Origin of the sequence: Serratia sp. JUb9 (assembly GCF_014298095.1) — a bacterium.
Taxonomy (GTDB): Bacteria; Pseudomonadota; Gammaproteobacteria; order Enterobacterales; family Enterobacteriaceae; genus Serratia_B; species Serratia_B rhizosphaerae.
This window is the reverse complement of sequence record NZ_CP060416.1, coordinates 1320039-1550724: the sequence shown is the minus strand read 5'-3', so window position 1 is coordinate 1550724 and position 230686 is coordinate 1320039. Positions and strand designations below refer to the sequence as shown.

General features: G+C 59.1%; 205 protein-coding genes, 7 tRNA genes, 1 other RNA gene, 3 pseudogenes and 1 riboswitch (2 of these 217 only partly in view). Of the genes and pseudogenes, 106 read left to right on the top strand and 110 right to left on the bottom strand.

All coding sequences use genetic code 11. The features are described 5' to 3' along the window. From fadJ to HF675_RS07310, 3 genes are all read right to left on the bottom strand, one after another. Positions 1-794, bottom strand: the start of a protein-coding gene (gene fadJ, locus HF675_RS07320) for a fatty acid oxidation complex subunit alpha FadJ (RefSeq protein ID WP_187044340.1). 1369 nt of this gene lie to the left of the window's left edge; 794 of the gene's 2163 nt are visible here — the first part of the coding sequence; the start codon lies at positions 792-794; its stop codon lies off the left edge, out of view. Further along, positions 794-2104, bottom strand: coding sequence for an acetyl-CoA C-acyltransferase FadI (gene fadI, locus HF675_RS07315; RefSeq protein WP_111736696.1), 1311 nt, complete (start codon positions 2102-2104; stop codon positions 794-796). Before fadI ends, fadJ begins: the two co-directional genes overlap by 1 nt. 203 nt (positions 2105-2307) lie before the next feature. After that, positions 2308-2604 carry a YfcZ/YiiS family protein gene (locus HF675_RS07310; protein ID WP_187044339.1) on the bottom strand — a complete coding sequence of 99 codons (297 nt, stop codon included), beginning with the start codon at positions 2602-2604 and terminating at the stop codon, positions 2308-2310. Between the two features lie 384 nt (positions 2605-2988). Between HF675_RS07310 and fadL the strand changes: the two genes are divergently transcribed. After that, positions 2989-4311, top strand: coding sequence for a long-chain fatty acid transporter FadL (gene fadL / locus HF675_RS07305; RefSeq protein WP_187044338.1), 1323 nt, complete (start codon positions 2989-2991; stop codon positions 4309-4311). A 75-nt stretch (positions 4312-4386) separates the two neighbouring features. Here the strand turns inward: fadL and mlaA are convergent, their stop codons facing one another. The 10 genes from mlaA to ccmA all read right to left on the bottom strand — a co-directional run bounded on the left by mlaA (position 4387) and on the right by ccmA (position 12249). Next, complete coding sequence (gene mlaA / locus HF675_RS07300) at positions 4387-5148, bottom strand: phospholipid-binding lipoprotein MlaA (RefSeq protein ID WP_015673230.1); 762 nt, start codon at positions 5146-5148, stop codon at positions 4387-4389. 37 nt (positions 5149-5185) lie between these two features. Beyond that, a complete protein-coding gene (gene ccmI / locus HF675_RS07295) occupies positions 5186-6397 on the bottom strand; it encodes a c-type cytochrome biogenesis protein CcmI (RefSeq protein WP_105231998.1) in 1212 nt (403 codons plus the stop codon). Next, positions 6397-6861: a cytochrome c-type biogenesis protein gene (locus HF675_RS07290; RefSeq protein ID WP_187044337.1), complete on the bottom strand. Its 465-nt coding sequence runs from the start codon at positions 6859-6861 to the stop codon at positions 6397-6399. The genes ccmI and HF675_RS07290 overlap by 1 nt, the downstream gene beginning before the upstream one ends. Then, a complete protein-coding gene (locus tag HF675_RS07285) occupies positions 6858-7409 on the bottom strand; it encodes a DsbE family thiol:disulfide interchange protein (RefSeq protein WP_105232000.1) in 552 nt (183 codons plus the stop codon). Before HF675_RS07285 ends, HF675_RS07290 begins: the two co-directional genes overlap by 4 nt. Further along, the gene (locus HF675_RS07280) at positions 7406-9376 is read right to left on the bottom strand and encodes a heme lyase CcmF/NrfE family subunit (protein WP_187044336.1); all 1971 of its coding nucleotides are present in this window, start codon (positions 9374-9376) and stop codon (positions 7406-7408) included. Before HF675_RS07280 ends, HF675_RS07285 begins: the two co-directional genes overlap by 4 nt. After that, on the bottom strand, positions 9373-9864 hold the full coding sequence (ccmE, locus tag HF675_RS07275; RefSeq protein WP_105232002.1) for a cytochrome c maturation protein CcmE: 492 nt from the start codon (positions 9862-9864) through the stop codon (positions 9373-9375). The genes HF675_RS07280 and ccmE overlap by 4 nt, the downstream gene beginning before the upstream one ends. Beyond that, a complete protein-coding gene (ccmD, locus tag HF675_RS07270) occupies positions 9861-10109 on the bottom strand; it encodes a heme exporter protein CcmD (RefSeq protein ID WP_105232003.1) in 249 nt (82 codons plus the stop codon). The genes ccmE and ccmD overlap by 4 nt, the downstream gene beginning before the upstream one ends. Continuing rightward, the gene (locus HF675_RS07265) at positions 10106-10843 is read right to left on the bottom strand and encodes a heme ABC transporter permease (protein ID WP_105232004.1); all 738 of its coding nucleotides are present in this window, start codon (positions 10841-10843) and stop codon (positions 10106-10108) included. The genes ccmD and HF675_RS07265 overlap by 4 nt, the downstream gene beginning before the upstream one ends. Before the next feature lie 114 nt (positions 10844-10957). Further along, positions 10958-11617, bottom strand: a complete 660-nt coding sequence (gene ccmB, locus HF675_RS07260; RefSeq protein WP_111736694.1) for a heme exporter protein CcmB — start codon at positions 11615-11617, stop codon at positions 10958-10960. Next, entirely contained in the window at positions 11617-12249 is a 633-nt protein-coding gene (ccmA, locus tag HF675_RS07255) for a cytochrome c biogenesis heme-transporting ATPase CcmA (RefSeq protein ID WP_111736693.1), read from the bottom strand. The genes ccmB and ccmA overlap by 1 nt, the downstream gene beginning before the upstream one ends. A 253-nt stretch (positions 12250-12502) precedes the next feature. Between ccmA and HF675_RS07250 the strand changes: the two genes are divergently transcribed. From HF675_RS07250 to ypdK, 4 genes are all read left to right on the top strand, one after another. After that, positions 12503-13432, top strand: coding sequence for a formate/nitrite transporter family protein (locus HF675_RS07250; protein WP_187044335.1), 930 nt, complete (start codon positions 12503-12505; stop codon positions 13430-13432). 114 nt (positions 13433-13546) lie between these two features. Then, positions 13547-13621, top strand: a tRNA-Arg gene (locus HF675_RS07245). Positions 13622-14096: 475 nt separating this feature from the next. Continuing rightward, positions 14097-14537 carry a hypothetical protein gene (locus tag HF675_RS07240; protein ID WP_105232008.1) on the top strand — a complete coding sequence of 147 codons (441 nt, stop codon included), beginning with the start codon at positions 14097-14099 and terminating at the stop codon, positions 14535-14537. Between the two features lie 511 nt (positions 14538-15048). Further along, on the top strand, positions 15049-15123 hold the full coding sequence (ypdK, locus tag HF675_RS07235; RefSeq protein ID WP_105233463.1) for a membrane protein YpdK: 75 nt from the start codon (positions 15049-15051) through the stop codon (positions 15121-15123). 70 nt (positions 15124-15193) lie between these two features. Here the strand turns inward: ypdK and alaC are convergent, their stop codons facing one another. Both alaC and HF675_RS07225 read right to left on the bottom strand, forming a co-directional pair. Next, positions 15194-16411, bottom strand: a complete 1218-nt coding sequence (gene alaC, locus HF675_RS07230; protein WP_105232009.1) for an alanine transaminase — start codon at positions 16409-16411, stop codon at positions 15194-15196. Between the two features lie 114 nt (positions 16412-16525). Beyond that, positions 16526-17065 carry a GNAT family N-acetyltransferase gene (locus HF675_RS07225; protein WP_187044334.1) on the bottom strand — a complete coding sequence of 180 codons (540 nt, stop codon included), beginning with the start codon at positions 17063-17065 and terminating at the stop codon, positions 16526-16528. Between the two features lie 169 nt (positions 17066-17234). Here HF675_RS07225 and HF675_RS07220 point away from each other — a divergent pair, with 169 nt between their 5' ends. Next, entirely contained in the window at positions 17235-18479 is a 1245-nt protein-coding gene (locus HF675_RS07220; protein WP_187044333.1) for a DUF1479 domain-containing protein, read from the top strand. A gap of 21 nt (positions 18480-18500) precedes the next feature. Here the strand turns inward: HF675_RS07220 and HF675_RS07215 are convergent, their stop codons facing one another. Further along, positions 18501-19394: a LysR substrate-binding domain-containing protein gene (locus tag HF675_RS07215; RefSeq protein ID WP_187044332.1), complete on the bottom strand. Its 894-nt coding sequence runs from the start codon at positions 19392-19394 to the stop codon at positions 18501-18503. Positions 19395-19527: 133 nt separating this feature from the next. Here HF675_RS07215 and HF675_RS07210 point away from each other — a divergent pair, with 133 nt between their 5' ends. The 3 genes from HF675_RS07210 (at position 19528) to HF675_RS07200 (ending at position 23549) form a co-directional block, all read left to right on the top strand. After that, on the top strand, positions 19528-21018 hold the full coding sequence (locus HF675_RS07210; protein WP_105232012.1) for a UbiD family decarboxylase: 1491 nt from the start codon (positions 19528-19530) through the stop codon (positions 21016-21018). A 103-nt stretch (positions 21019-21121) separates the two neighbouring features. Continuing rightward, a complete protein-coding gene (locus HF675_RS07205; RefSeq protein ID WP_105232013.1) occupies positions 21122-22807 on the top strand; it encodes a sensor histidine kinase in 1686 nt (561 codons plus the stop codon). A gap of 7 nt (positions 22808-22814) precedes the next feature. After that, positions 22815-23549: a LytTR family DNA-binding domain-containing protein gene (locus HF675_RS07200; RefSeq protein ID WP_105232014.1), complete on the top strand. Its 735-nt coding sequence runs from the start codon at positions 22815-22817 to the stop codon at positions 23547-23549. Here the strand turns inward: HF675_RS07200 and HF675_RS07195 are convergent, their stop codons facing one another. Together HF675_RS07195 and HF675_RS23780 are read right to left on the bottom strand one after the other, a co-directional pair. Continuing rightward, a complete protein-coding gene (locus HF675_RS07195) occupies positions 23550-23837 on the bottom strand; it encodes a DUF2502 domain-containing protein (protein ID WP_187044331.1) in 288 nt (95 codons plus the stop codon). It lies immediately after the preceding gene. Between the two features lie 108 nt (positions 23838-23945). Beyond that, positions 23946-24080, bottom strand: a complete 135-nt coding sequence (locus HF675_RS23780; RefSeq protein WP_255414255.1) for a hypothetical protein — start codon at positions 24078-24080, stop codon at positions 23946-23948. 143 nt (positions 24081-24223) lie between these two features. Here HF675_RS23780 and HF675_RS07190 point away from each other — a divergent pair, with 143 nt between their 5' ends. Further along, positions 24224-25450, top strand: coding sequence for an OFA family MFS transporter (locus HF675_RS07190; protein ID WP_187044330.1), 1227 nt, complete (start codon positions 24224-24226; stop codon positions 25448-25450). 62 nt (positions 25451-25512) lie between these two features. Here the strand turns inward: HF675_RS07190 and glk are convergent, their stop codons facing one another. From glk to HF675_RS07175, 3 genes are all read right to left on the bottom strand, one after another. Continuing rightward, positions 25513-26475 (bottom strand): glucokinase, encoded by a 963-nt coding sequence (glk, locus tag HF675_RS07185; RefSeq protein ID WP_105232017.1) that lies wholly within the window; start codon positions 26473-26475, stop codon positions 25513-25515. A gap of 160 nt (positions 26476-26635) precedes the next feature. Then, entirely contained in the window at positions 26636-27331 is a 696-nt protein-coding gene (locus tag HF675_RS07180) for an aspartate/glutamate racemase family protein (RefSeq protein ID WP_187044706.1), read from the bottom strand. Between the two features lie 66 nt (positions 27332-27397). Continuing rightward, positions 27398-27838: a multidrug/biocide efflux PACE transporter gene (locus HF675_RS07175; protein ID WP_105232019.1), complete on the bottom strand. Its 441-nt coding sequence runs from the start codon at positions 27836-27838 to the stop codon at positions 27398-27400. 101 nt (positions 27839-27939) lie between these two features. Here HF675_RS07175 and HF675_RS07170 point away from each other — a divergent pair, with 101 nt between their 5' ends. Then, positions 27940-28806 carry a LysR family transcriptional regulator gene (locus HF675_RS07170; RefSeq protein ID WP_111736689.1) on the top strand — a complete coding sequence of 289 codons (867 nt, stop codon included), beginning with the start codon at positions 27940-27942 and terminating at the stop codon, positions 28804-28806. Here the strand turns inward: HF675_RS07170 and HF675_RS07165 are convergent. Further along, positions 28803-30464 (bottom strand): alpha-keto acid decarboxylase family protein, encoded by a 1662-nt coding sequence (locus tag HF675_RS07165; protein WP_187044329.1) that lies wholly within the window; start codon positions 30462-30464, stop codon positions 28803-28805. The two genes, HF675_RS07170 and HF675_RS07165, sit on opposite strands and share 4 nt — an antisense overlap. Before the next feature lie 215 nt (positions 30465-30679). Here HF675_RS07165 and HF675_RS07160 point away from each other — a divergent pair, with 215 nt between their 5' ends. Both HF675_RS07160 and HF675_RS07155 read left to right on the top strand, forming a co-directional pair. Further along, positions 30680-31669: an aldo/keto reductase gene (locus HF675_RS07160; RefSeq protein WP_187044328.1), complete on the top strand. Its 990-nt coding sequence runs from the start codon at positions 30680-30682 to the stop codon at positions 31667-31669. 209 nt (positions 31670-31878) lie between these two features. Beyond that, positions 31879-32340 (top strand): DUF2502 domain-containing protein, encoded by a 462-nt coding sequence (locus HF675_RS07155; protein ID WP_187044327.1) that lies wholly within the window; start codon positions 31879-31881, stop codon positions 32338-32340. Positions 32341-32395: 55 nt separating this feature from the next. Here the strand turns inward: HF675_RS07155 and HF675_RS07150 are convergent, their stop codons facing one another. Further along, positions 32396-33637 carry an Nramp family divalent metal transporter gene (locus HF675_RS07150; protein ID WP_105232024.1) on the bottom strand — a complete coding sequence of 414 codons (1242 nt, stop codon included), beginning with the start codon at positions 33635-33637 and terminating at the stop codon, positions 32396-32398. 379 nt (positions 33638-34016) lie between these two features. Between HF675_RS07150 and HF675_RS07145 the strand changes: the two genes are divergently transcribed. Further along, entirely contained in the window at positions 34017-35204 is a 1188-nt protein-coding gene (locus HF675_RS07145; protein ID WP_105232025.1) for a NupC/NupG family nucleoside CNT transporter, read from the top strand. Positions 35205-35327: 123 nt separating this feature from the next. Here HF675_RS07145 and HF675_RS07140 read toward each other — a convergent pair. From HF675_RS07140 to gltX, 3 genes are all read right to left on the bottom strand, one after another. After that, positions 35328-35403: transfer RNA gene (locus HF675_RS07140), tRNA-Ala, on the bottom strand. 62 nt (positions 35404-35465) lie between these two features. Continuing rightward, positions 35466-35541: transfer RNA gene (locus HF675_RS07135), tRNA-Ala, on the bottom strand. A 253-nt stretch (positions 35542-35794) separates the two neighbouring features. Next, positions 35795-37210, bottom strand: a complete 1416-nt coding sequence (gltX, locus tag HF675_RS07130) for a glutamate--tRNA ligase (RefSeq protein ID WP_105232026.1) — start codon at positions 37208-37210, stop codon at positions 35795-35797. 293 nt (positions 37211-37503) lie between these two features. Here gltX and HF675_RS07125 point away from each other — a divergent pair. The 5 genes from HF675_RS07125 (at position 37504) to HF675_RS07105 (ending at position 38067) form a co-directional block, all read left to right on the top strand. Further along, positions 37504-37579 (top strand) — tRNA-Val (locus HF675_RS07125). Between the two features lie 27 nt (positions 37580-37606). Then, positions 37607-37682 (top strand) — tRNA-Val (locus tag HF675_RS07120). Between the two features lie 39 nt (positions 37683-37721). Further along, a tRNA-Val gene (locus HF675_RS07115) sits at positions 37722-37797 on the top strand. Between the two features lie 7 nt (positions 37798-37804). Continuing rightward, positions 37805-37880 (top strand) — tRNA-Lys (locus HF675_RS07110). A gap of 74 nt (positions 37881-37954) precedes the next feature. Further along, positions 37955-38067, top strand: a non-coding RNA gene (locus HF675_RS07105) — RtT sRNA. 103 nt (positions 38068-38170) lie between these two features. On the opposite strand, the gene dhbA is transcribed toward HF675_RS07105, so the two are convergent. From dhbA to HF675_RS07085, 4 genes are read right to left on the bottom strand one after another with little or no spacing between them, the layout of a single operon-like run. Beyond that, on the bottom strand, positions 38171-38926 hold the full coding sequence (gene dhbA, locus HF675_RS07100) for a 2,3-dihydro-2,3-dihydroxybenzoate dehydrogenase (protein ID WP_187044326.1): 756 nt from the start codon (positions 38924-38926) through the stop codon (positions 38171-38173). After that, entirely contained in the window at positions 38923-39789 is an 867-nt protein-coding gene (locus HF675_RS07095) for an isochorismatase (protein ID WP_105232028.1), read from the bottom strand. Before HF675_RS07095 ends, dhbA begins: the two co-directional genes overlap by 4 nt. A gap of 3 nt (positions 39790-39792) precedes the next feature. Then, a complete protein-coding gene (locus tag HF675_RS07090; protein WP_187044325.1) occupies positions 39793-41424 on the bottom strand; it encodes a (2,3-dihydroxybenzoyl)adenylate synthase in 1632 nt (543 codons plus the stop codon). Between the two features lie 7 nt (positions 41425-41431). Beyond that, on the bottom strand, positions 41432-42640 hold the full coding sequence (locus tag HF675_RS07085; RefSeq protein ID WP_187044324.1) for an isochorismate synthase: 1209 nt from the start codon (positions 42638-42640) through the stop codon (positions 41432-41434). 234 nt (positions 42641-42874) lie between these two features. Between HF675_RS07085 and fepB the strand changes: the two genes are divergently transcribed. Beyond that, positions 42875-43825 carry a Fe2+-enterobactin ABC transporter substrate-binding protein gene (gene fepB / locus HF675_RS07080; protein WP_187044323.1) on the top strand — a complete coding sequence of 317 codons (951 nt, stop codon included), beginning with the start codon at positions 42875-42877 and terminating at the stop codon, positions 43823-43825. Here fepB and entS read toward each other — a convergent pair. Continuing rightward, complete coding sequence (entS, locus tag HF675_RS07075) at positions 43812-45083, bottom strand: enterobactin transporter EntS (protein ID WP_187044322.1); 1272 nt, start codon at positions 45081-45083, stop codon at positions 43812-43814. The two genes, fepB and entS, sit on opposite strands and share 14 nt — an antisense overlap. Before the next feature lie 136 nt (positions 45084-45219). On the opposite strand from entS, the gene fepD reads away from it, so the two are divergent. From fepD to HF675_RS07050, 5 genes are all read left to right on the top strand, one after another. Continuing rightward, positions 45220-46293, top strand: a complete 1074-nt coding sequence (gene fepD, locus HF675_RS07070) for a Fe(3+)-siderophore ABC transporter permease (protein ID WP_105232033.1) — start codon at positions 45220-45222, stop codon at positions 46291-46293. Then, on the top strand, positions 46293-47318 hold the full coding sequence (gene fepG / locus HF675_RS07065) for an iron-enterobactin ABC transporter permease (protein WP_111736682.1): 1026 nt from the start codon (positions 46293-46295) through the stop codon (positions 47316-47318). Before fepD ends, fepG begins: the two co-directional genes overlap by 1 nt. Beyond that, on the top strand, positions 47315-48118 hold the full coding sequence (locus HF675_RS07060; protein ID WP_105232035.1) for an ATP-binding cassette domain-containing protein: 804 nt from the start codon (positions 47315-47317) through the stop codon (positions 48116-48118). Before fepG ends, HF675_RS07060 begins: the two co-directional genes overlap by 4 nt. Before the next feature lie 97 nt (positions 48119-48215). Then, positions 48216-48839: a hypothetical protein gene (locus tag HF675_RS07055; RefSeq protein WP_187044321.1), complete on the top strand. Its 624-nt coding sequence runs from the start codon at positions 48216-48218 to the stop codon at positions 48837-48839. A gap of 72 nt (positions 48840-48911) precedes the next feature. Then, the gene (locus HF675_RS07050) at positions 48912-49106 is read left to right on the top strand and encodes a hypothetical protein (protein ID WP_145961108.1); all 195 of its coding nucleotides are present in this window, start codon (positions 48912-48914) and stop codon (positions 49104-49106) included. Positions 49107-49181: 75 nt separating this feature from the next. On the opposite strand, the gene HF675_RS07045 is transcribed toward HF675_RS07050, so the two are convergent. The 3 genes from HF675_RS07045 to fes form a co-directional block, all read right to left on the bottom strand. Continuing rightward, complete coding sequence (locus tag HF675_RS07045; protein ID WP_187044705.1) at positions 49182-53078, bottom strand: enterobactin synthase subunit F; 3897 nt, start codon at positions 53076-53078, stop codon at positions 49182-49184. A 65-nt stretch (positions 53079-53143) separates the two neighbouring features. Further along, the gene (locus HF675_RS07040) at positions 53144-53353 is read right to left on the bottom strand and encodes an MbtH family protein (protein WP_105232039.1); all 210 of its coding nucleotides are present in this window, start codon (positions 53351-53353) and stop codon (positions 53144-53146) included. Further along, positions 53331-54713 (bottom strand): enterochelin esterase, encoded by a 1383-nt coding sequence (fes, locus tag HF675_RS07035; protein WP_105232040.1) that lies wholly within the window; start codon positions 54711-54713, stop codon positions 53331-53333. The genes HF675_RS07040 and fes overlap by 23 nt, the downstream gene beginning before the upstream one ends. 313 nt (positions 54714-55026) lie before the next feature. On the opposite strand from fes, the gene HF675_RS07030 reads away from it, so the two are divergent. Then, on the top strand, positions 55027-57321 hold the full coding sequence (locus tag HF675_RS07030) for a TonB-dependent siderophore receptor (RefSeq protein ID WP_105232041.1): 2295 nt from the start codon (positions 55027-55029) through the stop codon (positions 57319-57321). Positions 57322-57449: 128 nt separating this feature from the next. Here HF675_RS07030 and alsS read toward each other — a convergent pair whose 3' ends face one another. Then, positions 57450-59135 (bottom strand): acetolactate synthase AlsS, encoded by a 1686-nt coding sequence (gene alsS / locus HF675_RS07025; RefSeq protein ID WP_187044320.1) that lies wholly within the window; start codon positions 59133-59135, stop codon positions 57450-57452. 69 nt (positions 59136-59204) lie between these two features. Next, the gene (gene budA / locus HF675_RS07020) at positions 59205-59984 is read right to left on the bottom strand and encodes an acetolactate decarboxylase (protein WP_105232043.1); all 780 of its coding nucleotides are present in this window, start codon (positions 59982-59984) and stop codon (positions 59205-59207) included. Positions 59985-60386: 402 nt separating this feature from the next. Between budA and HF675_RS07015 the strand changes: the two genes are divergently transcribed. The 3 genes from HF675_RS07015 (at position 60387) to HF675_RS07005 (ending at position 62397) form a co-directional block, all read left to right on the top strand. After that, the gene (locus HF675_RS07015) at positions 60387-61289 is read left to right on the top strand and encodes a LysR family transcriptional regulator (RefSeq protein ID WP_105232044.1); all 903 of its coding nucleotides are present in this window, start codon (positions 60387-60389) and stop codon (positions 61287-61289) included. 61 nt (positions 61290-61350) lie between these two features. Further along, positions 61351-61899, top strand: coding sequence for a nucleotidyltransferase family protein (locus HF675_RS07010; RefSeq protein ID WP_105232045.1), 549 nt, complete (start codon positions 61351-61353; stop codon positions 61897-61899). Positions 61900-61956: 57 nt separating this feature from the next. Further along, positions 61957-62397 carry a FlxA-like family protein gene (locus tag HF675_RS07005; protein WP_187044319.1) on the top strand — a complete coding sequence of 147 codons (441 nt, stop codon included), beginning with the start codon at positions 61957-61959 and terminating at the stop codon, positions 62395-62397. A 1-nt stretch (position 62398) separates the two neighbouring features. Here HF675_RS07005 and HF675_RS07000 read toward each other — a convergent pair whose 3' ends face one another. Further along, positions 62399-63319 carry a LysR family transcriptional regulator gene (locus tag HF675_RS07000; protein WP_105232047.1) on the bottom strand — a complete coding sequence of 307 codons (921 nt, stop codon included), beginning with the start codon at positions 63317-63319 and terminating at the stop codon, positions 62399-62401. Between the two features lie 96 nt (positions 63320-63415). On the opposite strand from HF675_RS07000, the gene HF675_RS06995 reads away from it, so the two are divergent. Then, positions 63416-64402, top strand: coding sequence for a bile acid:sodium symporter family protein (locus HF675_RS06995; protein WP_105232048.1), 987 nt, complete (start codon positions 63416-63418; stop codon positions 64400-64402). A gap of 37 nt (positions 64403-64439) precedes the next feature. Here the strand turns inward: HF675_RS06995 and HF675_RS06990 are convergent, their stop codons facing one another. The 3 genes from HF675_RS06990 to zipA form a co-directional block, all read right to left on the bottom strand. Next, a complete protein-coding gene (locus HF675_RS06990) occupies positions 64440-64655 on the bottom strand; it encodes a DUF3820 family protein (protein ID WP_187044318.1) in 216 nt (71 codons plus the stop codon). Beyond that, positions 64655-66676: an NAD-dependent DNA ligase LigA gene (ligA, locus tag HF675_RS06985; RefSeq protein WP_105232049.1), complete on the bottom strand. Its 2022-nt coding sequence runs from the start codon at positions 66674-66676 to the stop codon at positions 64655-64657. The genes HF675_RS06990 and ligA overlap by 1 nt, the downstream gene beginning before the upstream one ends. Before the next feature lie 77 nt (positions 66677-66753). After that, positions 66754-67755, bottom strand: a complete 1002-nt coding sequence (gene zipA / locus HF675_RS06980) for a cell division protein ZipA (RefSeq protein WP_105232050.1) — start codon at positions 67753-67755, stop codon at positions 66754-66756. A 223-nt stretch (positions 67756-67978) separates the two neighbouring features. Here zipA and cysZ point away from each other — a divergent pair, with 223 nt between their 5' ends. From cysZ to crr, 5 genes are all read left to right on the top strand, one after another. Then, positions 67979-68740, top strand: a complete 762-nt coding sequence (cysZ, locus tag HF675_RS06975; protein ID WP_105232051.1) for a sulfate transporter CysZ — start codon at positions 67979-67981, stop codon at positions 68738-68740. Positions 68741-69032: 292 nt separating this feature from the next. Further along, complete coding sequence (gene cysK / locus HF675_RS06970; RefSeq protein WP_105232052.1) at positions 69033-70001, top strand: cysteine synthase A; 969 nt, start codon at positions 69033-69035, stop codon at positions 69999-70001. 402 nt (positions 70002-70403) lie between these two features. Continuing rightward, a complete protein-coding gene (ptsH, locus tag HF675_RS06965) occupies positions 70404-70661 on the top strand; it encodes a phosphocarrier protein Hpr (protein WP_000487600.1) in 258 nt (85 codons plus the stop codon). Between the two features lie 46 nt (positions 70662-70707). Next, positions 70708-72435, top strand: coding sequence for a phosphoenolpyruvate-protein phosphotransferase PtsI (ptsI, locus tag HF675_RS06960; protein ID WP_105232053.1), 1728 nt, complete (start codon positions 70708-70710; stop codon positions 72433-72435). Between the two features lie 49 nt (positions 72436-72484). Further along, positions 72485-72994, top strand: coding sequence for a PTS glucose transporter subunit IIA (crr, locus tag HF675_RS06955; RefSeq protein WP_004936467.1), 510 nt, complete (start codon positions 72485-72487; stop codon positions 72992-72994). A 41-nt stretch (positions 72995-73035) separates the two neighbouring features. Here crr and HF675_RS06950 read toward each other — a convergent pair whose 3' ends face one another. From HF675_RS06950 to HF675_RS06905, 10 genes are all read right to left on the bottom strand, one after another. After that, positions 73036-74355, bottom strand: coding sequence for an ATP-binding protein (locus HF675_RS06950; protein WP_105233465.1), 1320 nt, complete (start codon positions 74353-74355; stop codon positions 73036-73038). 5 nt (positions 74356-74360) lie between these two features. After that, on the bottom strand, positions 74361-75041 hold the full coding sequence (locus HF675_RS06945) for a response regulator transcription factor (RefSeq protein WP_105232054.1): 681 nt from the start codon (positions 75039-75041) through the stop codon (positions 74361-74363). Between the two features lie 207 nt (positions 75042-75248). Next, positions 75249-76130: a cysteine synthase CysM gene (gene cysM, locus HF675_RS06940; RefSeq protein ID WP_187044317.1), complete on the bottom strand. Its 882-nt coding sequence runs from the start codon at positions 76128-76130 to the stop codon at positions 75249-75251. 77 nt (positions 76131-76207) lie between these two features. Further along, complete coding sequence (gene cysA / locus HF675_RS06935) at positions 76208-77296, bottom strand: sulfate/thiosulfate ABC transporter ATP-binding protein CysA (protein ID WP_105232056.1); 1089 nt, start codon at positions 77294-77296, stop codon at positions 76208-76210. Further along, positions 77293-78162, bottom strand: coding sequence for a sulfate/thiosulfate ABC transporter permease CysW (gene cysW / locus HF675_RS06930; protein WP_187044316.1), 870 nt, complete (start codon positions 78160-78162; stop codon positions 77293-77295). The genes cysA and cysW overlap by 4 nt, the downstream gene beginning before the upstream one ends. Beyond that, entirely contained in the window at positions 78162-79001 is an 840-nt protein-coding gene (gene cysT / locus HF675_RS06925) for a sulfate/thiosulfate ABC transporter permease CysT (protein ID WP_105232058.1), read from the bottom strand. The genes cysW and cysT overlap by 1 nt, the downstream gene beginning before the upstream one ends. Beyond that, positions 79001-80023 carry a sulfate ABC transporter substrate-binding protein gene (locus HF675_RS06920; RefSeq protein ID WP_187044315.1) on the bottom strand — a complete coding sequence of 341 codons (1023 nt, stop codon included), beginning with the start codon at positions 80021-80023 and terminating at the stop codon, positions 79001-79003. Before HF675_RS06920 ends, cysT begins: the two co-directional genes overlap by 1 nt. A gap of 212 nt (positions 80024-80235) precedes the next feature. After that, positions 80236-81138 (bottom strand): Dyp-type peroxidase, encoded by a 903-nt coding sequence (locus HF675_RS06915; protein WP_105232060.1) that lies wholly within the window; start codon positions 81136-81138, stop codon positions 80236-80238. 136 nt (positions 81139-81274) lie between these two features. After that, positions 81275-81859: an RpoE-regulated lipoprotein gene (locus tag HF675_RS06910; RefSeq protein WP_105232061.1), complete on the bottom strand. Its 585-nt coding sequence runs from the start codon at positions 81857-81859 to the stop codon at positions 81275-81277. A gap of 152 nt (positions 81860-82011) precedes the next feature. Further along, complete coding sequence (locus HF675_RS06905) at positions 82012-82470, bottom strand: DUF2919 domain-containing protein (protein WP_187044314.1); 459 nt, start codon at positions 82468-82470, stop codon at positions 82012-82014. A gap of 196 nt (positions 82471-82666) precedes the next feature. On the opposite strand from HF675_RS06905, the gene HF675_RS06900 reads away from it, so the two are divergent. Further along, on the top strand, positions 82667-83059 hold the full coding sequence (locus HF675_RS06900) for a YgiW/YdeI family stress tolerance OB fold protein (RefSeq protein ID WP_105232063.1): 393 nt from the start codon (positions 82667-82669) through the stop codon (positions 83057-83059). Between the two features lie 37 nt (positions 83060-83096). Here the strand turns inward: HF675_RS06900 and HF675_RS06895 are convergent, their stop codons facing one another. Further along, the gene (locus HF675_RS06895) at positions 83097-83522 is read right to left on the bottom strand and encodes a GNAT family acetyltransferase (protein WP_105232064.1); all 426 of its coding nucleotides are present in this window, start codon (positions 83520-83522) and stop codon (positions 83097-83099) included. Positions 83523-83725: 203 nt separating this feature from the next. Between HF675_RS06895 and amiA the strand changes: the two genes are divergently transcribed. The 3 genes from amiA to HF675_RS06880 all read left to right on the top strand — a co-directional run bounded on the left by amiA (position 83726) and on the right by HF675_RS06880 (position 86049). Then, complete coding sequence (amiA, locus tag HF675_RS06890; RefSeq protein WP_187044313.1) at positions 83726-84613, top strand: N-acetylmuramoyl-L-alanine amidase AmiA; 888 nt, start codon at positions 83726-83728, stop codon at positions 84611-84613. Positions 84614-84679: 66 nt separating this feature from the next. Further along, positions 84680-85600 carry an oxygen-dependent coproporphyrinogen oxidase gene (gene hemF / locus HF675_RS06885; protein WP_105232066.1) on the top strand — a complete coding sequence of 307 codons (921 nt, stop codon included), beginning with the start codon at positions 84680-84682 and terminating at the stop codon, positions 85598-85600. After that, positions 85600-86049, top strand: a complete 450-nt coding sequence (locus HF675_RS06880) for a YaiI/YqxD family protein (RefSeq protein ID WP_105232067.1) — start codon at positions 85600-85602, stop codon at positions 86047-86049. Before hemF ends, HF675_RS06880 begins: the two co-directional genes overlap by 1 nt. On the opposite strand, the gene HF675_RS06875 is transcribed toward HF675_RS06880, so the two are convergent. Then, positions 86046-86888, bottom strand: coding sequence for a ChaN family lipoprotein (locus tag HF675_RS06875; RefSeq protein WP_187044312.1), 843 nt, complete (start codon positions 86886-86888; stop codon positions 86046-86048). The two genes, HF675_RS06880 and HF675_RS06875, sit on opposite strands and share 4 nt — an antisense overlap. 157 nt (positions 86889-87045) lie before the next feature. Between HF675_RS06875 and mmuP the strand changes: the two genes are divergently transcribed. Both mmuP and mmuM read left to right on the top strand, forming a co-directional pair. Then, positions 87046-88467, top strand: coding sequence for an S-methylmethionine permease (gene mmuP, locus HF675_RS06870; RefSeq protein WP_105232069.1), 1422 nt, complete (start codon positions 87046-87048; stop codon positions 88465-88467). Further along, complete coding sequence (mmuM, locus tag HF675_RS06865; RefSeq protein WP_160030371.1) at positions 88457-89398, top strand: homocysteine S-methyltransferase; 942 nt, start codon at positions 88457-88459, stop codon at positions 89396-89398. The genes mmuP and mmuM overlap by 11 nt, the downstream gene beginning before the upstream one ends. A 57-nt stretch (positions 89399-89455) precedes the next feature. Here the strand turns inward: mmuM and maeB are convergent, their stop codons facing one another. The 7 genes from maeB to HF675_RS06830 form a co-directional block, all read right to left on the bottom strand. Then, complete coding sequence (maeB, locus tag HF675_RS06860) at positions 89456-91735, bottom strand: NADP-dependent oxaloacetate-decarboxylating malate dehydrogenase (protein WP_187044311.1); 2280 nt, start codon at positions 91733-91735, stop codon at positions 89456-89458. A 404-nt stretch (positions 91736-92139) separates the two neighbouring features. Next, positions 92140-93102 carry a sugar-binding transcriptional regulator gene (locus HF675_RS06855; RefSeq protein WP_015673306.1) on the bottom strand — a complete coding sequence of 321 codons (963 nt, stop codon included), beginning with the start codon at positions 93100-93102 and terminating at the stop codon, positions 92140-92142. Between the two features lie 163 nt (positions 93103-93265). Next, positions 93266-93886, bottom strand: coding sequence for a dihydroxyacetone kinase subunit DhaL (dhaL, locus tag HF675_RS06850; RefSeq protein ID WP_370569841.1), 621 nt, complete (start codon positions 93884-93886; stop codon positions 93266-93268). Between the two features lie 40 nt (positions 93887-93926). Continuing rightward, a complete protein-coding gene (locus HF675_RS06845) occupies positions 93927-94928 on the bottom strand; it encodes a dihydroxyacetone kinase subunit DhaK (protein ID WP_187044309.1) in 1002 nt (333 codons plus the stop codon). A 26-nt stretch (positions 94929-94954) separates the two neighbouring features. After that, positions 94955-95725 (bottom strand): GolD/DthD family dehydrogenase, encoded by a 771-nt coding sequence (locus tag HF675_RS06840; RefSeq protein ID WP_187044308.1) that lies wholly within the window; start codon positions 95723-95725, stop codon positions 94955-94957. A gap of 34 nt (positions 95726-95759) precedes the next feature. After that, a complete protein-coding gene (locus HF675_RS06835) occupies positions 95760-97028 on the bottom strand; it encodes an MFS transporter (RefSeq protein WP_105232075.1) in 1269 nt (422 codons plus the stop codon). A gap of 65 nt (positions 97029-97093) precedes the next feature. Then, complete coding sequence (locus tag HF675_RS06830) at positions 97094-98206, bottom strand: alcohol dehydrogenase catalytic domain-containing protein (protein WP_105232076.1); 1113 nt, start codon at positions 98204-98206, stop codon at positions 97094-97096. Positions 98207-98523: 317 nt separating this feature from the next. On the opposite strand from HF675_RS06830, the gene rpiB reads away from it, so the two are divergent. The 3 genes from rpiB to tkt all read left to right on the top strand — a co-directional run bounded on the left by rpiB (position 98524) and on the right by tkt (position 102173). After that, a complete protein-coding gene (gene rpiB / locus HF675_RS06825; protein ID WP_105232077.1) occupies positions 98524-98982 on the top strand; it encodes a ribose 5-phosphate isomerase B in 459 nt (152 codons plus the stop codon). A 228-nt stretch (positions 98983-99210) separates the two neighbouring features. Next, complete coding sequence (gene tal / locus HF675_RS06820) at positions 99211-100161, top strand: transaldolase (RefSeq protein WP_105232078.1); 951 nt, start codon at positions 99211-99213, stop codon at positions 100159-100161. Between the two features lie 17 nt (positions 100162-100178). Next, a complete protein-coding gene (gene tkt / locus HF675_RS06815; RefSeq protein WP_187044307.1) occupies positions 100179-102173 on the top strand; it encodes a transketolase in 1995 nt (664 codons plus the stop codon). Positions 102174-102238: 65 nt separating this feature from the next. Here the strand turns inward: tkt and nudK are convergent, their stop codons facing one another. The 8 genes from nudK to napF form a co-directional block, all read right to left on the bottom strand. Then, positions 102239-102811 carry a GDP-mannose pyrophosphatase NudK gene (gene nudK, locus HF675_RS06810; protein ID WP_105232080.1) on the bottom strand — a complete coding sequence of 191 codons (573 nt, stop codon included), beginning with the start codon at positions 102809-102811 and terminating at the stop codon, positions 102239-102241. Positions 102812-102910: 99 nt separating this feature from the next. After that, a complete protein-coding gene (gene napC / locus HF675_RS06805; RefSeq protein ID WP_187044306.1) occupies positions 102911-103519 on the bottom strand; it encodes a cytochrome c-type protein NapC in 609 nt (202 codons plus the stop codon). A gap of 11 nt (positions 103520-103530) precedes the next feature. Next, positions 103531-103980, bottom strand: a complete 450-nt coding sequence (napB, locus tag HF675_RS06800) for a nitrate reductase cytochrome c-type subunit (RefSeq protein ID WP_105232082.1) — start codon at positions 103978-103980, stop codon at positions 103531-103533. Further along, positions 103977-104885 carry a quinol dehydrogenase ferredoxin subunit NapH gene (gene napH, locus HF675_RS06795; protein WP_105232083.1) on the bottom strand — a complete coding sequence of 303 codons (909 nt, stop codon included), beginning with the start codon at positions 104883-104885 and terminating at the stop codon, positions 103977-103979. Before napH ends, napB begins: the two co-directional genes overlap by 4 nt. Further along, positions 104885-105637, bottom strand: a complete 753-nt coding sequence (napG, locus tag HF675_RS06790) for a ferredoxin-type protein NapG (RefSeq protein WP_187044305.1) — start codon at positions 105635-105637, stop codon at positions 104885-104887. The genes napH and napG overlap by 1 nt, the downstream gene beginning before the upstream one ends. Before the next feature lie 9 nt (positions 105638-105646). Continuing rightward, positions 105647-108133, bottom strand: a complete 2487-nt coding sequence (napA, locus tag HF675_RS06785; protein ID WP_187044304.1) for a nitrate reductase catalytic subunit NapA — start codon at positions 108131-108133, stop codon at positions 105647-105649. After that, complete coding sequence (gene napD / locus HF675_RS06780) at positions 108130-108393, bottom strand: chaperone NapD (protein WP_187044303.1); 264 nt, start codon at positions 108391-108393, stop codon at positions 108130-108132. Before napD ends, napA begins: the two co-directional genes overlap by 4 nt. Next, on the bottom strand, positions 108386-108880 hold the full coding sequence (gene napF, locus HF675_RS06775) for a ferredoxin-type protein NapF (protein WP_111736661.1): 495 nt from the start codon (positions 108878-108880) through the stop codon (positions 108386-108388). Before napF ends, napD begins: the two co-directional genes overlap by 8 nt. A 355-nt stretch (positions 108881-109235) precedes the next feature. On the opposite strand from napF, the gene narQ reads away from it, so the two are divergent. Both narQ and narL read left to right on the top strand, forming a co-directional pair. Then, complete coding sequence (gene narQ / locus HF675_RS06770; protein WP_187044302.1) at positions 109236-110918, top strand: nitrate/nitrite two-component system sensor histidine kinase NarQ; 1683 nt, start codon at positions 109236-109238, stop codon at positions 110916-110918. Positions 110919-111038: 120 nt separating this feature from the next. Further along, on the top strand, positions 111039-111671 hold the full coding sequence (narL, locus tag HF675_RS06765) for a two-component system response regulator NarL (RefSeq protein WP_105232088.1): 633 nt from the start codon (positions 111039-111041) through the stop codon (positions 111669-111671). A gap of 19 nt (positions 111672-111690) precedes the next feature. On the opposite strand, the gene HF675_RS06760 is transcribed toward narL, so the two are convergent. After that, the gene (locus HF675_RS06760; RefSeq protein ID WP_187044301.1) at positions 111691-111969 is read right to left on the bottom strand and encodes a helix-turn-helix domain-containing protein; all 279 of its coding nucleotides are present in this window, start codon (positions 111967-111969) and stop codon (positions 111691-111693) included. Between the two features lie 228 nt (positions 111970-112197). On the opposite strand from HF675_RS06760, the gene acrD reads away from it, so the two are divergent. The 12 genes and pseudogenes from acrD (at position 112198) to HF675_RS06705 (ending at position 126448) form a co-directional block, all read left to right on the top strand. Next, positions 112198-115332 carry a multidrug efflux RND transporter permease AcrD gene (gene acrD, locus HF675_RS06755; protein ID WP_187044300.1) on the top strand — a complete coding sequence of 1045 codons (3135 nt, stop codon included), beginning with the start codon at positions 112198-112200 and terminating at the stop codon, positions 115330-115332. A gap of 273 nt (positions 115333-115605) precedes the next feature. After that, positions 115606-118098 (top strand): type VI secretion system Vgr family protein, encoded by a 2493-nt coding sequence (locus tag HF675_RS06750; RefSeq protein ID WP_187044299.1) that lies wholly within the window; start codon positions 115606-115608, stop codon positions 118096-118098. Further along, positions 118095-119378, top strand: coding sequence for a VRR-NUC domain-containing protein (locus HF675_RS06745; protein ID WP_187044298.1), 1284 nt, complete (start codon positions 118095-118097; stop codon positions 119376-119378). The genes HF675_RS06750 and HF675_RS06745 overlap by 4 nt, the downstream gene beginning before the upstream one ends. 9 nt (positions 119379-119387) lie before the next feature. Further along, a complete protein-coding gene (locus HF675_RS06740) occupies positions 119388-120614 on the top strand; it encodes a DUF3396 domain-containing protein (protein ID WP_187044704.1) in 1227 nt (408 codons plus the stop codon). Between the two features lie 61 nt (positions 120615-120675). Further along, entirely contained in the window at positions 120676-121893 is a 1218-nt protein-coding gene (locus tag HF675_RS06735) for a DUF3396 domain-containing protein (RefSeq protein ID WP_187044703.1), read from the top strand. A 61-nt stretch (positions 121894-121954) separates the two neighbouring features. Then, on the top strand, positions 121955-123175 hold the full coding sequence (locus HF675_RS06730; protein WP_187044702.1) for a DUF3396 domain-containing protein: 1221 nt from the start codon (positions 121955-121957) through the stop codon (positions 123173-123175). A gap of 28 nt (positions 123176-123203) precedes the next feature. Next, positions 123204-123335 (top strand): annotated as a pseudogene (locus HF675_RS23775) (hypothetical protein); the annotation flags it as partial. 106 nt (positions 123336-123441) lie between these two features. Then, positions 123442-123873: a GNAT family N-acetyltransferase gene (locus HF675_RS06725; RefSeq protein WP_015673327.1), complete on the top strand. Its 432-nt coding sequence runs from the start codon at positions 123442-123444 to the stop codon at positions 123871-123873. 226 nt (positions 123874-124099) lie between these two features. Continuing rightward, positions 124100-124465 (top strand): ArsC family reductase, encoded by a 366-nt coding sequence (locus HF675_RS06720; RefSeq protein WP_054307807.1) that lies wholly within the window; start codon positions 124100-124102, stop codon positions 124463-124465. Next, complete coding sequence (gene dapE, locus HF675_RS06715) at positions 124462-125589, top strand: succinyl-diaminopimelate desuccinylase (protein WP_187044297.1); 1128 nt, start codon at positions 124462-124464, stop codon at positions 125587-125589. The genes HF675_RS06720 and dapE overlap by 4 nt, the downstream gene beginning before the upstream one ends. After that, positions 125586-126260, top strand: a complete 675-nt coding sequence (locus tag HF675_RS06710; RefSeq protein WP_187044296.1) for a M15 family metallopeptidase — start codon at positions 125586-125588, stop codon at positions 126258-126260. Before dapE ends, HF675_RS06710 begins: the two co-directional genes overlap by 4 nt. A gap of 2 nt (positions 126261-126262) precedes the next feature. Next, entirely contained in the window at positions 126263-126448 is a 186-nt protein-coding gene (locus tag HF675_RS06705; RefSeq protein WP_105232095.1) for a YpfN family protein, read from the top strand. Between the two features lie 31 nt (positions 126449-126479). On the opposite strand, the gene HF675_RS06700 is transcribed toward HF675_RS06705, so the two are convergent. The 5 genes from HF675_RS06700 to dapA all read right to left on the bottom strand — a co-directional run bounded on the left by HF675_RS06700 (position 126480) and on the right by dapA (position 132471). Beyond that, the gene (locus HF675_RS06700; RefSeq protein WP_187044295.1) at positions 126480-128495 is read right to left on the bottom strand and encodes a tRNA(Met) cytidine acetyltransferase TmcA; all 2016 of its coding nucleotides are present in this window, start codon (positions 128493-128495) and stop codon (positions 126480-126482) included. Between the two features lie 74 nt (positions 128496-128569). Beyond that, entirely contained in the window at positions 128570-129433 is an 864-nt protein-coding gene (locus HF675_RS06695; RefSeq protein WP_111736657.1) for a neutral zinc metallopeptidase, read from the bottom strand. Positions 129434-129623: 190 nt separating this feature from the next. Further along, positions 129624-130337, bottom strand: a complete 714-nt coding sequence (purC, locus tag HF675_RS06690; RefSeq protein ID WP_105232098.1) for a phosphoribosylaminoimidazolesuccinocarboxamide synthase — start codon at positions 130335-130337, stop codon at positions 129624-129626. Between the two features lie 126 nt (positions 130338-130463). Next, positions 130464-131516, bottom strand: a complete 1053-nt coding sequence (gene bamC / locus HF675_RS06685) for an outer membrane protein assembly factor BamC (protein WP_111736656.1) — start codon at positions 131514-131516, stop codon at positions 130464-130466. 67 nt (positions 131517-131583) lie between these two features. Beyond that, entirely contained in the window at positions 131584-132471 is an 888-nt protein-coding gene (gene dapA, locus HF675_RS06680; RefSeq protein ID WP_105232100.1) for a 4-hydroxy-tetrahydrodipicolinate synthase, read from the bottom strand. A gap of 181 nt (positions 132472-132652) precedes the next feature. Here dapA and HF675_RS06675 point away from each other — a divergent pair, with 181 nt between their 5' ends. Then, positions 132653-133225 carry a glycine cleavage system transcriptional repressor gene (locus HF675_RS06675; RefSeq protein ID WP_105232101.1) on the top strand — a complete coding sequence of 191 codons (573 nt, stop codon included), beginning with the start codon at positions 132653-132655 and terminating at the stop codon, positions 133223-133225. 2 nt (positions 133226-133227) lie between these two features. After that, on the top strand, positions 133228-133695 hold the full coding sequence (gene bcp, locus HF675_RS06670) for a thioredoxin-dependent thiol peroxidase (RefSeq protein WP_105232102.1): 468 nt from the start codon (positions 133228-133230) through the stop codon (positions 133693-133695). A gap of 111 nt (positions 133696-133806) precedes the next feature. On the opposite strand, the gene HF675_RS06665 is transcribed toward bcp, so the two are convergent. Next, on the bottom strand, positions 133807-134877 hold the full coding sequence (locus tag HF675_RS06665; protein WP_105232103.1) for an AI-2E family transporter: 1071 nt from the start codon (positions 134875-134877) through the stop codon (positions 133807-133809). Between the two features lie 354 nt (positions 134878-135231). Between HF675_RS06665 and HF675_RS06660 the strand changes: the two genes are divergently transcribed. Together HF675_RS06660 and arsC are read left to right on the top strand one after the other, a co-directional pair. Beyond that, positions 135232-136668 (top strand): M48 family metallopeptidase, encoded by a 1437-nt coding sequence (locus HF675_RS06660; protein ID WP_232251691.1) that lies wholly within the window; start codon positions 135232-135234, stop codon positions 136666-136668. Positions 136669-136686: 18 nt separating this feature from the next. Then, the gene (gene arsC / locus HF675_RS06655) at positions 136687-137040 is read left to right on the top strand and encodes an arsenate reductase (glutaredoxin) (RefSeq protein ID WP_105232105.1); all 354 of its coding nucleotides are present in this window, start codon (positions 136687-136689) and stop codon (positions 137038-137040) included. A gap of 27 nt (positions 137041-137067) precedes the next feature. Here the strand turns inward: arsC and hda are convergent, their stop codons facing one another. Beyond that, positions 137068-137775 (bottom strand): DnaA inactivator Hda, encoded by a 708-nt coding sequence (hda, locus tag HF675_RS06650; protein WP_105233467.1) that lies wholly within the window; start codon positions 137773-137775, stop codon positions 137068-137070. Between the two features lie 209 nt (positions 137776-137984). On the opposite strand from hda, the gene HF675_RS06645 reads away from it, so the two are divergent. Next, a complete protein-coding gene (locus HF675_RS06645; RefSeq protein WP_105232106.1) occupies positions 137985-138503 on the top strand; it encodes an E3 ubiquitin--protein ligase in 519 nt (172 codons plus the stop codon). Positions 138504-138587: 84 nt separating this feature from the next. Here HF675_RS06645 and uraA read toward each other — a convergent pair whose 3' ends face one another. Continuing rightward, the gene (uraA, locus tag HF675_RS06640) at positions 138588-139874 is read right to left on the bottom strand and encodes a uracil permease (protein WP_105232107.1); all 1287 of its coding nucleotides are present in this window, start codon (positions 139872-139874) and stop codon (positions 138588-138590) included. A gap of 78 nt (positions 139875-139952) precedes the next feature. Continuing rightward, positions 139953-140579, bottom strand: a complete 627-nt coding sequence (upp, locus tag HF675_RS06635; protein ID WP_105232108.1) for a uracil phosphoribosyltransferase — start codon at positions 140577-140579, stop codon at positions 139953-139955. A 257-nt stretch (positions 140580-140836) separates the two neighbouring features. Here upp and purM point away from each other — a divergent pair, with 257 nt between their 5' ends. From purM to HF675_RS06615, 4 genes are all read left to right on the top strand, one after another. Continuing rightward, the gene (gene purM / locus HF675_RS06630; RefSeq protein ID WP_105232109.1) at positions 140837-141874 is read left to right on the top strand and encodes a phosphoribosylformylglycinamidine cyclo-ligase; all 1038 of its coding nucleotides are present in this window, start codon (positions 140837-140839) and stop codon (positions 141872-141874) included. Next, positions 141874-142512 (top strand): phosphoribosylglycinamide formyltransferase, encoded by a 639-nt coding sequence (gene purN, locus HF675_RS06625; RefSeq protein ID WP_160030341.1) that lies wholly within the window; start codon positions 141874-141876, stop codon positions 142510-142512. The genes purM and purN overlap by 1 nt, the downstream gene beginning before the upstream one ends. Positions 142513-142624: 112 nt before the next feature. After that, positions 142625-143179 carry a spermidine N1-acetyltransferase gene (gene speG, locus HF675_RS06620; RefSeq protein ID WP_105232111.1) on the top strand — a complete coding sequence of 185 codons (555 nt, stop codon included), beginning with the start codon at positions 142625-142627 and terminating at the stop codon, positions 143177-143179. A 396-nt stretch (positions 143180-143575) separates the two neighbouring features. Continuing rightward, positions 143576-144148: a polymer-forming cytoskeletal protein gene (locus HF675_RS06615; protein ID WP_187044294.1), complete on the top strand. Its 573-nt coding sequence runs from the start codon at positions 143576-143578 to the stop codon at positions 144146-144148. 2 nt (positions 144149-144150) lie between these two features. On the opposite strand, the gene pstB is transcribed toward HF675_RS06615, so the two are convergent. From pstB to HF675_RS06600, 3 genes are read right to left on the bottom strand one after another with little or no spacing between them, the layout of a single operon-like run. Further along, complete coding sequence (gene pstB / locus HF675_RS06610) at positions 144151-144963, bottom strand: phosphate ABC transporter ATP-binding protein PstB (protein WP_187044293.1); 813 nt, start codon at positions 144961-144963, stop codon at positions 144151-144153. 28 nt (positions 144964-144991) lie between these two features. After that, entirely contained in the window at positions 144992-146641 is a 1650-nt protein-coding gene (gene pstA / locus HF675_RS06605; protein WP_105232114.1) for a phosphate ABC transporter permease PstA, read from the bottom strand. Continuing rightward, complete coding sequence (locus HF675_RS06600) at positions 146638-148815, bottom strand: ABC transporter permease subunit (RefSeq protein ID WP_187044292.1); 2178 nt, start codon at positions 148813-148815, stop codon at positions 146638-146640. The genes pstA and HF675_RS06600 overlap by 4 nt, the downstream gene beginning before the upstream one ends. Positions 148816-149095: 280 nt before the next feature. Here HF675_RS06600 and ppk1 point away from each other — a divergent pair, with 280 nt between their 5' ends. Next, the gene (ppk1, locus tag HF675_RS06595) at positions 149096-151159 is read left to right on the top strand and encodes a polyphosphate kinase 1 (RefSeq protein ID WP_105232116.1); all 2064 of its coding nucleotides are present in this window, start codon (positions 149096-149098) and stop codon (positions 151157-151159) included. A gap of 10 nt (positions 151160-151169) precedes the next feature. Continuing rightward, positions 151170-152723: an exopolyphosphatase gene (gene ppx / locus HF675_RS06590; protein ID WP_105232117.1), complete on the top strand. Its 1554-nt coding sequence runs from the start codon at positions 151170-151172 to the stop codon at positions 152721-152723. A gap of 45 nt (positions 152724-152768) precedes the next feature. Here the strand turns inward: ppx and HF675_RS06585 are convergent, their stop codons facing one another. Beyond that, complete coding sequence (locus tag HF675_RS06585) at positions 152769-155000, bottom strand: EAL domain-containing protein (RefSeq protein ID WP_105232118.1); 2232 nt, start codon at positions 154998-155000, stop codon at positions 152769-152771. 270 nt (positions 155001-155270) lie between these two features. Next, positions 155271-155564 (bottom strand): hypothetical protein, encoded by a 294-nt coding sequence (locus HF675_RS23930; protein ID WP_187044291.1) that lies wholly within the window; start codon positions 155562-155564, stop codon positions 155271-155273. Positions 155565-155780: 216 nt separating this feature from the next. Here HF675_RS23930 and mgtE point away from each other — a divergent pair, with 216 nt between their 5' ends. Beyond that, positions 155781-157214 carry a magnesium transporter gene (gene mgtE / locus HF675_RS06575; protein WP_187044290.1) on the top strand — a complete coding sequence of 478 codons (1434 nt, stop codon included), beginning with the start codon at positions 155781-155783 and terminating at the stop codon, positions 157212-157214. Between the two features lie 32 nt (positions 157215-157246). Here the strand turns inward: mgtE and alkA are convergent, their stop codons facing one another. Next, positions 157247-158725 carry a DNA-3-methyladenine glycosylase 2 gene (gene alkA, locus HF675_RS06570; RefSeq protein WP_187044289.1) on the bottom strand — a complete coding sequence of 493 codons (1479 nt, stop codon included), beginning with the start codon at positions 158723-158725 and terminating at the stop codon, positions 157247-157249. Positions 158726-158895: 170 nt separating this feature from the next. Between alkA and yegD the strand changes: the two genes are divergently transcribed. Beyond that, positions 158896-160248 carry a molecular chaperone gene (gene yegD, locus HF675_RS06565; protein WP_105232120.1) on the top strand — a complete coding sequence of 451 codons (1353 nt, stop codon included), beginning with the start codon at positions 158896-158898 and terminating at the stop codon, positions 160246-160248. 64 nt (positions 160249-160312) lie between these two features. Next, entirely contained in the window at positions 160313-160873 is a 561-nt protein-coding gene (locus HF675_RS06560; protein ID WP_187044288.1) for a GNAT family N-acetyltransferase, read from the top strand. A 10-nt stretch (positions 160874-160883) separates the two neighbouring features. Here the strand turns inward: HF675_RS06560 and HF675_RS06555 are convergent, their stop codons facing one another. Then, a complete protein-coding gene (locus HF675_RS06555; protein WP_187044287.1) occupies positions 160884-161840 on the bottom strand; it encodes an aldo/keto reductase in 957 nt (318 codons plus the stop codon). Positions 161841-162064: 224 nt separating this feature from the next. Here HF675_RS06555 and HF675_RS06550 point away from each other — a divergent pair, with 224 nt between their 5' ends. The 15 genes from HF675_RS06550 (at position 162065) to gutQ (ending at position 183480) form a co-directional block, all read left to right on the top strand. Beyond that, entirely contained in the window at positions 162065-163306 is a 1242-nt protein-coding gene (locus HF675_RS06550) for an MdtA/MuxA family multidrug efflux RND transporter periplasmic adaptor subunit (RefSeq protein ID WP_105232123.1), read from the top strand. Further along, a complete protein-coding gene (locus HF675_RS06545; RefSeq protein WP_187044286.1) occupies positions 163306-166425 on the top strand; it encodes an MdtB/MuxB family multidrug efflux RND transporter permease subunit in 3120 nt (1039 codons plus the stop codon). Before HF675_RS06550 ends, HF675_RS06545 begins: the two co-directional genes overlap by 1 nt. Then, positions 166422-169502 carry a multidrug efflux RND transporter permease subunit MdtC gene (gene mdtC / locus HF675_RS06540; RefSeq protein ID WP_187044285.1) on the top strand — a complete coding sequence of 1027 codons (3081 nt, stop codon included), beginning with the start codon at positions 166422-166424 and terminating at the stop codon, positions 169500-169502. The genes HF675_RS06545 and mdtC overlap by 4 nt, the downstream gene beginning before the upstream one ends. 54 nt (positions 169503-169556) lie before the next feature. After that, a complete protein-coding gene (gene baeS, locus HF675_RS06535; protein WP_105232126.1) occupies positions 169557-170948 on the top strand; it encodes a two-component system sensor histidine kinase BaeS in 1392 nt (463 codons plus the stop codon). Then, entirely contained in the window at positions 170948-171667 is a 720-nt protein-coding gene (gene baeR / locus HF675_RS06530) for a two-component system response regulator BaeR (RefSeq protein WP_187044284.1), read from the top strand. Before baeS ends, baeR begins: the two co-directional genes overlap by 1 nt. 168 nt (positions 171668-171835) lie before the next feature. After that, positions 171836-172180, top strand: coding sequence for a YegP family protein (locus HF675_RS06525; protein ID WP_105232128.1), 345 nt, complete (start codon positions 171836-171838; stop codon positions 172178-172180). A 169-nt stretch (positions 172181-172349) separates the two neighbouring features. Next, complete coding sequence (gene yegQ, locus HF675_RS06520; protein ID WP_111736644.1) at positions 172350-173705, top strand: tRNA 5-hydroxyuridine modification protein YegQ; 1356 nt, start codon at positions 172350-172352, stop codon at positions 173703-173705. A gap of 522 nt (positions 173706-174227) precedes the next feature. Next, complete coding sequence (gene yegS, locus HF675_RS06515; RefSeq protein WP_105232130.1) at positions 174228-175127, top strand: lipid kinase YegS; 900 nt, start codon at positions 174228-174230, stop codon at positions 175125-175127. 180 nt (positions 175128-175307) lie between these two features. Next, positions 175308-176522, top strand: coding sequence for a D-mannonate dehydratase ManD (gene manD, locus HF675_RS06510; RefSeq protein WP_105232131.1), 1215 nt, complete (start codon positions 175308-175310; stop codon positions 176520-176522). Positions 176523-176536: 14 nt separating this feature from the next. Beyond that, positions 176537-177553, top strand: coding sequence for a Zn-dependent oxidoreductase (locus HF675_RS06505; RefSeq protein WP_105233473.1), 1017 nt, complete (start codon positions 176537-176539; stop codon positions 177551-177553). Positions 177554-177621: 68 nt separating this feature from the next. Further along, a complete protein-coding gene (locus tag HF675_RS06500) occupies positions 177622-178911 on the top strand; it encodes an MFS transporter (protein WP_105232132.1) in 1290 nt (429 codons plus the stop codon). A gap of 69 nt (positions 178912-178980) precedes the next feature. After that, on the top strand, positions 178981-180324 hold the full coding sequence (locus HF675_RS06495) for an MFS transporter (protein WP_187044283.1): 1344 nt from the start codon (positions 178981-178983) through the stop codon (positions 180322-180324). A 96-nt stretch (positions 180325-180420) separates the two neighbouring features. Further along, positions 180421-181107: a GntR family transcriptional regulator gene (locus tag HF675_RS06490; protein WP_105232134.1), complete on the top strand. Its 687-nt coding sequence runs from the start codon at positions 180421-180423 to the stop codon at positions 181105-181107. Between the two features lie 190 nt (positions 181108-181297). Next, complete coding sequence (fbaB, locus tag HF675_RS06485) at positions 181298-182347, top strand: class I fructose-bisphosphate aldolase (protein ID WP_105232135.1); 1050 nt, start codon at positions 181298-181300, stop codon at positions 182345-182347. 161 nt (positions 182348-182508) lie between these two features. Next, a complete protein-coding gene (gutQ, locus tag HF675_RS06480) occupies positions 182509-183480 on the top strand; it encodes an arabinose-5-phosphate isomerase GutQ (protein ID WP_105232136.1) in 972 nt (323 codons plus the stop codon). 38 nt (positions 183481-183518) lie between these two features. Here gutQ and HF675_RS06475 read toward each other — a convergent pair whose 3' ends face one another. From HF675_RS06475 to thiM, 3 genes are all read right to left on the bottom strand, one after another. Next, a complete protein-coding gene (locus HF675_RS06475; protein WP_111736642.1) occupies positions 183519-183977 on the bottom strand; it encodes an inhibitor of vertebrate lysozyme family protein in 459 nt (152 codons plus the stop codon). A 71-nt stretch (positions 183978-184048) separates the two neighbouring features. Then, positions 184049-184849, bottom strand: coding sequence for a bifunctional hydroxymethylpyrimidine kinase/phosphomethylpyrimidine kinase (thiD, locus tag HF675_RS06470; RefSeq protein WP_187044282.1), 801 nt, complete (start codon positions 184847-184849; stop codon positions 184049-184051). A 2-nt stretch (positions 184850-184851) separates the two neighbouring features. Continuing rightward, positions 184852-185640, bottom strand: a complete 789-nt coding sequence (thiM, locus tag HF675_RS06465; RefSeq protein WP_187044281.1) for a hydroxyethylthiazole kinase — start codon at positions 185638-185640, stop codon at positions 184852-184854. A gap of 36 nt (positions 185641-185676) precedes the next feature. Continuing rightward, positions 185677-185776, bottom strand: a riboswitch (TPP riboswitch). Positions 185777-186139: 363 nt separating this feature from the next. Here thiM and HF675_RS06460 point away from each other — a divergent pair. The 4 genes from HF675_RS06460 to HF675_RS06445 all read left to right on the top strand — a co-directional run bounded on the left by HF675_RS06460 (position 186140) and on the right by HF675_RS06445 (position 187517). Continuing rightward, a complete protein-coding gene (locus HF675_RS06460) occupies positions 186140-186394 on the top strand; it encodes a hypothetical protein (RefSeq protein ID WP_105232140.1) in 255 nt (84 codons plus the stop codon). A 65-nt stretch (positions 186395-186459) separates the two neighbouring features. Continuing rightward, positions 186460-186660 carry a DUF4762 family protein gene (locus HF675_RS06455; RefSeq protein ID WP_145961107.1) on the top strand — a complete coding sequence of 67 codons (201 nt, stop codon included), beginning with the start codon at positions 186460-186462 and terminating at the stop codon, positions 186658-186660. A 47-nt stretch (positions 186661-186707) separates the two neighbouring features. Beyond that, positions 186708-186914, top strand: coding sequence for a hypothetical protein (locus HF675_RS06450; protein ID WP_105232141.1), 207 nt, complete (start codon positions 186708-186710; stop codon positions 186912-186914). A 177-nt stretch (positions 186915-187091) separates the two neighbouring features. After that, positions 187092-187517 carry a GNAT family N-acetyltransferase gene (locus HF675_RS06445; RefSeq protein WP_187044701.1) on the top strand — a complete coding sequence of 142 codons (426 nt, stop codon included), beginning with the start codon at positions 187092-187094 and terminating at the stop codon, positions 187515-187517. 9 nt (positions 187518-187526) lie between these two features. On the opposite strand, the gene HF675_RS06440 is transcribed toward HF675_RS06445, so the two are convergent. Beyond that, entirely contained in the window at positions 187527-187952 is a 426-nt protein-coding gene (locus HF675_RS06440) for a VOC family protein (protein ID WP_197710672.1), read from the bottom strand. 80 nt (positions 187953-188032) lie between these two features. On the opposite strand from HF675_RS06440, the gene HF675_RS06435 reads away from it, so the two are divergent. Next, entirely contained in the window at positions 188033-190165 is a 2133-nt protein-coding gene (locus tag HF675_RS06435) for a PipA/GogA/GtgA family type III secretion system effector (RefSeq protein ID WP_187044280.1), read from the top strand. Positions 190166-190174: 9 nt separating this feature from the next. Here HF675_RS06435 and HF675_RS06430 read toward each other — a convergent pair whose 3' ends face one another. The 3 genes from HF675_RS06430 to HF675_RS06420 form a co-directional block, all read right to left on the bottom strand. Next, a complete protein-coding gene (locus tag HF675_RS06430) occupies positions 190175-190921 on the bottom strand; it encodes a sulfite exporter TauE/SafE family protein (RefSeq protein ID WP_187044279.1) in 747 nt (248 codons plus the stop codon). Positions 190922-191396: 475 nt separating this feature from the next. Further along, complete coding sequence (locus tag HF675_RS06425; protein ID WP_222618807.1) at positions 191397-192101, bottom strand: DUF943 family protein; 705 nt, start codon at positions 192099-192101, stop codon at positions 191397-191399. Between the two features lie 206 nt (positions 192102-192307). Then, complete coding sequence (locus HF675_RS06420; RefSeq protein WP_105232146.1) at positions 192308-192658, bottom strand: helix-turn-helix domain-containing protein; 351 nt, start codon at positions 192656-192658, stop codon at positions 192308-192310. 108 nt (positions 192659-192766) lie between these two features. On the opposite strand from HF675_RS06420, the gene HF675_RS06415 reads away from it, so the two are divergent. Together HF675_RS06415 and HF675_RS06410 are read left to right on the top strand one after the other, a co-directional pair. Further along, on the top strand, positions 192767-193474 hold the full coding sequence (locus tag HF675_RS06415) for a glutathione S-transferase family protein (RefSeq protein WP_187044278.1): 708 nt from the start codon (positions 192767-192769) through the stop codon (positions 193472-193474). A 205-nt stretch (positions 193475-193679) separates the two neighbouring features. Then, on the top strand, positions 193680-194432 hold the full coding sequence (locus tag HF675_RS06410) for an SDR family oxidoreductase (protein WP_187044277.1): 753 nt from the start codon (positions 193680-193682) through the stop codon (positions 194430-194432). A gap of 86 nt (positions 194433-194518) precedes the next feature. On the opposite strand, the gene HF675_RS06405 is transcribed toward HF675_RS06410, so the two are convergent. Both HF675_RS06405 and HF675_RS06400 read right to left on the bottom strand, forming a co-directional pair. Further along, positions 194519-195883, bottom strand: coding sequence for an MFS transporter (locus tag HF675_RS06405; RefSeq protein ID WP_232251575.1), 1365 nt, complete (start codon positions 195881-195883; stop codon positions 194519-194521). A gap of 248 nt (positions 195884-196131) precedes the next feature. Then, entirely contained in the window at positions 196132-197295 is a 1164-nt protein-coding gene (locus HF675_RS06400; protein ID WP_105232150.1) for a mandelate racemase/muconate lactonizing enzyme family protein, read from the bottom strand. A 182-nt stretch (positions 197296-197477) separates the two neighbouring features. On the opposite strand from HF675_RS06400, the gene HF675_RS06395 reads away from it, so the two are divergent. From HF675_RS06395 to HF675_RS06375, 5 genes are all read left to right on the top strand, one after another. Then, positions 197478-198404, top strand: a complete 927-nt coding sequence (locus tag HF675_RS06395; RefSeq protein WP_105232151.1) for a LysR family transcriptional regulator — start codon at positions 197478-197480, stop codon at positions 198402-198404. Positions 198405-198540: 136 nt separating this feature from the next. Continuing rightward, positions 198541-199413: an alpha/beta fold hydrolase gene (locus HF675_RS06390; protein ID WP_187044276.1), complete on the top strand. Its 873-nt coding sequence runs from the start codon at positions 198541-198543 to the stop codon at positions 199411-199413. Continuing rightward, the gene (locus HF675_RS06385; protein WP_105232153.1) at positions 199406-199843 is read left to right on the top strand and encodes a MarR family winged helix-turn-helix transcriptional regulator; all 438 of its coding nucleotides are present in this window, start codon (positions 199406-199408) and stop codon (positions 199841-199843) included. The genes HF675_RS06390 and HF675_RS06385 overlap by 8 nt, the downstream gene beginning before the upstream one ends. 191 nt (positions 199844-200034) lie before the next feature. Continuing rightward, positions 200035-200814: an MBL fold metallo-hydrolase gene (locus HF675_RS06380; RefSeq protein ID WP_111736632.1), complete on the top strand. Its 780-nt coding sequence runs from the start codon at positions 200035-200037 to the stop codon at positions 200812-200814. A gap of 103 nt (positions 200815-200917) precedes the next feature. Beyond that, positions 200918-201886, top strand: a complete 969-nt coding sequence (locus HF675_RS06375) for a GlxA family transcriptional regulator (RefSeq protein WP_187044275.1) — start codon at positions 200918-200920, stop codon at positions 201884-201886. A gap of 18 nt (positions 201887-201904) precedes the next feature. Here HF675_RS06375 and HF675_RS06370 read toward each other — a convergent pair whose 3' ends face one another. Then, positions 201905-202351 (bottom strand): helix-turn-helix domain-containing protein, encoded by a 447-nt coding sequence (locus HF675_RS06370; RefSeq protein WP_105232156.1) that lies wholly within the window; start codon positions 202349-202351, stop codon positions 201905-201907. Between the two features lie 104 nt (positions 202352-202455). On the opposite strand from HF675_RS06370, the gene HF675_RS06365 reads away from it, so the two are divergent. Further along, entirely contained in the window at positions 202456-203694 is a 1239-nt protein-coding gene (locus HF675_RS06365; RefSeq protein ID WP_187044274.1) for an MFS transporter, read from the top strand. A gap of 79 nt (positions 203695-203773) precedes the next feature. Here HF675_RS06365 and HF675_RS06360 read toward each other — a convergent pair whose 3' ends face one another. Beyond that, on the bottom strand, positions 203774-204661 hold the full coding sequence (locus HF675_RS06360; protein ID WP_187044273.1) for a LysR family transcriptional regulator: 888 nt from the start codon (positions 204659-204661) through the stop codon (positions 203774-203776). Positions 204662-204836: 175 nt separating this feature from the next. Between HF675_RS06360 and HF675_RS06355 the strand changes: the two genes are divergently transcribed. Next, positions 204837-206036 (top strand): MFS transporter, encoded by a 1200-nt coding sequence (locus tag HF675_RS06355; RefSeq protein WP_187044272.1) that lies wholly within the window; start codon positions 204837-204839, stop codon positions 206034-206036. A 159-nt stretch (positions 206037-206195) separates the two neighbouring features. Here the strand turns inward: HF675_RS06355 and HF675_RS06350 are convergent, their stop codons facing one another. Together HF675_RS06350 and HF675_RS06345 are read right to left on the bottom strand one after the other, a co-directional pair. Next, the gene (locus tag HF675_RS06350) at positions 206196-207167 is read right to left on the bottom strand and encodes an alpha/beta hydrolase (protein ID WP_187044271.1); all 972 of its coding nucleotides are present in this window, start codon (positions 207165-207167) and stop codon (positions 206196-206198) included. Positions 207168-207180: 13 nt separating this feature from the next. Continuing rightward, complete coding sequence (locus tag HF675_RS06345; protein ID WP_187044270.1) at positions 207181-208065, bottom strand: MBL fold metallo-hydrolase; 885 nt, start codon at positions 208063-208065, stop codon at positions 207181-207183. Between the two features lie 142 nt (positions 208066-208207). On the opposite strand from HF675_RS06345, the gene HF675_RS06340 reads away from it, so the two are divergent. Then, positions 208208-209092, top strand: a complete 885-nt coding sequence (locus tag HF675_RS06340; protein WP_105232161.1) for a LysR family transcriptional regulator — start codon at positions 208208-208210, stop codon at positions 209090-209092. A 277-nt stretch (positions 209093-209369) separates the two neighbouring features. Here the strand turns inward: HF675_RS06340 and HF675_RS06335 are convergent, their stop codons facing one another. Then, entirely contained in the window at positions 209370-210284 is a 915-nt protein-coding gene (locus HF675_RS06335) for a LysR family transcriptional regulator (RefSeq protein ID WP_187044269.1), read from the bottom strand. Between the two features lie 149 nt (positions 210285-210433). On the opposite strand from HF675_RS06335, the gene HF675_RS06330 reads away from it, so the two are divergent. The 3 genes from HF675_RS06330 (at position 210434) to HF675_RS06320 (ending at position 213303) form a co-directional block, all read left to right on the top strand. After that, on the top strand, positions 210434-211831 hold the full coding sequence (locus tag HF675_RS06330) for an amidohydrolase family protein (protein WP_111738026.1): 1398 nt from the start codon (positions 210434-210436) through the stop codon (positions 211829-211831). A gap of 10 nt (positions 211832-211841) precedes the next feature. Further along, a complete protein-coding gene (locus tag HF675_RS06325; RefSeq protein ID WP_187044268.1) occupies positions 211842-212315 on the top strand; it encodes a DMT family transporter in 474 nt (157 codons plus the stop codon). A gap of 124 nt (positions 212316-212439) precedes the next feature. Continuing rightward, positions 212440-213303, top strand: coding sequence for an SMP-30/gluconolactonase/LRE family protein (locus HF675_RS06320; protein ID WP_187044267.1), 864 nt, complete (start codon positions 212440-212442; stop codon positions 213301-213303). A 160-nt stretch (positions 213304-213463) separates the two neighbouring features. On the opposite strand, the gene HF675_RS06315 is transcribed toward HF675_RS06320, so the two are convergent. The 12 genes and pseudogenes from HF675_RS06315 to guaB form a co-directional block, all read right to left on the bottom strand. Then, on the bottom strand, positions 213464-214843 hold the full coding sequence (locus tag HF675_RS06315; RefSeq protein ID WP_105232165.1) for a carbohydrate porin: 1380 nt from the start codon (positions 214841-214843) through the stop codon (positions 213464-213466). A gap of 337 nt (positions 214844-215180) precedes the next feature. Then, entirely contained in the window at positions 215181-216860 is a 1680-nt protein-coding gene (locus HF675_RS06310) for a glycoside hydrolase family 43 protein (RefSeq protein WP_187044266.1), read from the bottom strand. A gap of 54 nt (positions 216861-216914) precedes the next feature. Beyond that, entirely contained in the window at positions 216915-218354 is a 1440-nt protein-coding gene (locus tag HF675_RS06305; RefSeq protein ID WP_172606266.1) for an MFS transporter, read from the bottom strand. Between the two features lie 676 nt (positions 218355-219030). Beyond that, complete coding sequence (locus HF675_RS06300; RefSeq protein ID WP_187044265.1) at positions 219031-219336, bottom strand: hypothetical protein; 306 nt, start codon at positions 219334-219336, stop codon at positions 219031-219033. Positions 219337-219407: 71 nt separating this feature from the next. After that, positions 219408-219818, bottom strand: a complete 411-nt coding sequence (locus HF675_RS06295) for a hypothetical protein (protein WP_187044264.1) — start codon at positions 219816-219818, stop codon at positions 219408-219410. A gap of 348 nt (positions 219819-220166) precedes the next feature. Further along, the gene (locus HF675_RS06290) at positions 220167-220469 is read right to left on the bottom strand and encodes a hypothetical protein (RefSeq protein ID WP_105232168.1); all 303 of its coding nucleotides are present in this window, start codon (positions 220467-220469) and stop codon (positions 220167-220169) included. Between the two features lie 12 nt (positions 220470-220481). After that, positions 220482-221408: pseudogene (locus HF675_RS06285) on the bottom strand (RHS repeat-associated core domain-containing protein); the annotation flags it as partial. Beyond that, positions 221372-221641: pseudogene (locus HF675_RS06280) on the bottom strand (DUF1525 domain-containing protein); the annotation flags it as partial. The pseudogenes HF675_RS06280 and HF675_RS06285, both read right to left, overlap by 37 nt. 97 nt (positions 221642-221738) lie before the next feature. Continuing rightward, positions 221739-222134, bottom strand: coding sequence for an Imm10 family immunity protein (locus HF675_RS06275; RefSeq protein WP_187044263.1), 396 nt, complete (start codon positions 222132-222134; stop codon positions 221739-221741). A 10-nt stretch (positions 222135-222144) separates the two neighbouring features. Next, entirely contained in the window at positions 222145-226398 is a 4254-nt protein-coding gene (locus HF675_RS06270; RefSeq protein WP_187044262.1) for an RHS repeat-associated core domain-containing protein, read from the bottom strand. Positions 226399-226733: 335 nt separating this feature from the next. After that, entirely contained in the window at positions 226734-228311 is a 1578-nt protein-coding gene (guaA, locus tag HF675_RS06265; protein WP_105232171.1) for a glutamine-hydrolyzing GMP synthase, read from the bottom strand. A 124-nt stretch (positions 228312-228435) separates the two neighbouring features. Continuing rightward, on the bottom strand, positions 228436-229899 hold the full coding sequence (gene guaB, locus HF675_RS06260) for an IMP dehydrogenase (RefSeq protein WP_145961106.1): 1464 nt from the start codon (positions 229897-229899) through the stop codon (positions 228436-228438). 169 nt (positions 229900-230068) lie between these two features. Here guaB and xseA point away from each other — a divergent pair, with 169 nt between their 5' ends. Beyond that, positions 230069-230686, top strand: partial view of an exodeoxyribonuclease VII large subunit gene (gene xseA, locus HF675_RS06255; protein WP_187044261.1) — the beginning only. It continues 759 nt past the right edge of the window; the window shows 618 of its 1377 coding nt (coding positions 1-618); the start codon lies at positions 230069-230071; its stop codon lies beyond the right edge, outside the window.

The window sequence follows — 230686 nt, the reverse complement described above, 5'->3', positions numbered from 1 at the left end:
ACCACCTGGATAATCCGCTCCGCCGCCGGATAATTACCGTGCGTCTTCTCCAGCGTTTTCTTGCGCACGATGGCGAACAGCGCACTGCGCCCGAGCGGGCCGTTGAGCAACCGTTCCTGCCACGGCAGTTCGCGCCGCGCCGACCAGCCCTGCCTGGCGCGCGCGACCGCCGTCTCAAGCAAAATGGCGTGCGGCACCGCATCGTCCACCAGCCCCATGCGCAGCGCCTGACGGGCGCGGACCTGTTTGCCGGTCAGCATCATATCCAGCGCTTTGCCGGCGCCAATCAGACGCGGCAGCCGCTGCGTGCCGCCGGATCCCGGCAACAGCCCCAGCTGCACTTCCGGCAGGCCGAGCGCGGTTTTATCGTCCAGGGAACATACCCGGCTGTGGCAAGCCAGCGCCAGCTCGAGCCCGCCGCCCAGACAGGCACCGTGGATCGCCGCCACCACCGGCACCGGAAAAGCCGCCAGCTGCGCCAGCGTGCTCTGCCCTTTCTTCGCCAGCGACTGCGCCTCTTTGGCGCTGTTGCAGGCGGCGATCATGGTGATATCGGCGCCGGCAATAAAGGAATCGGGCTTACCGGAGATAATGACCAGGCCTTCCAGCGTGGTCTGCTGCTGCGCCTGGATCAGCACATCGTTAATCTGTTCAACAAACTCCGCCTTCAGCGTATTGACCTTTTCTCCCGGCACGTCGATGGTAATCACTCCGATGTTGTCCGGCCGCAGGGTCAGGCGAAACGCCGTCTGTGGAGCCCGTTGCTCATGCAGTGCATTGGTCGCTGCGCTCATTATTCCACCTCCACAACCATCGCCGCGCCCAGACCGCCGGCGGCGCAGGCGGTCGCCAGCCCCAGACCGCCGCCGCGACGTTTCAGCTCATGCAGCGTCTGGGTAATCATGCGCGCGCCGGTGGCGGCAAACGGGTGCCCGTAGGCAATAGAGCCGCCCAGCACGTTGAACTTCTCCATGTCGACCTCCCCGATCGCCGCGTCGCGCCCCAGCTTCTCGCGGGCGAACGCCGCACTGGCGAACATTTTCAGGTTGGCCAGCGTCTGCGCGGCGAAGGCTTCATGCATATCGATCAACGTTAAATCGGCCAGCGTAATGCCCGCCCGATCCAGCGCCAGCGGCGTGGCGTACGACGGCCCCAGCAGCATATCCTGCCAGACGTCGATGGCGGCAAAGGCGAAGCTGCGCAGATAGCCGAGCGGCTGCAGCCCCAGCTCTCTGGCGCGGGATTCGCTCATCATCAGCACCGCCGCCGCACCGTCGGTGAGCGGCGTACTGTTGGCCGCGGTCACGCTGCCGTGTTTACGATCGAAAGCCGGCTTTAATTTGGCGTAGGAGGCCAGGCTGGAGTCTTTGCGGACATTGTTGTCTTCGGTCAGTTCCGCCTTATACGGCGGCACGTATGCCGTCATTACTTCATCGTGCAGCCAGCCCTGCTCCCAGGCATTGGCCGCCAACTGGTGAGAACGGTGTGCCAGCGCGTCCTGATCTTCACGGCTGATGCCGTGCGTCTTCGCCATTTGTTCGGCGGTGTCGCCCATCCGCAGGCCGGTGGAGTATTCCGCCACCGCCGGCGGTACCGGCAGCAGGTCGCGGAACTTCAACCGGCTGAACAGCTTCAAGCGCTGCGACAGCGTGCGCGCCTTGTTGACGTCCACCAGCGTGCGCGCCAGCGCTTTGCTGACGCCGATCGGCAGTACGGAGGAAGAATCAGCGCCGCCGGCAATGCCGACGCTGATGCTGCCGGCAATAATGCTTTCCGCTACGTTGGCGATCGCCTGGAAACTGGTGGCGCAGGCGCGGGAGACGCTGTAGGCGTCGGTATGTACGCTCATGCCGGTGCCGAGCACGATCTCGCGCGCGATATTCGGCGCTTCCGGCATCTGCACCACCTGGCCAAACACCAGCTGTTCAATCAGCGTTGCATCGATGCCGCTGCGCGCCACCAACTCACTGACCGCCATTTTACCGAGATCCACCGCCGGCACGCCGTGATAGGCGGTCGCCTGTTTGGCGAACGGGGTGCGTAATCCATTAACTATTGCAATTCTGTCTCCCTGACGGGTGACCAGCGGCAGTGCCTTACTCATAAATGCTCCTGAAGAAAGTAACGTCAGCGCAATCCGCAAAACAGGTCTGACCTGATGAGGTCATTGTTAACCAGATGTTTACATTTGGCAAACCGTCAGAGGTGAAATCTGCGAGCAGGAGCAACTTTCAAACGGGGGATAAACCGGCAAGGGGAAAATTAAAGAGGCTGCGCGGCGGGCGCCGCGCAGAATACCGTGATGCGTTAACGCAGGCCCAGCTGAAAAATCAGCGTTTCCGCCTGGCAGGCAAAGGTGAAATCAGCGTTCAGCTGCACGCCGCCGTCTACCGGCTGCAGGCTGCTGCTGATGGCGCAGGGATCGGACTCCACCGAACGTGCTTTTTCCGTCAGCGCCGCCAGCGTCTGCTGCGCGTCTTGTTCGTCGGTAAAAACCTGGCTGTAGGATGCGGTGCAGTCGGTATTGTCCATCACGGTGCCGACATCCACACAGCAGCATGCTGCCGTTTCCTGCGCGCTGCATTTATTTATTGCATCTGACATATCAATTCTCCTCACAACGCCTGAGGTGTGACCCGGCGCAAAGACCCAAGATTCTGTGAGCCATTTTACGCCTCGCTGCATGAGATCACTAGCACTTACTCTCTGTGGGTGTTTTAAGTGATGGAAATCACAAATGAAAATATTTGTTTGATCAACAAACATAGGAATTTTGTTATTTACCGCTGGCGTTTTGTTAAGCAGATCTCTTTTTTGATATCAATTAAGAAATATTTAAAAAACAAAGTTGCAACATCTTAACAGGTCAGACCTATAATTCAGCCACTGGTCTGATTTGTCTGATGGATAACGGACCCTACAATCCCGCGCTCCTTGTTACCACGTGTAACATAGTTTAAATAATAAACACATAATGAGGTTTTGGTCATGAGCCAGAAAAACCTATTCAAGAAAACAGCTCTTGCAGCTGCAGTGGCGATTATTTCTTCAAACGTGTATGCCGCAGGATTCCAGTTGAATGAGTACTCTTCTTCTGGTTTAGGCCGTTCTTTTTCTGGTGAAGGCGCCGTCGCCGACAATGCCACCTCAGCCAGCCGCAACCCGGCAACCATGATGATGTTTGACCGTCCGACTTTCTCCGCCGGCGCCATCTTTGTCGATCCGGGCGTTGATATTTCCGGTACTTCACCATCCGGTGCCAGCCTGGACGCAAAAAACATTGCCCCAACCGCCTGGGTTCCAAATTTACACTATATACATCCGATCAATGACAAATGGGCTCTGGGTGGTTCTGTCACCAGTAATTACGGACTGGCGACGGAATTTAATGATAGTTATACCGCCGGCGCATTTGCAGGCAAAACCGATCTGGAAACACTTAATCTGAACTTGAGCGCTGCGTATCGGCTGAATCAGAACTTCAGCTTCGGTGTGGGGTTTGATGCCGTTTATGCGCGGGCTAAGCTCGAACGCTATGCCGGCGATCTGCCAAAACTGATCGCCGGCTCCGGTCAAGTACCGCCAAATCTGGCCGGCCCACTATCCCAAATGCCCGCCGATACCCAGATTGCTCACTTGAAAGGCAACGAGTGGGGTTTTGGCTGGAATGCCGGCATCCTGTATGAAGTGGATGAAAATAACCGCTACGGCCTGACCTACCGCTCTGAAATCAAAGTCGACTTCGACGGCGACTATAAGAGCAGCCTGCCGTCTCAGTATAACCCAATGCTCGCATCCATGGGGCTGCCATTAGGCACCAATGGGCAAACTGTACCGGGTTCTCTGTCGCTGCACCTGCCTGAGATGTGGGAAATTTCCGGTTATAACCGGGTGGCGCCAAAGTGGGCCGTTCACTACAGCCTGGCATACACCAGCTGGAGTCAGTTCCAGGAGCTGCGCGCCACCGGCAGCAACGGCCAGACGCTGTTCGAGAAGCATGAAGGCTTCAAAGACGCTTACCGCATCGCGCTGGGTACCACCTATTACTACGACGATAACTGGACCTTCCGTACCGGTATCGCCTTCGATGACAGCCCGGTACCGGCCCAGAACCGCTCCATTTCCATCCCGGATCAGGACCGCTTCTGGCTCAGCGCCGGCACCACCTACGCGTTCAACCAGAACGCCTCGGTGGACGTGGGCGTCTCCTATATGCACGGTCAGCACGTTACCGTCAAGGAAGGCCCGTACACCTTCGAGTCTGAAGGTAAAGCCTGGCTGTACGGCGCTAACTTCAACTACACGTTCTAAGCTGCGCCCGACAGTATCAACGATAAAAAAACCCGCCGGATGGCGGGTTTTTCTTTATGCGCTTTCTGTGCCGGCCTATTCCGCCGAATCGATATCGTCCAGATCGCCCTGAATCGCCTTGGCGTTCGGGTTCTCTTCCGGCTTCAGCACGCCGCCGTTGGCGATAAAGTCGTGGCGCTGGAAGTACGCCTCGCGCACCATCAGATACGGATCGGAAGAGTTGCGCAGCAGGCCATCGGAATCCAGCAGCTGAGCGCGGGTCTCAATGCCTTCCACCACCCACTTGCCGGCCGACATCCAGAAGGTCAGATAGCTCAGCACCGGATAGAGCGAATCGGCCCAGTCGCCGCCCTCGTCACGCAAGGTGAAGCTGCCATAGCCCGGCAGCATCACATACGGGCCGTAACCGACGCCATAGTGCCCCATCGTGCTGCCGAAACGGTTAGGCTCTTCGCGCGCCAGTTTCGGGTTAGCCATGCCGGCCACGTCGATCAGGCCGCCCATGCCGAGAATGGTGTTCAGGAAGAAGCGGTTGAAGTGGATCATCCCGCGGTACGGGTCGCCCTTCAGGAAGGCGTTGACCATGCTGGCCGGCTCTTCAAGGTTAGAAGTAAAGTTACTCAGGCCGTTACGCGCCGGCTGCGGCACATAATCACGCCACGCTACCGCCACCGGCCGCAGCACATACGGATCCAACACGTTGTAGTTAAAATCGAACATCGTCCGGTTGAATCCTTCCAAAGGATCGGATCGCCCTTGGGGTTCGTTCTCAGGGGTGCTGGCGCACCCGACGAGCAACACCGTTGCGAAAGCCAGCCCAGTCAGGCGAAAGTTCATATTTTTCTCCATAAAAAACAGTACGCTCAGTCTTTTATTAAGGGACCTGTTTGTCTATCTGAACGCTAACTTGCCCGTTACCGCTGAACGTCTGCAGCGCACTCTCACCGAACCAGTCGCCGGCCTGCGGCGTTGCCAGACCGTCATGAGAAACCCGTACGCGCACCTTCACCTGATGCAGCGACGACAGCAAACGCTCCGGCATCATGGCGTTGCTGTCATCCAGCGAGAACGACAGCGGGAAACGGCTCAGAGGTAATTGTTTTACAGCAACCGGCACCGGGCTTTTGCCATCGGTCACCGAAATTATCAGCGTCCCTTGTTGGGGTAATGCGTTGGCTGCCTCTGGAGACAACGTGACATTGACACCAAGTTTAACAGTTTCGTCGCCGGCCTGTACTTTTGCTTGTTCAATACTGCGCTTTAGCACTTCCGCACGGCGATCGTCAGCCGGTAATAATTTTAGCATCACCTGCCAGGCGCCGATGGCCTGCCGGTAGTCGCCCTGTTCAAAAGCGTTAAACGCCAACAGGCTGAGAATACGCAGGTTGCTGTGATCTTCAGCGATCATTTTACGCAGCATCAGCGACGCCTGCTTGTTATCTTCCGGATCGTTGGAACGCGTCAACACTTCGGCGTACCCCAGACGGACTTCCAGATTATTCGGATCCAGCTGATAGGCATGGGCAAACGCCTGCGTGGCGGTGGTGGCGTTATTCAGCGCCATACCGACCCGCCCCAGCATCATCCAGTCGTTGATATTACGGCCGTCCTGCTGCAGCGCGGTGCGCAGCCCCAGCCCCAGACGGGCGATCTCTTCCATGCTGAGCGGCTGCGCATGCTCGTTGGCGACCCGGGCGCGCAGCGCCGGCATCTGATCCTGCACCTGCCGCCAGGCCGCCACCTGCGCCATACCGCCGGTTTTCAGATAAAAGCCAACCGCCACCACGATCAGCAGCAGCACGCCCGGCAACAGCGCCCAGCGGTTGATCGGTTTACTCTGCGCCGTCGCCTGGCCGGGAATATCGTCCAGCAGGTTCTGTTGCAGCTCTTTCACCAGTTCGGGACGCTCGGCGACCACGCCCTGTTGTTCATCCTGTTCCAGCTCACTCAGACGCTCCTGGTACAGCACCTTGTTCAGCGTGTCGCGGCTGGTGGCGCTGTCCGCCCGATTCTGCCGCATAGCCGGCACCAGCAACAGCGCGGCGGCGCCCAGCAGCAACACGATAATCATCAGCCAAAAAGCCATTAGCGTTTCTTCCTGTCAGTCTCTTCCAGCAGCGCCGCCAGACGCTGTTGCTCCTGTGCGGAGAAGTCGTCGTTATCCACCGGAGTGCGGCGGCGGCTGCGCATAATCACCACCGCGCCGCCAATCAGCACAAACAGCAGCGGGCCGACCCACAGGATCAGCGTCGCCGGCGTCACCGGCGGTTCATAGGTGACGAAGTTGCCGTAGCGGGCCACCATATAATCGATGACCTGCTGCTTGTTCTGCCCCTGCATCATCAGCTCATAGACTTTGGCGCGCATATCGGCGGCGATGATGGCGTTGGAATCGGCGATGCTGTTGTTCTGGCATTTCGGGCAGCGCAGCTGTTCGGTCAGCTCGCGATACTGCTGCTCCTGCTCCACCGAATCAAAATGGTAAGTATCAATGGCCGCAGCGGCGCTAAAGCTCAGCAATGCGGCCAATATCACGGCGGCGAACCTCATGCTGCGCCTCCGTACTTGCGGTACAGCGGCAGCACTTCCTGCTGCCAGACCCGTTCATTCATATCGCCGGCGTGGCGGTAGCGGATAATGCCCTGCCCGTCGATCAGAAAGGTTTCCGGCGCGCCGTATACGCCAAGGTCCAGCCCCAGCATACCGTCGCCGTCAAACAGGCTGAGCGCGTAAGGGTTGCCCAGGCTGTTAAGCCAGTTGACCGCCTTGGCGCGGTCGTCCTTGTAGTTCAGCCCCACCACGCGCACGCCGCGGCTCGCCAGCTGATTCAGATACTGGTGTTCAGCGCGGCAGGTCGGACACCAGGTGGCCCAGACGTTCAGCAATATCGGTTTACCGTCGCGCAGCACCGCCTGATCGTAGGTTTTACCCGGCCGATCGAGCGACTCCAGTTTAAAGGTCGGCACCGGTTTACCGATCAATGCCGATTCCAGCATGGTCGGATCCTCCCCGCCGGCGTTGCGCGTCAGCTGCACCATAAAGGCGGCTACCAGCAACAAGAACAGGATTAAGGGAATAAATAACAGTTTACGGTTCATACCTGCGCCTCCCGCTTGCCCTGACGCGCCAGTTTTTTCTTCATGCGGTAACGCGGATCGAGGATACACAGCAGCCCGCCCAGCGCCATAAATACGCCGCCGAACCAGATCCAGCGGACGAACGGTTTGTAATACAGCCGCACCGCCCAGGAGCCGTCGTCCAGCTCCTCGCCCAATGCCGCGTACAGATCGCGCGTCAGGCCGCCGTCGATCGCGGCTTCCGTCATCATGCTGCGCGCCACGCTGTAGTAGCGTTTTTCCGCATGCAGCGTCGCTTCCGCCTTACCGTTGCGCGTCACGTCGATAATGCCGACGCCGCCGGTGTAGTTCGGTCCGCGGATATCGTGCACGTCGCGGAATACAAAGTGATAGTCATGAATATCCACGCTGTCGCCGGCCTTCATCCGCACGTCACGCTCCACGCTGTAGTTCTGGCTGAAGGCGATACCGATCACCGTTACCGCCACGCCCAGGTGGCCCAGCACCATGCCCCAGTGGCTGCGCGACAAATGGCGCAGGCCGCGCCAGAAGCCGTGACGGTGCGTGGCACGCTCGTGCAGCTCCATCAGCGTCAGCACAATGACCCAGACCGCCATCAGCAGCCCGACCACCGTCATGCCGGCAATGCTGTCCTGCAGCAGCCACGGCAGCAGAATCGACAGCAGCAGAGTCACCACCAGCGCAACGCCCAGGCGACGCCACAGCTTGCTCGGCTCGTCACGGCGCCAGCGCACCAGCGGGCCGATGCCCAGCAGCAGCGCCATCGGCGCCATCAGCCAGGTGAACATGGTGTTGAAGAAAGGCTCGCCGATCGAGATACTGCCCAGCCCGAGTTGCTTATGCACCAGCGGCAGCAACGTACCCAGCAGCACCACCAGCATCGCGGCCATCAGCAATACGTTGTTGCCCAGCAGGAAGGTCTCGCGGGAAAAGGTTTCGTGCTGCACCCGGCTGCGCACCTGGCCGCCTTTAAAAGCGTACAGCAGCAGCGAACCGCCGATCACAATCACCAGATAGGCGAGAATAAACATGCCGCGCGCCGGATCGGAGGCAAAAGAGTGCACCGACACCAGCACGCCGGAACGTACCAGGAAGGTGCCGAGCAGACACAGCGAGAACGCGGTGATCGCCAGCAGCACCGTCCACGCCTTGAAGGTGCCGCGTTTTTCCGTCACCGCCAGCGAGTGCATCAGCGCGGTGCCCGCCAGCCACGGCATGAAGGAGGCATTCTCCACCGGATCCCAGAACCACCAGCCGCCCCAGCCCAGCTCGTAGTAGGCCCAGGCGGAGCCCAGTACGATGCCGAGGGTCAGAAACACCCAGGCGGCGGTAGTCCACGGCCGCGACCAGCGCGCCCAGGCGGTGTCGAGCCGCCCGGCCATCAGCGAGGCAATGGCGAAGGCAAACGCCACCGAAAAGCCGACGTAGCCCATATACAGCAGCGGCGGATGGAAAATCAGCCCGACGTCCTGCAGCAACGGGTTCAGATCGCGGCCGTCGATCGGGAAGTTCGGCAAGGTGCGGGTGAACGGGTTGGAAGTCATGATGATAAACAGCAGGAAACCGGCGGTAATCATCCCCATCACCGACAGCACCCGCGCCACCGCATCCTGCGGCATGGAGCGGCTGAACAGCGCCACCGCCAGCGACCAGCAGCTCAGCAGCAGCACCCAGAGCAGCAGCGAGCCTTCATGCGCCCCCCAGGTGGCGGCGATGCGGTAATAGACCGGCAGCTGCGTGTTGGAGTTGGCGGCAACATAGGCGACGGTAAAATCGTTAACGATAAAGGCGTGCACCAGGCAGATAAACGCCAGCGCAATGGCGGCGAACATGCCATAGGTCAGCGGACGCGCCACCGCCATCATGCGGCGGTCCTGACGCGCGGCTCCCCACTGCGGGTAAATGCTCAGCAGCAGCGATACCGCCAGCGCCAGACACAACAGAAAACTTCCCAGCTCCGGTATCATGACTGGCTGTCCTCCTGCGGCGCGCGATAGGCCGACGCCGGCCCTTTATGGTTCTCTTTCATCGCATCGGCCACTTCCGGCGGGGTATATTTCTCATCGTGCTTGGCCAGCACTTCTTTGGCGTTCACCACGTTGCCTTCCCCCAGCACGCCCTGCGCCACCACGCCCTGCCCTTCGCGGAACAGATCCGGCAGGATGCCTTCATAGGTCACGGCGATTGCGCCGCGCGCGTCATACACCTTAAAGCTGACCTTCAGCGTTTCCGGATCGCGCTTCACCGAGCCCGGCATCACCATGCCGCCGATGCGCAGGCGCTGCCCGACCTCCGGTTTTTCGTGATTTTCCCCTTTGCCCTGCAGGATTTCACCCGGGGTATAAAACAGATCGATGTTGGAACGCAGCGCATACAGCACCAACGAAGCGGTAAGCGCGATGCCGACCAGCACCACAATGGCCAGATAGAGGCGACTTTTACGACGTGGATTCACAATGATTTCTCCCGCGCAGCGGCGGACTGCGGCGCAGCCGATGTTTTAGCATGTTGTGATTGGCGGATACGGCGTTCGCGCGCCTGACGGCGGCGCACATCGGCCAGCAGCTGCCGGCGTTGCCACAGGGTATGGCACACCAGACCCAGCAACGGAATCAGCGTGGCGGCCACCGCCAGCCACACATAAAAGGCGTAACCGCCCATGGCGAAGAACGCCGTCCAGGAGGAAAATGCGGCATTCATGACTGACGCTCCTTGTTAACCAGGGCCGCCACCCACGGGCGATGACGCTCCTGCGCCAGAATCAGGTTGCGCAGGCGCATCAGCGTCAGGGTAATAAAGAACAGCAAATAGCCGAGGATCGCCCAGCGCAGCGGCGTACGCATGCTTGGCGCAATGCTCTGCTGCATATTGGTCGACCCCTGATGCAGCGTGTTCCACCATTCGACCGAGAAATGAATAATCGGGATATTGACCACGCCGACCAGCACCAGAATACCGGCGGCGCGGCCGGCCAGCCGGCGGTCTTCAAAAGCGTTGTACAGCGCGATGATGCCCATATACAGGAACAGCAGCACCAGTTCGGAGGTCAGGCGCGCGTCCCAGACCCACCAGGCGCCCCACATCGGCTTACCCCAGGCGGAGCCGGTCACCAGCGCGATAAAGGTAAATACCGCCCCCACCGGCGCCATCGCCGCGACGACGGTATCGGACATTTTCATCTGCCATACCAGGCCGATAAAAGCGGCCACCGCCATGGAGGCGTAAATGCCCATCGACCACATCGCCGCCGGCACGTGGATATACATAATGCGGAAACTATCGCCCTGTTGATAATCCTTGGGCGCGAAGCCAAAGCCCCATATCCAGCCGAGCAGCAGGCAGACGGCGCCCGCCGCGCCAAGCCAGGGTACTAAGCGCCCACAAACCTGGTAGAGCCTCTCGGGCCTGGCGAATTGATGTAACCATTTCCACATTGTTGTCATTGCTCACGGTAAATGAAAACGTCCGCCGCCCTGCGCTGCGGGGCGGCAAATGATGTATGCCGGGGCCGCTCTTGTCGGCGTTGCCCGGCTCTTCTTATCTGTTAGCTAGTGCACGCTTACCCGCAGCGCAGCGGCGGTGGCAAACGGCGCCAGCGTCACGCTGCCCGCCAGCATCGCGCCGAGTATCGCCAGATAGCCGTCAATCGGCATCCCCATCGCCGCAGCGTCAATCGCGCCGGTGGCGAAGATCAGCACCGGGATATACAGCGGCAGCACCAGCAGGCTCAGCAACACCCCGCCTTTGCGCAGCCCGACGGTCAGCCCGACGCCGATGGCGCCGATCAGGCTCAGCGTCGGCGTGCCGAGCAGCAAGGTGGCGGCTACCGCCAGCCAGGTTTGCACGTCCAGCGACAGCAGTAGCGCCACCAGCGGCGACAGCAGCAGCAACGGCAGCCCCGTCACCACCCAGTGAGCACATACTTTGCCTAACACCGCCAACGGCAGCGGGGTTGGCAGCAGCAGCAGCTGTTCCAGCGAGCCGTCAAGAAAGTCGTCGCGGAACAGCCTTTCCAGCGACAGCAGCGACGCCAGCAGCGCCGCCACCCAGATGATGCCCGGCGCGATACGCGCCAGCAGCTGCGGCTCCGGGCCGACGCCCAACGGGAACAGCGTGATAACGATCAGAAAGAACCACAGCGGGTTAACGATTTCCGAGCCTTTGCGAAAGGCGATTTTCAATTCACGCCGCAGCAGGGTTAAAAACATCAGGCCGTCTCCATCCCTGCGTCCGACAAACTAATTTTCGTCACTGGCCGCTGGCTGCCGGCCAGCTCCTGATGGGTGGTCAACACTACCATACCGCCCTGTTGCGCATGTTGTTCAAAATGGCGAATCAATTCGGCGACGCCCTGTTTATCGATGGCGGTCAGAGGCTCGTCCAGGATCCACAGCGGGCTGTCGCTCAGGTACAGTCGTGCCAACGCGACGCGACGCTGTTGCCCGGCGGACAGCTGCGCCACCGGCAGATCCTCATAGCCGACCAGCCCCACCTGCTCCAACGCCTGCCAGATTGCCTGTCCGTCACCGCCGCGGGCCGCGCGCTGATAAAAGCGCAGATTTTCAAACGGCGTCAGCATCGCATTGATGCCCGGCTGATGGCCGAGGAACAACAGCTCGGCATGATAGCGTTCGCGGCTGCGGCGGGTATTCTCGCCCCGCCAGCGCACTTCGCCTTCATCCGGACGCGCCAGACCGGCCAGAATGCGCAGCAGGCTGGTTTTTCCCGCGCCGTTCGGCCCTTCCACCTGCACCATATCGCCCGGACTCACCGAAAAACTCAGCCCGCTAAACAGGGTGCGCTCATCGCGGACACAACTCAGGTTTTTGGCTTCCAGCATCGGCAGGACTCGGCTATTGTTCTTTGGGTGTGCGCATGATAGCACAAGCGATCGGCGGCTCGTAGCCTGCGGCCAGCGCAGAAACTACTCCAATAGGGGTAATATTGCGCACCAGATCAATAATGCGTAGAAAAATGCGCCAACGTTAAACCCTTGTTACTTTTTTCTGCAATTTGACCAACTTATTTCCCTTCCCGCCGCCCCTGCGGCTACGCTTAATAAATAATCTCGGTACGGCTGTCGGAGGATATGCATGGATAATAAGCAACCAGGCGACGCAACAGACAATCAGCAGTCCGAAAGCGATATCACAGTAGACAGCCAAGAGCGGGAACAGGGAAAAGCCGCCATTGACGTCAACGCGGAGAACCTGCCCTCCCGCGCTGCGGCGGTGCATGAACAGATCCGTATGGAAGGGGAAAAAGAGCTGGAGCGTGACTGGCTGGCGCTGCTGTGGTCGGCCATCGCCGCCGGGCTGTCGATGGGCGCATCGCTGATGGCCAAAGGCATCTTCCACGCCCGCCTGCCCGACGATCCCAGCCGCTTTTTCATTGAGAATATCGGCTATACCTTTGGTTTTGTCATCGTCATTATGGCGCGTCAGCAGCTATTTACCGAAAACACGGTAACGGCGGTGCTGCCGATCATGCACAAGCCCACGCCGAAGAACCTGCTTATTCTGTTGCGACTGTGGGGCGTGGTGCTGTTGGGCAACCTGCTTGGCACCGGGCTGGCGGCGCTGGCTTTTACCCACCTGCCGCTGTTTGACGCCGCCACCCGGCAGGCCTTTGTCTCCCTGGGACAGGAAGTGATGCATAACACCCCGCAGGAGATGTTTGCCAATGGGATCCTCGCCGGCTGGATTATTGCCACTATGGTCTGGATGCTGCCGTCCGCCGGCGGCGCTAAAATCTGGGTGATCGTGCTGATGACCTATCTGGTGGCGCTGTGCGATCTGACCCATATCGTCGTCGGTTCAGTTGAGATCATCTATTTGGTGTGCAACGGCGTCATCGGCTGGCAACAATTTATTTATCCGTTCGCGCTGCCGACACTTGCCGGCAATATCATCGGCGGTACTTTTATCTTTGCGTTAATCAGCCATGCGCAGATTCGCAACGACATCAGCAATCAGGCGAAAGCACAGGCAACACGCGCCGTTGACGGTGATGACAAACGCTGAATTTTCCCCGTTCTGTCGGCCAGCGGCTATCCCCACTGGCGAGGAAATAAGCAAACGCACCGCTAAGCGCTTATTCTGGGAAGAAAAACGGGTATAATGCCCCGAATCCGGCATGCCCCCGTAGTTAAACGGATATAACAAGCCCCTCCTAAGGGCTAGTTACTGGTTCGATTCCAGTCGGGGGTACCATTTACGGTTGCTCTCTACACTGATAAAGACACATTCCTCCAGCCCAAAACACGCCTCTTTTTACTTTTATTTAAAAATAATCCTTCTCCTTAAATTGGATATATTAAAAGACAAATTCATTGCCTTATATACATGATAGGCGTCAGTAATTATTGACATCCTTTCTAACTTTAGTTTTCCTGTGTAAAATAATTTTATATCTGCGTTAAATCCTAAAATATATTTTTAAAATTAATTTATCTTTAAGACATCACGGGATCTATGTTAAGGATTAGAATACTTTTAAAGTAAACCGTTGCCAATAGATGCGCAGATCATATCAGATGACAAAGGCGTTGCACTTCCGTCGCCATTGCCCGCACGATGCCGGTGTCGCGCTACCCATTTCCTCGGAATATCAATCCGTCCCCTTTTCTCCCCCGACTCATGCTACCCTTGCCAGCCATTACCATCATGCCGACAATCAGGAAGCGCTATGTCTAGCCACTATCCGGCCCACTACCACTTTGATGACGAAGACGACTGCTGGCACATCGGCTTTCGCGATTTCCCGGAATTTCAGGCCGCCTGCTATAAACGTGAAGACGTGGAGCTGGAAGCGCAGGACTCACTGCTGACCGCCCTCGCCATTGAGATTGAAGAAGGCCGCGCGGTGCCGCCGCCCTCCGCGAACGATAGCGACGAACTGCAGGTACCGCTGCCTCTGCTGGTACAGCTGAAGGTCGCGCTGCATAACGCCCTGCTGGCAAAACAGATGCCGAAAGCGTTACTGGCGCGCCAGCTGGGCTTTAACGCCGGGCAGATGAACCGCCTGCTGGATATTGCCTATGCCTCGAAAGCCGAAGCGCTGGAACAGGCGCTGTTCTTGCTGGGCTACGAAATCCGGCTCTCGGTGCATACTGGCGATAAGCCATAAAAAATTGTACGCGACCGGACTAAACATTTCCCTGCGGCGGCCGATGAATGGATTATCTCCCTTCACCGGCATGAGAAAAGTTGATCATGGCATGGATACGTCGCCATATCTGGTGCGCAGTGTTACTGGGCTGTCTGTTGTTCTGGTTTGCCGCAGCGGCGGGCATTGCCCTGCTCGAAATGTGATAAACATCGCCCCGTTTCTCCACATCGTGCAGCCGGACGGAAATCGATGAGAAAATAACGGAAAGTGATTAAAAAACAGCCATAAAGTGTGATCAAAAACACAGTATTGAAATAATACAAAGATTGGGAGTACATTGAGCGCCGATCCTGTCGCGTTTCCCGTGTTTTCTTAAACGGATAAAATGCGACGACCGGGATGCTCAAGCTACCAGCAGGCTGTTTTTATGACAAAAAGAACCGGCCAGGCGCGCCGGGCATCCTATAAAATACTCAGCACAACAATCGGGATCGTTGACTTGCGAGCACTCCATGAGGGGAGTTATTAAGTGAAATACTTTTTGATGGGCATTTCATTCATGCTGGTTGCATGGGTTGGTACCTTCATGTATATGGTTTCCTGACGGACCACCAAACCCAGAACGGCAACAAGGGGCGCACCGGCGCCCCTTTGTTATTTCTGCATCTGGCGCGCTATTTGGCCGCCGGCGCGATCAGACCATCAGCGCGGAACATCGCCTTGATGCCCCGTACCGCCTGGCGGATACGGTCCTGATTTTCAATCAGTGCAAAGCGCACGTGATCGTCACCATACTCACCAAAGCCGATACCCGGCGACACGCAGACCTTCGCCTCCGCCAACAGACGTTTGGCGAACTCCAGCGACCCCAGGTGAGCATAAGGCTCGGGGATTTTCGCCCAGACGTACATGGACGCCTTCGGGTTATCCACCATCCAGCCGGCTTCATGCAGGCCTTTCACCAACACGTTGCGACGCTGGCGATACTGCTCGGCGATATCCAGCACGCACTGCTGGTCGCCCTCCAGCGCGGCGATGGCCGCCACCTGCAGCGGCGTAAAGGTGCCGTAATCGTGATAGCTCTTGATGCGCGTCAGCGCGCTGACCAGCTCCGGGTTGCCTACCATAAAGCCGATACGCCAGCCTGCCATGTTGTAGCTTTTCGACAGGGTGAAAAACTCAACCGCGATATCTTTGGCCCCCGGCACCTGCATAATCGACGGCGCCTGCCAGCCGTCATAGACGATATCGGCATAGGCCAGATCATGCACCACCAGCACGTTGTACTGCTTCGCCAGCGCCACCACCCGTTCGAAGAAATCCAGCTCCACGCACTGCGCGGTCGGGTTGGAGGGAAAGCCGAGGATCATCATTTTCGGCCGCGGAATGGTTTCACGGATGGCGCGCTCCAGCTCACCAAAGAAATCACCGCCTTCCACCAGCGGCACCGAACGCACCTGTGCGCCGGCGATCACCGCGCCGTAAATATGAATCGGGTAGCTCGGGTTCGGCACCAGCACGGTATCGCCATGGTCAAGCGTCGCCAGCATCAGATGCGCCAGCCCCTCTTTGGAGCCGATGGTGACGATGGCTTCGCTTTCCGGATCGATATCCACCTGATAGCGCTGCTGATACCAGCGTGAGATCGCCCGGCGCAGGCGCGGAATACCGCGTGAGGTCGAGTAGCCGTGCGTATCTTCACGCTGCGCCACGGTGCAGAGTTTCTCCACAATGTGCGGCGGCGTCGGGCCGTCGGGGTTGCCCATGCTGAAGTCGATAATATCTTCGCCGCGACGGCGTGCGGCCATCTTCAGTTCGGCGGTGATGTTAAACACGTACGGGGGAAGACGTTCAATGCGCGTAAAGCGGCGCGGACTGTGATTATCAGCCATAGATTCCTCGAAGAGACGTAAGCGCCCGGACCGTCCGAGCGACGCTGGCCAGTTTTTGGCCTGTTATTGAACATATCGCAGCGCCGGCAGGCTGTCGAGACCCCACGCTATTTTTTAGCGCATACCGTGATACTCCGCCTCCAGCAGGCCCAGCTGCCAGTCGTTACACCATTGCCCACCCAGGCGATAATTATCACGCAGTGTGCCTTCAAGCTGGAAACCACAGCTTTCCAACAGGCGCCGCGATGCAATGTTGCCTTCGGTCACCGTGGCGTTGAGCTTATGAAATCCACAGTCGTTAAAGGCAAACGCCAGCAGCGCCCGCAATGACTCTTTGCCGTAACCTTTCCCCTGCCCGGCCGGCAGGCTGACAAACCCTACCTCTGCCTGTTGAAACGGCTGCCACTCAGCCCGAAAACCGGTCAGCCCCAGCGCGTTCCCACTGGCCTTCTCACGCAGTACCAGACACAGCCAGTGCATACTATGTTTATCCCATGCCGGCAGACGACTGGCGAAGCGGGCGCGCACCTCGGCGTCATCCAGCGGATCGCTCATATAGCGCATGACCTGGGGGTCGCGATACAGCTGTAAAAACAGCGGCCAGTCTTCTTCAGTCAGGGGTTGTAAAGTCAAACGTTGCGTAACCAGTTCCATGCGCCACCTCCAAAAAACGAAAAACAGGAAGTTTCGAATGAAAGCAATCCCTTTATTTTCCGCTATTAAATTCAGATAATCGTTAACCTCAAAAGAACAAAACCATAACGTTTTTCCCCCGTACCCGACAATAACAAGCGCCGCCACCGGCGATAGTAAGGAGAACCTTATGACTGCACTGGTTATCGACGATATCCCCGCCGCCATCAAGAACGTCAAACGGCAGCTGCGCCAGGCGCTGCCCAACTACCGCGAGGTGTTTCTGGCGCTGGAGGACAACATTCGCCAGCAGGTGGAACAGATCCGCCAGGAGCTGGCCGCCGGCCACAATCCGGTGCCGCAAATCGACGCCGAGGATATTCTGCAACAGCGGGTGAGCGAGCAGCAGAAGGCGCTGATCAGGCAGCGCGGCGCCTGCGCCATCCGCGGCGTGTTCCCGCGCGCCACCGCCGAAGGCTGGAACCGCGAAATCGGCGACTATCTGAGCCGCAACAACTTTATCGAACGGTTGAAAAACGCCGCCGAGGATAATTACTTCGGTAAACTGGCCGCCAGCAAACCGCAGATTTACGGCATCTACTGGTCGAAGCCGCAGGTGGAGGCGCGCCAGGATCGGCGCATGCACGCGGTGCAGGTCTTCATGAACAGCCTGTGGGCAAGCGAAAGCGACGGTAAGCAGCACTTCGACCCGCAGCGCGTCGCCACCTATGCCGACCGCACCCGCCGCCGCCCGCCAAACTCCTCCTCCCTCGGCCTGTCGCCGCACGTCGACAGCGGCACCATCGAACGCTGGCTGGACGAGAATTTCCGCTATGTCTATCGCCACGTATTCTCCGGCGAGTGGCAACGCTACGACCCTTTCGCCGCCGACGGCCGCACCGAGGTGCGGGAAATCGCCTCGCCGGCGGCCTGCTCAATGTTCCGCACTTTTCAGGGCTGGACGGCGCTGACGCCGCAGCGCACCCACGCCGGGACGCTGAACCTGGTGCCGATCGCCAACGCCATGGCTTACGTGCTGCTGCGCGCGCTGCAGGACGACGTGGCGGATGACGATCTGTGCGATGCCGCACCGGGACGCGCGCTGTCGATTTCGGAAACATGGCATCCCCTTTTACTGCAAGGGATTTCCCCTATTCCGGATCTGGAGCCGGGCGACTGCGTATTCTGGCACTGCGACGTGATCCACGCGGTGGAAAATGAACACCACGGCGAGTTCGACAGCAACGTGATGTATATCGCCGCCGCGCCGGGCTGCGCAAAGAACGACGCCTATCTGCAGCGGCAGCTGCCCAGTTTCCTGAGCGGCCGCACGCCGCCGGACTTCGCCGCGGATGATTTCGAAGTGGACTTCATTGGCCGCGGTGGTGAAGAGCTGCTGACGCCGCTCGGCAGAGAACAGCTCGGCCTGAAATAACCACCCGTAGCGCGCCGTACCTCAGTGCGCGGCGCGCTGCCGGACAAAGCGGGCAAAGTCCTTCACCGCCGCCTGCTGAGTGTTCTGCCGGTAGGCCAGCGTCAGCGTACTCACCGCCAGCGGATCGTCCAGCGGGTGGTAGCTGATATCCTCACGCCGCGCCAGCGCCTGCGTCTCCGGCACCAGCGCCACGCCCATCCCCAGCGCCACCAGCCCGATGGTCACCGCCACATCACGCGTGGCCTTCAGCGGGTGCGGCGTAAAGCCGGCGCGCCGGCAGGCGTCCAGTACCGACCAGGCCAGCCCGATACCCGGCGGATCGTTCTGGATCAAAAACGGCGCCTGCGCCAGCTGCCGCAGCGACAGCTTTCCGCATCCGCTCAGCGCATGATCCTTTGGCAGCACCGCGATCAACGTCCGTTGCACCACCTGCTGATAAACCAGCCCGGGCAACTGCGGCACCGGCGTACGCACCAGCGCCGCATCAAGATCGCCGTTCTGCAGCAGGATGAGCTGGCGCTTCACATCATGCTCCTCCATCGCCAGCTCGATGCCCGGCCGCGCCTGACGGTAGTCGCGCATCAGCGTCATCAGTGCCGGATCGTAAATTGCCGATCCGACATATCCCAGCCGGATCGCGCCGTCGGCGCCGCTGCGCAGGCTGGCGGCGGTCTGCAGCAGTCCTTCATAGCGACCTATCGTATCGCGCGCTTTCTCCAGCAACACGCGCCCTTCCGGCGTCAGCGCCACGTGGCGGCGATCGCGTTCAAACAGCCGCAGCCCCAGACGCTGCTCCAACAGCTTGATGTGCTGGCTCAGCGCCGGCTGGGCAATGTGCACATTGGCCGCCGCGCGCCCGAAGTGCATCTCTTCGGCCAGCGCAATAAACGAGTACAGCTGACGCATATCGCTCATAAGCCATCCTGTGATAACGAATGATGATTAAAAACAGGCTAAAGCCTATTAGACAGAAATCAATCCTCGCCCGATAGTGGAGAAATAACCACCAATAAATCGCCTTACCCCTACAACCTGACGGACAACGCCAATGACCACGACCACCGAACTACCGCAGGTGCACGACCTGCGTTCCGCCCTGGAGTTGCTGCGCCACATTGATGATGAACTGATCGCCACCGATGAACCGGTCGATCCGATGGCCGAACTGTCCGGCGTTTACCGCTACGTCGGCGCGCACGGCACCGTGATGCGCCCGACGCGCATCGGCCCGGCCATGATGTTCAACCGCATCAAAGGCTATGACGATATGCGGGTGCTGATCGGCCTGCTGGCGTCGCGCAAACGCGTGGCCCACCTGCTGGGCAGTACGCCGGAACGGCTGGCCTGGCTGCTGAAAGACTCGGTGAGCAAGCCGATTGCGCCGGTGGAGATCCCGCGTGAGCAGGCCGCCTGCCAGGAAGTGGTGCACCTGGCCAGCGACCCGGATTTCGACATCCTCAAACTGCTGCCGGCGCCGACCAATACGCCGGACGATGCCGGCCCCTATTTTACGCTGGGCATGTGTTACGCCGCCGATCCGGAAACCGGCGAACATGACGTGACCATTCACCGCCTGTGCGTCCAGGGCAAAGATGAAATTTCGATGTACTTCGTACCCGGCCGCCACCTTGATACCTTCCGCATGAAGGCCGAAGCGGCAGGCCAGCCGCTGCCGATCTCCATCAGCATCGGCGTTGATCCGGCCATTGAGATCGGCGCCTGTTTTGAGCCGCCCACCACGCCGCTGGGCTTCGACGAGCTGTCGGTGGCCGGCGCGCTGCGCAACCGCCCGGTGGAACTGGCACCGTGCCTGACGGTGGCGGCACGCGCCATCGCCCACGCCGAGGTGGTGATTGAGGGCGAACTGCTGCCGGGCGTGCGGGTGCGCGAAGATCAGCACACCAACAGCGGTAAGGCGATGCCGGAGTTCCCCGGCTATACCGGGGAGGCCAAAGCGGCGTTGCCGGTGATCAAAGTGAAGGCGATCACCCACCGCAAACACCCGATCCTGCAAACCTGCATCGGCGCCAGCGATGAACACACTAATCTGGCCGGCATCCCCACCGAGGCCAGCATTCTGCAGATGGTCGAGCGGGCGCTGCCCGGCTTTGTACTGAACGTCCACTGCCCTTCCCCCGGCACCGGCAAATATCTGGCGGTGCTGCAGGTGAAAAAACGCTCGGAAAACGACGAAGGCCGCCAGCGGCAGGCGGCACTGCTGGCATTCGCCGCCTTTTCAGAGCTGAAACACGTCATGCTGGTGGACGAGGACGTCGACCTGTTCGATATGAACGACGTGATGTGGGCAATGACCACCCGCTATCAGGGCGACGTCAGCACGGTGTTTATTCCCGGCGTACGCTGCCACCCGCTGGATCCGTCATCGTCACCGGCCTTCAGTCCGTCCATCCGCGCGGAGGGCATCGCCTGCAAGGCCATTTTTGACTGCACGGTGCCCTACGCGCTGAAGGCGCAGTTCCAGCGCAGCGCCTTTATGGAGGTGGACGTCACGCGCTTTATCCCGGGCTTTAAACGCTGACGGCGAGGACGTGCGTTCCCTGAGCCGGCGCCCGACGCTGTGATATACTGGGCGCCATCTTGTTTCGCCGCAGCGAGTAGCCGTTGTGCACCCTTTTTTTGAAATGCTGTTAGCGGTATTCGATCGTGCCGCGCTGATGTTAATTTGCCTGTTCTTCCTGACGCGCACCCGGCTGTTCCGCCAGCTGCTGCAAAAAGAGGAGCACACGCCGCTGGAACTGGCGGCGGTCACCGCCATTTTCTCGCTGTTCGCGCTGTTCAGCACCTATTCCGGCATCAACGTCGAAGGTTCGCTGGTCAACGTGCGGGTGATCGCCATTATGGCCGGCGGCATCCTGTTCGGGCCGTGGGTCGGCGTCGTCACCGGCATTATCGCCGGCGTGCACCGCTATCTGATCGATATCGACGGCATTACCTCGGTGCCCTGTCTGATCACCAGCATCATCGCCGGCATCAGCGCCGCCTATATCAACCTGAAGGTGAAAAAAGAGCGTCGCTGGCGTATCGGCATTCTCGGCGGCATGCTGTGCGAAAGCCTGACCATGCTGCTGATCGTCCTGTGGGCGTCGCCGACCGAGCTGGGGCTGGAGATCGTGGCGCAAATCGCCCTGCCGATGATCCTCGGCACGGTGTGCATCGGCCTGATCGTGCTGCTGGTGCAGAGCGTCGAGGATGAAAAAGAGGTGATCGCCGCACGTCAGGCCAAGCTGGCGCTGGATATCGCCCGTAAAACGCTGCCCTACTTCCGCAACTTCAACAGCGAGTCGCTGACCACCATCTGCGACATTATCCGCCACGATATTCAGGCCGATGCGGTGGCGATGACCGATACCCAAAGCGTGCTGGCCTACGTCGGCGTCGGCGAGGAGCACTATCCGGTCGGGCGGGAAAGCCTCAGCCGGGTGACGCGGGAAAGCATCCGCCACGGCAAAATCATCATCAAGAACAACCATGAAAGCCCCGCCACGCCGCAGATCCACTCGCAGCTGGTGATCCCGCTGTGGGAAAAGGGCGAAGTCAGCGGCACGCTGAAAATCTACTACTGCCACGCACACCAGATCACCAATACCCTGAAGGTGATGGCGGTCGGTCTGTCACAGATTATCTCCACCCAGATGGAGGTGTCCCGCATTGAGCAGCTGCGCCAGATGGCGGACAAAGCCGAAATGCGCGCGCTGCAGAGCAAGATCAACCCGCACTTTCTGTTTAATGCGCTGAACGCCATCTCCTCATCGATCCGCCTCAAACCGGACACCGCGCGCCAGCTGATTATCAACCTGTCGCGTTACCTGCGTTACAACCTGGAACTGAACGATGAGCTGATTGATATCCGTAAGGAGCTGCATCAGGTACAAGACTATATCGCCATTGAACAGGCGCGCTTCGGCGACAAACTGACGGTGATCTACGATATCGACGACGATATCGCGCTGCGCATTCCCAGCCTGCTGATCCAGCCGCTGGTGGAAAACGCCATCGTGCACGGCATTCAGCCCTGCCGCGGCAAAGGTGTGGTGGTGATTGCGGTCAAGGACCACGGTGAGCGCATTCGGATTTCGGTGCAAGACACCGGCCACGGCATCAGCCAGGCGGTGATTGACCGCGTGGCGCGCAACGAAATGCCGGGCAACCATATCGGCCTGCTCAATGTGCACCACCGCGTCTCGCTGCTGTACGGCGCCGGGCTGAAGATTCGCCGTCTGGAGCCAGGCACCGAAATTGCGTTTTATATCACTAAAGACGGCGGCAAACGGCGCCCGGCCGCCGAACAGCCGGCAGAAGAAGCATGAGGAAAGTATGAAAGCCATCATTGTTGAAGATGAGTTTTTGGCGCAGGAAGAGCTGAGCTACCTGATCAAACAGCACAGCAACATCACCATCGAAGCCACCTTCGATGACGGGCTGGACGTGCTGAAATACCTGCAAAATCATCAGGTGGACGCCATCTTCCTCGATATTAATATCCCGTCTCTCGACGGTGTGCTGCTGGCGCAGAACATCAGCAAGTTCGCCCACCGGCCGGCGATTATCTTTATTACCGCCTATAAAGAACACGCGGTGGAAGCCTTTGAGATCGAAGCCTTCGACTATATTCTCAAGCCGTACCACGAGGCGCGTATCGTCACCATGCTGCAAAAGTTGGAGGCGCTGCACCAGCGTTCGCTGAACCAGCCCGAACAGCAGCAGCCGGCCGGGCGCGGCGGCCACAGCATTAACCTGATAAAAAACGATCGCATCATCGTTACCGACATCAACGATATTTACTATGCGGCGGCCGATGAGAAGGTGACGCGGGTGTACACCCGCCGTGAAGAGTTTGTGATGCCGATGAATATCAGCGAGTTTTACGCCCGGCTGCCGGAAGAGCATTTCTTCCGCTGCCACCGCTCCTACTGCGTCAACCTGGCGAAAATCCGCGAAATCGTGCCCTGGTTCAATAACACCTATATTCTGCGGCTGAGCGACCTGGAGTTTGAGGTGCCGGTCAGCCGCAGCAAGGTCAAGGCGTTCCGCCAGCTGATGCGTCTGTAATTAGCCGCGGTGATGGCGATCGTGGTGGTGATGCCATTCCCGCTGACGGAAATCCGCCCGGTGCGGCGGACGGTCGTGCCCGCGGTAGTGGCGCGGCGGCCGGTAATCGCGGTGATGTGCTCGCCACCAGCGCGCCTCGCGCCAGCGGTGGCCATCCCAGTAGTGGCCGCGATGGTCACGGTCGCCGACGCGCCATGCGCTGTCCGGGGTGACGTTAATAAAAATTCCGGCCTGGCTCACCAGCGGCAGCGCCAGTAGCGCCGCCAATAATAGTGCTCTTTTTTTCATACTATGGCTCCTGCATTAACGGATCGAATCCGCCTGCCGGTACCCTAATACCACGCCCGCAGCCGCTCCATCAGACAAACGCCGGTTTACCTCATCCGCACAGAACCTTCACAATTCCCCCACAATTCTTCCCCGCCGTCCGGCAATAAATCGTTGATAATTTTGATTTAGATCACATGTCCAGGGGCGCATTTCACGACGTTTTTGCGCCAAAAACGGCAACTCATGCAGCGCCTGATGCATTTCATTCCTCGGCAGAGGCAACTCATGCCCAATCCGCCGCCGGCCGCCACCCCGGCCATATAATATCCCCATACTGCGGAGCCGATTTGCTCCGCGCATTTACACCACGGGTAACGCACACTTACATACAGGAGAAACCGGCCATGAGAACAAAACCGGTAAATCGCAGCCTTATCGTTCTGGGCACCATCATCTGTCAGATGGGCCTGGGAACTATCTATACCTGGAGCCTGTTTAACCAGCCGCTGGTGGATAAATTCCACTGGGGCCTGGCGGATGTCGCCACCACGTTCTCCATCACCAGTTTCTTCCTGGCGTTTTCCACTCTGTTCGCCGGCAAATTGCAGGAACGCTTCGGCATCCGCAACCTGACGCTGGCCGCCGGCGTGCTGGTCGGGCTGGGGCTGATCGCCAGCGCCCACGCCAGCTCGCTGGATATGATTTATCTGCTGGCCGGCGTGGTGGTCGGTTTCGCCGTCGGCATCGCCTATATCTCCACCCTGTCCAACCTGATCAAGTGGTTCCCGGCCAACAAAGGGCTGATTTCCGGCATCTCCGTCGGCGCCTTCGGCAGCGGCAGCCTGCTGTTCAAATACGTTAACGCCGCGCTGATTGCCAATGCGGGCGTCTCCGCCGCCTTCTTCTACTGGGGCGTTATCGTGATGGCGTTAATCGTCTTCGGTTCGCTGCTGCTGAAAGAGCCGGCCGCCGCAGCCTCCAACGCAGCGGCGCAAGGTGGCCGGAGCGTTAACTACAGCGTGCGCCAAATGCTGGCGACCAAAGAAGCCTACCTGCTGTTTGCCATTTTCTTCTCCGCCTGCATGAGCGGCCTGTACCTGATCGGCATCGTCAAGGATATGGGGGTGCAGCTGGCCGGAATGGACGTTGCCACCGCCGCCAACACCGTCTCCGCCGTGGCGATTTTCAACACCGCCGGCCGTATTATTCTCGGCACCCTGTCGGATAAAGTCGGCCGGATGCGCGTCATCAGCTTTACCATGTTGGTCACCGTGCTGGCGATCGTCGCCCTGAGCACCTTTACCCTCAGCCACAGCCTGTTCTTCCTGTGCGTCGGCGCCGTCGCCTTCTGCTTCGGCGGCAATATCACCGTATTCCCGGCGATTGTCGGCGACTTCTTCGGCCTGAAAAACCACAGCAAAAACTACGGCATCATCTACCAGGGCTTCGGACTGGGCGCGTTGGCCGGCTCGTTTATCGCCAAATACTTCGGCGGCTTCCACACCACCTTTATGGTGATTGGCGTCCTGTCGCTGCTGTCCCTGCTGATTACCCTGTTTATCAAAACGCCGCAGCCGGCCATCAGGGCCGAACAGAACGAACACCAGCCGGCGGATCTGGTCAAAGCCTGATATCCGGCCAACAAAAAGGGGCGCAGCCATTAAGCTGCGCCCCTTTTTTCATGTCCGTACCGTTACAGCTCAATCCCCAGCGTCTGTCGCAGGTGGGCGCCGGCGCCCAGCAGGCCCGGCTGCGCATGGGTAATCATAAACACCGGGATCTCCTGCACGTAATCCTTAAAGCGCCCCTTGTCTTCAAACGCCGCGCGGAAGCCGGAAGCTTTAAAGAATTCCATAAAGCGCGGCACGATGCCGCCGGCGATATAAACGCCGCCGAAAGTGCCCAGCGTCAGCGCCAGGTTGCCGCCGAAACGCCCCAGAATCACGCAAAACAGCGACAGCGCACGTCGGCAGTCGATACAGCTGTCGGCCAGCGCGCGTTCGGTAATATCTTTCGGCGCCAGGTTCTCCGGCAGCCGGCCGTCAGATTTGACAATCGCCCGGTACAGGTTGACCAGCCCCGGCCCGGACAGCACGCGCTCCGCCGAAACATGGCCCATCTCCGCCCGCAGCGTTTCCAGAATGATGTCTTCTTCTTCGCTGTTGGGTGCGAAGTCTACGTGGCCGCCTTCGCCCGGCAGGCTTACCCACTGGCGATTGACGTGGATCAGATGCGCCACCCCCAGCCCGGTGCCGGCGCCGTAAACGGCAATCGGTTTATCCTGCTGCGCCTGACCGCCGCCGAACTGCAGCACGTCGGCATCCGTCAGCATCGGAATCGCCATCGACACCGCGGTGAAGTCGTTGATGACTTCCAGGTGCGCCAGTCCCAGGTTCGCCTTCATCTGTCTGATCGAAAATGCCCAGGAATGATTGGTCATCGCCACCCAGTCTTCCGTTACCGGACAGGCGATGGCGATACAGGCGTCCTGCACCTCCAGCTGATGCTCCTGCAGATATTGGCGGATCACCGCTTCCAGGCTGTCAAACTCCAGGCCTGAGTAGGTTTTCGCCTGGCTGATTTCACCCGTCTCTTGCGAGCAAAGCGCCAGGCGGGCATTGGTGCCGCCAACGTCACCTACGAGGGCATATGTCATCGATGTTTTCTCCGCAAAAAAGTAAATAAACGGCAGGCAGCCAACACTGTAAAACCCCGTCGGGAAAACAACAATCGCTGCCCGCGGCACGGCGGCTCAATAGTAACATAGATCACAAAAATCGTTTCGGCCGACCATCACGGCGTGCAAAACATGCCCTCTAACGCGCCAGGATATACTCCGCCGCCGCACGCGCATGAATCGCCGTGGTATCGAATACCGGTACCGAAGCATCCTGCGGGCCGACCAACAGGCCGATTTCCGTACAGCCGAAAATAATCCCCTGCGCGCCTTGCTGTTCCAGATCGCTGATAATGCGCCGATATTCCTCGCGCGAAGCGACATGAATGTGGCCCAGACACAGCTCCTCATAGATTATACGGTGCACGCTGTCGCGATCCGCCGCCACCGGCGTCACCACTTCGATGCCGAATTTATCCTGCAACCGCCCGCGATAAAAATCCTGCTCCATGGTAAAGCGCGTACCCAGCAGCCCGACGCGGCGGATATTTTGCTGGCGTACCTGCTGCGCCGTGGCATCGGCGATATGAATCAGCGGCAGGCCGCTGGCCTGCTCCACCACATCCGCCACTTTGTGCATGGTGTTGGTGCAAATCGCTATCGCTTCGGCGCCCGCCGCATGCAGCGCCGTCGCCGCCTGAGCCAGCAATCGTCCGGCGCCTTCCCAGTCGCCGCGATGCTGCAACTGCTCGACTTCATGGAAATCAACGCTGTACAGCACGATTTTCGCCGAATGCAAACCGCCCAGTTGCGTTTTCACCTGTTCGTTGATCATACGGTAATAAGGGATGGTGGATTCCCAGCTCATCCCGCCTAACAGTCCCAGCACTTTCATCATCGCCCCCGGAGTACGTTACGGATAATAGCGACCTTACCTGAGCTATCGCCGCTTGACGACCGGTTATTTTACCGCCAGCCGAGCCGCGATCCAGCGCTGGCGCAGCGCGTCATAGGCCCAGTTATACAATACGGTATACGGCAGGAAGAACAGGAAAAAGCCCAGTTCCAGCATAAAAGCCTGCACCAGCGTCAGGTTCAGCATAAAGGCGGCAATCGGTACGCCAATCAGAATAAAGCCGGCCTCAAAGCCGGCCGCGTGCAGCATCCGCACTTTCAGGTTGCGTACTACCCGGCTCACCGGCCACAGGCGATCAAACCCCGCGTTGTAAACGATGTTCCACAGCATGGCAACGCTGGAAAGCATGACCGCCAAAGCACCGACCTGCGCCATGGAACGGCCCAGGATCCACGAACCAATCGGTGCGCAGATCATGACGGCGATCGCTTCAAACCCCACCGCGTGGACGATACGTTCGCTAAAAGACTTGTTTTGCAGTTGCATAACTCACCTGTTTTTTTACTCATGGTTGGAAAAGTGAGGTGATTATCATCGCTTTTTTGCGTAGATTAAAAATAGGTTCCATCGATAAAGTAGATACATCTATGCGCTACTCACCCGAAGCCTTATTGGCATTTGTTGAAGCCGCGGCGCTCGGTTCATTTTCCGCCGCCGCCCGCAAGCTGAAGAAAAGTCAGTCGACCATCAGCACCGCTATCGCCAATCTGGAGGCGGATCTCGACTTAACCCTGTTCGACCGACAGTCGCGTCAGCCGACGCTGACCGTCGCCGGCCATAAAGTACTGGGGCACGTACAGGAGATTCTGGCCGCCAGCGAACGGCTGGACGCCCTGAGCATCCGCCTGGCGGACAAGATAGAACCACGGCTGACCATCGTTTTTTCTGATACTTATCAGCCGAGTTATCATGAAAACCTGATGGCGCAGTTTGAACAGCGCTATCAGGATATTGAGCTGGAATGCATGGTTGGCGAAGGGGAGGACGTGCTGGACTTACTGCAGAGCGGCCGCGCCCATCTGGGGATGCTGGCGGTGCAGCCGGACTACCCGTCCGATATCGCGGCGGCGCGGCTGCCGGAGCGCACCGAAATGGGCATTTTCGTCTCTCGTCAGCATCCGCTGGCCAGCGTCGTCCATCCCACACAGGAGCAGCTCGCCAGCGCCCGGCAGCTGTATCTCAACAGCTATATCAACAACCGAAACAAGCCGCAGGGACGCGTCTGGTCGGCCCCCAGCTATCTGATGCTGCTGGAGATGGCGGAACAGGGATTTGGCTGGGCGATTCTGCCGCACTGGCTGGTAAAGCAATACGACCACGGCCACCTGACCGAACTGCAGCCACGCGGCTGGCCGATGCTGATCTCCGTAGATGCGGTCTGGTCAAAACTTACCCCGCCGGGGCCGGCGGGGTTCTGGCTGCTGGAGCATCTGCTGAAAGGGTCTTCTGGCTAGGCAGCATCATTGCGTAATTGAATCGCCTGCGAGATGCTGTTCAGCAATTCCGGCACATCCATCGGCGGCAGCAGCACCTCAATCAACGCCAGCCGCCCGCTGTTGCCGGCCGTCTGCAGCGCGCTCTGCAGCTGCTGCGGCGTACTGACCCGCCGCACCGTGCTGGCCGTTGCCGACCCTAACGCCTGCGGCAGCGCGCACCAGTCCCAGGCGGCGATATCGTTATAGCGCTGCTGCGGCCCGTGGATGGCGCGTTCGACGGTATAGCCACCATTATTCAGCAGCAAAATCACCGGTTTGAGATCGTCACGCAGTAGCGATCCCAACTCCTGGATCGTCAGCTGCGCGGCGCCATCGCCGATCAGCAGCACCACCCGACGATCCGGCTGCGCCGTCTGCACGCCAAACGCCGCCGGCAGGGTGTAGCCGATCGACCCCCACAGCGGCTGATTGATAAACAGGCAACCCTGCGGCAGGCTAAGCGCCGCCGCGCCAAAACAGGCGGTGCCCTGATCGGCAATGATCGCGTCACCGGGTTGCAAAAATGCCTGCAGTTGACGCCAAAGTGCGTGCTGATCCAGTTTATCGCCCTCAGCGGCGGGTAATTCCGGGCGACTCACGGCCAGCGGCGGCCACTGCCCATTCAGCGACATCGTCAGCTGATGCAGCGCCTGTACCGCATCATGCATCGCCAGCGGGCTGAAGGTCTGCTGACCGACGCAGGCGGCGAACGGCTGGATATCGATACATTTTTCCGGCGTTAACCGCTGGCTGAAACCGGCGGTGATGGTGTCGGTCAAGCGCACGCCGACCAGTATGGTCGCATCCGCCTCTTCCACTCGCTGCCTGACCAGCGGATCGCTGGCCGCGCCGCTGTAGGTGCCGATAAATCCGGCATGGGTTTCATCCAGCACGCTTTTGCCCATCAGCAAGGTTGCGTGCGGCAAAGGGACTTCATTCATCCACTGCGCCAACGCCTGCCTTACGCCAAAGCGCTCGGCGAGAAAATCCGCCACCAGCGTGACGTGGCGCGCCGGCTGCAGGAGTTCGCGCGCGGCGGCGATAAACCCGGCCAGCGCCTCCGGCGCCGAATGAAACGCCGGTAACCTCAGCGGCGATAGCGGCGGCGTCAGCGGTGCCTGCGCCACGTCGCCCGGCAGCAGCAGATAAACCGGTCGCCGTTCGGTTAATGCCACGCTCAGCAGGCGGTCAATTTCCGCCTTGGCGTTGTCCAGCGTCAGGCTGGCCTGCGCCGCCGTCACCTCTTGCGCCATGCGCGCAAAGTGGCCGAAGTCACCGTCTCCCAGCGTATGGTGCAGCATCTCTCCGGCACGCTGGGCGCGCAGCATCGGCGCCCCCACCAGGTGAATGACCGGCAGATACTCGGCATAGCTGCCCGCAATGCCGTTGACGGCGCTCAACTCCCCCACGCCGTAAGTAGTCAGCAACGCCGCGGCCGGCTGACAACGCGCATAGCCATCGGCCGCGTAGGCGGCGTTCAGCTCATTGGCGCAGCCTACCCAGCGGATTTGCGGGTGATCGATCACATGATCCAGAAAATGCAGGTTGTAATCGCCCGGCACGCCAAAAAGATGGCGGATGCCTATCTGCGCCAGACGATCGAGAAGATAATCAGCTACCGTGTAGTGGGCGTTCATAAGCGTCACCTGTCTGACTGCGGTATGTACCGTTAAGTATTGACGACAGGGCGCAGATTACGAGCAAAAAAGAGGCGGGCCAAGCTTCACCGCATCGCATACCGAGAAACCGCCGGCTTCCGTCAGTTGAAAGATTAATGTACGCAGCGCCTTTTAGTGAAAGCGTATACACTAAAAATCTTCTTTCTGACTATCGGCGATTCTTGAGTATGAATATGGCTTATCAGGCGGACGATTCCCGTTATCAACATATGCACTACCAGCGCTGCGGGCGCAGCGGCCTGCAGTTGCCGGCCATTGCGCTGGGCCTGTGGCACAACTTCGGTGAAGTATCCTCGCAGGATAACGCGCGCCGGCTGGTGCAGCACGCTTTCAACCTGGGGATTACCCATTTCGATCTGGCCAACAACTATGGCCCGCCGCCCGGCGCCGCCGAAGAAAGTTTTGGCCGTATGCTGCAAAGCGATCTGCGGCCATACCGCGATGAGCTGATTATTTCGACCAAGGCCGGCTATACCATGTGGCCTGGCCCTTACGGCGACTGGGGATCCAAAAAGTATCTGGTCGCCAGCCTTGACCAGAGCCTGCGCCGTCTGGGGGTGGAGTACGTCGATATCTTTTATCACCACCGGCCGGATCCGCATACGCCGCTGGAAGAAACCATGGCGGCGCTGGATTTGCTGGTGCGTCAGGGCAAGGCGCTGTATATCGGCCTGTCGAACTATCCGGCACAGCGCGCCAGCGAAGCGTTCGCTATCCTGCAGCGGTTGGGTACGCCCTGCCTGATCCATCAGCCGAAATACTCCCTGTTTGAACGCGATGCAGAGACGCAATTGCTTGATACCCTGCAGCAACACGGCGTCGGCTGCATCACCTTTTCCCCCCTCGCGGGCGGCATACTGACCGATCGCTATCTGCAGGGGATTCCGCAAGATTCGCGCGCCGCCAGCGGCAGCCAGTTCCTGCGCCCGGAGCAGCTGACTGATGAACGGTTAGACAAAGTGCGCCGCCTGAATCAGCTTGCGCTGCAACGAGGACAGAAGCTGTCGCAGATGGCGCTGGCCTGGGTGCTGCGGCATCAAGCCGTCACGTCGGTGCTGATTGGCGCCAGTAAAACGACGCAGATAGAGGATGCGGTCGGCATGCTGGCGCATCGCGACTTTAGTCAGGAAGAGCTGGCGCTAATCGAACAGATATTAATGTAATCGGTTACAACCATATCGGTTTCAGACGAGGACAGGCAAGCATTCACAGAAAAATCTTAATTTACCTTGGGTTAGATTCTTTTCGGATTCTCCCTCAAAGGTTTGACATCGTGATGCCGTTACCCTGCTACGGCACAAAAGTATAAGGACGGTTTATAGGCAACATATAAATTATGCCGCCTATGAACCGCCGATAATAAGGAGAAAGCATGTTCAAACCTCTGCTACTGGCCGCCGTTTTCGTGGCCGCGACCGTTCCCCTGGCGCCGCAGGCGCAGGCGGACGGCTTGAATATCGATTTACTACCCGGCGTTTCTCTGCGTATCGGCGATCAGGACCGACGCGGCAACTATTGGGACGGCTATGACTGGCGCGATCGCGACTGGTGGGAGAGCCATCGCGGCCGCGAACTGGGCGAGCGCAGCCGGCGCGGCTACTACTGGGATGGTTATCGCTGGCGCGACCACGATTACTGGCGCAAACATTACTACTACCATGACGGACGCTATCGTAAATACGATAAGCACGAGTACAAAAGGTACAAGAAATACCAGAAAGAGCGCGAAAAAGAGTACAGGAAGTACCAAAAGGAACGTGATAAAGAATATAAAAAATACCAGAAAGAACGCTACAAAGAGTATAAGCACCACCATCATCACCACGATGACTGATAGCAAACAGGGCGCGAATTCGCGCCCTGTTGTGTTTTGCGGCCGGCGTCGCCGGTTAGAACAGACTGCTCAGCAACAAATAGCCGTTTAACCCCACCACGATGGCAACAATCAGCCAGCCAATGTTCTGAACGACGCGTCCGTTGACCATCTCCCCCATCAGCTCGCGGTTGCCGGTAAACTTCAGCAGCGGCACCAGCGCCAGCGCGATGCCGAAACTCAGCAGCACCTGGCTCATCACCAGAATATGCGTGGCGTCCATCCCCAGCATGATAACCACAAAAGACGGCAGCATGGTCACTACCCGGCGCACCCACAGCGGGATATAGAAGCGGACAAAGCCCTGCATCACCACCTGCCCCGCCAGCGTCCCCACCACGGTAGATGAGAGGCCGGCCGCCACCAGACTCAGGCCGAATACCGTGGCCGCCGCGTGCCCCAGCAGCGGCTGCAGCGTCAGGTAAGCCTGGTCAAGATCGGCAATGCCGCTGTGGCCGCTAAAATGGAAGGCCGCCGCGGCGGTGGCCATCATCGCCAGATTAACGAAGCCGGCAATGGTCATCGCCAGCGCCACGTCGACCTTGGTCGAAGCATAGCGCTGCGCCTTGGAACTGTTGCCGGCGGTCTGCGTCAGCGACGAATGCAGATAAATCACGTGCGGCATGATAGTAGCGCCGAGCACACCGGCGGCCAGGAATACCGCATCACCATTAGGCAGATCCGGTATCGCCATGCCTTTAACCAGCCCGCTCAGCTGCGGCTGCGAGAACACCAGCTCGACAATATAGGCCGCGGCAACGAACAGCAGCAACCCGCCGATCACCAGCTCCAACGGCTTTTGCCCGCGTTTTTGCAGCATCAGAATCAGGAAAGTAGCAATACCGGTCAGGATCGCCCCTTCCAGCAGAGTCACGCCCAACAGCAGCTTAAAGCCTATCGCCGCACCGATAAACTCGGCCAGGTCGGTCGCCATGGCGATAATTTCCGCCTGCACCCAATAGGCCCATACTGCCGGGCGCGGCAGGCGATCGCGAATATGCTCAGCCAGATTCTTGCCGGTGGCGATCCCCAGTTTGGCGGACAAAAGCTGGATCAGCATCGCCATTACGTTAGCCCACACCACCACCCACAGCAGCTTATAGCCGAAGGAAGCGCCAGACTGGATATTGGTGGCGAAGTTGCCGGGGTCGATATAGCCGATGGCGGCGATAAATGCCGGCCCCATCAGAGAAAGTTTAATCTTTCTGGACGGGCGGTCGGTAGATGTAGAGGTGTTAACCGCGCGACTGTTCAGCATATCGTGAAACCCTTACTATTATTAAGCTAACCATCATCCTACCAAGATGATAATAATTATCAATCGCATTTAATGCGGTAATGCTTATCTCTGTGATAGACAGCAACGAAGGTTGAAGAACAGATCGCAGCAAATTCAAACGTTTTGTACTCAACGGAACAGCACAGATGCAGGACGAAATACGCCTAATACTCAAATTAACATAAAATCCCCATCAATGCGCAAAATTATTAACATGTTGATTTTTGGCGATTTATCATGCTAATTTGAGAAAAATCCCAGTGTTATTTCCCATATTTGTAATTGAAGTCTCGTTTTTAAACGTAGCGTTACATAGAATGACAACCGAAATTCAGCCTGCCTCAAGTTTGGAGCACACATGTCCCATATTGCGCACTTTGCGTTAGCGTTAGTGGTGGTGGCGATTCTGGCGCTGTTGGTCTGCCGCGATCGCAAAAGCATCCGCATTCGCTATGTTATTCAATTATTGGTTATTGAAGTGTTACTGGCCTACTTCTTCCTGCATTCGGAAGCGGGATTGGGCTTTGTAAAAGGATTCGCCGCGCTGTTTGATAAGCTGCTCGGATTTGCAGGACAAGGGACTGAGTTTGTATTCGGCGGCATGGGTGATAAAGGCCTGGCGTTCTTCTTCCTGAAGGTGCTGTGCCCGATCGTCTTTATCTCCGCGCTGATCGGTATTCTGCAATATATTAAAGTGCTGCCGGTTGTGATCCGCATCATCGGCACCGTGCTGTCGAAGGTGAACGGGATGGGCAAGCTCGAATCGTTCAACGCCGTCAGCTCGCTGATCCTCGGCCAGTCCGAAAACTTTATCGCCTATAAAGATATTCTCGGCAAGATGTCGGAAAAACGCATGTACACCATGGCGGCGACCGCCATGTCGACGGTGTCCATGTCGATCGTCGGCGCCTATATGTCGATGCTGGATGCAAAATTTGTGGTGGCAGCGCTGGTGCTCAACATGTTCAGCACCTTTATCGTGCTGTCTCTGATCAACCCGTACGACACCAGCCAGGAAGAAGAGCTGCATCTGGGCAACCTGCACGAAGGCCAGAGTTTCTTTGAAATGCTGGGGGAATATATTCTGGCAGGCTTTAAAGTGGCGATTATCGTCGCCGCGATGCTGATCGGCTTTATCGCGCTGATCGCCGCCGTCAACGCCCTGTTCAGCGCCCTGTTCGGCCTGAGCTTCCAGGAGCTCCTCGGCTACTTCTTCTATCCGTTCGCCTGGATTATGGGTATTCCCAAGCATGAAGCGCTGCAGGTCGGCAGTATTATGGCGACCAAGCTGGTTTCCAATGAGTTCGTCGCGATGATGGAACTGCAGAAAATCAGCGCCGAACTGACGCCGCGCAGCCAAGGGATGCTGTCGGTATTCCTGGTATCGTTTGCCAACTTCTCCTCCATCGGCATCGTCGCCGGGGCGATTAAAGGCCTGAACGAACATCAGGGCAACGTGGTTTCCCGCTTCGGCCTGAAGCTGGTTTACGGCTCTACGCTGGTCAGCATTCTGTCCGCCTCTATCGCCGGCCTGGTGCTGGGGTAAACGCCGCACTGCGGTTAAGAAAGGTCGCTACGGCGGCCTTTTTTATTGGCTAATGTTCCGGATAAGGCTGCGCTAAACGCTGCAAAGCAAAAAGCCGACCCTAAGGTCGGCTTTTCTAAATGATGGTGGAGCTAAGCGGGATCGAACCGCTGACCTCTTGCATGCCATGCAAGCGCTCTCCCAGCTGAGCTATAGCCCCACAAATGTGGTCCGCATTAACCGGCGTTACGGTGTCTTCGCCAACCTTTCTGAGATAAAGGTTGGTGGAGCTAGACGGGATCGAACCGTCGACCTCTTGCATGCCATGCAAGCGCTCTCCCAGCTGAGCTATAGCCCCGACTCACAATCACTTTGTGCTGTGAACGGGGCGCATAATATGAAACCCGCCGTACGCTGTCAACGGCTAAATTAAATTCCTCGATCAAGCGCTGAAAAAGCCGCCAAATCAGCGCGTTTGCAGCTAAAGATTGACCATTGCGGGCAAAAATACGCCGCTTCCTCCCCCGCGATTTGATCGGGTACATGTCCGGTCAGTGAAAAAAAACCCCGGGAACGCATCCCCGGGGTTTTTCATCGGCCTGCCTTTACGATCAGGCTTGTGCTTCGCGCTCGGCAATATAGGCCAGCGCCATATCGATACGCTGCAGAGAACGCTGCTGACCGATCGCCTGTACAGTAACGTCCATGCTTGGCGACTGGCCGGCGCCGGTAACGGCAACGCGCAGCGGCATCCCTACTTTACCCATGCCGACGCCCAGTTCGTCCGCCGCGCCCTGAATGGCGTCATGCACGTTTTCCGCCGTCCAGTCGCTGATGGCTGCCAGCTTGGCGCGTACGGTCTCCAGCGGCTGACGCGCCACCGGACGCAGGTGTTTCTTCGCCGCGTCGGCATCAAACTCGCTGAAGTCTTCATAGAAGTAACGGCAGGCCGCCGCCATCTCTTTCAGCGTCTTGCAGCGCTCGCCCAGCAGTTTGACGATGTCTTTCAGCTCCGGCCCGTTGCGCGTTTCAATGCCGAGCTGCTCAACGTGCCAGGCCAGGTGCACCGCCACCTGCTCGGCCGGCAGATGGTTAATGTAGTGGTGGTTCAGCCACTGCAGCTTTTCGGTGTTGAAGGCGCTGGCGGATTTGCTGATGGCGTCCAGCGTAAAGAACTGTTTCATCTCGTCGACCGAGAAGATTTCCTGATCGCCATGGGACCAGCCCAGACGCACCAGATAGTTGAGCAGCGCTTCCGGCAGATAGCCGTCGTCGCGGTACTGCATAACGCCGACCGCGCCGTGACGCTTGGACAGTTTTTTGCCGTCATCGCCCAGGATCATCGAAACGTGCGCATACTCCGGCACCGGCGCACCCAGCGCTTTCAGGATATTGATCTGACGCGGCGTGTTGTTGATATGGTCTTCACCGCGGATCACGTGGGTAATCTCCATATCCCAGTCGTCCACCACCACGCAGAAGTTGTAGGTCGGCGAACCGTCGGTGCGGCGGATGATCAGATCGTCCAGTTCCTGGTTGCTGAATTCGATCGGGCCACGGATCTGGTCGTTAAAGATCACCGAGCCTTCCTGCGGGTTACGGAAGCGCACCACGTGCGGCTCATCCGACGTATGGCTGCACTGGCTGTCGCGGCAGCGGCCGTCATAACGCGGCTTCTCACCGTTTTCCATCTGCTTTTCACGCAGCGCTTCCAAACGCTCTTTAGAACAGTAGCAGCGGTAGGCGGTACCCTGCTCCAGCATCTGGTCGATCACCGCATTATAGCGATCGAAGCGTTTGGTCTGGTAATACGGGCCTTCGTCCCAATCCAGATTCAACCAGTTCATGCCATCCATAATCGCATCGATAGCATCCTGGGTGGAACGTTCCAGATCGGTATCTTCGATACGCAGCACGAACTCACCGCCGGCATGACGGCTGAACAACCAGGAGTAAAGCGCTGTACGGGCGCCGCCGACGTGCAGGTAGCCGGTTGGGCTAGGTGCAAAACGGGTTTTGATTTTCATTGGGATCACTGCCTTATTACGCAACGTCGCGTCGACGGGTGTCGACAATTGCTCGGAATTGAAAAAAGTGGGCAACATTGTATCACTACGCGTTAATTCCTCAACGCCGACGCGGCGTCCGGCAAGTTTATTTCACCCTGCCAACATCGTATTTCTTCCTATTATGCGCAAAGAATCGGCATTGCTGGCGATAAATATCGCAGCCTGCTTAAATTTGCGGCGAACGATTGAAATCATTTTAAAAACCGTTGACTCACTTTGAACTATCCCTATAATGCGACTCCAACAAGACGGGGCGATTAGCTCAGTTGGTAGAGCATCTCCTTTACACGGAGGGGGTCGGCGGTTCGAGCCCGTCATCGCCCACCATCTTGTTGAGAGCAGTAAGAAAAATGAGGGTGATTAGCTCAGTTGGTAGAGCATCTCCTTTACACGGAGGGGGTCGGCGGTTCGAGCCCGTCATCACCCACCATCATTTTCATGCTCAAGCAGTACCTGGAAGTCCCGAAGTGGGTGATTAGCTCAGTTGGTAGAGCATCTCCTTTACACGGAGGGGGTCGGCGGTTCGAGCCCGTCATCACCCACCACTTCTATGGGTCGTTAGCTCAGTTGGTAGAGCAGTTGACTTTTAATCAATTGGTCGCAGGTTCGAATCCTGCACGACCCACCATATTAGAAAAAAGCGCCTTTTGGCGCTTTTTTTGCATGTGCGCTCCATAATAATCCTCAACGCCAACATGACATATGCCTCAGAGGTCGTGTGGGATGAGAACCTGCGTTCAGGTTCGAGCCGAGCGAAGCGAGACGACAACGCGCAGCGTTGCCCAAAGGCCGAGTCAATCCTGCACGACCCGCCATATACGTCCTGTCACCACGCCCTGCGCCCTTTCCACAGCCCAAACAAAAAAGGCGCAGCCTGCGCTGCGCCCCCAATATCCGGCCATAGCCACACGGTAGCCCTCAGGCCGCCAGCGTCGCCCCGCCGTCAATCACAATATCCTGCATGGTGATATGGCTGGCCATATCCGAAGCCAGGAACAGAATGGCATCGCTGACCTCCTGCGGCTGAGCGATTTTCCCCAGCGGAATGCCCAGCTTAAACTGCTCGGGGAAACCGTTGATGGTTTTTTGCTCGCCGGTTTCATCCTGCCACATGCCACGCTGCATCGGCGTATTGGTCGAACCTGGCGACACCATATTCGAACGCACGCCGAATTCGGCCATTTCCAGCCCCACGGTCTGGCACAGGCTACGCAGCGCCGCCTTGGAGGCGCAGTAGGCCGCCATGCCGACGCGCGGCACGTGCGCCGCGTTGGAGGCAATGCTGACGATCGCACCGCGACGCTGGCGGCGGAATACCGGCAGCGTGTGGCGGAACATATTGAACGCCCCGCCGGCGTTAACGTTCAGGCAGGCCATCCAGTCGGCGCTGCTGGTGGCGTCGGTCAGGCCCATGCGCAAAATGCCGGCGCCGTTGACCAGCACGTCCAGCTCGCCGTGCTCCGCCAGCAGCCGCGTGCATACGCGATCCACCGCCTCGGCGTCGGCGATATCCAGCACTTCGGTGCGAAATGGGTACGCCGACTCGGCGAACCGCAGATCAAAGCCGATAACCTCAGCGCCCGCTTCCGCAAACTGTCGCGCGGTCTGTAAGCCAATGCCGGCGCCTGCGCCGGTCACCCACACGCGTTTGCCGCTAAAATCCCAGTTGCTCATCCGGCCTGCTCTCCGGCGAGCAGCGCCCACCAGCTGTCAATGGTCGGATTTTTGGCCAGCGCGATAAAATCGATATCGCCGCGAATTTTACGCCAGCGCGTCGCCAGCTCCATAATGCGCACCGAATCCAGGCCGTAATCAATCAGGTTCTCGTCGTTGCCCATATCTTCGCTGTCTTCATCCAACAGCGGCAGGATCATCGCCCGCAGCGCCTCTTTGCTGGCGATGGCGTTGCTTTGCGGCAGCAGTTCGGCGGTGCTGACCACGCGGCCGCAGCGGCCGGCGGTGTAACGCAGCGCCATCAGGTGTTCGTCGCGCGAGAAGTCCGCCAGCCCATCCGCCACCATAAACGGCTGGATATTACGCATAAATGCGTCGATGGAGGTGGTCAGGCAGCCGATATGCGCGTACACGCCGCAGATAATCAGCTGGTCACGGCCGGTTTCCTGCAAGATGTCCTGCAGCGGCGAGCGATGGAAGGCGCTGTAGCGCCATTTCACCAGCACGGTGTCATCCTCTTCCGGCGCCAGCGCAGCCACCACCGCCTGCTGTTCCGGATGTTTATTCAGCCCCGGCCCCCACATATCGTTCAGCAGCGCACGGTCTTCATCGCTCTGCTGGTTCGGCTGCGCGGTATAAAATACCGGGATGCCCTGAGACTTGCAGTAGCGGCGCAGGTTGGCGATATTCTCCACAACCTGTTTGATCATCGGGCTGTCTTCACCCCAGAAGTTAAGAAAATACTGCTGCATATCGTGAATCAGCAGCGCGGCGCGCTGTGGCTCAACCGTCCAGTTGACCTTATTGGCCGGTAATTCAGCCGCGGTCGGCAGCGCATAATCATTGAGTTTAGGAATGGCCATCGTTCAATCTCCCTGGACCTGGGTGGCTTGCTGCGCTTCCAGCAGGCGCTGGCGCAACAGTTTCTTGTCAACTTTACCGACCGCCGTCAGCGGCAGGCTCTCAACCTGCACAAAACGGTCCGGTAATTTAAATTCAGCAACGCCCTGCTCACGCAGATGACGGCGCAGCACCACCGGCTTGAGCGTCTCGCCGGCGATAAAATAGGCGCAGCTCTTTTCACCCATCAGCGCATCCGGCATCGATACCAGCGCGGCGTTAATCACCGCACCATGACGCAGCAGCAGGTTTTCGATCTCTTCCGCCGCGATTTTCTCGCCGCCGCGGTTGATCTGATCTTTTTGCCGCCCTTCCACGCAAATATAGCCGTCTTCAGTCATGCGGATCAGATCGCCAGAGCAGTAGAAACCGTCGGCGTCGAACGCGTCGGCATTGTGCGCCGGGCTCTGGTAGTAACCGCGGAAGGTGTACGGGCCGCGCGTCATCAGGCGACCGACCTGGCCGGCCGGCAGCGGATTACCGTCGTCATCAGCCACCCAGACTTCGTCGTCCGGCGACATCGGGCAGCCCTGCGTGGTGAGGATATGGCGATCGTCATCGTCCAGTTGGGTATAGTTCACCAGCCCTTCCGCCATGCCGAACACCTGCTGCAGCTGGCAGCCAATCTCCGCCGGAATGCGCGCCGCCAGGCTTTCGCCCAGCTTGGCGCCGCCGACCTGCAGCAGCTTCAGGCTGGCGAGCGGCGCGTTGCCGCCCCACTCTTCAATCGCCTGCAGCCACAGCGTGACCGCCGGCGGCACCAGCGCGGTGACGTTAATCTGATGCTGCTCAATCAGTTTGAAGCACTGACCGGCGTCCGGATCGGCGGCGAACACCACCTGACCGGCGGCATAAAACACGCCCAGCACGCCCGGCGAGCTCATCGGGTAGTTATGCGCCACCGGCAGCGCGCACAGGTAACGCGTCTCACTGTCAAAACGGCACACCTCTACGCTGCGGCGAATGCTGTAGTAGTAATCATTGTGGGTACGCGGAATCAGTTTCGGCGTGCCGGTGCTGCCGCCGGACAGCTGGAAAAACGCCACCAGGTCGGCCGCAGACGGCGTTGCGCGGAAATCGCCGCGCTCTTCCGCCAGCATCGCCGCCAGCGACTGTTCGCCCTGCGCCTGGCTGCGCAGCGCCACCACGCGCAGCGACGGGTGCTGCGCCCGGAAGGTCGCCAGAAAATCGTCATTGCCGAACAGCGCATGTTTGCTGTCTGCAATCAGCACCGCCGGTTTGATTTGCTCGGCGTAGGCGTTCAGTTCGCTGCGCTGGTGACTGAACAGCGCATTGACCGGCGCCACGCCAATTTTCAGCAGGGCGAAGAAGGTGACATAAAATTCCACCACGTTGCCCAACTGCACCAGGGCGGTTTCCCCCGGCTGAATACCGCGGCGCAGCAGCGCGGCGGCCAGACTATCTGACTGTTGATGCAGCTGGCGATAGCTCAGGCTGCCCTCGGCGTCGACCAGTGCGATCGCGTCGTTGTCCGCCTGGCGATCGAGAATGTCGGTCAGCGGTTGGTCAATCCAGTAGCCGCGGTCGCGGTAGCGCTGGGCAAACTCGGCCGGCCACGGGGTAAATGCAATACTCATGGTGTTGTTATCCTTGGTTCAATCCAAACGCACGCAAAATGGTGCTGAGCTTGGTGCCGGTTTCATGCCATTCAGACTCCGGCGAAGAATCTTTAACGATGCCGGCGCCGGCAAACAGGCGCACCTGGCGGCCCTGCACGGTGCCGCAGCGGATGGTGACCACCCACTCGCCGTTGCCTTCGGCGTCGCACCAGCCGACGATGCCGCCGAACAGGCCGCGGTCAAAAGGCTCCAGTTCGGCAATCAGATCGCGCGCTTTCAGCGTCGGCGTGCCGCACAGCGCCGGCGTAGGGTGCAGCAGGCAGGCCAGCGACAGCGCATTCTCCCGGCGGCAGTCCACTTCGCCGTCGATCGGCGTCGACAGATGCCACAGCGTGGTGGTGCTCAGCAGTTCGGGAGCCGTCGGGATATTCAGGTAGCGGCAGCGGCCGGTCAGCACCTGGCGCATACCTTCGGTGACAAAATCGTGCTCGACGTTATCTTTGCTCGACGCCAGCAGCTGCTCGCTCACCTCACGGTCGCGCTGCGGATTGGCGTCGCGTCGGGCGGAGCCGGCCAGCGGGTTGGAATAGAACTGCGCGCCGGACTTACGCAGCAGCAGTTCCGGGCTGGCGCCCAGCAGCGCCCCGTCTTCCAACGGCACATGGAAATGAAAACCGTTCGGGTTCTGCGCGATAATGCGCGCCATCAGCGCCTGGCGGTCGACCGGCTGCCGGGTTTCGATTTCCAGCAGGCGCGACAGCACCACCTTATCCAGCTCACCGCTGGCGGTTGCCGCCACGGCGTCGCTGACCATCTGCATAAAGGGCGCCTGCGCCGGCAGTTCATTCAGGGCGTCAATTTCCGGGCCGTCGGCGTCGGCCGCCGGCTGCGCCGCCATAAAGGCTTCGCGATCAAACCACTGGGTATGCTGCGGAATAAACAGCGACGACGGCTGGAGGGTATCAAACGGAATCGCGCCGCACAGCACCGGCTTTTTAATGCCGGCCAGTCGCGCGTCGTCAAAGGCGTGACGCACGGCCTGCTGAAACTCGCCGTTGATATCATCACCGCCGGCGGCCGGCAGAGTGATAGTGGCAAAGCACCCTTGCGTCGTCAGGCTGCGAAAAGGTGATGTGAAAAAGAAGCCTGACGCCGGATCGACACCGAATTGCGCCTGTTCGTTCTCTTTCGCGTGCGGTGCCTTCTGCTGAGCACCATTCACGGCTGTATCCATGGGTACGCCCTCTGTTATTCGCCAATAATAACCAATATAATAATGATTATCATTTGTGTTTCGTGGCGCTAAATTACCCTCCGTCTCTGGCTATGTCAATAAACGTAAACACTTCTTTACCCTGATAATCATGGTATAAACGTTGTGGTATTCTCTAGATAAATGATAACCATTAAGCTTTTCGCATTTAACGGCGAGTCAGGCTCGTCAACGACACCAACAAGGATTACCCGGATGAAGAAGATCCTGCTTTTGGGGCTGGCGTTATTGGCCATCTCAGCAGCACAGGCGGCTTCCCCACAGTGGCCCCGCACGATTGAAACCTCCCACGGCCCCGTCACCCTCAAGCAGCCCCCGACGCACATCGTTTCCACCAGCGTGACCCTGACCGGCACCCTGCTGGCGATTGACGCCCCGGTGATCGCCAGCGGCGCCACCAACCCCAACGGGCGCTTTACCGATAAGCAAGGCTTCTTCCTACAATGGGGAAAGATCGCCACACAGCGCGGCGTGAAACGTCTGTACGTCGGCGAGCCCAATGCCGAAAGCATTGCCGGCGAAGCGCCGGACCTGATTGTGATTTCCGCCACCGGCGGCGACTCCGCGCTGCAGCTGTATGACCAGCTGTCCGTCATCGCGCCGGTGCTGGTGGTCAACTATGACGATAAAAGCTGGCAGGAACTGGCGAAAGAGCTGGGTTATGCCACCGGGCGCGACGCCCAGGCCGAGAAACTGACCGCCGACTTCGCCGCCCGCGAACAGGCGCTGAAGCAGCACATCACGCTGCCGCCGCAGCCGGTCTCCGCCCTGGTTTTCCGTCAGGACGGCAAAGCCGCCAACCTGTGGACCGGCGAATCCTCACAGGGGAAAATGCTGCAGCAGCTGGGGTTCACCCTGGCGCAGCCGCCGGCCAACCTGCACACCAGCACCAGCCAAGGCTCGCGTGAAGATATTATTCAACTGTCGGGAGAGAGTCTGGCAGCGGGGCTGAATGGCCAGACGCTGCTGCTGTTCGCCAATGACGAGAATGACGTACAGCGTCTGGTGAATAATAAATTTCTGGCGCAGCTGCCGGCGGTGCAAAATAAACAGGTCTATGCGCTCGGCAACGAAACCTTCCGTCTGGACTACTACAGCGCCAGCAACCTGCTGACGCTGTTGGAAAAACGCTTTACTTCCCGCTAGTCTGCGCCGCAGCGGGCTGGAGGGTCGCCTCCGGCTCGCTGCGCGTTACCCGCCGCAAACTGCCCATCACCAACAGCAGCACCACGCCCAGCAGCGCCGCACCGAAGCCGAAGCCGGTCGAGGTCATGGCCGGCAGCATAAACGCCCCCATCGCCCCCAGCAGCAGCGCGCCCAGCGCGTCGCCCACCACGTTCTGCGCGGTCCACAGGCCGTTGATGCGGCCAAGGAACGCATCCGGCGTCAGGTTCTGAATCAGCCCGTACTGCAGCAGGGAATTCAGCGCGCTCAGATAGCCAAAGGCCACCAGACACGCCAGCGCCAGGCCGTACCACGGCATCAGGCCAAACAGGCCGACGGCGATAAAGGCAGCGATGGCGGTCAGCAGCATCATCCAGCCCGGCCGCACCACCTGCGCCACCCGGCCGCTGGTGAAGGCGCCGAGGGCGGCGCCCAGCGGCACGGCGGCATACATAAAGCCCAGTTGCGAAGCGTCAACGCCCCAACTGCCGGCCAGCGCCGGATACAGGATGCGCACCGCGCTGGCCATGGTCAGCAGCGCGCCGATCAGCGCCACCATGCCAATCACTTTGTTCTGGAACAGGAAGGCGAAACCGCCGGCCAGCGCCTTCAGCGGGTGTTCGCGCGGCTGCTCCGGCGGCGGCAGCTGCGGCAGACGCAGCAACGGCACCAGCGTCAGCAGCGTGCCAAGCGCCGCCAGCCCGTAGTTCCAGGCCACCCCGGCGTGGGCGATCAGCAGACCGCCCGCCGCCGGTGAGAGAATCGAGCCAAAGCGTACCGTCAGCATGCTGATGGCGCCGGCCTGTACGATATTTTCACGGCCGACCAGCGCCGGCGTCGCCGCCAGCAGCGCCGTGACGCCCACCGCACCGAAGAAGCCGTCCCACACCGCCAGCAGGTAAATCGCCGTCAGCGACGGCTCCGGCAGCGCCGCATTGAGGCACATGCCGACAAAGCCGACGCCGCAGGTGGAGCGGGCAAACAGGATCAGGCGACGGCGCTCATAGCGGTCGGCCAGGACGCCGCCCATCAGCAGACCGGCAAACATGCCGCCGCCGGCCAGCGTCACCGCCAGACCAACCAGCAGCGTCGAATCGGTCAGCGCCTGGATCTGCACCGGAATGGCAATCGCCATCAATCCCAGCGCCAGAATAGAGATAAAGCGCGCGCAGAAAACGGCGCGGAACGCCTGATTGGTCTTTAACAAACCAAAATCAAGCAAAATCGAGGGCTTACTCATGTGTTTTATCACCACAGCTTTATAAAGGAATTGCACGCTTGCTACTGCAATGGGGCAGCAACTCATGCTACCATAGATGAATACAATCAATAATGATAATAAATATCATTAATATTCAATTGAATAATGGGCTGTTATGTTCCGGCTTACACACAATTGCTCGCACGCTGCTTCAGCGCCCCAGGAAACTCTGTTTTTAGGTACTACGCGCGCCTTTCGCCGCCGGCTCTACGCGCTACTGTTCGCCGTACTGATTCTGCTGCTGATGATGGCGCTCAGCCTGGCGCTGGGCGCCCAATCCATCCCCTTCTCCACCGTTCTGCAGGCATTAAACGGCCAGTGCAGCGGCGTTGACTGCGTGATCATCACCGACGCCCGCCTGCCGCGTACGCTGATCGGCGTGCTGGCCGGCATCGCGCTCGGTCTGGCCGGCGCCCTGATGCAGACCTTGTCGCGCAACCCGCTGGCTGACCCGGGCATTCTCGGCGTCAACGCCGGCGCCGGTTTCGCCGTGGTGCTGGGCATGTCGCTGTTCGGCGCCACCGACATCGATCAATATCTGTGGTTCGCCTTTGCCGGTGCGCTCTGCGCCTCGCTGCTGGTGGCGCTGGTGGGTGCGCTCGGGCGCAGCACGCTGAATCCGGTGCGCCTGACGCTGGCGGGCGTGGCGCTGGGCGCGGTGCTGGACGGCATGACCACCGGGATTTCTCTGCTTAACCCGCAGGTGTTCGACCAGCTGCGCTTCTGGCAGGCCGGCTCGCTGGATATCCAAAATATGCAGGTGGTGCGCACCGTCGCGCTGCCGATTCTCCTCGGTACGCTGATCGCCCTGTGGCTGACCAAAGCCCTCAACAGCCTGAGCATGGGCAGCGATCTGGCCACCGCGCTGGGTACCGGCATCGTACGTACGCAGCTGCTCGGCCTGCTGGCCATCACCCTGCTGTGCGGCGGCGCCACCGCCGCCGTCGGCCCAATCGCCTTCGTCGGCCTGATGATGCCGCATATCGCCCGCCGTCTGGCCGGCTCCGAACTGCACTGGATTTTACCCTGGACGCTGGTGCTGACGCCGATCCTGCTGCTCAGCGCCGATTTAGTCGGCCGTTTCCTGGTGCCGGGCGAGCTGCGCGTCTCCATCGTCACCGCGCTGATTGGCGCACCGGTGCTGATTGCGCTGGTGCGTCAGCGTCATATGTTCAGGAGGAGCCGCTGATGGCCAGCCATACAGCCATGTTGTCCGCGCCGCAACGCGCCGCCCGCCTGTCGCGCGCCACCCTGACCGTGCTGCTGCTCACCGCCGCCTGCGCGGCACTGGCCGTCTATGCCCTCGGCGCCGGCACGCTGTCTTTGAGCGCTGCGCAGGTGATTGACGCCCTGCGCGGCGAAGGCCCCGCCAATCTGGCGGTAATCGTCACCCAGTGGCGTCTGCCGCGCGTGGTGATGGCGCTGCTGCTGGGCGCGGCGCTCGGCATCAGCGGCGCGATATTCCAATCGCTGCTGCGCAACCCGCTGGGCAGCCCCGACGTTATCGGTTTCAATACCGGTGCCTACAGCGGTGTACTGGTGGCCGTAGTGCTGTTTAACAGCAGTATCCTCGGCATCACCAGCGGCGCGCTGGCCGGCGGCCTGCTGACCGCGCTGCTGGTATACCTGCTGGCCTGGCGTAACGGCGTTGACGCCTTTCGCCTGATTATCGTCGGCATCGCGGTACGCGCGCTGCTGATGGGCGCCAATACCTGGATGATCGTCAGCGCGTCGCTGGAGGCATCGATGACCGCCGGCCTGTGGAGCGCCGGTTCACTGAACGGCATCACCTGGGCGAAAAGCCAGCCGGCGCTGCTGGCAATCGCGCTGTCGACGCTGCTGTTGTGCGGCCTGTCGCGCCGCATGCGTCTGCTGGAGATGGGCGACGACGCCGCCTGCGCGCTCGGCGTTTCGGTCGATCGATCGCGCGTTCTGCTGTTGCTGCTCGGCGTGGTGCTGACCGCCGCAGCTACCGCCGTCGCCGGGCCGATCTCCTTTATCGCGCTGGTGGCGCCGCAGATCGCCCGCCGCCTGTGCGCCAACCGCCACGTGCTGCTGCTGACCGCGCTGACCGGCGCCCTGCTGCTGCTGGCGGCCGACGTCGCCGCCCAGCGGCTGTTTATACCGTATCAATTGCCGGTCGGCGTGCTGACCGTCTGCCTGGGCGGTATTTACCTGATTTGGCTATTAATCCGTGAGTCACGTAGAAAATGAATACTGTAACGCCGCTGTCCGCGCCGCTGCGCGCCGAAAACCTGACGCTGGGCTATGACAAGAAAATCGTGGCGAGCGACCTGTCCGTCGCCATTCCGCACGGCGAGCTGACGGTCATTATCGGCCCCAACGCCTGCGGCAAGTCGACGCTGTTGCGTACCCTCAGCCGCCTGATGCAGCCGCAGCAGGGCCAGGTGTGGCTGAATGACAAACCCATCCGCGACTACGCCACCAAAGAGGTGGCGCGCCAGCTCGGGCTGCTGCCGCAAACGTCGATCGCCCCCGGCGATATTACCGTGTTCGATCTGGTGGCCCGTGGCCGCTATCCTCATCAGCGCCTGTTCAGCCGCTGGCGGGAGGAGGATCAGCAGGCGGTAGAAGAAGCGATGCGCGCCACCGGCGTGGCAGATCTGGCGGAACAGGCGGTCGACACGCTCTCCGGCGGTCAGCGCCAGCGCGTATGGATCGCCATGGTGCTGGCGCAGCAAACGCCGCTGCTCTTGTTGGACGAACCGACCACCTGGCTGGATATCACCCACCAGATCGAACTACTGGAGCTGATGCGCCAGCTGAACCGCGAGCGCGGCCATACGTTAGTGGTGGTGCTGCACGATCTGAACCACGCCTGCCGCTACGCCACCCATCTGATTGCCATGCGCGGCGGAAAGGTGATCGCCGAAGGCGCGCCGAAAGATATCGTCACGCCGCAGCTGATCGAAGAGGTGTACGGCCTGAAGTGCATGATCATTGACGATCCGGTGTCGCATACGCCGCTGGTGGTGCCGCTGGGTAAACCCTGAACTTTGCGATCGGCCTTCCTGATTTAAACATCGCCGTTTGCCGTCCCCCAGACCCGTCGTTAACCTACCGGGAACCACGGATCAAAGGCATTAAATCATGGAAGATATCGTCAACGGCCAATGCCCGCCCCGGCAGAGGCCGCTTTCTGCAACAACGCATAAAGAAATCATTCGTCAGGCTCTGGCCGATATGAGTACGGTGTTAATTGCCGGCGGGTTGACCATCACGGCTGTTCAACGCGCCGATGAAAGCTGGCTACACCACAATATGCATCGGCTCAGACTCAACTGGCACCATTTAGTATCACGCTTTGACGACCGCACCATGCGTTACCGCCACCAGGGAGGCTTTGATTTTGCCTTCAAACTACAAACGGACCCTACGCAGCCTGCCGGCATTTGCCTGTATATCTACGATGTTCACTTCAATACTCTCGAAGTCACTGCCCTTGAAAACTTTGTGACGGATAACGCACGGCACCCGCTCCACGGCAAAATGTTTAAGTACGTTTTGTATACCTTATATTTCTATGCGCTCGGGCTGATAGCACGCTGCGGCTGTGATGAAAAAACGCTGCGCATAACCATCCGCCAAGCGATTAATCCGCATACGCTTCGCTACTACTTATCCCATGCCGACTTCCGGCAGATTCCCGGCAGTATGGACTGCGTTACGCGTTTTAGCGCACTGGAAGCCTATATTGAAAACTACTCGCGCTGACGTTGGGTTCGCAGCAAGCTCATGGTAAAATTTGTCCAATTTTCAGACAGCAGACAAGCGAGGGAAATGCAGATGCTCAACACTAAACGTCCGATCGCCGAGCGCCGGGCCCTGGCGCTCAACCGCCTGGTCCGCTCGGTTCAGTCAGAACAGGACCAGCCATCCAATAACCCGGTTATTGAAGCGTCCGGCCCGCCTTCCGGCACTACGGCTGCAGATAATCCCGTGCTGCATCGGCATGTGCATGCCGATTCCCCATCGGACTGACACCGATTAACGATAAAAAAGGCGCTTACGCGCCTTTTTAATGCCTCATCATCGGGCGCAACGCGCCCTGCCCGCCTACAGCGTACGCAAGATACGGTTCAACAGCGGCCCCAGCACCTTGAACGATGCCGGCGATACGATGTCCACATGCGCGCAGTCCAGCTCGTGTACCTGCAACGCATCAACATATTCCGCCCAGGTCTGCTGCACGTCCATCCCTTCCTGCAGCGTGCGTTTGGCGACAAACAGCGTCGCCTGACCACGGAAGTTGGCGGTATGGGTACGGGACAGCAAGCGCACCGAGTCGGCGTAGTTGGCTTCAATATTGTCGAACATCGCCGTGCGGGTCTCACCCAGCGCCGGGTCCAGCGTATCTTCCGACACCGCCAGGAACTGTTCGCGTTCGCGCTGCACTTCTTTCAGCACGTTATCGTCCAGCATCACGTCCCAGTTCTGCGTTTCCGGCGGATAGGTATCCAACAGTCCGAGGAACGCCACCTCTTCACCGCGCGCCTGCAGCCGGGCGGCAATGCCCTGCGCCAGCGTGCCGCCCAGCGAATAACCGATGAAGTGGTACGGGCCGTGCGGCTGTACCGACAATACCGTCGCCAGATGCGCCTCGCATACCTGATCCATATCTTCGCTCAGCGCCAGCGGGCCGTCAGGGCGCGGCGACTGAATGCCCACCAGCGACCAGTGCTGATCGATATAGCGCGGCAATACGCTGAACTGCCAGGAGAAACCGGAGGCCGGATGCAGGCAGAACAGCGTCGGGCCGTCGGTAGTGCGCAGCGGCAGCACGCTGTCGAAGCCGCAGCGGTCGGCCTCTTCCTGCGTACGCTCCTCCGCCAGCAGCGCCGCCAGCTGTTCCACCTTCGACGCCACCATCACCTGTCCGACTGAAACTGCCTTATCCAGATCGCGGCGCAGTTCCGCCGCCAGACGCATCGCCAGCAGTGAATGGCCGCCCAGGGCGAAGAAGTCGTCGTCGGCAAACACCTGCTCACGCTGCAGCAGACGGGCGAACACCGCGGCGATCTCGCTTTCCAGCCCGGGCAGCGGTTCACGGCCGGCGCTGCGCGTGCCGCTTTGCGGCTGCGGCAGGGCTTTACGATCCAGTTTGCCGTTGGCGCTGAGCGGCAGCTCCGCCATCTCCACCAGCGCGACCGGCACCATGTGCGGCGGCAGGCGGTCGGCCAGCGCAGCGCGCAGCGCCGTCAGATCCAGCGTCACCCCCGCCTGCGGCACCAGATAGCCCACCAGCTGGCGCGCGTCGCCGCCGGCGTCCGTCGGCGTACCGGTCAGCACCAGCGCATGGGTCACCGCCTGCTGCACGCCCGGCAGCGACAGCAGCGCGTGATCGATCTCGCTCAGTTCGATGCGCTGCCCGCGGATCTTCAGCTGATCGTCGCTGCGCCCCAGATATTCCACCGCCCCGTCGGGCAGCCAGCGCGCCACGTCGCCGGTGCGGTACATCCGCCCGCCGTCGCCGAACGGGTCGGCGACAAAACGGCTGGCGGTCAGCTCCGGCCGCCCCAGATAGCCGTGCGCCAGCTGAACCCCGGTCAGGTACAGATCCCCGGCAACGCCCGGCGGCACCGGGCGCAGACGCGCATCAAGAATACGCAGCCCGGTATTCCACACCGGCAGGCCAATCGGTACGTTGGCGCCGGTTACCGCCGCCAGCGCCTCACCCCAGGCCGGATGCCAGGTCACGTCCACCGCGGCCTCCGTCGGGCCATACAGGTTGTGCAACGGCACCGCGGTGCGGCTCTGCCACTGACGGCACAGCTCGGCCGGCAGCGCTTCGCCGCTGCAGAATACCCGGCGCAGGCTGGCGCACTGTTCAACCGCTTCCGGCCCTTCCAGCGCGCTGACAAACGCCGCCAGCATCGACGGCACAAAGTGCATGGTGGTCACGCGGTGGCGGGCGATCAACTGCTGCAGCTGCTGCGGGTCACGGTGCGCTTCCGGCGGAGCCATCACCAGCTGCGCGCCGACGATCAGCGGCCAGAAGAACTCCCAGACCGACACGTCGAAACTGCACGGCGTTTTCTGCAGCACCACGTCTTGCGCATTCAGCGGATAGTGGTCCTGCATCCACAGCAGGCGGTTAACGATCGCCTGATGGCCGACCAGTACCCCTTTCGGCCGGCCGGTGGAGCCGGAAGTGAAAATAATATAGGCCGGATGGTGCGGCGTCGGCCCCGTCACCTCGACCTGCGCGGCATGGTCGGCGGCCAGCGGCGCATCGAACAGCAGGATATCGCCCTGTCCGGCAAAACGCGCCTGCTGCGACGATTCAGTGATAATCAGCCGCGGTGTGGCGTCTTCCAGCATCATCGTCAGACGCTCATCGGGATAACCGGTATCCAGCGGCAGATAGGCGGCGCCGGCTTCAACAATCGCCATCAGCGCCAGCGACAGGAATACCGAACGCGGCAGCGCCACGGCAACGATATCGCCCGGCCGCACGCCCTGTACGGTCAGCTGGCGCGCCAGCGCGCTCACCTGTTCGCGGGTCTCGCGGTAGGTAAAGCGGAAATGCGCATCGGACAGCGCCGGCGCGTCCGGCGTGCGCTGCGCCTGCTGCGCCAGCAGGCCGCTCAGCGTCTGCGGCGCCACCGGGTGGGCAGAATCATTCACCTGCTCCAACAGCGCATGGTCAGCGGCGGTCAGCATATCGGCTTCCCCCACCGGCAGCTGCGGCCGGGCGGTAAACTGGCTCAGCAACAGCGGCAAACGCTGCAGATGGGCCGCCAGTTCATCGCGCTGATAACGCTCGGCATTGGCCAGCAGTTCTACCTTCAGCTGGCCGTCGTCGCCGATAAACAGCGCAATTTCCAGATCGCGCACCGGCCCGGAGGCCAGGTCGTGGGTAATGCCGGCAATACCGTCAAAATCCAGCTGGTAATCAAACATTTTAAAATTGAATACCGTGCCGTACAGCGGCTCGGCATCGCCAATGCGTCCCAGATCGCGCTGCACCTGCTCGGCATCATAACGCTGATGGCGGCGCACCTTCTTCAGCTCACGGCTGAGCGTGAGCGCCACCTCCGCCAACGTCGCCTGCGGATCTACCTGCATCTCCATCGGCAAGACGTTAATCACCGGCCCGGTGGCGCACAGCGCGGCGGAGCCGGTACGGCGCATAAAGATAAAGCCGACGCTGAAGTGCGGCTGGCCGCTCAGGCGCGACACCCACAGCGCCAGCAGCGCGATCGCCATATCGGCGGCGTTGAGCTGATGCTGGCGGCCAAGCGCCGCCAGCGGCGCGAAATCGGCCGCCGAACAGTGCTGGCTCAGGCGATGAATGCGCGTGGTCGCCGCCTGCCCGGCCAGCGGCTGCGGGCTGAGGGTCGCCGGCGGCGGCAGCTGGGCTGCCTTGTCGCGCCAATAACCAGCATCCCGCTGCCAGCCGGCGGACTGTTGATACGCCTGATATTCGGCCACTACGTCGCTAAATGCGCTGAACGGCGTCGGATCCGGCGTTTCGCCGCGGCGCAGCCGGCTGTAAATGTGGGCGACACGACGGGTAATGGCGGTAAAGCTGAAGCCATCGACCAGCATATGGTGATAGCGCTGATACCAGAACCAACGATCGTCCGCCACGCGCATCAGCACGTTGCGGTACAGCGGGTTTCCGCTGCTGACACGCAGCTCGCCGTTGAGATCGATGTCCATCAGCGCCGTCGCCGCGGCTTCGGCGTCCGCCGAGTCGGTAAAATCGAGATATTCCGCCGCGTGGATGGCACACTCTGCATCCAGCCACTGCAGCGGCACGCCGTCGCGCTCTTCAAAGCGCAGGCGCAGGGTATCGGCCTCGGACAATCCCAGGCCGATGGCGCGCAGCAGGCACTCTTTGTCCAACGCGCCATTCAGTTCAATATAATGCGCCACCGCATAGGCATTGCCGTGCGGCGAAATTTGATCGGCGACCCAGATGCCGGGCTGCGCCGCAACCAGCGGCATCTCCGGGCATGCCTGATAATCCGCCGCTAAATTAGAATTTTCTGACACCGTACTTGCTCCAGTCATCATTGTTGCTCACGCTGCGCGGCGGGCCGCATGTCCCGCCAGTGCGTTTCCAGCCAGCCGACGCATTCGGCGCGTTCTGCCGGGCCGAACACCGTACGCCAGCCGTCCGGTGCCGGACTGAAGTCAGGCCACAGGCTGTACTGCTGCTGCCCGTTGCACAGAATCAGGCAGCGCTGCTGCGGGTCGTCAAACGGGTTCGGCATGTCCATCGCGGGCTCCTTGAATCAGACGGGGATCGGCAACCGGCGTGGTTTGGTGGGCGGTGACAAAATCAGGCTGCCACAGCGCCTGCAGGCCATCCAGCAGGCCGCCGCGCCAGCACAACGCATCATGGCCGCCTTCGACCGCCCGATAGTGCACCCGATGTCCGCGCTGGCTGAGCAGCGTCGCCATCTGGCCGCTGACCCGATGCACCAACGGCTCATGCATGCCGGCTTCCATAAACACCTTCAGCGCGCCGTGGCTGCCCAATCCCTGCTCTACCTGACGCTGCAGCCAGCAGGCGTCCTCTGGCGGGGTCGGCAGTTGCAGCATATCGCGCCGCGGCCACCAGTAAGAACCGGACTGGGCGATTACCGCGCCGAAACGCTGCGGCCAGTTCAACCCGGCATACAACGCGGAGAGGCCGCCAAAACTTTGTCCGGCCACCACGGTGCGCGCAGCCTCGGCGCTGTGCGGCGCCCACTCCGCCAACTGCGGCAGCAGCTCTTCCTGCAGCGCCAGCCAGAAATCGGGGTTACAGCTCAGCTCCTGGGCGCGATGTTTCAAATCGATAATATCGATCAGCACATACACCGCTGCCGGCAACTGGCCTGCACGGGTCATCTGCATCAGCGGATCCCACACCGGCATCTGCTGTGCCCAGAACTGGCCGTCGAGCAGAATCGCCAGCGGTCGCTGCGTCGGATCGCCGTCGCCGGTGGTGTACACCCACACTTTGCGGCTGTTGCCGAGCCGCTCGCTGTGCCAGGTATGCTGCTGCAGACGCGCCGGCGCCGGCGGAATGCAGCGGCCGCTGGCAACCTCATAGTTGTCAAAATCATGCCAGGCAGGCTGCGGCGGCGCTTCCGGCATATGCAGCCCGGAGACAATATTACCGCCGGCGGCCGGCCAGGAGCGGTAAGGGTTCAACAGATCGTGCGTCGCGCTGGCGAACACCTGATGCCACCAATGGCGCCGCGCATGCATATTGGCGTGGGCATCGGCCCCGTCGACGCGCAGCGGACGGTCGTCCATGCTGGGAATAAAGCAGTAACTGCCGCGCCAGTCGGCGTTCAGTTCAGTTTGCCAGTACCACACATCGCTGCCGCTCAGACGCTGCAGACTCTGCGGCGGATTCGGCTGATGGTGGTCGGTCAGGCAATTAATGTTGATCCAGACGCGCTTATAGGCGGACGTCAGTTCGCACCCCTGCGGATCGCGCCAGAGGAAGGTCACCTTCCAGCGGCCGTTGTCGGTCGGTTCCACCAACGGCGTGCCGCGCCGGGCAATCTCCAGCCACCAGCCATGGCTCCCGACGTGCTTGCTTGTTAATAACGTACTGCTTGTTGGCTGTTGTTCAGTTTTCAAAACACCCACTCACCTGGTAGTTGGCATAACACGCTGTGCGCACGGAAAATATCCGGCTGCCCTACCGCATATATAGACACGGTAAATCGAATACTATTGATAATTATTTTCATTTGCAATAGTGTGTACGGGCCCACAAACAGGGTCGGTATTCTTCATCGGGGACGGATGCCGATTATTAGTAACGGGTCGAATGCCGGGCGCGTCTCCGGCTTATTCTATCCATGAATCATTGACGACATAAAAAACGACAACCGGCTGCCCTGCCGGCATGAGCTACGCCGCAGGGATGGCAAAACGGCAGGAAATCACAATGAATCGCACACTTTCTCGTTATTCTCTGGCTACCTTTATCGGCCTGGGTTTAGGCGCGTCCACTTTGGCACACGCCGCACAGCAAACGGATACCCCCTCAAACGCGGAAAACACCGCCGCCGCTGACGATAAAAAACCAGCAAAACCGGCCGAAGACACCATCCTGGTGACCGCCGCCAAGCAGAACCTGCAGGCGCCCGGCGTCTCCACCATCACCGCCGACGAAATCAAAAAGCGCCCGCCGGCGCGCGATATCAGCGAACTGATCCGCACCATGCCCGGCGTCAACCTGACCGGCAACTCCACCAGCGGCCAGCGCGGCAACAACCGCCAGCTGGATATCCGCGGCATGGGGCCGGAAAACACGCTGGTTCTGATCGACGGTATGCCGGCCAGCAGCCGCAACTCGGTGCGTCAGGGCTGGCGCGGCGAACGCGATACCCGCGGCGATACCGCCTGGGTGCCGCCGGAAATGATTGAGCGCATCGAAGTGCTGCGCGGCCCGGCCGCCGCCCGCTACGGCAGCGGCGCCGCCGGCGGCGTGGTCAATATCATCACCAAGAAACAGACCAAAGAACTGCACGGCTCGCTGAATGCCTACTACAACATTCCGCAGCATAAAGAGGAAGGCGCCACCAAACGCACCGACTTCAGCCTGGCCGGGCCGTTAACCGATACCCTGAGCTTCCGCCTGTTCGGCGGCTACAGCAAAACCCAGGCGGATTCCCAATATATCAACCAGGGTCATCAGTCCGACCGCTACGGCGCCTATGCCGACAGCCTGCCGGCCGGTCGCGAAGGGGTGATCGACAAAAACATCAACGGCCTGCTGCACTGGGATTTCGCCCATCTGCAATCGCTGGAGTTCGAATATGGCTACGGCCGTCAGGGCAACCTGTACGCCGGCGATACCCAGAACACCAACAGCAATGACCTGGTGAAGGATATGTACGGTAAAGAGACCAACCGTATGTACCGCGAAACCTACGCCTTACGTTATCAGGGCGCCTGGGACAACGGCGTCAGCACCAATAACTATGTGCAATACGAAAACACCCGCAACTCGCGGATGAACGAAGGGCTGGCCGGGGGCACCGAAGGGATTTTCAACGAGAAAGACGCCGGCTTTAACGATACCGATCTGGACGATATCCTGCTGCACAGCGAAGTCAGCGTGCCGTTTGAAATGTGGGTGCCGCAAACCGCCACGCTGGGCGCCGAATGGAACCAGCAGAAGATGAAGAGCAGTTCAATCGTCAGCCAGGCGCTGCAGGGCGGCGATATCGACGGTCTCTCCAGTTCGGATCGCAGCCCCTACTCGTCCGCGCGTATTTTCTCGCTGTTTGCCGAAGATAATATTGAGCTCACCGACACCACCATGCTGACGCCGGGCATGCGCTACGATCACCACTCGGTGTCCGGCGATAACTGGAGCCCGTCGCTGAATCTGTCGCAGGAGCTGGGTGAATACTTCACCCTGAAGATGGGCATCGCCCGCGCCTATAAAGCGCCGAACCTGTTCCAGACCAACCCGAACTATATCCTGTACAGCAAAGGCCAGGGCTGCGCCAACAGCTCCAGCGGCGTCGGCTGCTACCTGATGGGCAACGACGATCTGAAGGCAGAAACCAGCGTTAACAAAGAAATCGGGCTGGAGTTCCACAACGACGGCTGGCTGGCCGGCGTCACTTACTTCCGCAACGACTACCGCAACAAGATCGAAGCCGGCTACACGCCTGTCAGCCAGACCAGCAACGGTAAAACCGATATCTATCGCTGGGAGAACGTGCCTAAGGCGGTGGTGCAGGGTCTGGAAGGGTCGCTGAACGTGCCGGTCAGCGAAACGGTCTCCTGGACCAACAACCTGACCTATATGATCGAGAACAAGAATAAGACCACCGACGATTACCTGTCGGTTATTCCCAAGTTCACGCTCAACTCCACCCTGAGCTGGCAGGCGACGCAGGACCTGTCGATGCAAAGCACCCTGACCTGGTACGGCCGTCAGAAGCCGAAGAAGTACAACTACAAAGGGGAAGCCACCAGCGGCAGTGAAAGACGTGAAGTCAGCCCGTACGCCATCGTCGGCCTCAGCGCCACCTACGACGTCAGCAAAAACGTCAGCATGACCGCCGGGGTAGACAACCTGTTCGACAAACGCCAGTTCCGCGCCGGCAACGCGCAGAACGTCGGCAACCCGACCACCGGCGCGGTCAATATTGCCGGCGCCGGGGCGGCTACCTACAACGAACCGGGCCGTACCTTCTATATGAGCATCAACACCCACTTCTGATAGCGGGTAACGCCGGGATGAAAACATCCACCCCCGGCACTGCCATAAAAAAACCGGTCAGCATGTTGACCGGTTTTTTATTATCAACGCCCTCCAGGGCGCGTTTTCTATCAGGTAAAGAAGTCCGCTTAAATCATCTGGCTGAAATTCATCTGCGCCATCAGCTTGTAGTTATCGGCGTAATCCACCGGGATCGCCACCACCACCGGCCCCTGAATCTCCATCGCCTTACGCAGTATCGGCCGCAGCTCCTCCACCGACTGGACGGCGAAGCCCACCGCGCCGCAGGATTCGGCGTAGGCTTTAAAATCAATCGGCCCGAATGACACGCCGGATTTGCGCTGGTACTTGTTCACCTCCTGCATTTCCACCATGTTATAGGCGTTATCCACCCAGATAACGTGCACGATGTTGGTTTTCAGCCGCACCGCGGTTTCCAGCTCCATGCTCGACTGCATAAAGCCGCCGTCGCCGGAAATCGACACCACCTTATCCCCCGGCCGCACCAGCGCCGCACCGATGGCCCACGGCAGCGCCACGCCCATGGTTTGCTGGCCGTTGGAAATCAGCAGCTGACGCGCGCGGAAGCTGTACAGGTAGCGGGCGATCCAGATATGGAAGCTGCCCATATCCACGCACAGCGTCACGTCATCGCTGACGATATCCTGCAGCTCCTTCACGATGCGCAGCGGATGAATCGGCATGCCGCCGCGCCGCGCCGCACGCTCGGCCAGCTCGCTGCGCTGACGGCTCAGATCGGCCAGAATGGTTTCCACCTCCGTTGGTATGGTCAGCCGCCCCGGCAGGCTATCGCCGAGCGCCTGAATGGTGGCGCTGATATTACCCACCAGTTCGACGTCCGGTCGGTAACAGCAGTCGATCTCCGCCGGCTGCACGTCGATATGCACCAGCTTAAGATGACGCGCGCCGTTCCACATACACGGATCGTACTCAATCGGCCCGTAGCCGACGCTGACCACCAGATCGGCCTTTTGCAGCAGCTGATCCGCCGGTTGGTTATTGAACAGGCCGACGCGGCCGGCGAAACGGGCGAAATGATTAACGTCAATCGCCCCGGCCGCCTGATAGGTGCCGACCACCGGCATCTGCGTACGGTACAGCAGCTGACGTACCGCCTCGCTGTTTTCCGGCCGGCTGGCCTGCAGCCCCAGCAGCAGCACCGGGCAGGCGGCCTGCTGAATCAGCGCCGCCGCCCGCTGAATATCGTCGCTGGCCGCGGCGCCCATGCGCGGTGCGGGGCAGCCGGCCAGCACCGGCGCGCTTACCGGTTCATTGACGATATCCATCGGCAGACTGATAAAAGACGCCCCCGGACGGCCGAACTCGGCGCTGCGGAAAGCATTGGCGATCACCTCAGAAATCGCCGAACCGGCGTGTACTTCAGCGCAATATTTGGTCACCGGGCGGAACATGCTGACGGTATCCATACTCTGGTGGGTCTGCTTGAGGTTATCGGCACGTTTCACCGCCCCGCCCAGCGCCACCACCGCATCGCCTTCCGAGGTGGCGGTCGCCAGACCGGTGATCAGGTTGGAGCTGCCGGGGCCGGACGTCACCAGCGCCACCCCAGCCTTACCGGTCAGGCGGCCGACCGCCGCCGCCATAAAGGCGGCGTTGGCCTCGTGACGCACCACCACGGTCTCAATCGACGGCGCATCCTCCAGCGAATCAAACACCCGGTCGATTTTTGCCCCGGGGATGCCGAACACGTGCTTTACCCCCTGTGCTTCCAGATTTTTCACCACCAAATCGGCGCCGCATTGCCAGTTTTCATCCGTATTAAGCTGTTTCATGGTTCCACCTCATAAAGTAAAAAAATCGACCGCCGTTATTGCGCCACGACACGCATGGCGCAGGCCTGTTTAGCCTTCGGCAGAACGAATGGCGCTGTCCAAATCCTCCGGGCAGAGGTTGGTGCGCAGAAAATCCGCATCGTGCGGCAATTGAAGGTTGAGACGCGTGATGACGCCAAACTGCAGACGACCCTGCTCCAGCTGATAATCCAGCACGTGGCCGCCGCCGTTACGGTCGTCGGTGACAAAATGTTCGTGATAGCCGGCCACGCCGATGCCCTGCATATAATCCGGCGAGCGGAAGCCCACCAGCGTGCCGCAGCGCCGCGTAAAGGCGAAGGTCGGCTGTGCTTCTATCGCCTCCAGCATCGGCTTGTAGGGGCGTTCCTGACGCGGTACGGTGCGGGTTTCCACATGGCTGAACTCGCCGTCGACGCGCAGCGCGCAAAACAGATTGGGCGAGGCCACCTGTTCGTCGATGCACTGGTGCAGTTGAGCTTTGGTGATAGGACGGTCGAAATGCTGCGTGACGCTGGGCTTGAAAAAGGTCACTACGGCAAACGGCGTTTTTTGATCCTGCTGCGCCGGGCGTGCGCTGCCGTCGGCGCGCAGCTGATGAATTTCCTGGTCAAAGGCGATCAGTTCGCCGTCAAGATGGTTGAAGGTTCCCAGGCCGAAATCACCGTGGCGCAGCAGTTCGGCGATGGTGACGTCTCCCTCGTATACCCCGCCGATCAGCGCGCTCATCAGCGAAATCTGGTAAATCTCCCCTTCACCGGTTGCCGCCGACTGGCTGGCAAAACCCTGTGCCAAATGCTGCGCACAGGAACACCCGTGGTTCTGGTTCATGCAATACTCCTCCACCAGCGCGGACATACGGCGTCCGCGCGTTCAACTATGCTGCTCAGCCCGCTTCGCGTTGTAACGATTCAGCTACCGGCAACAAAAAATCGACCTCTGGGGTCGACACCACGTTGGGAGAAACAAATGATTAACATTTCTAACCTTTAGTCTCTCTGATTCCGCCGTGATAAAAACGTTTTCTGGCGTTGAAGCAAAAAAAGGGTTGCCGGAAGCTATCCGCCACAACCACGTAACAAGTTATGACAACAGTAATATTTTTACATTTTCTCTTAATTTATCGGCGATAACGTGTCGGAAACCCGCATTATCTCCTTAAAAATAGTAGGATTAAGCCGCAGCGCTGAGAACCCTATATTCATAAGAAACGCTTTTGCATATAATGCAAAGATGAACGACACCCGTTATGCCGAACATTTGCCGATTTTTCTGGAAGTCGCCCAACTGGGCAGCTTCTCCGCCGCAGCCCGCAAGCTGGGCATGGTGCCCTCTTCGCTGGTGCGCCATATCGATACGCTGGAGCAACAGCTGGCGGTGACGCTGTTTATCCGCTCGACCCGCGGCTTACAGCTGACCGATGCCGGGAAAATGCTGCAGAGCCGCGCCGCAGCGCTGCAAGCCGATATGCTGACCCTGCGCGCCGAACTGCACTCGCTCAGCGATGTGCCGCAGGGCGTGCTGCGCATCAGTTGCCTGCCGACCTTTGGTAAAACCTACCTGTTGCCGCTGCTGCCGGAACTGGCGCAGCGCTATCCGCAGTTGGCGGTGGAGCTGGATTTCACCGAGCGCCCCGCCGATCCCAAACAGGAGTCCCTCGACGCCGCGCTGCGTATCGGCGAGCAGAAAGACAGCTCGCTGTATGCCCGCCGCATCGCCACCCAACGCTGGCTGATGTGCGCCAGCCCGGCCTATGTCGCCCGCTACGGACGCCCGAGCACGCTGGCCGACCTGCCACAGCACCGGCTGATTGCGCGCTTACATCAGCAGCAGCCGGCCTGCTGGGGGCAAATTCTTGACGCCGCGCTGCTTAACCGCTGCAAGCTGGCGTTACGCTGCGATGATTTCACCGCCCAGCGGCTGGCGGCGCTCAGCGGTATCGGCATCACCTTCCTGCCCAACTGGGTGGTAGGACCGGACGTGCATAGCGGCGCGCTGTTGCCGCTGATGGACGACCCGCGTGGCGAGGAGCAAGGGATTTATCTGCTGCGCCCGGTAGCCAAGGTTTCCGCCAGGCTGGCGGCCTTCACCACGCTGCTGCAGCAATATATCGGCCAGCCGCCCAGCTGGGCCTGAGACATCGCGCATTTCATCCTTTTCCGCTTCAGGGTACAGTAGCCGCAACCAAGGAGCGCTTATGCAGCCAGAGCAGCAGATTATTGAGTGGTTACAACAGGATGAAGCGCGCATCAACGCCCTGCGCGCCGCGCGCCGTCTGGGGCTGGGCGACTGGTGCCTCGGCGCCGGTTTTGTGCGCAATTTAGTGTGGGATCGGCGGCACGACTATGCGCAGCCGACGCCGCTGAACGATATCGACGTGATCCATTTTGATCCGCAGCGCACCCAGCCCGAACGCGATCGCATGCTGGAGGCGCGCCTGCGGGAGTGGTTGCCGCAGCCCTGGTCGGTGAAAAATCAGGCGCGGATGCACCTGCGCGCCGGGCGCGCGCCCTACCGCAGCAGTGAAGACGCCATCAGTTACTGGACAGAGATCGAAACGGCGGTCGGCGCACGGCTCAACGCCGACGACAGCATTACGCTGGTCGCCCCCTTCGGCCTGCAGGCGCTGTTCGCCGACAGCATTACCTTCAACGCCAAAAGCGCCAATTTCGCCGCCTATCAGCAGCGTGTTGCCGACAAAGGCTGGTTGCAGCGCTGGCCGCAACTGCGACAGTCTGCTGTCTAAAGTTTGCGCGCACCCTGCCGATAAGAGTGAGAGATCACCCGACTCAGGAACCGCGATATGATAAACAGCATCATCACGTCCGCAGTACTCAAACCGGCCCTGCCGGCGGTCGGCCGCCTCGCCAGCGCACCGGGCAACGCCGGCCAGCTGCTGATGGCCACGCCGCTGGACACCCATCCCAACGCCGGCAAAGCGAAGAAGAACGATGGCAACCAGCCCGCAGCGCCCGTTGAGCACGGCGCGCCGGCGCGTATCAAGGCGTTGCAGCAGCAAATTCAGGATTTACAGCAACAGCTGCTGGAGCTGAAAGACTCAGACGGCGATGCTAAACAGATCGAACAGCAAAAACAGCTGCTCCAGGCGCGTATCGCCATGCTGCAGGCCGAGATCGCGCGCATCCGCAAAGAAGAGATGGAAAAACAGCAGTTAGAACACGCGAAAACGGCCGACGGCGTCAACCGCCCTACGCCGTACAACGCGTTGGACGTCTATATCTGAGTCAGCCGGCCGGCCGTTGTTGACGCTGCTGTTGCAACAGCGCCGCCTGTTCCCGCACGACCTGCCAGACCGCCTCCGCCGCCGGCGACAGCGAACGGTTCTTGCGCCGCACCAGCATCAGGGCGCGGTGGATCTCCGGCTGCAGCCGCTTCACCCTCAGCTGACCGCCCTCCGGCAGCGGCAACGCCAGCGCCGGGAAGATGCTGATGCCGATGCCCGCGGCCACCATCGGAAACAGCGTGGCCGGATGGCCGATCTCCTGCACCACCTCCGCTTCCACGCCCTGCTGACGCAGCGCGCTGTCGATCAACTGCCGGCTGCCGGAGGCATAATCCTGCAACACCAGCCGGCTGCCGCTCAGCGCCGACCAATGCACCTGCGGCAGATCGGCAAACGGATGATCGTCCCGGCACAGCAGTAAAAACGGCTCATGCAGGATCGGTTCACAATCCAGATCGATCGCCTGCACCGGATCGACCACGATGCCGAAGTCCACCTCGGCGTTGCGGATGCTGTTCAGCACCCACTGCTGCGCCTGATCGCGCAGCAGGATACGGATGTCCGGATACTGCCGCTCGCCGGCGGCGATGCACTGCGGCATCAGGTGTGCCGAAATGGTCTGGCTGGAAGCCACCCGCACGGTGCCGCTGCGCTGCACGCCAAAGCTGCGCGCGTCCAACAGCGACGCCTGCAGCTCATCCAGCAAACGTTCGACGCGGTTAGCCAGCCGGCGCCCCGCGTCGGTCAGCAACACTTCGCGGGTGGTGCGGTCCAGCAGGCGCACGCCGATTTCCGCCTCCAGCTCTTTAACGCTGTGGCTGACCGCCGACTGCGTCAGCCCTATCGCTTCGCCGGCGCGGCTAAAACTGCCGTGGCGCGCAATGGCAACAAATACGCGCAGTTGCTTCAGGGAGTAGTTCATGATTTTTATTCATATATAAATTAAATAAATCAATTTTATTATTATATTCCGGCGCGCCACACTATTCCTATTATTTTCCCGTACGAGTTTAGCCATATGAAATTTCTCCCCGACCGTTTTACCCTGACGCTGCTCGCCACCGTGCTGTTAGCTTCGTTTTTGCCGGCACGCGGCGTGGCGGTCGGCTGGCTGAATACCCTGACCGTCGCCGCCATCGCCCTGCTGTTTTTTATGCACGGCGCCAAACTGTCGCGCGAGGCGATTCTCGCCGGCAGCAATAACTGGCGGCTGCATCTGTGGGTGATGTTCAGCACCTTTATCATTTTCCCGCTGCTCGGCGTGCTGTTTAAGTGGTGGTCGCCGGTGGCCGTCAGTCCGGAACTGTATAACGGCTTTATCTATCTGTGCATTTTGCCCGCGACGGTGCAGTCCGCCATCGCCTTTACCTCGCTGGCCGGCGGCAATGTGGCGGCGGCGGTATGCAGCGCCTCAGCCTCAAGCCTGCTGGGCATCTTCGTTTCGCCGCTGCTGGTCGGCCTGCTGTTGAACGTGCATGGCGAAACCGGCGGCCTGCAGCAGGTCGGCAGTATCGTGCTGCAACTGCTGGTGCCGTTTATCGCCGGCCACCTGGCGCGGCCGCTGATCGGCAAATGGATTGACCGCCACCGGAAATGGATTGGCAAAACCGACCAGACATCAATTCTGCTGGTGGTATACGCCGCCTTCAGCGAAGCGGTGACCCACGGCATCTGGCATCAGGTGGGATGGAAGGCGCTGCTGTTTATTCTGCTCGTCAGCCTGGCGCTGCTGGCCGTTGTGCTGTTGATCAATATTCAGATGGCGCGCTGGCTGGGGTTCAATAAAGCGGATGAGATCACTATCGTGTTCTGCGGCTCGAAAAAGAGCCTGGCGAACGGCATCCCGATGGCCAATATTCTGTTTCCGGCCGCCAGCGTCGGGGTGATGGTGCTGCCGTTAATGGTGTTCCATCAGGTGCAACTGATGACCTGCGCGATGCTGGCTCGGCGCTATCAGCAAAAACAGCTGCGGCAGCAGCAGGCATCGCAGGTGAAAGCCCTCTGAAAAAGCAACGGGGACGCATCTGCGTCCCCGTCGTCAGTCAACCGTGTTTCAGCGGCTTCACCAGCGCGTCCAATCCTTCAATTTTCAGCGCCAGCGTCATCTCCATCAGCATGCCCAGTTTGCCTTTGGGAAACTCGCCCTTACGGGCAAACCACAGCAGATACTCTTCCGGCAAATCAATCAGCACCCGCCCCTGGTATTTGCCAAAAGGCATCACCGTATTGGCGATTTCAATCAGGTTTTCCTTTTCCATCAGTCACCCAGCAGGCGGATCATTTCCGCTTCGTCGATCACTTCGATGCCCAGCTCCTGTGCTTTAACCAGCTTGGAGCCGGCGGCTTCGCCGGCGATCACCAGATCGGTTTTCTTCGATACGCTGCCGCTTACTTTAGCCCCCAGCGCCGTCAGGCGATCTTTGGCTTCATCACGCGACAGCTGACTCAGCGAACCGGTCAGCACCACGGTTTTACCGGCAAACGGGCTGTCTATCTCTTCTGCCGCCACCACCACCGGCGCCGGCCAGTTAATGCCGATTTCCGGGCTGACCAGTTCATCAATCACCCGCTGATTCAGCGCTTCGGCAAAGAAGTTGACCACGTGCTTCGCCACCACTTCGCCCACGTCCGGCACCAGTTTTAACGCTTCGACGTCCGCCGCTCGTAGCGCGTCCAGCGAGCCGAAATGCGCCGCCAGGTTGGCCGCCGTGGCTTCGCCGACCTCACGGATGCCCAGCGCATACAGGAAACGGGCAAAGGTGGTCTGTTTGGATTTCTCCAGCGCATTGACCAGATTCTGCGCCGACTTCGGCCCCATGCGATCCAGCCCGGTCAGCAGACCGGCAGACAGGCGGAACAGATCGGCGGGATCCTTGACGTACTCTTTTTCCACCAGCTGTTCGATGATCTTGTCGCCCATGCCGTCAACATCCAGCGCACGGCGGGAGACAAAGTGCTTCAGCGCCTCTTTCCGCTGCGCCGCGCAAATTAAGCCGCCGGTGCAGCGCGCGACCGCTTCGCCTTCCACCCGTTCAACGTCGGAGCCGCATACCGGACAGTGCTGCGGGAACACCACCTCGCGCGCATCGAGGGGACGGCGCTCTTCCACCACGCCCACCACCTGCGGGATTACATCGCCGGCGCGGCGAACGATCACCGTATCGCCGATGCGCAGCCCGAGCCGTTCAATTTCATCGGCGTTGTGCAGCGTAGCGTTGCTGACGGTGACGCCGGCCACCAGCACCGGCTCCAGACGCGCCACCGGCGTAATCGCCCCGGTGCGACCGACCTGAAACTCAACCTCGCGCACCTGGGTAATCTGCTCCTGCGCCGGGAATTTAAAGGCGGTAGCCCAGCGCGGCGCCCGGGCGACAAACCCCAACTGTTCCTGCAGATCGATATCGTCAATCTTCACCACCACGCCGTCGATATCAAACCCGAGCCCGCCGCGGTCCTGTTCAACCTGGCGGTAAAAGGCCAGCACCTCGTCGCTGCCGCTGCACACTCTGGCGCGATCGCTGACTGGCAGCCCCCAGGCTTTAAACTGCATCAGGCGCTGCCAGTGGCTGCGCGGCAGTTCGCCGCCTTCCAGCAGGCCGACGCCGTAGCAGAAGAAGGTCAGCGGACGTTTGGCGGTAATGCGCGGGTCCAGCTGACGCAGCGAGCCGGCGGCGGCATTACGCGGGTTAGCGAACACCTTGCCGTCCTTACGGCGCGCCTCTTCATTCATTTTTTCAAAGCCGGCCTGCGGCATAAACACTTCGCCACGCACTTCCAGCCGGCGCGGAATATTGTCGCCGGTCAGACGCAGCGGAATGGCGCGGATGGTGCGCACGTTGGCGGTGATGTTCTCGCCGGTGGTGCCGTCGCCGCGCGTGGCGGCGCGCACCAGCTCGCCGTCTTCATACAGCAGGCTGACCGCCAGCCCGTCCAGCTTCAGCTCGCAGCAGAAGCTCAGCGCCTCGCTGCTTTTCAGCCGATCCTGCACCCGCTTATAAAACGCCAGGAAACTCTCATCGTCGAATACGTTGTCCAGCGACAGCATCGGTACTTCATGGCGCACCTGCTCAAACGCCGACAGCGGCGCGGCGCCAACGCGCTGGGTCGGCGAGTCGGCGGTGACCAGCTCAGGGTGCGCCTCTTCCAGCTCGCGCAGCTCGCGCATCAGGCGGTCATATTCCGCATCGGGAATTTCCGGCGCATCCAGCACGTGGTACTGGTATTCATGATGGCGCAGTTGGGTTCGCAGTTGATTGATTGTTTCGATTGTTGTGGCCATAGCTCACCATCAGAGATAAAAAACCCCCAGCGAGTGGGGGTTTCAGGAGACGTAATGTTCAGTGCGCATTGCAACCGTCAGGCGTTGTTTTCCAACACTTCACGGATGCGCGCTTTATAGCTTTCCAGCTTTTGCGGCGTCATCATGCGACGCTCGTCATCCAGCACCACGCCGCCAACGTCGTCAGCGATGCGCTGCGCCGACTGCAGCATCAGCTTGAAGTTCTGATTGGCGTCGCCGTAGGACGGCACCATCATAAACATGGACACGCCCGGCGTAGAGAAGTCAGACATTGAATCCGGATCGAAAGAACCCGGTTTCACCATATTCGCCAGGCTGAACAGCACCGGGCCGCTGCCGGCCGGACTGATATGGCGATGGAAAATGCCCATCTCGCCGAACTGGAAGCCGGACTGCAGCACGCTCTGCAGCAAGACTTCGCCGCCGATAATGCCGCCTTGGTGAGCCGCAACGTGCAGCACCAGTACGGTTTCCTTGCGCTTGGCCGGCTCCGGGGCCGGCTGTGCCGGCGCAGGTTCCGCTACAGGCTCAGGCTCGGCCGGTTTGCTTTCAGGCTGCGGCGCAGGCGCTGCTTCCTGTTCAAACGCAGGCTCTGCTTCTGCCGGCGGCAGGTCGTCGACGCGCGGCTCACGCCGCGGCGCTGGCTGCTGTTCTTCGGCAGGTTTCGCTTCCGGTTCGTAGTCGTCCAGCAGCACATCATCGTAGTCCGGCCGCTGAGACAGCGGCGCAGGCTGATGGGCAGCCGGCTGCACCTCGCGCGGCGCCGGCTCGGCCGCCGGAGCGGGCTTCGGCGCAGCTACCGGTTCTTCGCGAGCGGCATCGAAATCACCGAACGACGGCTCCTCTTGCGGATGGGCGGAGCGCACACGCACTTCTCCCACGCCGTCATCGAAGTCGTCGTCAGAAGTTGGTTCACGTTCTTTTTTAGAACGCTTGGCTGGGCGATCGCGGAAAAGGGACGAGCGTTCCTTACGGCTGGTCCACAGACCATGTAATAACAACGCTATTATGGCGATCGCGCCAACAACGATTAATATCAGACGCAAATCCTGCATCATTGCTATCTCTGTTGTTCCAATACATTGCCACCGCGGCAAACATTCACTCTTTAACTCTATTTGCCTGTGCAGACAAGTGCAAGTCCGTGCTGAACTTTATGCTAATAAAGATGATAATTCTGCCTTTTTTGCTTTTTTTTCAGCCAACAACACGCTAGTCAGCAGAAAATCATCCCTATATGATAGCCAGCTTGCCCGTTCTGTTAACGAGATGACTTAAGATATGTCTTATTCGCAGCAAACTTCTTCCTCCGCCAGCGGCGTGCATTACTTTGCCGAAGGCTGGCGCCTGATTACACGCCCCGGCATTAAACGCTACGTGGTGCTGCCGTTACTGGTCAACGTGCTGCTGATGGGTTCTGCCTTCTGGTGGCTCTTCAGCAAACTCGGCGGCTGGATCCCGCAGATGATGGCGCACGTGCCAGACTGGCTGCAATGGCTCAGCTACCTGCTGTGGCCGATCACCGTCATCTCCGTGGTGCTGGTGGCCGGCTATCTGTTCAGCACCATCACCAATCTGATCGCCGCACCGTTCTGCGGCCTGCTGGCCGAGCAACTGGAAGGCCAGCTGACCGGTAAACCGCTGCCGGACAGCGGCATGGTCGGCCTGGTCAAAGACGTGCCGCGCATTATGGCGCGTGAGTGGCGCAAGCTGGCGTACTACCTGCCGCGCGCGCTGGTGCTGTTTCTGTTGTACTTTGTGCCGGTCGTCGGCCAAACGGTAGCGCCGGTGCTGTGGTTCCTGTTCAGCGCCTGGATGCTGGCGATTCAGTACTGCGACTACCCGTTCGACAACCATAAGGTCAGCTTTGCCGATATGCGCCGCGCCCTGCGGCAGAATAAGGTGCATAACCTGCAGTTCGGCGCGCTGGTCAGCCTGTTTACCCTGATCCCGATCCTTAACCTGGTGATCCTGCCGGTGGCGGTATGCGGCGCCACGGCAATGTGGGTTGACCGCTATCGCCGTCAGTTCGTCGCACATTAATCCCCCCTCCCCTGACCAACGGCCCTGCTTGCAGAGCTGTTGGTCATCGTTTCCCGCCGCCGCAATCGCGCCTTATAACCACATAGCGGCAGCGGTACTGACAAATGCCCCGCCGGATAAACGCGTCAAACACCAATAATTACTTGAATTTACATATAATTTGAAAAAATAACCCTTCTAGCACATATTCTCTAATAACATATCAATATACCAATTCCTTACTTCCCTGCCGGGAGCGTTAGCGTATGCTTTCGACGTTCCCTACATTATTCATAGAGTTAAAGGACGGGCTATGAGCAAGATATATGAAGACAACTCATTAACAATCGGCCATACGCCGCTGGTTCGTCTGAACCGCATCGGTAACGGGCGCATCCTCGCCAAGGTCGAATCCCGCAACCCAAGCTTTAGCGTTAAGTGCCGCATCGGCGCCAATATGATTTGGGACGCGGAAAAACGCGGCATCCTGACGCCGGGCAAAGAGCTGGTTGAACCGACCAGCGGCAACACCGGCATCGCGCTGGCCTACGTGGCAGCGGCGCGTGGTTATAAACTGACGCTGACCATGCCGGAAACCATGAGCATCGAACGCCGCAAGCTGCTGAAAGCGCTGGGTGCCAATCTGGTGCTGACCGAAGGCGCCAAAGGTATGAAGGGCGCCATCGCCAAAGCGGAAGAGATCGTCGCCACCGATCCGGATCGCTATATTATTCTGCAGCAGTTCAGCAACCCGGCGAACCCGGAAATTCACGAAAAGACCACCGGCCCGGAAATCTGGGAAGACACCGATGGCGACGTGGATGTGTTTATCTCCGGCGTCGGTACCGGCGGCACTCTGACCGGCGTCAGCCGTTATCTGAAGAACACCAAGGGCAAGGCCGTTACCACCGTGGCCGTTGAACCGACCGACTCGCCGGTGATCTCCCAGGCGCTGGCGGGCGAAGAGCTCAAGCCCGGCCCACACAAGATCCAGGGCATCGGCGCCGGCTTTATTCCGGGTAACCTCGATCTGGATCAGGTCGATCGCGTGGTGCAAATTACCAATGACGAAGCCATCAGCATGGCGCGCCGTCTGATGGAAGAAGAAGGCATTCTAGCCGGCATCTCCTCCGGCGCCGCGGTGGAAGCCGCCGTCAAACTGACTCAGGAACCTGAGTTCGCCGACAAAACCATCGTAGTGATTCTGCCCTCTTCCGGCGAGCGCTACCTGAGCACCGCGCTGTTTGCCGATCTGTTCACCGAGCAGGAATTACAGCAATAATTCAGGCAGTGCACGAAAAGCTAAAAAAGCACCTCACGGGGTGCTTTTTTGTGGGCTGGATCAAAGTTTATACCCGCCGAAGATTGATTTTACCCGTTGGCTCTAGTATTTAACCCTTCCATTATTTCGGTGCACAAAATTAATCGTCCCCCGCCTCTGATTTGCGCTGAATCGATTTACGCGTTTGTCGCAGCGGCGTAAAACACGGCATAATGGGGAGCGGATTGAAACGACGGCCCGCCGGTACGGTTTTTTTGATCTGGACGGGGTAAAGCGTCGTTTTCTGTTGCATCAAGCCTCGCCCCTGTACCATAGTCAGGCGCTAAACGGACAAGCTAAAGTCGCCCCGCTAGGCTAAACTTTAGCTCCACAATATTAATCCAATAAGTTGGGGAAACATCAATGTTCCAGCAAGAAGTTACTATTACCGCTCCGAATGGTCTGCATACCCGCCCAGCCGCTCAGTTCGTTAAAGAAGCTAAAGGCTTCACGTCTGAAATCACCGTGACCTCCAACGGCAAAAGCGCCAGCGCCAAAAGCCTGTTCAAGCTGCAAACTCTGGGCCTGACCCAAGGGACCGTAGTAACCATTTCTGCTGAAGGCGAAGACGAGCAGAAAGCCGTTGAGCACTTGGTTAAACTGATGGCAGAGCTTGAGTAATCGGCCCGTCTTTTTAGTTAACACCAGTCAAGAGTAAGGTAGGGTTATGATTTCAGGCATTTTAGTATCACCGGGCATCGCTTTTGGTAAGGCTCTCCTGCTGAAAGAAGATGAAATTGTCGTCAACCGGAAGAAAATCTCCGCAGATCTTGTGGAGCAGGAAGTTGCACGTTTCCTGGCAGGCCGCGCCAAAGCATCGGAGCAGTTGGAAGCCATCAAGACCAAAGCCGGCGAAACCTTCGGTGAAGAGAAAGAAGCCATCTTCGAAGGCCACATCATGTTGCTGGAAGATGAAGAGCTTGAGCAGGAAATCATAGCCCTAATCAAAGACGAACTGGCTTCCGCCGACGCCGCTGCCTATACCGTGATCGAAGGTCAGGCGAAGGCGCTGGAAGAGCTGGACGACGAATACCTGAAAGAACGTGCCGCCGACGTGCGCGACATCGGCAAACGTCTGCTGAAAAACATTCTGGGAATGCCGATCGTCGATCTGGGCTCCATTCAGGATGAAGTGATTCTGGTCGCCGCCGACCTGACGCCTTCCGAGACCGCGCAGCTGAACCTGGACAAGGTGCTGGGCTTTATTACCGATCTTGGCGGCCGTACCTCTCACACCTCGATTATGGCGCGCTCGCTGGAGCTGCCGGCCATCGTCGGCACCACCGACGTGACCAAGCAGGTGAAAAACGGCGACTACCTGATTCTGGACGCGGTCAACAACAAGATTTACGTCAACCCGACCGCAGACGTGATCGACGAGCTGAAAGCCGCACAGAACCTGTACATCACCGAGAAAAACGATCTGGCCAAACTGAAGGACCTGCCGGCGATCACGCTGGACGGCCATCAGGTTGAAGTCTGCGCCAACATCGGCACCGTGCGCGACGTCGCCGGCGCTGAACGTAACGGCGCGGAAGGCGTAGGCCTGTACCGTACCGAATTCCTGTTCATGGACCGCGACGCGCTGCCGACCGAAGAAGAGCAGTTCCAGGCATATAAAGCCGTTGCGGAAGCCATGGGCGCACAGGCGGTCATCGTCCGCACCATGGACATCGGCGGCGATAAAGACCTGCCGTACATGAACCTGCCGAAAGAAGAAAACCCGTTCCTCGGCTGGCGCGCGATCCGCATCGCGATGGACCGCCGGGAAATCCTGCACGCACAGCTGCGCGCCATTCTGCGCGCCTCCGCCTTCGGCAAACTGCGCATCATGTTCCCGATGATTATCTCCGTGGAAGAAGTGCGCGATCTGAAGGGCGAACTGGAGACGCTGAAGGCTCAGCTGCGTGAAGAGGGCAAAGCGTTCGACGAAACCATCGAGGTCGGCGTAATGGTCGAAACCCCGGCCGCGGCGGTGATTGCTCACCACCTGGCAAAAGAAGTCGACTTCTTTAGTATTGGGACAAACGATCTAACCCAGTATACTCTGGCGGTAGATCGCGGCAACGAGCTGATTTCTCATCTCTATAACCCGATGTCCCCATCAGTGCTTGGCCTGATCAAACAGGTTATTGACGCATCTCACGCAGAAGGCAAGTGGACCGGCATGTGCGGTGAACTGGCTGGCGATGAACGTGCTACACTGTTGTTATTGGGCATGGGGCTGGATGAGTTCAGCATGAGTGCGATTTCAATCCCGCGCATCAAGAAAATTATTCGTAATACCAATTTCGAAGATGTGAAGGCGTTGGCAGCGCAGGCGTTGGCACAGCCAACGGCGCAAGATCTGATGAACTGCGTGAATAAGTTCATCGAAGAGAAGACACTCTGCTAAACTTCCACGACACTGGAACGCCGCCCAATTAAATGCTTAGGAGAAGATCATGGGTTTGTTCGATAAGTTGAAATCTCTGGTTTCAGATGACAAGAAAGACACGGGCACTATCGAGATCGTCGCTCCGCTTTCTGGCGAAATCGTCAACATCGAAGATGTGCCTGATGTAGTATTCGCTGAAAAGATCGTCGGCGACGGTATTGCCATCAAACCTGCCGGCAACAAAATGGTTGCTCCGGTTGACGGCACTATCGGTAAAATTTTCGAAACCAACCACGCTTTCTCTATCGAATCCGACAGCGGCATTGAGCTGTTCGTGCACTTCGGCATCGATACCGTAGAACTGAAAGGCGAAGGTTTCAAACGCATTGCCGAAGAAGGCCAGCGCGTCAAGAAAGGCGATGTGGTTATCGAGTTCAACCTGCCTCTGCTGGAAGAGAAAGCCAAGTCTACCCTGACGCCGGTGGTTATCTCCAACATGGACGAGATCAAAGAGCTGATCAAACTGTCCGGCAGCGTCACCGTGGGCGAGACCCCGATCATCCGCATCAAGAAGTAATTGCGAATGAGATAAAAACGGCGCCCATCGGTGCCGTTTTTTTATGCCTGCCAACCGGGCACCTTCAGGGTGATCACCAGCCCGCCCTGCTCGCCGTTGCGCGCCTCGGCCTGACCGCCGTGCGCCAGCAACACCTTGCGGGTAATCGCCAGACCCAAACCGTAGCCCTTGCCCGATTTAGGCGAGTTTACCCGCACAAAGGGGTCAAAAATGCTGGACAGTTTGGATTCCTCCACGCCCGGCCCCTGATCGCTCACCACAATATGGAACTGCTGCTCCGCACGCTTTAACACCACCGTCACCCGCTGTCCGCTGCCGGAAAAACGCAGCGCATTGCGCACCACGTTGTCGAGCGCCCGGCGCATCAGCTCGGCGTTGCCCTTCACCGTATACTCATCGTCAGCATTAGCCTGCAGAGCAATCTCCACGCCCGGCACCTGCGCTTCATAGCGCGCATCGTTCACTACCGCCGTCACCAGGCCGTACAGGTCGAAGTACTCCTCACCCGCCTGGTTACTGTTTTCGGCGCGCGACAGCGCCAGCAGTTCGCCGATCATTTTATCCAGCCGCCCGGTTTCGTGCTCAATGCGCTGCAGAGAATTCTCTACGTTATCCGGATTCTGCCGCGCCAGACCGATAGCCAGCTGCAGCCTGGCCAGCGGCGAACGCAGCTCGTGCGACACATCGTGCAGCAGTTCTTCACGCGCGCTGACCAGTACTTCCAACCGTTCCGCCATCGAATCAAAGTCGCGCGCCACCTCCGACAGCTCATCGTGACGCCGCCGCATCGAAGGGAACAGGCGGATCGCCAAATCGCCCTGCGCCAGACGGTCAAACCCGCCGCGCAGTTGACGCATCGGCCGCGTCAGGTTCCAGGCCAACAGTGCGCTAAACAGCAAACCGCCAACCCCGCCGATCCACAGCATCGGCTCCGGGATATGGAACAGATGCCAGCGCCGGTTCATCCGGTATTGGGCGCGCAGGCTTTCCACGTCATAACTCAGCAGATAGCCCTGCCGATCGGCCCCGCGCACCCACTCCACGATTTTTTTCGGCATCCGCCCCGACTCTACCGGCGGTGATAGCTGGCCAACCGGCGGCTGCGACGCCGGCGTCACGCGCAGAAAGCGCCGATCCTCCGCCGGCCAGTCGGCGATCATCGCGTTCAGCGCCGGCATGCCGCCGCTTTGCAGCATCGACACCGCCGAAGTAATCTGCATATTGACCAAACGGCGGGCCAATGCATTCTCCGGCGGCTCCCGGTTGCCGTAAACGGCAAAAGAGATCCACAGTACCTGCATCATGATGATAAAAATCAACCAGTAACCCAGCAGGATTTTCCAGAACAGTCTGCCGCGCATCATGCTTACCTGACGCGATAGCCGATGCTGCGCACCGTTTCAATGCCGAGCGTACAGCCCGGCAGCGCGGCCAGCTTCTGGCGGATATTGCTGATATGCACATCAACGCTGCGGTCGTAGGCCTCCCGAGGTCGTCCCAGGCCTTTCTCCGACAGCTCATCCTTGGACACCACGCGCTCCGGCGAACGCAGCAGCAGCTCCAACAGGTTAAATTCCGAGGCGGTCAGGTCGAAGCTCTGCCCGCGCCATTCGCTGCTGCGGGTCGAAGGGTTCAGGATTAAGTCCCCCTGCACAATTTCAGCGTCGCCGTCCTGCACCTCCGGCTGCTCCTCAAAACGGCGCAGCACGGCGCGCAGCCGCGCCACCAGCTCACGCGGATAGCACGGCTTCGGCATATAGTCGTCGGCGCCCATCTCCAGCCCGATTACCCGGTCAATATTGTCGCCTTTCGCCGTCAGCATAATCACCGGCAGGCGGCTCTTCTTGCGCACTTCACGCAGCACATCGATGCCGCTCATATCCGGCAGCATAATATCGAGGATCATGGCGGTATAATCGCCGGACAGCGCCCCTTCAACGCCGGCTTTGCCGGTCAGCACCAGGCTGGCGTTGAAGCCTTCCGCCGTCAGATATTCACTCAGCATGGTGCCCAATTCGAGGTCATCATCGACCAGTAAGATTTTCATGGTTGCTCCTTCACTTATTTGCGCTATCTTCCCGCCAAATCGCTTACTGCGCAGCCGATTTTACGCAATCCTTACAGTTCAGCCGCCCCGACTAAAGCATAGCCGGCGTGCTAAAAGGCGGAAAAAAACATTGCTGCGGGAAAACGTTCGCCCGGAAAATTCCGGGCGAAGCAAAGGGAGAGAGAAGATAAACGCCGAGGGACAGTCTTAGGAAAACACCCCGGTGGACAAATAGCGATCGCCGCGATCGCAGATAATCGCCACGATCACGCTGCCGGGGTTGGCGGCGGCTATCTGTAACGCCCCCGCTACCGCGCCGCCGGAGCTGACGCCGCAGAAGATGCCCTCACGCTGCGCCAGCTGGCGCATGGTGGTTTCGGCAGCGTCCTGGCTGATATCCAGCACCTGGTCCACCAGCTCCGGGCGGAAAATACCCGGCAGGTAAGCCGGCGACCAGCGGCGGATGCCGGGAATACTGCTGCCTTCCGCCGGCTGCAGGCCGACGATCTGCACCGCGGCATTCTGCTTCTTCAGGTACTCGCCGACGCCGGTAATGGTGCCGGTGGTGCCCATACTGGAGACAAAGTGCGTCACGCGCCCTTCGCTCTGGCGCCAAATCTCCGGCCCGGTGGTGGTGAAGTGCGCATAAGGGTTATCCGGGTTATTAAACTGGTCCAGCACCTTGCCCTGCCCCTGACGCTCCATCTCCAGCGCCAGATCGCGCGCGCCTTCCATCCCCTGTTCGCGGCTGACCAGAATCAGCTCGGCGCCGTAGGCACGCATCGCCGCCTGACGCTCCATGCTCATATTTTCCGGCATCAGCAGCTTCAGCCGGTAGCCCTTCATCGCGGCAATCATCGCCAGCGCGATACCGGTATTGCCGCTGGTGGCCTCAATCAGCACATCGCCGGAGGCAATTTCACCGCGCCGCTCAGCCTGCTGGATCATCGCCAGCGCCGCGCGGTCCTTGACCGAGCCGGCCGGGTTGTTGCCTTCCAGTTTGACCCACACTTCGCTGCCCGTCTCCGTGGCCAGACGTTGTAATTTGATCAGCGGCGTATTGCCGATGTGTTGTTCCAGCGTTGTCACAATCGTTGCCTGTGCATAATGTAATAGGGTCCGGCACTGCCGGACCCTGCTATTTTTCTGATGGGAATTAAAAACTATCAGGCGCTTTTGGCGAGCGCAACCGGTTGTAGCAATTGTTCGCCGGCGTACAGGCGCGCATTCAGGCCGCCGACAAAGTAGCGGCCGCCGCGCACCGGGGTTTCATGGCCTTCCGCCAGCACCACCGTAATCGGCTCCTGATGCCAGCCGAGCGGCTGCACCGTCAACTGCCAGAAATGGCCGCGCGGGCTGACTTCCAGCACCTGGACCGGCAACGGGCAGCGGGCGCTGCTCTCGCTGCTGACTTCCATTTCCCACGGACGCAGGAACAGTTCAACGCTGCCCTGATGCATCGGCTGGAACGCCAGCGGCCATTGGTGCGCGCCGACGAACAGCTGCGAACCACGTATTTCGCCGTTCAGACGGTTCACTTCGCCCATAAACTCCAGCACGAAACGGCTGGCCGGCTCACGCATAATCTCAACCGGCGAGCCGACCTGTTCAATATTGCCCTGGCTCATCACCACAATGCTGTCCGCCACTTCCATCGCCTCTTCCTGATCGTGGGTGACGAATACGCTGGTGAACTTCAGTTCTTCGTGCAATTGGCGCAGCCAACGGCGCAGCTCTTTGCGCACCTGCGCGTCCAGCGCGCCGAAAGGCTCATCCAGCAGCAGGATCTGCGGCTCTACCGCCAGCGCGCGCGCCAGCGCCACACGCTGCTTCTGCCCGCCAGACAGCTGCGAAGGATAGCGGTTGGCCAGGTGCGCCAACTGCACCATTTCCAGCAGCCGCTCAACTTTCTGTTTGATCGCCTGCGCGTTGGGACGTTCGCGACGCGGCAGCACCGTCAGGCCAAAGGCGATATTATCGAACACCGTCATATGGCGGAACAGCGCATAATGCTGGAACACAAACCCCACGCGGCGATCGCGCGCGTGCATCCGGCTGACGTCGGTGCCGTGGAAGCCCAGCTTGCCGCCGCTCTGGCTTTCCAGCCCGGCGATGATACGCAGCAGGGTGGTTTTGCCGGAACCGGACGGCCCGAGCAGCGCCACCATCTCGCCGGAAGGAATATCGAGCGAGATGTCGTTCAATACTTTGGTGCGACCGAAATATTTGCTGATGTTGTTAATCTCAATGCTCATTGGTTTTCCTCCCGCTCGCGGCGTACGTTCTGTCGTTCCAGACGCCATTGCAGAGCGCTTTTCAAAAATAGGGTCACTATCGCCATAATGGTCAGCAACGCGGCGGCGGTAAACGAGCCGACGGTGTTGTAATCCTGTTGCAGCAGCTCAACCTGCAGCGGCAGGCTGTAGGTTTCCCCGCGAATTGAGCCGGAAACCACCGATACGGCGCCGAACTCGCCGATGGCGCGGGCGTTGGTCAGCACCACGCCGTACAGCAGCGCCCAGCGAATATTGGGCAGCGTCACCCGGCGGAACATCTGCCAGCCGGAAGCGCCCAGCAAAATGGCGGCTTCATCTTCCTGGCTGCCCTGGCTGAGCATCATCGGCACCAGCTCACGCACCACAAACGGACAGGTGACAAATACCGTCACCAGCACCATACCCGGCCAGGAGAACATCAGCTGGATGTTATGCTCATCCAGCCAGCCGCCCAGCAGGCCGTTGCTGCCGTAAAACAGCAGATAAATCAGGCCCGCCACTACCGGCGACACGGCAAACGGAATGTCGATCAGCGTCAGCAGCAACTGGCGGCCCGGGAAGGTAAAGCGCGTTACCAGCCAGGCCAGCAGAGTGCCGAAAATCAGGTTAACCGGCACGGTGATCAACGCGATCAGCACCGTCAGCCAGATGGCGTGCAGCATGTCCGCATCCATCAGGTTGCGCCACATTTCGCCGCTACCCTTGGAAAAGGCCTCGGCGAAAATGGAAATCATCGGGATCACCAGCAACAGCAGTGAAAACAGCACGCCAATGGCGATCAGCGCCCATTTACCCCAGTTGATGCGCTGCCGCTGAGCGCCGTTGAAGGCAGAGATATCAGCCATTAGTGCCCCCCAATACGCTTGCCGAAGCGGCTTTGCAGCAGGTTGATGCTAAATAACAGCAGCAGCGACGCCGCCAGAATCACGGAGGCAATGGCGCTGGCCGCCGGGTAATCAAACTCTTGCAGGCGCACAAAAATCATCAGCGAGGTCACTTCGGTCTTCCAGGCGATGTTGCCGGCGATAAAAATCACGGCGCCGAACTCGCCCAGGCTACGGGTGAAAGAAATTGCGGTGCCGGCCAGCAGCGCCGGCGACACCTCCGGCAGCACCACGCGGCGAAAGCTCTGCCAGCGGGTAGCGCCCAGCGTTTCCGCCGCCTCTTCATACTCCGGCCCCAGCTCTTCCAGCACCGGCTGTACGGTACGCACCACAAACGGCAGGCTGGTAAACGCCATCGCCACCGCAATGCCAATCCAGGTAAAGGTGACTTTGATATCAAAGTGCGCCAACCACTGGCCGTACCAACCGGTGGTGGAAAACAGCCCGGCCAGCGTCAGGCCGGCAACGGCGGTCGGCAGCGCGAACGGCAAATCAATCAGGCCGTCCAGCAGCGAGCGGCCGGGGAACCGGTAGCGGGTCAGGATCCACGCCATCAGCATGCCGAACAGCGCGTTGAACAGGCTGGCCACGCCCGCCGCCAGCAGCGTGACCTTATAGGCCGCCACCACCTGCGGGTTGGAAATCACTTCCCAATACTGCGCCAGCGTCATCTGCGACAACTGCATTACCAGCGCACTCAGCGGCAGCAGCAGAATCAAACAGGTATAAAACAGGCTGCTGCCCAGGCTCAGGCCGAATCCGGGCAGTACGCGTTTACTGGAACGGGTTAACGACAACATTACTTACGCCCTGCTGCTAATAACCGATCCAGCTCGCCGCCGCTGGCGAAGTGGATTTTCATCACCTGCGGCCAGCCGCCGAACTGATCTTCAACCCGGAACAGTTTGGTCTGCGGGAACTTATCTTTCGCCGCCGCCATCGCCTGCTCATTGTTAACGCGGTAGTAATAGCCGGTGATAATCTGCTGTGCCGCCGGGCTGTACAGGTAGTTCAGGTAAGCCTTCGCCGCCTGTTCGCTGCCGTTACGCTCAACGTTTTTATCCACCCAGGCCACCGGGAACTCGGCCAGAATATCGACCGGCGGTACGATCACCTGGTATTTGTCTTCGCCGTACTGCTTGCGGATGTTGTTCACTTCCGACTCAAAGCTGATCAGCACGTCGCCGAGACCGCGTTCAACAAAGGTCGTGGTTGCGCCGCGACCGCCGGTGTCGAACACCGCCACGTTTTTCAAAAAGCGGGTCATAAAGGCGCGCGTTTTCTCTGCGTCATTGCCGTCGGCCTGACTGGCCGCGCCCCAGGCCGCCAGATAGGTGTAGCGGCCGTTGCCCGAAGTTTTAGGGTTCGGGAACACCAGCTTCACATCGTCACGCACCAGATCGCTCCAGTCGTGAATGCCTTTCGGGTTGTCCTTGCGCACCAGGAACGCCATGGTGGAATAAAATGGCGAACTGTTGTTCGGCAGGCGCGTCTGCCAGTCGGCGGCGATCAGCTTGCCGCGATCGTGCAGAATCTGTACGTCGGTGACCTGGTTGTAAGTCACTACGTCGGCGCGCAGCCCTTGCAGAATCGCCAGCGCCTGCTTGGAAGAGCCGGCGTGCGATTGTTTGATGGTCAGGTTGTCATCCGGATGCTGCTGGTTCCACTGCTGGATAAAGCCCGGATTCAGCGCGGTAAACAGTTCGCGGGAAACATCATAGGAACTGTTTAATAATTCGGTAGCCGAAACGGTGCCGCTGACCAGCAACGCCGCTGCCAGCCACCCTTTCAGCATCATATGTTTAACCCGCGTCTGTTTCATTTTGCACCTTAATTACTCGATCAATCTGTCGGGTAGCATCCCCGTGCGATCAGTGTATTTATAACTCGGTGCAGATCTGTAACGCTTTTATATACCGTTTGGTGATTTGCAAGCATCAAATGCTATAAGGCAAGAGCGGAGCGGCATGGGGGGCGGGGCTAAAGAGAGGTAACGGGGCCGGCGCTGCGGCCCCGCGGCGGCGCGGCGGCGCGTTACAGCGCCAGCAAACGCGTCAACGACGGTGCAAAGTAATAGCTGCCGCTCACCGCGCGGGTGAAACGCAGCATGGCGTCATGCTTGCCGTCCGTCTCGCCGAACATGCTCAGCAGCTGCTGTTCGATATTATGTAAACGCGCGCAGTAGGCGATAAAGAACAGACCGTGTTTACCGCTGGCGGTGCCGTAAGGCAGGCTCTGGCGCAGAATTTTTAGCCCTTTGCCGTCCTCTTTCAGATCGACGCGGCTCACGTGAGAAGTGTTCGGCCGCGCCTCAGGCGGCAGCTCTTCACTGTCTTGCTTGGTACGGCCGATAATCTGTTCCTGTTGCTCGGTGCTAAAGCGTGACCACTGGCGCAGGTTATGCTCATAGCGCTGTACGAACACGTAGCTGCCGCCGGCGTCCTGCGCGTCGTCTTCACCAATCACCGCCACCTCCGCGCGCTGCTCGCCCTGCGGGTTTTCGGTGCCGTCGATAAAGCCGCTCAGGTCACGCTCCTCCACCCAGCGGAAGCCGTGGGTCTCTTCTTCCACCTTGATGGTGTTGCCGAAGGCCGCCAGCGCCGCCTGAGCCAGGGAAAAGTTAACATCATGACGTAAAGACTGGATATGAATCAGCAGATCGCGCTGCGTTGCCGGCGCCAGACCTTTGCCAAGCGGCGTGAACGGCTTGAGTTCTGACGCGCCCTGACCGTTGGAAAGATCGTGCCAGACGTCGTAACCAAAGGCGACCACCGCCCCCAGTTTGGCGTCAGGGAATTGTTGCTGCAGTTCGCTCAACGTCTGGCAAAACTGCTTGCAGCCCTGACGCAGATCGGCAAACTCCCCCTGAACCATGGCTTCCATAAAAATGGCGAAACGGCAGTGCTCCAGCAGAATACCGCTCTGAACCTGTGTCATGTAGTTACCTCGTTCCTTATTCGCTCACCGCACAGGCGCTGCCCGCGGCGGTTAAAACCAGCCATAATCATACCGCAAGCCGGCAAGATTACCTTGCCTGAACGCAAAGAAAATCGCACACGCCGCCGCAGAATATTTACTGCGGTTTGGCATGCCAGACAATTTTGCTGACCGTCCAGCTCTGCAGCGTATCATCCGGCGGCATAATATCTTTCGGCCCGGCCCACTGGCCGCTGAACAGATAGGTGACGTAGCGGCTCTGGCCGGCGACGCACTCCACCTTGCCGACGTCTTCGCCCTCGCCCGGCTTACAGGCGCCGAAGGCCTTGCTGTACAGCTCGCTGAACGGCGTGCCGAGCTTGCTGCCCCACGCGGTCACCACGTCCTGATCCATCACGTCGACCCGCTGCACGCTGCCTTTCGGCTCGCCGCTGATCACCAGCTTGATGTCGTCGCCGTCCATCGCCTGATAAAAGGCGACGATCTGGCCATTATTAGTACCCATGCCGCTGCGCAGGCGATAATTGCCGTCCAGGCCCTCGTCGATCGCGTGCTCCAGCATTGGCGTGCCGCCGTTAATGCCGCCGACGCCCTTGCCGCTGACTTCCAGACTGCTGCCGAACCAGTTGAACGGCGACAGGCTCGACCAGGAAAAATTGGACATCGTCGAACAGCCGGTCAGCAACAGCGGCAGCCCTAACAACAGCGGGCGAATATTCATTTCGTAGCTCCTTAACATCGGTCGCGAAGGCGCACAGCGCCTCCGGGGTTTATCGCGTTATCTGAACGCCAGCCTCTCACAATGGCTGGCGCTTCACCATCGGTTGCCTGCTTGGAGTGCAGAAAATGCGAAAAGTGCCGCAAACTGATGCGCTACAGCTGCGCGGAATCCGAGAAACAGGCGCGGACGCGACGATTAAACAGAAGATAGCCCAGCGCCAGCGCATCCAGCAGCGCCAGCACCCCGTCAAGCAGCGGCGCGCCGTCTTCCTGCCGCCATACGCCCGCCAGCGAACCGCCCAGCGCCGCCAGCAGCGAAAACAGCAGCACCCAACGCCAGGCGCGCCACAGACGCGGCCATTGCGCCCGGCGTCCGCTGAGCAAAAACGCCAGCGCCGCCGGCAGGCCTAGCGCGATACCGTACCAAAAACGCTGGGTATCAGGGTAAAACAGCGCCAGCATGCTTTCCCCCTGCTGGCGAGAGGCGCCGGCCATCACAAACAGCAGCCAGGTGCGCGCCTGCAAAATTAATACGCCCCAAAACCACAGCGGCAGGCGCAATACGCCGTGGCTGTCGTAATCATCCGGGGAAAAGACGGGTGAAGGCTTCACGGCCGTTTCCTTATTATCCGTTATCGTGCAGACACAGATGGGAGCCCGCACCGGAAATTTCAATCCTGCCCGGCATAAATTCCTGCACTGGCTTAAGAACCTCTTAAGATTGATGTGCTTTACTTATCGCTATCAACTGAGCGACGCCGCATCCCGGCGCGCAAGATTCACTGCAAAACAAAAAGGAAGCTTAACGATGAAAAAACTGACTCTGGCAGCATTAATCGCTCTGTGCAGCACCCCGGTTCTGGCGCAACAGGGCGGTTTCAACGGCCCTGGTTCACAGAACGTTCAGCAGACTCAGCAGGGCGGCTTTTCCGGCCCCAGCGCCTCGCTGACCACGGTCGATAAGGTGAAATCGATGAGCGACGACGCCTGGGTGATGCTGCAAGGCAATATTGAACAGCGCGTCGGCGACGATACTTATACCTTCCGCGACGCCACCGGCACGCTGACGGTGGAAATTGACCACAAACGCTGGAACGGCCAGACCATCACGCCGAAAGACAAGGTGCAGTTGGAAGGTAAAGTCGATAAAGACTGGAGCAACCTGGAACTGGATGTGAAAAACATCAAGAAAATCCAGTAACCGCTGACGGGGCGGCCGGCAGGGCCGCCCTCTCGGTTCAGTATTCCTGATCCTCGATTAACCGTTTCCCCAGGCTGGTAATGCCCTGGATCTCATAGCCGAGTTTTTCATACATTTCGACCACGGTGTCGTTATCTTCGCGCACCATCAGATTGATTTTCGGACAGCCGCGCGCCATCAGCTTCTTCTCCAGCCGGTTAATCAGCGCGTTGGCGATACCGCGACCGCGATAATCCGGATGTACGCCAAGATAGTACGCCGAACCGCGGTGGCCGTCATAACCGCCCATCACCGATCCCACCACCTCGCCGCCAACCTCTGCCACCAGGAATAGATCGGCATCGTGATGCAGTTTACGTTCAATATCCATTTCCGGATCGTTCCACGGGCGCAACAGATCGCACCTTTCCCAGAGCGTGATGACCTCTTCAAAGTCGTCTTGCCGAAATACGCGAATTTCCATCGTTGTTCGCCGCTGTTCATGAGTTATTTCTCTGATTATATCCCAAATCAGCGGCGTTGCCGCAAGGACGCTGAAAGAGAAGGTCTTTTTCCGCTATCGGAAACGGTAACCATGTTAATAAATGGAAATAGTTATCACCTCGATCGACACCGTTCAATACGATATAACATTGCAAACGGTTTGCAGCGACGGAGCACAACGGCATGAAAAAACAGGCAAAATCTTTTCTTAACTTCACCCCGCTGAACACCTCCTCCTCACGTCGCCACCTGTTGCTGTCGGGCCTGGCGTTTGCCCTGCTCGGCGGCAAAGCCGGCGCGGCGCAGGCGCGGGAGTCCGGCGGCATGCTGCGCAGCGCACACGCCAAACCGGCCGCCAAGCCGGCGGGCGCCAAACGGCTGGTGATGCTCGACCCCGGCCATGGCGGCATCGACTCCGGCGCGGTAGGTCACGAAGGGTCGCAGGAAAAACACGTGGTGCTGGAAATTGCCAATCACGTGCGCCGCTTTCTGCACCAGCACGATCACGTCGAGGCGCGGCTGACGCGTGAAGAAGACCACTTTATTCCGCTGTTCCAGCGGGTGGAAATCGCCCATCAGCATCAGGCCGATCTGTTTATTTCCATCCACGCCGATGGCTTCACCAATCCGTCGGCCTCCGGCGCATCGGTCTTCGCCTTGTCCAACCGCGGCGCCAGCAGCGCCATGGCACGCTATCTGTCAAAACGTGAAAACGCCGCCGATGAGGTAGCCGGCGCCAAATACAAACAGCAGGATAATTATCTGCAGCAGGCGCTGTTCGATCTGGTGCAGACCAATACTATCAACAACAGCCTGACCCTCGGCCGCCACGTGCTGGGGCAGATCCGTCCGGTGCACCATCTGCACAGCCAAAGCACCGAGCAGGCGGCGTTTGCGGTGCTGAAATCCCCTTCCATTCCGTCGGTGCTGGTGGAGACCTCGTTTATCACCAATCCGCATGAAGAGCAGTTGCTCGGCACCACCGCCTTTCGCGAAAAAATCGCCCGCGCAATCGCCGACGGCATCCTTGCCTTCTTCCATGAGGCCGATCGCCGCCGGCGTACGGCCTGATCGCCCCGGACGGGCTTTTGGGTATATACTTGTCGGCTGATTAAGACTGACGTTGCGAAATACCCTATGAGTTCACCCGATATCGCTGAAGTAAAATCCTTCCTGCTGGCGCTGCAAGACCGCATCTGCGAGCAACTGGCGCAGGCCGACGGCGGCGGCGCCTTTGTCGAAGACAACTGGACGCGCGCAGAAGGCGGCGGCGGCCGTAGCCGGGTGCTGACCGAAGGCGCGGTATTCGAACAGGCCGGGGTCAACTTTTCGCACGTTTCCGGCGCCATGCTGCCGGCTTCCGCCACCGCGCACCGGCCCGAGCTGGCGGGCCGCAGTTTTCAGGCGATGGGCGTCTCCCTGGTGATCCACCCGCTGAATCCTTATATCCCCACCAGCCACGCCAACGTGCGCTTCTTTATCGCCGAAAAGCCGGGCGAAGCGCCGGTATGGTGGTTCGGCGGCGGTTTCGATTTAACCCCCTATTACGGCTTCAAAGAGGACGCGGTGCACTGGCACCGTACCGCCCAGCAGCTGTGTGCGCCGTTCGGTGACGAGGTCTATCCCCGCTATAAGAAGTGGTGCGACGACTATTTCTTTATCAAACACCGCAATGAAGCGCGCGGCATCGGCGGGCTGTTCTTCGACGATCTGAACAGCCCGGACTTTGAGCACTGCTTTGCCTTTACCCGCGCGGTCGGCAACGGTTTCCTTGATGCCTATCTGCCAATCGTGGCGAAGCGCAAAACCCTGAGCTGGGGCGAGAAAGAGCGTGCGTTTCAGCTGTACCGCCGCGGCCGCTACGTCGAGTTCAATCTGGTGTGGGATCGCGGCACGCTGTTCGGCCTGCAGACCGGCGGGCGCACCGAGTCGATCCTGATGTCGATGCCGCCGCTGGTACGCTGGGAATACGGCTACCAGCCGGAAGAAGGCAGCCCGGAAGCGCTGCTGTACCGCGATTTCCTGCCGGTGCGCGACTGGCTGCAGGAGGAGGCGTAATGCAGATCTGGGTTGATGCGGACGCCTGTCCGAACGTGATTAAAGAGGTGCTGTACCGCGCCGCCGATCGCACCGCCACGCTGGTGACGCTGGTGGCCAATCAGCCGTTGCGCACGCCGCCGTCAAAGTATTTGCGCACGCTGCAGGTGGCAGCCGGTTTCGACGTGGCGGACAATGAGATCGTCCGCCGCTGCGAAGCGGGCGATCTGGTGATCACCGCCGATATTCCGCTGGCGGCGGAGGTGATAGAAAAAGGCGCGGCGGCGCTGAATCCGCGCGGCGAACGCTATACGCCGGCAACCATTCGCGAACGGCTCAACATGCGCGATTTTATGGATACGCTGCGCGCCAGCGGCATTCAGACCGGCGGCCCGAACGCCCTGAACCAGCGCGACCGTCAGCAGTTCGCCAACGAACTGGATAAATGGCTGCAGCAGAGCAAACGCTAATCCGTCGCCGGCGTCGCCCACAGATAGTCGGCCTGCTCCTTACCCACTTCGCTCCCCTGTTCCACCAGCATCAACACCGCCGGCTGCACGGCCGGCTGTAAATCCTGCATATGCAGCGGCACGCCCACCAACCGGGAAGCGTGATAACCGCCGGCGATCAGCAGGCTCGGCGTCGGCGCCGCCAGCAGCCGCTGCGCCATCCGGCGATCGCGCTGCTGTTGAATCGCAACCATCGCCGCCAGCTGCTGCTGCTCAATCTGGCCGCCGTGTGCCGCGCGAATGGTCTCCGCCAGCCCCTGTCGCACCGCGGCGCGGGTGGACTGCCTGCCCGGCGGCAGCTGCGGCCGTTGATAAATCGCCATAATCTCGCTGCGATCCAGATTGGCCGACCACAGCGGATACGGCGCCGCCAGCGCGGCAGTCACCAGATCGCCATACTGCGCCCACGGCCAGCTCTGCCGCCAGCCCAGTTCTGCCGGCAGTTCGCCCGGTGCGACCCGTTCGCCACGCCGCAGGCGCGCCTGCAGCGCATCAACCTGCGCCTGCCGATCGGGGTTGATCATCTCCAGCAGCACGCTGCCCTGCGGGCGCTGCTGCGGCAACTGCTGCAGCAGCCACAGCTCCGCGCGATGATGGTAGGCGTTGTCGTGTTTTTCGCCGACGATCAGCCGCGGTGCCGCCGCCAGCCGCACCAACAGCTGTGACGGCGTCAGCGTTTCACCGCTGCGCAAATCAGTGATGGTTCCCGGCGGCGGCGCAACCGGCTCAGCGCGCTGAGCGGCAGGAAAATGCGCACAGGCGCTGAGCGCCAGCGCCGCGATGAAAACCAAAAATTTCATAATGTTGCCCCTCAGCCGATGGTGCGCCCATTATAGATAACAATTATCATTTCCAAATAACAAATTAGCGTCAAACCGCTTTGCGCATTGATTTCGCCGCACGGAGCAGGTATAACGATTAGCCATTTAGATATTTAGACGTCTATACGGACAACCAATGCAAACATCTTCTGTCACCCATGAAGGGCAGTTCAAACGCAGTATGAAGGCCCGCCATCTGGTGATGCTTTCCCTCGGCGGGGTTATCGGCACCGGCCTGTTCTTCAACACCGGCTATATTATCGCCACCACCGGCGCGCTCGGCACGCTGCTGGCCTACCTGATCGGCGCCCTGGTGGTCTATCTGGTGATGCTGTGCCTGGGCGAACTCTCCGTCGCCATGCCGGAAACCGGCGCGTTTCACGTTTACGCCTCGCGCTATCTCGGGCCGGCGACCGGCTACACCGTCGCCTGGCTGTACTGGCTGACCTGGACGGTGGCGCTCGGCTCCAGCCTGACCGCCGCCGGTTTCTGTATGCAGTACTGGTTCCCGCAGTCGCCGGTGTGGCTGTGGTGCCTGGTTTTCTGCGCGGCAATCTTCCTGCTGAACGTGGTCACCACCCGCTTTTTCGCCGAAAGCGAATTCTGGTTTTCGTTGATCAAGGTCGTCACCATTCTGGCGTTTATCATTCTGGGCGGCGCGGCGCTGTTCGGCATTATTCCGATGAAGGACGGCACGCCGGCGCCGTTCCTGCATAACCTGACCGCCTCCGGCTGGCTGCCGAACGGTACGCTGCCGATTCTGATGACCATGGTGGCGGTGAACTTCGCCTTTTCCGGCACGGAGCTGATCGGCATTGCCGCCGGAGAAACCGAAAACCCGGAAAAAGTGCTGCCCTGGGCGATTCGCACCACGGTGATCCGCCTGATGGTGTTCTTTATCGGCACCGTGTTCGTACTGGCGGCCCTGCTGCCGATGGAACAGGCCGGTGTGGTGAAAAGCCCGTTTGTGCTGGTGTTCGAGCGCATCGGCGTGCCCTATGCCGCCGATATCTTCAACTTCGTGATCCTGACCGCCATTCTGTCGGCCGCCAATTCTGGACTGTACGCCTCTGGCCGCATGCTGTGGTCGCTGGCTAATCAGCGCACGCTGCCGGCCTATTTCGCCCGGGTTAACCGTCGCGGCATTCCGTTTAACGCTCTGACCTTCAGTATGCTCGGCGGCGTGCTGGCGCTGCTGACCAGTGTGATTGCGCCGGATACGGTCTTTGTGGCGCTGTCGGCGATTTCCGGCTTTGCCGTGGTGGCGGTATGGCTGAGCATCTGCGCGGCCCACTATGCGTTTCGCCGCAGCTATCTGCGCAGCGGCCAGCCGCTGAGCGGCCTCAAATTCCGCGCGCCCGCCTACCCGCTGACGCCGATCGCCGGCTTCGCGCTCTGCCTGCTGGCCTGTATCGGCCTGGCCTTCGACGCCGAACAGCGTATTGCGCTCTATTGCGGCCTGCCGTTTGTCGCGCTGTGCTACGCCGCCTACTACTTCAGCCACGGCGCGGGCAAAAAAACCACCGAACTCAATGCAGGAGAAAAACATGTCGGTTAATAATCCTCTGGCCCCGCTGCTGGCCGACGGACGCTCGTTGATTCTCGACGGCGCGCTGGCCACCGAGCTGGAGGCGCGCGGCTGCGATCTGAGCGATCCGCTCTGGTCCGCCAAGGTGCTGCTGGAAAACCCCACGCTTATCTATCAGGTGCATCTGGATTATTTCCGCGCCGGCGCGCAGTGCGCCATCACCGCCAGCTACCAGGCCACGCCGCAGGGCTTTCTGCGCCGCGACCTGGATGAAAAACAGGCGTTGGCGCTGATTGCCAAAAGCGTGCAGCTGGCGCAGCAGGCGCGTACGGATTATCTGGCGCAGCAGCCGCAGGAAGCGCCGCTGCTGGTGGCCGGCTCCGTCGGCCCTTACGGCGCGTTTCTGGCCGACGGTTCCGAATACCGGGGTGATTATCACTTGCCGCAGGCAGAAATGATCGCCTTCCACCGCCCGCGCATCGACGCGCTGGCCGCCGCCGGCGTCGATCTGCTGGCCTGCGAAACCCTGCCCTCGTTCGCCGAGCTGCAGGCGCTGCTGACGCTGCTGGCGGACTACCCGACGCTGGGCGCCTGGTTCTCCTTTACGCTGCGCGACAGCGAGCACCTGAGCGACGGCACGCCGCTTGCCGAGGTCGCTGCCCTGCTGAACAACAGCCCGCAGGCGCTGGCCGTCGGCGTTAACTGCATCGCGCTGGAACAGGTTACCCCGGCGCTGCGCACGCTGGCCGCCCTGACCACGCTGCCGCTGCTGGCGTATCCGAACTCCGGCGAACACTACGACGCGGTCAGCAAAACCTGGCACGCCTGCGGCGGTGAGCACGGCAGCCTGGGCAGCCAGGCGGACGCCTGGCGGCAGAGCGGCGCGCGCCTGATCGGCGGCTGCTGCCGAACCACGCCGCAGGATATCCGCGCTATTGCCGGACAGCTCGCCGGACGCTAAACGAAAAAAGGGCGCAGCAAATGCTGCGCCCTTCTCATATACGCCACCGTGCGACGATTACAGCGGCGCGGTCTGTGCCTCAACCACCGCCAGCGCCACCATATTGACGATGCGTCGCACCGAGGCGATCGGCGTCAGGATATGCACCGGCTTCGACACCCCCATCAATACCGGCCCGACGGTCACCCCTTCCGAGGAAGAGACGCGCAGCAGGTTATAGCTGATACGCGCGGCCTCCATGTTCGGCATGATCAGCAGGTTGGCCGAGCCTTTCAGCGGGCTGTCCGGCATCAGATCGTGACGAATGCTTTCCACCAGCGCGGCGTCGCCGTGCATTTCGCCGTCAATTTCCAACTCCGGCGCCATGCTGTTGACCAGCTCCAGCGTTTTACGCATTTTGCGCGCCGCCGGGCAGTCGGAAGAGCCGAAGCTGGAGTGCGACAGCAGCGCAACCTTCGGCTCAATACCGAAGCGCCGCACGGTTTCCGCCGCCATCAGGGTAATTTCCGCCAGCTGTTCCGGCGTCGGGTCGTCGTTGACATAGGTATCGGCGATAAAAGTGTTGCCGCTTGGCAGCAGCAGGGCATTCATCGCCCCGGCGACGTGCGTTCCTTCGCGGAAACCGAACACGTTTTTCACTACCTCGTAGTGCTCATGGTAGCTGCCGATGGTGCCGCAAATCATCGCGTCGGCCTCGCCGCGGTGCAGCATAATGGCGGCAATCAGCGACGGGTTGCCGATCACCGCACGGCGTGCCTGCTCCTGCGAGACGCCGCGGCGCTTCATGATCTGGTAATACTCGCCCCAGTATTCTTTAAAGCGCGGATCGGATTCGTTATTCACCACTTCGAAGTCTTTGCCCGGCGTCATCTGCAGGCCCAGCTTCTTCAGGCGCATCTCAATCACGCTCGGACGCCCCACCAGAATCGGGAACGCCAGCCCCTGCGACACCAGTTCCTGCGTGGCATGCAGCACCCGCTCTTCTTCGCCTTCGGCCAGCACCACGCGCTTCATCTCTTTGCGCGCCTGGGCGAAAATAGGCTTCATAAACAGGTTGGTTTTGTAAACGAACTCGGTCAGTTTCTCCACGTAGGCGTCGAAGTCTTCAATCGGCCGCATCGCCACGCCGGAATCCATCGCCGCCTTGGCCACCGCCGGCGCGATCTTGACGATCAGGCGCGGGTCAAACGGCTTGGGAATAATGTAGTCCGGGCCGAATGACAGATCCTGATCGTCATAGGCGGAAGCCACCACGTCGCTCTGCTCCGCCAGCGCCAGATCGGCAATCGCGTGTACGCAGGCCAGCTTCATCTCTTCGTTGATGGTGGTGGCGCCGACGTCCAGCGCGCCGCGGAAAATAAACGGGAAGCACAGTACGTTGTTGACCTGGTTCGGGTAGTCGGAACGACCGGTACAGATAATCGCGTCCGGGCGCACTTCCTTCGCCAGCGGCGGCAGAATTTCCGGTTCCGGGTTGGCCAGCGCCATGATCAGCGGATCCCGCGCCATGGTTTTCACCATCTCCTGCGTCAGGACACCCGGGCCGGAGCAGCCAAGGAAGATATCAGCGTTCGGAATCGCGTCGGCCAGCGTGCGCTGCCCGTTGTCCGCGATCGCATAGGCGGCCTTGGTTTCTTCCATTTTCTCGTCACGGCCTTTGTAGATCACCCCTTTGGAGTCACACACCGTGATGTTCTGCGGATGCAGCCCCAGCGCCACCAGCAGGTTAAGGCAGGCGATCGACGCCGCGCCGGCGCCGGACACCACCAGACGCACGTCCGAGATATTTTTCTTCACCACCCGCAGGCCGTTCAGCACCGCCGCCGTGGTGATGATCGCCGTGCCGTGCTGGTCATCGTGGAACACCGGAATTTTCATCCGCTCGCGCAGTTTCTTCTCGATATAGAAACACTCCGGCGCCTTGATATCCTCCAGGTTGATGCCGCCAAAGGTCGGCTCCAGCGCGGCGATTACGTCAATCAGCTTATCCGGGTCATTCTCATCCACTTCAATATCGAACACGTCGATGCCGGAAAACTTCTTGAACAGTACGCCCTTGCCTTCCATCACCGGCTTGCCGGCCAGCGCGCCGATATTGCCCAGCCCCAGCACCGCGGTGCCGTTGGAGATCACCGCCACCAGGTTGCCGCGGGCGGTATATTTGTAGGCAGCCAGCGGATCTTCGGCGATCTCCAGGCAAGGCGCAGCCACGCCCGGCGAGTAGGCCAGCGCCAGATCGCGCTGGGTAGCCAGCGGTTTGGTCGGGGAAACCTGGATTTTCCCTGGTACAGGAAACTGATGGAAATCAAGGGCACTCTGTTTGAGCTGTTCGTCCATTATAGGGTCCTTTGTTTTTTACTTTTATCTGAGGTAAGGCTGTTTTGTTACACCAGTATAGTGAGAGAATCGCCGCAAACTTTGAAGCCTGCCATAACCCTGCGCGAAACTTTCAGATACCTGAAATAATTGAAGTTGCGGCAGTGCGAAGCCACATCCAGACGCTGCGCCCGCCGGTTCAGGACAACTTCATGTATGAAAGGTATACATTAGGTTAAAAACAAGTAACACAGAATGAACAAGAAAAAAACCGCCGTCCCGGAAGCCCAACCAGCCCGTCGTCGATAGCGCCAACGCGTTTTATCCGGCGATTGACGCTGACCTAAGCAATTAAGCGATAAATTGACGCCCAAGGGCCAGGCAGCGCTGACCCTTGGTTATTGCGAATAGGAGAGGATTGCCGCCTACTGCGACATATTCAGCAGGGTGCGGATATTCAGCGCGCTGGTGGCGATAATATCAATCGCGCCGGTGCGCAGCGCGCCGAGGATTGCCAGCGCCTTGGTGTTTTCCGACGCGATGGCGATGACGCAGGGAATTTTACGCAGCTCGTCGATGCTCAGCCCGATCACCCGATCGTTCATCACCGTATCCACATGCTGCCCCTGGGCGTTGAAAAAATCATAGCCGGCGATATCGCCGATCACGCCCTGATTCAGGCTGGCGTCGATAATCTCATGCGGCGTAAACCAGCCCAGTTTGACCATATAGCTGTTTTCGTTCATATCACCGATGCCCACCAGCGCCACATCGGCCTTGCGCGCCCGGTCCAGCGTCTCTTTGATGGTGCCGTTTTGCATAAAGGCCTGCTTCAGCGCGCGGTTCTCCACGTAGGCCGGCGCGTACAGCGTCTCACTGCTGCCGCCGAACTTTTTCGCCAGCCGGCGACTGATGTGGTCGGCGTTAATCGCATCGCCGGGCCGGTGGGTGCCGCCGATGCCGCTGATAAACCTGCAGTTGCGCTCCGGCACGCTGCCGACGTGATCGGCAATCGCCGCCACGTTGCGCCCCTGCCCGACCGCCAGCACCATATCATCCTTCAGCGACATCGACAGATAATTGGACACCAGCGCCGCCACCTGCCGCCGCTGCTCATCTTCATCCTGATGGTCGAGGGCGATCAGCGCGCGGCTGATGGGAAACCGCTCCAGCATCTGCTGTTCCAGCCGGGTGCTGAACACCGGGTGATAACGCACGGTAATCTCAACGATGCCCTCTTCTTTCGCGCGCTTGAGCAGACGCCCCACTTTAATGCGCGAGATGCCGAATTTTTTTGCAATCTCTTCCTGGGTGATTTCGTCCTGATAATACGCAACGGCAATTTCAGTCAGTAGTTCGTTATCCTGGGACACTGTTTGTTTTTCCATCCGCTACACGATTCCCCACGGCAGGTTTGGCCGGTTATCGACGGCAATGGGTTCAGAGGCTCTGAACCCATTGTGCGATAAAACTTAACTGTCGCCAGTATATACCCTAAATAATTAACGTTGCATCAAGGCGGCGCCGAAACGCCGCGGCAACTCCGCCAGCTCAGGCGGCAACGGTCTGCAAACGCCGTTCCGTCGCCTCCGCCAGCGTGGTCAGCAGCAGACAGCACGAGACCGCCCCCGCATCCAGCACGCCGCGCGACCTCTCGCCCAGCCGGCTGGCGCGGCCGATTTTCGCCACCAGATCGCGGGTAGAATCGCGCCCGTCCGCCGCCGCCTGCTTCATCTGCGCCAGCGCGCCGGAAAAGTCGTCGCCGCGCTGCAGCGCCTGCTCGAACGCCGCCAGCGCCGGGATCAGCGTATCCATCAGGCATTTATCACCGACGCCGGCGCTGCTGATGTCCTGCAGCTCGCTCAGCCCCTGCTGCAACATGGCGAGAAACGCCGGCGCATCCAGTTGCGCCTTGTCGCGCACGCTGTCCGCCATGCCCATAAACAGGCTGCCGTACAGCGGCCCCATTGAACCGCCGATGCCCTCCATCAGCGCATCGGACAGCGTATCGAACGCCTGCGCCAGCGACAGAGATTTGCCCTTCATCGCCTCGCCGCACAGGGTAAAGCCCTTGGCCATATTGATGCCGTGGTCGCCGTCGCCGATCGCGCCGTCGATCTCGCTCAGGACGTCGCGATGGCTGACGATCACCGCCACCAGCCCTTCCACCATCTCATTACCGTACTGCGTTGAAATCTGTTCTGTCATCACATCACTCCACCTGGGTCAAGCCCAGCGACTGGCTCGGCATATCGATAAGGGTTTTCAGTTCATCATCCAGCTTCATGATTGTCAGCGTCACGCCCATCATCTCCAGCGAGGTGAAATAGTTGCCGACGTAGCGACGGTGCACATTGATGCCGCGCGCCGCCAAGCGTTGGGCGATTTCGCCATAATAGATGTACAGCTCCATCACCGGCGTGGCCCCCAGGCCGGAGATCAGCACCACCGCGTCGTCGCCCTGCGCCAGCGGCATATCGCCGAGGACGAAATCCAGCATGGTCGCCGCCATTTCCGACGCCGGCTGGATCGGCGACACCTCAATGCCCGGTTCCCCGTGGTGGCCGATGCCGATCTCCATTTTGCCGTCGTCGATATGGAAATTGGGTTTGCCCACCGCCGGAATAGTGCAGGAGCTCAGCCCCACGCCAATCGAACGGCAGTTGTCGATCGCCTTTTGCGCCGCGCCGATCACGCCGTCCAGGTCATAGCCTTTGGCGGCGGCGGCAGCGCCGACTTTCCACATCAGAATTTCCCCGGCCACGCCGCGGCGCTTGTCGATCTCACTGGCCGGTGCCGAAGCCACGTCGTCATTCGCCACCACGGTTTTCACCGCAATCCCGGCGGCGGCGGCCTTTTTCATCGCCATTTTGACGTTCATGTTATCGCCGGCATAGTTGCCGTACAGGCAGGCCACCCCGACGCCGCCGTCGGCGGCTTTAAACGCGTCGAGAAACGCGCCGGCGGTCGGCGATGAAAAAATTTCACCAATCGCCACCGCATCCAGCATATTTTTGCCCACATAGCCCAGAAACGCCGGTTCATGACCGGAGCCGCCGCCGGTGACGATGCCCACCTTGCCGCTGACCGGCGCGGCAGGGTACTTCAGCACCCGGGCGTTATCGGTCGGGGTAAAATAGTCGGGATGCGCCTGCAGATAGCCCTGAATCGCATCTTCCACCACATGGTCGGGATCGTTGATAATTCTGTTCATTGCTGCCTCTCTCGCCTGAAGATGAATTATTGAATGGTGTATCCGCCGTCGATCACCAGATTCGCGCCGTTAATCATTGATGCACCGTCACCGGCCAGAAACAGCGCGCCGGCGGCGATATCCTGCGGTTCGGCAAAGCGCCGCAGCGGAATTTTGTCGAGCATCTGCCGCGCCGGCTCGCCGGACCACGCCTTGCGTCCCAGTTCGGTCAGCACCACGGTGGGCGAAATGGCGTTCACCCGCACGTTGTGCGGCCCCCACTCCAACGCCAGCACCTGCGTCAGGCCAATCACGCCGGCCTTGCTGGCGCAATAGGCCAGATGATTGGGCAACGCCACCACGCCCGCCTGTGAAGCCAGGTTGATAATGCTGCCGCTGCGCTGGCGGATAAAATGCCGGCCGACCGCCTGGCTGGTGAGAAAGACCCCTTTCAGGTTCACCGCCAGCGTGGCGTCCCACTCCGCCTCCGTCACCTCCTCCGCCGGGTTCAGCGCCACAATGCCGGCGCTGTTGACCAGCACGTCCAGCCGGCCGAAATGCGCCAGGCTCTGGGCCACCGCCTGCTCCACCGATGCCTGTTCGGTTACGTCGGCAACCACGCCCAGCGCACGCTCGGCGTCGAGACGCTGCGCCGTTTCCGCCACGTCGGGGGCACGGTCCAGCAGCACCACGCGCGCGCCGTGTTGCACATACTGTTCGGCTATCGCGTAGCCGATGCCGGCACCGCCGCCGGTGATCAGCGCCACCTTGCCCTGCAAGGCCAGCGCGCCTTCGCCTGTTCGTTGCTGATTGTTCATCTTTCTCTCCCTAAACGGTGGATATCACGTTGCATCAGGATATTTTCGCCAAACTGGGGTTAGCGTCGTTGCTATCGCCGGGCGCTTCTTTCGGTAGCGTGACGAATTTCATCAGCACGCCGCTGAACAGATACAGACCGGTGAAGATCCAGATCACCCCGACCGCGCCGAGGCTGCCGATAAACAGCCCCACCACCGCCGGCCCGACGAAGGTGCTCAGGCCGGCGCCGAGGTTTAAAATCGACATGGCGGCGCCTTTATTCTCCGGCGCCAGCGACGGCATAATCGCCGACAGCGGCACAAAGGCGGCCAGACAGGCGCCGAACAGGCCGGCGGCGGCCACGGTGATCAGGTAATTGGCGCCGAAGAACTGCGGGGCGTAATAGAACATCAGCGTGGTGATCGCGCAGCCGACGCAGCCGAACCACATCACCACGTTACGCCAGCCCAGGCCGTCGCTGATCACGCCGAAAATCAGGTTGAAAATGATATTCACCGTCCACAGCGCGGCGTACATCTGCAGCCAGTGGGTGCGGGTAAAGCCCATATCCATCATGTACATCGGCATAAACACCACAAAACCGTAAGCCGCCGAGGTATTGATGGTGCGTACGATGCCGCCCAGACCAATCTTCGGATTCTCAAAGGCGATGGTGATGCCCTTCAGCACATAGCTGAGCGACGCCTTCTCTTTATTGGCGCTTTGCCCATCAGGCGTTCCACGGTTCAGCAACAGCGCGATCGCCGCCCCCAGCACCACAAAGATCAGCGCGCTCCACAAAGTATGTATCTCGCCGAGATACGGCAGCATGATGCTGGAATAGAGCACGCCCAACACGCTCAGCCCGCCGCTGTATACGAACCAGAAAATGCCGACGGCGGAGCCCAGCCTTTCCGGCGGCGCCTCATAGGCCACCCACACCAGAAAACCGTAGGCAAACAGCGGATAGCCCAGCCCGCGCAGGGCGTAGGTCGGCACCATAATCGTCAGATTGTTGCTGGGCAGGCCAAACACCAGAAAACACACCGAGCCAAACAGAAACAGCAGCAGGCCGGCCAGCATGACCCGACGGGCGGTAAAGATTTCCGCCAGCACGCCGGAGAACCAGGCGGCGATGGCGGCGGCAAAGCCATAAACGCTGAACAGCAGCGCCGACTCCTGAATGCTCAGCCCCTTGCCGATCAGGTAGGGCGACAGCCAGCCCTGCTCCAGCCCTTCCCCCATCATAAACACCAGCACGCCGGCATAGCCCAGCAGCAGTTTCGGTGAAAGACCAATGCGATGAATCAGTCCGTGCAACATAGAACACCCCAACACATGTCATTGTGGAGGCGCAGGCAGGCCTGCACCCGAGGAATGGCGCAGGTTTACAGATTTGGATTAAGCACCACTTTGATCGACCCGATGCCGCGTTTCATCAGCTCGAAGCCTTCGGCAAACTGCTCCAGCGGCAGGGTGTGGGTCACCACGCCTTCGGTCGGCAAATCGCCGTTGCCAATGCCCTCAATCACCAGCGGATAGCAGTACGGGCCAAGGTGTGAGCCGAGCACATCCAGCTCTTTGCGGTCGCTGATGATGCTCCAGTCGACGGTTACCGGATCCTTGAACACCGAGAACTCCACAAAGGTGCCGAGCTTGCGGATCAGCGTCAGCCCCTGCTCCACCGACTTCTGCGCACCGGTGGCTTCAATGTAGATATCGCAGCCGTAGCCGTCGGTCAGCTGCTTGATGACCGCCGGTACGTCGTCGCGGGTAGGGTTGAGCGTCAGATCCGCGCCGAAGGTCTTCGCCAGCGCCAGCCGCTCATCCGACAGATCGAGCACGATCAGCTTCGACGGCCCGGATTTTTTGATCGCGCCGATCATCCCCAGCCCCAGCGTGCCGGCCCCGGCCAGCACCACCACGTCCCCCAGTTTGATATTGGCGCGCTGCACCGCATGGAACGAGCAGGCGTAAGGTTCGATCAGAATGGCTTTTTCAATCGGCAGATCCGCCGGCACGTGGTAGTTAATCGCCTCTTTGGTGAACTTCATGTACTCGGCCATGCCGCCGTTGACGTTCTTCTGGAAGCCGTACAGATCGTGTTTTTCACACATCCAGTACTGGCCGCGGTTGCAGAAACGGCACTGCCAGCAGGGCACGATCTGTTCCGAGATCACCCGGTCGCCAATATCAAATCCTTCCACGCCCTCGCCGTAGCCAACCACATGGCCGATAAATTCATGGCCCGGGATCATCGGCGCCTTGATATAGGCCGGCTGCGTCTCATCGCCCCAGAAGCTCGGCGCCCCTTCAAACGCCTTGATATCGCCGGCGCAGATGCCGCAGGCCTCGATCTTCACCAGGATCTCTTTCGGGCCGATCTTCGGCACCGCTACCTCTTCCAGACGGTAATCCTTGGGCGCGTAGGCAACGATCGCCTTCATGGTTTCTGGGATGCCGTCCGCCATTTTTGCCGCTGTTACACAGGTCTGACACATAGTTTTGTCCTCTGGCTGGGTCATTAACATGAACATTAATACAAAATAAGAACAAATGAACACTAAACTCAGCCGGCGAATTTGCCCACCATGATCTTTTCAAACTGTGATTACGCTCAAAAACTCGCCTATAGAAGCTATTTAAGTGCTAACAACCGTTAAATATGTGATTGGCATCACTTTAAACGTGAGCTTAATGACTAAAACAGATAAAACAAAAGAACATCTATTGAACATTTGTAATTGTACCGATATCTTAAACAGCAGACGCACCAGCGAGGATCGTCAGTCTTTCCGCTATCAACCAGGAGATCGTTATGTTGCCTATTGCCATCGGCGCCGATGATGCCGCCATTGAACTGAAGAATGTGATCGTTGCCTATCTGCAGCAACGCGATATCGCCGTAACCGATTACACCCGGGATCGCGGCGACGATAACGGGATCTACCCCGATATCGCCTTTCAGGTGGCGCAGGCCATCAGGAATGAGCGGCACCAACGTGGTATTCTGTTATGCGGCACCGGCATTGGCATGAGCATCGTCGCCAATAAAGTGCCGGGGATACGCGCTGCCCAGTGCCACGATACCTATTCGGCACAGCGGGCGCGCAAGAGCAATGACGCCCAGATCATCACGCTGGGCGCGCGGGTGATCGGTGCCGAGCTGGCGAAAACCATCGTCGACGCCTGGCTGGCTTCCGAGTTTGAAGGCGGCGGTTCGGCGCCCAAAGTGGCGAAAATCAGCCACTATGAACAGGCGCTCCAACCACGCTGAAACCGCTTTCCGGCCAGAGGCAGGCGCGCGCCAACGCGCGTCCTGCCTGCGTTTACTCGGGATTCATTGTTCTTATCCATCGCAACAATCAGAAAAAGCGCATTTTATTTGGCACACCTATGATGCAGTGTGTTCACCCTATTAAATAGACGTTTAACCTGATGGCGCAAAAGCGCGGTTCTGCGCTGTTGCCCCCTTAGAGATGAAGGGTAAATCAAGGAGCTATACATGAACCAATTAGACGCACTCAAGCAGTTGACCGTAGTGGTTGCCGACAGCGGCGACATTGAGTCTATCCGCCAGTTCGAACCGGAAGATGCAACCACCAACCCTTCACTGATCCTGAAAGCCGCCGCGCTGCCGCAGTACAAAGCGCTGATTACCGAGGCGCTGTCCTATGCGCGCCAACAGGGCGGCAATAAAGAAACCCAGCTGATCAACGCCTGTGACAAACTGGCGGTCAATATCGGCGTCGAGATTCTGAAAAGCGTGCCGGGCCGCATCTCCACCGAAGTGGACGCCCGCCTCTCCTTCGACCGTGGCATGTGCGTAGCCAAAGCGCGCAAACTGATCGCCATGTATCAGGAACAAGGGATCGACAAGTCACGCATCCTGATCAAACTGGCTTCCACCTGGGAAGGCATCAAGGCGGCGGAAGAGCTGGAAAAAGAAGGCATCAATACCAACCTGACGCTGCTGTTCTCCTTCGCCCAGGCCCGCGCCTGCGCCGAAGCGGGCGTGTACCTGATCTCACCGTTCGTCGGCCGTATCTACGACTGGTATCAGGCGAAACAGCCGAGCGCCGACTACGACGTCGAACAGGATCCGGGCGTGAAATCCGTGCGTGACATCTATGAATACTATAAACAGCACCGCTATCAGACCGTGATCATGGGCGCCAGCTTCCGTAAAGTTGAGCAGATCCTGGCGCTGGCCGGCTGCGACCGCCTGACGATCGCGCCAAACCTGCTGGAACAGCTGAAGCAAAGCGAACAGCCGGTTGAGCGCAAACTGACGCCGTCTACCGAAGGTTTCCATCAGCCGGCGCCGCTGGCCGAAGCAGAATTCCGCTGGTTGCATAATCAGGACGCGATGGCGGTAGAAAAACTGGCCGAGGGCATCCGCCTGTTCGCCGTTGACCAGCAGAAGCTGGAAGACATGCTGGCCGCTGAACTGTAATTACCCGGAGCTTTACTATGTCTTCACGCAAAGAATTAGCCAACGCCATCCGCGCACTCAGCATGGACGCCGTACAAAAAGCAAAATCCGGTCACCCGGGCGCCCCTATGGGCATGGCCGATATCGCCGAAGTCCTGTGGCGCGACTACCTCAGCCACAACCCGACCAACCCGCACTGGGCCGACCGTGACCGCTTCGTCCTCTCCAACGGCCATGGCTCCATGTTGATTTACAGCCTCCTGCACCTCACCGGCTACGACCTGCCGATGCGCGAGCTGGAAAACTTCCGTCAGCTGCATTCCAAAACACCGGGACACCCTGAATACGGCTACACCCCGGGCGTCGAGACCACCACCGGCCCGCTCGGGCAGGGCATCGCCAACGCCGTCGGTTTCGCCATCGCCGAACGCACCCTGGCCGCGCAGTTCAACCGCCCGGGCCATGATATCGTCGACCACAACACCTACGCCTTTATGGGCGACGGCTGCATGATGGAAGGCATCTCACACGAAGTCTGCTCCCTGGCCGGCACCCTTAAGCTCGGCAAGCTGACCGCCTTCTACGATGACAACGGCATCTCCATCGACGGCCACGTCGACGGCTGGTTCACCGACGACACCGCCAAGCGTTTCGAAGCCTACGGCTGGCACGTGGTACGCGGCGTGGACGGCCACGACGCCGACGCCATCAAGGCGGCGATTGAGGAAGCCCGCAAGGTTACCGACAAGCCGTCCCTGCTGATGTGCAAGACCGTTATCGGCTTCGGCTCGCCGAACAAGGCCGGCACCCACGATTCCCACGGCGCGCCGCTGGGCGATGCCGAAGTGGCCGCCACCCGCGAGCAGCTGGGCTGGCACTACCCGCCGTTTGAAATCCCGCAGGACATCTATGCCCAGTGGGACGCCAAGGAAGCCGGTCAGGCGCGTGAAGCGGCCTGGAACGACAAGTTCGCCGCCTACGCCGCCGCCTTCCCGGAGCTGGCCGCCGAGTTCACCCGCCGCATGAGCGGCGAGCTGCCGGCCGACTGGCAGGCGCAGGCCAGGGCCTACGTCGAGCAGCTGCAGGCCAACCCGGCCAACATCGCCAGCCGCAAGGCGTCGCAGAACGCGCTGGAAGCCTACGGCAAACTGCTGCCGGAATTCCTCGGCGGCTCCGCCGACCTGGCGCCGAGCAACCTGACCATGTGGTCCGGCTCCAAGGCGCTGAACGAAGACCCGGCGGGCAACTACATCCACTACGGCGTGCGCGAGTTCGGCATGAGCGCCATCACCAACGGCATCGCGCTGCACGGCGGCTTCCTGCCGTACTCGGCGACCTTCCTGATGTTTGTGGAATACGCGCGTAACGCGGTGCGCATGGCGGCGCTGATGAAGCAGCGCAACGTGTTCGTCTACACCCACGACTCCATCGGTCTGGGTGAAGACGGCCCGACCCACCAGCCGGTGGAGCAGCTGGCCAGCCTGCGGGTCACGCCGAACATGAGCACCTGGCGTCCGTGCGACCAGGTGGAGTCGGCGATTGCCTGGCAATACGCCATCGAGCGCAACGACGGCCCGACGGCGCTGATTTTCTCGCGTCAGAACCTGGCACAGCAGCCGCGTACGGCGGAGCAGCTGGCGAACGTGTATCGCGGCGCCTACGTGCTGCAGGACTGCGACGGCACGCCGGACGTTATCCTGATTGCCACCGGCTCGGAAGTGGAGCTGGCGGTCGAGGCGGCGGGTCAGCTGACGGCGGCGGGCCGCAAGGCGCGCGTGGTGTCGATGCCGTCGACCGACGCGTTCGACAAGCAGGATGCGGCCTACCGCGAGTCGGTGCTGCCGGCGGCGGTCACGGCGCGGGTGGCGATTGAAGCGGGCATTGCAGACTACTGGCTGAAGTACACCGGGCTGAACGGTGCGGTGGTGGGCATGACCACCTTCGGTGAGTCGGCGCCGGCGGACCAGCTGTTCAAGGAGTTCGGCTTCACCGTGGAAAACGTGGTGGCGCAGGCGCAGGCACTGCTGAAGTAAGCGGCTGAAAGCAGCCATCATAAAGGCGCCCTTGCGGCGCCTTTTTCGTTACCGGCAAACCAGCCTTACATCAGATTATGCAACTGCAGATACTGCAGCAGCATAATGGTCTTGCCGTCCTTGATGCGGCCGTCGGCGATCATGGCGATGGCTTCGCTAAACGGCAACTCGACCACCTCAATATCCTCATCCTCAATGCCGCCCCCGGCCGCGCGGCGCTGTTCATCCTGATACTCGGCAATAAAAAAGTGGATAAGCTCGGTGACGCCACCCGGCGACATGTAGGCCTCAAACACCTTTTGCACCTTATCCACCTGAAAACCGGTTTCTTCTTCCGCTTCGCGGCGGGCGCACAGCTCCGGCGCATCACCATCCAGCAGCCCGGCACAGGCCTCCAACAGCATACCGCTTTCATTACCGTTGACGTAGGTCGGCATACGAAACTGATTGGTCAGCACCACGCTGCCCTTGGCGCGGTTATACAGCAAGATGGTGGCGCCGTTACCACGGTCATACACCTCCCGCACCTGCTGCACGCTTCCGCCGTTTTTACGTTTCAGATCAAAGGAATATTTATTGAGCACATACCAATTGTCAGATAGCAGCTCTTTTTTCACATTGTCGATTTTTGCGGACATACACCCTTCTTTCACCACTGTCGGAGTCAGCCCACTACGGTAGCAAAAAACGCGCAATAAAAAACCCCGCACAAGGCGGGGTCTGGGCAGGATGAACGGTTAAAAACCGTTTGGCACCTCGCGCATATCCGGCAGTTTATGGGCGATGCCTTTATGGCAGTCGATACAGGTTTTCCCTTCGCTAATCGCCTTGTCATGCATTTTAGCCGCCACGGTTTTTTGCGCGGTGAAATCCATATACTCGAAGTTATGGCAGTTACGGCACTCCTGCGAATTATTCGCTTTCATACGCGCCCATTCGTTACTCGCCATCGTCAGACGGTGGCTTTCAAACTTCTGCGGCGTGTCGATCAGACCGAAAATCTTGGCATACAGTTCCTTGCTGGCCTTCAGCTTACGCAGCATTTTCGGCCCCCACTCATGCGGTACATGGCAATCCGGGCAGGTGGCGCGCACCCCGCTGCGGTTGTTGTAGTGCACGGTCTCCATATACTCTTCGTACACGTTTTCACGCATTTCATGGCAGCTGATACAGAACTGCTCGGTGTTCGCCACCTCCATCCCGGTGTTGAAACCGCCCCAGAACAGGATCCCGGCGACAAACCCCAGCAGCAGCAAGGTGCCCAGCGCCAGCCGGCTTGGCCTGCGCCACCATTGCCACAAACGGCGGATCGGCCCCGGTTTTTTATCAGTATTATGTTCAGCCATAGCTCCTCCGATTATTTGCCAAAGCCTGGCAACGGCTCAAAATTATTGCCGACAATCGGCGCCGCGTCGGTTTGCGGTACGTGGCATTGCAGACAGAAATAACGACGCGGCGCGACGTCGCCACGCACCCTGCCGTCGCTGTCGATAAAGTGCGTCGGGCTGATACGCGGCGCACCGGTGGTGCGGTAGTGCTCAACGCCATGGCACTGCAGACAGCGGTTGGTGTTTTTACTCACCTGATAGCCATCAATGCTGTGCGGAATCATCGGCGGCTGATTGACGTAGTTAAGCGCCATGCGCTCTTGCTGCTTGGGCATTTTGATCTGCCCTTCGGCAGTGCCGGATACCTCCGGCGACTGACTGAGGTCGACATCGGTGGCGGCAAAGGCGAAACCTGCCACGGCCAGAGACATCAGCGCCGCCCACAGGGCCCCGCGCTTTTTCAGTACGGTGCTTTTCATTTTTTGGCTCCCGAAGAATGAAATTTGCTTGTTATTGTGAATACGTTTTCCGCACAGACATCGATGCAGCGCCCGCAAGCAATGCAGGCATCGCTGGCCACCTGCGGCGGGGCGTCTGGTGACAACAGCGGTTCGCGCAGTATCTGCGCCTCAGGACAGACGTGGAAACAGTCCATACAGCGGGTGCATTGCTCCCGCCGCTGCGCGCTGATCTGCATCACGCCCTGGCTGCCAATCACGCCGTACATGGCGCCGACCGGACACAGGTGGCCGCACCAGCCGTGCTCCACCACCAGCAGGTCGAACAGAAACAGCGCCAGCAGCAGCCAGACGCCGGCGCCAAACGCCGCTGCCAACCCACGCAGCCAACCGGCGGCATCGCCGGCAGCGCCGTGGATCAGGCCGCGTCCGGTGAGCGCCACCGGGTTGACCCACTCCCACAGCAGGCTGCCGCTGAACGCGCTGCCCGCCAGCACCATCAGCAAGATGCCGTAACGCAGCCGGCGTGACAGCGTGGCGGACTGGCGCAGCCCCAGTCGTCGCCGCAGCCAGGCTGCCAGATCGGTCAGCGGATTCAGCGGACAGACCCAGCCGCAGAACACCCGGTTGCCGATCAGCCCGTACGTCAACACCACCGCCGCGCCGACCCAGGCCAGCCAGGCCGGCCACTGCCCGGCCAGCAGGCTTTCCAGCAGCATCAGCGGATCGGTGAGCGGCACGGTGTCAAGCAGCAGGCTGGCGCTGTAGTTGCCGCGCAGGATCCACACGCCCCACAGCGGGCCGGACAGAAACATCAGCAAAATCAACAGCTGGCTGCAGCGCCGCAGGATCAAAAAGCGGTGACTGCGCCACCAGCCGTGACGCAGACGCGCATCACGGCCGGCCTGAGCAACCGGATTTGCCATTATTTCCCCTCCCCGACGCCGTGCGCCGGCAACTGTCCGCCTTCCGGCACCAGCGCCTGACCGGCGCGCTGTTTCTCCTGCCAGCCCCAGCGGTAATGACCGCCCAGCTGGCCGCGCGCCAGCGACAGCGGCAGCACTTTTATCGCCGCTTCCTCCAGTACGCAGGCCTGTTCGCACTTGCCGCAGCCGGTACAGGCATCACTGTGTACCGTGGGTAAAAACAGCGCGTGCTTGCCGGTACGCGGGTTGCGCTGCAGCTCCAGCGTGATGGCGGCGTCAATCTGCGGGCAGACGCGGTAGCAGACATCGCAGCGCAGCCCCTGCCAGTTGAGGCAGTTTTCATGATCCAGCAGCACCGCCAGCCCCATCCGCGCCTGGTCAATATCGTTCAGTTGTGGGTCGAGTGCGCCGCTCGGGCAGGCCGCTACGCAGGGAATGTCCTCGCACATCTCACAGGGCACATCGCGTGCGACAAAATACGGCGTGCCCGCCGCCAGCGGCGACAGCAAGGTCGCCAGCTTCAGCGTCTGATACGGGCAGGCCTGCACGCACTGGCCGCAGCGGATGCAGGCGTTGACAAAATCCCCTTCCGCCAGCGCCCCCGGCGGGCGCAACGCCAGACCGTCGCGCGCCTGCGACTGACGCTGCTGCAATCCCAGCAGCGCCGCGATCCCTGCCAGCCCGGCGGCACTGCGCGCCGCATCCCGCAGGAAGCGGCGACGCGCCGGGGCCTTGTCTCGTTGCCGGCTCATAGGCAGCCCTTACACCTTCTCCAGCTTGACCGCGCACTTCTTGAAGTCGGTTTCTTTGGATAACGGATCGGTGGCGTCCAGCGTCAGGTTGTTCACCAACTGCGCCGCATCGAAGAACGGCATATACACCAGCCCTTGCGGCGGGCGGTTGCGCCCGCGGGTTTCCACCATGCTCACCACTTCACCACGGCGCGACAGCACTTTAACCTTGTCGCCGCGCCGCAGATTGCGACGCTTGGCATCCAGCGGGTGAATAAACAGCACCGCCTCCGGGAAGGCGCGGTGCAGCTCCGGCACGCGGCGGGTCATTGAACCGGTATGCCAGTGCTCCAGCACGCGGCCGGTCGACAGCCACAGATCGTATTCTTCATCCGGGCTTTCCGCCGCCGGCTCGTACGGCAGCGCGAAGATCACCGCCTTACCGTCCGGTTTGCCGTAGAAACGCACCGACTCGCCCGCTTTCACGTAAGGGTCCGTGCCTTCACGGTAACGCCACAGGGTTTCCTTACCGTCAACCACCGGCCAGCGCAGACCGCGCGCCTGGTGATACATATCGAACGCCGCCAGATCGTGGCCGTGGCCGCGGCCGAAGCTGGCGTACTCTTCAAACAGCCCTTTCTGAATATAAAAACCGCAGGCGCGCGCCTCGTCGTTCAGTTGATCGTCCGGGATCTCATCCAGTTTGAACCGATCGACGCTGCCGTTGGCGTACAGCACGTCGAACAGCGTTTTCCCGCGCAGCTGCGGGCTTTGCGCCAGCAGCGTCTCCGGCCAGACTTCCTCCACCTTGAAACGTCTGGAGAACTCCACCAGCTGCCACAGGTCGGACTTGGCCTCGCCCGGCGCGCGTACCTGCTGGCGCCAGAACTGCGTGCGCCGCTCGGCGTTGCCGTAGGCGCCCTCTTTCTCGACCCACATCGCGGTCGGCAAGATCAGGTCTGCCGCCAGCGCGCTGACCGTCGGATATGGATCGGACACCACCACAAAGTTGCGCGCATCGCGCCAGCCCGGCATCCGCTCTTCATTGATGCTCGGCCCGGCCTGCATGTTGTTGTTGCACATCACCCAATAGGCATTGAGCGTGCCGTCTTTCAGCGCCCGGTCCTGCGCCACCGCGTGCAGCCCCACTTTGGCCGGAATGGTGCCGGCCGGCAGCCGCCATTTTTCCTCGGCAATCTTGCGGTGCGCGTCGTTGGTCACCACCATATCGGCCGGCAGACGGTGGGCAAAAGTGCCGACCTCGCGGGCGGTGCCGCAGGCGGAAGGCTGGCCGGTCAGGGAGAATGGCCCGCAGCCGGGCTTGGAGATCTTGCCGGTCAGCAGGTGCAGGTTGTAACACAGGTTATTGGCCCATACGCCGCGCGTATGCTGGTTAAAGCCCATCGTCCAGTAGGAGACCACCTTAACGTTCGGGTCGGCATACAGCTTCGCCAGCGCTTCCAGCTGATCCTGCGGCACGCCGCTCAGCTCGGCGGTTTTCTCCAGCGTATAGTCGGCAACGAATGCCTTAAACGCCTCAAAACTCATCGGCTCCGACGCGTCACTGCCCGGGTTTTTGGCGGCCTTTTCCAGCGGATGCGTCGGACGCAGGCCGTAGCCGATATCGGTCGCCCCCTGGCGGATATTGACGTGACGCGCCAGGAAGTCGCGGTCGACGGCGTCATGTTGAATAATGTAGTTGGCGATGTAGTTCATGATCGCCAGATCGGTCTGCGGCGTGAACACCATGGCGTTATCCGCCAGTTCGAAGCTGCGGTGTTCGAAGGTGGAGAGCACCGAGACGTTGACCTGCTCGCTGCTCAGGCGGCGGTTGGTAATGCGCGACCACAGAATCGGGTGCATCTCCGCCATATTGGAGCCCCACAGCACGAAGGCGTCGGCCTGTTCGATATCGTCGTAGCAGCCCATCGGCTCATCCATGCCGAAGGTGCGCATAAAGCCCACCACGGCGGAAGCCATGCAGTGACGCGCGTTCGGATCGAGGTTGTTGGTGCGCAGCCCCGCCTTGAACAGTTTGGCGGCGGCGTAGCCTTCCCAGATGGTCCACTGACCGGAGCCGAACATCCCCACCGCATCCGGCCCTTTTTCCCGCAGCGCATCTTTGAACTTCTCCGCCATAACATCAAAGGCGCGGTCCCAACTGACCGGCGTAAACTCGCCCTGTTTATCGTACTGCCCGTTCTTCATACGCAGCAGCGGTTGCGTCAGACGATCTTTGCCGTACATGATTTTGGGCAGGAAGTAGCCTTTGATGCAGTTCAGACCGCGGTTGACCGGCGCATCCGGGTCGCCCTGCGAGGCGACGATGCGGCCGTTCTGCGTGCCGACCAGCACCCCGCAGCCCGTACCGCAGAAGCGGCAGGGCGCCTTGTCCCATTTAATCTCTTCCGTACCGCCAACCACCGCCTGCGCCACCGTCGGAATGGTCAACCCGGCCGCCGCGGCGGCTGCCGCTGCGGCATTGGCTTTCATGAAGTCTCGACGACTGAGTTTCATGGCATTACCTCACCTTGCTCATCCTGCTGGTGATAAACCAGCGACACCGCCAGCACGCCTTCCAGATTGCGCGCCGACTCAATTTTTTCCAGCAGCGCATGCGAGTGCGCCGCCTGCATCACCACCGCCAGCTTGCCCTGTGCGCAATCCTGCGCCGGTATTGCGGTGTCCGGGATCGCCAGCAGCGCGGGAACCAACTGCTGAAAAGCCTCCGGGCGGGCCTGCACCAGCAGACCGCTGACGTGCCATTCGTTATTCATTGTTTTCACTCCGGGTTAGCGCGATGGCGTCGGTCGGACAAGGCGCAACACAGGCGCCGCAGCCGCTGCAGGCCGCCGCCGTCAGCACGGGCTGCGCAATACCGCCCAGGCGTGGCCGAAAGCGGATAGCCCCGGTATCGCAGCCGTCCTGACAGCTGCGGCACTCCACGCCCTGCAGCGCCAGGCAGCGCGTCGAGACACTCGGCTGCAGCCGCCATGGCCTGTCCGCCTCCGCGTCAAATACGCCCGCGTCACAGGCGCTGACGCAGCGGCGACAAAAGCTGCACTCCGCACGGGAAAAATCGATTTCCGGGTAACCGCCGCCACCGGCGATCAGCACGCCGGTTTCACAGGCGTCGATACAGGCGCGGCAGCGGCTGCAGCCGGAGATAAACAGGGCTTCCTCACGCGCCCAGGGCGGACGCTGTACGTTGGAAGGTCGACGCCATTGTCCGCTGAGCAGTTTGCGCCGCGACAATTCGGCCATGCTGTTTATCCTTATAATCACTGTGTTTTTTTGCAGGGTAAAAATAGGGCTAATCATAGGGGGTTATAATCACCCGAAAGGGGTAAACAGCGGGGTTCGTTGCGCCAGGTCAAATAAGTGCGGAATATTGTTTATCAACCGCCTGGCGGGCTGTTAGCGTATGCGCGTTTGTTAATACCGAAGGGGTGGCGCTGATGTCTGCAGTCCCTGATAAAAGCGAAAACGCATCTGGCCATGGGGAACAATCCGGCAATCCGGGGCTTTTTATCGACTAGGCCAATACATAGGCTTTAATATAAATAAAATATATCTACTTCAATAACCCCCACTGCGCTTAGCCGAAAAGGATCCGTGTTTGCTTGTTAAACGCTCCGTCACCCGCAGCCTGGCCAAGGCCCTGATCGCCATCGTCGCCCTGTCGGTGCTGTCCACCGGCCTAGCGCTGACCACCGTCGCCGACAGCCTGCGCGACGCCGAAGCGGTGAATATCGCCGGTTCGCTGCGTATGCAGAGCTACCGTCTGGCGTATGACCTGACGCAAAATAACGCGGCGCTGCCGCAGCACCTGCGCCACTACCGCCAATCGCTGCAGGCGCCGGCGCTGCAAAAGCTCAGCCGTTTCTATGTGCCGGCCGACGTGCGCGACAAATACCGGGCGCTGCAGCAGGCCTGGCAGCCGCTGGAACAGCATATCCGCTCCGGCCGCGCGCAGGCGTATCAGGCCAGCGTGGTCAGTTACGTCAACCAGATCGACCATTTTGTGCTGGCGCTGCAGCGCTATTCGGAGATCAAACTGGCAATCGTCGCCGCCTTCAGCGTGCTCGGCTACGTCGTGATTATCGCGCTGGTGCTGTTCTGTATCCGCCTGATGCGCAAGCAGGTGGTGGCGCCGCTCAGGCAGTTGGTGGACGCCAGCCAACAGATCCAGCGCCGCGACTTCAACCACACGCCGCTGGACGTTACGCTGCCGAACGAACTGGGCGTGCTGTCGCAGGCCTTCACCGCCATGTCCGGCGAACTTTCGCGCCTGTATCACTCGCTGGAGCACAAGGTGCAGGAGAAAACCGAGCGCCTGCAACAGGCCAATAAAACGCTGGAGGTCATGTATAGCTGTTCGCAGGCGCTGAGCAGCGGGCAAATCGATCGCCACGCCTTTGAAAAGGTGCTGCATATCGTGCGCCAGAGCGAACAGCTGCAGTGCCTGCAGCTTGGCGTGCAGGACGGACAGCATCGCTGGCAGCTGTGCAGCGGCAGCCCGCAGGAAGGCGCCGAGTGGCAGCGGCTGACCATCATGCAGGAACAGCATTCGCTGGGCCAGCTCTGCTGGCAGGCCCGGCAGCAGGCGGCCAACCCGCACCTGATGCAAAGCGTGGCGAACATGCTGGGCCGCGGCCTCTACTTCAACCGTACGCAAAAGCAGCATATGCAGTTTTTGCTGATGGAGGAGCGCGCCACCATCGCCCGCGAGCTGCACGACTCGCTGGCGCAGGCGCTGGCATTTTTGCGCATTCAGATGACGCTGCTGAAACGCACGCTGGCCGACAGCCCGCCGCAGACGCAGACGATTATCGACGACTTCGATCGGGCGCTGGCCGACGCCAACCGTCAGCTGCGCGAACTGCTGGCCACGTTCCGTCTGAGCATTCAGGACGCCGACCTGAACACCGCGCTGCAGCAGCTGCTGGCGCCATTAAAAGTTCTAACCCAGGCGCGGATTCAGTTACACTGTGAGCTGCCTTCGCAGGCGTTAAATGCGCAGCAGCAGGTGCACGCGCTGCAGATCGTGCGCGAAGCGGTGCTCAACGCGATCAAACACGCCAACGCGCAGGATATCGTCATTCGCTGCGGCAAAACCGCAGGCGGCGATAACCAAATCACCATTACCGACAACGGCTGCGGCATTGCCAGCCTGAATGAGCCGGAAGGCCATTACGGGCTGAATATAATGAATGAACGCGCCGCCCGCCTTGGCGGAACATTACGCATTGCCCGTGGTCAACAGAGCGGTACGGAAGTCAGCTTGTCTTTTCCGGCATAATTAACCGCCTGACGGTAAAACGGCGCACCAGGCGCCAAAAACTTCTATTTTTATAAGATTCAGCCCCATCGTGCCGATACTCATAGTGGCTCGGCTTGATACCTGACAGGGAGCCATTTCATGGTGATGCAAAATTATAAGGTAATGATCGTCGATGACCATCCGCTGATGCGGCGCGGCATCAAACAGCTGCTGGGGCTGGATCCGCAGTTCAGCACCATCGCCGAAGCCAGTAATGGCAACGAGGCCATTGCGCTGGCGGCACAGAAACAGCCGGATATCATTCTGCTGGACTTAAACATGAAGGGGCTTTCCGGGCTGGATACGCTGAAGGCGCTGCGTGACGACGGCGTCGATGCGCGCATCGTGGTGCTGACCGTCTCGGACGCGCGCAGCGACGTGTACGCCCTGATCGACGCAGGCGCGGACGGCTATCTGCTCAAAGACAGCGAGCCGGAACAGCTGCTGGAAGATATCCGCGCGGCGGCGGAAGGCAACAATGTGATCAGCGAAGCGATCGCCGGCTACCTCGCCTCCCGCAGCGAGCAGCACGATCCTTTCGCCGAACTGACCGAGCGCGAGCTGGACGTACTGCAGGAAGTGGCGCGCGGCATGTCAAACAAAGAGGTCGCCGCGCAGCTGCATATTTCCGAAGAAACGGTGAAGGTGCATATCCGCAATATGCTGCGCAAGCTGGATGTCCGCTCGCGCGTCGCCGCCACGGTGATGTATCTGGAACACAAAAGCCAGTAACTCTGCGGGCCGCAGCCCATCAGGCGATAGCGTCAAGCAGGGCCTGATGGTGCTGATGAACCCAGCTTTTATTCAACGGTCCCCAGCTTTCCAGCTGATAATAACCATCGTTATTGCGTACGCCCTGCTGCACAAACTGCAGCTCCACGCCCAGCCCGGGCAAGGCTTTCAGCACATCCTGCAGCGTGCGGCGCGGCCAGCCGGTCAGTTCCATCAGTTTGGGAACATTGGGACGTTCGCTGTGGCTAATCAGCCAGCATAAATACAAGCGGCGGGCGAATACCGGGTTTAATTCCATGGTTTGCTCCAGCGTCGGGGGAATTTTTCCGCATCCGGCCTCAAACAGTCTGCGTTCTGATGCGGAACGTGCTAACTACCGTTTTTTACACTATCTCCTTTTTTTCTCCACGCTTTCCCTGCCCATCCCGAGTAAAGTGCAATAGCCTCGGGATCCTTCCCGGGCTCTGAAAAACGCAACGTTGGTGCGTAATAAAGATAGAACAAGTCATAACGAGGTTCGCGCTGCATGGCCAATTTTTTTATTGATCGCCCGATTTTCGCCTGGGTGCTGGCAATTATTCTTTGCCTCACGGGCGCCTTGGCGATTTATTCATTGCCGGTGGAACAGTACCCTAACCTGGCGCCGCCTAACGTGCGCATCAGTGCGAATTACCCCGGCGCCTCCGCCCAGACGCTGGAAAATACCGTCACGCAGATTATCGAACAGAATATGACCGGCCTCGACAATATGATGTATATGTCGTCGCAGAGCACCAACACCGGGCGCGCCACGGTAACCCTGACCTTTGAGGCCGGCACCGACCCCAACGAGGCGATGCAGCAGGTGCAGAACCAGCTGCAGACCGCGGTCAAGCGGCTGCCGCAGGCGGTGCAGCAGCAGGGGGTGACGGTCTCCAAATCCGGCGACACCACGCTGATGATGGTGGCCTTCGTCTCCACCGACGGCAGTATGGATAAACAGGACATCGCCGACTATATCGTCTCCAACCTGCAGGATCCGCTCAGCCGCATCAACGGCGTCGGCAGTATGGACGTGTACGGCTCGCAGTACGCCATGCGTATCTGGCTCGATCCCGACAAGCTTAACAGCTACGCCCTGACCACCACCGACGTGGTCAACGCCATCCAATCACAGAATGCCCAGGTGGCCGTCGGCCAGGTCGGCGGCACGCCGTCGGTCGATAAGCAGGCGCTGAACGCCACCATCAACGCCCAGTCGCAGTTGCAGACGCCGCAGCAGTTCCGCGATATCACCCTGCGCGTCAATCAGGACGGTTCGCTGGTCACCCTCGGCAACGTCGCCACCATTGAGTTAGGCGGCGAAAACTACGACTACCTCAGCCGCTACAACGGCATGCCGGCGGCAGGGATGAATATCAAGCTCGCCTCCGGCGCCAACGAACTGCAAACCGACGAGCTGGTAAAAGCCAAAATCGACGAACTGTCGCAGTATTTCCCGCGCGGGCTGGAGGCCAAGGTCGCCTACGAAACCACTCCGTTCGTCAAAGCCTCGATCAAAGACGTGGTGAAAACCCTGCTGGAAGCGGTACTGCTGGTGTTCCTGGTGATGTATCTGTTTATGCAGAACTTCCGCGCGACGCTGATCCCGACCATCGCCGTGCCGGTGGTGCTGCTCGGCACCTTTGCCATCCTCTCCGCCTTCGGCTTCAGCATCAATACCCTCACCATGTTCGCCATGGTGCTGGCGATCGGCCTGCTGGTGGATGACGCCATCGTGGTGGTGGAGAACGTCGAGCGCGTGATGAGCGAAGAAGGCCTGCCGCCGCGCGAGGCCACGCGCAAATCGATGGGGCAGATCCAGAGTGCGCTGGTCGGCATTGCGCTGGTGCTGTCGGCGGTATTTATCCCGATGGCGTTCTTCGGCGGCACCACCGGCGCCATCTACCGCCAGTTCTCCATCACCATCGTCTCTTCCATGGTGCTGTCGGTGCTGGTGGCGATGATTCTGACCCCGGCGCTGTGCGCCACGATGCTCAAACCGATCGCCAAAGGGCATCATCATGGCAAACGCGGTTTCTTCGGCTGGTTCAACCGCATGTTCAACCGCAACACGATGCGCTATGAGCGCGGCGTGGCGCGCGTGCTGCATCACGGCGTGCGTTACCTGCTGATTTATCTGCTGCTGCTTGGCGGCCTGGCGCTGCTGTTTATCAAACTGCCGACCTCCTTCCTGCCGCTGGAGGACCGTGGCGTCTTCACCGTGCAGGTTCAGCTGCCGACCGGCTCTACCCAGCAACAAACCAGCAAAGTGGTGGAGAAAGTGGAAAACTATCTGCTGACGGCGGAGAAAAACGACGTGCTGTCGGTGTTCGCCATCATCGGCGCCGGTCCCGGCGGCAACGGCCAGAACGTGGCGCGGCTGTTTGTGCGCCTGAAAGACTGGGAGCAGCGCGGCGCCGGCGAATCGGCCTTCGATATCATCGCCCGCGCCGGCGAAGCCTTCAAAAACATCAAAGAAGCGCGGGTGATCGCCAGCAGTCCGCCGGCTATTAGCGGCATGGGCAGCTCATCCGGCTTTGATATGCAGCTGGAAGATCACGGCGGCCTCGGGCACGTCAAGCTGATGGCCGCCCGCGACCAGCTGCTGCAGCTGACGGCGGAAAGCCCGCTGCTGTCGCGCGTGCGTCACAACGGCCTGGACGACAGCCCGCAGTTGCAGATTGACATCGACCAGCGTAAGGCGCAGGCGCTGGGGGTTAACGTAGATGATATCAATAATACGCTCTCCACCGCCTGGGGCTCCACCTACGTCAATGACTTCGTTGACCGCGGCCGGGTGAAAAGAGTGTATGTGCAGGCCGCTGCGAAATTCCGCATGCTGCCGGAAGACATCAACAAATGGTATGTCCGCAACAGCAGCGGCGGCATGGTGCCCTTCTCGGCCTTCGCCACCAGCCGCTGGGAATACGGCTCGCCGCGCCTGGAACGCTATAACGGCAGCGCGTCGGTAGAAATCGTCGGCGAAGCCGCCGACGGCATCAGCAGCGGCACCGCGATGGATGAAATGGAGCGGCTGGTCAAACAGCTGCCGAACGGCTTCGGCCTGGAATGGACCGCCATGTCCTATCAGGAACGCCTGTCCGGCGCGCAGGCGCCGGCGCTGTACGCCATCTCGCTGCTGGTGGTGTTCCTGTGTCTGGCGGCGCTGTATGAAAGCTGGTCGATTCCGTTCTCCGTGATGCTGGTGGTGCCGCTGGGAGTGATTGGCGCCGTGGCCGCCACCTGGCTGCGCGGGCTGGAGAACGACGTTTATTTCCAGGTCGGTCTGCTGACGATTATCGGGCTGTCCGCCAAGAACGCGATTCTGATTGTCGAATTCGCCAATGAGCTGCATCAGCAGGGCAAAGAGCTGACCGCCGCCACGCTGGAGGCCGCGCGCATGCGCCTGCGTCCGATTCTGATGACCTCGCTGGCCTTTATCTTCGGCGTGCTGCCGATGGCCACCAGCCAGGGCGCCGGCTCCAGCAGCCAGCATGCGGTCGGCACCGGGGTAATGGGCGGGATGATCTCCGCCACCCTGCTGGCGATTTACTTTGTGCCGCTGTTCTTCGTGCTGGTACGCCGCCGCTTCCCCGGCCGGCAAAAAATCCTGCCGCCGGCGGAGCATAGCGACGGCTAATTCTTAAAAAACGGCAGCGGTTTTCGCTGCCGTTTTGTTTTCCTGTATGCATACGGAGCAACATCCATGATGTCTGTTCCCGTCGTAACACGAATGGCGAACTATCTTTCGATGCCATGCCGCATTGCCGCAGTACTACCACCGTCGATCTCTTCCCTTCTGACCCTTAGGGCAAGCCCCCCCGCAAAAGAGCGAAACACCACTATTCCACTTGATTTACATGGTTAATCAACAGACAATCTCAGCCTATTGATTATATTCAGGATTGATCTGATGGAACCAGTCTCTCCCTATTCTCTGACAATCAACAACAGCCCGGTAAGTCCCGATGTACTGCGTTTTCGTGGTACTGAAGCACTAAGCCGCCCCTTCTCCTGGCGTATTGAGTTCACCACCCGGCAAGACGTGACAGGCAGTGACGTGCTGCTGAAGTACGCCAGTCTGTTGATGCGCGCCGGTAAGAGCGTGCATGGTGTTATCACCCGTTTTGAGTGGCTGGGGACCAGCCCTGACCAGTCGCACTACGCGGTGACGCTCTCTTCTCGCCTTTTCCTGCTGAACCTGACCCGGCGCTGTGCCGTATATCTGAATACCAGCGTGCCGGAACTTGTGGAGCGAATACTGCGGGCCCACGGGTTGGAGGGGGCGGATTTCAATTTCAGGCTTGAACAAAGCTACCCTCAGCGGGAGCTGATAACGCAGTGGCGGGAAACCGATCTCGAATTTATCCAACGCCTGCTGGCAGAGGTGGGGATCTGGTATCACTGCGGAGTGAGTGAGATTACCGGGCTGGATACCGTGACCTTGGCCGACAGCCAGCAGTTCTACCAGTTTGGAGAACATCTGCCGTACCAAGAGCCGTCTGCGTTGTATGACGGTGCCGCCGAATCTGTCTGGGGTCTGCGCACCTGGCACCACACGGTGGCCGGGTTGGTCCGCACCCGCGATTACAACTACCGCGCGGCGGCTACGCCAATGGATTCGACTGTGGTAGTCCGCAACGAGGCCGTCACTACCGGGGAACATTACCGCTATGGCGGCCCGTTTCTGGCAGTTGGCGATGACAGCGAGCCGGAAACCGAAAGCGGGGCTTTTTATGCCCGACTTCACCATGAGCGTGAACTGAATCAATCTGTCCGCCTGCATCTGTTCAGCAACGCCTGCGGCCTGACACCGGGTCAGGTACTGGAAACCTCAGGCAGCACAATTCACGCCCTCAGTGACGGGGTACTCATTACCTTCACTTCTTTCTGGGCCTCCCGCGATTCACGCCTGCATATTTCGGTCTGGGGGATGCCTTACAGCGAACGGTTCTGCTTTCGCCCTACTGAAATCCCCCGCCCGGTCATTCACGGCACGCTGCCAGCGCGGATTGAAAGCCGGGAGCAAGGCGACACTTACGCCCATCTGGACAACGTCGGCCGTTACCGGGTGAAGCTGGACTTCAGCCATGAGGATGCCGAACCGGGCTACAACTACCTGTGGATCCGTCAGGCCAAGCCCTATTCCGGCGAGAGTTACGGCTGGCACACGCCACTGATTGACGGTACCGAAGTCGGTATTGCCTATGACGACGGCGATATCGACCGCCCGTATATCGCCCACGCGTTCCACGACTCAGCCCACCAGGACATCGTCACCCGCGAGAACCGCAGCCAGAACATCCTGCGCACGGCGGCAGACAACGAACTGCGGATGGAAGACCAGCGCGGGCAGGAGCACATCGCACTGAGCACGCCATTTGGCAGCACGCAGCTCAATCAGGGACATATCGTTGATCGGCAGAACACACAGCGCGGCTCCGGCTTTGAACTCAGAACCGATGAATACGGTGTAATCCGCGTAGCAAAAGGATTGTTTATCACCGCCGACGGGCAGCAAAAAGCGGCAGGTGAAGTGCTGGATATGGCAACGGCCCTTAATGAAATTACACTCTGCCGGCAGCAGCTGCAAGCGCTGGCGGCCGCCGCCGAACAGGCACAGGCGCTGGAGGCGGATATCGCCAGCCAGATAGCGATGTTCGACCAGCGCCTGCAACCGCTGAACGCGATGATCCATTTCCACGGCCCGCAGGGCGTGGCGTTCACCAGTGGCGAACATATGCAGCTGACCGCCGGTAACAATGTGGCGATGAACGCTGCGGGGGATTTCAGCAGCGGGTCGCAGGGCAACACCGCCATACTGGCCGGCGAAAGTGTCGGCCTGTTCGCACGCACGGGTTCACTGACGCTGAACGCCAGCGAAGGTCCGCTGCAAATCCAGGCGCAGAACGGCGCAATGCACATCAGCGCAGAGCAAAGACTGAGTCTGATATCGGCCAGTGACATGCTGTTTGCGGGCAAGAAGAAAGTGACCTTAATTGGCGGCGGCAGCTACCTGAAAATCGAAGGCGGGAAGATAGAGTACGGCACGGATACGACCTATACGCGGAAAATAAAGCGGACTCACCTTACAAGGCCAACGGCAATGCCCGTATCATTTCCGCTGATGGGCACTTCGCATATTTATTCCGCCGTTTACCAGCTCCGTGATGAACAGGGCAATATTCTGGCAGGGGTACCTTACCACCTGAAAACAGCGTCCGGGCAGCTCGCAACAGGCTACAGTGACGATGAGGGCTGGACCGTGCCGGTTTATACCCCGGAACAGGAAGACGTGGAGCTGCATATTGTGCAGAGCAAGCCGGCACCGAAAGAAACCATGTGGTTTATCGGTGATGAGGACAATCAGCAACTGGCAACCGAACTCAGGGAGAAGATGTCATGACCATGCCCGATTTACCCGCCCCCCCGACAGCGGATATCCCCACCGGGACGAACAATAAGGTCTGGGACTGCACGACAACCGGCGTTGAAATGACCGAGAAGCAGTCCCGACTGCCGACCCCGGATAACCGTCAGTATCTGCACATCAAAGTGGAATACGCCATGCGTTTTCCTCGCTTATCCGCTGAAATTCGCCGCGACGGCAGAAGCTATCAGATGAGCCTCAAGCAACTGATGCTGAGCGGGCTTATCCGGCTGGATGAAATCGCCCATAATTATCAGTGGTGGTATAAGGCCGAAGTGCCGTTCGATATGCGGACCATACCACCACGCCCGTTCCTCAGCAGTACGTTACTTGCAGAAGGCCCCGGAAGACGGCATACCACCAACCCCTTTCCGGTGCCGGGCAAGGGCATCTACCGTCGCCCCGATATCATTATCGTGAAGAACAAATACGACCGCTGGCCGGGGCTGGCAGGGCCGGATGCAGAAGGCCAGATGCATGTGGATAATCTGGAACGGCTGGTTGAGGTCAAGTTTCCGGGGGATAGTCTGGACGAGGAGCAATACGGAGATTACATGAAAATTGTGGGCAGAAATCGCGAGCGTATGACCATTCTGGAGATCCACGACTGTCGTCCTGAGGAACAGCAGTGGGTTGACCAGGTGGTCAACGTGACGATGAAAGCCTGGCAGACCAACGGGGCGAAATACTGGCCGCTGTTCCTCTACCCACCGATCTTTACTCCCCGGCCTCCGGCTCTCCCCACTCCGGCGAAGATAGAACCGTGGAGCTATATTGGGAAAACCGTTGCCGACCTCAGTGAAGGGATCGTTAACAACGTCGCCGCAGGCTGGAATGCCCTGTCAGACGAGATGCAACAGACGCTGAGCCAGGTTGCCGGCTGGCTGAATGACAAAGGTGAATGGGTCTATTATCAGGGGAGCCAGGTATGGCAGTGGGTCAGCGGTACAGGACTGCGCGTGGCATCGTGGACGGACGAACAGCTCAGAGCGGCATGGTCGGCGATACAGCAAGCGACTGATATAACGCTGGAGATGTTAAAACAGGTCGACTGGGTACAGGTACTGACGGATGTGGCGATTACTGTCGGTGTGGTGCTGGTCGCTGTCGGCGTGGGGGGGCTGGTGGTGACGCTGGGCATCCCGGAAGCCCTGCTGGCGGCATTTTTGCTGATTGTCCGTCTGGCGATCGCTGCGTGGGAAACTCTGGCGGCAGTACTGGGCGCCGGAGCGGTCGGCACACTGGCAACGCAATAAGGAATAATGATGGAACTGAAGGATTTTGAGCTGAATTATATCGAGCAGTGGTTGCCGGAAGCCTCGGTGAAGTACCAGGATGGCAGCCCGGCCGTTAACCTTGGGCTGATTATCACCGTGTTTTTTAAAGACGGCCATACCCCAGAAGTTCTTCGTAAGATGGTGGAATGTGTGGATCGCTTCTACGGTGAATTTAAACTGCACCTGAAGAAAACGGTATATGGAAAAAAATGGGTCGGGATTACAGAAAATAACTATCAGAAAAAGCGGCAACAACTTTTGGAGCTAACAGAAGAAGAAACTGCGTCTTGGTATCTGGGGGGAGCAGAGAAGGATTATCAGGCATCGGACTACAGCGTGTTAGTGATGAATACGCGAATTTTTCATAACGATAATGATCGCTCGGTAATCAAACTAACCTTTCCGCTGTCACTGCTGAAAGAGCCTGATGGCAAGGAACGCTATCAATCCTGGCTGATGTGGCTGTGCGATACCTTTTCGGTTGAAAGTGGTTATGCAGGTCTATCTTTCGTTCTACCTTATGCCCGTGAAAAGATGTTTCCCTATGAATATGCACTGGCCCTGCGCTTTCCTGGCGTAATGGTGGACTCTCTGGGAACACTGGAAGGTGGTGAGGCCCTGGAAGGTGTAAAAGGAGCCTGCTGGTATACCATTCTGGGTAATCCATGGCTGGAAAAAATCGGTGGTGTGAAGACACTGGCTCACCGTCTGGCGAAAACGCCAGAAATAGAGCTGCTGCCCTATAACAACGGCATTATCCTCAAGGCCGGAGCACTGCCGCCAGCGCTGGGTGAAACAAAAACCGAAGCCCTACCGCCGTTGCTGGTAAAAGTAAACCAGTTGATTAAACCCATCCGGCAGGACGGTCATAACGGACTGCATTTTTACTCCGAACATGAAAATTTCCAGTTTGAGCAAGAGTCCTCCATGGCGTGGTTTGCCCGCTTCGATAAAGCCAGTGCGGAACTGGATAAGGAGAAGGAGGATGAAGGCAAATCATTTGAGCCGGTGCGTATCACCTGCTGGAGCGGCGTGGTTGCTCCGTTTGCCGGACGCTGGGCGACCATTGTCAACGGTACTATACAGTACGCTCAAATCCGGGTCGCGCAGGTTATGCCTGATTTTGAAGACAAACATGGCAATAAACACCGCGCCTGCTGGTCGCTGCTGGAGCGCGATGATGGCGGAGACGTCTTCGTTATAAGATCGGAATAAGGCCCGTCATAAATGGCTTGCCGGTGTGGTCGGCACGCTGGCAACGCAATAAGGAATAATGATGGAACTGAAGGATTTTGAGCTGAATTATATCGAGAAATGGTTGCCGGAAACCTCAGTGAAGTACCAGGATGGCAGCCCGGCAGTTAATCTCGGCCTGATTATCACCGTGTTTTTTAAAGACGGCCATACTCCCGAAGTCCGCCGTAAGATGGTGGGGTGTGTGGATCGTTACTACGAGGAATTTAAGCCATACCTGAAGAAAACTCTGACCCCTAAATGGGTTGGAATCACCGAAAAAAACTATCAAAAAAAACGACAGATGATCCTGGACTCATCTCCTGAAGAGATTTTTTCCTGGTACTTAGGGAGTGTTGAAACTGATTATCACGCACCTGAGTATGAAATACTTATCATGGGTAAACGGATTTTCCATAATGATAATGATCGCTCAGTGATTAAACTGGCATTCCCGTTATCACTACTGAAAGAGCCTGATGGCAAGGAACATTATCAGTCCTGGCTGATGTGGCTTTGTAATACCTTCAACGTTGAAAGTGGTTATGCCGGATTGTCCTTTATTCTGCCTTACGCGTTTGAGCGTATGTTCCCCTATGAATATGCACTGGCTCAGCGCTTTCCTGGCGTAATGGTGGACTCTATTGGCACTCTTGAAGGGACTGGAGCAGCTATCAGCCTGAAAGGAGCCTGCTGGTATACCATTCTGGGTAATCCATGGCTGGAAAAACTCGGTGGTGTGAAGACACTGGCTCACCGTCTGGCGAAAACGCCAGAAATAGAGCTGCTGCCCTATAACAGCGGCATTATCCTCAAGGCCGGAGCACTACCGCCAGCGCTGGGCGAAACGAAAACTGAAGAACTGCCGCCATTACTGGTAAAAGTAAACCAAACGATCAAACCAGTGCGTTTTAATGGCTCACGCTCGCTGCATTTCTACTCAGAGCACAATAACTTTCAGTTTGATAAAGAATCAACAATGAAGTGGTATAGACGCTTCGATGCGGCTAGTGCGGAGCTGGATAAGGAAGATGAAGGCAAATCATTTGAGCCGGTGCGTATCACCTGCTGGAGCGGCGTGGTTGCTCCGTTTGCCGGACGCTGGGCGACCATTGTCAACGGTACTATACAGTACGCTCAAATCCGGGTCGCACAGGTTATGCCTGATTTTGAAGACAAGCATGGCAATAAACACCGCGCCTGCTGGTCGCTGTTGGAGCGCGATGATGGCGGAGACGTCTTCGCTATAAGATCGGAATAAGGCCCGTCATAAATGGCTTGCCGGTGTGGTCGGCACACTGGCAACGCAATAAGGAATAATGATGGAACTGAAGGATTTTGAGCTGAATTATATCGAGAAATGGTTGCCGGAAGCCTCGGTGAAGTATAAGGACGGCAGTCCGGCGGTGAATCTTGGGCTGATTATCACCGTGTTTTTTAAAGACGGCCATACCCCGGAAGTTATTCGTAAGATGGTCGAATGTGTGGATCGTTACTATGGAGAGTTTAAACCTCACCTGAAGAAAACGGTATATGGAAAAAAATGGGTCGGGATTACAGAAAATAACTATCAGAAAAAGCGGCAACAGCTTTTGGAGCTGACAGAAGAAGAAACTGCGTCTTGGTATCTGGGGGGAGCGGAGAAGGATTATCAGGCATCGGACTACAGCGTGCTAGTGATGAATACGCGAATTTTTCATAACGATAATGATCGCTCGGTAATCAAACTAACCTTTCCGCTGTCACTGCTTAGAGAGTCGGAAGGTAAGGTACGCTATCAATCCTGGCTGATGTGGCTGTGCGATACCTTTTCGGTTGAAAGTGGTTATGCGGGTCTATCGTTCATTCTACCTTATGCCCGTGAAAAGATGTTTCCCTATGAATATGCACTGGCTCAGCGCTTTCCTGGCGTAATGGTGGACTCTATTGGCACTCTTGAAGGGACTGGAGCAGCTATCAGCCTGAAAGGAGCCTGCTGGTACACCATTCTGGGTAATCCATGGCTGGAAAAACTCGGTGGTGTGAAGACACTGGCTCACCGTCTGGCGAAAACGCCAGAAATAGAGCTGCTGCCCTATAACAGCGGCATTATCCTCAAGGCCGGAGCACTACCGCCAGCGCTGGGCGAAACGAAAACTGAAGAACTGCCGCCATTACTGGTAAAAGTAAACCAAATGATCAAACCAGTGCGTTTTAATGGCTCACGCTCGCTGCATTTCTACTCAGAGCACAATAACTTTCAGTTTGATAAAGAATCAACAATGAAGTGGTATAGACGCTTCGATGCGGCCAGTGCGGAGCTGGATAAGGAAGATGAAGGCAAATCATTTGAGCCGGTGCGTATCACCTGCTGGAGCGGCGTGGTTGCTCCGTTTGCCGGACGCTGGGCGACCATTATTAACGGTACTATACAGTACACTCAAATCCGGGTCGCACAGGTTATGCCTGATTTTGAAGACAAGCATGGCAATAAACACCGCGCCTGCTGGTCGCTGCTGGAGCGCGATGATGGCGGAGACGTCTTCGCTATAAGATCGGAATAAGGCCCGTCATAAATGGCTTTCCGGTGTGGTCGGCACCGAAGTGATGGGCGGGATAATTTCCGCTACCCTGCTGGCGATTTACTTTGTGCCGCTGTTCTTTGTGCTGGTGCGGCGCCGCTTCCCCCGGCCGGCAAAAACTCCTGCCGCCGGTGGAGCATAGCGACGGCTGATCCTTAAAGAAACGGCAGCGATTTTCGCTGCCGTTTTGTTTTCCCGTGTGCATACTGAACAACAGCAACACCGTTACCGCACATTAAGGAGCATCCATGGAAATCGTCACCGACCAACTGCGCTATCGCGTTGACTGGACGCGTCTGGCGGCCCTGCTGGAAGCCGCCGGGCTGGGCAAACGCGACCCGCAGCTGACCGAGCAGATCTACCACAACAATGCGTTTTGCTACTGGGGCTACCTGGACGGCGAGCTGATTGCCACCGCCCACGCCATCAGCGACCGCATTTCAGTGGCCTATCTGGCCGACGTGGCGATCCACCCGGATTTTCAGGGCCGAGGCTACGGCCGGCAGTTGATGGACCGCATCATGGACGACCTGGCGCCGCTCGGCAAAATATTTATCTACGCCGTACCCGACAAGCTGGCCTTCTATAAAAAGTACGGCTTCCACGATCTGACCACCGGCATGGTGTTTGCCGAAGGCGCGGCGCTCAGCCGGCTGCAGGATAATGGCTACGTGCGCTGAGTCTGATTATTCATCTTTTTAATCACCTCGCCGGCGGGATTAGCAAAATTTTACCGGCCGGCGTCCACGGCGTTTTTTTCACGTATTCTGCGCCTTTCAGAGCATTGTACGGTGGAACTCACCGCCTTTTTTCGGCATGCTGAACGCTAATTCTCGCTTTACCGCCGACGGCGGTTTTTTCACCGGTTATTCCCGGTGTTTCGTGGCAAAAAAAGGGCACAACACCATGACGTTGACCATGTACGGCATCAAAAACTGCGACACCATTAAAAAAGCACGCCGCTGGCTGGAAGAACAGGGCGTGGCGTACCAATTTCACGACTATCGCGCGGACGGGCTGAGCGAACAGCAGCTGCGCGGTTTTGTCGAGCTGCTGGGCTGGCAGCCGCTGCTGAACACCCGCGGCACCACCTGGCGCAAGCTGGACGAAGCGCAGCGCAACGCCTGCGACAATGCCGATGCGGCCATCGCCCTGATGCTGGCGCAGCCGGCCATCATCAAACGTCCGCTGCTGGACGACGGCAACGGCCACGCGCTGCTGGGCTTTAAGGCCGAGCAGTACCAACAATTTATTGCCGAGGTAACCGCATGATTTGCCCCGTAATCGATCTGGCGCAACAGTTAATCCGCCGCCCTTCCCTCAGCCCGCATGACGAAGGCTGCCAGGCGATGCTGATTGAGCGCCTGACGGCTATCGGCTTTACCGTCGAGCAGATGGATTTCGAAGATACGCAGAATTTTTGGGCCTGGCGCGGCGAAGGCGAGACGCTGGCGTTCGCCGGCCATACCGACGTGGTGCCGAGCGGCGATGAAAGCCGCTGGGACAACCCGCCGTTTGAGCCGACCATCCGCGGCGGCATGCTGTACGGCCGCGGCGCGGCCGATATGAAAGGTTCGCTGGCGGCGATGGTGGTCGCGGCCGAGCGCTTCGTCGCCGCTAACCCTGACCATCGGGGACGGCTGGCGTTTCTTATCACCTCTGACGAAGAGGCCAGCGCCACCCACGGCACGGTGAAAGTGGTTGAAGCGCTGATGGCGCGCAACGAACGTCTGGACTACTGTCTGGTCGGCGAGCCGTCCAGCACCGACCGCGTCGGCGATGTGGTGAAAAACGGCCGCCGCGGCTCCATCACCGCCAACCTGCGTATCCACGGCGTACAGGGCCACGTCGCCTATCCGCACCTGGCGGATAACCCGGTGCACCGCGCCATGCCGGCGCTGAATGAATTGGTAAGCATCGAATGGGATCGCGGCAACGACTATTTCCCGCCGACCAGCATGCAGATCGCCAATATCCAGGCCGGCACCGGCAGCAATAACGTCATCCCCGGTGAACTGTTTGTCCAGTTTAATTTCCGCTTCAGCACCGAACTGACCGACGCCATCATCAAACAGCGGGTCGAAGAGCTGCTGGAACGCCATCAGCTAAACTACAGTATCGAATGGCGTCTTTCCGGCCAGCCGTTCCTCACCCCGCGCGGCGCGCTGGTGGATGCGGTGGTTAACGCCGTTGAGTATTATACTGAGCTGACGCCGCAGCTGCTGACCACCGGCGGCACCTCCGACGGGCGCTTTATCGCCCAGATGGGCGCGCAGGTGGTGGAACTGGGGCCGGTCAACGCCACCATCCACAAAATCAACGAATGCGTGAACGCCGCCGATCTGCAGCAGCTCAGCCGGATGTATCAACGCATTATGGAGCAACTGATCGCATGATCACCCCGGAAATGCTAACCGGACGTTCAACCGAACATCTGGTGCCGCTGGTCGGCAACCACCGCCTGCAGCCGCAGGCGGTGCAGGCCTTTCTCGCCATGCAGCAGGCTGCCGCACAGGCAGGTTTTGACCTGCAGCCCGCCAGCACCTTCCGCGATTTCGACCGGCAGTTGGCGATCTGGAATGGCAAATTCTGCGGCGAGCGGCCAGTATTAGACAAAGAGAGCCGCCCGATGGATATCGGGCCGCTGTCGGCGGAAGAACGCTGCACCGCGATTCTGCGCTGGTCGGCGCTGCCGGGCGCCAGCCGCCACCACTGGGGCAGCGATTTGGATATCTACGATCCCACGCTGCTGCCGGCAGGCCAGAAACTGCAGCTGGAGCCGTGGGAGTATGAGGAAGGCGGCTACTTCGCGCCGCTGAACCAGTGGCTGACGGCGCATATGGCCGAGTTCGGCTTTTATCGCCCGTTTACCGAAGACGGCGACGGCGTGGCGGTTGAACCCTGGCACCTGAGCTATCGCCCGCTGGCGCAGCAGGCGGAGCATCTGCTGACGCCGGCGCTGCTGCTGGCAGCCTGGCAGGATAAGGACGTGGCCGGTAGCGAATGGCTGGCACAGCATTTGCCGGCGATTTTTTCGCGTTTTATACGCGCTGAAGGAAAGGTGTAAATATGCATTGGTTAGCAGATTACTGGTGGGTAATCCTCCTGGTACTGGTCGGGATGGTCATCAGCGGCATTAAGGAATTGCGCCGCGTCGACGTCAAAAAGTACCTGGCCGATAAGCCCGAACTGCCGCCACACCGTGATAACAACGCACAGTGGGACGACGAAGACGACTGGCCGAAAAAGAAATAATCTCAGGGCGCCCATACGGCGCCCTGTTTATTTATGGCCGGGCGGCGCTCCACTCACGCCAGCGGCGACAGTGCTGTTCATCCATCTGCGCCAACGCCTGAGCGGCTTCCTGCCGCCACTGGCGCAGCAACGCCTTCTGGCCGTTCACACGGCACTGCGTCACGCACTGCTCCACGGACAGCTGCTGCTGTAAGTGCGCGCGCAACGCCGGCAACGGCAACGTGCTGTGCAGCAGCAGACGCTGCAGCGCGCCAAGGCTGGCCTCCAGCGGTCGGTGGGCAAAGGCAAAGCCCGCCAGCTCACGCCAGTCATCTTCATTGAGCTGCGGATCGCCATCGTCGCCGGGGATTGCCAGCGTCAGCGCAATGCGCTGCTGCAGCCAGCGCCAGTCGCGCGCCAGGTGCTTACGCGCCGCCTGGCACAGCATTTCGCCCTGCTCGCTGAGCGGCAACAGCGCCATCACGCTGTAGCAGCCGCTGCTGGCCTCCGGCCGGCTGCCGATGCGCACCAACTCAAAGCCGCAGCCCTGCCAGAAGCGCCACAGCGGCTCGGTGTAGCCAAAGCTGACGGACAGGTAATCCAGCCCCTGCGCCTGCCGGCGCTGCTGCTCAATCAGCCGGCGGGCAATGCCCTGCCGGCGCAGCGCCGGCAGCACCGCCACGCGGGTAATACGGCGCGACCGCAGGGTCGGCGCCCACCACTGGCCGCCGTGCGCCGCCAGCGACTGCGCCACCAGACTGCCGCGCGGACGCCGCCGTCCGGCCCACACCTCGTGAGCCAGCGCCGCGGGCAACCCGCCCTCTTCCGTCAGCCACAGCGCGCCCGCCACTTCGCCGTCCGCCTGCACGGCGGCGGCAAACTGCATACCCGGCGCATCCATCAGCCGCCGCAGATCAAGCGGCGAGGTGCGGTAATGGGCGCTGGTGAGCAAGGCGTAAAAGCGCTGCAGCAGCGCGTCATCGCCACACAGCTGCGGCTGCGTCAGCGGGCGATAGCCGATCGTCTGGCCGGCCGTCTGCCAGGGCGGCAGTTCGTTAAACAGCAGTGCGTCATCAATAATCCGCTCCAGCGCGTCACCGGCCGCCCAGCGCATCGGCTGTTGCAGACTCAGACCCTGCCACTGCGGCAGCGAGGCGCAAAATTTCAGCAGAAAACCTCGGCCGGTGCCTTCATAGCCCTGCACCGTGGTGGTCAGTAGAACCCGAGGGAAATAGGCAATCAGCTGTTGCAACAGCGGCGCGGGGATCGCCGCCGCCTCGTCAACCAGCAGCCAGTCGGCAACTGAGCTTCCCGGCTGCCGACAGTGCGCCAGCAGCGCGTCCGGCGCCCAGAACTGCGCGTTTCCCTGCGCCCACTGGCTGGCGACCTCGGTGGCCGCACGGCTGGGGCCGGTGATCCAACAGCTCTGCGCCGAACGCTGCACCAGCATGCCCGCCAGCGTCGATTTACCCCGGCCACGCGGTGCGGTCAGCACCCAGATGCCGCGCTCGCTCGCCAGCAGCCGCGTCAGCAAAGCCTGCTGTTCAGCGGTGGGTTCGCCGTTCGGCGCCTGCCAGTCCGGCCTTGCCGGCAGCGGCGCCAGTTGCAACGGCTGGCCCTGCCGCCAGATGCTCACTTCGGCGTCCGCCGTCAGTCGCTGCTGTAAGTGCATGATAAAATTCGGCGTGGCGATGGGCTGCGGGCTGTCGCTCCAGCGCAGGCTGTCGGCATCCGCGCGCTGCGGCCAGCTTTGCCACGGCGGCGTCAGCAGCAGCAGCCAACTGCCGGCGCGCAGTACGCCGGCCAGTTGGGCCAGCGCCTCGACGTCCAGCCCGTCGCCGGCGTCAAACACCGCATGCAGCCGCTCCTGCCCCAGCATAGTACGCACTTCGCCGTGGTTCAGCGCCTGTGCGCCGTGCGGCGCCTCCCCGCCGCACCACGGCCAGTCGCCGGGCATGGTGGCCATCAGCCGTTGTGCCTGCTGGCAACACCAGTCGGCATCGCCGCTTAATACCAACAGCCGGCGGATGCCCTGCCGCTGCATACGCTGTTGCATAGTCGGTAACATAAGTGTTCAGCCCGGAGATAAAAAATGCCGGCGCGTTTGCGCCGGCATGTCGGTCAATATTAAAAACGGCGTGCTCAACGGCTGGCGAAGGTGTTGCAGCTGTTCGGATCGCCGCTGTCGAAGCCCTGTTTAAACCAGGTGTAACGCTGTTCGGAAGTGCCGTGGGTGAAGCTGTCCGGTACTACGCGCCCCTGGCTCTGCTGCTGCAGACGGTCATCGCCGATCGCCTGCGCCGCATTCAGCGCCGCCTGCAGATCGCCCTCTTCCAGCATCTGCTGTTTCTCGGCGTACTTGCCCCACACGCCGGCGAAGCAGTCAGCCTGCAGCTCCATTTTCACCGACAGGCGGTTAACCTCGGCCTGGCTGGCGCCCTGCTGCATCTGCCGCACCTTCGGCTCAATGCCCAGCAGGTTCTGCACGTGGTGGCCCACTTCATGCGCTACCACATACGCCTGGGCGAAGTCACCGCCGGCGCCCAGCTTATCTTTCATATCCTGATAGAACGACAGGTCGATATACACCGCTCTGTCGCCCGGGCAGTAAAACGGCCCCATCGCCGACTGGCCGGTGCCGCAGCGGGTAGACGTCACGCCGCGGTACATCACCAGCTTGGGCGGTTCATAGGTTTTGCCCATCCGCTGGAATACTTCTTTCCAGTTATCTTCGGTGGAGGCCAGCACCACCGAGGTAAATTTCGCCAGTTCGTCATCTTTCGGACTGATGTTGGCGCTCTGCTGCTGCGTTTGCGGCGTCACATCGCCGCCGGTCAGCAGCGGCGACAGGTCAATACCGTAATAACCGGCGACCAACACCACCACCAGCAGCACAATGCCGCCCTTGCCGCGGATCGGCGGACGGAAACCGCCGCCGCCCTGGCCTGAAGATTGCCCACGACGATCCTCAACATTGTCACTTTCCCGACGCCCTTGCCAACGCATAAGTAAACTCCAGATGAATTTTTTAATAATCGTAGGTAATTAGACGGCCGCCCGCAATAGCGAGTACGGTTTCGCCTGTCCTGCCAGTGACTACAGTATAAAGGTTTGCAACGGGGGGAAATGCAGAATTTTTCCGGAAATGGTGCTGAAATGACGGGACGCGCTTACCGCGTCCCGTTAGCGCGCGTAATTAATCCAGCGTTACGCCGATGCGGCGCGCCACTTCTTCATAGGCTTCGATCACGCCGCCCAGGCTCTGGCGGAAGCGATCTTTATCCATTTTATCCAGGGTGTTTTTGTCCCACAGACGGCTGCCGTCCGGTGAAAACTCGTCGCCCAGCACCACTTCGCCGTTGAACAGGCCAAACTCCAGCTTGAAGTCCACCAGGATCAGGCCGGCGTCGTCAAACAGTTTGCTCAGTACCTCGTTGGCGCGGTAGCTCAGCTCGCGCATACGCGCCAGGTGCTCTTTGCCGACCCAGCCGAAGGTTTCGCAGTAGGATTCGTTGACCATCGGGTCGTGCATCGCATCGTTTTTCAGGAATAGATCGAACAGCGGCGGGTTCAACTCCAGGCCTTCTTCAATGCCCAGACGCTTCACCAGCGAGCCGGCGGCGCGGTTGCGGATAACGCATTCGACCGGCACCATATCCAGCTTTTTCACCAGCACTTCGTTATCCGACAGCAGGCGTTCCATCTGCGTCGGGATGCCGGCTTCTTCCAGCTTGCTCATGATAAAGTGGTTGAACTTGTTGTTCACCATCCCTTTGCGATCGAATTGCTCAATGCGCTGACCATCCAGTGCTGACGTATCGTTACGGAATTCCAGCACCAACAGATCCGGATTTTCAGTGGTGTAGACCGTTTTTGCCTTGCCGCGATACAACTCAGCTAGCTTTTGCATCTTACTTACTCCAATAAAGAATAGTTCTAAAAAAATGCCTCAACGCACGGGCCTCTATTGTGCCAAAACTGCGACGCAAACGATACCGTATCAACAAAACAAAAAGGGGCCGTAGCCCCTTTTCGATTATTTTGCGCTGGTTTGACTAAACGCAGACTGGAATACCGACACCAGCGCGTCGTTCTGCGACTGGGTCAGCGGTTTCCCTTTGGTAGCAATAAACTGCAGGCTGGTGCGGTTGTTCAGATCCCCGACCTGCAGCTTGTAATCGCCTTCGGTCAGTTCTGGATCCTTCACGCCCAGCGCATCCCAGTCGCTGCTGCTCAGGGATTTGTAGGTCACGGCCACGGTGCCCTGCGGACGGCTGCGGTCGCCCACGCTCATGCCGACTTTTTCCAGCGCCGGCGGCAGACGGTCCCACACCACGGTGTACGGCGCACGCACGATCAGCACCGGCAGGCCGGTATCATCAGCGCCGCTCTGTACGTCCAGCGCGCCTGCTCGATTGGCGGTCTGGGCGTTAGCCAGGTTGTCCTGCTTGTCCAGCCCTTCCACCAGGGTGTTCATCATCATGCCGTTATAGCGCTGCACGTCAGACGGGTCGGTAACCTGTTCGGTTTTCCCCTGCTGCTGCAGGCCGACGCTTTTCACCACCAGCGCCTGCTGGTAACCCTGCTGCTGCACGCTGATCTGATAGCGGCCTTCGTACTGGTTGTCTTCATCCAGGCGGTTCCACTTCACCCAGTCGGTGGTCAACGTCTGAGCGGCGTCCTGACGGGAAGCGATGCTGATGTTTTTCGCCTGCAGTTGGCTGACCACGCGCGACCACAGATTCTGGTTTTGCGGGCTGTTCTCCAGCAGCAGCGTGCCGCTGTCGCCGGCGTACTGCGCGCGTGAACCGCTCAACAGGGCCAGAGGCTGCACCGGCGGACGAATGTCCAGCTGCTTGCCGACCAGGCCTTTGGCGGCGGTCTGCGGTACATCGTAGTTGCCATTTTGCACCGGCAGAATCATGCCGGCAGGCGCGTTCAGCGCTTTGAGCGGTGCCGAGTCGAGATAAGCCTCGTCGCCGCTAACCTGACGTTTGTAACGCTGATCGCTGGAACAGGCCGCCAGCATCATCACCAGGGAGATGCCGACAACTTTTGCCACCGTCGACTTTTGCAATGAATAAGCCATCAAATTTCCTTTAAGAGTTTCATCCCGTGCACCCTCGGCCGCAGCGTTTTACCGCGGCATCACGCACTCAGGGTTCAAGCAAACCGGCGCTTTTCAGCGCACGCTCAACAATCGGGCGGGCGGCGTCAGCCAGCGGCGTCATCGGCAGACGCATGGTGTCGTTGGCAATCAGGCCAAGCGCCTTGCAGGCCCACTTCACCGGAATCGGGTTCGCTTCGACAAACAGGTCCTGATGCAGCGGCATCAGGCGCTGGTTCAAACGGCGCGCGGCGGCGAAATCGCCCTGCGCGGCCAGCTGACAAAGCTGCGCCATGTCACGCGCGGCGATGTTGGCCGTCACGGATATTACCCCTTTACCGCCCAGTTGCATAAAGTCCAGACCGCTGGCGTCGTCGCCGCTCAGCAGAATGAAATCTTCATCATCAACCAGCAGTTGGATCTGACTAACGCGGCTTAAGTTCCCCGTCGCCTCTTTAATTGCGACAATATTTTTAATTTTGGCCAGCCGCGCCACGGTCGCCGGCAGCATATCGCAGCCGGTACGAGACGGTACGTTATACAGGATTTGCGGCAGATCGGTGCTGTCGGCAATCGCCTTGAAGTGCTGGAACAGCCCTTCCTGCGTCGGTTTGTTGTAATAAGGCGTCACCGTCAGGCAGCCTGCAACGCCGCTGCCGTTGAAACGCTGGGTCAGGGCGATCGCCTCGGCGGTGGCGTTGGCGCCGGTGCCGGCGATCACCGGAATGCGGCCGTCGGCCAGTTCCAGCGTCTGCAGGACCACGTCCACATGCTCATCATGGGCAAGCGTTGCCGACTCGCCAGTCGTCCCGACGGAAACAATTGCCGACGTCCCGGCGGCAACATGGTAATCAATCAGTTTTTTTAGGCTCGCACGATCGACGGCGCCCGCGTCGTCCATCGGCGTAACCAGCGCAACTATACTTCCCGTAAACATTGGCCGTCCCCTCCACAAACAAGTCACCCATGGTACTTTTGCTGCCTAACCAAAAGCAAGCAAACAACGGCGTTGTAAGCGCTTGGCAGGCGGTTTTTTTTATGTTTACCATGGTATACCCAAAATACGCGGCGTTGTATCCGCCGGCACGCGTATTCCATTGAGCACAACAGGAAGCCCCATGTCGCCACAGTCCGCTGAACACTATCTGGTGATTACCGCTCTCGGCGCCGACCGACCCGGTATCGTCAACACCATCACCCGCCACGTCAGTAGCTGCGGGTGCAATATCGAAGATAGCCGTCTGGCCATGTTGGGCGAAGAATTCACCTTTATTATGCTGCTGTCCGGCAGTTGGAACGCCATTACGCTGATCGAGTCGACCCTGCCGCAGAAAGGCGCCGAGCTTGAGCTGCTGATTGTGATGAAACGCACAAACTCGCACGAACGCCCGCCGATGCCGGCCACGGTCTGGGTGCAGGTGGAGGTGCAGGACTCGCCGCATATCATCGAGCGCTTTACCGACCTGTTCGACTCCAGCCAGATGAATATCGCCGAGCTGGTGTCGCGCACCCAGCCCGCCGAAGGCGATCGGCCGCCGCAGCTGTATATTCAGATTACCGCGCACAGCCCCGGCAAGGCGGATGCGTTAAATATTGAGCAAGCCTTCCATCGCCTATGTACAGAATTGAATGCGCAAGGCAGTATTAACGTCGTGAACTATCCACAGCATGATGAGAGAGATGGAGAGTAGTGATGAGCCCATTGAAAGCCGGTGATACAGCGCCGAAATTTAGTTTGCCTGACCAGGACGGTGAGGAAATTAGTTTGGCCGACTTCCAGGGACAGAAGGTTTTGGTTTATTTCTACCCGAAGGCCATGACGCCCGGTTGTACCGTGCAGGCCTGCGGTCTGCGCGACAACATGGATCAGCTGAAGCAGGTCGGCGTTGAAGTGCTGGGCATCAGCACCGACAAGCCGGAGAAGCTGTCCCGCTTTGCCGAGAAAGAGCTGCTGAACTTTACGCTGCTGTCTGATGAAAACCATCAGGTTGCCGAGCAGTTCGGCGTGTGGGGAGAGAAAACCTTTATGGGTAAAACCTATGACGGCATCCACCGCATCAGCTTCTTGATCGGCGCGGACGGCAAGGTGGAGAAAGTGTTCGACAGCTTTAAGACCACCAACCACCACGATATCGTGCTGGAGTATCTGCAGGCGCACTGAGTCTCACCGCCCTGATAACGCCAAAGGCCCCGGTTTCCGGGGCCTTTGCTTTATGGCAACGTCGTCTGACGGCCCGAGATAGCCGGGCCTGGCGTAACGAGGAGCGCAAGATTATTCGCTGTCGCGCTCGACCAGCATTTCATCCGGCCAGGCGTGGATCACCGCTTTTACCAGGGTAGCCAGCGGGATGGCGAAGAACACGCCCCAGAATCCCCACAGCCCGCCGAAAATAATCACCGCCAGAATAATCAGCAGCGGGTGCAGGTTGACCGCCTCCGAGAACAAAATCGGCACCAGCAGGTTGCCGTCCAGCCCCTGCACCACCAGATAGGCGATAATCAGCGTCCAGAAATCCGCGCCGACGCCCCATTGGAACATCGCCACCACCACCACCGGAATGGTGACCAGCACCGCGCCGATGTAGGGGATCAGCACCGAGAAACCGACCAGAACCGCCAGCAGCAGCGAGTAGCGCATGCCCAGCACCAGGAACACCAGATAGGTCGCCACGCCAACGATCACCATCTCCAGCACCTTGCCGCGGATATAGTTGGTGATCTGCTGATTCATCTCCGCCCACACCTGGCCGGCCAGCCCGCGATCGCGCGGCAGAATGCGGCGCACGCCGTTCAGCAGCTGCTCTTTGTCCTTCAGCAGGAAGAACATCATCATCGGCACCAGAATCAGATAGATCGCCAGCGTCAGCAGCCCTACCAGCGACGCCAGCGAGAACTTGACCACCGACTCGCCGACGCCGGACAGGCGGCTGCGCAGGTTCTCCGCCATCATATCGATGATGCCGGCGTCCACCAGCGCCGGGTAGCGCTTCGGCAGCGTCGCGGCAAAATTGTAGAACTGATTCACCATGCCCGGCAGGTCGGTCATCAGGTTCATGCCCTGCTGCCAGGCGGTCGGCGCCACCACAAACACCAGCAGCATGGCGATGCCGGCGAACACCAGCAGCATAAGGCTCGCCGCCCAGCTGCGGGAGCAGCCGATACGCTGCAGACGCGCGGTCGGCCACTCCAGCAGATAAGCCAGCACGATCGCCACCAACAGCGGCGTCAGAATGCCATGCAGAAAATAGAGAATGCAGAATCCGGCGACCAGTATCACCAGCAGGGCGATCGCCTGCGGGTCGGTGAAACGACGTCGGTACCACTGTAATAACATCTCCAACATCAGAGATTGCTCCTTGGGTCCATAACAGAGGAATCGTTGGCTGCCGTTCCGTAGCAGCGCAGCGTGAAAACAGAGTTCTTGTTGTAACACAATCTTCGCCCTGATTTCCTCGGGCAAAGGTTTCATTACGGCCTGCGGCTGTCTATGATGTGATGGGTCGGCGCCGCGCGCTCTGCCGCCATTTTTGTGAGTTGGCTCACTTGCGCGCTGATTGTACTGGAGAGTTCGCCACGGAAGAAGAACTCTTGTGCGCGAGCAGCAGAACTCTTGCGCCTGATAAACGTCCTAGTTAATACGATATGACGAGGGATACCCCTGACTATGACCACCCGGTTGACCAAACAAGCAATCGCCATGCTGCTGCTTGGCACGCTCAATGCGAGCGCCATTGCCCCCGCCATGGCGGCCAATCAGGACCAGCTGCCGGATATGGGTACCACCGCCGGCGGCACGCTGAGCATCGGTCAGGAAATGGCGATGGGCGACTTTTACGTCCGTCAGTTGCGCGCCAGCGCGCCGCTGGTCAATGACCCGCTGTTAAGCACCTACATCAACCAACTGGGCAACCGGCTGGTGGCCAACGCCTATTCGGTGCGTACGCCGTTCCATTTCTTCCTGGTGCGCAACGACGAAATCAACGCCTTCGCCTTCTTCGGCGGCAACGTGGTGCTGCACACGGCGCTATTCCGTGAAACCGACAATGAGAGCCAGCTCGCCTCGGTGCTGGCGCACGAAATTTCGCACGTCACGCAGCGCCACCTGGCGCGCGCGATGGAAGACCAGCAGCGCAACGCCCCGCTGACCTGGGTCGGCGCGCTGGGCTCCATTTTGCTGGCGATGGCCAACCCGACCATGGGCATGGCGGCGCTGAGCGGCACCATGGCCGGCACCCAGCAGGGGATGATCAGCTTTACCCAATCCAACGAGCAGGAAGCCGACCGCATCGGCATTCAGGTGCTGCAGCGCGCCGGTTTCGATCCGGAAGCGATGCCTAACTTCCTGCAGAAACTGGCCGATCAGTCGCGCTATGCCTCTAAACCGCCGGAAATGCTGCTGACGCACCCGCTGCCGGACAGCCGCCTTTCCGACGCCCGCAACCGCGCCAACCAGATGGCGCGGCGCATTACCCAGTCCACTCAGGACTACTATATGGCCAAGGTGCGCGCACTCGGCATGTACAGTTCCACCGGCTACGGCCTGACGGAGGACGTGCTCGGCGCCTACGAAAAAGGCAATGTCCGCCAGCAGACCGCCGCCAAGTACGGCCGCGCCATCCTGTTCTACGAAGCGAAAAAGTACGATGCCGCACGCCGGCTGATCCAGCCGCTGCTGGACAAAGAGCGCGACAACGTGTGGTTCCTGGATCTGATGACCGATATCGATCTGGGGCAAAAGCGCGCCGCCCAGGCGATTACCCGTCTGCAGGCCGCCAACGCGGCGCAGAGCAACAATCCGGTGCTGCAGCTTAACCTGGCTAACGCCTATGTCGAAGGCAACCAGCCGGCGCAGGCGTCGAAAATTCTCAACCGCTATACCTTCGCCCACCCCGACGATCCCAACGGCTGGGATCTGCTGGCGCAGGCCAGCGCGGCGCAGGGGCTGCGAGATGAAGAGCTGTCCGCCCGCGCCGAAAGTCTGGCGCTGGGCGGGCGTCTCGATCAGGCTATCGGCCTGCTGAGCAACGCCAGCGCCCTGCAAAAACTCGGCAGCCTGAAACAGGCGCGCTATGATGCGCGTATCGATCAACTCCGTCAGCTGCAGCAACGTTTCCGTCAATACCAGCGCAGCTGATTTTTAAGGAAGAAACAGATGAAAAACGTCACCATTTACCACAACCCGCGCTGCTCCAAAAGCCGTGAAACGCTGGCCCTGCTGGAGCAGCACGGCGTCCAGCCCGACGTGGTGCTGTATCTGGAGACCCCGCCCTCGGTCACGCAGTTAACCACGCTGCTGCAACAGCTGGGGTTCAGCTCCGCCCGCGAGCTGATGCGTAAGAAGGAAGATCTCTACAAATCGCTTAATCTGGCGGATGACAGCCTGAGCGAACAGCAACTGCTGCAGGCAATGGTGGAAAACCCGAAACTGATCGAACGTCCGATCGTAGTTAAAGGCAAGCAGGCGCGCATCGGCCGGCCGCCGGAGCAGGTGCTGGACATTCTGTAAGGGATGCGGGGCCGGCGCACGGCCCCGCTATAGGCTGAGGATCTCTTTGACGAACGGAATGGTCAGCTTACGCTGGGCGGTGATCGACGCGCGATCGAGCTGATCCAGCGTCATAAACAGCGTGCGCATCTCGCGATCCAGCCGCTTCAGCAGGAAACGGCCCACGTCTTCCGGTAGCTCAAAGCCGCGCAGTTTGGCGCGCAGCTGCAGGGCCTGCAATTTCTCATCATCCGACAGCGGCTGCAGTTTATAGATCTGCCCCCAATCCAGACGCGACGCCAGATCCGGCAGCTGCAGGTTCAGCTGGCGCGGCGGACGGTCGCCGGTAATAAACAGCCGGGTGCGCCCGGTTTCCAGAATGCGGTTATAGAGATTGAAGATCGCCATTTCCCACTCTTCGTCGCCGGCGATGCATTCGATGTTGTCGATGCAGACCAGCGCCAGCTGCTCCATACCGTCCAGCACTTCCGGCACGAAATAGGCGCGCTTGTCGAGCGGCACATAGCCGGCAGCTTCCCCGCGCTGTGAAAGCTCAGCGCAGGCCGCATGCAGCAGATGGCTGCGTCCGCCGCCTTCGCGCGACCAGAAATAGATATAGCTGCCGTGTTCCTGACGAACGGCAGACTGGATCGCAGCTAATAGGGACGGATTCTCCCCCGGATAAAAACTGGCGAACGTTTCATCATCGGGAAGATAAAGTGGCAGTGAAAGCTGTGCCGGCGTATTCAGAAGCACCTCAACCAAAACTGGCAGGAAAACGGCGTCAGTTTAACATAGAAAACGCACACTGTTGAACCAGTAGGATCTTATGCCGTAATAGTAGGCAACATGCTGCAACAATCGCCGTTCCATCCGGGCGGCTTGCACTTTTCGGATAAGCTGTCCTAGTATAAAAATGCAAAACCGCACTACCATCACAACGGCTTATCACAAGGATTTAAACGATGAAATCATGGAATAAAATTTTACTGGCTTCACTGATCGGTTTGGCGCTGGCGGGCTGTGATGACGCCTCCAAGGTTGACAACAACCTGGATAAAGCCAAGGACAGCGCAGAACAGATGAAAGACGCCGCGGACAAAAAGGCCGAGCAGTTGACCGACAGCGCCAAAGCCAAGGCACAAGAGCTCAAACAGGCCGCAGCAGAGCAGGCCGATCAGCTGAAAGATCAGGCCTCCTCGCTGAAAAACGACGCCGGCAAACAGGCCGAAGCCATCACTAACGATGCCCAGGCCAAGGCGGAAGCCATTAAACAGCAAGCAGACCAGCAGAGTCAGCACCTGGTTGAACAGGCGAAAACGATCAAAAATGACGCCATCAGCGGCGCGAACCAGCTCACCGAAGAGGCGAAGGCGAAAACCTCGGAAATTCAGCAGAGCATCGATAATAAACAGCAAGAGGCGCAAAAACAGGCCGAAGCTGCCGACGCACCGGCGGAACAGCCACAGCCCGCAAATCAGTAATCCTCACATTACGGCGCGCCAGCGCGCCGTAAACCTCAGGGATGAACCCGCGTCATCCCTGGCTGCCCGGCGCGGACGCCCGCACTATTTCTGCTCCAACCCCTCGTCGGCGTCAATCACCTCTTCTTCCTTGCGCAGCAGGCTAATCAGCTTGAACAGCAGGCTCAGAGCGATGCCGACGATGGTCGCCAGCGCCATGCCCTTCAGTTCCGCCGCGCCGATATGCACCTTGGCGCCGCTGACGCCGATAATCAGGATCACTGCGGTCAGGATCAGGTTCTGCGCCTTGTTGTAATCCACCTTCGAGTCAATCAGTACGCGGATTCCCGACGCGCCGATCACGCCGTACAGCAGCAGTGAGACGCCGCCCATCACCGGCACCGGCACCGCCTGGATCGCCGCCGCCAGCTTGCCGACGCAGGAGAGCAGAATCGCCAGAATCGCCGCGCCGCCGATCACCCAGGTGCTGTAAACCTTGGTAATCGCCATCACGCCGATGTTCTCACCGTAGGTCGTATTCGGCGTCGAGCCGAATAAGCCGGAAATCACCGTGGAAATACCGTTGGCGAACATCGAACGATGCAGGCCCGGCTCGCGGATCAGATCCTTTTTAACAATATTGGCGGTCACCACCAGATGCCCGACGTGTTCGGCGATCACCACCAGCGCCGCCGGCAGAATGGTGAAAATAGCGAACCACTCAAAACGCGGCGTATAGAAGGTTGGCAGCGCAAACCAGTGCGCTTCGCGAATCGGCGTCAGATCGACCACGCCCATAAAGAACGACAGCGCATACCCCGCCAGCACGCCGATCAGAATCGGGATAATCGCCAAAAATCCACGGAACAGCACCGAACCGAGAATGGTGACACCCAGCGTCACCAGCGAAATGGTGATGGTGGTGCCGTCCGCTGCTGCGCCGTCCGCCGGCAGCAGCCCTGCCATATTGGCCGCCACGCCCGCCAGTTCAAGACCGATAACCGCAACAATCGCCCCCATCGCCGCCGGCGGGAACATCACGTCGAGCCAGCCGGTGCCGGCTTTCTTGACGATCAGCGCCACCAGACAAAACAGCAGGCCGCAGACGATAAAGCCGCCGAGCGCCAGTTCATAACCCAGCGGCAACAGCAGCAGCACCGGTGAAATAAAGGCAAAGCTGGATCCCAGATAGGCCGGAATCTTGCCTTTACAGATAAACAGATACAGCAACGTGCCGACGCCGTTAAACAGCAGCACCGTGGCCGGGTTAATCTTGAACAGGATCGGCACCAGCACGGTGGCGCCAAACATGGCGAACAGATGCTGAAGGCTGAGCGGGATGGTCTGCAGCAGCGGCGGTCGCTCGCTAACGCCAATGGCGCGACGGGTCATGAGTGTTTTTCCTCGTGCTTATTGATTTTATAAGTTGTAAGCCAAAAAAAAGCCGACTCGTTAAGTCGGCTAATTATCTTATTTGGTACCAAATATCTTGTCGCCGGCATCGCCCAGCCCCGGCACGATGTAGCCGTGCTCATTCAGGCACTGATCGATGGACGCGGTATACAGCTCAACGTCAGGGTGCGCTTTTTCCAGCGCTTTGATCCCTTCCGGCGCCGCCACCAATACCAGCACCTTAATGCTGGTGCAGCCGGCTTTCTTCAACAGGTCGATCGTGGCGATCATCGAGCCGCCGGTCGCCAGCATCGGGTCTACCACCAGCGCCATACGCTCTTCAATATTGGATACCAGCTTCTGGAAATACGGCACCGGTTCCAGGGTTGTTTCATCGCGATAAACGCCGACTACGCTGATGCGCGCGCTAGGCACGTGTTCCAGCACCCCTTCCATCATGCCGAGACCCGCACGCAGGATCGGCACCACGGTAATTTTTTTCCCTTTAATCTGTTCAACTTCAACCGGCCCGCACCAGCCTTCAATCGTGACCGTTTCGGTAGCCAGATCGGCGGTCGCTTCATAGGTCAACAAACTCCCCACTTCAGAAGCCAGCTCACGAAAGCGTTTGGTGCTGATTTCGTGGTCGCGCATCAGGCCAAGCTTGTGTTTTACCAGCGGGTGTTTCACCTCAACGATCTTCATCATTTTTCTCCTATTAAGGTGGTTGACGGCCAAAAAAATCGCGGGATTATACCGCCTTTTTCCCGCCACGCCACCCACAATAGCCCGATCGGGATCAACAAAAGTATGATTATCAGTATAGGGGATGAAAATGTAGATCGGCCTCACAAGCCGCTCGCAAACGTTTGCCTGCACTGTTAGAATTGCCGCGCCGGGTTCCGGAAGCAAAGGCCGGAAGCCCCGTTTTTCAATCCGCAAACCGTCGTGGGGATCGCGCAGTGACCGACAAAACCTCTCTCAGCTATAAAGACGCAGGTGTCGATATCGATGCTGGCAATGCATTGGTAGACCGTATCAAAGGTGTAGTAAAACAGACCCGTCGCCCGGAAGTGATGGGAGGGTTGGGCGGTTTTGGCGCGCTGTGCGCGTTGCCGCAGAAATACCGCGAACCGGTGCTGGTTTCCGGCACTGACGGCGTGGGCACCAAACTGCGTCTGGCCATGGATCTGAAGCGTCACGACACCATCGGCATCGACCTGGTGGCCATGTGCGTCAACGACCTGGTGGTACAGGGCGCAGAGCCGCTGTTCTTCCTGGACTACTACGCCACCGGCAAGCTGGACGTCGACACCGCCGCCAGCGTTATTACCGGCATTGCCGAAGGCTGTAAACAGTCCGGCTGCGCGCTGGTAGGCGGCGAAACCGCTGAAATGCCGGGCATGTACCACGGCGACGACTATGACGTGGCCGGCTTCTGCGTCGGCGTGGTCGAAAAGTCTGAAATCATCGACGGCAGCAAGGTGCAGGCCGGCGACGCGCTGATCGCGCTGGGCGCTTCCGGCCCGCACTCCAACGGCTACTCGCTGGTGCGTAAAATCCTCGAGGTCAGCAATACCGACCCGACCACCACTCAGCTGGACGGCAAACCGCTGGCCGACCACCTGCTGGCGCCGACTAAAATCTACGTGAAATCGGTACTGGAACTGATCGCCAACCGCGAGGTGCACGCCATCGCCCACCTGACCGGCGGCGGCTTCTGGGAAAATATCCCGCGCGTACTGCCGGAAGGCATGCAGGCGGTGATCGATGAATCCAGCTGGCAGTGGCCGGCGGTGTTCAACTGGCTGCAGCAGGCGGGTAACGTCAGCCGTCACGAAATGTACCGCACCTTTAACTGCGGCGTCGGGATGCTGATTGCCCTGCCGGAAAGCGAAGTAGAGGCCGCCATCGCCCTGCTGAACGCGGCAGGTGAAAAAGCCTGGAAAATCGGTAAACTCACTGCATCTTCCGACGAACAGCAAGTGGTCATTCAGTGATGAAAAAGATTGTGGTGTTGATCTCCGGCCAGGGGAGTAATCTCCAGGCGCTGATCGACGCCTGCCAGCAGGGGCGGATCGCCGCCGAGATCGTCGCAGTATTCAGCAACAAGGCGCAGGCCTATGGTCTGCAACGTGCCGAGGCGGCAGGCATTGCCGCCCACGCGCTGGATGCCAAAGCCTTTGCCGACCGCCAGGCGTTTGACGACGCGCTGGCGGACGCCATCGACCAGTACCAGCCGGATCTGGTGGTGCTGGCCGGCTATATGCGTATTCTCAGCGCGCCGTTCGTCCAGCGCTATGCCGGCCGGATGCTGAATATCCACCCTTCTCTGCTGCCGAAATATCCGGGTCTGCATACCCATCGCCAGGCGATCGACAACGGCGATGACGAGCACGGCACTTCGGTACACTTCGTCACCGAGCAGCTCGACGGCGGGCCGGTTATTCTGCAGGCCAAAGTGCCGATCTTCCCCGGCGACGAAGAAGATGAGGTGGTTGAGCGGGTACAGGTGCAGGAGCATACCCTCTATCCGCTGGTGGTCGGCTGGTTCGTCGATGGCCGTCTGGCGATGCGCGACAACGCCGCCTGGCTGGACGGCGAACGCCTGCCCGAACAGGGACACGCCGCCGACTGAGCGCGCTTTCTAAACCAATCCTCAACGGCGCCCTCCGGCGCCGTTTTTTTTACCTCTTCTGGCCGACTCAACGCTATACTTCCCCGTATGTCAGTCACATAGGAGAATACACATGCCTGGTTCCGCCAGCGTCCGCCTACGCCCACTGGAGCGGGATGATTTAACCTTTGTCCATCAGATGGACAATAACGCCAGCGTCATGCGCTACTGGTTCGAAGAGCCTTATGAAGCCTTTGTCGAACTGTCCGACCTGTACGATAAACATATCCACGATCAGAGCGAACGTCGCTTTATCATTGAGCACGAAGGGGCTAAGGTCGGCCTGGTCGAGCTGGTGGAGATCGATCATATTCACCGTCGGGCGGAGTTCCAGATTATTATCGACCCGACGCATCAGGGTAAAGGCTACGCCAGCACCGCCGCCAAACTGGCGATGGACTACGGCTTCTCCGTTCTGAACCTGTATAAGCTGTACCTGATTGTCGACAAAGAAAACCCCAAAGCGATCCATATCTACAGCAAACTGGGTTTTGAAGTGGAGGGGGAACTGATTAACGAATTCTTCGTTAACGGCGAATACCGCACCGTATTGCGCATGTGCATTTTCCAGCCGCAATACCTGGCAAAGTTCAAAGCCGCGCCCAAGAGTGAAAAATTAGCTAAATAAAATGTAAACATTGCCGATAATCTAAATTTAATGTAAATAGATTTCGGCAATAAATCACCAGACATAATAACAGCCGTCAGATCCGTGAATAATCCGCTGGCATCAGGCGTTATTCATTATTGACCGTCATCAATTATAATGACAACATCGATATTACAGTTCGTCGTTGCCGATTATTAATAAACGTTACTTAAGAATGGATTATCTTAATCAGGAAAGATGCGAAAATACAATATACTTTGGTATGTCTGGATTTTATGGGCACTGCTAATCATTATCTGGTTATCTTGGGATACTCTATTAAATAACAAGATGAATCCGATAATGGTAGCTATTGCCGTCTTTTGTTCATTACTTATTATTCAAGCAATATATAGCATATACAGGAAGGACCCCATGCAGCTATTTAATAAATCCAAGAAAAATCCCACAGAGAAGTCCGGTAAAAAAACGGACGACGCCAAGCCCCTGCACAATGATATGAAAGAGCCGGTCAAGACGGCCCCCGCACCGCCGCCATTAGCGGAACTACTGGAAAGCAGCAAACCGGTTAAGGCCATCAAGGACACCTTTGTCTCACAGGGCACCCAGCTGACCGGCACCATTGAAGGCCAGGGCAACATTATTGTCGAAGGCGTGATTGAAGGCAGCCTGACCTGCTCCCACCAGGTGCGCATCGAACCGACCGGCCATGTGAAAGGTGAAATCCACGCCCAGCATATTATGATCAACGGCTCCGTCGAAGGCAGCTGTCACGCCGACAGCCTGACCATCCAGCCGAAAGGCCATATGCGCGGCGATATTTTTACCGACGAGTTTTCTATTGAGAAAGGCGGCGTGTTTGTCGGGCAGTCCCAGCTGATGCCGCAAACGGCCGCCGGCGCCGGCAAGGTCACGGCGCTGAAAACGGCGCGCCCCGCCCCTGCCGATGCGGCCCCGCAGCTGCAGGAACCGCAGCAGGTCAAATAGCCTCAGCCATAGCGGCCCGTGATGTAATCCTCCGTCCGCCGCTGGCGGGGAGAGGTAAAAATGGCGTCGGTATCGTTATATTCCACCAGGCGCCCCTGGTGGATAAACGCCGTATAGTCCGAAACGCGCGCCGCCTGCTGCATATTGTGCGTCACCAGCACCACCGTGTAGCGCTGTTTCAACGTCGAAATCAGCTCTTCGATGGTCAGGGTAGAGATCGGATCCAACGCCGACGTCGGCTCATCGAGCAGCAGCACTTCAGGCTCAATGGCGATGGCGCGGGCAATCACCAGCCGCTGCTGCTGCCCGCTGGACAGCCGCAGGGCGTTTTCCCGCAGCCGATCCTTCACCTCATGCCACAGCGCCGCCGCGCGCAGCGAACGCTCCACCGCCTCATCCAGCACCCGCCGCTCGCGAATGCCCTGCAGACGCAGGCCGTACACCACGTTTTCGTAAATCGATTTCGGGAACGGATTCGGCCGTTGGAACACCATCCCCACCCGCCGGCGCAGCGCCGCTACGTCAATGTCCGCACCGGAAATCAGCTCACCGTTCAGCTGCAGATCGCCGTCAATACGGCAGTTGTCCGCCAGATCGTTCATGCGGTTAAAACAGCGCAGCAGCGTGGATTTACCGCAGCCGGAGGGGCCGATCAGCGCCGTAACCCGGTGCTTCGGAATCCGCAGCGAAATATCATGCAGCACCTGTTTGTCACCGTAAAACAGCTGCAGCCCGTCAGCCGCCAGCGCCGTATTCTGGTCATCCAGCTGCTGCACATCCAGTCTGGGCAAACTGCCCGGCGTTTTTAATCCCATGAAGCGATCCCCAAACTCGTTATCACCGTTACTGCTCCCATACCCGGTAACGCTCCCTGAGCGAATGACGGATGCCCATCGCTGCCAGATTCAGCCCGACGACGATCGCCACCAGCAGGAAAGCGGTGGCGAACACCAGCGGCCTGGCCGCTTCGACGCTGGGACTTTGGAACGCCATATCGTAAATCTGGAAGCTCAGGTGCATAAACTTACGTTCCAGATGTAAATACGGAAAAATATCGTCCACCGGCAACACCGGCGCCGACTTCACCACGCCGACCAGCATCAGCGGCGCGGTCTCACCCGCCGCCCGTGCAATCGCCAAAATCAGGCCGGTCATCATGGCCGGCGCCGCCATCGGCAACACAATGCGCCATAAGGTCTCCGCCCGGCTGGCGCCCAGCGCCAGCGACCCCTGACGCAGCGAAACAGGTATCCGCGACAGCCCCTCTTCGGTCGACACGATCACCACCGGCAGCGTCAGCAGCGCCAGCGTCAGCGCGGCCCACAGCACGCCGGGCGTGCCGAAGGTCGGGTTGGGCAGGGACTCGGCATAAAACAACCGATCGATGCTGCCGCCGATAAGATAGACAAAAAAGCCCAGGCCAAATACGCCGTAGACGATAGAAGGCACCCCGGCCAGATTGACCACCGCGATGCGAATCAGCCGCGTCAGCAGGTTCTTGCCGGCATACTCATGCAGATAAACGGCGGCAATCACCCCGAACGGCATCACCACGATCGACATCAGCACCACCATCAGCACGGTGCCAAAAATCGCCGGGAAGACGCCGCCTTCGGTATTGGCCTCGCGCGGGCTGTCGCTCAGAAACTTCTTCACCTGCTCGCCCCAGTGCGCCATTTTCTGGCCGAATGTCATCGCATTGGGGTACCAGGCATCGCGTATCTGGCTCAGGGGAATGGTATGCACCTGGCCACGCATATCCCGCAGCAGCAGCGCGTCGCGCTGGCGATCCCGGTTCAGCCCGTCCAGCCGATCCGCCAATTGACGATACTGACGCTGCAGTTCCAGCCGCTCGGCTTTCATCTGCGCCTGGGCGCGGGCATCAAACCTGTCGTCACGCCGGAGCTTTTTCTCACGCAGGTTGAGCGCGGCAAACTGCTCATTAATCCGCGCCATCTCATGAATCTGAATATCATGCGCCTGGCGCGACAGCGCCGCAATTTGCGGCAGGCGCTGCTGCAGCGCCTGGCTAAGATCGCGGCCGGTCAGCGGCTGGCCGTCCTCCAGCAGGCCGGCCAGAAAACCATAGGCGGTGCCGTTGCTGTTGCGCTCCAGCACCATCAGGTCGCGCGGCGTGCTCTGACGGCGAATATCGCTGGCCAGCAGCGTACGGAAATCCTGCCCCTCACTTTCGCGGTTACCGACCTTGATCAGATAGCGGGTGACCTGCTCCGCCTCACCCGGTGGCGTCACGCCCGCTTCCTGTAACTGCCGGCGCGAAATCGTCTGCTGCTGATACAGTTCGCCGATCAGCGTTACCGGCCCGGCCGCCGCCTGATTCAGCTCAAACTGATACACCGGGCTGGGCCAAAAATAGCGCATGCCCTGCCCCGCCAGCAGCAGCAAAATGCCGAGCAGCGCCAACAGGCTGACGCTGACCGATCCGGCGGTCAGCCATACCCAAGGGGAACCCGACTTTAGCCAGGATCTCATGGCGCCTCCTGATTCTGGCTATAGCGCTCGCGCAGCCGCTGGCGAATCGCCTCAGCCAGCGTGTTGAAAATAAAGGTAAACACAAACAGCACCAGCGCGGTCAGGAACAGCACCCGGTAGTGGCTGCTGGCGAACACCGCCTCCGGCATTTCAATGGCGATATTCGCCGCCAGCGCACGCAGCCCCTGGAACAGACTGCCGTCGATAATCGGCGTATTGCCGGTAGCCATCAGCACGATCATGGTTTCCCCTACCGCCCGTCCGAAACCGATCATCAGCGCCGAGAAAATGCCGGCGCTGGCGGCGGGCAACGTTACCCTCACCACCGTCTGCCAAGCCGTGGCGCCCAGCGCCAGCGATCCCTGAGTGAGCGACGTCGGCACGCTGAACAGCGCATCCTCCGCCAGAGAGAAAATAATCGGCACCAGCGCAAAACCCATCGCCACGCCGACCACCAGCGTATTACGCTGATCAAAGTCATCGCCCAGCCAGACGTGCATCGGCTGGCCGAACAGCAGCGTCTCCAGCCAGGGGCCGAGGATCATCGCCAGCCAGACGGTCAGCGCCATCACCGGCAACAGCAGCAGTAAATCGGCGCCGGGACGCAGCCGGCCCGGCCACCAGCGCTGCTGCGCCAGGCCGCATCCTATCACCGCGCCGGCCAACAGCAGCGGCAACGCCAGTATCACCAGCAAATGGCGCTCGATCACCGGCGCCAGCCAGATGCCCGCCACCAGCCCGATGACTACCGTCGGCAATGCCCCCATCACTTCGATCGCCGGTTTCACCAGCCGCCGCAGCGCCGGCGACATAAAACAGGCCGTATAGACAGCGCCGCCCAGCGCCAGCGGAATCGCGAACAGCATCGCATAGACGGCGGCTTTCAGGGTGCCGAAAATCACCGGCACCAGGCTGAACTTGGCCTGATAGCTGTCCTCCCCGGAGGTAGACTGCCAGACCAGCGCCGGCTGCGGATAGTTCTCATACCAGATCTTCTGCCACAGCGAGCGCCAGGTTACGTCAGGGTAGTCATTATTCAGGCGATAGCGCTGCCAGCCCTGTGCGGTCTCCAGCAACAGACCGTCGCCGCGCGGCGCAAACGCCGCCTGCTGCACGCCGGCGGCCAGCCGGGCGCTCAGCAAAGGTCGGGACTGAATGCTGGCGTAGAGCGCAAACGCACCGTCCGGCTGTACGGCGGCGAACACCCGGCGGAACGGTTCGGCAATCACCGTAGCGTCCGCAGCCGGCTGCGGCGCGAACTGCTGCGCCGCGGTCAGGCGCCAGCGCTGGTTTTTCTCCACGTCGAACCACTCCTGCAGCGTGCCGTCGGCGGCATGCACGATCAGCGCGCTGCCGCCCGGCAGCGCCGTCAGACGGTAAGGCGTCTGTTCTCCGAGCGTTTGCGTCTCCTGCAGCCGCAGCTGTGTCCCGTCGATCTGGTAACGCGCCAGTCGGTTGCCGCTCAGCAGATAGAGCTGGCGGCCATCCGGCGCCAGCACCAGTTGCTGGACGTCAGCATCCAGCGCGACGCGACTTACCGCCGCCGGCTGCTGTGCGGCAACGCGGGCAAACAACAGCTGACGCCGTTCGGTCACCGCCGCCACCAGATACTCACCGGCCTCGCGCGCCGGCGCCAGCGCCAGCTGTGTCAGCGCGCCGCCATGGGGCAGCAGAGCCCGTGGCCGCTCGCCCAGCGGCAGAGTCCAGCGCGGTTTTTCCTGCGGCGCCGCGGCAAAATCGGCCTGGGCAATCATAAAGCGCCCGTCGGCCTGCGCCAGCGCAAACAGGTCGCGCGCGCCCACCGCCCGGGCCAACAGCGTCGGCGCCGGCAGCAGCCGCTGGCTGGTCAGCAGCGTGCCGGCCGCCTGCCCCTGCCGCGCCGTCAGACGGTAAAACTGCCCTTCTCCCCGACGGTCGATGCGATAGCCCACCCGTTGCTGAACATCCATCCCGAGCGCCATGGCCGGCGACGCGTGGTTCAGCGTCAGCGCCGGTGACGTCTCGATGGACGCCGATTTAAACAGTGGCAGCACGGCAAACAGCAGGTAGACGAAGATTAACATCAGCATCATCAGCACCAGCAGGCCGCTGACGGTCACCATGGCCCGTACGCCGCTATCAATGCGCGCGCGCCGCCGATCGCGGGGAAGTTGATTTGCCGTTGTCTGTACCATCACTCTCTGTCTTTGTTGCTGGTCCGGCTTACGCCAAAAGATAACCGGGCATCTTATGTCAGATTAATGTCGTTTGCATGACAAAGTTTACCGCCGCCGGCCGGCAGATCTGTTGGACATTACTGTCAATCTCTCGCAATAATGTTGTAGGACATTAGAGCGGCATCCAGGCAGCGTGAACGATGGGCTACGGTGCCACTCACCCGCCTGCGCGGCAGGCGGCCTGGGCCGGCATAGGGGAATGCCATTCGATTTTTCCCATGATTTAACCGGAGTAATAATGGGTCAGGAAAAGCTCTACATCGAGAAAGAACTAAGCTGGTTATCCTTTAATGAACGCGTGTTGCAGGAAGCCGCAGATAAGAGCAATCCCCTGATTGAACGCATGCGCTTTCTGGGCATTTACTCCAATAACCTCGACGAGTTTTACCAAGTCCGCTTTGCCGATCTGAAACGTCGGATACTGATCAGCGAAGAACAGGGCTCCGCCGGGTCATCACGCCATTTGCTGAAGAAAATCCAGGCCAAGGTGTTAAAAACCGACCAGGAGTTCGACACCCTGTATAACGATTTGCTGCTGGAAATGGCGCGCAATCAAATCTTTCTGATCAATGAGCGTCAGGTCTCCGAGAACCAGCAAGTCTGGCTGCGCCAGTACTTCAAGCAGCATCTGCGCCAGCATATTACGCCGATTCTGATCAATCACGACACCAATCTGGTGCAGTTTCTGAAGGACGACTACACCTATCTGGCGGTGGAGATCATCCGCGGTACCCATATCGACTATGCGCTGCTGGAAATTCCGTCTGATAAGGTGCCGCGCTTCGTCAATCTGCCGCCGGAGGCGCCGCGCCGGCGCAAACCGATGATCCTGCTGGACAATATTCTGCGCTACTGCCTGGATGATATTTTTAAGGGCTTCTTCGACTACGACGCGCTCAACGCCTATTCAATGAAGATGACGCGCGATGCGGAATACGATCTGGTGACGGAAATGGAGTCCAGCCTGCTGGAACTGATGTCCTCCAGCCTGAAACAGCGCCTGACCGCCGAGCCGGTGCGCTTTGTGTACCAGCGCGATATGCCGAACAAAATGGTGGAGCTGCTGCGCGAAAAGCTGGGCATCTCCAACTACGACTCGGTGATCGCCGGCGGCCGCTACCACAACTTCAAGGACTTTATCGGCTTCCCCAACGTCGGCAAAAGCAACCTGGTCAACCGGCCGCTGCCGCGCCTGCGTCATACCTGGTTCGACAAGTTCCGCAACGGCTTTGACGCCATCCGGGAAAAAGACGTGCTGCTGTACTATCCGTACCACACCTTCGAGCACGTGCTGGAATGGCTGCGGCAGGCGTCGTTCGACCCCAGCGTGCTGGCGATAAAAATCAATATTTACCGCGTAGCGAAAGATTCACGCATTATCGAATCGATGATCCACGCGGCGCATAACGGCAAAAAAGTGACGGTGGTGGTCGAGCTGCAGGCACGCTTTGACGAAGAGGCCAACATTCACTGGGCCAAACGCCTGACGGAAGCCGGCGTACACGTGATCTTCTCGGCCCCCGGTCTGAAAATTCACGCCAAGCTGTTTTTGATTTCGCGCCGCGAAGGCGACGCCATTGTGCGCTACGCCCATATCGGCACCGGCAACTTCAACGAAAAAACCGCGCGCGTTTACACCGACTACTCTCTGCTGACCGCCGATGCGCGCATTACCAACGAAGTGCGCCGGGTGTTCAACTTTATTGAAAACCCCTACCGCCCGGTGCATTTCGACTACCTGATGGTGTCGCCGCAGAACTCGCGCCGCATGCTGTACGATCTGATCGACCATGAGATCGCCAGCGCGTTGGCGGGCAAACCGGCCGGCATTACGCTGAAATTGAATAATCTGGTGGATAAAGGGCTGGTGGATCGGTTATATACCGCTTCCGGCGCCGGCGTAAAGGTACGCCTGCTGGTGCGCGGTATGTGTTCGCTGATTCCCAATCTGCCGGGGATCAGCGACAATATTCAGGCCATCAGCATTGTTGACCGCTATCTGGAGCATGACCGCGTTTACGTTTTCGAAAATCAAGGTGACACCAAGGTCTATCTGTCGTCCGCCGACTGGATGACCCGTAATATAGATTACCGTATCGAAGTGGCGGCGCCGCTGCTGGATCCGGCGCTGAAACAGCGCGTGCTGGATATTCTGGCGATCCAATTCAGCGACACCGTCAAAGCCCGTTATATTGATAAAGAGCTGAGCAATCAGTACGTGCCGCGCGGCAACCGCCGCAAGGTCCGTTCGCAAATTGCCATTTACGACTATTTAAAAGCTCTGGAACAACCAGGAAATTAGGCCAGTAACTATGCCGCTAAACAGCACTGCTACTCATAAACCATTGGAAATCGCCGCCATCGATCTGGGCTCGAACAGCTTCCATATGGTTATTGCCCGCGTCGTAAACGGCGCCCTTCAGGTATTGGGCCGCTTAAAACAGCGGGTACACCTTGCCGATGGCCTGGACGCCAATAATGTGCTCAGTGAAGAAGCAATAGAACGCGGTCTGGCCTGCCTGGCCCTGTTTGCCGAACGGCTGCAGGGCTTCCCGGCGGAAAACGTCACCATCGTCGGTACGCATACGCTGCGTCAGGCGGTGAATGCCGAAGCCTTCCTGAAACGCGCCGCCGACGTGATCCCCTACCCGATCGAGATTATCTCCGGGCAGGAAGAGGCGCGCCTGATCTTTATGGGCGTGGAACACACCCAGCCGGAAAAGGGCCGCAAGCTGGTGATCGATATCGGCGGCGGTTCAACGGAACTGGTGATCGGCGAAGATTTCGAACCGCTGCTGGCGGAAAGCCGCCGCATGGGCTGCGTCAGCTTCGCCCACATTTTCTTCCCTGAAGGCGAAATCAACCGCACCAACTTCCGTCGCGCCCGGCTGGCGGCGGCACAAAAGCTGGAAACCCTGGCCTGGCAATACCGCATCCAGGGCTGGCAATACGCTCTTGGCGCCTCCGGCTCGATCAAGGCGGCGCACGAAGTGCTGGTTGCGATGGGTGAAAAAGACGGCCTGATCACCCAGGAGCGGCTGGAAATGCTGAGCGAGCAGGTGCTGCAGTTCAAGAACTTCAGCGCCCTCAGCCTGCCGGGGCTGTCGGAAGAGCGCCAGGCGGTGTTTGTACCGGGGCTGGCCATTTTATGCGGCGTGTTCGACGCGCTGGCGATCCGCGATTTGCGTCTGTCTGACGGCGCGCTGCGCGAAGGCGTGCTGTATGAAATGGAAGGCCGTTTCCGCCATCAGGATATTCGCAGCCGCACCGCCAAAAGCCTGGCCGAGCACTACAATATCGATCGCGACCAGGCCGGCCGGGTGCTGGCGACCACCGAGCTGCTGTACGCCCAGTGGATGGCGCAAAATACCAAGCTGGTCAACCCGCAGCTGGAGGCGCTGCTGAAGTGGGCCGCCATGCTGCACGAGGTCGGGCTGAGCATCAATCACAGCGCCATGCACCGGCACTCCGCCTATATTTTGCAAAACACCAATCTGCCGGGCTTTAATCAGGAACAGCAGCTGCTGCTGGCGGCGCTGGTGCGCTTCCACCGTAAAGCCATCAAACTGGAAGAGCTGCCGCGCCTGAACCTGTTCAAGAAGAAGCACTATCTGCCGCTGATTCAGCTGCTGCGCCTGAGCGCGCTGCTGAATAACCAGCGTCAGTCCACCACCACGCCGGAAACCCTGCGTCTGTCCACCGATGACAATCACTGGACGCTGCGCTTCCCGGCCGGCTATCTGGCGCAAAATACGCTGGTGCAGCTGGATCTGGAGCGCGAGCAGGAATACTGGAACGACGTCGTCGGCTGGAAGCTGCTGATTGAGGAAGAAGACGCGCAGCAGGACGAGCAGCGCCTCGCCTGATTGCCTACTCTGCGGCCCTCTGCCCCGGCAAAGGGCCGCAGAGCGTTACGCCGGCGGCTCCTGCGCCGGTGTCACCAGCGACGTCAGCGGCACCGGCCGGCCGATATGGTAGCCTTGCATATAATCGACCCCCAACGCCCGCAGCGCCATCTGCTGCTCTTCGCTTTCGACATATTCCGCCACGATATGTAGCCGCTTCATTAACGCCACCTTGCAGATAGAGGCGATAATCTGGTGATCCACCGGGTCATTCAGCATATCGCGCACAAAGCTGCCGTCGATTTTCAGCGTATCCACCTCCAGCATCCGCAGACGATTGTAGCTGGCATAGCCGGTGCCGAAATCGTCAATCGCGATGCGGCAGCCCAGTTCGCGCAGCTCCCGCAGGGTGGTAGCCGCATAGTGGATATCCTGCATCAGGTGTGATTCGGTGATTTCCAGAATCAGCTGGTACGGCTCAATGTCATACTGCTGCAGCGCCTGGCGTACATCGCGGCTCAGCGTCGGGCGGCACAGCGTCGGCGGCGAGATGTTCACCGCAAAACGCGCGCTCGGCAGCGTATTGCGGTGGCTATCCATAAACTTCAGCGTGTTGTTCAGCACCCACAGGTCCAGCTGATACGCCAGACCAAACTCATGCACCACCGGCAAAAACTCGCTCGGCGGCAGCGTACCGCCTTTATCATCGGGCAGGCGCAGCAGAATTTCATGGTAGCTGTCGCCGCGCACCCCGGATATCGGCTGCGCCATCAGGATAAACCCGTCGCCATCCAGCGCCCGCTGCACCCGGTGCAGCAAACGCACCTTGTGCTTCAGCTCATTCTGCACGTCCTGATGATCGCTGCGGATACTCTCCGGCTCGCCGCTGGTCAGTGAAAGTTCAGCCAGCGAACTCAGCTCCCCCAGCAGCAGATGCAGGTGCTCCACTTCTCCGGCGATGCCGCAGTAGCTGACACCCAGCGGCGGATGGATCGGCAACCCGTTCCAGACCAGGCGGAAGTTCTCCAGCGTGGCGTGCACCTCCGCCACTTTGGCTTCGGCGTCATAGCCGTTAAGCCGCAGCACCAGATCGTAGCCCGGCAGCTGATAGACCTCTTCGTCCGCCGCCATCACTTTACGCAGAGTACTGGCCAGGTGCTGTTTAAAACGGATACGCAGCTGCATGCCGTAATGGCGGCTCAGCAGATCCAGTTCGGCAATGCGTAAAAAGCACAGCGTCGAGCGCGGCGCCTGCGCTAAGTCCCGCTTCAGGGCGCGCAGGTTGGGCAGGCCGACCATCGGATCCTGCAGCGAGGCGCGTCGCATTTTGGCGAACAGCACCAGCTGGCGGGAGTTAATCGCCGACAGCAGGAATACGCTGAGGGTGAACACCAGCATCATCGAGGAGACCACGGCCAGATCGTGCAGGCGCCCGTCCACCCGCACATAGCTGCGATAGTTGAAGAACAGCGCCAGCAGCGCGATCGACCAGGCGATGCAGTTCAGGTGATAACCGAAGCGCATGGCGCCGTACAGCATCAGCGGCAGCAACAGCGTCAGGCTGTAGTCGACCCAAAACTCCTTGTGCCCGACGCCGGTGGGGTAACACAGCGCAAACACCATGCCGGCCAGCAGCAACAGCCAGAGTTGCGGCTCGCCGGTTTTGACGCCCGGCGCGACTTCCAGCCGGAAACGGCGCCGCAGCGTCCGCATAAAGCGCGGGTTATTCAGCATGCGCAGTACAAAATAGAACAGCGGCGTGGAAGAGAGGCCGGCGATCAGCAACGCATGGAAATTCACCAGCGTATGCATCAGATTGGCTCTGCCGAACACCATGCCCATCTCGTCCGGCAAAAGTCCCATACCGGTCATCAGCTGCAGGCTGAGGATAAACAGCAGCGGCGGAAACGTCAGCAGCCAGATCAGGCGCGGTGGCGTAAATCCCAGCACGTTAATGCGGGCGCACCAGCTGCGCTGCGTCTGGCAGCGGTAGCCCAACCAGCAGACACCGAGGCAGAACAGATACAGCAGCGTCATGATAATGCCGATTTCCGGCCCCAGCCGGGCGCTGTAGCGGACCATGATAGCAATGGCAATGCCGGGAATCGCCATCCAGTCATACACCATCAATAGCGAAATGCACACCGCCAGCGGCAGATAGACCAGGTACACCTTCCCCTCCGGCAACATAATGCGCGGAGACAGCCAGCCGGCCAGAGGGATAAACACCAGGCTCCAGATTAAGGGCTGGCCCCACCAACGGTGGCGTAAATCATTCCAGAGTTTCAATTTAACCATTATGAAGTGAATATCTCCGCTGACGCGCGAAGCAATTTATCGTCCAGACCTTGGTAACCTGTCAGTAAGCGGCGTCCGCCCGTCGCCGAGATCGGGGTAGCAGTGATGAAAAATTCAGCAAAATTTACAGCTGGTCACGAATTCTATGCGCAACGGTGGGTTAAAAATTGATTTAGATCAATTAATAGAGAATTGTTGGTTAAAAACCGGAATAACATTGCCGCGATAAAAAAAAGCGCTCCACGCCGCCGGATAAAATCAAACCAACACTCAACGAACGGCAGGATTGTTTTTGCTTCCCGGTGAAATACATAGACAAATTTTGCCAGCCGCCACTAAAATTACGCCACTCATGGAAAAATGACGGGCATAACCAACAACTGCGCCACAAGGACCGATACTTCCGGAAAAATCATGCGTAAAAGAACCACCGGACAAATGACCAAAATAGTGTTGCTGGTAAGCTTTATCATTTTGATAGGCCGGCTTCTGTATACCACTCTCGCCGCCATTCCCCATCATCAGGAAAAAAATGTTTCCGCCCAGGAACAGCACATCAGTCAACCACTCAATCCGCCACGGGACAACGCCTCTGAAACGCAGTGAACGCGCGTGCCTGTCCGCGCGCCGCCGAATGGGTAAGCCGCCTGTCAACAGACGCTTTACCCATTCTTTGGCTGCGTATCGTCCCGATCATAAAAATGACGCCATACTCTGAGATGTTCTATCTTGTACAAGTTATGACTCAGGAGCTCCGCGTGCCAAGCGTTAAGGAATACCATGTCTGCCGCAACACATAATGTCAAAAAGGTGGCTGAACACCGTCAGCACATCCTGTCCCTGTTACTGAACAACAAAGCGCTGGTCGACGGCATCCTCGGCCGACCGGACGAAGAGCAGCAGCTCAGCCGCCGGGCGCTGATGGACCAGACCGCCGAAATTCGCGCGCTGGTGGAAGAGATGCACGCCGCCGACCTCGCCGACCTGCTGGAAGCGCTGCCGCAGGATGAACGCCTGGCGCTGTGGCGGCTGGTGGATCCGCCGCGCCGCGGCCAAACGCTGGTGGAAGTCGCTGAACCGGTGTGGGACAGCCTGATCGAAGAGATGAGCGATAAAGACCTGCTCAAGGCGATCAAAACGCTGGATATCGATGAACAGGCCTATCTGGCGCAGTTCCTGCCGCGTAACCTGATGGGCCGCCTGCTGACCTCGCTGGAGCCGGGGCAGCGCGCACAGGTGCGCGAGATGATGCACTACGGCAAAGAGACCGTCGGCTGGATGATGGACTTCGAGCTGGTCACGGTGCGGCCCGATGTTACGCTGGGCGCGGTGCACCGCTTTTTGCGCCAGCGCAAAACCATTCCGGACGCCACCGATAAAATCTTTGTCACCGATCGTAAGAACACTCTGCTCGGCGAACTGCCGCTGACGGCGGTGCTGCTGAACGACCCGCAAACACAGGTCGCCAGCGTAATGGACAGCGAACCCACCAGCTTCCAGCCGGAAGATAAGGCCGAAGCGGCGGCCGGCGCGTTTGAACGTTATGACCTGATCAGCGCCCCGGTGATCGACGCGCAGGGCAAACTGATGGGGCGTCTGACCATCGAAGAGATCGTCGACGTGGTGAATGAAGAGAGCGAAAGCAACCTGCGCCGCATGGGGGGCTTAAGCCCGGAAGAGGACGTATTCGCGCCGGTCAGCAAGGCGGTAAAAACCCGCTGGGCCTGGCTGGCTATCAACCTGTGCACCGCCTTTATCGCCTCGCGGGTGATTGGCCTGTTCGAGCACACCATTTCGCAGCTGGTGGCGCTGGCCGCGCTGATGCCGATCGTCGCCGGCATCGGCGGCAATACCGGCAACCAGACTATCACCATGATCGTCCGCGCGCTGGCGCTGCACCAGATTGAAGAAGGCAATATTTCCCGTCTGCTGCTCAGAGAGCTGGGCGTTGCGATCATCAACGGCCTGGTGTGGGGCGGCATTATGGGCGTGGTCACCTATTTACTGTACGACGACTGGGCGCTGGGTGGCGTGATGACGCTGGCCATGATCCTCAACCTGCTGGTCGCCGCGCTGATGGGCGTAGTGATCCCGATGGTGATGCTGAAGATGGGACGCGACCCGGCGGTCGGCTCCAGCGTGCTGATCACCGCCCTGACCGATACCGGCGGCTTTTTCATCTTCCTCGGCCTGGCCAGCCTGTTCCTGCTTTGACCTTCCGGGCCGGCCTGCGCCGGCCCGTTTTTCTATCGCTCAGGCTGCCAGCCGTCGTGATGCCACAGATGCAAAGTGGCGTAAGAGCGCCACGGCCGCCAACGTTCGGCATAGCGCTCAATCTGGCGCGGCGTCATGCCGGGAAAGCGCTGTTTAATCAGATAATCGCCGCTCAGAAATACGTCCGGCCATGACCAGGCGCGCATCGCAATATAGCTCGCCGTCCAGTCGCCGATGCCCGGCAGCGCGGTCAGCGCCTTGATGCCCTGCTCAATATCCAGCACGTTATCCAGCGCCAGCCGCCCCTCTTCCAGCGCACGCGCCAGCGCGATCAACGCTGCTGCGCGTTTGAGCTGAATACCGAGCGGCCGCAGCATCTCCGGCTGCAGCGCGGCTATCTGCCCGGCCAGCGGAAACATATGAGTAATGCCGGCGTGCGGCTGCGCCAGCGGTGTTCCCCAACGCTCCGCCATCCGTCCGGCAAACACGGCGGCCATCTTCACGCTGACCAGTTGCCCCAGCACCGCGCGCGTCGCCTGTTCGAAGCCGTTGACACAGCCGGGCAGGCGCAGGCCGGGGTCGGTCACCAGCGGCCCCAGCGCGGCGGCGATGACGTCCGGCGCCGCATCCAGATCGAACAGCTGGCGCACGCGCCGCAGCACGTCGGTCGTCACCCGGCTCAGCGACGGCGCAATCTCCACCCGCACCCGATCGCGCGCCGTTTCCGGCTGCACGCTGACCCAGCCCTGATACGACTCTCCGCCGAGCGTCACCGCGATGGAGCGGTAATAACGCCCGTCCTGCACGCACTCCACGCCGCTGACCGCACGCGCCTGTAAAAAATTCAGCATGCGCGGCCAGTCGTACGGCGGGCGATAGCCCAGATGAAACACCAGCCCGCTGTCGGCGGCGCGTGTCTGCCGGCCGCTGCTTTCACGCAGCGCCGACGGACTCAGGCGGTAGCGCTGTTTAAACAGTTCATTAAAGCGCCGCAGGCTGCCAAACCCCGCGGCGAACGCCACCTCGCTGAGCGGCATATCGGTATCCACCAGCAGGCGCTTGGCCTGCAGCAGCCGGTGCGACTGCGCATAATCGATGGGCGAAGCGCCGAACTGCTCGGCGAAGATGCGCCGCAGATGGCGATCGGAAATCCCCAGCCGCGCCGCCAGCGCCTCACAGCTGTGTTCAGACAGGTAGCCCTGCTCAATCAGCTGCACCGCAACCTGCGCATAGCGGTTGCCCAGGTCGATCAGCGCCAGGCCCGGTGCCAGTTCCGGCCGGCACTTCAGGCAGGGGCGAAAGCCCGCCAGTTCAGCGGCGGCGGCGCTGGGGTAGAAGCTGCAGTTCTCGCTTTTCGGCGTGCGGGCGCTGCACACCGGCCGGCAGTAGATGCCGGTCGACGACACGCCGACAAAGAAACGGCCGTCAAATTTGCGATCCCGCGCGCGCAGCGCGGCATATAACGCCTGGTGTTCACTCATGGCAACGCTCGGTGTCGGTTTTTTCATCATTATGGCGCTCAGACTGCGGGCTGACGTGCGGAATTCGGACATCAAGATAGGCTTAGTTAAGCATCTCCTTAACGCTGCCGCTAAAATTTTCGCCGTCCGGCACGCGCTGCATTGCCCAGACGCCCGCTCTCGGGTAAAGTCGCCCCCCTTCATTGGCATGGGGATAGAAAATGTTTATAGGATTCGACTACGGAACGGCCAACTGTTCCGTTGCGGTGATGCGGGAAAACGGCCCGGAGCTGCTGGCGTTGGAAAACAATGAACCGTATCTGCCGTCGATGCTGTGCGCGCCGAGCCGCGAAGCGGTCAGCGAATGTCTGCACCGCCACTGGCAGGTGCCGACCGGCAGCGAGGAAAACCAGCAGCTGCTGCGGCGCGCCGTCAGCTACAACCGCGAAGAGGATATTCCGGTCAACGCCGACAGCCTGCACTTTGGTCTGCAGGCGCTGGCGCACTATGTTGAAGACCCGGAAGAGGTGTACTTCGTCCGCTCGCCGAAATCATTCCTCGGCGCCAACGGGCTGAAGGCGCAGCAAATCGCGCTGTTTGAAGACCTGGTCTGCGCGATGATGTTCCATATCAAGCGCCAGGCGGAAGGCGTGCTGCAGCAGCAGATCGAGCAGACGGTGATCGGCCGGCCGATCAACTTCCAGGGCACCGGCGGCGAAGAGGCCAACAGCCAGGCGCAGGGCATTCTGCTGCGCGCCGCCCAGCGCGCCGGATTTAAGCAGATCGAATTCCAGTTTGAGCCGGTGGCCGCCGGGCTGGATTTCGAAGCCACGCTGCAGGAAGAGAAAACCGTGCTGGTGGTCGATATCGGCGGCGGCACCACCGACTGCTCGGTGCTGTTGATGGGGCCGCAGTGGCGCGACAGCGCCGATCGCCAGCAGAGCCTGATCGGCCACAGCGGCTGCCGCGTCGGCGGTAACGACCTCGATATCATGCTGGCATTCAAGCAACTGATGCCGCTGTTCGGCATGGGCGGTGAAACCGCAAAAGGCATCGCCCTGCCGGCGCTGCCGTACTGGAACGCGGTCGCCACCAACGACGTGCCGGCGCAGAATGAGTTTTACAGCAGCGCCAATGCCAGACTGCTGAACGATCTGATCCGCGACGCGGCGGAGCCGGAAAAAGTGCGTCGGCTGCTGCAGGTGTATCGGCAACGTCTGAGCTACCGGCTGGTGCGCGCGGCGGAAGAGAGTAAAATCGCCCTCTCCGGCGAGGAAACCACCCGCGTACCGCTGGCGTTTGTCCAGCCGGAACTGGCAGAACTCATCAGTCAGGGACAGCTGGCGGATGCCATTTCCCAGCCGCTGCAGCGCATCCAGGAGCAGGTCACCGCCGCGCTGGCCACCAGCCAGACGCAGCCGGACGTGATCTACCTGACCGGCGGCAGCGCCCGTTCGCCGCTGCTGCGCGCGGCGCTGCAACAGCAGCTGCCCGGCATTCCGATCGTCGGCGGCAATGACTTCGGCTCGGTCACCGCCGGGCTGGCGCGCTGGGCGCAGACGCTGTTCCGTTAACCCCGCCACGGGGCATCGGGCGCGACGTCAAGGTCGCGCCCCGTTACAGAACGAGGTGAAAACCATGCCTATCGCCACGCTGAATACCGAACGTTTACGCCTGCGCGCCTGGCAAGACAGCGATCTGGCCGCTTTCGCCGCGCTGAACGCCGATCCGCAGGTGATGCGTTACTTCCCCGCCCCGCTGTCCGCCGCCGCCAGCGAAACGCAGGCCGCCGCGATCCGCCAGTTTATGCAGCAGCACGGCTGGGGATTATGGGCCGTCGAACTGCCGGGCCATGTTCCCTTTATCGGTTTTGTCGGCCTGGCCCAGGTCGGCGACGATCTGCCGCTGTCGCCCTGCGTGGAGATCGGCTGGCGGCTGGCCGCCGCCCACTGGGGCCACGGCTACGCCAGCGAGGCCGCACGGGCAGCGCTGAACCATGCGTTTTCACAGCTGCAACTGCCGGAAGTGGTGTCGTTTACCGCCGTCGTCAACCATCCCTCACGCCGGGTGATGGAACGCATCGGCATGCGCTGCGCTGACGAGTATTTTGACCATCCGCGCCTGCCGCCGGGCCACCGCCTGCGCCGCCATGTGGTGTACCGGCTGAACCGGCAGCAGTGGCGGGAGCAGGCTGACTGACGCCCGCACCTTATTCCTCGCTGGCCCGATCCAGCTGGCGAATATCTTCTGCGCTCAGCGACAGTTGCGTAGCGCCGACCAGCTCATCCAACTGGGCCAGCGAGGTGGCGCTGGCAATCGGCGAGGTAATGCTCGGCCGCGCCATCAGCCAGGCCAGCGAGACCTGAGTCGGCGTCGTCGCATGCCGCTGCGCCACGCTATCCAGCGCCTCCAGAATGCGTAAACCGCGCGCGTTCAAATAGCGCGCCACGATGGTGTCGCCACGCTGACTCTTGCCGATATCATCGGCGCTGCGGTACTTGCCGGTAAGAAAACCGCTGGCCAGCGCCCAGAAGTTGATCACCCCCAGCCCGTGCCTGACGGCAACCCCTTCCAGCGCCTGTTCATAGCCTTGTCGGGCATAGAGGTTATATTCCGGCTGCAGGGTCTCATAGCGCGCCAGCCCGTGCTGCTCGCTGACCCGCAGCGCCTCTTCCAGCCGATCGGCCTGATAGTTGGACGCGCCGATCGCCCGTACCTTGCCCTCTTTGATCAACGCGTCAAAGGTCGCCAGGGTTTCCGCCAGCGGGGTGTCGCGGTCGTCGTCATGAGATTGGTATAAATCGATATAGTCCGTCTGCAGACGGCGCAGCGAATTCTCCACCGCCTGGCGGATATAGCCGGCCGACAGCTGCGGTTTGCCGGCTGCATCGTTCATTTTCCCCACTTTGGTGGCGATAATCACCCGATCGCGCTTGCCGCTCTGTTTCAGCCATTCGCCGATCACCGTTTCCGACTCGCCGCCCTGATTGCCCGGCGCCCAGTAGGAATACACATCGGCGGTATCGATAAAATTCAGTTGGTTGTCCACCAGCGCGTCCAGCAGGCTGAAAGACGTCGCCCGATCCGCCGTCCAGCCGAACACATTGCCGCCGAACGTCAGTTTCGGCACCCTGATTCCGCTACGTCCCAATTCACGCTTGCTCATCTCACCCTCTATCAGCCAAATGGTTTGAGTAATTATTATTAGCCTGAAATATAATCAAACGCCAAAAACGCGACGCTTATCGGTAAACCCTCTTTCTCTTCATGGAAAACTGACGATTCCTCCATTTTTCCTCCATTTTTATCCCGGTAACGGCCGGTAAACTAGTATCCTATAAGAAGTTGGCCTTTCGGCTTGTTGCCCGCCTTTGGAGTATTTTCATCGTCATGAATGCAAAACCTCAACGCCGCCCCTTGATCCTGCGCCTTGTCGTTCTCGCGCTGTTGGTTATCGCCGCCGTGTTGATTTGGCGACATTTTTTCGCCGCCGCACCCGTCGAACCGCTGCCGTCCGCCCGCCAGGCGGCGGGCAAACAGGCGAATAATGGCGGACGGCGCAAGATGCCGATGTCGCCGGTACAGGCGGCAACCGCCATGCAGCAGACCGTGCCGCGTTATCTGTCCGGGCTGGGCACCGCCAGCGCGGCGAATACCGTCACCGTCACCAGCCGGGTCGACGGGCAGCTGATGGCCATTCACTTTACCGAAGGGCAACAGGTCAAGGCCGGCGATCTGCTGGCGGAGATTGACCCGCGTCCGTTCCAGGTGCAGCTGACGCAGGCCGAAGGCCAGCTGGCGAAAGACCAGGCGACGCTGGCCAACGCCAGACAGGATTTGGCGCGCTATCAGCAACTGGTGAAAACCAATCTGATCTCTCGCCAGGATCTGGATGCGCAGCGGGCGCTGGTGCGCCAGACCGAAGGAGCGATCAAGGCCGATCAGGGCGCGGTGGACAGCGCCAAACTGCAAATCACCTACAGCCGCATCACCGCGCCGATTGACGGCCGCGTCGGGCTGAAGCAGGTCGACGTCGGCAACTACATCACCAGCGGCAGCAGCACGCCGCTGGTGGTGATCACCCAAACCCGGCCGATCGACGTGGTGTTTACCCTGCCGGAAGGCAATATCGCCGATCTGCTTAAGGCGCAGAAGGCCGGTGCGGTGGCGGTCGAAGCCTGGGACCGCACCAATTCGCAGCGGCTGGCGACCGGCAGCCTGCTGAGCCTGGATAACCAGATAGATACCGCCACCGGCACCATCAAGCTCAAAGCGCGCTTTAGCAATCAGGATGATGAGCTGTTCCCCAACCAGTTCGTCAACGCGCGCCTGAAAGTGGATACCCTGCACAACGCGGTGGTGATCCCGACGGCGGCGCTGCAGATGGACAACGAGGGCAACTTCGTCTGGACGCTGGGGGATGACAATACCGTCAGTAAACACCGCGTCACCACCGGCGTGCAGGACAGCCAACAGGTGGTGATCAGCGCCGGCCTGAGCGCCGGTGACCGGGTGGTTACCGACGGCATCGACCGTCTGACCGACGGCATTCAGGTCGAGGTGCTGACGCCGCAGGAAACGCCGGCAGCCGCCACGCCGCGCCGCCAGCCGCAAGTGCAGGGGAAATCCTGATGCAGCCGACGCCGCATAAGGCTAACGGCGGGCCGTCCCGCCTGTTTATCCTGCGTCCGGTCGCCACCACGCTGCTGATGGTGGCCATCCTGCTAGCGGGCATTATCGGCTACCGCGCGCTGCCGGTGTCCGCCCTGCCGGAAGTGGATTACCCCACCATTCAGGTAGTGACGCTGTACCCCGGCGCCAGCCCTGACGTGGTGACCTCGGCGATCACCGCGCCGCTGGAACGGCAGTTCGGCCAGATGTCCGGGCTGAAACAGATGTCGTCGCAAAGCTCCGGCGGCGCGTCGGTGGTGACGCTGCAGTTCCAGCTCGAACTGCCGCTGGACGTCGCCGAGCAGGAAGTTCAGGCGGCCATCAACTCGGCCACCAATCTACTGCCGAATGACCTGCCCTACCCGCCGATTTACAGCAAGGTCAACCCGGCCGACCCGCCGATTATGACGCTGGCGGTCACCTCCAGCGCCATGCCGATGACGCAGGTGGAAGATATGGTGGAAACCCGCGTCGCACAGAAAATCTCGCAGGTCACCGGCGTCGGGCTGGTGACGCTGTCCGGCGGGCAGCGCCCGGCGGTGCGCGTCAGGCTGAACGCCGCAGCGGTGGCGGCCTACGGGCTGGACAGCGAAACGGTGCGCAGCGCCATCAGCAACGCCAACGTCAACTCCGCCAAGGGCAGCCTGGACGGCCCCACCCGCTCGGTAACGCTGTCGGCCAACGACCAGATGAAGTCCGCCGACGATTACCGCCAGCTGATTGTCGCCTACAAAGACGGCGCGGCGATCCGTCTGCGGGATATCGCCACCGTCGAACAGGGCGCCGAGAACACCAAACTGGCGGCCTGGGCCAATAAAGATCAGGCGATCGTGCTGAATATTCAGCGCCAGCCGGGGGTTAACGTCATCACCACCGCCGACAGCATCCGCGAGATGCTGCCGACGCTGGTGAAAAGCCTGCCGAAATCGGTGGATGTGAAAGTGCTGACCGACCGCACCACCACCATCCGCGCCTCGGTCAGCGACGTGCAGTCCGAGCTGTTGCTGGCGATCGCCCTGGTGGTGATGGTGATTTACGTCTTCCTGCGCAACGTGCCGGCCACCATTATTCCCAGCGTGGCGGTGCCGCTGTCGCTGGTCGGCACCTTCGCCGCCATGTATTTCCTCGGCTTTTCCGTCAACAACCTGACGCTGATGGCGCTGACCATCGCCACCGGTTTCGTGGTCGATGACGCTATCGTGGTGATAGAGAATATCTCGCGCTATATCGAAAAGGGCGAAAAGCCGCTGGACGCCGCGCTGAAAGGCGCCGGTGAGATCGGCTTTACCATTATCTCCCTCACCTTCTCGCTGGTGGCGGTGCTGATTCCGCTGCTGTTTATGGGCGATATCGTCGGTCGCCTGTTCCGCGAGTTCGCCGTCACGCTGGCGGTGGCGATTCTGATCTCCGCCGTGGTGTCGCTGACGCTGACGCCGATGATGTGCGCGCGCATGCTGAGCCACGAATCGCTGCGTAAACAGAACCGCTTTTCCGCCGCCAGCGAACGCTTTTTCGAGCGGGTGATCGCCCGCTACGGCGTGTGGCTGAAAAGCGTGCTTAATCACCCGTGGCTGACGCTGGGCGTGGCGTTCGCCACGCTGGCGCTGACGGTGCTGCTGTACCTGCTGATCCCGAAAGGCTTCTTCCCGGTACAGGACAACGGCATTATTCAAGGCACGCTGGAAGCGCCGCAGAGCGTCTCCTTCAGCAATATGGCCGAGCGTCAGCAGCAGGTCGCCGCGCAAATCCTGAAAGATCCGGCGGTCGAAAGCCTGACTTCCTTCGTCGGCATCGACGGCAGCAACGCCACGCTCAACAGCGGCCGGCTGCAGATCAACCTGAAGCCGCTCAGCGAACGCAGTGAACGTATTCCGGCGATCATCAGCCGTCTGCAGCAGCAAACGGCCAACATTCCCGGGGTGAAGCTCTATCTGCAGCCGGTGCAGGATCTGACCATCGATACCCAGGTGAGCCGCACCCAGTATCAGGTCACGCTGCAGGCGATGTCGCTGGATGAGCTGAGCCTGTGGGTACCACAGCTGATGAATGAACTGAAGCAGGCGCCGCAGCTGGCCGACGTCACCAGCGACTGGCTCGACCGCGGACTGGTGGCCTACGTCAACGTCGACCGCGACTCGGCCACGCGCCTCGGCGTCAGCATGAGCGATGTCGATAACGCGCTGTATAACGCCTTCGGCCAGCGGCTGATCTCCACCATCTATACCCAGGCCAACCAGTACCGCGTGGTGCTGGAGCATGACGTCAGCCAGACCCCCGGCCTGGCGGCGCTGGATGATATCCGCCTCGCGGGCAGCGACGGCGCCATGGTGCCGCTACGCAGCATTGCCAAGGTTGAAGAACGCTTCGGCCCGCTGTCGATCAACCATCTCGATCAGTTCCCGTCGGCGACGGTGTCGTTCAACGTTAACGACGGTTACTCGCTCGGCGAGGCGGTGGGCGCCATTACCCAGGCGGAGGAACGCCTCAATCTACCGAAGGATATCAGCACCCGCTTCCAGGGCGCGACGCTGGCGTTCCAGGCGGCGCTCGGCAGCACGCTGTGGCTGATTCTGGCGGCGGTCGTGGCGATGTATATCGTGCTCGGCGTGCTGTATGAAAGCTTTATCCACCCGGTGACCATTCTGTCGACGCTGCCGACAGCCGGCGTCGGCGCGCTGCTGGCGCTGATGATGGCGGGCAACGATCTGGACGTGATCGCCATCATCGGCATCATCTTGCTGATCGGCATCGTGAAGAAAAACGCCATCATGATGATCGACTTTGCGCTGGCGGCGGAGCGCGAACAGGGCATGACGCCGTACGACGCCATTTATCAGGCCTGTCTGCTGCGCTTTCGGCCGATCCTGATGACCACGCTGGCGGCGCTGCTCGGCGCGCTGCCGCTGATGCTCAGCACCGGCGTCGGCGCGGAGCTGCGCCAGCCGCTGGGGGTCTGTATGGTGGGCGGCCTGATCATGAGCCAGTTCCTGACGCTGTTCACCACGCCGGTGATTTATCTGCTGTTTGACAAACTGGCGCGCAACACCCGCCGCCGGCCGGACGCGCAGGAGCTGCCGTGAGATTCTTTGCGCTATTTATCCACCGCCCGGTAGCCACCACGCTGCTGACGCTGGCGATCGCCATTGCCGGCGTGATGGGCTTTCGCCTGCTGCCGGTCTCACCGCTGCCGCAGGTGGATTTCCCGGTGATCGTGGTCAGCGCCTCGCTGCCCGGCGCCTCGCCGGAAACCATGGCCTCGTCGGTGGCGACGCCGCTGGAGCGCGCGCTGGGACGCATCGCCGGGATCAATGAAATGACCTCGATGAGCTCACTCGGCAGCAGCCGCGTGATTTTGCAGTTCGATCTGGATCGCGATATCAACGGCGCGGCGCGCGACGTGCAGGCGGCGATTAACGCGGCGCAGAGCCTGCTGCCCAGCGGCATGCCGAGCCGCCCCAGCTACCGCAAGGTCAACCCGTCCGACGCGCCGATCATGATCCTGACGCTGACCTCCGACACTTACAGTCAGGGGCAGCTGTATGATTTCGCCTCCACCCAGCTGGCGCAGCGCATCGCCCAGACCGAAGGGGTCGGCGACGTGTCGGTGGGCGGCAGCTCGCTGCCGGCGGTGCGGGTGGAGCTCAACCCCGGCGCGCTGTTTAATCAGGGCGTATCGCTCGACAGCGTGCGCCAGGCCATCAGCAGCGCCAACGTGCGCAAACCGCAGGGCGCGCTGGAAAATCCGCAGCAGCGCTGGCAGCTGCAGACCAACGACGAGCTGAAAACCGCCGCCGACTATCAGCCGCTGATCATTCATTACAACAACGGTTCGGCGGTGCGCCTCGGCGACGTAGCCGAGGTGAAAGACTCGGTGCAGAACGTGCGCAACGCCGGCATGACCAACGCCAAACCGGCGATCATTATGACCGTCAGCCGCGCGCCGGACGCCAATATTATCGCCACTATCGACCGCATCCGCGCCGAGCTGCCGGACCTGCAGGAGAATATCCCGGCGTCTATCCAGCTGAATATCGCGCAGGATCGCTCGCCGACCATCCGCGCCTCGCTGGCGGAGGTGGAGCAGTCGCTGGCGATCGCCATCGCGCTGGTGATTCTGGTGGTGTTTATTTTCCTGCGTTCCGGCCGCGCCACGCTGATCCCGGCGGTGGCGGTGCCGGTGTCGCTGATCGGCACCTTCGCCGCCATGTACCTGTGCGGCTTCAGCCTGAACAACCTGTCGCTGATGGCACTGACCATCGCCACCGGCTTTGTGGTGGATGACGCCATCGTGGTGCTGGAGAATATCTCGCGCCACGTTGAAGCCGGCGTCAAGCCGATCAACGCCGCGCTGCAGGGGGTGCGCGAGGTCGGCTTTACCGTGCTGTCGATGAGCGTCTCGCTGGTGGCGGTGTTTATTCCGCTGCTGCTGATGGAGGGGCTGCCCGGCCGGCTGTTCCGCGAGTTCGCCGTCACGCTGTCGGTCTCCATCGGCCTGTCGCTGATTATCTCGCTGACGCTGACGCCGATGATGTGCGCCTATCTGCTGCGCCATCAGCCGGCGCGCGCCCAGCGCCGCACCCGCGGTTTCGGCCGGCTGCTTAACGCGCTGCAGCAGGGCTACGGCCGATCGCTCAACTGGGTGCTGGGCCATGCCCGCTGGGTGCTGGCGCTGTTTCTCGCCACCATCGCCCTCAACGTCTGGCTGTACGTCAGCATCCCGAAGACCTTCTTCCCGGAGCAGGACACCGGCCGGCTGATGGGCTTTATTCAGGCGGACCAGAGCATCTCCTTCCAGGCAATGCGCAGTAAGCTGGAAGACTTTATGAAAATCGTGCGGGAAGACCCGGACGTGGATAACGTCACCGGCTTTACCGGCGGGTCGCGCACCAACTCCGGTTCGATGTTTATCTCGCTGAAACCGCTGTCCGAACGCAGCAGCAGCGCCCAGCAGGTGATCGCCCGCCTGCGCGGCAAACTGGCGAAAGAGCCGGGCGCCAACCTGTTCCTTATGGCGGTGCAGGATATCCGCGCCGGCGGCCGTCAGGCCAACGCCAGCTACCAGTACACGCTGCTGGCGGACGACCTCGGCGCGCTACGCGAATGGGAGCCGAAGATCCGCGATGCGCTGGCGAAACTGCCGGCGCTGACGGACGTTAACTCCGATCAGCAGGACAAAGGCTCCGAACTGGATCTGGTCTACGACCGCGAAACCATGGCGCGCCTCGGCATTTCCGTCAGCGACGCCAATAACCTGCTGAATAACGCCTTCGGCCAGCGCCAGATCTCAACCATCTATCAGCCGCTCAATCAGTACAAGGTAGTGATGGAAGTGGCGCCGCCATATACCCAGGACGTCAGCGCGCTGGAAAAGATGTTCGTCATCAATAACGAAGGGAAAGCCATTCCGCTCTCCTACTTCGCCAGCTGGCGGCCGGCCAACGCGCCGCTGTCGGTGAACCATCAGGGGCTGACGGCGGCGTCGACCATTTCGTTCAACCTGCCGGACGGCGGCAGCCTGTCCGACGCTACCGCAGCCATCGAGCGCACCATGACCGCGCTCAGCGTGCCGCCGACGGTGCGCGGCGCCTTTGCCGGCACCGCGCAGGTGTATCAGGATACGCTGCGCTCGCAGCTGTTCCTGATTCTGGCGGCGATCGCCACGGTGTATATCGTGCTCGGCGTGCTGTATGAAAGCTATATTCACCCGCTGACCATTCTCTCCACCCTGCCCTCCGCCGGGGTCGGCGCGCTGCTGGCGCTGGAGTTGTTCGGCGCGGCCTTTAGCCTGATTGCGCTGATCGGTATCATGCTGCTGATCGGCATCGTGAAAAAGAACGCCATCATGATGGTCGACTTTGCGCTCGACGCGCAGCGCCGCGGCGGCATCAGCGCGCGCGAGGCGATTTTCCAAGCCAGCCTGCTGCGCTTCCGGCCGATTATGATGACCACGCTGGCGGCGCTGTTCGGCGCGCTGCCGCTGGTGCTGACCAGCGGCGACGGCGCGGAGCTGCGTCAGCCGCTGGGGGTCACCATCGCCGGCGGGCTGCTGATGAGCCAGCTGCTGACGCTGTACACCACGCCGGTGGTGTACCTCTATTTCGACCGATTGCAGACGCGCCTGCGGCGCGGTAAAAAGCTGCAGCCGCTGCCGGAGTAGCGCGACGCGGCTGCAACCCAGAGCAACGCGCCAGACAAGCGCAACGAGGACTGAATGAAAATAGGCATTACCGGCAAGCTGTTTCTGGCCATCTTCGCCACCTGTATGCTGGTGCTGATCACCATGCACTGGGGCGTGCGCCTCAGCTTTGAACGCGGTTTTATCGACTACATCAAGCACAGCAACGAGCAGCGTATCGCCATGCTGAGCGATGCGCTGGAAGATCAGTACAGCCGCCACGGCAACTGGGCGTTTCTGCGCAACAACGATCGGGTGGTGTATCAGATTATGCGTTCATTTGAGCAGAGCAGCGACAGCAGCCATAACCTGCCGCCGAAGGGCTGGCGTACGCAGTTCTGGGTGGTCGACAGCCGGTTCCGGCGTCTGGTGGGCCACTCCGGCCCGTTCCCCAAAGAGGGCACCCGGCAGCCGATCCGCTATAACAACCAGATCGTCGGCTGGGTGATCGCCACGCCGCCGGAGCGGCTGACGCGCAACGCCGATATCAACTTCGACCGCCAGCAAAAACGCACCAGCTGGCTGATTGCCGCACTGTCGGCGCTGCTGGCCGCCGCCGCCACCCTGCTGATGTCGCGCGGCCTGCTGGCGCCGGTCAAACGTCTGGTGGCCGGCACCCACCGGCTGGCGGCCGGCGACTTCAGCGCCCGCGTCGCGGTCAGCAGCCAGGATGAGCTGGGACGGCTGGCGCAGGACTTTAACCAGCTCGCCACCTCACTGGAAAAAAATGAACGCATGCGCCGGGCGTTTATGGCCGACGTCTCCCATGAGCTGCGCACCCCGCTGGCGGTGCTGCGCGGCGAACTGGAGGCGCTGCAGGACGGCGTGCGCCAGCCGACGCCGGATTCGCTCGGCTCACTGCAGGCGGAAGTCGCCACGCTGACCAAGCTGGTGGATGATTTGCACCAGCTGTCGCTGTCCGACCTCGGCGCGCTGGCCTATCGCAAATCGCAGGTAGACTGCGTCCATCTGCTGCAGGTGTCGGTCGCCGCCTTCCGCGAGCGCTTCCACGCCAAGGGGCTGAACATCGTCACCCGCCTGCCGGAGCGCGCGCCGCTGTTCGGCGACCCGGATCGTCTCCACCAGCTGTTTAACAATCTGCTGGAAAACAGCCTGCGCTATACCGACGCCGGCGGCACGCTGGAGATCGGCGCCGAGGTGAAGCCCGGCAGCCTGCTGCTGTACTGGCAGGACAGCGCTCCCGGCGTGCATGACGACCAGTTGCCGCGCATCCTTGAGCGTTTCTACCGCACCGAAGGCTCGCGCAACCGCGCCAGCGGCGGCTCCGGGCTTGGGCTGTCAATCTGCCAGAATATCGCCGAAGCCCACGGCGGGCGTATTTACGCGCAGCACTCACCTTTGGGCGGGGTGCGCATTGCGCTAGAATTCCCCTATCCCAGCTCCCCAGTAAAGAACAAGGCATCCTGATGGAAACGCTCAACCAACCGTTACAGATCATGATCGTGGAAGATGAACCCAAACTGGGCCAGCTGCTGGTGGATTATCTGCAGGCCGCCGGTTACGCCACCCGCTGGCTGACCAACGGCAGCGACGTGGTGCCGGCGGTGCAGCAACAGCCGCCGGCGCTGATCCTGCTGGATTTGATGCTGCCGGGCAGCGACGGTCTGGCGGTCTGCCGCGAACTGCGCCGCTTCAGCGATATTCCCATCATGATGGTGACGGCGAAAATCGAAGAGATTGACCGTCTGCTGGGGCTGGAAATCGGTGCGGACGACTATATCTGCAAGCCGTACAGCCCGCGGGAAGTGGTGGCGCGGGTAAAAACCATTCTGCGGCGCTGTTACCGCCCCGGCGATGCGCAGGGGCAGGAAGATGCGCTGCTGCATATCGACGAACCGCGCTTTCAGGCCAGCTATCAGGGCCAGATACTGGATCTGACCCCGGCGGAGTTCCGCCTGCTGAAAACCCTGGCCAGCCAGCCGGGCAATGTGTTCTCACGCGAGCAGTTGCTGAACAACCTCTACGATGATTACCGGGTGGTGACCGACCGCACCATCGACAGCCACATAAAAAACCTGCGCCGCAAGCTGGAACTGCTCGACGGCGACAAGGCGTTCATCCGCTCCGTCTACGGCGTCGGCTACCGCTGGGAAGCCGAACCCTGCCGGCTGGTCAACGGTCTCTGATCCCCGCTGCGGCGGGCTTTTGTCGCCGCACTGCGCCTTTTACGCGATTTCAACGCTCCGAAATTCAAGGCATTGGCTACACTTAGTAGCAGCATATTTCAGCGGCGCGCCTGCGGCCGCTGAAAGACGGCGGCTCATCGTATGTCTGAACCTACAGGAGAAGGACCCATGGCAAACGGCCACTATGAACTAAAAAAATCCGGCAGCAACGGACAGTTTCACTTCACGTTAAAAGCCAGCAACGGCGAGATCATTCTTTCCAGCGAAATGTATACCAGCAAGGCGTCGGCGGAAAACGGCATCGCCTCGGTGCAGACCAACTCCCCGCACGAAGCGCAGTATGAAAGCAAAGTCAGCAGCAGCGGCAAGCCCTACTTTGTGCTGAAGGCCAAAAACCACCAGGTAATCGGCACCAGCCAGATGTACAGCTCAGACAGCGCCGCGAAAAACGGCATCCAGTCGGTGATCAAAAACGGCCCGACCACCGATGTGCGCGACCTCAGCGCCGGCTAATTTCCCCCGCGCAGCGTCCGCGCTGCGCGTCTCACTATGATATAAATCAATTCCCACTAAGAAACTCCGGTTACTTGCTGATTTCCGCGCGCGCTGCCGCTACAATTCCTCGCTTTCGCCGCGCCATCAGGTGGCGCGACGCTGACTTGAAATCAGACTGAGAATCACTATGTTTACACCGGAACTCCTCTCCCCGGCCGGCACGCTGAAGAACATGCGTTACGCCTTCGCCTACGGCGCCGATGCGGTTTACGCCGGCCAGCCACGCTACAGCCTGCGGGTACGCAACAACGAATTCAATCACGAGAACCTGGCGCAGGGCATCAACGAAGCCCACGCGCTGGGCAAAAAATTCTATGTGGTGGTCAATATCGCGCCGCACAACGCCAAGCTGAAGACCTTTCTGCGCGATCTGAAGCCGGTGGTGGATATGGGGCCGGACGCGCTGATCATGTCCGATCCCGGCCTGATTATGCTGGTGCGCGAAGCCTTCCCGCAGATGGCGATCCACCTGTCGGTGCAGGCCAATGCGGTGAACTGGGCCACGGTGAAGTTCTGGCATCAGATGGGGCTGACGCGCGTCATTTTGTCCCGTGAGCTGTCGCTGGAGGAGATCGCCGAGATCCGCAGCCAGGTGCCGGAGATGGAGCTGGAAGTCTTCGTACACGGCGCTCTGTGCATGGCCTACTCCGGCCGCTGCCTGCTGTCCGGCTATATCAACAAACGCGATCCGAATCAGGGCACCTGCACCAACGCCTGCCGCTGGCAGTACAAGGCCGAGGAAGGCAAAGAAGACGACGCCGGCAACATCGTGCACCTGCATGAACCGATCGCGGTGCAAACCGTTGAGCCGACGCTCGGCATCGGCGCGCCGACCGATAAGGTCTTTATGCTGTCCGAAGCGCAGAAGCCGGGCGAATATATGAGCGCGTTCGAAGACGAACACGGCACCTACATCATGAACTCCAAGGATCTGCGCGCCATTCAGCACGTGGAGCGCCTGACGCAGCTTGGCGTGCATTCACTGAAAATCGAAGGCCGCACCAAGTCCTTCTACTACTGCGCCCGCACCGCGCAGGTCTACCGCCGCGCCATCGATGATGCCGCCGCCGGCAAACCGTTCGACGCCAGCCTGCTCACCACGCTGGAAGGCCTGGCGCACCGCGGCTATACCGAAGGTTTCCTGCGCCGCCACACCCACGACGCGCATCAGAACTACGACTACGGCTCCTCCGTTTCCGAGCGGCAGCAGTTCGTCGGCGAGTTCACCGGCGTACGCCGTGACGGCTGGGCCGAGGTGGATGTAAAAAACAAATTCTCCTGCGGCGACAGCGTGGAGCTGATGACGCCGGGCGGCAACATCCAGTTTACGCTGGACAGCATGCGCAATAAAAAAGATGAGGCGATAACGGTGGCGCCGGGCAACGGCCATCTGGTGTATTTGCCGATCCCGCAGGACGTCGACCTCAGCTACGCCCTGCTGATTCGTAATTTACCGCAGGCCAACGGCGCGGCGGAAAAATAACACGCGCCGCACACGAGATTTGAATGGCAATCCCCCCTCAATTTACGAGAAAAGTCCTAAATATGAGGGGAGTTCACAGAAATAAAACACAGAGAAGTGCAAATATTAGAATTGGATCACACCAATCTGCGGGAAAAGTCGTTACTATCAAACCGCTAAAATAAAGAACGAGAATATTTGCATAGCAATACTAGGAACCACCTCCTTGGCCAGCCCAATCTCCCTTGGGCTGGCTTTTTCTTTTTCACTCCCCGACACCGGTTAATACCGTTCCCCATTCATTCACCTTATATATTTACAGGAAATCCCTCGTCCAATATAAATATATATAACAGCGATTTTAATTAATATATTCCCAACACTTTTCACTACAACAAAAAAACAATATTCCAGCCGTGCACGATAAATCCGGAAAATGCGTTTCACTATGCGATATCCTTAACTGAATATTCTTATGGCTTCCGAATTGACAGTGGTCTATCGTTGATAACCAACGGATTTTAGCAAGGCAGGACAACAGACATGGGTCAACACGCGCCAACATTACTTATCATTAACGGTAAAGGCGCCGGCGATGAGCTGGTGCGCGCTGCGGTGCAAAAGCTGCGGGCGGCCGGCGACATTCTGCACGTGCGCGTTACCTGGGAGGGCGGCGATGCCGCCCGCTACGTAGAAGAAGCGCGGCAGCTCGGCGTCGGCACGCTGATCGCCGGCGGCGGCGACGGCACCATCAACGAAGTGGCCGCCGCGCTGGCGCTGATACCGGCCGGGCAGCGCCCGGTGCTGGGCATCCTGCCGCTCGGCACCGCCAACGACTTTGCCACCGCCTGTAATATTCCGCTGGTGCCGGAACAGGCGCTGAACCTGGCGATTAAAGGCCGTGCGGTGCCGATCGACCTGGCCTGCGTCAACGGTGAACGCTACTTTATCAATATGGCCACCGGCGGCTTCGGCACGCGTATCACCACCGAAACGCCGGAAAAGCTCAAGGCGGCGCTGGGCGGCGTCTCCTACTTTATTCACGGCCTGCTGCGCATGGAGAGCCTGAAGGCCGACCGCTGTGAAATCCGCGGGCCGGATTTCGCCTGGCGCGGCGAAGCGCTGGTGATCGGCATCGGTAACGGCAAGCAGGCCGGCGGCGGCCAGCAACTGTGCCCGGATGCGCTGATCAACGACGGCCTGCTGCAGCTGCGGTTGCTGATCGCCGGCGAACTTCTGCCGGCCCTGGTCGCCAGCCTGTTTAATGAAGACGACAACAAGAACATCGTCAGCGCCGCGCTGCCCTGGCTGGAGATCGACGCGCCGCACGAGATGACGTTTAACCTCGACGGCGAACCGCTGAAGGGCAAACATTTCCGCATTGAGGTGCTGCCGAACGCCATTTTGTGCCGCCTACCGCCTAACTGTCAGCTGCTCGGTTAACTCCCCCGCCTCACCGCCTGAAGGGCGATTTACGTCGCCCTCTTTCCGTTTTCCCCGTCCGTCTTAACACGGGCGAAATGTGATCGCCGCCCGCAAAATGCGCAAATCATACTTGTATGGTAGTTAGGTCATGGCATATGTTCGCCCATCATACAGCCTGAACAACGGAAAGCGCACGCGATGAAAATTATCAATGCTGAAGTGTTTGTCACCTGCCCCGGCAGGAATTTCGTCACCCTGAAAATCACCACCGACGAAGGGATTACCGGGCTGGGCGACGCCACGCTCAACGGCCGCGAACTGTCAGTCGCCTCCTACCTGCGCGACCACCTGTGCCCGCAGCTGATCGGCCGCGATGCGCACCGGATCGAAGATATCTGGCAGTTCTTTTACAAGGGCGCCTACTGGCGCCGCGGCCCGGTGACCATGTCCGCCATTTCCGCTATCGATATGGCGCTGTGGGATATCAAGGCCAAGGCGGCCAATATGCCGCTGTACCAGCTGCTTGGCGGCGCATCGCGCAGCGGCGTGATGGTCTATTGCCACACCACCGGCCACAGCATCGACGAGGTACTGGACGATTACGCCCGCCACCAGGAAATGGGCTTTAAGGCGATCCGCGTGCAGTGCGGCGTACCGGGGATGAAAACCACCTACGGCATGGCGAAAGGCAAAGGCCAGGCCTATGAGCCGGCGACCAAAGGCCACTGGCCGGAAGAGCAGCTGTGGTCGACGGAGAAATACCTCGACTTCACCCCGAAGCTGTTTGAGGCGGTGCGCGACAGGTTCGGTTTCGACCAGCATCTGCTGCACGATATGCACCACCGGCTGACGCCTATCGAGGCCGCCCGCTTCGGTAAAAGCGTCGAACCTTACCGCCTGTTCTGGATGGAAGACCCGACGCCGGCGGAAAACCAGGCCTGTTTCCGCCTGATCCGCCAGCACACCGTCACGCCGATCGCCGTCGGCGAAGTGTTCAACAGCATCTGGGACTGCAAGCAACTGATCGAAGAACAGCTGATCGACTATATCCGCACCACGCTCACCCACGCCGGCGGCATCACCGGTATGCGGCGCATCGCCGATTTCGCCTCGCTGTATCAGGTGCGCACCGGCTCGCACGGCCCTTCCGATCTGTCGCCGGTCTGCATGGCGGCAGCGCTGCACTTCGACCTGTGGGTGCCGAACTTCGGCGTGCAGGAGTATATGGGCTATTCGGAACAGATGCTGGAGGTGTTCCCCCACAGCTGGACCTTCGATAACGGCTATATGCATCCGGGCGACAAGCCGGGCATCGGCATCGAGTTCGACGAAAAGCTGGCGGCCAAATACCCCTACGACCCGGCCTATCTGCCGGTCGCGCGCCTGGAAGACGGCACCCTGTGGAACTGGTAACGGAGAATATCAGCATGAAAAGCGTAGTGATTGAACAGCCGGGCCAGCTGACGATAGCCCAACGCCCGCTGCCAGAACCCGCCGCCGACGAAGTGCGGGTCAAGGTCAAACTCGCCGGCATCTGCGGTTCCGACGTGCATATCTACCACGGCCATAACCCGTTCGCCCGCTATCCGCGGGTGATCGGCCACGAGTTCTGCGGCGTGATTGACGCCGTCGGCGCACACGTCGACGCCGCCCGGCTCGGCGAGCGCGTGGCCGTCGACCCGGTGGTCAGCTGCGGCCACTGCTACCCTTGCTCGGTCGGCCGGCCGAACGTCTGCCACCAGCTGCAGGTGATCGGTGTCCACCGCGACGGCGGCTTCAGCGATTTTAGCTGCGTGCCGGCCGCCAACGCCTACCGCATCCCCGATGCGCTCAGCGATCGGCAGGCGGCAATGGTGGAGCCGTTCACCATCGCCGCCAATATCACCGCCCACCTGCAGCCGACCGCACGCGACGTGGCGCTGATCTACGGCGCGGGGCCGATGGGGCTGACGGCGATCCAGGTGCTGAAAGGCGTGTACGGCGTACGTCAGGTGATCGTCGCCGACCGTATCGCCGCGCGGCTGGAAATGGCGTTCGCCAACGGCGCCGATGAGGTGGTCAATAACCAGCAGACGTCGCTGCCGGAAGCGCTGGCGCAGCGCGATATCCGCCCGACGCTGATTATCGACGCCGCCTGCCACCCCGATATTCTGCCGCAGGCCATTCAGCTGGCATCGCCGGCGGCGCGCATCGGCATCATGGGCTTTTCCGCCGAGCCGTGTGTGATCAACCAACAGAGCATCACCAGTAAAGAGCTGTCGATTTTCTCCTCACGCCTCAACAGCGCCCGCTTCCCGCAGGTGATTGACTGGATGGCCGAGGGACTGATCGCACCGGAACGGCTGATTACCCACAGCGTGGCGGCGGACGACGTTGAAGCGGCGCTGCATCTGTTTGAACACGATCGCCAGACCTGCTGCAAGGTACTGCTGCAGTTCGGCTGATAATGCCTGACACACCGAAATGGACAACAACGCACACGATTAAAACGACACCAAGTGGAGTGTTTGCCATGGTTAAGAACTTACGCTGGACCCTCGTATTCCTGCTGTTCCTGGTCTACATGATCAACTATCTCGATCGGGTGGCGCTGTCGATCACCGTGCCGATGATCGAACAGGATCTGCTGCTCAACGCCGAACAGTTCGGCATCATCTTCGGCAGCTTCTTCTTCGGCTACGCGATCTTCAACTTTATCGGCGGCCTGGCGGTGGACCGGTTCGGTCCGACGCTGGTGATGGGGCTGGCGGTGGGGCTGTGGTCGATCTTCTGCGGCATGACCGCGCTCGCCAGCGGCTTTTACTCCATGCTGATCCTGCGCGTACTGTTCGGCATGGCGGAAGGCCCGATCTGCGCCTCCGCCAACAAAATGATCAACGGCTGGTTCCCGAAGAAACAGGCGGCCACCGCCATGGGGCTGCTCAGCGCCGGCTCGCCGCTTGGCGGCGCGGTGGCGGGGCCGATCGTCGGCTATCTGGCGCTGGCGTTCGGCTGGCGACCGGCCTTTATGATTATCTGTTCGGTCGGCATCGTCTGGATGCTGGTCTGGTTCTTTATCGCGGCGGACAACCCGGAGAAAAGCAAGCGCGTCAGCGAGGAAGAGCGGGCGCTGGTCAATGCGCAGAAGGCCGAAGGCCACCACCCGGAAGAGGCGCTCAGCGGCAGCGCGCACGGGCTGGGCTACTACCTGAAACAGCCGATCATTCTGGCGACCGCCTTCGCCTTCTTCTGTTACAACTACATCCTGTTCTTCTTCCTCAGCTGGTTCCCCGCCTATCTGGTACAGGCGCACAACCTGAACATCAAAGAGATGAGCCTGACGACGGTGATCCCGTGGATCGTCGGTTTTGTCGGCCTGGCGCTCGGCGGCTATATTTCCGATAAGATCTTCAACATCACCGGCAAACTGCTGCTATCGCGCAAGATTGTGTTGGTGGTCAGCCTGCTGGCCGCCGCCGCGTGCGTAGCGCTGGCGGGCACCGTCAGCAGCGTGATGCCGGCGGTGCTGCTGATGTCGGTATCCATCTTCTTCCTGTATATCACCGGCGCGATCTACTGGGCGATTATTCAGGACGTGGTGCATAAATCCCGCGTCGGCGGCGCCAGCGGCTTTATTCACCTGGTCGGCAGCGTATCCGGTATTGTCGGCCCGGTGGTTACCGGCTACATCGTGCAGCATACCGGCAAGTTCGACAGCGCCTTTATCCTGGCCGGCGGCATCGCCGCGCTCGGCGCGCTGCTGGTACTGCTGGTTGTGCGTGCGCCGCGTCCGCTGGCGCAGCCGCAAACCTTAAAACCCTAAACAGAACGGCGCGGGCGGCAACGCCCGCAACGCCGTCAGCCCACTGACCCTACCCTCCCGGAGCACCTGATGACCACCACCACGCACGACGCCGACGCCGACGCCGGCGACCATCAGCCGCTGTTAAAGCGCGTCGCCAGCGCCTCCGCCATCGGCATCGGCACGGCGGCGGAATACTACGACTTTTTCGCCTACGGCACCGCGGCGGTGCTGTTTTTCGGCCAGCTGTTCTTCCCCAGCGCCGATCCGCTGGTCGGCACGCTGGCAGCCTTCGCCACCTACGCGGTCGGCTTTCTGGCGCGCCCGCTGGGCGGCATTGTCTTCGGCCATATCGGCGATAAGGTCGGCCGCAAAAAGGCGCTGGTGATCACCATTCTGATCGTCGGCCTCGGCACCTTCTGCATCGGCCTGCTGCCCACCTACGACAAGATCGGCATCTGGGCGCCGATCGCCCTGATCCTGATCCGCGTGCTGCAGGGCTTCGGCGTCGGCGGCGAACAGGCCGGCGCAGTGCTGATGACCGCCGAATACGCGCCTCCCCGGCGGCGCGGTTTCTACGCCAGCTGGGTGCAGATCGGCGCGCCGGCCGGCTTTTTACTGCCCTCCGCCCTGTTCGCCCTGCTGACCGCCCTGCTGTCGCCGGCGCAGATGCTCGAGTGGGGCTGGCGCATTCCGTTCCTGCTCAGCCTGCTGCTGGTGATCGTCGGGCTGTTTATCCGCCTGAAGATCGACGAGTCGCCGGTGTTTGCCCAGATCCGCGCCACCAAGGCGGTGGAAAGCCGACCGGTGGTGGAAGTGGCACGCACCTATCCGGGCCTGATCGGCAAAGGCGTGTGCGCCAAACTGATCGAAGCCTGCGCGTTCGCCATGTTCACGGTGATCGTGCTGGCCTACGGCAAAGCCAACCAACTGAGCGAAAGTATTCTGCTGGAGACGATGATCGTGGCGGTGGTGCTGGAGATTTTCGCCATCCCGCTGATGGGGCACCTTTCCGACCGGCTGGGGCGCAAACCGGTCTACATCGCCGGCGCGCTGCTGCAGGTGGTCTGCATCGTGCCGTTCTTTATGCTGCTGAACGCTGATAACTTCTGGCTGACCCAGCTGGCGATGATCGTGGTGCTGACCCTCGGCCACAGCATGTGTTACGCCCCGCAGGCATCGTACTTCCCGGAGCTGTTTCCGACCCGCGTGCGCTGCAGCGGCATCGCGCTGATCTGGCAGATCGGCTCGCTGGTCGGCAGCGGTATTCTCGGCCTGCTGGCGGTGAAAATTCTGCAGATGACCGGCGGCCACTATTACGGCTTGGCGGGCTATATGATCGTGCTGGGGGTGATTTCCGCCGTCGGCCTGTGGCTGATGCCGGAAACCGCCCCGCAGCGGCGACAGCAGGAGTATCAGGACTGGCACCACTGATGACCGCTCTTGGCGAGGGGATTTATCCCCCCGCCATTGAACAATAATCTGCTAGTATGGTGGCATTTGAATCATTGCCAGATAACCAATCGCGCCATGTCTGAAAATTACAGCCTTACCAACACCTTGCCGGTGAATCAGCAAATCTACCGCTTTTTACGGCAGGATATCGTCGACTGCACCATTGCGCCGGGGACGCTGCTGTCGGAAAAGGAGATTTCCAGCCGTTTCAGCGTGTCGCGCCAGCCGGTGCGTGAGGCCTTTATCAAACTGGCCGAGGCGGGGCTGGTGCAGATACTGCCGCAGCGCGGCACCTTCGTGATGAAAATTTCCGCCAAACGCGTCGCGGACGGCCGCTTTATCCGTCAGGCGGTGGAGTGCGCCATCGTCCGCCGGGCCGCCACCGGCATTACCCCGCCGCAGCTGGCGCTGCTGGAGCATAACCTGCAGCGTCAGGCGCTGGCGGCCAACGGCCAGCAAATACGGGAATTCCTGTTGCTGGACGATGAGTTCCACCGCCTGCTGACGCAGATCGCCAACTGTCCGCTGGCCTGGGAAACCATCGAAACCATCAAGGCCACCATGGATCGGGTACGTTTTCTCAGCCTGAGCGAAGTCTCGCCGCCGGAAACGCTGATCCAACAGCACTACCGCATTTTCGACGCGCTGAAGGCGCACGACCCGGACGCCGCCGAGCGGGCCGTTCACGACCATCTGCAGGAGATGATTTACTCCATCACGCCGATCGCCCTGCAAAACAGCAGCTGGTTCGAGGTCGAATAACTCGGGGGCGCCCGCCCCCGCCGCTTTACAAGACGTAAATGGCATTTCCCCGCAATCGCATCTATTGTTTCTCCCTGACGATGCAACTTCAGTAGTATCGTGCTTACGGCTTCAATCACCGCTTTTCGCGACGCCGGTGACCATCAGTATGACTTTCCGGCCTAGGGATTAGCTTTAACGGGAGTTCACCATGACTGATATTGCGCAGTTGTTAGGTAAGGAAGCGGAAGACCTGTTGCAACACCGCTGTACCACCATCCCCGCAGAGAATCTGTACCTGCCCGGCGACGATTTTGTCGATCGGGTGATGATCGATAATAACCGCCCCAACAGCGTGCTGCGCTCGATGCAGACCCTGTTCAACCACGGCCGGTTGGCCGGCACCGGCTATCTGTCCATTCTGCCGGTGGACCAGGGCATTGAGCACTCGGCCGGTGCCTCGTTCGCCGCCAACCCGCTCTATTTTGACCCGAAAAACATCGTCGAACTGGCGATCGAAGCCGGCTGCAACTGCGTCGCCTCCACCTACGGCGTGCTGGCGGCGGTATCACGTCGCTATGCGCACAAGATCCCGTTCCTGGTCAAACTAAACCACAACGAAACCCTCAGCTACCCGACCCAGTACGACCAGACCCTGTACGCCAGCGTTGAGCAGGCGTTCGATATGGGCGCGGTGGCGGTCGGCGCCACCATCTATTTCGGTTCCGAGCAGTCGCGCCGCCAGATTGAAGAGATTTCCGCCGCCTTCGAGCGCGCGCACGAACTGGGCATGGTGACCGTGCTGTGGGCCTATCTGCGTAACCCGGCATTCAAGAAAGACGGCGTCGACTACCACTCCAGCGCCGATCTCACCGGCCAGGCCAACCATATCGCCGCCACCATCGGCGCCGATATCGTCAAACAGAAAATGGCGGAAAACAACGGCGGCTACCGCGCCGTGAACTTCGGCTACACCGACGACCGGGTATACGACAAACTGACCAGCGATCACCCGATCGATCTGGTGCGCTATCAGCTGGCCAACTGCTATATGGGACGCGCCGGCCTGATTAACTCCGGCGGCGCCGCCGGGGAAAACGATCTGCAGGAGTCGGTGCGCACCGCGGTGATCAACAAACGCGCCGGCGGCATGGGGCTGATTCTGGGGCGTAAGGCCTTCAAAAAATCGATGAAGGACGGCGTGGCGCTGATTAACGCCGTGCAGGATACCTATCTCGACAGCAGCGTCACCATCGCCTGACGCCGCCGCAGAAGCCGGGCTTTTCGCCCGGCTTCTCGTCCGCACGCCTTCCCGGCTGATTCCTCAAACTGTGATCCGTTTAAAAAAAACCGGCGTGTCGCGTGTTTCATCCGGCAAATAACACTATATTTCCGCCTTGATTCATTCCGCAGGAGAGACTGATGGATAACGCGAGCACCCTGCTCACCTTCGCCCGCGAAACGCTGGAGATTGAACTGGCCGAAGCGCAGCGCCTGCTGGCGCGGCTGGACGACAACTTTGTCCGCGCCTGCGAGCTGCTGCTGAACTGCCGCGGCAAGGCGGTGATTTCCGGCATCGGCAAATCCGGCCATATCGGCAAGAAAATCGCCGCCTCGCTGGCCAGCACCGGGACGCCCGCCTTCTTCCTGCATCCGGCGGAAGCGCTGCACGGCGATCTCGGCATGATCGGCCCGGACGACGTGATGATCTTTATTTCATACTCCGGCCGCGCCAAAGAGCTGGATCTGATCCTGCCGCTGCTGGCCGAGAGCCGGATCCCGGTGATCGCCATTACCGGCGGCACCGCCTCACCGCTGGCGCAGGGCGCCGCCTGCGTGCTGGATATCAGCGTCGAGCGCGAAGCCTGCCCGATGGGGCTGGCGCCGACCTCCAGCGCGGTCAACACTCTGATGATCGGCGATGCGCTGGCGATGGCGCTGATGCGTCAGCGCGGCTTCAACGCCGAAGACTTCGCCCGTTCACACCCGGGCGGCAGCCTCGGCGCGCGTCTGCTTAACCGCGTGCATCACCTGATGCGCACCGGCGATCGTCTGCCGAAGGTGCAGGAAAGCGCCGACGTGATGGCGGCGATGCTGGAGCTGAGCCGCACCGGCCTGGGACTGGTGGCGGTGTGCGACGAGCAGCAAAAAGTGGTGGGCGTCTTCACCGACGGCGATCTGCGCCGCTGGCTGGTGCAGGGCCACAAGCTGGAGGATCCGCTCAGCCCGGCGATTACCCGCCCCGGCTATCGCCTGCCGGAACAGTGGCGCGCGGGAGAAGCGCTGGAGGCGCTGCACGAGCAGCATATCAGCGCCGCGCCGGTGGTCAACGTTGAGGGGGAACTGGTCGGCGCGCTGAACCTGCACGACCTGCATCAGGCCGGCATCGGCTGACCATCAGGGACGGGCGCGCCCGTCCCTGCAAACTCGGTTTACTTCCAGTCCGGGCTGTTTTCAAACTGCTGACGCAGCAGCGCCCGCATATTGCTGTCCGGCTTGCCGAGCCACTGATATTTGGCGTACTTTTTGGGGTGCGCCACCGCTTCCGGCCGGTCTTCCACCTCAACCCGCACGCCCCAGGCCTGCGACTTGTCCGCCTTGAAGGCGACGATCAAAAAGTTGTTGCCGCAATCGTGAGGTTTGCAGATATTGCCAACCTGATACTGCTGCCCCTGCCAGCCGATCGTCTCCGCCGGCGTCGAAGTGCCGCTGCCCTTACGCGCCCAGCCCGGCAGCCGGGCCTGACCTTTCATCATCTGCTGCCAGCTGCTCTGATAACCCGGCTGCTGAACCAGATCCGCCGTGGTCACCACCTGCTGGGCAAAGCTGCCGGCGCTGACGGCCAGCAACGCGCCCAGCAGCATATAACGACGTTTATGCATTCCTGTCATGGTGATTCTCCCTCCGAAAATAGACAAAGACATTGCATCTACTCAGACCATCGCCGCGCGAAAAAGTTGGCTCACCACCAGGCATGGAAATGGTGCACCGGGCCGATGCCCTGGCCGACTTCCAGGCTGTCCGCCTGCTGCAGCGCACGCTGCAGATAATCCTTCGCCGCCGCCACCGTCTGCGGCCAGTCGTCATAACGCGGACGCAGGGCGGCCAGTGCCGCAGACAGGGTGCAGCCGGTGCCGTGCGTATGGCGCGTGGCGACGCGCGGCGCGCTGAAGCGCTGCTCCGTACCGCGGCTGAACAGCCAGTCCGGGCTTTCTTCTTCACTGAGATGGCCACCCTTCATCAGCACCGCCTGGCAGCCCATCGCCAGCAGCGCCCGTCCCTGCTCGCGCATCTGCTGCTCATTATCCGCCGGCGGACACGCCAGTAGCGCCGCCGCTTCCGGCAGGTTAGGCGTAATCAGCGACACCTGCGGCAACAGTTCACGCCGGATCGACGCCACCGCCTCCGGCGCCAGCAGCGGATCGCCGCTTTTCGCCAGCATCACCGTATCCAGCACCACAAACGGCGGCTGATAATGCCGCAAGCGCTCGGCCACTGCCTGCACGATGTCGGCGTTGGCCAACATGCCGATTTTCACGCTGTCGATGCGCACGTCGCTCAGCACGGAATCCAGCTGCGCGGCCACGAACGCCGGCTCAATCTGGTACACCGACTGCACGCCGCGCGTATTTTGCGCCACCAGCGCGGTGATCACGCTGGCGCCATAGGCGCCGAGCGCCGAGAAGGCTTTCAGATCCGCCTGAATGCCGGCGCCGCCGCTCGGATCGGTACCGGCGATGGTTAATGCATTGATGCGTTTCATGATTATTCTTCTCCCTGCCAGTGGTACAGCGCGTCGAGAAATGCAGGGGTAAAGCTGCCAGGGCCGCCGGCCTGTTTGCTGGCCGCCTCGCCGCAGTGCGCCATCACCCGGCAGGCGGCGGCGATGTGGTCCAGCCGCTCGCCCGGCAGGCTGCAAAACGCCGCCACCACCGCCGATAAAGCACAGCCGGTGCCCACCACCCGCGTCATCAGCGGATCGCCGCCGCCAACCGCCCAGCTACGCTGCCCGTCGGTAATGTAGTCAGTGGCGCCGGTGACCGCGACAATCGCGCCGCTGCGCTGCGCCAGCTGCTGCGCCGCCGGCAGCGCGGCCAGAGAATCCGCCGTGCTGTCGACGCCGCGCCCCGAGGCCTGCAGTCCGCTCAGCGCCATAATTTCCGACGCGTTGCCGCGAATGGCCGCCGGCTGCAGCGTCAGCAGCCGGTTGGCAAACTCGGTACGAAAGGTCAGTCCGCCGACCGCAACCGGGTCCAGCACCCACGGTGTCGCGGCCTGATTGGCCGCCTCCACCGCCGCCAGCATCGATTCCGCGCGGGCGGCGGTCAGCGTGCCGATATTGATCAGCACGCCATCGGCCAGGCGGCTGAACTGCGCCGCTTCGGACGGTTCGATCACCATCGCCGGCGAAGCGCCCAGCGCCAGCAAAACGTTGGCCGTCAGCGTTTGCACCACGTCGTTGGTCAGGCAGTGAATCAGTGGGGAATGTTGTTTAAGCAGCTGTAAGCTGGCCGCGGCCGTTGCGCCGGGCAATTCATCAGGTCGAGCGATCATAGTTCTCCCAACCGGCGTTAAAGAAGGCGGGCGCCGGTCAGGACGCCAAGACTTCCCTACGCTGGTATTATCCAGATCAGGTAATACGGGTATTTCTCAGCCTTCACATACATGAAGGGCACCCCGAGTCTTCGCAGCACATCCCGCAGGGATGGCGACTGCGGCCACATCATACTCCGCCCCCGGCGGGATTCAAATCTTTCATCGTCATGTTTATGATTTATGTATGGCGTCCTGCGGCCGGAAACATTAAAAAAATCAGAAAATAAAATTTCAATTATCACCCATTAAAATATAAATGCGGTGAATTTAGGATAAAGCCAGACGGCCTATTTTAAGCCAACAAGAATTATCCTTAAAACGAACGAAATTCTGCAAACAGTATTTATAAGATAAGAAAAGAGGGTAATATTAAATAACACCTTGGCTTTCCATGCCAAGGTGTCACCATTGTATTCAACCCCATACTCTTTTATTTTTAATAAAAAAGGAATTTATCATGAGAGAATTATCTAACGTTGAAGTTGAAACAGTTTCCGGCGGCATTTTCGGTGGCATTATCGGCAATATCATCAACGCTGGCGTTGATACCCTGACCGGCATCGCGGGCAACATCGTCGGCAATATCGCCAACTCTATCGGCAACACCATTGGCCTGGGCATGGGCTTCCTGGACAGACTCGTCAATGCTTTCCGTCCAAGCCGACCAAACCAGCCAGCGCCAGATGCCCCAAGCGAAGCCGCTCGCCGCTAATCATTAACTGTCTGATGCGGATCACGTTAAGTCATCCGTAAAAACAAAAAGGATAATTAATAGTTATGCAAAAATTAGCGCAAGGCGAAGCAATGAATATTATTGGTGGCGCTTGGGGATGTAAAGTAAGCCACAGCTTATCTCCATCATCCTCAGGGCTGGCTTGCTACCGGACCGTGGGCTGCGTTGACAAGTTTGGCAACGTGACCTCCTCCAGCAAGCCCGTTGAGCTGAATGAGTGCGCCGCAGCCATTCCCACGCCGTAATTATCCAGCCCTTATTATCGACCTCATTTAATGTTTAAGGAAAAACCATGAGAGAATTATCTAACGTTGAAGTCAGCGAAGTATCAGGCGGTATCTTCGGTGGTATCTTGGGTGGTGTTGTTGGTTCTATCACCCAGGGCGCCGAATCCATCCTCGGCAGCTTTACCAACGCAGCCAGAGGCGTAGGCAAGATCTTCACCGACGGCGTATTTAACCTTGTCCGTGGTTTCTGGGAAGGTCGTTACACCAAGTAACGTCGCCAATATCTACCGGGTCGGCAGCGCTTTGCGCTCCGCCCGGTAACACGTCATATTCAAGAGCAAATAATGATATTTGCTCTTTTTTCTATCTCTCGCCAACGGCATGATATTCCGACATACTCAGGTGTCGACACCGCTGGGTTTCCACGCGTCCGCCACCGAGGGAGCATGATGCAAATACGGCTATACCAAGAATCCGATCGCCCCTTTCTGCGCCGCTTGTATTTGGCCGCGCGTAAAACCGCCTTTCACTGGCGGGATACCAGCCACTACCAACCGAGAGATTTCGATCGCGCTACGCTGGGGGAAGAGATCTGGGTGGCTGAAGAAAACGGCATACCGCTGGGTTTTGTTTCCATTCACCGGGCCGAAGATTTTATCCATAACCTGTATGTCGACCCCGCTCAACAAACTCGCGGCATAGGCAGCACCCTGCTCAAACAGGCAGAATCCACCTTCCGCACCACCGGCGCGTTGAAATGTCTGGTCAGGAACGAACCGGCTTTGATGTTTTATCAGCGGCACGGCTGGCGAATTATCAGCCAGGGAGGCGAAGGTGAAGACGCCTATTACCTGCTGCACAGCGCCGCCAGATAATCCGCGCCGTTAACGCCCTTCTCGCAGCACCGCTTCAATATTATTACCATCCGGATCCAACACAAACGCCGCGTAATATCCCGATGAAAAATCATCCGTCCGCAGACCTGGCGCGCCGTTATCGACACCGCCCGCCGCCAGACCGGCCCGATAAAATGCCCGCACCTGTTCACGGCTCACGGCGCGAAAGGCAACGTGCTGCCGCTGACTGTGCGGATGAAAAATATCGAGCCAAAACACCGGGTAATCAATACCGAACGCCACGCCGGCCAAATCAGCATCGTCCGCCTGCGCCGGCTCAAAACGGCGTGAAATACGCATCACCACGCCGACGTTCAGCGGCGCCAACAGCGCCTGATAGAATGCCGCCGAGCGGTAAATATCAGCCACTCCGATACCGGAATGATCGAGCAGCCAGTTATAAATATTCGCCATCGAGGGAACCCTCTGCGCGCAATAACCACTCACTATGATAGCAATGATGAGACGCTGGCGGAGCGAACGGAGGGTAATTTATGGTCGGGTTAAATCCTGCGCTGCTTGGCGCGGCGGTAAGAGGCATCAGTCAGAGTTTGCACCACCAGCGCCATGGCTTTGCCGCCCTGCCCCAGATGGCGGGACGCGCACACGACCAGTTGCTGAGTGCGCATTCCCCGGTGCTGATGCGGCAATTTACCCAACCAAGTCCGTTGCGCCACGCATTTTCGGCCAAACTCAACGACGCCACGCACAAGTTCCGCCCCGGCGAACTGCCGGAGATGTTTCTCTCCGCCATCAAACAGGGTAATAACGCGCTGCGCGCACTGCACCATACGGTAACCAGCGGCCTGCAGGAAGCCTACGCCCACAGCGCCACCTTCCGCGCGGCGTTTAATCACGCCTACCGTGACGAGGTCAGATTCGGTGGCCATGCTCCTCACTGGCAGCTCGATCCGCTGGCGGCATCGAGTACGCCGGCGCATCAGCCATCCGCCAAGGCGCTGGGGTTGAAGCTACTGCTCGAGGTGTTAAACGGCAAACCGCCCGGCTATACCACCGAACAGGGGCAGCAGCCGTTAAGTCAACGGCGCGCCCTGCTCCATGCGCTGCTCGAAGGGCTGACCGGATTGCCGCAGCATGAAAGCCTGCATGGCAAACCCCACCCGCGCGGGCCGCTGATTGAACTGCTGAATATTGTGGTGGATGAGGTTGTTCGTCAGCTCGGTACACAAGATCCCGCCTGCGTCAGTCACCCTACACCGGCCGGAAAAACTGAGCCGCAGCGGCCGACAGACGCCAAGGCAACGCCGCCATCTTCGCAAAGGAACACGCCCCCGGCAGCGCATGTCGATACACCTGCGGCGACAGTCAAAGCGCCAGCACCTTCGGCGGCGCACGCGCCATCACCACCGCAGCAAGCCGAGATAACGGCAAACCACGCCACGCTCCGGCGTCCGACCGGTACGGCTCCCGCTTCACGCTCGGAAATCGCCGAAGATAACGGCCCGATAGAAGAGTTGGAACGGCCGGATCCGACAGTGGCCGCCACTCGGGAGGCATTTGGCCGCAAGCTGTTTGACGGATTGATGAAGGAAGGCAGCGCCGCCTGCCCACACGACGCCGCCAGCGCGAAAAGAATGGGCCAGACCTTTCAGCGCAACATGGCACCGCTGTTCAACAATGTGACGGGTCAGGAAAAAAGCGCCGCAGAGCTGCTGCAGAAACTCCATGCGGAAGACAAAAAAACTGCGGCTTTTCGATTCGATCCGACATTCCCGGGCAATATGCTGGCCGCCATGCAGGAAAAACGCGGCGATGCGAAGGCGGCCTGCCGTTTCTATCTGGTGATGGCACAGGCGGCGGGTTTCAAGGCGCAGACGCATGCCTTTTCCGTCGCCGGCAACCTCAGCGTAGCGGTGGCCAACCGGCCTGGCGAACATCATCCGCTGATCGAACACTCAGTGTTAAAGATCAGCGACGAGAACGGCAACAGCAGCTATTTCGATCCGTTGCTGGGCCGGGCGGTTAATCCTTTTCGCAGCGACAGCATGGAAAACTATCTGAATACCGCCGGTCTCGCTGGCGATGAAACCGCCTATATCCGCGAGCGCCACCCACAGGAAACCGCCGTGTATGGCAGAGGCATTATGGATGCGCTGATGAGGGCGGGCATCAACACCTTCCCTGAACCGGGGCTGGAAACGAAACGGCACGAGGCAGGCCAGCACATCCAGCGGGCATTTGCCCCGCTATTCAAACATACCCATAGCAAAGAAAGCACCCTGAGCCTGCTGCAGAAGCTGGCGGACGAAAATAAGCGCAGCCAGACAATAAAATTCAACCCGACGGAAAGCCAGCGCGATATCTATGACATCGCGCTCGAACAACAGGCCGACGCAGATTCCATCAACAAACTGTTTCAGGCGCTGGCGAAAAGCGCCGGCCACCATCAGGTTGAGCTGCATACCATTGATACGCCGCTGTCCATCGCCATGGGCGACAGCCCGGAGATTCCCGGCGTAAAGCCTAACGCCAGGTTCGAACTGAAAAACCATACCGTGCTGAAATTCAGCGATCCGCAGGGCAACACGCTGTTTTTCGACCCGGTACTGGCACGCAGGGTCAACCCTGACGATACCCGCAGTCTGGAGGGCTATCTGCGGGTATAAACGCTGGATTCAGATCGCACGCAGCGCCATCTCTACGCCCAGAACAATCAGGCAGAGCAGAAAACAGCGACGAAACAGCAGCGGTGAGATCACACGGCGCAGCTTCTGCCCGGCAAACAGCCCCGCCAAAGCGGGCAGCACCGCCAGCGCCGACATGTTTAACGATCCGACCTGAAAGGCGCCGTGCCACCATAGCCCCGCCGCCAGCGCCAGGGTCGAGCAAGTAAAAGAGATGCCCAACGCCTGTACCAGCTCATCCTTTTCCAACCCCAGTGCCTGCAGCCAGGGCACCGCCGGCATCACAAAAACCCCGGTTCCGCCGGTCAGCATGCCGGTGACCAGCCCGATAAGCGGGGAACCATATTTTTCAGCCCGGGTGGAGATGGCGTAAATGCGCCCTGACAGGGTCCACAGCCCGTAGATAATCAGCGCCACGCCCAACGCCAGCTGCGTGCGGCTGCTGTCGCCCGCCGCTATCCAGCCGCTGGTACCAAGTGTGGCAACCGATACCATCAGCAACATCGGCCACAGCCGGCGCAGCAGCGCCGCCGTGTTGGCGCCGCCGACCAACTGAAAGATATTGGTAACCAATGAGGGCAGCAGCAGCATGCCTGCCGCTGCCACCGGGGAGATCAGCGCGCCCAGCAGCCCCATCGCCACGGTCGGCAGCCCCATGCCGGTTACGCCTTTCACCAGCCCGGCCAGCAGAAAAACCACGCCGCTCAGCAGCAGCGTAGCGGTGTCAAAATCCGTCATGACGTTACTCTCCCGACGACAATAACCAGCCGGCATGACAACGCCGCAGGTATGATGGTTTTGGTGGCAATGGCAAACATAACAGGCTCCTTTTTCATTGGGATAAACATCATGGAACGAAGAACCCGGCCATACTTCGCTGCCGGACGAAATATGGCTGACTTGTCACCACTTGTTTACCAGTATTACGTGGTGCGACGGGAATTACAGACAAAGCGTTTCTGAAAGGGGTCAACGATGAGTATCTATCGTTCTTATCTACGTCAGATCGGGACGCCAAGGTAGAGATTGAAGGCGGCACTATCCGGCTGTCTGTGCGGGGCAGTGTCTACAAGTTCCATAACGGCGCCAGCTACGCCACGACCATCTACCTGAACGCCGCGCCATATTGAAACGGGATGGGGGACGAGAGTACCTTTTCGTATCAGATAAATTATTTTTATAATGCCCCCACAATTAAAAGATAATTATTAAATTAAGACTTACTCAATAGTGCTACTTTCCCATTAGGTAACTGGACATATGTTTTTCCATCAACGCTAATAAAAACTTTATTATCCAGACTTCCACTAACAACCATTGATATATCATTATAAATACATTTATTATCATTCTTTATATCATTAAAACAGTGATAATCATCGATACTGCCATCATTACTACCCGTTGGAGGTGATACATAGCCACCAAAATTCATAATAACAATGGTAAAATGACTTGGGTTTCTAATAATGGAGTATTTATCCCTTAACAGCCTCTTGTTTTCATTCCACCAAGAAATTTTACCTTCAGTGGTCAATGGCAGGTTATGAACATAAACAGCACCACCATCAACTCTAACAATACTCACCGGCCTAACGACCATCCAGACCAGAAAAATAGCAACAAGCAATGCGACAAATGCCCCCACAAATGAAAAAAACCTTGATGACGTTCTCAATTCATCAAACAGCATTGAAACCACCTTTTCTTTACTCCTTGGTGGAATATTTCTCGTTGCCGAATGAAAATAAGGTGATTTATAGGTACTCCAGTCAACGTGTGTTGACACCTGATCTAAAGCATAATGTTTTTTTAAGGTCAATTCATTCATATCACCAAATTGCATATCATCAGCAAAACGGTCATCAAAAGATTTTTTGCTCGTAAAAATCGTTAACGGCCTTGTTAATCCACGCATAGTAAACTACTCCCTTAGCTGCTATTTTCAATCCATCTATCGTACAAGTTATGTTATCAACGTAATATCCAAAAATACCAAAATTGGTAAATATATTCAGCATTGTACAATTTAAAAATACTTTTCTTAAATTCTAGCTTGCCAGAATGATGAAACTTCCTAACCACACCGACATATTGTTTCATAATGTTTAAAATGGCACTCCTCTACACCATGGAGAAAGAGCCATCCAAGGTTTCTTTACCCTGGCTATCCGTCTCCACCCACCACTCCCCTAGCGCATCAATCAGCGGCACCAGCCTTTCTCCTGCCGGCGTCAGCGCATAGTCGACGCGCCGCGGGTAACCCTCAAACTCCGTGCGCTGCACGATGCCGGCCTCCTCCAGCTTGCGCAGCTCCAGCGTCAGCATCTTGTGTGAGATCGTCGGATTATCGCGGCGCAGCTGGTTAAAACGTTTGACGCCGTCCTGCAGGTAGTAGATCAGCAACGTCGGCCAGCGGCCGCTGAGAACCTGCATCACTTCTTCTATCGGGCAACGAGAAATCAGATCTTTCATATCAGGCTCGTGGTAACAAAAAAGTGCGTAATTTACTTGGCGGAATCGACTGTTACAGTAACACATCGCTGCGCAGCGCCATCCACTCAATCCTGGAGAACCTAAAGTATGGAACCTATTTTGCTATACGGCTTCCCGGCGGGAAGCTCCATGGGGCTCGTTGCCGCACTTGAATGGCTGGGGCAGCCGTACAAGCTGTGCCGCGTCGATATGTTAGGCGAGATGCGCACCCCCGCTTATAAACGCATCAACCCTCGGGTGGAAACGCCCGTGCTGATCACCGACCGGGGGGAGGTGCTGACGGAAAACCTGGCAATCGCCGCGTGGCTGGAAGCGCGGGACACAACGCGCCGGATCAGCGCCGACCCGCTGTCGCGCAACGCCGACCGCATGCACCAGCTGATGGCGTTTATCAACACCGGCTTTACCGGCGCTTTTACCCCACTCTGGGTGGCGATGGAGATGGCTTCGCCCAATCCGGCGATGAAAGAAGCGTTGCAGACATGGGGGCGCGAAGCCGTGATCCAACGCCACGATCGGCTCGAAGAGATGATCGGCGAGACGCCTTTTCTGATCGCTGACCAGCCCACGCTGGCGGACGCGATTTTGATCGGCGTCGCCCGTTGGCTCGACGTTCATCAGGTGGCTGAAACCGCGCGCTGGCCGAAGCTGGCCGCACTGAGAAAGCGCCTTGAAGCCGATCCGGCGGTTATTTACGCAACGGCGCTGGAAAACGGCGAGACGCAGCGCGGCAACGGTGCCTGCCGCGGCCATATTATGCTGTCTGAAGTAATCGAACGGTTTGGTTCAGCGTAATAACCCGGCACCGGTCGTGCGGGCTGAAACTTGCCGGCTATCTGCCAAGTCCCGTCGATGTCGGGGCGGTATCATCTGCCCCGGCAGCGGATAAAGTTCGATTTACTCAATAAATCCGACTATATATTAACAGCGATCGAATTTTCTTATTTATTTGCGATTAACTCTCTATTTTTATTTTCAATGTAAGGCGCAATACAGGATTATGACAAACGATAAAGTATTATTGGTGACGGGTTCAGGACGCGGTATTGGCGCAGCGACAGTATTACTGGCGGCAGAACGCGGCTATTCGATCTGTTTGAACTATTTAAACGATGAAAAATCCGCATTTAACGTTCGCGATCAAATTTTAAGCCGGGGTGGGAAATGCATCGCCATTCGCGCCGATGTCGCCGATGAGCAGCAGGTCATCAAGATGTTTGACGATATCGATCGCCAACTGGGCACCATTACCCACCTGGTCAATAATGTCGGCATCCTGAAGCAAAAAATGGCGATGATTGATATGGATGGCGAGCGTTTCCGGCAAGTGCTGCTGACCAATGTCATGAGCCACTTTTATTGCTCACGCGAGGCGATCAAACGCATGTCGCTTTCCCGCGGGGGGCGCGGAGGTGCCATCGTCAACGTCTCATCCGGCGCAGTGAAAAGCGGCTCCCCGTTCGAATACGTCGATTATGCCGCGTCGAAAGGCGCCGTTGACACCTTTACCACCGGCCTGTCGAAAGAGGTCGCCGCTGACGGCATCCGGGTCAACTGCGTTCGCCCGGGCGGTATTTACACCGATATCCATGCCGACGGCGGCGAGGCGTTGCGGGTAGATCGGATTGCCAAAAACTTTCCGATGCAACGAGGCGGCACGCCTGAAGAAGTTGCCTATGCCATTCTTTGGCTGCTGAGCGATGAAGCATCGTTTGTGACCGGCAGTTTTACCGACCTGTGCGGCGGGGTATAGCACTGCATCGTCGGAGCGTGATGCTGCCATGCGAACAGATTCGCCCCCTCACCAGGGGGCGTTACTTTCACCGGAATATAAACGCGCTATTCTCTGGCAGGCATAGGCCGGCGTGAAGTCTGCCTGAATGCCGGTTTGATGTCCCAGATGCGCTCTTCACGCCCCACCGCCAGTGCAAACAGCACGCCGCCAATGATGGAGAACAGACCGAGAACGCCCCACGCCAGCGTCATATCGTTGCCGCCGCCCAGATGCTTCAGGTATCCGGCGACCAGCGGCCCGCCAAACTGCCCGATAAAATTGCTGCATGCGCCGACAAATGCCACGGCAGGAACCGCTTTCTTTGTCGGCAGAATCTCTGTCAGCCGGACATACACCAGCGGCACCAGCATCTTCATCGTCAGGCCGACGAACATGAACAGGGCAATCTGCATCCAGTAAAAAGAAAGCGGGACAAAGGCTGCCGCCGACAGGGCAATACCGCACAAGACGGTAGGGATGGCCGCATGCAGCCTTCGCTCCTGGTTATACTTATCTGAACGTCTGGTGATGTACCAAATACCGACCATGGTCATCAGAAACGGCATGCCGCTGATTAAGCCGACGGTGAATTCGCTCAGCATGCCGTAACCTTTGAGAGCCGTCGGCAGCCAGAGCGTGAAGCCATACGCCAGCATGCTGTGTAGCGAATAGCCGATGAGCATCAGCCACAGCGCCGGTATTTTCAGGATTGTCCACCAGGGGTCCGATTTTTCCTTTATGTAGTTCGACTGCTCTGTCGCAAGCTCCTGTTGTATCTGTTCCCTGTCTTCGGTGCTCAGCCAGCGCGCGGCCTGAATACTCTTCGGCACCAGATAAAACCAGATGATGCAGAAAATCCACGCTGGCGCGCCCTCGATAACCATCATCATTCGCCAGTTATGATGCGCCAGGATCCAGCCCGAAATCGGCCCGGCAAGAAACGCCCCGGCGCCCAGGCTTAGGTTCCAGATGCCAAAAGCACGCCCGCGCTCCGACGTCATAAACCATTGCGCCAGAAACATCGCCGTCGCAGCCTGAATAGGGCCTTCGGCCAACCCGAGGAAAAAGCGGATCGCAACCAGTTCGCTGAAGTTGCGCGTTAGCCCGGTCAGCATGGCGCAGGCGCCGAACAGAAACAGGCTGATGCCGATGATTCTTCTGGAGCCAAAGCGCAGGGCCAGCCAGCCTGCAGTGAATTGCGTAGCCACATAGCCCCAGGCAAATGCGCCGCCAAGCCAGCCGGCCTCAACGGCACTGAGCCTCATTTCCGCCGTAATATGGGGCAGCGCCATGCCTATATTGACCCGATCGAAAAAAGAAATTGTATACATAATAAAAACGGCGGGTAATATTATCGTCCAGCGTTTTTTCCCGATAAGGGCATTACCTTTTAGAGCATTATTACTCATGATAACTTCCTCGCTTGGCACAAATGTAGGGAGAGGAAAGGCTGATTCAAATTCCTTTTTATCGATCAGTTGGATTTAATATTTTATTGATTAATATCTGGCGGAGACGGCATATATTGAGGAGCTTCTGCGGCAATAAGGATCACCATACCGCAGTGTTATATTCTTCCGGCGTCATATAACGTTATCGATTCATTGACCGTTCCCGCTACGCCCCGTATACAGCGGGGCGCAATATAAACGCGCAACGTAATGTGCAGACCGGATTTTTATTCAGCCAGCGCACGCATTTGTTTAATGAGATCAGATTTACCTTCGAAGCCAATGCCCGGCAGTTCCGGCATGATAATGTGACCATCTTCGACCGTCACCGAGTCTGGGAAGCCGCCATAGGGCTGGAACAGATCCGGATAACTTTCGTTACCGCCCAGGCCGAGACCTGCCGCGATGTTCAGAGACATCTGGTGACCGCCGTGAGGGATGCAGCGTGACGGTGACCAGCCAAACTGCTCCAGTACGTCCAGCGTGCGCAGGTATTCAACCAGACCATAAGAGAGCGCACAGTCAAACTGCAGGTAGTCGCGATCCGGACGCATGCCGCCATAGCGCAGCAGGTTACGCGCATCCTGATGAGAAAAGAGGTTTTCACCGGTCGCCATCGGGCCAGGATAGAACTCTGCCAGCGCCGCCTGCAGGGAATAATCCAGCGGATCGCCCACTTCTTCATACCAGAACAGCGGGTATTCACGCAGCATTTTGGCGTAGGCAATACCGGTTTCCAGATTGAAGCGGCCGTTGGCGTCAACGGCAAGACGCGCTTCAGCGCCTATTTCATCGAGAACAGCTTCAATGCGGCGACGATCCTCTTCCAGAGACGCCCCGCCAATTTTCATTTTAACTACGTTATAGCCGCGGTTCAGATAGCCGCGCATCTCCTGACGCAAGGCGCTCAGGTCTTTGCCCGGGTAGTAGTAACCGCCAGCCGCGTAAACGAAGACGCGTGGATTGGCCGCTACGCCCTTTCTCTCTGCCAGCAGGCGAAATAGCGGTTGGTTGGCGATTTTTGCGGTGGCATCCCAGATGGCCATATCCAGCGTCCCGACCGCAACTGAGCGTTCACCGTGCCCGCCCGGTTTTTCATTGCTCATCATAACGTCCCAGATTTTATGCGGATCCAGGTTATCGCCCTGTGCGTTCAGCAGGCTTTCAGGCTCGGCCTCCAGAATACGGTTGCGGAAACGCTCGCGGATCAGGCCACCCTGACCGTAGCGGCCGTTAGAGTTAAAGCCGTACCCCACCACACGGCGTCCGTCCACCTCAACGTCAGTCACGACGGCAACCAGGCTGGTCGTCATTTTGCTGAAATCGATATACGCGTTGCGGATGGGGGAAGCGATGGGCTTGGTCATTTCTACAACGTCTAGAATACGCATGTTCTCTCCGGCAGTTTTTCGTCAAATGCAAACAAACTTGAGCGCCTACGAAAAGTGTTAGCTCATGCCAATTTATTATTGGCATAATGCACTCACGTAGAGTTAACGGACCTCGGTGTCCTGTCTTGTTTCATCATAGGCAGTTTATAAAACGCGAACTAATGCCAAAGAGGCAGCCTGTAATGCAAAATCGGCATCACCTGGAACTAACATGGCTTGAAGACTGTGTTGCGCTGGCTCAGTCACTCAATTTTTCCCGCGCGGCGGCTTCCCGATATGTGACACAGCCGGCATTCAGCCGGCGGATTATCTCGCTGGAAGAGTGGCTGGGGACTCCGCTTTTTGAAAGAAACCGACGCGGCGTCAGCCTGACGCGCGCCGGGGAGATCTTTGTCGCTCAGATTCCGGAGCTGATTCGCGCGCTCTATACCCTGCGCAGTGAAGCCATCGAAGCGGCGGGTGATGCCAAACCGGACGTTATTTTCTCCGCGACGCACTCACTGTCGTTCTCCTTTTTTCCGGCGCTGATGCGTAACAACGAGAAAATTGCCCGCTTCGGCTCATTCCGCCTGTTATCAGATACGCTCAGCGCCTGTGAGCGGATGATTGACAAAGGCGACGCGCAGTTTCTGCTGTGTTACTACCACCCTCACATGCATATCAACCTCGATCAGACCAAATACCTCAGCGTCCGACTCGGGCATGAAACATTACAGCCCTATTCAAAGTGCGATCCCGTCAATCGTCAGCCGCTCTGGCAGGCTGAGGGCGGAAAAAAATTTCCCTTTCTCTCGTTTTCCGCAGAATCCGGTCTGGGCAGGATCCTCTCCAACACCTCGCAGGTGAACCGCGCCAGACGTGGCATGGATACCGCCTTCACCGCCGATCTGGCGGCAACGTTATTAGCTATGGTCAAGGCCGGAGACGGTATTGCCTGGCTGCCGGAAAGCCTGGCGGCACCGGACGTCGCAGCCGGCACGATCGCCGTCGCGGCACCACAGAAGAGCGCATTATGGCTCCCGATTGACATCAGGCTATTCCGACCCGCCGCCCGAATGTCCAGAGCGGTGGAGGAGTTATGGGCGATCTTCGTGGACGAACAGATTTAGCATCGCGCACTGGCCGGACAAGATACGGATAAACGTCAGCCATCACCTTCCTTCAGGGCAAAGCGCGTAGCAAATTGACGCTTTTATCAGCGTGGTCTAATTTATTTAACACGTTAAATAAAATGAGTGTCGGGCAATGGAACAGATCTCTATCCCGCTATCTGCGGTTGAAGCGATAAGTGCAACGCTGTGGGAAGTCGCGCAGGCAAAAGCCGTCGTTATCCTCCACCCGGCGACGGCCGTGGTGCAGACGTTTTACTATGATTTTGCCCGCTACCTGAATGAACGCGGTTTTAACGTTATGACCTACGATTACCGGGGAACCGGCCGCTCGCGTGGCAACCTCCGCGAGTGTAAGGTTTCTATGGCGGACTGGATGGAAGAGGATGTCGGCCGCGTTACCGACTGGGCGGCATCGCGCTTTCCCGGCATGCCGCTGCTGGCCGTCGGACACAGCGTCGGCGGCCACGCCATCGTCTTATCCTCCGCAACGCGCGCGTTACAGGCGGCGGTGCTTATCGCCTCGCACGCCGGCGTGACCCGCACCATACAGGCCACGGTGGAAAAAATCCGCGTCTGGTGCATGTTGCGCCTGCTGGCTCCGGTGCTATGCCGCCTGTTTGGCTATATGCCCGCCCGGCGATTGGGCATCGGAGAAGATCTTCCCGGCCCCGTCATGCTGCAATGGAGCTACTGGAGCAGTCTGCCCGGTTATTTTTATGACGACCCGGCGATGAATGCCGGCCAGCGCGCCGCGCGGGTGGATATCCCGCTGCTGGTGCTGGGGTTTGATGACGATCCCTGGGCGAATCCGGGGGCGATAACGCGGCTGATTACCCCGCTTAAACATGCCATTATTGAGAGGCGCAGTTTCAAACCTGCCGACGCCGGCGTTGCCGCTATCGGCCATATGGGGTTCTTCCGCCAGCGCTGCGCCAAAACGCTGTGGCCTGTTGTCGGTGACTGGCTGTCAGAGAACATCACCTTACCCGGAAGCGAACATGAGTAAAACACAACCGCCGCGCTTCGTTTTCCTGCTCGGCCACGCACACAGGGCGCTTCAGCGCTGGATCGAGGCCAGGCCGGAGGCATGGGAAGATATCAGTTCCGCCCAGGTCGGGCTGCTGTTTTTCCTGCGCTCCGCCGGCATGGCAACCGTTGGCGAGGCGTCAACGGCATTGCGGGTGGCGCCTGCGGCCATCACCCGTTTATCCAAACGCATGCAGGCAACGGGATTGATCGACCGTATGGTTGACGAGCAGGATTCACGGAAAATGCGCCTGACGCTGACAGACGCCGGGGAAGCCGCCGGCCTGCAGGCGCACGCCGCGCTGCAACAGTTGAATACGCTGTTATCCGCACAGTTTAGCGAGGCCGAACTGATGGTAGTAGCGCGCTGGTTAAAGCAGGTCAGCACGTTGGACCCCAAGCCTGATTGATTCAACCCGTAGCCAACCTCTCTCTTGTCATCACGCTACGCCGATTGACCCGATTACATCGCTTTATGTCCTGTGGACATATCACACTCCGGCATCCCCTCCCCGTAAAGTAAAACACCTCGCAGCCACTGCCGGAACAACACGCTATCGCGGCGGCCGCACCTGTTAACAAGATGAACCCCGGAGCAAACATGAAACTGACTCAAATCCGCAATGCCACGCTGGTGCTGGAATACGCCGGTAAAAAATTCCTGATTGACCCGATGCTCGCGGAAAAGGATGCCTGGGACGGCTTTGCCGGCAGCGCGCGCTCGCATCTGCGCAATCCGATGGTAGCCTTGCCCGTCGCCATTGAAGAACTGCTGGACGTTGATGCGGTGATTATCACACATACCCATACCGACCACTGGGATGAGGCGGCGCAGCAGTTAGTGCCGAAAGACATGCTGATTTATACCCAGAACGAGAGCGATGCCGCCCTGATCCGTTCCCAGGGGTTCCTCAACGTCCGGGCGCTTGAAAGCGAAAACCGCTTCGTTGACGGGCTGACCATTTTCACCACCGACGGCCAACACGGCAGCAACGATCTGTATGCCGATAGCGTTATGGCTGATTTGCTGGGTGACGCATGCGGCCTGGTATTTACCCATCACGATGAAAAAACGCTTTATATTGCCGGCGATACCATTTGGGTAAAACCGTATGTCAGAAGCCTGCAGCGCTTCCAGCCGGATGTTGTGGTGCTGAATACCGGAGATGCCGTTATCAATGACTACGGTTCGATCATTATGGGTAAAGAGGATACGCTGCGCACGCTGCAGATACTGCCTGAAACAACCGTCGTGGCCTCCCATATGGAGTCCATTAACCACTGCCTGCTGACCCGCGCGGAGTTACGCGAATATACGCTTGAACACGGTATTGAAGATAAGGTGCTGATTCCGGCCGATGGCGAAACCCTGACGTTCTAATTCAGCCACCCTGCCGATTCTGCGGTAAAATATCATGCTGACAGGCTGCGGGTATGCCGCAGCCTGCCGAAAACGATCGGTCACAACAACTGTGAGGTTCACGATGTCTGCGCTGAAAGTAGCGGTGATTGTCACCAATGGGTTCAGTCCGTTTCATTTTTCGGTGCCCTGTATTCTGTTTGGCACGGCGATGCCGGAACCGGATCTCTTTCAGGTAGATATCTGCGCGGAAACGCCAGGTGTCGTCCTGTCGGATATTGGCCTGTCCATCAATGTGGAACATGGACTGGAGCGACTCGACAGCGCGGATATTGTTATTGTGCCCTTCTGGCACGATCCGGATGAAAAGCCCTCGCAGTTACTGCTGGATAAACTGGTCAGCACCTGGCAGCGCGGCGCAGAAGTGGTCGGCCTGTGTCTTGGCACTTACGTGCTGGCCTACAGCGGCTTGCTTGATCGGCACCGCGCGGCAACGCATTGGGAATATGAAAGCGACTTCACGCAGCGCTTCCCGGAGGTTCATCTGGACAGCAACTCGCTGTACACCACCGATGAACGTCTGATTACCTCTGCCGGTACGGCGGCCGGTATCGATTGCTGCCTCAATATTGTCCGCGACCATTACGGCACCGCCATTGCCAACCGGGTCGCCAGAAGAATGGTGGTCCCCCCATACCGGGAGGGCGGACAGGCTCAGTTTATTGAACGCCCCATTCCGGTAAACACCCGCGACGGCAAAATCAACGAGCTTATCGATTATCTGCGGCGTAACCTGGCTAAGCAGCACGATCTCGACTCGCTGGCCCGCTTTGTCAATATGAGCAGACGCACGCTGACGCGCCACTTTGTGAAAGCCACCGGCATCCCGCTGGGTGAGTGGCTCAATGCCGAACGCCTGCAACGAAGCCAGGAGTTGCTGGAAACGACCAATAACAGCATTGAAAGCGTGGCGGATGAAGCAGGGTTTCAGTCCCCCGTGTCTTTCAGGCAAAGTTTCAAGACCCGGTTTGGCGTCAGCCCCAGTGAATGGCGCCGGGCCTTTCGCGGCCCCGCTGCCATTGATGCCGGCTGAACACGCCCGGCATCATCTTTACTTTATCTTGCGCACCTCGGCCTCGCTTGCCGCCAGCACGCTGCCGTCCTGCGCTGTCGGGGCCATAAAAGGCACCGGTTCGCCGCTACGCTTATCAATGAGCAGCGAATGCCGTTCACCCTGCGCGAACAGGTGCCGTTCTCCCCATTGCCGTAGCGCCACCACCACGGGAAACAGGCTCTCCCCCCTGTCCGTCAGCACATATTCCTGATACGCCGAACCATCTGACGCGCCCTGCATCTCGAGTACGCCGGCCTCAACCAGCTTACGTAACCGGTCGGCAAGAATATTGCGCGCCATCCCCAGGCTGCGCTGAAAATCCCCGAAGCGGCGCATGCCATCAAAGGCATCGCGAACGATCAGCAGCGACCAGCGATCGCCAATCAGATCGACGCCGCGCGCTACCGGGCAGGGTTCATCGTTCATCGGTTTACGGGGCGGCATGGCATCTCCTCAATATCCGGCCGGATTCTGGTTGCATTTTAAAACTTCATAACCTAGCATTCAATCAGTTTCATTTTGAAACCAGGCTGAAAGGACGTTGGAATATGAAGACTTCCCTGGCATCGCCGTTACCCTCCCCCCCAAACGATATGCAGGCTCATCCGGTAAAGATGCCCGGCAGCCTGGTGTGGCTGTTCGCCGTCGCCAGCGGGCTGAGCGTGGCGAACGTCTATTACGCGCAGCCTTTGCTTGATGCGCTGGCGCTGGACTTCGGCATCAGCCATGCGGCCGTCGGCGGCGTGATCACCGCCACGCAGCTCGGCTGCGCCCTGGCTCTGCTATTGCTGGTACCGCTGGGCGACCGGCTGGATCGCCGCCGCCTTATCACGCTACAGCTGTTTGCTCTCGCGGCCGCGCTTGTCGCGGTGGGGTTGGCGCGCTCCGCGCCCGCCCTGCTGACGGGCATGCTCGCCGTAGGCCTGCTGGGTACCGCGATGACGCAGGGGTTGATCGCCTATGCCGCAAGCGCCGCTGCACCGCATGAGCAAGGGCGCGTCGTGGGGGCGGCGCAAAGCGGCGTGTTTATCGGCCTGCTGCTGGCGCGGGTGTTTGCCGGAGGCATCAGCGATCTGGCGGGCTGGCGCGGCGTCTACCTGTGCGCCGCCGTGCTGATGCTGGCGATCGCGCTGCCGCTTTGGCGAAGGCTGCCACGCCTTCCGGCCACGCAGCCCAAGATGCGCTACCTAAGCCTGATCGTCTCAATGCTGACGCTGCTGCGGGAGGAAAAAGTACTGCAAGTGCGCGGCATGCTGGCGCTGCTGATGTTTGCCGCGTTCAATATCTTCTGGAGCGCGCTGGTATTGCCGTTGAGCGCGCCGCCTTACGGCTTCTCGCACACCGCCATCGGCGCTTTTGGCCTGGTCGGCGCGATTGGCGCGCTGGCTGCCGTGCGAGCCGGCCACTGGGCCGACCGGGGATATGCCCAACGCACCAGCGCGGCGGCGCTGGCGGCACTGCTGCTGGCCTGGTGGCCGCTGTCGCTGATGGCCTGGTCGCTGGGCGCACTGATGATCGGCATCGTACTGCTTGATTTGGGGGGACAGGCGCTGCACGTCACCAATCAGAGCATGATTTTCCGCGCGCGTCCTGAGGCCCAGAGCCGGCTGGTCGGCCTCTACATGTTGTTCTACGCGCTCGGCAGCGGCCTGGGCGCCATCAGCACCACGGCGACCTACGCCTACGCCGGCTGGCGGGGCGTGTGCCTGCTCGGCGCTGCGGTCAGCCTGCTGGCGCTGGTATTCTGGTGGCTAACACGACATTACGGGACGAAAGCCACCGCATAATATCAGGGTCACAAAACCCGCAAGAGTGCAGGTTGGTGCCGCTTAATAACAGACAACGTTGCAGTAGGCCAAAGGTCAGTCATTGCCCCCCGCCAAACAGGCCGAGGATAAAATCACGTACGTGCACGATGCGCGGATTACGCATTGATGCCTTATTCCACACCAGATACAGATTGTTGGTCGGCGCATCTTCAGCCGGGGTGAGGGACACCAACGTTCCCGATGCCAGCGCATCGACGCACTGATAGTCAGGCAGCACGCTCCAGCCCTGCCCTTTAATCACCAGATCCTGAATGATGCGCAGATCGGGAATGGTTAACGCCGCCTGCAGGGTTGGCGCCAATTGAAACAGCGCGGTCCAGACAGGCCGAATCAGAGGCAGATCCTCGTCAAACGCAATCAGCGGGAGGCCGGCAAACTGTTCTGCGGTAGGGTGCGGCCCCAGCTGTTCAGCCATCTCTGGCGCCGACACCAGCAGAAAGCGCTCTGTCAGCAGCCGGGCAAAGCCATGTGAACGCTCATCCGGCATCGAGGCGGTAATCGCCAGATCGGCCGTGGCATTATTTAACAGTGCGTAGATACGTTCCCGGTTGCCGGTATGAACCCGGATACGAAACCCTTGTCCCAACAGCGGGGCCAGTCCCGCCGCGATTCTGGAATAGATGAAATCAGACGGCCCGGCAATATGCACCGTCCCCCCCAGTTCGCCGCCGCTGCGGTAGGAGGCCATCCTGGTTTCCAACCCATCAATCATCGGGCCGATCGCCCGCGCCAGCTCATCGGCCGCTTCCGTTGCGGTAACGCCGCGGGCGCGCCGTACAAACAGCGGCTTACCGACAAAGGCTTCCAGCGCCTGAATGTGCAGCGATGCCGCAGGCTGCGTCATGCCCAGGGACTCGGCCGCCCGCGAGAACGATTGTAACCGGTAGGCCTCGATAAAGGTGCGCAGATGGTCGAGATGGCTCATGTATCGTCTTCCTTTCAGCCGCGCCGGTGCATCGTCAGGCCTCGGCGCGCCAAGACATAAAAATATTTATCACTGATAGATTAAATAATAATTTCTCATATTTCACAACGCTCTCTACTCTGCTGGCCAACGGCGGCCAATGGCCGTTTACCCTGATTCATCAAGAGAGATTGTCATGCCGCTCATCGTCTATATTTTTACGCTCAGCGCCTTTGCGCTGGGCCTGGCTGAATTCGTTCCTATCGGCCTGACTGACGTTATTGCCCAAAACCTGAACGTCAGCGTCGAACACGTCGGCCGCGCAGTGACCTGGTATGCCTTGGGCGCAACCTTTGCCGCACCGGTGCTGACCGCCTTAACGGCTAACTGGTCACGCAAGCGGACCATGCTGACGACGATGCTGGTCTTCACCATTGGCAGTCTGGCCGCGGCGCTTGCCACCAGCATCTCGATGATGCTGATTGCGCGCTTTATTGCCGGGCTCGGACACGGTCTGTTCCTCGCGGTCGCCTCCAGCACGGCAGCGCGCCTCGTCGGCGCAAAGAAAGCCGGCAGCGCCGTCGCGGTGGTATTCGGCGGCTTCACGATAGCCATGGCGATCGGCGTCCCCATCAGTACTTATCTGGGCGGTATAAATACCTGGCGACCGGTACTCGGCGCGATTGCCGCATTCGGCGCCTTGGGTTTTCTGGGCCTGCTGCTGGGGATGAAGGAGCCACCCAGAAATGGGGAACATGCAGGTAGTGAGTCCGTTGCGCAGGCCCTGAAGGCTATCTTCCACCCGACCCTGTTGCTGGCTGCCTTGGTCACCGTCCTGGGCTATGCCGGTTCATTCACGGCCTACACCTTTATCGCGCCGCTGCTGACCGACGTGACGCAGGTTAGCGCCGCCACCGTCAGCCTGTTTATGCTGGCCTACGGCGTGTTGGCGGCCATCGGCAACGTCATCGGCGGCAAAATAACCGACCGGATGGGCGTCAACCGCGCCAGCGTGATTGTTATCTCCGCCATTGCCCTGGTCGTGCTGGGAATGTGGCTCTTTGCCTCCTCGGCCGTAGCCATGGGCATACTGGTTGCCTTGCTGGGCCTGTTTAGCTTCGCTTCCGTACCGGCCCTGCAGGCCCGCCTTATCACTATCGCCGAACGGCATGCGCCGCACGCCCACGGCGTCGCTGCAGGTCTGAACATCGCGGGCTTCAACTCTGGCATCGCCCTGGGCTCTGTGCTGGGCGGCGTGACGATCGGTACCGTCGGCATCGGCTATACGGGCGTCACCGGCGCCATCGTCTCGACGCTGGGTCTGGCGCTGCTGCTGGCCCTGATCGCTCGCAGTCGCGCCGCTGACTCTCGGACCGTTGCGGAGATAAGAGGCTGATTCCACGGCCGCTGCGGCACGCTCCGATGCCGGCTTCAGCAGCGGGCATAATGTCAGCAACCTGTGATGGTAGGGTGCGCCCCCTGCGCGGATGGAATCCACGCCGGGGGCAACGAGTTCCTGTCTGTTCTGAATAAGTTGACGGAGGCAACCCGTCGCTCACAAACGGGGCGCAGAAATAAAATCCGTTAGGGCGTGTATTGCCGACAACCGATTTTTTTCCAATATCAGCATGTGTGTCGCTTCACCAATTTCAACCCATCTTTTTTCTGGTGAACCGGTTGCTTTCAGGAACCAGCCTTGTGCCAAATCAATGGGCACATCAATATCCCATTCACCGTGAATCAGAATGACGGGGACGTCGATATCTTTCGGATCGTAGTAAGGCTTATTTGCTGTCCAATATTCCCGTATATCCTGAATAGGGCCATTGCCTGATTTAAATGAGGCATGCGCACGTAATTCTGCGTCAGGTTCATCAGGTAAGGTACGCTCGATCCAGGCGTCAAAGGTTCCTGCGGGGATCAGGCTATCACGTTTTTCGGCAGGCGCCCCGCTCAGCCAGTGCTGCTTCGCCGCATGCATATTAACGATACGCCAGGCTCCCAACGCTTCCCCGGAATCAATGGGAACCGGTTTATGGCTGAGCCATTGAGGCGCAAGCAGGCCGAGACGGCGCACTTTTTCGTTATTTTTCGTTGTATAGGTTGCAGCGATAGTGCCTCCCCAGGACATACCAAAAATATTCAGTTGTTTCAGTTGTCTTGTGTTCAGCAGAAAGTTCGCTGCGCAGGTAAAATCACGCACCGCGGTCTCCGTACGGCCCAGCGGCAGGCCAGAGCGTGTCGGCTGTGTCATCGCCTGTGGGCGGGTCGATCCACCGTACCCCCGCACATCTACGGCGTACACATCAAACCCCGCGTAGGCCAGATGATCCATAAAAGAGACGCCCGCAACCGGCGTATCATAAAGACTGCCGGACGAATACGTTGCGCCGTGCACCATCAATAAGGTTTTTGATTCATCATAGGTCTGGTTTTTATCCAGACATTTTCTGATAACGTTCAATTCAATACCGTGGGTATCAGAAGGGATCAAAAAACTTTCGCTAAAAATTTGCTGCTCAGACATGTTGGCTCCTCATCTATAACGATAACCACTGTAATTTGCCTTCAGCATTGGCTTCGATTTTCCCTGCCGAGGCGCCGGGGAAATGGGTGGTGAATACGGTTGCGCCCGTCTCTACGGCGAATTCCAGCGCTTGGCGGCGCGAATGCCGAGACCGTTCGGGAAACTCACAAAACACCGAATTCCACTGAGGGAGCGCTATTTGTAGCGGATGATGCATAACATCTCCCCAGAAAAAGGCCGTTTCACCTTCTGACGTAAAACTCAACGACAGGTGGTCATAGCTGTGTCCTGGCGTGGAATGGAGCCGGAAACCTGCCAATGGAAAATCGTCATCGCTGCGTATACGCATATCCGCACCGGCAGCGATAACCGGGGCGACGCTGTCTTCATAAACGAATTCGCTCGGCTGCCGTACGTTTTGAGGATCTGCATAAAACACACTCTCTTTCTGCGAAAAGAGATAGCGTGCGTTAGGAAAGGTAGGTACCCAGCGTCCTTCACGCAGCACGGTATTCCAGCCAACATGATCGACATGCAGGTGGGTATTAAAGACATAGTCTACCTGCTCCGGCTCCACGCCGGCCTCACGAAGCCGGGCGAGATACGGCACATCCAGTTGATGGAACAGCGGGTTGTGAGGTCGTGATTTCCCATTACCGGACGCCGTATCAATCAGCAAGGTTAGCCCGTCGACCTGCAATAACCAGCTATGGGTACTTTGCGCCAGAGAGGTAAATCCATCGGAGAAAAAGTCGTCAGGCAATGCCTTTGCAGCGTCTTGCGCGATCTCGTCCTGCCATTGCGGATAGAGAAACGATCCCGGTATGTTTTCCAACGCCAGCTCCGGGATTTTGCTTATCCGTGCACGGCCGATTTTATGCGTAGTAATAACAGACATAACTTTACTCACCTTCATGTTCACCCTATAACAGGTTTCATACTTACCGGTTTACCCCGCGAGAACAAGATAGGTGGCGGGGATGGATGGTTGCAGATTTCGCAACGATAGGCTGAGGTAAACAAGATTGGATAGGCTTACAATGATGCGCTCTTTTGTCCGGGTGGTGGATTCCGGCTCTTTTGTCAGCGCTGCCGGGCGGCTCAATATCCCCAAATCCACCATCACCAGGCATATCCAGGCACTGGAGCATGAGCTGGGCGTGAAGCTGCTTAACCGTACTTCGCGTACGTTAAACCTGACCGAGCAGGGGCGGATTTACTATCAGGGGACGTTACGGTTGCTGGAAAGCCTCGACATTCTGGATAGCAACGTGCAGATGTCAGCAATGCAACCACGGGGGAAAATACGCGTAGAGATACCGAACGCCCTGGCCTATTGCCTGGTGATACCGGCGTTGCCCGATTTCCTGGCCCGCTATCCCGATATCCAGATCGAGGTCAGCGTCGGCAACCGAACGGTCAATCTGATCGAACAGAATATTGATTGTGTCATACGGATTGGTGAGCTGTATAACGACTCGCTGATTGCCCGCTCTTTAGGGGAACTGGCGCAGGTCACCTGCGCCAGCCGCCAATATATTGAGCGCACCGGACTGCCGGTGCATCCTGCCGACCTGGCTCTGGGGCATACGCTGGTGCAGATTGTTTCGCCCCGCACCGGACAAATGGTGGTTAATGAGCTTTATCGTGACGGTCAGACAGAAAGAGTCAGCGCGCAGTGGCAGTTTGCGGTGAATGATTCCATGGGCGCGCGTACAGCCGCGCTTAATGGCTTGGGCGTAGTGACGACATACCGGTTTCTGGTGGAGGAATATCTGTCAAACGGGCAAATGGTCGAGCTGTTCCCTGACTGGCACAACACGCCGATACCGATACATATCGCCTGGCCGGAAAATCGTCAGTTGCCCTCTAAAGTGCGTATTTTTATTGAGTGGGCCAGAAGCGTATTTAACGCAGGCGAGTGACCCCGGCCCGGGGGAGATGGCGGTAAATCCCCTTCCCTGCTTTATGTAGCCGTTGCCCTTCTTAACGTAGCGAAGCAAAATATTGCGTTGGCGATTACCCAGCGATTTTTTGAACATCGTGATGAATGCATTAACAGAGTCATACCCCAGAATGCCAGCCGTACACACGACCGGGTAAAATTGTCCACGCCGAAAAAATCAGCAACCGTGGCCGTCTGGCGGTCACCGCTGACATGGCAGGCCACACTGTTCATGGGCCTGAATGCGATGACGCCCACTATCCGCCCTCAATTGCCGAATGGCCGTCGCGGACAAGCTCGGTTATCCAGTCAGCAAATGCGCGCACGGCCGGGGAGAGAAAACGCTGATGCGGATAAAGTAAGGTCACCGGTACGGCCGCAGACTGCCAGTCCACCAGAACTTCTATCAGCCGACCTTCCTGCAAATGTTCCGAAACCACGCGTTCGGCAAGTTGCGCCAGCCCAAATCCTTCAAGACACATTTTGATGTAAAGCCCGGTCTCATTAACGGCAACAGCGCCACTGACCGGAACCGACACTTTTTCACTGCCGCTGGCAAAACACATTTCCTCCGGGCGCCGGGTATGGCCTGAAAAATAATGGATGGCCCGATGCTGAGACAACTCTCCAGGCGTCTGCGGAGTACCGTGCTCTCTGAGATAGGCCGGAGAGGCACACGTCACCCAGCGAAACCGGCCGAGCGGGCGCGCAACGAGCGTGGAGTCATTCAGCTCTCCTGTCCGAATGACGCAATCCACCCCCTCCTGAACGAGATCGACCTGCCGATCGTTGACGCCTATCATCAGGTAGATATCCGGGTAGCGTCTGTAAAAGTCTTTCAGATTCGGCATAACGATGAAATGGGCGATGCCTCCGGGCATATCAACCCGTAAACGTCCCTGCGGCCGCTTTGCCGAATCCGTCAGGCTGGACTCCGTATGATCAATCAGCGCAAGTATTTCCCGACATTGCACCAGATACTGTGCGCCTTCGCTCGTCAGGCTGACCCGCCGCGTTGTTCTGTTCAGCAGGCGCACCTGCAGATGTTTTTCAAGATTTTTAATCGTGCTGCTTACCGTTGAAGCCGGTAGGGAAAGGGTTTCCGCCGCGAGAATAAAGCTCCCGGCTTCCGCCACACGGACAAAAACATGCATTGCCTGGATACGATCCATATTCTTTTTCCATGAGCCACAATGAAGAAGCAACAGAAGCCCATTATTGTTCGTGATTATTGAATAATGAAAACAGTTTAGCTGCCTTTTTCGGAAGTATCGCTTTACGTACCTTTTACGTCACAACATTTAAAAAAGGTGAACTGAAGATGACTGATTATACCCGAAATATAGTGCAGACCGCTGACTCGCAGGCCCCCCGGACGCTGATCCGCGGAGCCACGGTTCTCAGCATGGACGACGATGTAGGTAATTTGGTTAGCGGCGATATTCTTATCGAAGGCAGCGCCATCACGGCCATAAATGAAAACATTGATGCCGGTGATGCCGTCGTTATCGACGCCCCCGGCATGATTGCCATGCCGGGAATGGTCGATACCCATCGCCACTCATGGGAGGGGCAGCTACGCCGGCTTAACCCGAATGCCGCAACGCTTGAAGACTACTGCAACGCAACGCACTACTCTTTTGCCAAATACTATCGCCCGGCAGACATGTATATCGGCAACCTGCTTACCGCTCTGGGCTGCATCGACGCCGGCATCACCACCGTTATTGATAATTCGCACAACAGCCGCAGCGCCGCACACTCCGATGCTGCCGTCGAGGCGTTGCTTGACGCCGGTATTCGGTCCGTACACGCTTCCGGCGCGCCCGTATCCGGGGAGTGGGACAAGGCCCACTGGCCCGGCAATCTGGAGCGCCTGCAGGAAAAGTATTTTAAAAACGAGGATAACAGCCTGGTCTCGCTGGCCGTGATGGCACAGCTGGAACCTGAACTGTGGGCGGAAGCCCGACGACTGGGCCTGCCGATTATCACCGAGTTTTTCGGCGGAGATATGGCGGATGAACTGGAAGAACTGCACCAGAAAGGGCTGCTGGGACCCGATAACATCTTTAACCACTGCACCGCGCTACCGGACGCCGGATGGAAAATCCTGCGTGAGGCCGGCGTACGGGTAAACGTATGCCCGCGCTCAGATGCGCACTATGGCATCGAGGACGGCATGTTCGCCATGCAGTCAGCATTACGTCACGGCATCAGCCCGGGGCTGAGCGTGGATAACGAAACGTCCTACAGCGGCGACATGTTTATGGAGATGCGGGTGGCATTCTACCTGCAGCGCGTTATGGGCATGCTACAGCAGCAGTGCTGCGGAAACAAACACCATCCGGTGACCCTACAGGCTCATAACCTGTTGAAAGCCGCCACCGCAGACGGTGCTGCCTGTGCAGGTTTGCAGCACAAAATCGGCAGCCTGACGCCCGGAAAACAGGCGGACCTGATCCTTATCCGCGCTGAAGACATAAATCTTTACCCGTCAGGTAACGCATTCGGCACCGTGGTGCACGCGGCCGAACGCAGCAATATTGATACGGTCATGATTGGCGGGCGCGTCGTTAAACGCGACGGCAAAGTCTTGGACGTGGACAGCAAACGACTCCGTGCGGCGATCGACGAGTCCCGCCAGCATCTGTTTGCTGCCGCAGGCTACCAGCCTGACATTTTTGCTGAGGCCTTCCTGCCGCTCGAATCGGCCCGATAGGCGGTGCGAAATGAGTGCAGTCTATTATCTGCTGGCCATCGGCGCGGGACTGGGCATTACTTTGCAGGCCACGCTGAACGGTCAGTTGGCTAAAGGCATCGGCGGGGATTCTGTCGCTGCGGCGCTGTTTTCTTTTACCGCCGGCGCGCTGTGCCTTGGCCTCTTTGCATTGATGCGGGGCGGGATAGCCGCTTCGTTGACAGCGATTCCTGCCCAGCCCTGGTGGAGCCTGCTGGGCGGCCTGCTTGGCGCCAGTGCGCTGCTGAGTTATGTCATACTTGCCCCCAGAGTCGGGCTGTCAGCTCTGCTGGGGCTCGCCATCGCCGGGCAGATTACCTCGTCGCTGGCCATCGATCATTTTGGACTGATGGGGTCCGTTGAACGCCCGGTTTCTCTTATCAAGCTGTGCGGGTCGGTGATTATGCTGGCTGGCCTGGCCATCGCCCTGTTCGGTGACCGATGGTCAGCGCTTTTCTCCGGCTGACTGCCGCGAACCAACGAATCCGATGCCTTAGACTGGCGCTTACCCAAGCGCCGCATTCCTGGCAAAGTTCAAGGAGCTTACGTGTGATGTGTTCACCGCACTCCATGCCACTTAGGACACGAATATGTTTAAAACCATAACCGGCACCACGAGTCTTCTAGGCGAGTGTCCAGTCTGGTGCGAAAAAACGAATCGCCTGTTTTGGGCCGACATCCAGGGCTGCGAATTGTGTGCTCTTAACCTCGAAAGCGGTGATATTCACCGCAGGCCACTACCGGAGCCGCTGGGGTCATTTGCCCTTACGGCAGATAAAGACACGCTGCTGATGGGGCTGGCATCCTGTCTGGGATACTATAGCCTGACTACCGGTCATTTCACCAAAATGACAGACACGCCCGGCGTAGCAGGAACCCGGATCAATGACGGCCGCTGCGACCGTATGGGCAACTTTGTTTTCAGCACGATGTCCGCAGGAGAGCCAGTGCAACCTGTAGGCAGGTTTCACCGAGTCAACGCGACAACGCTTGAGACAGAAACGCTGGCTCTTCCTGACGTGGCGATCCCAAACAGTATCTGTTTCAGTCCGGACGGCGCTACCATGTACTACGCGGATTCCCTGCAAGGCTGCATTTTCTGCTGCGATTACCCTTCACTGGAAAATCAGCGGGTGTTCACAAAAATCAACGGTCCAGGCGCACCAGATGGCTCTTGCATTGATGCTGAAGGTTTTCTCTGGAATGCGGAATGGGGCGGTCGCCGAGTGGTGCGTTACACGGATGACGGAAACATTGACTGCGTGATCGAATCACCCTGTGTTCAGACCACTTGCCCGGTGTTCGCGGGGCCCAACTATGCAACGCTTTACTGCACAAGCGCCCAAACAGGGCTGGATAAACCGGCAGTCAGTGATGGTGCGCTGATAAAAACCGCAGCAGTTATTTCTGCGGGAATGCCTGAAGTCAGGTTTGCCGGGTTAATGGCACGATGAAGTCTCTTCTGTTTAGTTGGCGAAATCAGTCGATCACCCTTCATCGTGCTTTTCATTTTTCTACGGGTTCCTCTGTCCCTGGGTCAGGATAACGTACGTTGGCTTGAAGTAAAAACCGCCCCCTTTTCCCCGTAAGGCGTGAGGGGGTTATCACCCCAACTTAGAACCACGCCTCAAACATGCCGCCGATATTCAGCGAATCCAGCCGCTCATTGCTGGTGCCCTCGACGCTGGCGGTATGCTGGTTATCCACCTGGCCACCGGTCACGTAGAAGCGCAGCATCGGACGGAACTCCGGCCCCATGCCGATGGCGATGTTCTGCGACAACGTCAGCTTCCAGCCCTTGTTATCGCCGCCCCGATCATAATCCACGCGCTGGTAGCCAGCTTCCAGCCAGGTGGAGTGCACATCGTTCCAGAAATACATCGGCCGCACGATGGCGCCGTAGTTTTTACGGTTGTCGGTGTTGTCCTTGCCGTTGTCGTAATCATGGAAGGCCAGCAGATATTCGATCTGCGCCTGCTGGGTGAATTTATGGCTGCCCTCGAAGCTGGCGTAGACCGTGGTCAGGTCGTCGGTTTTGTTGTAGACGCTGTTATCCGCGTTGTCGGAGTAGCGCAGGATGAGCTTGTTCACCCCGCTGTCGTTGGTGTGGCTCAGCACCAGTCCGCCCTGCCAGGCATCGAGCCGCTCGTCGCTATCCACCGCTTTCGAGTCAAAGCCGTAGTTGGCGTACACTTCAACGTCGATCGGCCCGGCCTTGATGCCGTGGGTTTTGGTGGTCAGCGCGTAGTGGCCGTTGTCACCGGTATCGGAGCTGCCCGTGCAGGTGATGCGTGACGGGTTCGTCTCATCGGCCATCACTTCCGGGCTGCAGGATTCCACCTGCGACACCGCCGCCACGTCAAACAGTACGCCGCCAATATCAAAGTTCTTCACCCCGGCTCCCTGGCCGTCGTGGTTCATCCAGAAGTAGTCGTTGATTCCCTGCTGCGGACGTTGGTGGAAGTCGCGGCCAGCCCAGATATAGGCATTCGGGTTTGATTCGAGGACGTTAGTGACGCCGACGTAGGCTTTTTTCAGGTTCACTTCGTCGCTCCAGTGGTCGAACATCACGTTAAGGTCCCAGATCGCCCCTTGGGCGCTTTTGAAAGCTTTGCTGATCTGGAATTCGCCGCCGTTGCTTTCGTTACCCAGACGGCCGATCGCCGAGGCGCCGTTATAGGAACCGTCGACGCCGACATATTTCTGATCGCCGCTCTGGAAGTGGGCGCCATAACGGGCGTAGCCGCTGAACTTGAGGCCGAATGGAATCGCCAAATCCGGTGAGGACGCGGTGGTTTGCGGGTTGGTAAGGACATCAATCTTTTTATCGGCTGCAGCGTCAATTTTCACCTGCCGTTCAGCCAGCGCTTTATCGACCGCTTTAGCAACGATGGCGTCAATCTGTTCCTGAGTGAATTCCTGCGCCAGTACGGAAACCGGGCACAGCACGGCGATAGCCGCCATAGCTAAAGGGATTTTATTTACAGTTTTCATGGCTATCTCAAATTCATTATATTTTCAGAAAATAACCATCCCGTCCTGGTGTGAATACAAACAATGCCACCAAAACAAGTTGATTTTATTTTTATGTCGCAGAGGTACAGTTAAATGATTAGCGTCACAAGGTCCTCCCTAGTCAGAATAATTAGGTGTTAATATTGATAGGAGTGATTGAAGCATTACGATAAGCCACACGTCTGCACGGTGCTTATCGGATGCTCTTGAGCGTGCACCGTAATTAATTCACAGGTTGCGCGCACAATCAGCCAGGGACAGATTTAGTTCCCCTGGCTAATGTTGCATTGATTACCTTGGTTAGAACTTCCAGCCCTTAATTAAAGCGTGACTCACTGGCCTCCCAGCTATACGTATCATCCGCCATTAATAAATCACCAAATTCCTGATATTCGAAGTTATAAAATTCCGCGCTGGCGGCATAGCCGGAGTAGTCTACGACCGCAAGGCCAACGAACGCCCCGGTAAAGAACCCGCCATAACTTTGCAGTACATAGTCGTCTGAAAGAATTGCGGCATCTAGTTTGACCGGAATCTCCGTGAAGTTAATCCCATCAAAACTATACTCATACGTATAACTTTCCTTTCTCACCTTGGTGCGGAACCAGACATATTCGCTATCTGTTGGAATCTTGATCGCATTATCTTTCAAGTATGAGGTGTATTTACCACGATTATTCTCCCCGACTTCGATAACTGGCCCGTTAATTTCATTCCAGGTAATAAAAATAAAGCTCCAGTGACGATCGTTATAGTAATTCGTCAAGCCCGCCATTTGCTGATAATTAGATGGTTTGAATTTAACTTTAACCTGCGCATCAAAATAAAATGCCTGCCAGCGCCGGGCAATAAGCGATAGATCATGAGTATTCGCTAAAGAGCCCTGCCCAATTAACGTCAGTTTGCCATCGCCTGTGGTACCCATTTTTTCCGTGAACGGGACACGGAGCGTATTCCAGTTGGGATCGAGTGTCGCCGTATTAAACTCATCTTGCTGACTATGATCTGGTGCACTTTGAGTGTAAATAGCATCGCTTGGCCCTTCGACAAACGTTTTTCCTCCGTGGCCGCCTTCAATACGTGGCCAGCCATCTTCATCCCAAAAAACTTTTTGGATAGACGTTTCCCTGCCAAGCGTTGACCAACCACGGGGATCATAGACAGACTCACCGGCATGATTCCAGGGACGCGCACAGAGCGAGGCGTAATACCATTCGCCTTTCGGGGTTGATACCAAACTGCCGTGCCCCTGTTTTTGGATGTAGCTGTCTGGCGTATCTACGTTGGTTAAGAACACCTCCCCTGGCGCGGTGGCAAAACTGTCGGCGTCCAGATTTTTTGAACGAGCAACAACTTCCTGATGGGTAAATACGGTTCCCCCCTGAGCGGCAAAAAGATAATAATATCCGTTCAGTTTGTAGAGATGCGGCCCTTCGACAAGTGCAACGGCAGTGCCGCGATAAATGGTGCGCGCCGTTTCTGGTTTGAGTTTCAGCGTGTTGGCATCAAACTCGGTCAACGTAATGCCATTAAAAGGGTGACGGTACTCGCGATGGTCCCAGGTTTGTTGTACTAAATATTTACGGCCATCATCGTCATGGAAAAGTGAAGCATCAAAGCCGACGCCATTAAGTTTGATGGGATCGGTCCATGGGCCACGAATATCGGTTGCGGTGGTCAGGTAGTTGGTCATGTCTTTAAAGGCACCCTCGGTGACTTTCACATCCGTATAAACCAACCAGAATTTTCCATCGGCATAAGAGAGAGCCGGAGCCCAAATCCCCCCTGATGAAGGATTCCCTTTCATATCTAAAAGCGCGGTTGTTGACAATGGACTCGGGAGAAGATTCCAGTGCTCCAGGTCTTTTGACTCATGTAAACGCACGCCGGGAAACCACTCAAAGGTAGAGTTTGCGATATAGTAAGTGTCCTCTACACGGATAATACTTGGGTCTGCATTGAATCCAGGTAAGATAGGGTTTTTAATCAGTGACATAGGGCTTTACCTTTTTCAAAGAGTTTATTTTCTATATTTATAAAATGTTTATAACTATATCCGTATTTCATCAAGCCGACGGTTGATATCCGTGATGTTTTTATCTGAGATGGGATATAGCTGAATGATAATCATCGACACAAAGGCTAACGCGATGGGGATCCAAATCGCGGTCATATTTATTCCGGCGATCGCATTGGCATCCTGTTGTGCGCCTGTTTCGTTAAAACCATAAGCGGCCAGCAGCCAAAGCGGAACGGCGCCGCCGAGAGTAAAACCAATCTTGAAAAACAGCCCCATAATGGCATTAATAATTGCGGCATTTCGCTTACCTGATTTCAATTCACCATAAGCGATAACCTCAGGGACAAGCGCCCACATGAAACCGGTAGCTGACGTTAAACCCCACTGTTTAATAAATGTAGCGATATAAGCAAGCCAGAGCGCATCGTGCATACCATCGAGTGACCAGATGTATGTCAAAAACTCACCGACAATAAACATGCCGAGAAAAAGATGGAAGAACCCTTTTTTGCCAAATACTTTCTTTAGTCTCGGCCAAAAAACCGGGAATAAAATACCCGGAATCGAGGCTACGAGGCCAACGGCCCCCATCCATTCTGAATGGCCGACAACAAACTGATTGAAAAAACCATTAACCGTGTTCATGAAAAACATAAATGTAAAAGCCAACATAAAGAAAATGCCAAGAATGACAAGCGGCCGATTATTTTTGAGTTCGAGGAATAAATCCGTCGCTTTTACATTGGCAGACTGTTCCGCTGTAGCAACAACACGTTCTTTAGTTAATTTATAACAGAGAAAAAGCGCAACCGCCCCGACAATCATATAAACGGAGTAAACGCCAAACCACGCGTAGCTGGCTGATGGATCGGTATAGTTCCCCAGCTCAAGCTCAAGTCCGAAAAATCCGGTATCCTTGATGCTGCGATCTTTGGGAGCGGCCATTTGTACAAACATTGGAAACAAGGTATAGACAAGAAGATTGGCGCTGTTGGCCAGCATCATTCGCGTACTGGTCAGTTTATCAATAGAGCCTGGATCCCTTGTTAGTGAGGCATTAAGAGAGCCATAAGGGATATTAACAACCGAATAAAGCAGATCCAGTGCAAGGTAGACGACAAAGGCAAAAGGAACGGAACCACTCACTTCGGGAATAGGCGCAAAAAGCAAAGCGGAGAGAATAACGAGTGGAATGCCTGCCCTTAAAAGCCAAGGTCGATATTTCCCGGCCTTTGAACTCCTTTTGTCAACAAACGTTCCCACCATGGGATCCCAAAATACATTAATAATCCTGACAAAAAGAAATATAAACCCTGCCGCTGCAGTGCTGATTGCATTTACCGTCAACATGTGAAGAGCAAGAAAACCGCCTATTGTCCCAAAAACAAGGTTTTGGGCAAAGTCACCCAGTCCATAACCAATGCGTTCTCCACGCGTTAGTTTATGGTACTCATCGTGCCGACTTTGCATTATGTTTCCACTCATTTTAATCACATCTCCTGCCTGTTTTGTGAATGCGGAATACTTTCTGACACAGATTACAGCCGGGGATCTATTACGTTTTTATATTTATCAGTTATGTTTTTTTATTTCCGTGAGCCTTGTGACAAAGGTCTATATAGACAACCTCCTCAACGTGTTGATTGCAGCACACTCGCAACTTCCACAGTAGCTTAACGTATCAAGTAAAATCTATATGTTTCTAACCTCTTGCCGTTTACAGCGGAAAAACGAATTCCCTGCATGGCAATTAGTACGTTAAATATATGAGCGTGTTTTTTGAGAGGTGGTTCACATTTGAGCATTATCTTAATCACAGAGTGAAATAACATAATTGAGCAACCGGTCAGGAAAGTACAGGATAATAATGTCCCCCCCAACCGGGTGGCGAAAATCATGTTCTGTAGGCAGCCGCGAAGGTGATGGCTTGCTGCTTAATGCTGATTTACGCCAGCAGCACCGAGCGCTTTTGATGCCAACGTACGTCGTCAGAACACCGATGCCGGCATCAGTCGAGGGAACAACGTCAGCAATGTGCTGATTTTCATGGTGTGCACGCCTGCATGGATAGAATCCACACAGGGTGCTACGACATGATCAGAAAGACAGCAAAGAAGTCTTTATTCGATTACAAAATTTTTTGTTTTCAGTCCTGAAAATCATCGTTTTCGAGGTAATAGATGACGGCACCAAGGATCTCATCCTCTGTCGCTTGCTGATTGTGGTTTCTCTTGTTGATGACAATATCCTTGAAGATTGGCGCTTCAAGGAAAGTACCGTAACTCTCTTCAAAATCCATTTCTTCGTCTTCGTTTTCAGCAATGTAATAACTACCGTTGACTATACCCTCTTCAGAGGAAAGGCTGAACGATGGCGAGACATAAAGCCAACCTACATCTGGCAGACCATCCTTCATTTTTAATAATTCACTAAAACCATTAATAACAATCATTTAAACCTCCACTTACTTTTACCTTCATTTCCCTCCTGACAAGCTGAAATGGGTGTTCCCCGTCTGTTCTGTTAACTCAGGGTCAATGAGACTTTCTCATTTGGCTCATCAACTACACAGTACAAATCAAACACTCCCTGAGGGACCGAAAAATCTTGGGTTCTCTCTCTGTTACGCAAGGTTTCTACGTCAAAATCCGCCAAGTATCCCATACCGCAGATGCTCAATTTGCCCTCTGACTTGAACATCCCAAGTTTGGAGATGTTCTTTGCAGGCTTTGAGCACTGCAAGGACACCTCATACAAGCCCTCAGGCACGTCAAAAATAGGGACGATGATCCCCGCCTCGGTCAATTTATCTGCCTCATCATTAGTTGTCATAAAGGCGAGCAAATCCTTCTCTATACCGTTCTTCTTCATGAAGGACAGCAGCGGCTGTTCAGAGAAAATGACAAAACCGTAAAGCTCCGGAAAAATCCGCATATTCTAGTAGGAAGACCTCAAAAGTTTATCTAAACAAAAGCAACCTCTGCAGAACCAACCTCAACGACGTTAAGTGATCTTACCCACGTAATGTGGGCACAACCCTAAGCGAGGTTCTGGTTTTCAAATTGTTCCGGGCTGAGACCGCCGCACGCACTGTGCCTGACCCTGACCCAAAATCCTGCTCCATTCAGAAACAGAATTCCGGCATCAGCAGAGGGAACAACGTCAGCAACGTGCTGATTTTCATGGCGTGCACGCCTGCATGGATAGAATCCACACAGGGTGCTACGACATGGTCAGAAAGGCAGCAAAGAAGTCTTTATTCGATTACAAAAGTTTTTTGTTTTAGTCCTGAAAATCATCGTTTTCAAGGTAATAAACGACCGCTTGTAACAACTCTTTTTCCCCAACAGCAGGGTTATGGTCGATTTTATTCTCAATAATCGCCCTGAATGTAGGGTATTCGAGCCATGTTTTGTACTCATCTTCCATGTCATCATCTTCGTCAGGTGTTTCAGCAAGATAATAACGTGCAGCCTCGATATGCTCTGCTCTATTAACAAAGTCTTCATCAACAAAGAAGCCACCGACTTTAGGCAGGTCCTTATAAATAGATAGTAGCCCTTTGAAACCATCAATTGTTTTCATATCATCATCCTATTAACGACAATCTGTACCACCGCCCCATTTTTTCCGTCCCCCTGACCCATCAGGGTGATAGATTTTGTGGTATGACCGGTGGTCATTATAGTCAACCAAGCTTAACCCACCTGGTCTGTTTTCATGGTGCCAGGTCATGTCAGGTGGAGAATACTTACTAAACTTTCCTTTGGCATTTGGTTGCACATGCTCAACCAAATCAGGATACTTCGTTTGCATTTCTCTTTTAAAATCAGGGTCTACCTGCAGCCGATTATATACTGATTCGTTCGCGCGTCTGAAATGCTCCGCGTCTGATAACTGGTACTCTGATGGCTGCAATGTATGGTCATGGAACACATGGTATTTCCCTAAGCCACGTTCCCCCTCGCCACGGTAAAGCCCTAACGGGTCAATCCATCCATACGGATTCGGCGCATACTGATACAGGTTCAGCCCGCCGCGCAGCCCTATCGGATCCTGCGTGGTAAAGCGCCCCACCTCCGGCTCATAGTAGCGGAACAGATTATAATGCAGCCCGCTTTCGTCATCCTGATACTGCCCGGCATAGCGCAGCGGTTGGTCAACGAGCGCGCCCTTACGCCGTTCGGCGCCGGTGACCGTCTGCCCCTGCAGTCTGCCGAAGGTGTCGTAGTTGCCGGACCAGCGCAGGTTGCCCTCGGCGTCGGTCACCTCCAGTGGTGCGCCGTTGAGGTCGGTGTGCAGCCAGTAGATATCCGCCGGCTGGCCGTCGCCCGCCTGCTCGAGGGCTGCCAGCGGCGTCCAGGCGTTGGCCGGGTCATAGCTCCAGGTGCGACGCGTGCCGTTGTCCCGCTGCGCCTGCAGCAGTCGGTACCCTTCCCATAAAAAGCGCGTGGTTTCCGGCGCTTTCCCTTTGTAGGTTACCGTCTTGCGCGTGCGTCGCCCCGGTACATCGTACTGCCGCTGCTGACGTTAGAGTTACTGCCTTCCTTACGCCTGTCCTCGGCTTCATCCGGGTTTGACGACAGCTCGCCGAACATTTGCTTCTGCAGCTGTTCCGGGCCGTCAAGATAAATCACAGATACCGAGGCATCGATGTTGCTCGGGGGATGGTGAGAATCGGTATAGAGTACCGTGCCGGCAAGCACCGATGCCGGCATCAGCAGAGGGAACAACGTCAGCAACGTGCTGATTTTCATGGCGTGCACTCCTGCATGGATAGAATCCACACAGGGTGCTACGACATGGTCAGAAAGGCAGCAAAGAAGTCTTTATTGGATTATAAAAATTTTAATCTCATGAAAAGACAAGGGTCGTCTTACTACCGTTGAAAATTGCTTCAAGATACTTTCGCAACAGAGCAATTTTTTCAGGCGTATTACGCACCGTTTCAGAGAACACACCTTCGAGCTTCGAGCAACCGAAATGCTCATGTGAATCAGGCGTGATAACCACATCTAAACGGTCAGAATGCAAAATCACTTTCTCGATCGCTGCCGATGCTTCATAGGCGGACTGTGATGTTTGCAGGCCGATCCCCTCATCAATTGAGTCATTATCTTCATCATCCAACCGAGTAATGATTAGATAATTCTCAGGTGACTGCTCATTATCGCCCAGAGCAACAGTGAGCACATCGTCCTCTTCGTAACATTCCAACACTGAGGCATTAAATTTCAATGAGTTATTCATTTCAGCTCCCTTAGCAATCCGCGCCTGGTATTTTCCTGGTTCCTTTCGACTTAGCATTCCAGATCTTGGTTCCATCGCCTGTATCTGCAGGCCATTTATATTCTACCTCAGCACCTGTAGCAGTTTTGAAGGCATTCATCTTCCCTTTACAACTATTGCAAGGTGGGTATTCGCCATCAATAACAAGTCGATCTCCAGGAGCTGCCTGTGGATGTAACTCACGAGTAATCCTCGCTTCTGTATGCGTGGCAAGTGTACTCTGCGGGAATCCTAAAGCAGCCTCATCCGGAGTCATGTTCCCACTTTGCCACACACCTGTCGCTTTAACATTGCCATTGCTATCAAATAATGTTGCCTTGGCATTATGTGTACCTTTACCTGAACCAAAAGCTAAACCTAACGGATCAACCCATCCCTGCGGATTCGGTGCATACTGGTACAGATTCAGCCCGCCGCGCAGCCCTATCGGATCCTGCGTGGTAAAGCGCCCCACCTCCGGCTCATAGTAACGGAACAGATTATAATGCAGCCCGCTTTCGTCATCCTGGTACTGGCCGGCATAACGCAACGGCTGATCAACGAGCGCGCCCTTGCGTCGTTCGGCGCCGGTGACCGTCTGCCCCTGCAGTCTGCCGAAGGTGTCGTAGTTGCCGGACCAGCGCAGGTTGCCCTCGGCGTCGGTCACCTCCAGCGGCGCGCTGTTAAGATCGGTGTGTAGCCAGTAGATATCCGCCTGCTGGCCGTCGCCCGCCTGCTCGAGGGCCGCCAGCGGCGTCCAGGCGTTGGCCGGGTCATAGCTCCAGGTGCGGCGCGTGCCGTTGTCCCGCTGCGCCTGCAGCAGTCGGTACCCTTCCCATAAAAAGCGCGTGGTTTCCGGCGCTTTCCCCTTGTAGGTTACCGTCTTGCGCGTGCGGCGCCCCAGCGCGTCATAGTGATACTGCGCCGCAAAATCCCCCTGCGGGCCGCGGCCATGCGCCTTTATCAGCCGGTTGTCTGCATCATAGACGTAGTGCTGTTGATAGATACCGTTGCGCCGGCTGGTCAGGTTGCCCCAGCCGTCATAGCGGTAAAACATCCGCTGCCAGTATTCGAGCCGGTTATCGACCACCGGCGCCGGTGGCAGCTCGGCGTCCGGGTCATGGCTGACGCGCTGCTCACCAATCAGGTTATCCGCCAGGTCGTAGCACAGTCGGTGGCCCGGCTTGCCCTGCTGCGCTTCGCGGTGCTGCAGCAGGCGTCCTTCCGCATCGTAGCCATAGTGAATCTCGCCGCGCAGCGCGTCGCTGACACCTTCCAGTTCGCCGCGGCCGGTATAGCGGAACGTGCGCCACAGCACGCCCTCTTCCGGTTTGCTGATGTGCCCGAATGCGCTGCTCTGCCCACTGCGTCGCCCCAGCACATCGTATTGGCGCTGCTGATGCAGCGCACCCTGGGTACGGCCGGTTTCCCGGTGCAGCCGGTCACGGCTGAATTCACTCACCAGTTGCTGGTTAAACCTGATGGCGCTGGCGTGGCCGGAGCCGTAATGGAGCCACTGCAGCTGGTCGCCCTGCGGCAGCGTCAGCGCCTGCAGGTTGGACAAGGCATCCCACTGGTACTGCAACTCGCCGTTGACGCCCTGCTCGCTCAGCAGGTTACCGGCCTTGTCGTAGCGCAGCTGCACGCTGTCCGGCTCGATACCCAGTTTGCTGCCGGCAGCGGTCGGGGTGCGCATCAGGCGGTTCATGCGCCCGGCCGCATCATAGTGGTAATGCCACTCGGCGCTGTCGTTGGCGTGCCAGGTCAGTTGGCCGGCTTCGTCATAACGGAACTGATGCAAGCGTTGTGCAGGCGGTGCCTGCGGGTCGAGCGGCCCGGTTTCCCGCAACTCGCTCAACTGCCCCGCGGGGCCGTAACGATAATAGCGGTCGGTGCGGTCCGGACGCCGTTCGGCCGTCAACCGTCCAACGGCATCGTGGCTGAACTGGTAGTCCCCGCCGTTGCCATTTTCCAGTCTCGTCAGCCAGCCGCGGCAGTTGTAGTGATAATGGCGTGTACGCTGGATGCGGTCGGTGATGCTGACCGGCTGCCCCAGCAGGTTGTACTGCCAGCGCGTCTCACTGCCGAGCGGGTCCTGGTGTCGGGCCAGCTGGCCCTGCGCGCTCCAGTCGAAACGTTCTTCGCTGCCGTCGGGATGCAGCAGCGTCTGCAGCCGGCCGGCTCGGTCCCAGTGGTAGCGGGTCAGGTGACCTTCCGCGTCGGTACGGTGCGTCAGTTGCCCCAGCGCGTCATAGGCGTAGGCGGTGACGCTGCCGGAACAGTCGGTATAGCGCGTCAGCAATCCCTGTGCGTTCCAGGTCAGTTTCACCTCGCCGCCCAGCGCATCGATGACGCTCGCCGGCAGGCTCTCCTCCTCATCGGGATAGTGGTAACGGGTAACATTGCCCAGCGCATCAATCTGCTGTGTCGGGCGTCCCTGGGAGTCCCAGTGCTGAAACGCCTGACTGCCGTCCGGGTAGGTGACCGAGAACAGACGGCCGCTGTTGCGGGAATACTGGTAAGTGGTGGTGCGACCCAGCGGGTCGGTCTCGCTCAGCAGCCGGCCGTAACGGTCCCACTCGCTCTGGCGCTGCGCACCGCCTGGCAGCACCACGCCGCACAGCTCGCCGCGCGCATAGATGAAGGCCGACTGCCGGTTGTCAAAGTCGGTGAACTGCGCCACGTTGTCGTCATCGTCCAACTGCCACAGCGCCCGAGTGCCGTCGTCGCGCACCGCCCACCGCGTGCCGTTGGCAAAGTCATAATAGAGCGCCAGCTGCTCGCCGGCGCTGTTGTGGTAGGCCGCCACGCGCGGCAGGCCGTCAATTTCCTGCCAGCGGTACTCGTTCAGCAGGCCGTTCTGGTCCTGATGGCTGACCATCAGTCCGTCCTGCCAGCCAAAGCGCCGGGTGACTTCGCCGGCGCGGTTGCGGACGGTAACCAGCTGCCCCTCGTCATCGTACCCGTAGTGCACCAGCGGCAGCTCGCCGTCCGGGGTAAACAGCAGCACCGAGCTCAGGCGGGACAGCCCGTTGGCGGTGGTCAGGTAGCGGCATGCCAGCCGTTGGCCGGCGCTGTCGACCAGTTCGGTCAGTCGGCCGTGGTCGTCGTGGAACAGGGAAATCGTGTTGCCGGTGAGGTCAGTCAGCATCTGCAGCCGGCTCGGCGCATCACTCAACGCCGGGTAGTGCCAGGCCTGCTCGCTGACGTCGAACACCTGCCAGCTGCCATCGCTGTTGTGCATCAGCCAGCACTTTTCCGCTTCGCAGTAGGTTTTATGGCCTCTGGGCACCATCGGGAAGGAGACGTAGTCGCCGGAGGGCGCACGCCACACCAGACCATCCTGGTAGCGCTTAAGGCTGCTTTCCCAGAACAGGCTCCAACCGCGCCCCAGCACGCTCTGTGCCGGGTTGCCGCTGCGCCAGTAGCGCTGCCACTCAACCGGCAGCCGCGACGGCAGCACAAAGTCCAGCTCGTCGTCGCCGGACAGGAATTTCTGGCCGCTGATGATATCTATCGGCCGGGCAATAATGCCGGCGGCGGTCGTGGCGGTCATTAGCGTGCCGAACCGGCAGGCCGTCCGCCCCAGTTTATTGATGCCAGGCGCCTTGCTCAGCATTTTCCCCAGCGCCCCCAGTTTGCTGGCGGCACCGCCGACGCCGCCCACCAGACCGGCAAACAGCAGCGTCAGGTCGGAGATTTTATACAGCCAGTCCGGCACTTCCGGTTTTATCGGCAAGGTGGTGACGGTGCTGCCGCCGATGCGCACATTGGGCGAGCCTTCCATCACCTGAGCGTCACAGTTAGTTTTATCCCCCACGCGCGCCGCTGGCTGGCCGTTGATAAACACCTTGTCCGAGCCCTGCGCCATCTGCATGCTGGGGCCGTCCTGGTCGCAGGCGACCTGACTGACGGTGGCGATGGCCGCCGGCTTGCCATTGATGCGCACGTTGGAGGAGCCTGTCACTATTTTACCGGCCGGCGTCAGACTCCCTGCGCCGGCCTCCGCAATGCCGTCTCGCGCCTTGGTCGCCAGCTCCCCGGTGAGATAGCCCACCGCCAGGCTGGCACCCACCAGTAATACACCGACGCCCACGCAGGACGCCGCCAGCCCGGCGACAAACAGCGCACCCGCCGCCACCGCGCCGGCGGCGGCAATCAGGCCGCCGACAATCGTGCCACCAATCATCCCGGCCAGTGCATGGGAGTGGCCAATCGCATCGCCAACGCGTGCCGCTTCACTCATGGCACGTTCCTTATTGGGCCAGATACTCGGGAGATATTGAAGGAGACGGGATCAGCATTGTCCGCCGACAGTGACTTGACGGTACAAACAAAATATCCAATTAGCGGGGTAACACAGCTGCGGGAAAAAACAGGCATCGTACAAGTTCCTTTTGCTAAATAATGACTCAGGCATCGAGTTGTTCCATCACATCGAGCCTTGATAATACCATCGGCGATACCATAAAAAATTACCGGTTTCTGAGATAAAACTACCGGGAAGCAAACAAAAAAAGCCCGCGGCTACGCGGGCTTAGTCGATGTTTTACTGCTTTATGTGCGGGCTATGACGTTAAATTATTCCCACTCAATCGTCGCCGGCGGCTTGCCGCTGATGTCGTACACCACGCGGGAGATGCCGTCTACTTCGTTGATGATGCGGTTGGAAACGCGGCCGAGGAACTCATACGGCAGGTGCGCCCAGTGCGCGGTCATAAAGTCGATGGTTTCCACCGCACGCAGCGAAACAACCCAGTCGTATTTACGGCCGTCGCCCATCACGCCGACGGAGCGCACCGGCAGGAACACGGTGAACGCCTGACTGACCTTGTTGTACAGGTCGGCTTTATGCAGCTCTTCGATGAAGATGGCGTCGGCACGGCGCAGCAGGTCGCAGTATTCTTTCTTCACTTCGCCCAGCACGCGCACGCCCAGACCCGGCCCCGGGAACGGGTGACGGTACAGCATGTCGTAAGGCAGGCCCAGCTCCAGACCGATCTTGCGTACTTCGTCTTTGAACAGCTCTTTCAGCGGCTCGACCAGGCCCAGCTTCATCTCTTTCGGCAGGCCGCCCACGTTGTGGTGCGACTTGATCACGTGCGCTTTACCGGTGGCGGAAGCGGCAGATTCGATCACGTCAGGATAGATGGTGCCCTGCGCCAGCCATTTCACCTGCTCTTGCTTGCAGGCTTCTTCGTCAAACACTTCAACGAACACGCGGCCGATGATTTTACGCTTGGCTTCCGGCTCGTCCACGCCCGCCAGCGCGCTCAGGAAGCGCTCTTCCGCCGGCACGTGCACAATGTTCAGACCGAAGTGGTCGCCGAACATTTCCATCACCTGGTTGGCTTCATTCAGGCGCAGCAGGCCGTTGTCGACGAAGACGCAGGTCAGGCGCTTGCCAATGGCGCGGTGCAGCAGCATCGCGGTAACGGAAGAGTCCACGCCGCCGGACAGGCCGAGGATCACGTGGTCTTCACCCACCTGCTCGCGAATGCGTTCAACCGCATCTTCGATGATGGTGGCCGGCGTCCACAGCGCTTCACACTGGCAGATATCCAGCACAAAACGCTCCAGCATGCGCTGGCCCTGACGGGTATGGGTCACTTCCGGGTGGAACTGCACGCCGTAGAAGCGTTTTTCTTCGTTGGCCATAATGGCGAACGGGCAGGTGTCGGTGCTGGCAACGGTCACAAAGTCGGACGGGATGGCGGTGACTTTGTCGCCGTGGCTCATCCATACGTCCAGCAGCGGTTTGCCTGCCGGGCTGATGGCGTCTTCGATGTCGCGGATCAGCGCGCTTTCGGTGGTCACTTCCACCTGCGCATAGCCGAACTCACGCTCGTTGGAGCCTTGTACGTGGCCGCCCAGCTGCATCGCCATGGTCTGCATGCCGTAGCACACGCCCAGCACCGGTACGCCGGCGTTGAAGACGTATTCCGGCGCGCGCGGGCTGTTATGTTCGGTGGTGCTTTCCGGGCCGCCGGAAAGGATGATGCCGCTCGGGTTGAATTCGCGGATCTGCTCTTCGCTGACGTCCCAGGCCCACAGCTCGCAGTAAACGCCGATTTCGCGCACGCGACGGGCAACCAGTTGGGTGTACTGCGAACCGAAGTCCAGAATAAGAATGCGATGCTTATGAATATTTTGTGTCATGTGAGGCGAATTCCAGCAACAAAAGGAGAAAAAACAACAATAAGCGCGTGGTGACGGCCCCGCTCTCTGCGGGGCCAGCGGCGTGATATGCTACGCCGCTACGCATAAACATCTCTGCCGTGGGTTAGCCCATACGGTAGTTTGGTGACTCTTTGGTGATGGTCACATCGTGCACGTGGCTTTCCTGGATGCCGGCGCCGCTGATGCGTACGAATTCCGCCTTGGTGCGCAGTTCGTCGATGGTGCCGCAGCCGGTCAGGCCCATGCAGGAGCGCAGGCCGCCCATCTGCTGGTGTACGATGGCCTTCAGCATGCCTTTGTACGCCACGCGGCCTTCGATGCCTTCCGGCACCAGTTTGTCCGCCGCGTTGTCGGTCTGGAAGTAACGGTCAGAAGAGCCTTTGGACATCGCGCCCAGCGAGCCCATACCGCGGTAGGACTTGAACGAACGGCCCTGATACAGCTCGATTTCGCCCGGAGATTCTTCGGTGCCCGCCAGCATGGAGCCGACCATCACGCAGGATGCGCCCGCGGCGATCGCCTTGGCGATATCGCCGGAGAAGCGGATGCCGCCGTCGGCGATGACCGGAATACCGGTGCCTTCCAGCGCTGCAACCGCATCGGAGATAGCGGTAATCTGCGGTACGCCGACGCCGGTCACGATACGGGTAGTACAGATGGAGCCAGGGCCGATGCCCACTTTCACCGCGCTGACGCCGGCTTCAACCAGCGCTTTGGCGCCGGCTGCGGTCGCGACGTTGCCGCCGACGATTTGCAGATCCGGGTATTTGGCGCGGGTTTCACGGATGCGCTGCAGCACGCCTTCGGAGTGGCCGTGGGAGGAGTCAATCAGCAGCACGTCAACGCCTGCCGCGACCAGCGCGTCGATGCGCTCTTCGTTGCCGGCGCCGGCGCCGACCGCCGCGCCAACGCGCAGGCGACCCTGCTCATCTTTACAGGCGTTAGGCTTACGTTCTGCTTTCTGGAAATCTTTTACGGTGATCATGCCGAGCAGGTGGAAACTTTCGTCAACCACCAGCGCTTTCTCAACGCGCTTCTCGTGCATTTTTTGCAGCACCACTTCACGCGCCTCGCCCTCTTTCACCGTCACCAGACGATCTTTCGGCGTCATGACCGCGGTCACCGCCTGGTTCAGGTCGGTCACAAAGCGCACGTCGCGGCCGGTGATGATGCCTACCAGCTCGTTGTCTTCGGTCACCACCGGGTAGCCGGCAAAGCCGTTACGTTCGGTCAGTTCTTTGACTTCTTTCAGCGTGGTGGACGGGGTAACGGTCTGCGGGTCGGTAACTACGCCGCTTTCATGTTTCTTCACGCGGCTGACTTCTTCAGCCTGACGCTCAATAGACATGTTTTTGTGGATGAAGCCGAGGCCGCCTTCCTGCGCCAGCGCGATAGCCAGGCCGGATTCGGTAACGGTATCCATTGCTGCGGACAGCATAGGGATATTCAGGCGGATGGTTTTGGTCAGCTGAGTGCCTAATTCTGCGGTGTTCGGCAGAACGGTGGAGTGGGCTGGAACCAGGAGAACGTCGTCAAACGTTAGAGCTTCTTTAGCGATACGTAGCATGGGCAATATCTCACCAGGGTGGATGCGGAAAAGATAAAATATTGCCGCGGCATTATACAGAGCGGAATCGGTTGCCTCCAGCACTTTCTTACAAAAACTCTTGATTAGCTGTTTGAGGCATGTAGTATCAGTCAATTAAGTGGTTGTTTTGAAATTTGATCTGGGTCACATGTCGCTACCTACCGCACCATCCATTTTTACCGTAAGCCGCCTGAATCAGACGGTTAAACAGCTCCTGGAAATGGAGATGGGGCAGATTTGGCTCTCCGCCGAGATCTCAAACTTCTCCCAGCCCGCTTCCGGCCACTGGTATTTCACGCTGAAAGACGACCGCGCTCAGGTACGCTGCGCGATGTTCCGCAACAGCAACCGCCGCGTCAACTTCCGTCCGCAAAACGGCCAGCAGGTGCTGGTGCGCGCCAGCATCACGCTGTATGAGCCGCGCGGCGATTATCAATTGATCGCCGAAAGCATGCAGCCGGCGGGCGACGGCCTGCTGCAGCAGCAGTTCGAACAGTTGAAGCAGCAGCTGGCGGCCGAAGGGCTGTTCGACCCGCAGTTTAAACAGCCGCTGCCCAGCCCGGCCAAACGCCTCGGCGTGATCACCTCCGCCAGCGGCGCCGCGCTGCACGATATTCTGCAGGTGCTGCAGCGGCGCGATCCGTCGCTGCCGATCGTCATCTACCCCACCGCGGTACAGGGCGCGGACGCGCCGCTGCAAATCGTCCGGGCGATTGAAACCGCCAACCGGCGCGATGAGTGCGACGTGCTGATCGTCGGCCGCGGC

Excerpts from the sequence above, each read along its gene's own strand:
- fadI (WP_111736696.1), bottom strand. The coding sequence starts at position 2,104 with ATGAGTAAGGCACTGCCGCTGGTCACCCGTCAGGGAGACAGAATTGCA.
- HF675_RS07310 (WP_187044339.1), bottom strand. The coding sequence starts at position 2,604 with ATGTCAGATGCAATAAATAAATGCAGCGCGCAGGAAACGGCAGCATGC.
- fadL (WP_187044338.1), top strand. The coding sequence starts at position 2,989 with ATGAGCCAGAAAAACCTATTCAAGAAAACAGCTCTTGCAGCTGCAGTG.
- mlaA (WP_015673230.1), bottom strand. The coding sequence starts at position 5,148 with ATGAACTTTCGCCTGACTGGGCTGGCTTTCGCAACGGTGTTGCTCGTC.
- ccmI (WP_105231998.1), bottom strand. The coding sequence starts at position 6,397 with ATGGCTTTTTGGCTGATGATTATCGTGTTGCTGCTGGGCGCCGCCGCG.
- HF675_RS07290 (WP_187044337.1), bottom strand. The coding sequence starts at position 6,861 with ATGAGGTTCGCCGCCGTGATATTGGCCGCATTGCTGAGCTTTAGCGCC.
- HF675_RS07285 (WP_105232000.1), bottom strand. The coding sequence starts at position 7,409 with ATGAACCGTAAACTGTTATTTATTCCCTTAATCCTGTTCTTGTTGCTG.
- HF675_RS07280 (WP_187044336.1), bottom strand. The coding sequence starts at position 9,376 with ATGATACCGGAGCTGGGAAGTTTTCTGTTGTGTCTGGCGCTGGCGGTA.
- ccmD (WP_105232003.1), bottom strand. The coding sequence starts at position 10,109 with ATGAATGCCGCATTTTCCTCCTGGACGGCGTTCTTCGCCATGGGCGGT.
- HF675_RS07265 (WP_105232004.1), bottom strand. The coding sequence starts at position 10,843 with ATGTGGAAATGGTTACATCAATTCGCCAGGCCCGAGAGGCTCTACCAG.
- ccmB (WP_111736694.1), bottom strand. The coding sequence starts at position 11,617 with ATGTTTTTAACCCTGCTGCGGCGTGAATTGAAAATCGCCTTTCGCAAA.
- ccmA (WP_111736693.1), bottom strand. The coding sequence starts at position 12,249 with ATGCTGGAAGCCAAAAACCTGAGTTGTGTCCGCGATGAGCGCACCCTG.
- HF675_RS07250 (WP_187044335.1), top strand. The coding sequence starts at position 12,503 with ATGGATAATAAGCAACCAGGCGACGCAACAGACAATCAGCAGTCCGAA.
- HF675_RS07240 (WP_105232008.1), top strand. The coding sequence starts at position 14,097 with ATGTCTAGCCACTATCCGGCCCACTACCACTTTGATGACGAAGACGAC.
- alaC (WP_105232009.1), bottom strand. The coding sequence starts at position 16,411 with ATGGCTGATAATCACAGTCCGCGCCGCTTTACGCGCATTGAACGTCTT.
- HF675_RS07225 (WP_187044334.1), bottom strand. The coding sequence starts at position 17,065 with ATGGAACTGGTTACGCAACGTTTGACTTTACAACCCCTGACTGAAGAA.
- HF675_RS07220 (WP_187044333.1), top strand. The coding sequence starts at position 17,235 with ATGACTGCACTGGTTATCGACGATATCCCCGCCGCCATCAAGAACGTC.
- HF675_RS07215 (WP_187044332.1), bottom strand. The coding sequence starts at position 19,394 with ATGAGCGATATGCGTCAGCTGTACTCGTTTATTGCGCTGGCCGAAGAG.
- HF675_RS07210 (WP_105232012.1), top strand. The coding sequence starts at position 19,528 with ATGACCACGACCACCGAACTACCGCAGGTGCACGACCTGCGTTCCGCC.
- HF675_RS07205 (WP_105232013.1), top strand. The coding sequence starts at position 21,122 with ATGCTGTTAGCGGTATTCGATCGTGCCGCGCTGATGTTAATTTGCCTG.
- HF675_RS07200 (WP_105232014.1), top strand. The coding sequence starts at position 22,815 with ATGAAAGCCATCATTGTTGAAGATGAGTTTTTGGCGCAGGAAGAGCTG.
- HF675_RS07195 (WP_187044331.1), bottom strand. The coding sequence starts at position 23,837 with ATGAAAAAAAGAGCACTATTATTGGCGGCGCTACTGGCGCTGCCGCTG.
- HF675_RS23780 (WP_255414255.1), bottom strand. The coding sequence starts at position 24,080 with ATGCATCAGGCGCTGCATGAGTTGCCGTTTTTGGCGCAAAAACGTCGT.
- HF675_RS07190 (WP_187044330.1), top strand. The coding sequence starts at position 24,224 with ATGAGAACAAAACCGGTAAATCGCAGCCTTATCGTTCTGGGCACCATC.
- glk (WP_105232017.1), bottom strand. The coding sequence starts at position 26,475 with ATGACATATGCCCTCGTAGGTGACGTTGGCGGCACCAATGCCCGCCTG.
- HF675_RS07180 (WP_187044706.1), bottom strand. The coding sequence starts at position 27,331 with ATGAAAGTGCTGGGACTGTTAGGCGGGATGAGCTGGGAATCCACCATC.
- HF675_RS07175 (WP_105232019.1), bottom strand. The coding sequence starts at position 27,838 with ATGCAACTGCAAAACAAGTCTTTTAGCGAACGTATCGTCCACGCGGTG.
- HF675_RS07170 (WP_111736689.1), top strand. The coding sequence starts at position 27,940 with ATGCGCTACTCACCCGAAGCCTTATTGGCATTTGTTGAAGCCGCGGCG.
- HF675_RS07165 (WP_187044329.1), bottom strand. The coding sequence starts at position 30,464 with ATGAACGCCCACTACACGGTAGCTGATTATCTTCTCGATCGTCTGGCG.
- HF675_RS07160 (WP_187044328.1), top strand. The coding sequence starts at position 30,680 with ATGGCTTATCAGGCGGACGATTCCCGTTATCAACATATGCACTACCAG.
- HF675_RS07155 (WP_187044327.1), top strand. The coding sequence starts at position 31,879 with ATGTTCAAACCTCTGCTACTGGCCGCCGTTTTCGTGGCCGCGACCGTT.
- HF675_RS07150 (WP_105232024.1), bottom strand. The coding sequence starts at position 33,637 with ATGCTGAACAGTCGCGCGGTTAACACCTCTACATCTACCGACCGCCCG.
- HF675_RS07145 (WP_105232025.1), top strand. The coding sequence starts at position 34,017 with ATGTCCCATATTGCGCACTTTGCGTTAGCGTTAGTGGTGGTGGCGATT.
- gltX (WP_105232026.1), bottom strand. The coding sequence starts at position 37,210 with ATGAAAATCAAAACCCGTTTTGCACCTAGCCCAACCGGCTACCTGCAC.
- dhbA (WP_187044326.1), bottom strand. The coding sequence starts at position 38,926 with ATGAGCAACTGGGATTTTAGCGGCAAACGCGTGTGGGTGACCGGCGCA.
- HF675_RS07095 (WP_105232028.1), bottom strand. The coding sequence starts at position 39,789 with ATGGCCATTCCTAAACTCAATGATTATGCGCTGCCGACCGCGGCTGAA.
- HF675_RS07090 (WP_187044325.1), bottom strand. The coding sequence starts at position 41,424 with ATGAGTATTGCATTTACCCCGTGGCCGGCCGAGTTTGCCCAGCGCTAC.
- HF675_RS07085 (WP_187044324.1), bottom strand. The coding sequence starts at position 42,640 with ATGGATACAGCCGTGAATGGTGCTCAGCAGAAGGCACCGCACGCGAAA.
- fepB (WP_187044323.1), top strand. The coding sequence starts at position 42,875 with ATGAAGAAGATCCTGCTTTTGGGGCTGGCGTTATTGGCCATCTCAGCA.
- entS (WP_187044322.1), bottom strand. The coding sequence starts at position 45,083 with ATGAGTAAGCCCTCGATTTTGCTTGATTTTGGTTTGTTAAAGACCAAT.
- fepD (WP_105232033.1), top strand. The coding sequence starts at position 45,220 with ATGTTCCGGCTTACACACAATTGCTCGCACGCTGCTTCAGCGCCCCAG.
- fepG (WP_111736682.1), top strand. The coding sequence starts at position 46,293 with ATGGCCAGCCATACAGCCATGTTGTCCGCGCCGCAACGCGCCGCCCGC.
- HF675_RS07060 (WP_105232035.1), top strand. The coding sequence starts at position 47,315 with ATGAATACTGTAACGCCGCTGTCCGCGCCGCTGCGCGCCGAAAACCTG.
- HF675_RS07055 (WP_187044321.1), top strand. The coding sequence starts at position 48,216 with ATGGAAGATATCGTCAACGGCCAATGCCCGCCCCGGCAGAGGCCGCTT.
- HF675_RS07050 (WP_145961108.1), top strand. The coding sequence starts at position 48,912 with ATGCTCAACACTAAACGTCCGATCGCCGAGCGCCGGGCCCTGGCGCTC.
- HF675_RS07045 (WP_187044705.1), bottom strand. The coding sequence starts at position 53,078 with ATGCCGCTGGTTGCGGCGCAGCCCGGCATCTGGGTCGCCGATCAAATT.
- HF675_RS07040 (WP_105232039.1), bottom strand. The coding sequence starts at position 53,353 with ATGGACATGCCGAACCCGTTTGACGACCCGCAGCAGCGCTGCCTGATT.
- HF675_RS07030 (WP_105232041.1), top strand. The coding sequence starts at position 55,027 with ATGAATCGCACACTTTCTCGTTATTCTCTGGCTACCTTTATCGGCCTG.
- alsS (WP_187044320.1), bottom strand. The coding sequence starts at position 59,135 with ATGAAACAGCTTAATACGGATGAAAACTGGCAATGCGGCGCCGATTTG.
- budA (WP_105232043.1), bottom strand. The coding sequence starts at position 59,984 with ATGAACCAGAACCACGGGTGTTCCTGTGCGCAGCATTTGGCACAGGGT.
- HF675_RS07015 (WP_105232044.1), top strand. The coding sequence starts at position 60,387 with ATGAACGACACCCGTTATGCCGAACATTTGCCGATTTTTCTGGAAGTC.
- HF675_RS07010 (WP_105232045.1), top strand. The coding sequence starts at position 61,351 with ATGCAGCCAGAGCAGCAGATTATTGAGTGGTTACAACAGGATGAAGCG.
- HF675_RS07005 (WP_187044319.1), top strand. The coding sequence starts at position 61,957 with ATGATAAACAGCATCATCACGTCCGCAGTACTCAAACCGGCCCTGCCG.
- HF675_RS07000 (WP_105232047.1), bottom strand. The coding sequence starts at position 63,319 with ATGAACTACTCCCTGAAGCAACTGCGCGTATTTGTTGCCATTGCGCGC.
- HF675_RS06995 (WP_105232048.1), top strand. The coding sequence starts at position 63,416 with ATGAAATTTCTCCCCGACCGTTTTACCCTGACGCTGCTCGCCACCGTG.
- HF675_RS06990 (WP_187044318.1), bottom strand. The coding sequence starts at position 64,655 with ATGGAAAAGGAAAACCTGATTGAAATCGCCAATACGGTGATGCCTTTT.
- ligA (WP_105232049.1), bottom strand. The coding sequence starts at position 66,676 with ATGGCCACAACAATCGAAACAATCAATCAACTGCGAACCCAACTGCGC.
- zipA (WP_105232050.1), bottom strand. The coding sequence starts at position 67,755 with ATGATGCAGGATTTGCGTCTGATATTAATCGTTGTTGGCGCGATCGCC.
- cysZ (WP_105232051.1), top strand. The coding sequence starts at position 67,979 with ATGTCTTATTCGCAGCAAACTTCTTCCTCCGCCAGCGGCGTGCATTAC.
- cysK (WP_105232052.1), top strand. The coding sequence starts at position 69,033 with ATGAGCAAGATATATGAAGACAACTCATTAACAATCGGCCATACGCCG.
- ptsH (WP_000487600.1), top strand. The coding sequence starts at position 70,404 with ATGTTCCAGCAAGAAGTTACTATTACCGCTCCGAATGGTCTGCATACC.
- ptsI (WP_105232053.1), top strand. The coding sequence starts at position 70,708 with ATGATTTCAGGCATTTTAGTATCACCGGGCATCGCTTTTGGTAAGGCT.
- crr (WP_004936467.1), top strand. The coding sequence starts at position 72,485 with ATGGGTTTGTTCGATAAGTTGAAATCTCTGGTTTCAGATGACAAGAAA.
- HF675_RS06950 (WP_105233465.1), bottom strand. The coding sequence starts at position 74,355 with ATGCGCGGCAGACTGTTCTGGAAAATCCTGCTGGGTTACTGGTTGATT.
- HF675_RS06945 (WP_105232054.1), bottom strand. The coding sequence starts at position 75,041 with ATGAAAATCTTACTGGTCGATGATGACCTCGAATTGGGCACCATGCTG.
- cysA (WP_105232056.1), bottom strand. The coding sequence starts at position 77,296 with ATGAGCATTGAGATTAACAACATCAGCAAATATTTCGGTCGCACCAAA.
- cysW (WP_187044316.1), bottom strand. The coding sequence starts at position 78,162 with ATGGCTGATATCTCTGCCTTCAACGGCGCTCAGCGGCAGCGCATCAAC.
- cysT (WP_105232058.1), bottom strand. The coding sequence starts at position 79,001 with ATGTTGTCGTTAACCCGTTCCAGTAAACGCGTACTGCCCGGATTCGGC.
- HF675_RS06920 (WP_187044315.1), bottom strand. The coding sequence starts at position 80,023 with ATGAAACAGACGCGGGTTAAACATATGATGCTGAAAGGGTGGCTGGCA.
- HF675_RS06915 (WP_105232060.1), bottom strand. The coding sequence starts at position 81,138 with ATGACACAGGTTCAGAGCGGTATTCTGCTGGAGCACTGCCGTTTCGCC.
- HF675_RS06910 (WP_105232061.1), bottom strand. The coding sequence starts at position 81,859 with ATGAATATTCGCCCGCTGTTGTTAGGGCTGCCGCTGTTGCTGACCGGC.
- HF675_RS06900 (WP_105232063.1), top strand. The coding sequence starts at position 82,667 with ATGAAAAAACTGACTCTGGCAGCATTAATCGCTCTGTGCAGCACCCCG.
- HF675_RS06895 (WP_105232064.1), bottom strand. The coding sequence starts at position 83,522 with ATGGAAATTCGCGTATTTCGGCAAGACGACTTTGAAGAGGTCATCACG.
- amiA (WP_187044313.1), top strand. The coding sequence starts at position 83,726 with ATGAAAAAACAGGCAAAATCTTTTCTTAACTTCACCCCGCTGAACACC.
- hemF (WP_105232066.1), top strand. The coding sequence starts at position 84,680 with ATGAGTTCACCCGATATCGCTGAAGTAAAATCCTTCCTGCTGGCGCTG.
- HF675_RS06880 (WP_105232067.1), top strand. The coding sequence starts at position 85,600 with ATGCAGATCTGGGTTGATGCGGACGCCTGTCCGAACGTGATTAAAGAG.
- HF675_RS06875 (WP_187044312.1), bottom strand. The coding sequence starts at position 86,888 with ATGAAATTTTTGGTTTTCATCGCGGCGCTGGCGCTCAGCGCCTGTGCG.
- mmuP (WP_105232069.1), top strand. The coding sequence starts at position 87,046 with ATGCAAACATCTTCTGTCACCCATGAAGGGCAGTTCAAACGCAGTATG.
- mmuM (WP_160030371.1), top strand. The coding sequence starts at position 88,457 with ATGTCGGTTAATAATCCTCTGGCCCCGCTGCTGGCCGACGGACGCTCG.
- maeB (WP_187044311.1), bottom strand. The coding sequence starts at position 91,735 with ATGGACGAACAGCTCAAACAGAGTGCCCTTGATTTCCATCAGTTTCCT.
- HF675_RS06855 (WP_015673306.1), bottom strand. The coding sequence starts at position 93,102 with ATGGAAAAACAAACAGTGTCCCAGGATAACGAACTACTGACTGAAATT.
- dhaL (WP_370569841.1), bottom strand. The coding sequence starts at position 93,886 with ATGGTGGAAGGGCTGGTGGCGGTGATCGTCAGCCATCGCGACGTCCTG.
- HF675_RS06845 (WP_187044309.1), bottom strand. The coding sequence starts at position 94,928 with ATGAACAGAATTATCAACGATCCCGACCATGTGGTGGAAGATGCGATT.
- HF675_RS06840 (WP_187044308.1), bottom strand. The coding sequence starts at position 95,725 with ATGAACAATCAGCAACGAACAGGCGAAGGCGCGCTGGCCTTGCAGGGC.
- HF675_RS06835 (WP_105232075.1), bottom strand. The coding sequence starts at position 97,028 with ATGTTGCACGGACTGATTCATCGCATTGGTCTTTCACCGAAACTGCTG.
- HF675_RS06830 (WP_105232076.1), bottom strand. The coding sequence starts at position 98,206 with ATGTGTCAGACCTGTGTAACAGCGGCAAAAATGGCGGACGGCATCCCA.
- rpiB (WP_105232077.1), top strand. The coding sequence starts at position 98,524 with ATGTTGCCTATTGCCATCGGCGCCGATGATGCCGCCATTGAACTGAAG.
- tal (WP_105232078.1), top strand. The coding sequence starts at position 99,211 with ATGAACCAATTAGACGCACTCAAGCAGTTGACCGTAGTGGTTGCCGAC.
- tkt (WP_187044307.1), top strand. The coding sequence starts at position 100,179 with ATGTCTTCACGCAAAGAATTAGCCAACGCCATCCGCGCACTCAGCATG.
- nudK (WP_105232080.1), bottom strand. The coding sequence starts at position 102,811 with ATGTCCGCAAAAATCGACAATGTGAAAAAAGAGCTGCTATCTGACAAT.
- napC (WP_187044306.1), bottom strand. The coding sequence starts at position 103,519 with ATGGCTGAACATAATACTGATAAAAAACCGGGGCCGATCCGCCGTTTG.
- napB (WP_105232082.1), bottom strand. The coding sequence starts at position 103,980 with ATGAAAAGCACCGTACTGAAAAAGCGCGGGGCCCTGTGGGCGGCGCTG.
- napH (WP_105232083.1), bottom strand. The coding sequence starts at position 104,885 with ATGGCAAATCCGGTTGCTCAGGCCGGCCGTGATGCGCGTCTGCGTCAC.
- napG (WP_187044305.1), bottom strand. The coding sequence starts at position 105,637 with ATGAGCCGGCAACGAGACAAGGCCCCGGCGCGTCGCCGCTTCCTGCGG.
- napA (WP_187044304.1), bottom strand. The coding sequence starts at position 108,133 with ATGAAACTCAGTCGTCGAGACTTCATGAAAGCCAATGCCGCAGCGGCA.
- napD (WP_187044303.1), bottom strand. The coding sequence starts at position 108,393 with ATGAATAACGAATGGCACGTCAGCGGTCTGCTGGTGCAGGCCCGCCCG.
- napF (WP_111736661.1), bottom strand. The coding sequence starts at position 108,880 with ATGGCCGAATTGTCGCGGCGCAAACTGCTCAGCGGACAATGGCGTCGA.
- narL (WP_105232088.1), top strand. The coding sequence starts at position 111,039 with ATGGTGATGCAAAATTATAAGGTAATGATCGTCGATGACCATCCGCTG.
- HF675_RS06760 (WP_187044301.1), bottom strand. The coding sequence starts at position 111,969 with ATGGAATTAAACCCGGTATTCGCCCGCCGCTTGTATTTATGCTGGCTG.
- acrD (WP_187044300.1), top strand. The coding sequence starts at position 112,198 with ATGGCCAATTTTTTTATTGATCGCCCGATTTTCGCCTGGGTGCTGGCA.
- HF675_RS06750 (WP_187044299.1), top strand. The coding sequence starts at position 115,606 with ATGGAACCAGTCTCTCCCTATTCTCTGACAATCAACAACAGCCCGGTA.
- HF675_RS06745 (WP_187044298.1), top strand. The coding sequence starts at position 118,095 with ATGACCATGCCCGATTTACCCGCCCCCCCGACAGCGGATATCCCCACC.
- HF675_RS06740 (WP_187044704.1), top strand. The coding sequence starts at position 119,388 with ATGGAACTGAAGGATTTTGAGCTGAATTATATCGAGCAGTGGTTGCCG.
- HF675_RS06735 (WP_187044703.1), top strand. The coding sequence starts at position 120,676 with ATGGAACTGAAGGATTTTGAGCTGAATTATATCGAGAAATGGTTGCCG.
- HF675_RS06730 (WP_187044702.1), top strand. The coding sequence starts at position 121,955 with ATGGAACTGAAGGATTTTGAGCTGAATTATATCGAGAAATGGTTGCCG.
- HF675_RS06725 (WP_015673327.1), top strand. The coding sequence starts at position 123,442 with ATGGAAATCGTCACCGACCAACTGCGCTATCGCGTTGACTGGACGCGT.
- HF675_RS06720 (WP_054307807.1), top strand. The coding sequence starts at position 124,100 with ATGACGTTGACCATGTACGGCATCAAAAACTGCGACACCATTAAAAAA.
- dapE (WP_187044297.1), top strand. The coding sequence starts at position 124,462 with ATGATTTGCCCCGTAATCGATCTGGCGCAACAGTTAATCCGCCGCCCT.
- HF675_RS06710 (WP_187044296.1), top strand. The coding sequence starts at position 125,586 with ATGATCACCCCGGAAATGCTAACCGGACGTTCAACCGAACATCTGGTG.
- HF675_RS06705 (WP_105232095.1), top strand. The coding sequence starts at position 126,263 with ATGCATTGGTTAGCAGATTACTGGTGGGTAATCCTCCTGGTACTGGTC.
- HF675_RS06700 (WP_187044295.1), bottom strand. The coding sequence starts at position 128,495 with ATGTTACCGACTATGCAACAGCGTATGCAGCGGCAGGGCATCCGCCGG.
- HF675_RS06695 (WP_111736657.1), bottom strand. The coding sequence starts at position 129,433 with ATGCGTTGGCAAGGGCGTCGGGAAAGTGACAATGTTGAGGATCGTCGT.
- purC (WP_105232098.1), bottom strand. The coding sequence starts at position 130,337 with ATGCAAAAGCTAGCTGAGTTGTATCGCGGCAAGGCAAAAACGGTCTAC.
- bamC (WP_111736656.1), bottom strand. The coding sequence starts at position 131,516 with ATGGCTTATTCATTGCAAAAGTCGACGGTGGCAAAAGTTGTCGGCATC.
- dapA (WP_105232100.1), bottom strand. The coding sequence starts at position 132,471 with ATGTTTACGGGAAGTATAGTTGCGCTGGTTACGCCGATGGACGACGCG.
- HF675_RS06675 (WP_105232101.1), top strand. The coding sequence starts at position 132,653 with ATGTCGCCACAGTCCGCTGAACACTATCTGGTGATTACCGCTCTCGGC.
- bcp (WP_105232102.1), top strand. The coding sequence starts at position 133,228 with ATGAGCCCATTGAAAGCCGGTGATACAGCGCCGAAATTTAGTTTGCCT.
- HF675_RS06665 (WP_105232103.1), bottom strand. The coding sequence starts at position 134,877 with ATGTTGGAGATGTTATTACAGTGGTACCGACGTCGTTTCACCGACCCG.
- HF675_RS06660 (WP_232251691.1), top strand. The coding sequence starts at position 135,232 with ATGCTGCTGCTTGGCACGCTCAATGCGAGCGCCATTGCCCCCGCCATG.
- arsC (WP_105232105.1), top strand. The coding sequence starts at position 136,687 with ATGAAAAACGTCACCATTTACCACAACCCGCGCTGCTCCAAAAGCCGT.
- HF675_RS06645 (WP_105232106.1), top strand. The coding sequence starts at position 137,985 with ATGAAATCATGGAATAAAATTTTACTGGCTTCACTGATCGGTTTGGCG.
- uraA (WP_105232107.1), bottom strand. The coding sequence starts at position 139,874 with ATGACCCGTCGCGCCATTGGCGTTAGCGAGCGACCGCCGCTGCTGCAG.
- upp (WP_105232108.1), bottom strand. The coding sequence starts at position 140,579 with ATGAAGATCGTTGAGGTGAAACACCCGCTGGTAAAACACAAGCTTGGC.
- purN (WP_160030341.1), top strand. The coding sequence starts at position 141,874 with ATGAAAAAGATTGTGGTGTTGATCTCCGGCCAGGGGAGTAATCTCCAG.
- speG (WP_105232111.1), top strand. The coding sequence starts at position 142,625 with ATGCCTGGTTCCGCCAGCGTCCGCCTACGCCCACTGGAGCGGGATGAT.
- HF675_RS06615 (WP_187044294.1), top strand. The coding sequence starts at position 143,576 with ATGCAGCTATTTAATAAATCCAAGAAAAATCCCACAGAGAAGTCCGGT.
- pstB (WP_187044293.1), bottom strand. The coding sequence starts at position 144,963 with ATGGGATTAAAAACGCCGGGCAGTTTGCCCAGACTGGATGTGCAGCAG.
- pstA (WP_105232114.1), bottom strand. The coding sequence starts at position 146,641 with ATGAGATCCTGGCTAAAGTCGGGTTCCCCTTGGGTATGGCTGACCGCC.
- HF675_RS06600 (WP_187044292.1), bottom strand. The coding sequence starts at position 148,815 with ATGGTACAGACAACGGCAAATCAACTTCCCCGCGATCGGCGGCGCGCG.
- ppk1 (WP_105232116.1), top strand. The coding sequence starts at position 149,096 with ATGGGTCAGGAAAAGCTCTACATCGAGAAAGAACTAAGCTGGTTATCC.
- ppx (WP_105232117.1), top strand. The coding sequence starts at position 151,170 with ATGCCGCTAAACAGCACTGCTACTCATAAACCATTGGAAATCGCCGCC.
- HF675_RS06585 (WP_105232118.1), bottom strand. The coding sequence starts at position 155,000 with ATGGTTAAATTGAAACTCTGGAATGATTTACGCCACCGTTGGTGGGGC.
- mgtE (WP_187044290.1), top strand. The coding sequence starts at position 155,781 with ATGTCTGCCGCAACACATAATGTCAAAAAGGTGGCTGAACACCGTCAG.
- alkA (WP_187044289.1), bottom strand. The coding sequence starts at position 158,725 with ATGATGAAAAAACCGACACCGAGCGTTGCCATGAGTGAACACCAGGCG.
- yegD (WP_105232120.1), top strand. The coding sequence starts at position 158,896 with ATGTTTATAGGATTCGACTACGGAACGGCCAACTGTTCCGTTGCGGTG.
- HF675_RS06560 (WP_187044288.1), top strand. The coding sequence starts at position 160,313 with ATGCCTATCGCCACGCTGAATACCGAACGTTTACGCCTGCGCGCCTGG.
- HF675_RS06555 (WP_187044287.1), bottom strand. The coding sequence starts at position 161,840 with ATGAGCAAGCGTGAATTGGGACGTAGCGGAATCAGGGTGCCGAAACTG.
- HF675_RS06550 (WP_105232123.1), top strand. The coding sequence starts at position 162,065 with ATGAATGCAAAACCTCAACGCCGCCCCTTGATCCTGCGCCTTGTCGTT.
- HF675_RS06545 (WP_187044286.1), top strand. The coding sequence starts at position 163,306 with ATGCAGCCGACGCCGCATAAGGCTAACGGCGGGCCGTCCCGCCTGTTT.
- baeS (WP_105232126.1), top strand. The coding sequence starts at position 169,557 with ATGAAAATAGGCATTACCGGCAAGCTGTTTCTGGCCATCTTCGCCACC.
- baeR (WP_187044284.1), top strand. The coding sequence starts at position 170,948 with ATGGAAACGCTCAACCAACCGTTACAGATCATGATCGTGGAAGATGAA.
- HF675_RS06525 (WP_105232128.1), top strand. The coding sequence starts at position 171,836 with ATGGCAAACGGCCACTATGAACTAAAAAAATCCGGCAGCAACGGACAG.
- yegQ (WP_111736644.1), top strand. The coding sequence starts at position 172,350 with ATGTTTACACCGGAACTCCTCTCCCCGGCCGGCACGCTGAAGAACATG.
- yegS (WP_105232130.1), top strand. The coding sequence starts at position 174,228 with ATGGGTCAACACGCGCCAACATTACTTATCATTAACGGTAAAGGCGCC.
- manD (WP_105232131.1), top strand. The coding sequence starts at position 175,308 with ATGAAAATTATCAATGCTGAAGTGTTTGTCACCTGCCCCGGCAGGAAT.
- HF675_RS06505 (WP_105233473.1), top strand. The coding sequence starts at position 176,537 with ATGAAAAGCGTAGTGATTGAACAGCCGGGCCAGCTGACGATAGCCCAA.
- HF675_RS06500 (WP_105232132.1), top strand. The coding sequence starts at position 177,622 with ATGGTTAAGAACTTACGCTGGACCCTCGTATTCCTGCTGTTCCTGGTC.
- HF675_RS06495 (WP_187044283.1), top strand. The coding sequence starts at position 178,981 with ATGACCACCACCACGCACGACGCCGACGCCGACGCCGGCGACCATCAG.
- HF675_RS06490 (WP_105232134.1), top strand. The coding sequence starts at position 180,421 with ATGTCTGAAAATTACAGCCTTACCAACACCTTGCCGGTGAATCAGCAA.
- fbaB (WP_105232135.1), top strand. The coding sequence starts at position 181,298 with ATGACTGATATTGCGCAGTTGTTAGGTAAGGAAGCGGAAGACCTGTTG.
- gutQ (WP_105232136.1), top strand. The coding sequence starts at position 182,509 with ATGGATAACGCGAGCACCCTGCTCACCTTCGCCCGCGAAACGCTGGAG.
- HF675_RS06475 (WP_111736642.1), bottom strand. The coding sequence starts at position 183,977 with ATGACAGGAATGCATAAACGTCGTTATATGCTGCTGGGCGCGTTGCTG.
- thiD (WP_187044282.1), bottom strand. The coding sequence starts at position 184,849 with ATGAAACGCATCAATGCATTAACCATCGCCGGTACCGATCCGAGCGGC.
- thiM (WP_187044281.1), bottom strand. The coding sequence starts at position 185,640 with ATGATCGCTCGACCTGATGAATTGCCCGGCGCAACGGCCGCGGCCAGC.
- HF675_RS06460 (WP_105232140.1), top strand. The coding sequence starts at position 186,140 with ATGAGAGAATTATCTAACGTTGAAGTTGAAACAGTTTCCGGCGGCATT.
- HF675_RS06455 (WP_145961107.1), top strand. The coding sequence starts at position 186,460 with ATGCAAAAATTAGCGCAAGGCGAAGCAATGAATATTATTGGTGGCGCT.
- HF675_RS06450 (WP_105232141.1), top strand. The coding sequence starts at position 186,708 with ATGAGAGAATTATCTAACGTTGAAGTCAGCGAAGTATCAGGCGGTATC.
- HF675_RS06445 (WP_187044701.1), top strand. The coding sequence starts at position 187,092 with ATGCAAATACGGCTATACCAAGAATCCGATCGCCCCTTTCTGCGCCGC.
- HF675_RS06440 (WP_197710672.1), bottom strand. The coding sequence starts at position 187,952 with ATGGCGAATATTTATAACTGGCTGCTCGATCATTCCGGTATCGGAGTG.
- HF675_RS06435 (WP_187044280.1), top strand. The coding sequence starts at position 188,033 with ATGGTCGGGTTAAATCCTGCGCTGCTTGGCGCGGCGGTAAGAGGCATC.
- HF675_RS06430 (WP_187044279.1), bottom strand. The coding sequence starts at position 190,921 with ATGACGGATTTTGACACCGCTACGCTGCTGCTGAGCGGCGTGGTTTTT.
- HF675_RS06425 (WP_222618807.1), bottom strand. The coding sequence starts at position 192,101 with ATGCGTGGATTAACAAGGCCGTTAACGATTTTTACGAGCAAAAAATCT.
- HF675_RS06420 (WP_105232146.1), bottom strand. The coding sequence starts at position 192,658 with ATGAAAGATCTGATTTCTCGTTGCCCGATAGAAGAAGTGATGCAGGTT.
- HF675_RS06415 (WP_187044278.1), top strand. The coding sequence starts at position 192,767 with ATGGAACCTATTTTGCTATACGGCTTCCCGGCGGGAAGCTCCATGGGG.
- HF675_RS06410 (WP_187044277.1), top strand. The coding sequence starts at position 193,680 with ATGACAAACGATAAAGTATTATTGGTGACGGGTTCAGGACGCGGTATT.
- HF675_RS06400 (WP_105232150.1), bottom strand. The coding sequence starts at position 197,295 with ATGCGTATTCTAGACGTTGTAGAAATGACCAAGCCCATCGCTTCCCCC.
- HF675_RS06395 (WP_105232151.1), top strand. The coding sequence starts at position 197,478 with ATGCAAAATCGGCATCACCTGGAACTAACATGGCTTGAAGACTGTGTT.
- HF675_RS06390 (WP_187044276.1), top strand. The coding sequence starts at position 198,541 with ATGGAACAGATCTCTATCCCGCTATCTGCGGTTGAAGCGATAAGTGCA.
- HF675_RS06385 (WP_105232153.1), top strand. The coding sequence starts at position 199,406 with ATGAGTAAAACACAACCGCCGCGCTTCGTTTTCCTGCTCGGCCACGCA.
- HF675_RS06380 (WP_111736632.1), top strand. The coding sequence starts at position 200,035 with ATGAAACTGACTCAAATCCGCAATGCCACGCTGGTGCTGGAATACGCC.
- HF675_RS06375 (WP_187044275.1), top strand. The coding sequence starts at position 200,918 with ATGTCTGCGCTGAAAGTAGCGGTGATTGTCACCAATGGGTTCAGTCCG.
- HF675_RS06370 (WP_105232156.1), bottom strand. The coding sequence starts at position 202,351 with ATGCCGCCCCGTAAACCGATGAACGATGAACCCTGCCCGGTAGCGCGC.
- HF675_RS06365 (WP_187044274.1), top strand. The coding sequence starts at position 202,456 with ATGAAGACTTCCCTGGCATCGCCGTTACCCTCCCCCCCAAACGATATG.
- HF675_RS06360 (WP_187044273.1), bottom strand. The coding sequence starts at position 204,661 with ATGAGCCATCTCGACCATCTGCGCACCTTTATCGAGGCCTACCGGTTA.
- HF675_RS06355 (WP_187044272.1), top strand. The coding sequence starts at position 204,837 with ATGCCGCTCATCGTCTATATTTTTACGCTCAGCGCCTTTGCGCTGGGC.
- HF675_RS06350 (WP_187044271.1), bottom strand. The coding sequence starts at position 207,167 with ATGTCTGAGCAGCAAATTTTTAGCGAAAGTTTTTTGATCCCTTCTGAT.
- HF675_RS06345 (WP_187044270.1), bottom strand. The coding sequence starts at position 208,065 with ATGTCTGTTATTACTACGCATAAAATCGGCCGTGCACGGATAAGCAAA.
- HF675_RS06340 (WP_105232161.1), top strand. The coding sequence starts at position 208,208 with ATGATGCGCTCTTTTGTCCGGGTGGTGGATTCCGGCTCTTTTGTCAGC.
- HF675_RS06335 (WP_187044269.1), bottom strand. The coding sequence starts at position 210,284 with ATGGATCGTATCCAGGCAATGCATGTTTTTGTCCGTGTGGCGGAAGCC.
- HF675_RS06330 (WP_111738026.1), top strand. The coding sequence starts at position 210,434 with ATGACTGATTATACCCGAAATATAGTGCAGACCGCTGACTCGCAGGCC.
- HF675_RS06325 (WP_187044268.1), top strand. The coding sequence starts at position 211,842 with ATGAGTGCAGTCTATTATCTGCTGGCCATCGGCGCGGGACTGGGCATT.
- HF675_RS06320 (WP_187044267.1), top strand. The coding sequence starts at position 212,440 with ATGTTTAAAACCATAACCGGCACCACGAGTCTTCTAGGCGAGTGTCCA.
- HF675_RS06315 (WP_105232165.1), bottom strand. The coding sequence starts at position 214,843 with ATGAAAACTGTAAATAAAATCCCTTTAGCTATGGCGGCTATCGCCGTG.
- HF675_RS06310 (WP_187044266.1), bottom strand. The coding sequence starts at position 216,860 with ATGTCACTGATTAAAAACCCTATCTTACCTGGATTCAATGCAGACCCA.
- HF675_RS06305 (WP_172606266.1), bottom strand. The coding sequence starts at position 218,354 with ATGCAAAGTCGGCACGATGAGTACCATAAACTAACGCGTGGAGAACGC.
- HF675_RS06300 (WP_187044265.1), bottom strand. The coding sequence starts at position 219,336 with ATGATTGTTATTAATGGTTTTAGTGAATTATTAAAAATGAAGGATGGT.
- HF675_RS06295 (WP_187044264.1), bottom strand. The coding sequence starts at position 219,818 with ATGCGGATTTTTCCGGAGCTTTACGGTTTTGTCATTTTCTCTGAACAG.
- HF675_RS06290 (WP_105232168.1), bottom strand. The coding sequence starts at position 220,469 with ATGAAAACAATTGATGGTTTCAAAGGGCTACTATCTATTTATAAGGAC.
- HF675_RS06275 (WP_187044263.1), bottom strand. The coding sequence starts at position 222,134 with ATGAATAACTCATTGAAATTTAATGCCTCAGTGTTGGAATGTTACGAA.
- HF675_RS06270 (WP_187044262.1), bottom strand. The coding sequence starts at position 226,398 with ATGAGTGAAGCGGCACGCGTTGGCGATGCGATTGGCCACTCCCATGCA.
- guaA (WP_105232171.1), bottom strand. The coding sequence starts at position 228,311 with ATGACACAAAATATTCATAAGCATCGCATTCTTATTCTGGACTTCGGT.
- guaB (WP_145961106.1), bottom strand. The coding sequence starts at position 229,899 with ATGCTACGTATCGCTAAAGAAGCTCTAACGTTTGACGACGTTCTCCTG.